General features: G+C 62.3%; 211 protein-coding genes, 1 tRNA gene and 1 pseudogene (2 of these 213 running past the window's edge). 92 read left to right on the forward strand and 121 right to left on the reverse strand.

Translation table 11 applies throughout. From position 1 onward, the window contains the following. The 5 genes from queC to BUS06_RS03785 all read left to right on the forward strand — a co-directional run. Window positions 1-685, forward strand: partial view of a 7-cyano-7-deazaguanine synthase QueC gene (queC, locus tag BUS06_RS03765; RefSeq protein WP_074263047.1) — the 3' portion only. It extends 50 nt beyond the left edge of the window; 685 of the gene's 735 nt are visible here — the last part of the coding sequence; its start codon lies off the left edge, out of view; its stop codon occupies window positions 683-685. A 78-nt stretch (window positions 686-763) separates the two neighbouring features. Further along, on the forward strand, window positions 764-1396 hold the full coding sequence (gene queE, locus BUS06_RS03770; protein WP_074263048.1) for a 7-carboxy-7-deazaguanine synthase: 633 nt from the start codon (window positions 764-766) through the stop codon (window positions 1394-1396). A 9-nt stretch (window positions 1397-1405) separates the two neighbouring features. Then, window positions 1406-1849 carry a 6-carboxytetrahydropterin synthase QueD gene (gene queD / locus BUS06_RS03775; RefSeq protein ID WP_143787569.1) on the forward strand — a complete coding sequence of 148 codons (444 nt, stop codon included), beginning with the start codon at window positions 1406-1408 and terminating at the stop codon, window positions 1847-1849. 251 nt (window positions 1850-2100) lie between these two features. Then, window positions 2101-2883: an HpcH/HpaI aldolase family protein gene (locus BUS06_RS03780; RefSeq protein WP_074263050.1), complete on the forward strand. Its 783-nt coding sequence runs from the start codon at window positions 2101-2103 to the stop codon at window positions 2881-2883. Continuing rightward, window positions 2880-3590, forward strand: a complete 711-nt coding sequence (locus BUS06_RS03785) for a tetratricopeptide repeat protein (protein WP_074263051.1) — start codon at window positions 2880-2882, stop codon at window positions 3588-3590. Before BUS06_RS03780 ends, BUS06_RS03785 begins: the two co-directional genes overlap by 4 nt. A gap of 67 nt (window positions 3591-3657) precedes the next feature. Here BUS06_RS03785 and rodA read toward each other — a convergent pair whose 3' ends face one another. From rodA to BUS06_RS03810, 5 genes are all read right to left on the reverse strand, one after another. Next, on the reverse strand, window positions 3658-4806 hold the full coding sequence (gene rodA, locus BUS06_RS03790; protein WP_074263052.1) for a rod shape-determining protein RodA: 1149 nt from the start codon (window positions 4804-4806) through the stop codon (window positions 3658-3660). A 10-nt stretch (window positions 4807-4816) separates the two neighbouring features. After that, window positions 4817-7213 carry a penicillin-binding protein 2 gene (mrdA, locus tag BUS06_RS03795; RefSeq protein ID WP_074263053.1) on the reverse strand — a complete coding sequence of 799 codons (2397 nt, stop codon included), beginning with the start codon at window positions 7211-7213 and terminating at the stop codon, window positions 4817-4819. Window positions 7214-7378: 165 nt separating this feature from the next. Beyond that, window positions 7379-7891: a rod shape-determining protein MreD gene (gene mreD / locus BUS06_RS03800; RefSeq protein WP_074263054.1), complete on the reverse strand. Its 513-nt coding sequence runs from the start codon at window positions 7889-7891 to the stop codon at window positions 7379-7381. Next, entirely contained in the window at window positions 7888-9102 is a 1215-nt protein-coding gene (gene mreC, locus BUS06_RS03805; RefSeq protein ID WP_083611340.1) for a rod shape-determining protein MreC, read from the reverse strand. Before mreC ends, mreD begins: the two co-directional genes overlap by 4 nt. A gap of 151 nt (window positions 9103-9253) precedes the next feature. Then, window positions 9254-10297 carry a rod shape-determining protein gene (locus BUS06_RS03810; RefSeq protein WP_004189550.1) on the reverse strand — a complete coding sequence of 348 codons (1044 nt, stop codon included), beginning with the start codon at window positions 10295-10297 and terminating at the stop codon, window positions 9254-9256. Window positions 10298-10674: 377 nt separating this feature from the next. On the opposite strand from BUS06_RS03810, the gene gatC reads away from it, so the two are divergent. The 5 genes from gatC (at window position 10675) to BUS06_RS03835 (ending at window position 15874) form a co-directional block, all read left to right on the forward strand. After that, window positions 10675-10974: an Asp-tRNA(Asn)/Glu-tRNA(Gln) amidotransferase subunit GatC gene (gene gatC, locus BUS06_RS03815; RefSeq protein ID WP_074263055.1), complete on the forward strand. Its 300-nt coding sequence runs from the start codon at window positions 10675-10677 to the stop codon at window positions 10972-10974. A 58-nt stretch (window positions 10975-11032) separates the two neighbouring features. Then, complete coding sequence (gatA, locus tag BUS06_RS03820; protein WP_074263056.1) at window positions 11033-12532, forward strand: Asp-tRNA(Asn)/Glu-tRNA(Gln) amidotransferase subunit GatA; 1500 nt, start codon at window positions 11033-11035, stop codon at window positions 12530-12532. Between the two features lie 4 nt (window positions 12533-12536). After that, complete coding sequence (gene gatB / locus BUS06_RS03825) at window positions 12537-14012, forward strand: Asp-tRNA(Asn)/Glu-tRNA(Gln) amidotransferase subunit GatB (protein WP_074263057.1); 1476 nt, start codon at window positions 12537-12539, stop codon at window positions 14010-14012. Window positions 14013-14155: 143 nt separating this feature from the next. After that, a complete protein-coding gene (locus tag BUS06_RS03830) occupies window positions 14156-14992 on the forward strand; it encodes a polyphosphate kinase 2 family protein (protein WP_074263058.1) in 837 nt (278 codons plus the stop codon). 93 nt (window positions 14993-15085) lie between these two features. Further along, on the forward strand, window positions 15086-15874 hold the full coding sequence (locus tag BUS06_RS03835; RefSeq protein ID WP_074263059.1) for an exodeoxyribonuclease III: 789 nt from the start codon (window positions 15086-15088) through the stop codon (window positions 15872-15874). Window positions 15875-15902: 28 nt separating this feature from the next. Here the strand turns inward: BUS06_RS03835 and BUS06_RS03840 are convergent, their stop codons facing one another. The 7 genes from BUS06_RS03840 to argB form a co-directional block, all read right to left on the reverse strand. Then, window positions 15903-17264, reverse strand: coding sequence for a M48 family metallopeptidase (locus BUS06_RS03840; protein WP_254368744.1), 1362 nt, complete (start codon window positions 17262-17264; stop codon window positions 15903-15905). Further along, window positions 17261-18655, reverse strand: a complete 1395-nt coding sequence (locus BUS06_RS03845; protein ID WP_074263060.1) for an AmpG family muropeptide MFS transporter — start codon at window positions 18653-18655, stop codon at window positions 17261-17263. The genes BUS06_RS03840 and BUS06_RS03845 overlap by 4 nt, the downstream gene beginning before the upstream one ends. Before the next feature lie 14 nt (window positions 18656-18669). Continuing rightward, window positions 18670-19278, reverse strand: coding sequence for a methionine biosynthesis protein MetW (gene metW, locus BUS06_RS03850; RefSeq protein WP_074263061.1), 609 nt, complete (start codon window positions 19276-19278; stop codon window positions 18670-18672). Further along, window positions 19275-20420: a homoserine O-succinyltransferase MetX gene (gene metX, locus BUS06_RS03855; protein WP_074263062.1), complete on the reverse strand. Its 1146-nt coding sequence runs from the start codon at window positions 20418-20420 to the stop codon at window positions 19275-19277. Before metX ends, metW begins: the two co-directional genes overlap by 4 nt. Before the next feature lie 335 nt (window positions 20421-20755). Further along, window positions 20756-21445, reverse strand: coding sequence for a nucleoid occlusion factor SlmA (gene slmA / locus BUS06_RS03860; protein WP_074263063.1), 690 nt, complete (start codon window positions 21443-21445; stop codon window positions 20756-20758). Beyond that, entirely contained in the window at window positions 21412-22212 is an 801-nt protein-coding gene (locus tag BUS06_RS03865; protein ID WP_074263064.1) for a pyrimidine 5'-nucleotidase, read from the reverse strand. The genes slmA and BUS06_RS03865 overlap by 34 nt, the downstream gene beginning before the upstream one ends. A gap of 246 nt (window positions 22213-22458) precedes the next feature. After that, entirely contained in the window at window positions 22459-23358 is a 900-nt protein-coding gene (gene argB / locus BUS06_RS03870; protein WP_074263065.1) for an acetylglutamate kinase, read from the reverse strand. A gap of 288 nt (window positions 23359-23646) precedes the next feature. Here argB and BUS06_RS03880 point away from each other — a divergent pair, with 288 nt between their 5' ends. Next, window positions 23647-23877 carry a cysteine-rich CWC family protein gene (locus tag BUS06_RS03880; RefSeq protein WP_074263067.1) on the forward strand — a complete coding sequence of 77 codons (231 nt, stop codon included), beginning with the start codon at window positions 23647-23649 and terminating at the stop codon, window positions 23875-23877. Between the two features lie 25 nt (window positions 23878-23902). On the opposite strand, the gene BUS06_RS03885 is transcribed toward BUS06_RS03880, so the two are convergent. Continuing rightward, a complete protein-coding gene (locus BUS06_RS03885) occupies window positions 23903-25534 on the reverse strand; it encodes a tetratricopeptide repeat protein (protein WP_074263068.1) in 1632 nt (543 codons plus the stop codon). Window positions 25535-25635: 101 nt separating this feature from the next. Between BUS06_RS03885 and BUS06_RS03890 the strand changes: the two genes are divergently transcribed. Together BUS06_RS03890 and BUS06_RS03895 are read left to right on the forward strand one after the other, a co-directional pair. Next, window positions 25636-26946, forward strand: a complete 1311-nt coding sequence (locus BUS06_RS03890) for an ATP-binding protein (RefSeq protein WP_074263069.1) — start codon at window positions 25636-25638, stop codon at window positions 26944-26946. Next, complete coding sequence (locus BUS06_RS03895; RefSeq protein ID WP_074263070.1) at window positions 26943-27485, forward strand: response regulator transcription factor; 543 nt, start codon at window positions 26943-26945, stop codon at window positions 27483-27485. The genes BUS06_RS03890 and BUS06_RS03895 overlap by 4 nt, the downstream gene beginning before the upstream one ends. Before the next feature lie 173 nt (window positions 27486-27658). On the opposite strand, the gene hslU is transcribed toward BUS06_RS03895, so the two are convergent. The 9 genes from hslU to BUS06_RS03940 all read right to left on the reverse strand — a co-directional run bounded on the left by hslU (window position 27659) and on the right by BUS06_RS03940 (window position 37190). Next, window positions 27659-28993 (reverse strand): ATP-dependent protease ATPase subunit HslU, encoded by a 1335-nt coding sequence (gene hslU, locus BUS06_RS03900; protein ID WP_074263071.1) that lies wholly within the window; start codon window positions 28991-28993, stop codon window positions 27659-27661. A 9-nt stretch (window positions 28994-29002) separates the two neighbouring features. After that, window positions 29003-29539: an ATP-dependent protease subunit HslV gene (gene hslV, locus BUS06_RS03905; protein WP_074263072.1), complete on the reverse strand. Its 537-nt coding sequence runs from the start codon at window positions 29537-29539 to the stop codon at window positions 29003-29005. 440 nt (window positions 29540-29979) lie between these two features. Further along, window positions 29980-30399 (reverse strand): RNA polymerase-binding protein DksA, encoded by a 420-nt coding sequence (dksA, locus tag BUS06_RS03910; RefSeq protein ID WP_074263073.1) that lies wholly within the window; start codon window positions 30397-30399, stop codon window positions 29980-29982. A gap of 651 nt (window positions 30400-31050) precedes the next feature. After that, window positions 31051-32127 carry a CobW family GTP-binding protein gene (locus BUS06_RS03915; protein WP_074263074.1) on the reverse strand — a complete coding sequence of 359 codons (1077 nt, stop codon included), beginning with the start codon at window positions 32125-32127 and terminating at the stop codon, window positions 31051-31053. Between the two features lie 177 nt (window positions 32128-32304). Then, a complete protein-coding gene (locus BUS06_RS03920) occupies window positions 32305-33507 on the reverse strand; it encodes a class I SAM-dependent rRNA methyltransferase (RefSeq protein WP_074263075.1) in 1203 nt (400 codons plus the stop codon). A gap of 88 nt (window positions 33508-33595) precedes the next feature. After that, window positions 33596-34519 (reverse strand): tyrosine recombinase XerC, encoded by a 924-nt coding sequence (gene xerC / locus BUS06_RS03925; RefSeq protein ID WP_074263076.1) that lies wholly within the window; start codon window positions 34517-34519, stop codon window positions 33596-33598. Between the two features lie 54 nt (window positions 34520-34573). Continuing rightward, the gene (locus tag BUS06_RS03930) at window positions 34574-35287 is read right to left on the reverse strand and encodes a DUF484 family protein (RefSeq protein WP_074263077.1); all 714 of its coding nucleotides are present in this window, start codon (window positions 35285-35287) and stop codon (window positions 34574-34576) included. Between the two features lie 109 nt (window positions 35288-35396). Then, window positions 35397-36260 carry a diaminopimelate epimerase gene (dapF, locus tag BUS06_RS03935; protein ID WP_074265900.1) on the reverse strand — a complete coding sequence of 288 codons (864 nt, stop codon included), beginning with the start codon at window positions 36258-36260 and terminating at the stop codon, window positions 35397-35399. 45 nt (window positions 36261-36305) lie between these two features. Continuing rightward, window positions 36306-37190 carry a lipid A biosynthesis lauroyl acyltransferase gene (locus tag BUS06_RS03940; RefSeq protein ID WP_074263078.1) on the reverse strand — a complete coding sequence of 295 codons (885 nt, stop codon included), beginning with the start codon at window positions 37188-37190 and terminating at the stop codon, window positions 36306-36308. A gap of 276 nt (window positions 37191-37466) precedes the next feature. Here BUS06_RS03940 and metK point away from each other — a divergent pair, with 276 nt between their 5' ends. Further along, entirely contained in the window at window positions 37467-38654 is a 1188-nt protein-coding gene (gene metK, locus BUS06_RS03945) for a methionine adenosyltransferase (protein WP_074263079.1), read from the forward strand. 63 nt (window positions 38655-38717) lie between these two features. Here metK and BUS06_RS03950 read toward each other — a convergent pair whose 3' ends face one another. Further along, on the reverse strand, window positions 38718-39071 hold the full coding sequence (locus BUS06_RS03950) for a hypothetical protein (RefSeq protein WP_074263080.1): 354 nt from the start codon (window positions 39069-39071) through the stop codon (window positions 38718-38720). A gap of 406 nt (window positions 39072-39477) precedes the next feature. On the opposite strand from BUS06_RS03950, the gene BUS06_RS03955 reads away from it, so the two are divergent. After that, complete coding sequence (locus BUS06_RS03955) at window positions 39478-40239, forward strand: phytanoyl-CoA dioxygenase family protein (protein ID WP_074263081.1); 762 nt, start codon at window positions 39478-39480, stop codon at window positions 40237-40239. 153 nt (window positions 40240-40392) lie between these two features. Here the strand turns inward: BUS06_RS03955 and BUS06_RS03960 are convergent, their stop codons facing one another. Next, window positions 40393-40599 carry a DUF3185 family protein gene (locus BUS06_RS03960; protein ID WP_074263082.1) on the reverse strand — a complete coding sequence of 69 codons (207 nt, stop codon included), beginning with the start codon at window positions 40597-40599 and terminating at the stop codon, window positions 40393-40395. A gap of 255 nt (window positions 40600-40854) precedes the next feature. Here BUS06_RS03960 and mgrA point away from each other — a divergent pair, with 255 nt between their 5' ends. Beyond that, window positions 40855-41898 carry an L-glyceraldehyde 3-phosphate reductase gene (gene mgrA / locus BUS06_RS03965; protein WP_074263083.1) on the forward strand — a complete coding sequence of 348 codons (1044 nt, stop codon included), beginning with the start codon at window positions 40855-40857 and terminating at the stop codon, window positions 41896-41898. Between the two features lie 164 nt (window positions 41899-42062). Then, window positions 42063-43085, forward strand: a complete 1023-nt coding sequence (locus tag BUS06_RS03970; RefSeq protein ID WP_083611342.1) for a fatty acid desaturase — start codon at window positions 42063-42065, stop codon at window positions 43083-43085. A gap of 63 nt (window positions 43086-43148) precedes the next feature. Here BUS06_RS03970 and BUS06_RS03975 read toward each other — a convergent pair whose 3' ends face one another. Further along, complete coding sequence (locus BUS06_RS03975; protein ID WP_074263084.1) at window positions 43149-43334, reverse strand: hypothetical protein; 186 nt, start codon at window positions 43332-43334, stop codon at window positions 43149-43151. A 618-nt stretch (window positions 43335-43952) separates the two neighbouring features. Between BUS06_RS03975 and BUS06_RS03980 the strand changes: the two genes are divergently transcribed. Then, window positions 43953-44165, forward strand: a complete 213-nt coding sequence (locus BUS06_RS03980) for a hypothetical protein (protein WP_074263085.1) — start codon at window positions 43953-43955, stop codon at window positions 44163-44165. A 70-nt stretch (window positions 44166-44235) separates the two neighbouring features. Further along, complete coding sequence (locus BUS06_RS03985; protein ID WP_074263086.1) at window positions 44236-45264, forward strand: serine/threonine protein kinase; 1029 nt, start codon at window positions 44236-44238, stop codon at window positions 45262-45264. Window positions 45265-45295: 31 nt separating this feature from the next. Here the strand turns inward: BUS06_RS03985 and BUS06_RS38055 are convergent, their stop codons facing one another. From BUS06_RS38055 to BUS06_RS04075, 18 genes and pseudogenes are all read right to left on the reverse strand, one after another. Further along, window positions 45296-45631 (reverse strand): helix-turn-helix domain-containing protein, encoded by a 336-nt coding sequence (locus tag BUS06_RS38055; protein ID WP_367946949.1) that lies wholly within the window; start codon window positions 45629-45631, stop codon window positions 45296-45298. 49 nt (window positions 45632-45680) lie between these two features. Then, window positions 45681-46127: pseudogene (locus BUS06_RS38060) on the reverse strand (type II toxin-antitoxin system RelE/ParE family toxin); the annotation flags it as partial. A 65-nt stretch (window positions 46128-46192) separates the two neighbouring features. Further along, the gene (locus BUS06_RS04000; RefSeq protein WP_074263087.1) at window positions 46193-47215 is read right to left on the reverse strand and encodes an XdhC family protein; all 1023 of its coding nucleotides are present in this window, start codon (window positions 47213-47215) and stop codon (window positions 46193-46195) included. After that, a complete protein-coding gene (locus BUS06_RS04005; RefSeq protein WP_074263088.1) occupies window positions 47188-47760 on the reverse strand; it encodes an SRPBCC family protein in 573 nt (190 codons plus the stop codon). Before BUS06_RS04005 ends, BUS06_RS04000 begins: the two co-directional genes overlap by 28 nt. Then, window positions 47751-48992 (reverse strand): vWA domain-containing protein, encoded by a 1242-nt coding sequence (locus BUS06_RS04010; protein WP_074265902.1) that lies wholly within the window; start codon window positions 48990-48992, stop codon window positions 47751-47753. The genes BUS06_RS04005 and BUS06_RS04010 overlap by 10 nt, the downstream gene beginning before the upstream one ends. A 5-nt stretch (window positions 48993-48997) precedes the next feature. Continuing rightward, window positions 48998-49885 (reverse strand): AAA family ATPase, encoded by an 888-nt coding sequence (locus BUS06_RS04015; RefSeq protein ID WP_074263089.1) that lies wholly within the window; start codon window positions 49883-49885, stop codon window positions 48998-49000. Between the two features lie 28 nt (window positions 49886-49913). Next, complete coding sequence (locus BUS06_RS04020; RefSeq protein WP_074263090.1) at window positions 49914-50711, reverse strand: FAD binding domain-containing protein; 798 nt, start codon at window positions 50709-50711, stop codon at window positions 49914-49916. A gap of 15 nt (window positions 50712-50726) precedes the next feature. Continuing rightward, a complete protein-coding gene (locus BUS06_RS04025; protein ID WP_074263091.1) occupies window positions 50727-53108 on the reverse strand; it encodes a xanthine dehydrogenase family protein molybdopterin-binding subunit in 2382 nt (793 codons plus the stop codon). 10 nt (window positions 53109-53118) lie between these two features. Continuing rightward, the gene (locus BUS06_RS04030) at window positions 53119-53625 is read right to left on the reverse strand and encodes a (2Fe-2S)-binding protein (protein ID WP_074263092.1); all 507 of its coding nucleotides are present in this window, start codon (window positions 53623-53625) and stop codon (window positions 53119-53121) included. Between the two features lie 342 nt (window positions 53626-53967). Next, window positions 53968-55374, reverse strand: coding sequence for a branched-chain amino acid transporter BcaP (locus BUS06_RS04035; RefSeq protein ID WP_074263093.1), 1407 nt, complete (start codon window positions 55372-55374; stop codon window positions 53968-53970). A 161-nt stretch (window positions 55375-55535) separates the two neighbouring features. Next, entirely contained in the window at window positions 55536-56192 is a 657-nt protein-coding gene (gene rqpR, locus BUS06_RS04040) for a response regulator transcription factor RqpR (RefSeq protein WP_074265903.1), read from the reverse strand. Between the two features lie 10 nt (window positions 56193-56202). Further along, complete coding sequence (locus tag BUS06_RS04045) at window positions 56203-57033, reverse strand: sensor histidine kinase (RefSeq protein ID WP_074263094.1); 831 nt, start codon at window positions 57031-57033, stop codon at window positions 56203-56205. 571 nt (window positions 57034-57604) lie between these two features. After that, window positions 57605-58375 carry a ferredoxin--NADP reductase gene (locus tag BUS06_RS04050; RefSeq protein ID WP_074263095.1) on the reverse strand — a complete coding sequence of 257 codons (771 nt, stop codon included), beginning with the start codon at window positions 58373-58375 and terminating at the stop codon, window positions 57605-57607. A 512-nt stretch (window positions 58376-58887) separates the two neighbouring features. Further along, window positions 58888-59847 carry an ABC transporter permease gene (locus tag BUS06_RS04055; protein WP_074263096.1) on the reverse strand — a complete coding sequence of 320 codons (960 nt, stop codon included), beginning with the start codon at window positions 59845-59847 and terminating at the stop codon, window positions 58888-58890. A 61-nt stretch (window positions 59848-59908) separates the two neighbouring features. Next, complete coding sequence (locus BUS06_RS04060) at window positions 59909-60880, reverse strand: ABC transporter permease (RefSeq protein WP_429287812.1); 972 nt, start codon at window positions 60878-60880, stop codon at window positions 59909-59911. A 37-nt stretch (window positions 60881-60917) separates the two neighbouring features. Further along, window positions 60918-62546 carry a sugar ABC transporter ATP-binding protein gene (locus BUS06_RS04065; RefSeq protein WP_074263098.1) on the reverse strand — a complete coding sequence of 543 codons (1629 nt, stop codon included), beginning with the start codon at window positions 62544-62546 and terminating at the stop codon, window positions 60918-60920. Window positions 62547-62902: 356 nt separating this feature from the next. Then, on the reverse strand, window positions 62903-63925 hold the full coding sequence (locus BUS06_RS04070; protein ID WP_074263099.1) for an ABC transporter substrate-binding protein: 1023 nt from the start codon (window positions 63923-63925) through the stop codon (window positions 62903-62905). A gap of 120 nt (window positions 63926-64045) precedes the next feature. Then, window positions 64046-65098 carry a LacI family DNA-binding transcriptional regulator gene (locus tag BUS06_RS04075; protein WP_074263100.1) on the reverse strand — a complete coding sequence of 351 codons (1053 nt, stop codon included), beginning with the start codon at window positions 65096-65098 and terminating at the stop codon, window positions 64046-64048. 292 nt (window positions 65099-65390) lie between these two features. On the opposite strand from BUS06_RS04075, the gene BUS06_RS04080 reads away from it, so the two are divergent. Beyond that, window positions 65391-66359: an aldose 1-epimerase gene (locus BUS06_RS04080; protein ID WP_074265904.1), complete on the forward strand. Its 969-nt coding sequence runs from the start codon at window positions 65391-65393 to the stop codon at window positions 66357-66359. Between the two features lie 129 nt (window positions 66360-66488). Here BUS06_RS04080 and BUS06_RS04085 read toward each other — a convergent pair whose 3' ends face one another. Together BUS06_RS04085 and BUS06_RS04090 are read right to left on the reverse strand one after the other, a co-directional pair. Then, complete coding sequence (locus BUS06_RS04085; RefSeq protein WP_074263101.1) at window positions 66489-67286, reverse strand: endonuclease/exonuclease/phosphatase family protein; 798 nt, start codon at window positions 67284-67286, stop codon at window positions 66489-66491. Window positions 67287-67314: 28 nt separating this feature from the next. Continuing rightward, window positions 67315-67806, reverse strand: coding sequence for a hypothetical protein (locus tag BUS06_RS04090; protein ID WP_074263102.1), 492 nt, complete (start codon window positions 67804-67806; stop codon window positions 67315-67317). 323 nt (window positions 67807-68129) lie between these two features. Between BUS06_RS04090 and BUS06_RS04095 the strand changes: the two genes are divergently transcribed. The 5 genes from BUS06_RS04095 (at window position 68130) to BUS06_RS04115 (ending at window position 73076) form a co-directional block, all read left to right on the forward strand. Next, the gene (locus BUS06_RS04095) at window positions 68130-69107 is read left to right on the forward strand and encodes an AAA family ATPase (RefSeq protein WP_074263103.1); all 978 of its coding nucleotides are present in this window, start codon (window positions 68130-68132) and stop codon (window positions 69105-69107) included. Between the two features lie 252 nt (window positions 69108-69359). Further along, window positions 69360-69653: a DUF4148 domain-containing protein gene (locus BUS06_RS04100; RefSeq protein ID WP_074263104.1), complete on the forward strand. Its 294-nt coding sequence runs from the start codon at window positions 69360-69362 to the stop codon at window positions 69651-69653. Window positions 69654-69936: 283 nt separating this feature from the next. Then, window positions 69937-71043, forward strand: a complete 1107-nt coding sequence (locus tag BUS06_RS04105) for an NAD(P)/FAD-dependent oxidoreductase (RefSeq protein WP_074263105.1) — start codon at window positions 69937-69939, stop codon at window positions 71041-71043. A gap of 187 nt (window positions 71044-71230) precedes the next feature. Beyond that, a complete protein-coding gene (locus BUS06_RS04110) occupies window positions 71231-71542 on the forward strand; it encodes a high-potential iron-sulfur protein (RefSeq protein WP_074263106.1) in 312 nt (103 codons plus the stop codon). Between the two features lie 244 nt (window positions 71543-71786). Beyond that, window positions 71787-73076 carry an MFS transporter gene (locus BUS06_RS04115; RefSeq protein WP_074265905.1) on the forward strand — a complete coding sequence of 430 codons (1290 nt, stop codon included), beginning with the start codon at window positions 71787-71789 and terminating at the stop codon, window positions 73074-73076. Window positions 73077-73112: 36 nt separating this feature from the next. On the opposite strand, the gene BUS06_RS04120 is transcribed toward BUS06_RS04115, so the two are convergent. Further along, the gene (locus BUS06_RS04120) at window positions 73113-74573 is read right to left on the reverse strand and encodes an amidase (protein ID WP_074263107.1); all 1461 of its coding nucleotides are present in this window, start codon (window positions 74571-74573) and stop codon (window positions 73113-73115) included. 40 nt (window positions 74574-74613) lie between these two features. Further along, entirely contained in the window at window positions 74614-75312 is a 699-nt protein-coding gene (locus tag BUS06_RS04125; RefSeq protein WP_074263108.1) for a dienelactone hydrolase family protein, read from the reverse strand. A gap of 249 nt (window positions 75313-75561) precedes the next feature. Here BUS06_RS04125 and BUS06_RS04130 point away from each other — a divergent pair, with 249 nt between their 5' ends. The 3 genes from BUS06_RS04130 to BUS06_RS04140 all read left to right on the forward strand — a co-directional run bounded on the left by BUS06_RS04130 (window position 75562) and on the right by BUS06_RS04140 (window position 79413). Beyond that, window positions 75562-76668 (forward strand): NAD(P)H-dependent flavin oxidoreductase, encoded by a 1107-nt coding sequence (locus BUS06_RS04130; RefSeq protein WP_074265906.1) that lies wholly within the window; start codon window positions 75562-75564, stop codon window positions 76666-76668. A 443-nt stretch (window positions 76669-77111) separates the two neighbouring features. After that, complete coding sequence (locus tag BUS06_RS04135; protein ID WP_074263109.1) at window positions 77112-78257, forward strand: branched-chain amino acid ABC transporter substrate-binding protein; 1146 nt, start codon at window positions 77112-77114, stop codon at window positions 78255-78257. Between the two features lie 151 nt (window positions 78258-78408). Then, the gene (locus BUS06_RS04140; RefSeq protein ID WP_074263110.1) at window positions 78409-79413 is read left to right on the forward strand and encodes a cupin-like domain-containing protein; all 1005 of its coding nucleotides are present in this window, start codon (window positions 78409-78411) and stop codon (window positions 79411-79413) included. Window positions 79414-79527: 114 nt separating this feature from the next. On the opposite strand, the gene BUS06_RS37085 is transcribed toward BUS06_RS04140, so the two are convergent. Beyond that, entirely contained in the window at window positions 79528-81129 is a 1602-nt protein-coding gene (locus BUS06_RS37085; protein ID WP_367946950.1) for a collagen-like triple helix repeat-containing protein, read from the reverse strand. Between the two features lie 255 nt (window positions 81130-81384). Then, a complete protein-coding gene (locus tag BUS06_RS04155; RefSeq protein WP_074263111.1) occupies window positions 81385-82596 on the reverse strand; it encodes an MFS transporter in 1212 nt (403 codons plus the stop codon). A gap of 204 nt (window positions 82597-82800) precedes the next feature. On the opposite strand from BUS06_RS04155, the gene BUS06_RS04160 reads away from it, so the two are divergent. From BUS06_RS04160 to BUS06_RS04170, 3 genes are all read left to right on the forward strand, one after another. After that, entirely contained in the window at window positions 82801-83469 is a 669-nt protein-coding gene (locus BUS06_RS04160; protein WP_074263112.1) for a HugZ family pyridoxamine 5'-phosphate oxidase, read from the forward strand. A 389-nt stretch (window positions 83470-83858) separates the two neighbouring features. Beyond that, window positions 83859-84158, forward strand: a complete 300-nt coding sequence (locus BUS06_RS04165) for an H-NS histone family protein (protein ID WP_074263113.1) — start codon at window positions 83859-83861, stop codon at window positions 84156-84158. A gap of 269 nt (window positions 84159-84427) precedes the next feature. After that, window positions 84428-85630 carry a cation diffusion facilitator family transporter gene (locus tag BUS06_RS04170; RefSeq protein WP_074263114.1) on the forward strand — a complete coding sequence of 401 codons (1203 nt, stop codon included), beginning with the start codon at window positions 84428-84430 and terminating at the stop codon, window positions 85628-85630. 57 nt (window positions 85631-85687) lie between these two features. Here the strand turns inward: BUS06_RS04170 and BUS06_RS04175 are convergent, their stop codons facing one another. From BUS06_RS04175 to BUS06_RS04185, 3 genes are all read right to left on the reverse strand, one after another. Beyond that, entirely contained in the window at window positions 85688-86146 is a 459-nt protein-coding gene (locus BUS06_RS04175; RefSeq protein WP_074263115.1) for an Lrp/AsnC family transcriptional regulator, read from the reverse strand. Window positions 86147-86234: 88 nt separating this feature from the next. After that, a complete protein-coding gene (locus BUS06_RS04180) occupies window positions 86235-86882 on the reverse strand; it encodes a 3'-5' exonuclease family protein (RefSeq protein ID WP_074263116.1) in 648 nt (215 codons plus the stop codon). Beyond that, window positions 86879-87523, reverse strand: coding sequence for an MBL fold metallo-hydrolase (locus BUS06_RS04185; RefSeq protein ID WP_074263117.1), 645 nt, complete (start codon window positions 87521-87523; stop codon window positions 86879-86881). The genes BUS06_RS04180 and BUS06_RS04185 overlap by 4 nt, the downstream gene beginning before the upstream one ends. Window positions 87524-88147: 624 nt before the next feature. Here BUS06_RS04185 and BUS06_RS04190 point away from each other — a divergent pair. After that, entirely contained in the window at window positions 88148-88750 is a 603-nt protein-coding gene (locus BUS06_RS04190; RefSeq protein ID WP_429287656.1) for a septal ring lytic transglycosylase RlpA family protein, read from the forward strand. A gap of 118 nt (window positions 88751-88868) precedes the next feature. On the opposite strand, the gene rsmI is transcribed toward BUS06_RS04190, so the two are convergent. Then, the gene (gene rsmI / locus BUS06_RS04195) at window positions 88869-89756 is read right to left on the reverse strand and encodes a 16S rRNA (cytidine(1402)-2'-O)-methyltransferase (protein ID WP_074263119.1); all 888 of its coding nucleotides are present in this window, start codon (window positions 89754-89756) and stop codon (window positions 88869-88871) included. On the opposite strand from rsmI, the gene BUS06_RS04200 reads away from it, so the two are divergent. The 8 genes from BUS06_RS04200 to BUS06_RS04250 all read left to right on the forward strand — a co-directional run bounded on the left by BUS06_RS04200 (window position 89755) and on the right by BUS06_RS04250 (window position 97814). Continuing rightward, entirely contained in the window at window positions 89755-90213 is a 459-nt protein-coding gene (locus tag BUS06_RS04200; RefSeq protein ID WP_083611344.1) for a YraN family protein, read from the forward strand. The genes rsmI and BUS06_RS04200 overlap by 2 nt on opposite strands. A 182-nt stretch (window positions 90214-90395) precedes the next feature. After that, a complete protein-coding gene (locus BUS06_RS04205) occupies window positions 90396-90983 on the forward strand; it encodes a phosphoheptose isomerase (RefSeq protein WP_074263120.1) in 588 nt (195 codons plus the stop codon). A gap of 20 nt (window positions 90984-91003) precedes the next feature. After that, the gene (locus tag BUS06_RS04210) at window positions 91004-91795 is read left to right on the forward strand and encodes a BON domain-containing protein (protein WP_074263121.1); all 792 of its coding nucleotides are present in this window, start codon (window positions 91004-91006) and stop codon (window positions 91793-91795) included. Between the two features lie 32 nt (window positions 91796-91827). Continuing rightward, complete coding sequence (locus BUS06_RS04215; RefSeq protein WP_074265908.1) at window positions 91828-92175, forward strand: c-type cytochrome; 348 nt, start codon at window positions 91828-91830, stop codon at window positions 92173-92175. A gap of 64 nt (window positions 92176-92239) precedes the next feature. After that, window positions 92240-92315, forward strand: a tRNA-Ala gene (locus BUS06_RS04220). 2297 nt (window positions 92316-94612) lie between these two features. Continuing rightward, on the forward strand, window positions 94613-94978 hold the full coding sequence (gene traJ / locus BUS06_RS04235; protein WP_074263124.1) for a conjugal transfer transcriptional regulator TraJ: 366 nt from the start codon (window positions 94613-94615) through the stop codon (window positions 94976-94978). Between the two features lie 1752 nt (window positions 94979-96730). Beyond that, window positions 96731-97399: a hypothetical protein gene (locus BUS06_RS04245; protein ID WP_167379367.1), complete on the forward strand. Its 669-nt coding sequence runs from the start codon at window positions 96731-96733 to the stop codon at window positions 97397-97399. Window positions 97400-97496: 97 nt separating this feature from the next. Next, the gene (locus tag BUS06_RS04250) at window positions 97497-97814 is read left to right on the forward strand and encodes a hypothetical protein (protein WP_074263126.1); all 318 of its coding nucleotides are present in this window, start codon (window positions 97497-97499) and stop codon (window positions 97812-97814) included. 157 nt (window positions 97815-97971) lie between these two features. Here the strand turns inward: BUS06_RS04250 and BUS06_RS04260 are convergent, their stop codons facing one another. Beyond that, entirely contained in the window at window positions 97972-98304 is a 333-nt protein-coding gene (locus tag BUS06_RS04260; RefSeq protein ID WP_074263128.1) for a hypothetical protein, read from the reverse strand. Window positions 98305-98544: 240 nt separating this feature from the next. Beyond that, window positions 98545-98745 carry a hypothetical protein gene (locus BUS06_RS04265; RefSeq protein WP_074263129.1) on the reverse strand — a complete coding sequence of 67 codons (201 nt, stop codon included), beginning with the start codon at window positions 98743-98745 and terminating at the stop codon, window positions 98545-98547. A 187-nt stretch (window positions 98746-98932) separates the two neighbouring features. Between BUS06_RS04265 and BUS06_RS04270 the strand changes: the two genes are divergently transcribed. Next, window positions 98933-99664, forward strand: a complete 732-nt coding sequence (locus BUS06_RS04270) for a response regulator transcription factor (RefSeq protein WP_074263130.1) — start codon at window positions 98933-98935, stop codon at window positions 99662-99664. Here BUS06_RS04270 and BUS06_RS04275 read toward each other — a convergent pair. Continuing rightward, complete coding sequence (locus BUS06_RS04275) at window positions 99627-101486, reverse strand: hybrid sensor histidine kinase/response regulator (RefSeq protein ID WP_074263131.1); 1860 nt, start codon at window positions 101484-101486, stop codon at window positions 99627-99629. The genes BUS06_RS04270 and BUS06_RS04275 overlap by 38 nt on opposite strands. Before the next feature lie 168 nt (window positions 101487-101654). On the opposite strand from BUS06_RS04275, the gene BUS06_RS38120 reads away from it, so the two are divergent. The 3 genes from BUS06_RS38120 (at window position 101655) to BUS06_RS38125 (ending at window position 104194) form a co-directional block, all read left to right on the forward strand. Beyond that, window positions 101655-102521 carry a nucleotide-binding protein gene (locus BUS06_RS38120; RefSeq protein WP_254368746.1) on the forward strand — a complete coding sequence of 289 codons (867 nt, stop codon included), beginning with the start codon at window positions 101655-101657 and terminating at the stop codon, window positions 102519-102521. Next, on the forward strand, window positions 102518-103474 hold the full coding sequence (locus tag BUS06_RS04285) for a tyrosine-type recombinase/integrase (RefSeq protein WP_074263133.1): 957 nt from the start codon (window positions 102518-102520) through the stop codon (window positions 103472-103474). Before BUS06_RS38120 ends, BUS06_RS04285 begins: the two co-directional genes overlap by 4 nt. A 255-nt stretch (window positions 103475-103729) precedes the next feature. Continuing rightward, entirely contained in the window at window positions 103730-104194 is a 465-nt protein-coding gene (locus BUS06_RS38125) for a hypothetical protein (protein WP_254368748.1), read from the forward strand. A 182-nt stretch (window positions 104195-104376) separates the two neighbouring features. Here BUS06_RS38125 and brxL read toward each other — a convergent pair whose 3' ends face one another. The 10 genes from brxL to BUS06_RS04345 all read right to left on the reverse strand — a co-directional run bounded on the left by brxL (window position 104377) and on the right by BUS06_RS04345 (window position 121360). Further along, window positions 104377-106419: a protease Lon-related BREX system protein BrxL gene (gene brxL / locus BUS06_RS04295; protein ID WP_074263134.1), complete on the reverse strand. Its 2043-nt coding sequence runs from the start codon at window positions 106417-106419 to the stop codon at window positions 104377-104379. Between the two features lie 3 nt (window positions 106420-106422). Beyond that, a complete protein-coding gene (locus BUS06_RS04300) occupies window positions 106423-108975 on the reverse strand; it encodes a PglZ domain-containing protein (RefSeq protein ID WP_074263135.1) in 2553 nt (850 codons plus the stop codon). Beyond that, the gene (pglX, locus tag BUS06_RS04305) at window positions 108975-112922 is read right to left on the reverse strand and encodes a BREX-1 system adenine-specific DNA-methyltransferase PglX (protein ID WP_074263136.1); all 3948 of its coding nucleotides are present in this window, start codon (window positions 112920-112922) and stop codon (window positions 108975-108977) included. The genes BUS06_RS04300 and pglX overlap by 1 nt, the downstream gene beginning before the upstream one ends. Window position 112923: 1 nt before the next feature. After that, entirely contained in the window at window positions 112924-114012 is a 1089-nt protein-coding gene (locus BUS06_RS04310; RefSeq protein ID WP_074263137.1) for a GTP pyrophosphokinase, read from the reverse strand. Between the two features lie 8 nt (window positions 114013-114020). Then, window positions 114021-117569: a BREX system P-loop protein BrxC gene (brxC, locus tag BUS06_RS04315; protein WP_217272796.1), complete on the reverse strand. Its 3549-nt coding sequence runs from the start codon at window positions 117567-117569 to the stop codon at window positions 114021-114023. Window positions 117570-117578: 9 nt separating this feature from the next. Continuing rightward, the gene (locus BUS06_RS04320; protein ID WP_074263138.1) at window positions 117579-118154 is read right to left on the reverse strand and encodes a BREX protein BrxB domain-containing protein; all 576 of its coding nucleotides are present in this window, start codon (window positions 118152-118154) and stop codon (window positions 117579-117581) included. After that, the gene (locus BUS06_RS04325; RefSeq protein ID WP_074263139.1) at window positions 118151-118936 is read right to left on the reverse strand and encodes a BrxA family protein; all 786 of its coding nucleotides are present in this window, start codon (window positions 118934-118936) and stop codon (window positions 118151-118153) included. The genes BUS06_RS04320 and BUS06_RS04325 overlap by 4 nt, the downstream gene beginning before the upstream one ends. Further along, window positions 118933-119487: a BrxE family protein gene (locus BUS06_RS04330; protein ID WP_074263140.1), complete on the reverse strand. Its 555-nt coding sequence runs from the start codon at window positions 119485-119487 to the stop codon at window positions 118933-118935. Before BUS06_RS04330 ends, BUS06_RS04325 begins: the two co-directional genes overlap by 4 nt. A gap of 61 nt (window positions 119488-119548) precedes the next feature. Continuing rightward, window positions 119549-119755, reverse strand: a complete 207-nt coding sequence (gene mads1 / locus BUS06_RS04335) for a methylation-associated defense system helix-turn-helix domain-containing protein MAD1 (protein WP_074263141.1) — start codon at window positions 119753-119755, stop codon at window positions 119549-119551. Window positions 119756-120214: 459 nt separating this feature from the next. Beyond that, window positions 120215-121360, reverse strand: a complete 1146-nt coding sequence (locus BUS06_RS04345) for a site-specific integrase (RefSeq protein WP_074263143.1) — start codon at window positions 121358-121360, stop codon at window positions 120215-120217. Between the two features lie 677 nt (window positions 121361-122037). Here BUS06_RS04345 and ilvD point away from each other — a divergent pair. Beyond that, window positions 122038-123900 carry a dihydroxy-acid dehydratase gene (gene ilvD / locus BUS06_RS04355; protein WP_074263145.1) on the forward strand — a complete coding sequence of 621 codons (1863 nt, stop codon included), beginning with the start codon at window positions 122038-122040 and terminating at the stop codon, window positions 123898-123900. Between the two features lie 144 nt (window positions 123901-124044). Here the strand turns inward: ilvD and BUS06_RS04360 are convergent, their stop codons facing one another. After that, window positions 124045-124491, reverse strand: a complete 447-nt coding sequence (locus BUS06_RS04360; RefSeq protein WP_074263146.1) for an SRPBCC family protein — start codon at window positions 124489-124491, stop codon at window positions 124045-124047. A 211-nt stretch (window positions 124492-124702) separates the two neighbouring features. Then, window positions 124703-125515, reverse strand: a complete 813-nt coding sequence (locus BUS06_RS04365; RefSeq protein ID WP_074263147.1) for a mechanosensitive ion channel family protein — start codon at window positions 125513-125515, stop codon at window positions 124703-124705. 336 nt (window positions 125516-125851) lie between these two features. On the opposite strand from BUS06_RS04365, the gene BUS06_RS04370 reads away from it, so the two are divergent. Further along, window positions 125852-126190: a DUF190 domain-containing protein gene (locus BUS06_RS04370; RefSeq protein WP_074263148.1), complete on the forward strand. Its 339-nt coding sequence runs from the start codon at window positions 125852-125854 to the stop codon at window positions 126188-126190. 86 nt (window positions 126191-126276) lie between these two features. Beyond that, on the forward strand, window positions 126277-126618 hold the full coding sequence (locus BUS06_RS04375; RefSeq protein ID WP_074263149.1) for a DUF190 domain-containing protein: 342 nt from the start codon (window positions 126277-126279) through the stop codon (window positions 126616-126618). Here the strand turns inward: BUS06_RS04375 and BUS06_RS04380 are convergent. Continuing rightward, window positions 126596-128263, reverse strand: a complete 1668-nt coding sequence (locus BUS06_RS04380; RefSeq protein ID WP_167379368.1) for a hypothetical protein — start codon at window positions 128261-128263, stop codon at window positions 126596-126598. The genes BUS06_RS04375 and BUS06_RS04380 overlap by 23 nt on opposite strands. Between BUS06_RS04380 and BUS06_RS38130 the strand changes: the two genes are divergently transcribed. The 4 genes from BUS06_RS38130 (at window position 128244) to BUS06_RS04395 (ending at window position 131534) form a co-directional block, all read left to right on the forward strand. Continuing rightward, window positions 128244-128537, forward strand: a complete 294-nt coding sequence (locus BUS06_RS38130; protein ID WP_167379369.1) for a hypothetical protein — start codon at window positions 128244-128246, stop codon at window positions 128535-128537. The two genes, BUS06_RS04380 and BUS06_RS38130, sit on opposite strands and share 20 nt — an antisense overlap. A gap of 768 nt (window positions 128538-129305) precedes the next feature. Further along, window positions 129306-129878, forward strand: coding sequence for a TetR/AcrR family transcriptional regulator (locus tag BUS06_RS04385; RefSeq protein ID WP_074265910.1), 573 nt, complete (start codon window positions 129306-129308; stop codon window positions 129876-129878). A 58-nt stretch (window positions 129879-129936) separates the two neighbouring features. After that, complete coding sequence (locus BUS06_RS04390; protein WP_074263151.1) at window positions 129937-130800, forward strand: SDR family NAD(P)-dependent oxidoreductase; 864 nt, start codon at window positions 129937-129939, stop codon at window positions 130798-130800. A 17-nt stretch (window positions 130801-130817) separates the two neighbouring features. Continuing rightward, entirely contained in the window at window positions 130818-131534 is a 717-nt protein-coding gene (locus tag BUS06_RS04395; protein ID WP_074263152.1) for an NAD(P)H-binding protein, read from the forward strand. A 105-nt stretch (window positions 131535-131639) separates the two neighbouring features. Here BUS06_RS04395 and BUS06_RS04400 read toward each other — a convergent pair whose 3' ends face one another. Next, window positions 131640-133043, reverse strand: coding sequence for a GGDEF domain-containing protein (locus BUS06_RS04400; RefSeq protein ID WP_074263153.1), 1404 nt, complete (start codon window positions 133041-133043; stop codon window positions 131640-131642). A 388-nt stretch (window positions 133044-133431) separates the two neighbouring features. Between BUS06_RS04400 and BUS06_RS04405 the strand changes: the two genes are divergently transcribed. From BUS06_RS04405 to BUS06_RS04420, 4 genes are all read left to right on the forward strand, one after another. Then, a complete protein-coding gene (locus tag BUS06_RS04405) occupies window positions 133432-134943 on the forward strand; it encodes a sensor domain-containing diguanylate cyclase (protein ID WP_074263154.1) in 1512 nt (503 codons plus the stop codon). 131 nt (window positions 134944-135074) lie between these two features. Continuing rightward, window positions 135075-135689, forward strand: a complete 615-nt coding sequence (locus BUS06_RS04410) for a DUF2239 family protein (protein WP_074265911.1) — start codon at window positions 135075-135077, stop codon at window positions 135687-135689. Between the two features lie 474 nt (window positions 135690-136163). Then, window positions 136164-137714 carry a methyl-accepting chemotaxis protein gene (locus BUS06_RS04415; RefSeq protein WP_074263155.1) on the forward strand — a complete coding sequence of 517 codons (1551 nt, stop codon included), beginning with the start codon at window positions 136164-136166 and terminating at the stop codon, window positions 137712-137714. 226 nt (window positions 137715-137940) lie between these two features. Then, on the forward strand, window positions 137941-139248 hold the full coding sequence (locus tag BUS06_RS04420; protein WP_074263156.1) for a solute carrier family 23 protein: 1308 nt from the start codon (window positions 137941-137943) through the stop codon (window positions 139246-139248). 100 nt (window positions 139249-139348) lie between these two features. On the opposite strand, the gene BUS06_RS04425 is transcribed toward BUS06_RS04420, so the two are convergent. Further along, the gene (locus BUS06_RS04425; protein ID WP_074263157.1) at window positions 139349-141013 is read right to left on the reverse strand and encodes a Na+/H+ antiporter; all 1665 of its coding nucleotides are present in this window, start codon (window positions 141011-141013) and stop codon (window positions 139349-139351) included. 381 nt (window positions 141014-141394) lie between these two features. Here BUS06_RS04425 and BUS06_RS04430 point away from each other — a divergent pair, with 381 nt between their 5' ends. Together BUS06_RS04430 and BUS06_RS04435 are read left to right on the forward strand one after the other, a co-directional pair. Next, a complete protein-coding gene (locus tag BUS06_RS04430) occupies window positions 141395-142663 on the forward strand; it encodes a sensor domain-containing phosphodiesterase (RefSeq protein ID WP_074263158.1) in 1269 nt (422 codons plus the stop codon). 44 nt (window positions 142664-142707) lie between these two features. Continuing rightward, a complete protein-coding gene (locus tag BUS06_RS04435; protein ID WP_074263159.1) occupies window positions 142708-143412 on the forward strand; it encodes a copper homeostasis protein CutC in 705 nt (234 codons plus the stop codon). Window positions 143413-143475: 63 nt separating this feature from the next. Here the strand turns inward: BUS06_RS04435 and BUS06_RS04440 are convergent, their stop codons facing one another. From BUS06_RS04440 to BUS06_RS04480, 9 genes are all read right to left on the reverse strand, one after another. Beyond that, entirely contained in the window at window positions 143476-147069 is a 3594-nt protein-coding gene (locus tag BUS06_RS04440) for an indolepyruvate ferredoxin oxidoreductase family protein (protein ID WP_074263160.1), read from the reverse strand. 204 nt (window positions 147070-147273) lie between these two features. Further along, window positions 147274-148326: an ion channel gene (locus BUS06_RS04445; protein WP_083611490.1), complete on the reverse strand. Its 1053-nt coding sequence runs from the start codon at window positions 148324-148326 to the stop codon at window positions 147274-147276. Window positions 148327-148450: 124 nt separating this feature from the next. Next, window positions 148451-148696 carry a hypothetical protein gene (locus BUS06_RS04450; RefSeq protein ID WP_074263162.1) on the reverse strand — a complete coding sequence of 82 codons (246 nt, stop codon included), beginning with the start codon at window positions 148694-148696 and terminating at the stop codon, window positions 148451-148453. A gap of 89 nt (window positions 148697-148785) precedes the next feature. Then, on the reverse strand, window positions 148786-149007 hold the full coding sequence (locus BUS06_RS04455; RefSeq protein ID WP_074263163.1) for a hypothetical protein: 222 nt from the start codon (window positions 149005-149007) through the stop codon (window positions 148786-148788). A gap of 110 nt (window positions 149008-149117) precedes the next feature. Beyond that, on the reverse strand, window positions 149118-150029 hold the full coding sequence (locus tag BUS06_RS04460) for a carbohydrate kinase family protein (protein WP_074265912.1): 912 nt from the start codon (window positions 150027-150029) through the stop codon (window positions 149118-149120). A 5-nt stretch (window positions 150030-150034) separates the two neighbouring features. Continuing rightward, window positions 150035-151327, reverse strand: a complete 1293-nt coding sequence (locus tag BUS06_RS04465) for an AGE family epimerase/isomerase (RefSeq protein ID WP_074263164.1) — start codon at window positions 151325-151327, stop codon at window positions 150035-150037. Then, the gene (locus BUS06_RS04470; RefSeq protein ID WP_074263165.1) at window positions 151324-152310 is read right to left on the reverse strand and encodes a LacI family DNA-binding transcriptional regulator; all 987 of its coding nucleotides are present in this window, start codon (window positions 152308-152310) and stop codon (window positions 151324-151326) included. The genes BUS06_RS04465 and BUS06_RS04470 overlap by 4 nt, the downstream gene beginning before the upstream one ends. A 339-nt stretch (window positions 152311-152649) precedes the next feature. Next, window positions 152650-154497: an EAL domain-containing protein gene (locus tag BUS06_RS04475; protein ID WP_074263166.1), complete on the reverse strand. Its 1848-nt coding sequence runs from the start codon at window positions 154495-154497 to the stop codon at window positions 152650-152652. Window positions 154498-154792: 295 nt separating this feature from the next. Then, window positions 154793-155818, reverse strand: a complete 1026-nt coding sequence (locus tag BUS06_RS04480) for a bile acid:sodium symporter family protein (protein ID WP_074263167.1) — start codon at window positions 155816-155818, stop codon at window positions 154793-154795. A 485-nt stretch (window positions 155819-156303) separates the two neighbouring features. Between BUS06_RS04480 and BUS06_RS04485 the strand changes: the two genes are divergently transcribed. The 3 genes from BUS06_RS04485 to BUS06_RS04495 all read left to right on the forward strand — a co-directional run bounded on the left by BUS06_RS04485 (window position 156304) and on the right by BUS06_RS04495 (window position 159604). Then, window positions 156304-156840 carry a hypothetical protein gene (locus BUS06_RS04485; protein ID WP_254368752.1) on the forward strand — a complete coding sequence of 179 codons (537 nt, stop codon included), beginning with the start codon at window positions 156304-156306 and terminating at the stop codon, window positions 156838-156840. Between the two features lie 559 nt (window positions 156841-157399). Continuing rightward, complete coding sequence (locus tag BUS06_RS04490; RefSeq protein ID WP_074263168.1) at window positions 157400-158494, forward strand: porin; 1095 nt, start codon at window positions 157400-157402, stop codon at window positions 158492-158494. 171 nt (window positions 158495-158665) lie between these two features. Further along, entirely contained in the window at window positions 158666-159604 is a 939-nt protein-coding gene (locus tag BUS06_RS04495) for a LysR family transcriptional regulator (RefSeq protein ID WP_074263169.1), read from the forward strand. Window positions 159605-159620: 16 nt separating this feature from the next. Here BUS06_RS04495 and BUS06_RS04500 read toward each other — a convergent pair whose 3' ends face one another. Then, window positions 159621-160580, reverse strand: a complete 960-nt coding sequence (locus BUS06_RS04500; protein WP_074263170.1) for an NAD(P)H-dependent flavin oxidoreductase — start codon at window positions 160578-160580, stop codon at window positions 159621-159623. Window positions 160581-160897: 317 nt separating this feature from the next. On the opposite strand from BUS06_RS04500, the gene BUS06_RS04505 reads away from it, so the two are divergent. Further along, window positions 160898-161788 (forward strand): alpha/beta fold hydrolase, encoded by an 891-nt coding sequence (locus BUS06_RS04505; RefSeq protein ID WP_074263171.1) that lies wholly within the window; start codon window positions 160898-160900, stop codon window positions 161786-161788. Between the two features lie 11 nt (window positions 161789-161799). Here the strand turns inward: BUS06_RS04505 and BUS06_RS04510 are convergent, their stop codons facing one another. Next, window positions 161800-162270, reverse strand: a complete 471-nt coding sequence (locus BUS06_RS04510) for an Lrp/AsnC family transcriptional regulator (RefSeq protein WP_074263172.1) — start codon at window positions 162268-162270, stop codon at window positions 161800-161802. 112 nt (window positions 162271-162382) lie between these two features. Between BUS06_RS04510 and BUS06_RS04515 the strand changes: the two genes are divergently transcribed. After that, the gene (locus tag BUS06_RS04515) at window positions 162383-163297 is read left to right on the forward strand and encodes a DMT family transporter (protein WP_074263173.1); all 915 of its coding nucleotides are present in this window, start codon (window positions 162383-162385) and stop codon (window positions 163295-163297) included. A gap of 227 nt (window positions 163298-163524) precedes the next feature. Here BUS06_RS04515 and BUS06_RS04520 read toward each other — a convergent pair whose 3' ends face one another. Genes BUS06_RS04520 through BUS06_RS04550 form a run of 7 tightly spaced genes read right to left on the reverse strand, consistent with a single transcriptional unit; the run spans window position 163525 to window position 168079 of the window. Next, a complete protein-coding gene (locus BUS06_RS04520; RefSeq protein WP_074263174.1) occupies window positions 163525-164460 on the reverse strand; it encodes an MBL fold metallo-hydrolase in 936 nt (311 codons plus the stop codon). After that, window positions 164454-164933, reverse strand: coding sequence for a MaoC family dehydratase (locus BUS06_RS04525; protein WP_074263175.1), 480 nt, complete (start codon window positions 164931-164933; stop codon window positions 164454-164456). Before BUS06_RS04525 ends, BUS06_RS04520 begins: the two co-directional genes overlap by 7 nt. Then, complete coding sequence (locus tag BUS06_RS04530; RefSeq protein WP_074263176.1) at window positions 164930-165163, reverse strand: DUF1289 domain-containing protein; 234 nt, start codon at window positions 165161-165163, stop codon at window positions 164930-164932. Before BUS06_RS04530 ends, BUS06_RS04525 begins: the two co-directional genes overlap by 4 nt. After that, window positions 165160-165681: a YbaK/EbsC family protein gene (locus BUS06_RS04535; protein WP_074263177.1), complete on the reverse strand. Its 522-nt coding sequence runs from the start codon at window positions 165679-165681 to the stop codon at window positions 165160-165162. Before BUS06_RS04535 ends, BUS06_RS04530 begins: the two co-directional genes overlap by 4 nt. Before the next feature lie 25 nt (window positions 165682-165706). Continuing rightward, on the reverse strand, window positions 165707-166633 hold the full coding sequence (locus BUS06_RS04540) for a hydroxymethylglutaryl-CoA lyase (protein ID WP_074263178.1): 927 nt from the start codon (window positions 166631-166633) through the stop codon (window positions 165707-165709). A gap of 41 nt (window positions 166634-166674) precedes the next feature. Then, on the reverse strand, window positions 166675-167616 hold the full coding sequence (locus BUS06_RS04545; protein ID WP_074263179.1) for a 2-hydroxyacid dehydrogenase: 942 nt from the start codon (window positions 167614-167616) through the stop codon (window positions 166675-166677). A 16-nt stretch (window positions 167617-167632) separates the two neighbouring features. Next, window positions 167633-168079 carry a VOC family protein gene (locus BUS06_RS04550; protein WP_074263180.1) on the reverse strand — a complete coding sequence of 149 codons (447 nt, stop codon included), beginning with the start codon at window positions 168077-168079 and terminating at the stop codon, window positions 167633-167635. A gap of 210 nt (window positions 168080-168289) precedes the next feature. Between BUS06_RS04550 and BUS06_RS04555 the strand changes: the two genes are divergently transcribed. Next, a complete protein-coding gene (locus BUS06_RS04555; RefSeq protein WP_074263181.1) occupies window positions 168290-168892 on the forward strand; it encodes an RBBP9/YdeN family alpha/beta hydrolase in 603 nt (200 codons plus the stop codon). Window positions 168893-168895: 3 nt separating this feature from the next. On the opposite strand, the gene bioB is transcribed toward BUS06_RS04555, so the two are convergent. The 11 genes from bioB to BUS06_RS04610 all read right to left on the reverse strand — a co-directional run bounded on the left by bioB (window position 168896) and on the right by BUS06_RS04610 (window position 181911). Then, window positions 168896-169972, reverse strand: a complete 1077-nt coding sequence (bioB, locus tag BUS06_RS04560) for a biotin synthase BioB (RefSeq protein ID WP_074263182.1) — start codon at window positions 169970-169972, stop codon at window positions 168896-168898. A gap of 34 nt (window positions 169973-170006) precedes the next feature. Beyond that, entirely contained in the window at window positions 170007-170726 is a 720-nt protein-coding gene (bioD, locus tag BUS06_RS04565) for a dethiobiotin synthase (RefSeq protein WP_074263183.1), read from the reverse strand. Further along, window positions 170723-171907: an 8-amino-7-oxononanoate synthase gene (gene bioF / locus BUS06_RS04570; RefSeq protein ID WP_074265915.1), complete on the reverse strand. Its 1185-nt coding sequence runs from the start codon at window positions 171905-171907 to the stop codon at window positions 170723-170725. Before bioF ends, bioD begins: the two co-directional genes overlap by 4 nt. Then, the gene (gene bioA, locus BUS06_RS04575) at window positions 171907-173289 is read right to left on the reverse strand and encodes an adenosylmethionine--8-amino-7-oxononanoate transaminase (protein ID WP_254368755.1); all 1383 of its coding nucleotides are present in this window, start codon (window positions 173287-173289) and stop codon (window positions 171907-171909) included. Before bioA ends, bioF begins: the two co-directional genes overlap by 1 nt. 1108 nt (window positions 173290-174397) lie before the next feature. Beyond that, complete coding sequence (locus BUS06_RS04580) at window positions 174398-175690, reverse strand: dienelactone hydrolase family protein (RefSeq protein WP_074263184.1); 1293 nt, start codon at window positions 175688-175690, stop codon at window positions 174398-174400. 616 nt (window positions 175691-176306) lie between these two features. Continuing rightward, window positions 176307-176744, reverse strand: a complete 438-nt coding sequence (locus BUS06_RS04585; RefSeq protein ID WP_174567501.1) for a YchJ family protein — start codon at window positions 176742-176744, stop codon at window positions 176307-176309. Between the two features lie 5 nt (window positions 176745-176749). Continuing rightward, entirely contained in the window at window positions 176750-177427 is a 678-nt protein-coding gene (locus BUS06_RS04590; RefSeq protein ID WP_074263186.1) for an SDR family oxidoreductase, read from the reverse strand. 120 nt (window positions 177428-177547) lie between these two features. Then, a complete protein-coding gene (locus BUS06_RS04595) occupies window positions 177548-178753 on the reverse strand; it encodes an acetyl-CoA C-acetyltransferase (protein ID WP_074263187.1) in 1206 nt (401 codons plus the stop codon). Further along, window positions 178746-179522 carry a carbonate dehydratase gene (can, locus tag BUS06_RS04600; RefSeq protein ID WP_074263188.1) on the reverse strand — a complete coding sequence of 259 codons (777 nt, stop codon included), beginning with the start codon at window positions 179520-179522 and terminating at the stop codon, window positions 178746-178748. Before can ends, BUS06_RS04595 begins: the two co-directional genes overlap by 8 nt. Before the next feature lie 83 nt (window positions 179523-179605). Continuing rightward, window positions 179606-181489 (reverse strand): bifunctional isocitrate dehydrogenase kinase/phosphatase, encoded by a 1884-nt coding sequence (gene aceK, locus BUS06_RS04605; protein ID WP_254368756.1) that lies wholly within the window; start codon window positions 181487-181489, stop codon window positions 179606-179608. Continuing rightward, on the reverse strand, window positions 181486-181911 hold the full coding sequence (locus BUS06_RS04610) for a MerR family transcriptional regulator (protein ID WP_074263189.1): 426 nt from the start codon (window positions 181909-181911) through the stop codon (window positions 181486-181488). Before BUS06_RS04610 ends, aceK begins: the two co-directional genes overlap by 4 nt. A 157-nt stretch (window positions 181912-182068) precedes the next feature. On the opposite strand from BUS06_RS04610, the gene BUS06_RS04615 reads away from it, so the two are divergent. Further along, window positions 182069-183142 (forward strand): MBL fold metallo-hydrolase, encoded by a 1074-nt coding sequence (locus BUS06_RS04615; protein WP_074263190.1) that lies wholly within the window; start codon window positions 182069-182071, stop codon window positions 183140-183142. A gap of 99 nt (window positions 183143-183241) precedes the next feature. On the opposite strand, the gene BUS06_RS04620 is transcribed toward BUS06_RS04615, so the two are convergent. From BUS06_RS04620 to argS, 5 genes are all read right to left on the reverse strand, one after another. Beyond that, a complete protein-coding gene (locus tag BUS06_RS04620) occupies window positions 183242-184837 on the reverse strand; it encodes an ABC transporter substrate-binding protein (RefSeq protein WP_074263191.1) in 1596 nt (531 codons plus the stop codon). 217 nt (window positions 184838-185054) lie between these two features. After that, on the reverse strand, window positions 185055-185825 hold the full coding sequence (locus tag BUS06_RS04625) for an SDR family oxidoreductase (RefSeq protein WP_074263192.1): 771 nt from the start codon (window positions 185823-185825) through the stop codon (window positions 185055-185057). 16 nt (window positions 185826-185841) lie between these two features. Further along, window positions 185842-186480: a thiol:disulfide interchange protein DsbA/DsbL gene (locus BUS06_RS04630; RefSeq protein ID WP_074263193.1), complete on the reverse strand. Its 639-nt coding sequence runs from the start codon at window positions 186478-186480 to the stop codon at window positions 185842-185844. A 150-nt stretch (window positions 186481-186630) separates the two neighbouring features. Next, window positions 186631-187368, reverse strand: coding sequence for an SPOR domain-containing protein (locus tag BUS06_RS04635; RefSeq protein ID WP_074263194.1), 738 nt, complete (start codon window positions 187366-187368; stop codon window positions 186631-186633). 79 nt (window positions 187369-187447) lie between these two features. Then, window positions 187448-189238 carry an arginine--tRNA ligase gene (gene argS, locus BUS06_RS04640; protein ID WP_074263195.1) on the reverse strand — a complete coding sequence of 597 codons (1791 nt, stop codon included), beginning with the start codon at window positions 189236-189238 and terminating at the stop codon, window positions 187448-187450. 274 nt (window positions 189239-189512) lie between these two features. Between argS and BUS06_RS04645 the strand changes: the two genes are divergently transcribed. Then, window positions 189513-189839 carry a DUF1840 domain-containing protein gene (locus BUS06_RS04645; protein WP_074263196.1) on the forward strand — a complete coding sequence of 109 codons (327 nt, stop codon included), beginning with the start codon at window positions 189513-189515 and terminating at the stop codon, window positions 189837-189839. A 242-nt stretch (window positions 189840-190081) separates the two neighbouring features. Here BUS06_RS04645 and BUS06_RS04650 read toward each other — a convergent pair whose 3' ends face one another. From BUS06_RS04650 to BUS06_RS04680, 7 genes are all read right to left on the reverse strand, one after another. Beyond that, the gene (locus tag BUS06_RS04650; RefSeq protein WP_074263197.1) at window positions 190082-190285 is read right to left on the reverse strand and encodes an acid-shock protein; all 204 of its coding nucleotides are present in this window, start codon (window positions 190283-190285) and stop codon (window positions 190082-190084) included. Window positions 190286-190453: 168 nt separating this feature from the next. Further along, entirely contained in the window at window positions 190454-193234 is a 2781-nt protein-coding gene (metH, locus tag BUS06_RS04655) for a methionine synthase (RefSeq protein ID WP_438803534.1), read from the reverse strand. Continuing rightward, complete coding sequence (locus BUS06_RS04660; RefSeq protein ID WP_074263199.1) at window positions 193231-194301, reverse strand: homocysteine S-methyltransferase family protein; 1071 nt, start codon at window positions 194299-194301, stop codon at window positions 193231-193233. Before BUS06_RS04660 ends, metH begins: the two co-directional genes overlap by 4 nt. 294 nt (window positions 194302-194595) lie before the next feature. Continuing rightward, on the reverse strand, window positions 194596-194853 hold the full coding sequence (locus tag BUS06_RS04665; protein ID WP_074263200.1) for a BTH_I0359 family protein: 258 nt from the start codon (window positions 194851-194853) through the stop codon (window positions 194596-194598). A gap of 118 nt (window positions 194854-194971) precedes the next feature. Continuing rightward, window positions 194972-195760, reverse strand: a complete 789-nt coding sequence (gene pcaD, locus BUS06_RS04670; protein WP_074263201.1) for a 3-oxoadipate enol-lactonase — start codon at window positions 195758-195760, stop codon at window positions 194972-194974. A gap of 199 nt (window positions 195761-195959) precedes the next feature. Beyond that, a complete protein-coding gene (locus tag BUS06_RS04675) occupies window positions 195960-197336 on the reverse strand; it encodes a DUF3108 domain-containing protein (protein ID WP_074263202.1) in 1377 nt (458 codons plus the stop codon). 138 nt (window positions 197337-197474) lie between these two features. Further along, on the reverse strand, window positions 197475-198341 hold the full coding sequence (locus BUS06_RS04680) for an IclR family transcriptional regulator (RefSeq protein ID WP_074263203.1): 867 nt from the start codon (window positions 198339-198341) through the stop codon (window positions 197475-197477). Between the two features lie 163 nt (window positions 198342-198504). Between BUS06_RS04680 and BUS06_RS04685 the strand changes: the two genes are divergently transcribed. From BUS06_RS04685 to rfaE2, 6 genes are all read left to right on the forward strand, one after another. After that, the gene (locus tag BUS06_RS04685) at window positions 198505-199497 is read left to right on the forward strand and encodes a fumarylacetoacetate hydrolase family protein (protein WP_074263204.1); all 993 of its coding nucleotides are present in this window, start codon (window positions 198505-198507) and stop codon (window positions 199495-199497) included. 218 nt (window positions 199498-199715) lie between these two features. Next, entirely contained in the window at window positions 199716-200606 is an 891-nt protein-coding gene (locus BUS06_RS04690; RefSeq protein WP_074263205.1) for an enoyl-CoA hydratase/isomerase family protein, read from the forward strand. 109 nt (window positions 200607-200715) lie between these two features. Then, window positions 200716-201483 (forward strand): PhaM family polyhydroxyalkanoate granule multifunctional regulatory protein, encoded by a 768-nt coding sequence (locus BUS06_RS04695; protein WP_074263206.1) that lies wholly within the window; start codon window positions 200716-200718, stop codon window positions 201481-201483. Between the two features lie 34 nt (window positions 201484-201517). Beyond that, on the forward strand, window positions 201518-202708 hold the full coding sequence (locus tag BUS06_RS04700) for a patatin-like phospholipase family protein (protein ID WP_074263207.1): 1191 nt from the start codon (window positions 201518-201520) through the stop codon (window positions 202706-202708). Window positions 202709-203208: 500 nt separating this feature from the next. Continuing rightward, window positions 203209-204081 carry a ferritin family protein gene (locus tag BUS06_RS04705; protein ID WP_074263208.1) on the forward strand — a complete coding sequence of 291 codons (873 nt, stop codon included), beginning with the start codon at window positions 203209-203211 and terminating at the stop codon, window positions 204079-204081. Window positions 204082-204199: 118 nt separating this feature from the next. Beyond that, entirely contained in the window at window positions 204200-204682 is a 483-nt protein-coding gene (rfaE2, locus tag BUS06_RS04710; RefSeq protein WP_074263209.1) for a D-glycero-beta-D-manno-heptose 1-phosphate adenylyltransferase, read from the forward strand. Window positions 204683-204691: 9 nt separating this feature from the next. Here rfaE2 and BUS06_RS04715 read toward each other — a convergent pair whose 3' ends face one another. Genes BUS06_RS04715 through BUS06_RS04725 form a run of 3 tightly spaced genes read right to left on the reverse strand, consistent with a single transcriptional unit; the run spans window position 204692 to window position 206804 of the window. Further along, the gene (locus BUS06_RS04715; protein ID WP_074263210.1) at window positions 204692-204931 is read right to left on the reverse strand and encodes a hypothetical protein; all 240 of its coding nucleotides are present in this window, start codon (window positions 204929-204931) and stop codon (window positions 204692-204694) included. Between the two features lie 47 nt (window positions 204932-204978). After that, window positions 204979-205902 (reverse strand): type III pantothenate kinase, encoded by a 924-nt coding sequence (locus BUS06_RS04720; protein ID WP_074263211.1) that lies wholly within the window; start codon window positions 205900-205902, stop codon window positions 204979-204981. Continuing rightward, on the reverse strand, window positions 205899-206804 hold the full coding sequence (locus tag BUS06_RS04725; protein ID WP_074263212.1) for a biotin--[acetyl-CoA-carboxylase] ligase: 906 nt from the start codon (window positions 206802-206804) through the stop codon (window positions 205899-205901). Before BUS06_RS04725 ends, BUS06_RS04720 begins: the two co-directional genes overlap by 4 nt. A gap of 117 nt (window positions 206805-206921) precedes the next feature. On the opposite strand from BUS06_RS04725, the gene BUS06_RS04730 reads away from it, so the two are divergent. The 8 genes from BUS06_RS04730 to BUS06_RS04765 all read left to right on the forward strand — a co-directional run bounded on the left by BUS06_RS04730 (window position 206922) and on the right by BUS06_RS04765 (window position 213682). Beyond that, window positions 206922-208055: an MlaE family ABC transporter permease gene (locus BUS06_RS04730; RefSeq protein ID WP_074263213.1), complete on the forward strand. Its 1134-nt coding sequence runs from the start codon at window positions 206922-206924 to the stop codon at window positions 208053-208055. Continuing rightward, window positions 208052-208930, forward strand: coding sequence for an ABC transporter ATP-binding protein (locus tag BUS06_RS04735; protein ID WP_074263214.1), 879 nt, complete (start codon window positions 208052-208054; stop codon window positions 208928-208930). Before BUS06_RS04730 ends, BUS06_RS04735 begins: the two co-directional genes overlap by 4 nt. Before the next feature lie 15 nt (window positions 208931-208945). After that, on the forward strand, window positions 208946-209908 hold the full coding sequence (locus BUS06_RS04740; protein ID WP_074263215.1) for an MlaD family protein: 963 nt from the start codon (window positions 208946-208948) through the stop codon (window positions 209906-209908). A gap of 18 nt (window positions 209909-209926) precedes the next feature. Then, complete coding sequence (locus BUS06_RS04745; protein WP_083611345.1) at window positions 209927-210622, forward strand: ABC-type transport auxiliary lipoprotein family protein; 696 nt, start codon at window positions 209927-209929, stop codon at window positions 210620-210622. Window positions 210623-210795: 173 nt separating this feature from the next. Then, window positions 210796-211119 (forward strand): (2Fe-2S) ferredoxin domain-containing protein, encoded by a 324-nt coding sequence (locus BUS06_RS04750; protein ID WP_074263216.1) that lies wholly within the window; start codon window positions 210796-210798, stop codon window positions 211117-211119. 8 nt (window positions 211120-211127) lie between these two features. Continuing rightward, window positions 211128-211772, forward strand: coding sequence for an alpha/beta hydrolase (locus BUS06_RS04755; RefSeq protein ID WP_074263217.1), 645 nt, complete (start codon window positions 211128-211130; stop codon window positions 211770-211772). A gap of 324 nt (window positions 211773-212096) precedes the next feature. Beyond that, window positions 212097-213320 carry a D-alanyl-D-alanine carboxypeptidase family protein gene (locus BUS06_RS04760; protein ID WP_074263218.1) on the forward strand — a complete coding sequence of 408 codons (1224 nt, stop codon included), beginning with the start codon at window positions 212097-212099 and terminating at the stop codon, window positions 213318-213320. Window positions 213321-213412: 92 nt separating this feature from the next. Further along, window positions 213413-213682, forward strand: coding sequence for a DUF493 family protein (locus BUS06_RS04765; protein ID WP_074263219.1), 270 nt, complete (start codon window positions 213413-213415; stop codon window positions 213680-213682). A gap of 33 nt (window positions 213683-213715) precedes the next feature. Here the strand turns inward: BUS06_RS04765 and BUS06_RS04770 are convergent, their stop codons facing one another. Beyond that, window positions 213716-214672 carry a transcriptional regulator GcvA gene (locus BUS06_RS04770; RefSeq protein WP_074263220.1) on the reverse strand — a complete coding sequence of 319 codons (957 nt, stop codon included), beginning with the start codon at window positions 214670-214672 and terminating at the stop codon, window positions 213716-213718. Window positions 214673-214770: 98 nt separating this feature from the next. Between BUS06_RS04770 and BUS06_RS04775 the strand changes: the two genes are divergently transcribed. Genes BUS06_RS04775 through lipA form a run of 3 tightly spaced genes read left to right on the forward strand, consistent with a single transcriptional unit; the run spans window position 214771 to window position 216996 of the window. Next, the gene (locus BUS06_RS04775) at window positions 214771-215097 is read left to right on the forward strand and encodes a DUF2917 domain-containing protein (RefSeq protein WP_074263221.1); all 327 of its coding nucleotides are present in this window, start codon (window positions 214771-214773) and stop codon (window positions 215095-215097) included. Window positions 215098-215156: 59 nt separating this feature from the next. Then, complete coding sequence (lipB, locus tag BUS06_RS04780; RefSeq protein WP_074263222.1) at window positions 215157-215978, forward strand: lipoyl(octanoyl) transferase LipB; 822 nt, start codon at window positions 215157-215159, stop codon at window positions 215976-215978. Window positions 215979-215991: 13 nt separating this feature from the next. Beyond that, window positions 215992-216996 (forward strand): lipoyl synthase, encoded by a 1005-nt coding sequence (gene lipA, locus BUS06_RS04785; RefSeq protein WP_074263223.1) that lies wholly within the window; start codon window positions 215992-215994, stop codon window positions 216994-216996. Window positions 216997-217110: 114 nt separating this feature from the next. On the opposite strand, the gene BUS06_RS37755 is transcribed toward lipA, so the two are convergent. Together BUS06_RS37755 and BUS06_RS04790 are read right to left on the reverse strand one after the other, a co-directional pair. Next, complete coding sequence (locus BUS06_RS37755; RefSeq protein ID WP_167379370.1) at window positions 217111-217251, reverse strand: hypothetical protein; 141 nt, start codon at window positions 217249-217251, stop codon at window positions 217111-217113. 51 nt (window positions 217252-217302) lie between these two features. Beyond that, window positions 217303-217749: a hypothetical protein gene (locus BUS06_RS04790; protein ID WP_074263224.1), complete on the reverse strand. Its 447-nt coding sequence runs from the start codon at window positions 217747-217749 to the stop codon at window positions 217303-217305. 278 nt (window positions 217750-218027) lie between these two features. Here BUS06_RS04790 and tauA point away from each other — a divergent pair, with 278 nt between their 5' ends. The 3 genes from tauA to BUS06_RS04805 all read left to right on the forward strand — a co-directional run bounded on the left by tauA (window position 218028) and on the right by BUS06_RS04805 (window position 220827). After that, window positions 218028-219053, forward strand: coding sequence for a taurine ABC transporter substrate-binding protein (tauA, locus tag BUS06_RS04795; RefSeq protein WP_074263225.1), 1026 nt, complete (start codon window positions 218028-218030; stop codon window positions 219051-219053). 68 nt (window positions 219054-219121) lie between these two features. Then, window positions 219122-219919 (forward strand): taurine ABC transporter ATP-binding protein, encoded by a 798-nt coding sequence (locus BUS06_RS04800; RefSeq protein ID WP_074263226.1) that lies wholly within the window; start codon window positions 219122-219124, stop codon window positions 219917-219919. Beyond that, a complete protein-coding gene (locus BUS06_RS04805) occupies window positions 219916-220827 on the forward strand; it encodes an ABC transporter permease subunit (protein WP_074263227.1) in 912 nt (303 codons plus the stop codon). Before BUS06_RS04800 ends, BUS06_RS04805 begins: the two co-directional genes overlap by 4 nt. Window positions 220828-220842: 15 nt before the next feature. Here the strand turns inward: BUS06_RS04805 and BUS06_RS04810 are convergent, their stop codons facing one another. After that, window positions 220843-221526, reverse strand: coding sequence for an HAD family hydrolase (locus tag BUS06_RS04810; RefSeq protein WP_074263228.1), 684 nt, complete (start codon window positions 221524-221526; stop codon window positions 220843-220845). 206 nt (window positions 221527-221732) lie between these two features. On the opposite strand from BUS06_RS04810, the gene BUS06_RS04815 reads away from it, so the two are divergent. Then, complete coding sequence (locus BUS06_RS04815; protein WP_074263229.1) at window positions 221733-223400, forward strand: Na/Pi cotransporter family protein; 1668 nt, start codon at window positions 221733-221735, stop codon at window positions 223398-223400. 12 nt (window positions 223401-223412) lie between these two features. On the opposite strand, the gene BUS06_RS04820 is transcribed toward BUS06_RS04815, so the two are convergent. Continuing rightward, window positions 223413-224186: a DeoR/GlpR family DNA-binding transcription regulator gene (locus BUS06_RS04820; protein WP_074263230.1), complete on the reverse strand. Its 774-nt coding sequence runs from the start codon at window positions 224184-224186 to the stop codon at window positions 223413-223415. A 432-nt stretch (window positions 224187-224618) separates the two neighbouring features. Between BUS06_RS04820 and ugpQ the strand changes: the two genes are divergently transcribed. The 6 genes from ugpQ (at window position 224619) to BUS06_RS04850 (ending at window position 230150) form a co-directional block, all read left to right on the forward strand. Next, window positions 224619-225401: a glycerophosphodiester phosphodiesterase gene (ugpQ, locus tag BUS06_RS04825; RefSeq protein WP_074263231.1), complete on the forward strand. Its 783-nt coding sequence runs from the start codon at window positions 224619-224621 to the stop codon at window positions 225399-225401. Window positions 225402-225520: 119 nt separating this feature from the next. Continuing rightward, a complete protein-coding gene (locus BUS06_RS04830; RefSeq protein ID WP_074263232.1) occupies window positions 225521-226633 on the forward strand; it encodes an ABC transporter substrate-binding protein in 1113 nt (370 codons plus the stop codon). 69 nt (window positions 226634-226702) lie between these two features. Continuing rightward, window positions 226703-227635, forward strand: a complete 933-nt coding sequence (locus tag BUS06_RS04835; protein WP_074263233.1) for an ABC transporter permease — start codon at window positions 226703-226705, stop codon at window positions 227633-227635. After that, on the forward strand, window positions 227632-228435 hold the full coding sequence (locus tag BUS06_RS04840) for an ABC transporter permease (RefSeq protein WP_074263234.1): 804 nt from the start codon (window positions 227632-227634) through the stop codon (window positions 228433-228435). Before BUS06_RS04835 ends, BUS06_RS04840 begins: the two co-directional genes overlap by 4 nt. 19 nt (window positions 228436-228454) lie before the next feature. Next, complete coding sequence (locus BUS06_RS04845) at window positions 228455-229525, forward strand: ABC transporter ATP-binding protein (RefSeq protein WP_074263235.1); 1071 nt, start codon at window positions 228455-228457, stop codon at window positions 229523-229525. A gap of 163 nt (window positions 229526-229688) precedes the next feature. Next, window positions 229689-230150 carry a TerB family tellurite resistance protein gene (locus BUS06_RS04850; protein ID WP_074263236.1) on the forward strand — a complete coding sequence of 154 codons (462 nt, stop codon included), beginning with the start codon at window positions 229689-229691 and terminating at the stop codon, window positions 230148-230150. Here BUS06_RS04850 and BUS06_RS04855 read toward each other — a convergent pair. Continuing rightward, window positions 230123-230686, reverse strand: the 3' portion of a protein-coding gene (locus tag BUS06_RS04855; protein ID WP_074263237.1) for a LysR family transcriptional regulator. The gene runs 318 nt beyond the window's last position; only the last 564 of its 882 coding nucleotides appear in the window; the start codon falls outside the window, past its right edge; its stop codon occupies window positions 230123-230125. The two genes, BUS06_RS04850 and BUS06_RS04855, sit on opposite strands and share 28 nt — an antisense overlap.

The raw sequence follows: 230686 nt of genomic DNA on the forward strand, positions 1-230686 counted from the left end.
TCAGGACTCGGCCACGTGCCTCGCCTGGGCGCTCGAACGATACGAAACGGTCGAGACGCTCGGCTTCGATTACGGGCAGCGGCATCGGGTCGAACTGGAGTGCCGTGAGGGCTTTCGCGACGCTGTCGTGCGGGCCGTTCCGGCGTGGGCCGATCGCCTCGGCGACGATCACATGATCGACCTGTCGGTGCTCGGTTCGATCAGCGACACCGCGATGACGCGGGAGATCCAGATCGAAGCGGCGGCCAACGGTTTGCCGAACACCTTCGTGCCGGGCCGCAACCTGATGTTCATGACGATCGCTGCGGCGATTGCCTATCGGCGCGGTCTGCAGGTGCTGGTAGGCGGCATGTGCGAGACGGACTTTTCGGGCTATCCCGATTGCCGCGACGACACCATGAAAGCGCTGCAGGTCGCGCTCAACCTCGGCATGGATCAGCGCTTCCTGCTGGAAACGCCGCTGATGTGGCTCGACAAGGCCGATACGTGGCGTCTCGCGCACGAGCTGGGCGGCGACGAACTGGTCGAGCTGATCCGCATCGAGACGCATACGTGCTACCTCGGCGAGCGGGCTGAGCTGCATGCGTGGGGTTTCGGCTGTGGCGAATGTCCGGCGTGCCGTCTGCGCAAGCGCGGCTACGAGGCCTACCTGGCCGGCGAGAAGGTCACTGAAGCACCCGTTTGATCCGTCCGCCCACCTGGTGATGCATGGGGCGGCGGCAACCTTAATCAGGCGTCCCTGCGGCGCCAGGCAGAAAGCAGCATGACGTACGCGGTCAAGGAAATCTTCTACACATTGCAGGGCGAGGGCGCGAATGCCGGACGTCCGGCGGTGTTTTGCCGGTTCGCCGGCTGCAATCTGTGGTCGGGGCGCGAGGAAGACCGCGCGGACGCGGTGTGCCGCTTCTGCGATACGGACTTTGTCGGCACCGACGGCGAGAACGGTGGCAAGTACCGCACGGCCGCAGACCTGGTGGCGATGATCGCCTCGCAGTGGCCCGAAGGTGAAGGCGAGCGTTTTGTCGTCTGTACCGGCGGCGAGCCGATGCTGCAGATGGATCAGCCTTTCGTCGATGCGCTGCACGCCGCTGGTTTCGAGATTGCTATCGAGACCAATGGCTCGTTGCCAGTGCTCGAGACGATCGACTGGATCTGCGTGAGCCCGAAGGCGGACGCACCGCTGGTGGTCACCAAAGGCAACGAACTGAAAGTCGTGATTCCGCAGGACAACCAGCGTCTGTCCGAATATGCGGCGCTCGACTTCGAATATTTCCTCGTCCAGCCCATGGACGGCCCGTCGCGCGACATCAACACGAAACTCGCGATCGACTGGTGCAAACGCCATCCGCAATGGCGCCTGTCGATGCAGACCCACAAGTATCTGAACATTCCCTGATTCGCCGTGCTGACGATTACCCGAAAACTCGAATTCGACGCGGGCCACCGCATCCCCGATCACCGCAGCCAGTGCCGCAATCTGCACGGGCACAGGTATGTGCTCGAAATAACGCTGCAAGGCGATCTGGTCGAAACGGAAGGCGCGCCCGATCGCGGCATGGTGATGGACTTCGCGGACGTGAAGTCGCTCGCCGTCGAACACCTCGTCGACAAGTGGGATCACGCGTTTCTCGTCTATGAAGGCGACACGCAGGTGCGCGGCTTTCTGGATTCGATGCAGGGCCACAAGACCGTCGTGCTCGATCGCATCCCCACCGTCGAAAATCTCGCCGCGATCGCGTTCGAACTGCTCGCGAATGTCTACGACGCGCACTACGGCGTGAATCTGCGTTTGCACAAGGTGCGTCTCTACGAGACACCGAATTGCTGGGCCGACGTGGTGCGCGACTGAGCGGCGCGCGAGCGTCATCGAGCCAGCAACAAGCGGGCAATCGCGTGGCAATCACGCGCCAGTAGTCTGGCAACTACGCGGCACGTGTTCGGCGCTCCAGCGGCCGCGTTATTGTCACGGTATGATCGTTTCGATAACCACCTGGAGCGAGACATGCCGGTCACCGCACTGCAAAGTGGGCACCCAGCCCGCAGCACCAGCTTCCTCTGCCGTATCTCACGCGCTCTTGTGCATCGCCGCGGGGTACGCTCATGAGCACTCTTACGAATCCCCTCAAACAACGTCTCGCGGAAGCCGAACCGCTTTTCGGGTTATGGCTCTCGCTCGGCAGCGAAAGCGCCGCCGAGGCGCTCGCGCACGCCGGGTACGATTGGTTGCTGATCGACATGGAGCACGCGCCTAACGACAGCGGCGACGTCACCGGTCAGTTGCGCGCAATTGCTGCGGCGCACCTGCCGAGCGAACCGGTCGTGCGTGTGCCGGCGAGCGAAGGATGGCTCGTCAAGCGCGTGCTCGACGCGGGCGCCCGTACGCTGATGTTTCCGAATATCGAGTCCGCAGAGGAAGCTGCGCACGCCGTGCGCCTCACCCAATATCCGACCGCCGACGCGCGCGACGGCCTGCGTGGCGTTGCGGGTGCAGTTCGAGCCGGCTCGTACGGCATGCGGCGCGACTACGTGCAGAACGCGAACGCGCAGATCGCCACGATCGTGCAGATCGAATCCGCGAAGGCCGTTCACGAAGTGGAGAAGATCGCCGCCACGCCGGGCGTCGACTGCGTGTTCATCGGACCCGCCGATCTCGCCGCGAGCCTCGGCCATCTGGGCGACTCGAAGCATCCCGAGGTGCAGGCTGCGATGAGCCATGTGGTGGCGGCGGCCAACAAGGCCGGGATTGCGACCGGCATTTTTGCCATGGATTCCGCCGGCGCGCGCCAGTATCGCGAGGCGGGTTTTCGTTTTATCGCGGTGGCAGCTGATGTCGTCTGGCTGCTGCGCGCGACGCGCCAGGCGCTGCAGGAGGTGAGGTCATGAAGGGTGTTTCGCAGTTTGCCGTGCGTGCTGCGGTGGGCGTTGTCGCCATTTGTGCTGCGTTCGCGGCATCCGCTGCACTGAACACGCAGGACAAGCCGTCTCAGGCGGATCCGGAAACGCAGACCGCGGTCGCGGACTATAACGCGGGCAACTTCGGTCCCGCGCTCAGCGAGTTCCACAAGGCGGCCGAGCACGGCAGCCGGCTCGCCGAATTCAACTACGCGATGATGCTGCTCAACGGTGAGGGGACGGCGGTCAACGTCGATGAGGGCAAGAAGTGGCTGCGCAAGGCCGCCGACGCAAACATGTCCCACGCGCAGTATGTGTACGGCAAGATGTACGACGATGGCGAATTCGTTGGCCGCGATCCGGCCGAGGCGCATCGCTGGTTTCTGAAGGCCGCGCAGCAGGGGCACGTGCAGGCCGAACTGGCGTTGGCGAACCAGTTTCTGGATGGCCGCGGCACGGCACGCGACAATCGCCAGGCGTTCGTCTGGTACAAGAAGGCCGCGCAAGGCGGCGACATGACGGCGCAGTACGTGGCTGGCTCGTTCTACGAGCGCGGTGGCGATGGTGTGGACAAGAACCTGAACGTGGCGCGCGCTTACTATGCCGCGGCGGCGGCGCAGGGCGATCCGGCGGCCAAGCTCAAGTACCAGCAACTCAGTGCGCAATTGCGCGACGAGCACGAGGCGAAGCCGCAGTAGCGCGGCACAGGCTCAGCGCCTTTAAACGCGCAAACGAAGAAGGGGCGCATCTGCGCCCCTTCTTCGTTTAACTCTGCATCAACCGCTTCTGTCGCCCGACACTCATGATGAGGCCGGTCGCAACCCCGAGCGTAATCAACGCCGTGCCCCCGTAGCTCATGAATGGCAGCGGCACGCCGACCACCGGCAAGATCCCGCTCACCATGCCGATGTTGACGAACGCGTAGGTGAAAAAGGCCATCGTTAGCGAGCCGGCCAATAATCGCCCGAATAGCGTGGCGCCGTTGGCCGCTATGTACAATCCGCGCGCGATCAACGCCATATACAGCACGAGCAGCACGATCCCACCCGCGAGCCCGAATTCCTCGGAGAACACCGCGAAAATGAAGTCGGTGTGTTTTTCAGGGATGAATTCCAGGTGCGCCTGGGTGCCCTTCATCCACCCCTTGCCGAGCGGGCCGCCAGAGCCGATCGCGATCACTGCCTGAATGGTGTGGAAGCCCTTGCCGAGCGGATCGGAAGTCGGATCGAGCAGCGTGCAGATGCGGTGCTTCTGGTAATCGTGCATCAGCGGCCACTGCACCTCGGGCTGGCAGATCTTGTCCTGAAACACCGCAATCGAGGTGACCGCGATCGCCGCCGCAACCAGCACAGGGACGATCAGCTTGAAACTCAGACCCGCGAAATAGATGACGAACAGACCCGCTGCGAACACCAGCACCGCGGTCCCGAGGTCAGGCTGTTTGGCGATCAGGCCAACCGGCACGGCGAGAATCAGAAGCCCTACCAGAAAGTCGTACCAGCGCATCACGCCTTCGCGGCGCTGGTAGTACCACGCGAGCATCAGCGGGGTGGCGATCTTCATGATCTCGGACGGCTGGATCACCACGCCGACATTGATCCAGCGCTTCGCCCCCTTGCGCGTGAGGCCGAATAGCGCCACCGCCACCAGTAACGCGATGCCGAAGGTATAAAGCGGGACCGCGAAGCGCATCAGCGTGGTGGGTGGCACATTGGCGAGCGCCCACATCAGCACGAAGGTCAGCATGATGTTGCGCAACTGGTCTTCGACCTTGCCCGGCATGTCGAGCGTGGCGCTGTACAGCGTGACGATGCCGACGCACATCAGCAGAAACACCGCCAGCGCGAGCGGACGGTCGAAGCCGATGAACATCTTCTTGATGCGATCGAGCCAGGCGCGCTTGTCGAATTGCATGCCTTTCTCCTTACTCGTCGATGCCGCCGGAGACCGGCTGGCGGGGTGACGTGGGCTGAATGCTGTCGTCGCGCGACGGCGCGGCGGCGCTCGGCGCCGAATCGCTCGCCGGGCGCGGATGACGCGGACCGGATTTGCGCGGCACGGGCGTTTTCGCGGGTGCCGAGGCAGGGTCATCCAGCGTCGTTGTGGCGACGAACGGAGCAGAGGCATCGGCTGCCGTCGCGGCGACCGGTTTGGTGCCTGCCTTGCCCGCTCCCTTATCTGCAGGTGCTGCGACTACCGGGCCGGCCGGCGCTGCAGGTGTCACGTCCGAGGCGGCCGACGCCGCAGAGGGCGCAGACGCCCCGGCCGCATTCGAAGCGGCGCCGGGTATCGGCAACGGCGTGAAGCCAGCGGCAACCGAAGCCGGTTGCGAGATCTCGACGGAAGTCGGCGCTGCGCCGATGACCGGTGCCGACGCATCCGCCGTTGCCGAAGCCGCCGCAGCGACAGCTGCCGCTTCGGCGCCCGGCTTCTGCCGGTCGACGAGGTAATAGTCGAGCACGCGACGCGCGATCGGGCCAGCGACTTCCGCACCCCAGCCGCCGTTTTCGACGATCAGCGCGAGCGCGATCTTCGGATTGTCTGCTGGCGCGAATGCGATAAAGAGCGCGTGGTCACGCAGATTTTCAGGGATTGCGTGGCCCTTGTAGTTGGCGCCCTGCAGCGAATACACCTGGGCCGTACCGGTTTTGCCGGCCGCCTGATAAGGTGCGCCGATGAAAACCTTCGACGCGGTACCGCTGTTCACGACACCGACCATCGCGCGCTTGACGATATCAATATCGTTCTGCGGCACGTCGATGCGGCCATCGTCCTTTGGCACGGTCAGGCGCGTGTCCTTGGTGATCGGGTTTTCGACTTCCTTCACCAGGTGAGGCTTCATCACGACGGCGTTGTTGGCGAGCGTGGCGACCGCATGGGCGAGCTGCAGGATAGTGAACGAGTTGTAGCCCTGACCGATCCCGAGACTGATCGTCTCGCCTTCGTACCAGCGCTGTTGTTCAGGCTTGCGGTAGGCCTTGCGCTTCCATTCGGTGGACGGAAGAATGCCCTTCGCTTCACCGGCAATATCGATACCGGTGAGCTGGCCGAAGCCCCACGGTTTCATGAAATTGGCGATCGCATTGACGCCCAGGTCGTGCGCCAGCATGAAGAAATACGTGTCGTTCGACACCACGATGGCGCGGTTCAGGTCGATCCAGCCTTGGCCCGAACGCACGTCGTTGCGGAACGTGTGCCCGCCGAACGTATAGAAGCCCGGATCCTGGAAGCCCCAGCTCGGCGTGCGCTTGTGCAGCGTCAGCGCGGCGAGCGCCATGAACGGCTTATAGGTCGAGCCCGGCGGATAGGTGCCGTGCAGTGGACGGTTCAGCAGCGGGTGATCGGGTGAGTTGTTCAGCTCGTCCCAGGTCTGCTGGTCGATGCCGTCTACAAAGGAATTCGGATCGAAGCTCGGCGCGGAAACGAACGCGAGTACGTCGCCGGTCGACGGCTCGATTGCCACCAGCGCCCCGCGCTTGCCCGCAAACGCCTGCTCGGCGACCTGCTGCAGGCCGATATCGAGCGACAGCACGAGGTTGTTGCCCGGCGTCGCCTGAGTGCGCGACAAGGTGCGCACCGGGCGGCCACCCGCCGTCACTTCGACTTCCTCGAAACCGGTCTGGCCGTGCAGTTCGGTCTCGTAGCTTTGCTCCACACCGATCTTGCCGATGTAGTCCGTGCCCTTGTAGTTGTTCGCGTCGAGGCGCGGATCGTAGTGATCCGGATCCTTGTCGTTCTCGTCGCTGGCTTCGTCGATGCGGTCCTGATCGCGCTGCGAAATGCGCCCGATATACCCAATCACGTGCGCCGCCGTCGGCCCAAGCGGGTACTGACGGAACAGACGCGCGCGCACTTCGACGCCCGGGAAGCGGAAGCGCTGCGCGGTGAAACGTGCGACTTCGTCGTCGGTGAGGCGGGTGCGGATCGGCAGGCTCTCGAAGTTCTTCGAATCTTCCTGCAGCTTCTTGAAGTTGCGCCGGTCGCGGGCGTCGATGGTAATGACGGTCGCGAGATTGTCGATGACGTTGTCGAGCGTGTCGTTGAGCTTCGACGGCGTGATTTCCAGCGTGTAGGCAGAGTAGTTCTTCGCCAGCACGACGCCGTTACGATCCGTGATGATGCCGCGATTGGGCACGATCGGCGCCACCGAGATGCGGTTCTCGTCAGCCTGTAGCGAGTACTTGCTGTAATGCCAGACCTGCAGGAACAGGAAGCGGAAAACAATCAGCCCGAAGCAGACGAACACGAACAGTCCCGCCGCCGCGACTCGCAGGCGGAACTTCGAGAGCTGTTGTTGAGTGTCCTTGAATTCGGCTGCCATGCTTTCGATCAAAAGGCCGCGAAACGGCCGTCAGGTAAGAGTGTCCGGCTGGCGCTCGTGGCCGGCAGGGAAGTGCTGTGCGGGTCGAGCGAACTCCGCGAACCATCGCCTGGCGTCTGCAACATCTTTAGCGTGTTCAAGGAGGGGCTCGATGTGCGCGTTGCGCTAAATGGGACGGGTGTCGTCCGGATCGGCCGGACGGCGCTGCGGCATTAGCAGCAGCACACTTGCAACGGGCCACAAGGCTGCTTCGACGAACCCGTCGATCAGGTAGCCCCAGCCCGGAAAAGCCGCGCCCATCAGTAGACGGATGACGAACGGCACAAGTTGCGCGATGACCAATAAAGGCATCACGGCGAAGGTCTGCACGCCCATTGGCATCCACAATACACGCCGGTGAATCGTGATGGCGCCGTACGACAGCAGCGTATACGCCAACGCATGCTCGCCGAGCAGGCTGGCGTTGTGCACGTCCATCAGGATGCCGAGCAGGAAGGCGATGCCCATGCCGACCTTGCGCGGCTGATGCACGTTCCAGAACAGCAGCACCAGCGCGACGAAGTCAGGCACGCCAATCAGGCGTCCCCACGGCATCAGGTTCAGCAGGAAAGCGGCTGCCAGGCTGAAGGAGATGAAGTACGGGTTGACCGGTTGCAGGATGTACTGAGGGCGGTTCATTCGTCGATCCCCCCCGTGGCCGGTTTCGTCGCGCCTGCGGCCGGCTTTCCGTCGGCCGGCGACCCGGCGGCGGCCGATCCCGAGGCCGACCGTCCGGTAGCGGCCCGGATAGCGGCCAGACGTTCAGCCGCCGCTTTCTTTTCTCTGGCCTGCTTCGCGTCGGCACCCTTTTTCTCCGCTTCTGCCAGAGCGGGTTTTGCTGCCGAGGCTGGCTTTGCCGCCGAGGCCGGCTTTGCAGCAGCCGCTGCCGCGGAGGCCGGAGCGGCAGCCTTAGCGTTCTTGTCCGCGGGTTTCTCCGCGGACTTCGCGCCCCTCTTCGCCTTTGCTTCTTTCGCTGCGCTGGCCGCATCAGGTTCGTCAGCCGGACGAGGCGGCACCGTGTTCACATAATGCAGCACCAGCAACTGGCGCGCACCGCGCACCGGCGCAACCGGCAGGCAGACCACGTGGGCGAAGGCGGTGTCGGCCAGCTTGTCGACCCGTACGACCTTGGCGACCGGCAGCCCCGGCGGATAGGTGCCGTCGAGGCCGCTCGTCACCAGTTCGTCGCCAGTCTGTAGATCCGCGCTGATCGGCACGAAGCGCAGATCGAGCGTATCGCCCTTCGGTGTGCCGTAGATCACGCTGCGCAGGCCCGTGCGCACGACTTGCACCGGCACCGCCTGGTCCTTGTCGGTGAGAAGCGTGACCTCCGCCTGCAGCGGAAACACGCGCGTGACCTGACCGATTACGCCGTCCTCATTGACGACCGGCGAACCGTTCTGGATGCCTTGCTGCGAGCCACGTCCAATGATGACCTTCTGCGTGAACGGGTCGCGCGTGTCGTACTGGATTTCGGCCGGAATCGACTGGGTCGTCATGCGCTGCGAGAGTTGCAGCAGCGAGCGCAGATGCTCGTTCTCGGCCGCCAATGCCGATGCCGTATTGGCCTGCAGCGAGAGTTGCAGGTTCTTCTTGCGCAGCTCGTCGTTCTGACCGCGCAGCGTCGCGCTGGTCACCGCCAGATCCGCCGCGCCCATGAAGATGTCGCGCGGCACGAGCGCGGCACGTTGCAACGGATACAGGCCCGCTCCCAACATGCCGCGGACGATCTCGAGCGTCCTGAAGCGCGCATCTGAGATCAGCAGGACGAACGCAAGCAGCACGAAGAAAATCAGCCGTGCGAGTGCGGAGGGGCCTTGCTTGAACAGAGGCGGCGGACTGTATTCCATGGTCGGCGCCGGGGGCGTGAGCGGTTGGGTATGACTGCGGCGCGAAAGCGCGCGTCAGTGCGCGGTGGCTGGATGAACCAGCTTAGGACAGGCCAACCCCAAGAAGGCTAGCCGTCCGATTCGCGCTGCTGACATGGAGCCAGGCTCCCGCTTACTCGTACGAGAAGATGCTGCCGAGCTTGTCCATGCGCTCGAGGGCCATGCCCGAGCCACGTACGACGCAAGTCAGCGGGTCTTCGGCGACGAGCACCGGCAAGCCGGTTTCTTCCGCCAGCAGACGATCCAGGTCGCGCAGCAGTGCGCCGCCGCCCGTCAACATCATGCCGCGCTCGGCGATGTCGGCGCCGAGTTCCGGCGGCGTCTGTTCGAGCGCGATCTTCACCGACGATACGATCTGGTTCAGCGGATCGGTGAGGGCTTCGAGGATTTCGTTGCTGGAGATCGTAAAGCTGCGCGGGATACCTTCCGACAGGTTGCGGCCCTTCACTTCCATTTCCTTGACTTCCGAGCCTGGGAACGCGGAGCCAATTTCCTTCTTGATCGCTTCAGCGGTTTGCTCGCCGATCAGCATGCCGTAGTTGCGGCGGATGTAGTTGACGATGGCTTCGTCGAACTTGTCGCCACCGACACGCACCGAACCCTTGTAGACGATGCCGCCAAGCGAGATGACACCGACTTCCGTCGTGCCGCCGCCGATGTCGACCACCATCGAGCCCGTGGCTTCCGAAACCGGCAGACCGGCGCCAATGGCAGCAGCCATCGGCTCTTCGATCAGATAAACCTGCGAGGCGCCGGCGCCGTGAGCCGCTTCCTTGATGGCGCGGCGTTCCACTTGAGTAGAACCGCACGGCACGCAGATGATGATGCGCGGCGACGGCGAGAACATACGCGATTCGTGGGCGGTCTTGATGAACTGCTTGATCATCTGCTCGGTGACGGTGAAGTCGGCGATCACGCCGTCTTTCATCGGGCGGATTGCCTCGATGTTGCCCGGCACCTTGCCAAGCATCTGCTTGGCTTCCTTGCCGACCGCCTGAATGGTTTTCTTGCCGTTGGGACCGCCTTCCTGGCGGATAGACACAACTGACGGTTCATCGAGAACGATACCTTTGCCACGCATGTAGATGAGCGTGTTGGCAGTGCCAAGGTCAATCGCCAGATCGTTAGAGAAGTAGCTGCGCAAAAAACCGAACATTCAAAATCCTGTCTCGCTTGGGGCCTGGCCTCGCAACATTGCGTAGGGCGGCAGCGGAAAAAATAACAGCTTCAACCGGGCGGATACTGCGCCACAGAGACTTGAAGCTGCGAGGGAATCTACCGGAGGTACGAACAAGACCGCATCTATCTCCGAATCATTTTTGTGGGAAATGACCAGAAAGGTCCTGGTAAGTCGGTCCGGGTTTGGGTCGAACGCGTAATGATACCTTATAATTTTGCTTGATTTAAAGGAAACGGTTGGCACTTTTTGCCACCGCTGGCCCCTTTTTCGAGGGCCTCCTCCAGTGTCGTAACCCGCTGTTACAGCTTTGTTTTTCCGCGCTGTGACAGTTCGCTACATTTTCCGGTGACCGCATGGCTCTGACCCTGACCGATGTTAAGCGCATCGCGCATCTTGCGCGCCTCGAACTGGCCGACGCCGAAGCTGAGCACACGCTTGCCCAGCTCAACGACTTTTTTGGCCTTGTCGAGCAGATGCAGGCCGTCGACACCAAGGGCATCGAACCGCTCGCCCATCCGATCGAGCAGATCGAGGATGTTGCACTGCGTCTGCGCGAAGACGTAGTGACGGAAATCGTCCAGCGCGACGAATTCCAGCGTCCCGCGCCTGCTGTGCAGGACGGGCTGTACCTGGTGCCGAAGGTGATTGAATAAAAACACGGGCGCGGCGCGCGGCGGTTGCTGCGCTGCCATACCCTTCAGGAAAAACGCAATGCATGAAAAAAGCTTGACCGAACTGCGTGCCGCCCTCGCTGCGAAGGAATGCTCCGCGGTCGAACTGGCGCAGCTTTATCTGAAGCGGATCGACGCAGCGAAGAGCCTGAACGCCTTCGTTCAGGTCGACGCCGATCTCACCCTCGAGCAGGCCAAAGCCGCCGACGCGCTGCTGCACACCGGCCACGCCGGTCCGCTGGTTGGCCTGCCGATCGCCCACAAAGACGTGTTCGTGACGCGCGGCTGGCGCTCCACCGCCGGCTCGAAGATGCTCGCCAATTACGCGAGCCCGTTCGACGCGACCGTGGTCGACCGTCTGAAGCGCGCCGGCATGGTGTGCGTCGGCAAGACCAATATGGATGAGTTCGCGATGGGCTCGTCCAATGAGAATTCGTATTTCGGCCCGGTGCAGAACCCGTGGGATACGAAGGCGGTGCCGGGCGGTTCGTCGGGTGGGTCGGCGGCTGCCGTGGCCGCGCGTCTCGCGCCGGCGGCAACCGGCACGGATACGGGTGGTTCCATCCGTCAGCCGGCGTCGTTCTCCGGCATCACCGGCATCAAGCCGACCTACGGCCGCGTGTCGCGCTACGGCATGATCGCGTTCGCGTCGTCGCTGGATCAGGGTGGTCCGATGGCGCGCAGCGCCACGGACTGCGCGCTGCTGCTCAACGCCATGCACGGTTTCGACGAGCGCGACTCGACCAGCCTCGTGCGCGACGACGAAGACTACACGCGCTATCTCGGCCAGAGCTGGTCGGCCGATGCTGCGGGTAATGCCGCGGGCAAGCCGCTCGCCGGTTTGCGCATCGGCCTGCCGAAGGAGTACTTCGGCGCGGGCCTCGCCGACGACGTGCGCGCCGCGATCGATGCCGCGCTGAAGCAATACGAAGCGCTTGGCGCCACGCTGGTCGAGGTGACGCTGCCGAAAACCGAGCTGTCGATCCCCGTGTACTACGTGATCGCCCCGGCCGAAGCATCGTCGAACCTGTCGCGTTTCGACGGTGTGCGCTACGGTCACCGCGCCGCGGAGTACCGCGATCTGCTCGACATGTACAAGAAGTCGCGCGCCGAAGGCTTCGGCCCGGAAGTAAAGCGCCGCATTCTGGTGGGCGCCTACGTGCTGTCGCACGGCTACTACGACGCGTACTACCTGCAGGCGCAGAAAATTCGCCGCATCATCGCAAACGACTTCCAGGAAGCGTTCAAGCAATGCGACGTGATCATGGGGCCGGTGGCGCCGTCGGTCGCGTGGGATCTCGGTGCCAAGGGCGACGATCCGGTGCAGATGTATCTGGCCGATATCTACACGTTGTCGGTGAGCCTCGCGGGTCTGCCCGGCATGAGCGTGCCGTGCGGCTTCGGCGCGGGCGCCAATGCGCAACGTCCGGTAGGTCTGCAGATCATCGGCAACTATTTCAACGAAGCCCGCATGCTGCAGGTTGCGGATGCGTTCCAGCGCGCGACCGACTGGCATCGCCAGGCACCGGCAGGAGTGTGAACACATGACCAAACAATGGGAAGTCGTGATCGGTCTCGAGACGCACACGCAACTGTCGACCGTCTCGAAGATTTTCTCGGGCGCCGCCACCCAGTTCGGCGCGGAACCCAACACGCAGGCTTGCCCCGTCGACCTCGCGTTGCCGGGCACGCTGCCGGTGATGAACCGCGGCGCTGTGCAGCGGGCGATCGAACTTGGCCTCGCTATCGGCGCGAAAATCGCGCCGCGCAGCATCTTCGCGCGCAAGAACTACTTCTATCCCGATCTGCCAAAGGGCTATCAGATCAGCCAGTACGAGATTCCTGTGGTGCAAGGCGGGCAGGTCACGATTCAGGTGCCTGCGAACGAGAAAGCCGGCAAGGAAGCGTACGAGAAGACCATCAACCTGACGCGCGCTCACCTCGAAGAAGATGCAGGCAAGTCGCTGCATGAAGACTTCGAGGGCATGACGGGGATCGACCTGAACCGCGCCGGCACGCCGTTGCTCGAAATCGTCACCGAGCCGGAAATGCGTAGCGCGGACGAAGCGGTCGCCTATGCGAAGACCTTGCATACGCTCGTTACCTGGCTTGGCATCTGCGACGGCAACATGCAGGAAGGCTCGTTCCGCTGCGATGCGAACGTGTCGGTGCGACCGGTCGGGCAAAAGGAATTCGGCACGCGTGCCGAGATCAAGAACCTGAACTCGTTCCGCTTCCTCGAAGAAGCGATCCAGTACGAAGTGCGCCGTCAGATCGAACTGATCGAAGACGGCGGCACAGTGGTGCAGGAAACGCGTCTCTACGATTCGGACAAACGTGAAACGCGTTCGATGCGCAGCAAGGAAGATGCGCACGATTACCGCTATTTCCCAGATCCTGATTTGATGCCTTTGGTCATTGACGCGGCATGGGTGGAGCGCGTGAAGGCCGAGATGCCGGAATTGCCGGTGGCGATCCAGCAGCGCATTGTCGAACAGTACGGTTTGACGCCGTACGATGCGGGTGTGCTGACCTCGAGCAAGGCGATGGCCGCCTATTACGAAGCAGTCGTGGCGAAAGTGGGCCCGGCGCAAGCCAAGGTCGCAGCCAACTGGATGATGGGCGAAGTGTCGTCGTTGTTGAACCGCGAAGGTCTCGACATCGCCGACAGCCCGGTCTCGTCAGCGCAACTCGCTTTGCTGCTGCAGCGCATTGCCGACGGCACGATCTCGAACAAGATCGCGAAGGAAATCTTCGTCGCGATCTGGGACGAGAAGGCCACCGACGAAGCCGCTGCCGATCGCATCATCGAAGCGAAGGGTCTCAAGCAGATCTCCGACACCGGCGAGCTGGAAGCGATCATCGATGAGGTGCTCGCGGCCAACCAGAAATCGGTCGAGGAATTCCGCGCCGGCAAGGAAAAGGCGTTCAATGCGCTGATCGGCCAGGCGATGAAGGCCACCAAGGGCAAAGCGAATCCGCAGCAGGTCAACGAACTGCTGAAGAAAAAGCTGTCCTGAGCGATAGGATGCACATGCCGGAGCGCGCGTCGTCGGATCGGTGCGCGGCTTCGGTCATAACGGGCTGTTGCCGGACGAGAGTGGGGCAGCGGCCCGTTTCCTTTTGCTGGCGCCGCATTTGAACGCGCCTCTGGAGACAATGCATGGCGAAGAAGCCGGAACTCGACGATTTCCGCGTGCCGTACTTCGACGACAAGAAGATTGCGAAATTCGCGCTCACCGATTTCGATCCGGGCGCGAAGCCGTTTTCAACCGGGTCGAAAGACGGTGACCGCGACCGCCTTGCAGAAATCGGCGCGAAGCTCGATGCGTTGCAGGAGCGCCTGCATGCACAGCGCCTGCAGCGCGTGCTGCTGGTGCTGCAGGGCATGGACACGAGCGGCAAGGACGGCACAGTTCGCGGGGTGTTTCGCGACGTCGATCCGCTCGGCTTGCGCATCGTGCCGTTCAAGGCGCCGACGCCTGACGAGCTGGCGCACGATTTTCTCTGGCGCGTGCACTCGCAGGCGCCCGCCGCCGGCGAACTGACCGTCTTCAATCGCAGTCAGTACGAAGATGTGCTCGTGCCGGTCGTGCTGGGTCAACTGGACAAGGCGGCCTGCGAAAAGCGCTACAGCCACATCCGCGATTTCGAGGCTCTGTTGGCCGACAACGGCACGACCATCATCAAATGCATGCTGCACATCTCGAAGGACGAGCAGCGTTCGCGTTTGCAGGCGCGCATCGACGATCCCACCAAGCACTGGAAATTCGACGTCTCGGATCTGGAAGCGCGCAAGCAGTGGGACCAGTATCAGACGGCGTATCACGATGCCCTCTCGGCCACCTCGACGCCTTACGCGCCGTGGTACATCATCCCCGCCGATTCGAAGACGCATCGCAACGTGATGGTCGCGGAATTGCTGCTGCGTACCCTCGAAGGATTGAAGCTCGAGTACCCGCCCGCGAAGGAATCGCTCAAAGGCGTGAAAGTGGAATGAGAGCCGCGCAGGCTTCGGCCTCGCGCTCTGCCAGACCAGCAAGATAAACGGGCTAAGCAAGCCTCGACAACGAATCGACAATAAAGGAACGACATGTTGCGTGTGATTACCGCCAACCTGAACGGCATCCGCTCTGCGGCGAAGAAGGGCTTTTTCGAATGGTTCGGTGAGCAGAAAGCAGACGTGCTGTGCGTGCAGGAAATCAAATGCTCGCAGGACGACATGACCCCCGAGTTTCTCGCCCCGCACAACTTCACCGGCTACTTTCAGCATGCGGTGAAGAAGGGCTACAGCGGCGCCGGAGTGTACACGCGTCACGAGCCGGATGAAGTGGTGATCGGCTTTGGCAGTGAGGAGTTCGATCCCGAAGGACGCTATGTTGAACTGCGCTTCGGCAAACTCTCCGTTGTCTCGGTGTATGTGCCATCGGGGTCGAGCGGCGAGGATCGTCAGCAGGCCAAGTTCCGCTTCATGGACGAGTTCATGCCGCACCTCGCGGAACTGGGTAAAGAGCGCGAAGTGATCGTGTGCGGCGACGTGAACATCGTCCACAAGGAAATCGACATCAAGAACTGGAAGAGCAACCAGAAGAACTCAGGTTGCCTGCCGGAAGAACGCGAGTGGCTGACGAAACTGTTCGACGAAGTGGGTTACGTCGATGTGTTTCGCACGCTGGATCAGCGGCCTGAGCAGTACACGTGGTGGAGCAATCGCGGTCAGGCGTATGCGAAGAACGTGGGGTGGCGGATCGATTATCAGATCGCCACGGCGGGCATTGCCGCGAAGGCGAAGCGCACGGACGTGTTCCGCGACATCAAGTTTAGCGATCACGCGCCGCTGACGGTCGACTACGACCACAAGCTGACGAAGCCGAAGAAGTAAGCGCGTTTCTGGCTTAGGTCGCCAACGTTCAGTCGCCGCGAACCGGCACGCGGCGCGGACGGCCGATGCCCGCATAGTCGGGCAGTTCATCGACCGTCTTGCCGATCGCTTTTGCGTAGAGCGGCAGCATGTCCGGCAGGCGCTTCATGAGATCCGCGCGGCGTGCAGGCGAGTACGGGTGCACGTAGATATAGCCCTGATTGCGACTGCTGTGCGTCACCGCCGCCAGCTTGTCCCACAGCGTGATCGCGGCGCGCGGATCGTAACCGGCGCGTGAGGCGATGTCGCTGCCGATCACGTCGGCTTCGGTTTCATCAGTGGGCGTGTATTTCATCTCGACCAGCTGCGAGCCGATGCCCAGCACCGGGGCGCCCAGATCGGCCAGTCCGAATAGCTGCGGAATCGTACCGGACGAATCGAGCTGCGCCGCCTGCTGCTCGCCCAGGCGCTCCCGCGCATGCTCGCGCAGGGCATGCGCGATTTCGTGGCCCAGCAGCATGCCGAGTTCGTTGTCGTTCAGGCGTGCGCGATCGAGGATGCCGCTGTAGATCACGATCTTGCCGCCTGGCAGACAGTACATGCGGATGTCGGGCGAGCGCACTACCGCGATCTGCCACTTCCAGTTCTTTGCCCGTTCATTCCACTTCAACGAATAGGGAATCAGCTTGTCGAGAATGGTCTGCACGCGGATCACACGTGGGTCGGTGTCCGGGTAGAGGCGATCGGCGTGCTGTGCGCCGTAGACGATCTGCTGGAACTCGTCAGCGGCCTGGGCTTCCAGTTGCGGCGACGGAATCAGGTTGCGGAACACCGCGTAGCTGCCGAAGCGCAGTTGCTGCGGCGGTGGGGTGTAGGGAGGCGGCCGGTTGTCGGTGGTAGCGGCGCTGGCGGGGTGCGCTGGTTGCTTCGCGGTTGCCGGGGGCGTAGGCGAGGCGGCTGATGCGGACGCGGGTGCTGAAGACGTCGCCGACGCCGACGAGGTAGCCGAGGGCGCGTGCGCGGCACTGGCTGCGCTGCTGGTGCCCGGGCTGGGGTTGCTGGCGCCTTCTGCGGGAGTGGCAGCGGTCGAAGCCAGACCCTCTGGAGCCGGTGCGCTCGACGCCGATCGGGTGGCGGGTGCGCTGGCCGGCGCGGCGGTACTGCTGGCCGCCACGGCAGGCGTTGCAACCGCGTAGGCGCTCCACGACGTTGCAAGCATGCCGCCTGTGCAGAACAGCACAAGTGCCGCGCGTGCTGCGCCCACGACCAGCGGCGCGCCCTTTGCAGGTAACGCAGGCCGAGCAGGTAACGCATGTGGCACATGTGGTGCACGCACGTCAGGCATTGCACGACGTACGATGGCCGCAATCGCTCCCGAGGCGGCCGCTTGCCTTGACGCGAACCCGCTCACGACCTCAGCCTCCAAGGCGCGATACGCAGCAACAGCAGCATGCCCGGCAGCGCCAGTGCGGTGCAGGCAAGGAAGTAGTCGAACCAGCCTATCTGTGCAACCACATACCCGCTCGCCGCCGACGCCAGCGTGCGCGGCACCGACGCGAGACTGGTAAAGAGTGCGAACTGGGTAGCGGTGTAACGCGGATCCGTCGTACTGGCGATGTAAGCCGTAAATGCCGCCATGGTCAAACCAGTGGCAAACGTCTCGAGACCGTAGACCAGCGCCAGCGCAACCGAGCGCGGATCGAGCTGCACGGCCCAATCCACCCCAAACACGGACAGCAGCTTCGTCACACCCTGGCTCGTGAAGACAGCGAAATCGTAGATGGCCGTAAGTCCAGGCGACGCCGGCCCAAGATGCGCGAGCCATGCGAAGCCAAGCGTCGACACCATCTGCAGAACGCCGAACACCCACAGCCCGCGGCCGATGCCAATGCGCATCATCCAGATCCCGCCGACGATCCCACCCGCAAGGCTCGCACCGAACGCGGTGGTCTTGGCGATCACGCCAATCTGCGTGCGCGAGTAGCCGATATCCAGAAAGAACGAGGTCGACAGATTGGTCGCCATCGTATCGCCGAGCTTGTACAGAAAGATAAAGCCGAGCACGAACAGCGCCCCGCGCCAGCCGTCGCGCAGGATGAATTCGCGAAACGGCTCGATGATCGCTTCACGCAGGTTCTTCGGCGGCGCACCGTGCACTTCCGGCTCGCGCACGACGAGCGTCATGATCATGCCCGGCACCATGAATGCGGCCGTGACAATGAACACAGTAGTCCATGGCAAATGGTCCGACAGGATCAACGCGAGCGAGCCTGGCACCAGCGCGGCAATCTTGTAAGCGTTGACGTGAACCGCGTTGCCGAGACCCTGCTCGGTATCGGTGAGCAACTCGCGCCGGTAGGCATCAATGGAGATATCCTGGCTCGCGCCGAAGAACGCCACCAGGGCGGTCAGCGCGGCGACCGTCCAGATCGAATCGCGCGGCGACACGAAGCCGAGCGTGGCGATCGCGCCGGCCACCAGAATCTGCGTGACCAGCATCCAGCCGCGCCGCCTGCCCGGCCGCCAGCCGGGCAGGCGCGGTACGTAGCGGTCCATTAGCGGCGCCCAGACGAATTTCCACGTATAGGGAAACTGGATCAGCGCAAACAGGCCGATTTCCTTCAGATTGACGCCCTCGGAGCGTAGCCACGCCTGCACCAGATAGACGAGCGTGAACAGCGGCAATCCCGACGTAAAGCCGAGAAAGACGCAGATCAGCATGTGCGTGTTGAGAAACGCGCGCCAGCCGGTGTGTTCGACGTGAGCGGTAAGTGCGGGCGCCTCGTGCGGCGGGTTCGACATTTGGGTGAGTGACGTTAGCTTTTCTTGACGCGATAGACCGCAAGACTACCACGCCAGTTCGCCCCCCACCGCACCGCCTGGCCGCCGTGCAGCACGACCCGGTCGAGTATTTCGATGCCGACCTCGGGCGCCAGCGCCTCGAAATCCTTGATCGTCAGCACCCGCACGTTCGGGGTGTTGTGCCACTGGAAAGGCAGCGATTTCGATACCGGCATGCGTCCGCGCAACACCGAAATGCGGTGTGCCCAGTAGCCGAAATTCGGGAACGATACGATGCATTCCTTGCCGACCCGCACCGTCTCGCGCAGGATCGCAGCGGTCTGATGGATGGTCTGCAGCGTCTGCGACAGGATCGCGAAGTCGAAACTGCCGTCTTCGAAGAGCCGCAGGCCGTCTTCCAGATTCTGCTGGATCACGTTGACGCCGTTCTGGGTGGCGGCGAGCACGCCGGCGTCGTTGATCTCGATGCCGTAACCGGAGACTTCGAGCTCCTCGGTGAGTGTCGACAGCAGCGAGCCGTCGCCGCAGCCCAGATCGAGCACCGTCGCGCGCGGTTCAACCCACCGGGCGATGGCGCGGAAGTCGGGGCGCAGCGCAAGATAATCGAGAGCGCGCTGGTTCATGCGTTCACCTCGTTGGCAATACGTTCGTAATAGGCGCGCATCAGGTTGTGATAGCGGGCGTCGTCGAGCAGGAATGCGTCGTGGCCGTGCGGCGCGTCGATTTCTGCGTACGTCACCGTGCGTTTGTGATCGAGCAGTGCCTTCACCAGTTCGCGCGAGCGCGCCGGCGCGAAACGCCAGTCGGTCGTGAAACTGGCGATCAGGTATTTCGCCGTCGTATGCGCAACGGCCTTGGTCAGATCGCCCTCGAAGGCCTTGGCCGGATCGAAGTAGTCGAGCGCGCGCGTGATCAGCAGATAGGTGTTGGCGTCGAAGTAGTCGGCGAATTTGTCGCCCTGATAACGCAGATACGACTCCACTTCGAATTCGACGTCGAAATTGAAGTTGTACGCGTCGAGGGCACCTTCCGCCCGTCGCAGCGAGCGGCCGAATTTCTCGGCCATGTCATCGTCCGACAGATAGGTGATATGACCGATCATGCGCGCCACGCGTAGTCCGCGCTTCGGCTTAACGTTGTGCGCGTAGTAGTTGCCGCCGTGGAAGTCGGGGTCCGAGAGGATCGCGGAACGCGCCACTTCGTTGAACGCAATGTTCTGCGCGGAGAGCTTCGGCGTGGACGCCACCACAATGCAATGGCCCACGCGCTCCGGATACATCATGCTCCACGCGAGCGCCTGCATACCGCCGAGGCTGCCGCCCATCACCGCTGCGAAACGCTCGATGCCGAAGCTGTCGGCGACGCGCGTCTGCGCGTTCACCCAGTCTTCCACGGTCACCACGGGAAAGCTCGCGCCGTACGGCTCACCGGTCGCCGGGTTGAGGCTCATCGGGCCGGTCGAGCCGAAGCACGAGCCGAGATTGTTCACGCCGATTACGAAGAACCTGTTCGTGTCGAGCGGCTTGCCCGGACCGACCATGTTGTCCCACCAGCCGACGTTTTTCGGGTCATCCGCATAGATGCCCGCCACGTGGTGCGAAGCGTTGAGCGCGTGGCAGACGAGCACGGCATTGCTGCGCGCGGCGTTGAGCGTGCCGTAGGTTTCCACCATCAGGTCGAAACCGGCCAACGAGCGGCCGTTCTGCATGAGCAGCGGCTCGGAGAAATGCATTTTCTGGGGAGCGACGATACCGATTGAATCCATTCATTCCGCCTTCAACAGGGCGGCTAAATGGGTGTCGGCAAGGCACGGAGAAGGACAATGTGCGCGGCTGACGACCTCTTTAGCCGCATTTATAGTGAACCGCCGGATGGAATTCCGGCAGGTTCGCGCGCCCGCAATCGAGTCAGCAAATCGGCGCGTCAGTCAAAACAATTAGCGCAAAGTATAGCGGAAAATTCCGCGCGGCAGCGGCGCCGATGTCGCGCGGGCGTCGCCCGGCGCGAGTTGCGTCTGGATGCGTGAACCATGGCGGAAGCACCAAAACCAGATCGCGGCGAGCGGCAGTCTTGATCCGCAACGCCCGCGATTCCAGCGGACTACTGAAGAATCAATCTCAACTGGGCGTCGGCCTGCTCAGCCGGATTGCGTGCGAAGCCGCCTCGCACATACCGGTGCCAGCGTCCGACGATGTAGCTAAGCAGCAGGTTCGCCCGCACGGCTGGATCGTAGTCCTCCGGTAGCGGCACGGCGGTGCCCTGCGCGGAGGCGTTACCGTTGGCCTGCGAATTGGCGTCCATCAGGCCGAGCCGCAGGCATTGCTTGAGCGAGGCCTCGACGCGTTCGAGCAACTGGTTGACGCGCTCGGTCAGCCGTTCGTGCTCGCCCACCAGCGCTTCGCATGTCAGCACGCGCGTCATGCCAGGATTCTTCGCGGAAAAGTTGAGCAGCATCAACGCGATCGTACGGGCCTGCAACACGCCGTTGGGTTCTTTCGTCGCGATCTGGTTGATAAGCCCGAAGATCGACTGTTCGATGAATTCGATCAGTGCTTCGAACATTTGCGCCTTGCTGGCGAAATGCCGGTACAACGCGGCTTCCGAGACGCCCAGCCGCGCGGCCAGCGCCGCGGTGGTGATCTTTTCGTTCTTCGGCGCCTCCAGCATGGTGGCGAGCGTCTGCAGGATATGCACGCGGCGCTCGCCCGGTTTCAGGCGGGCCGCGCGGGTACTGCCCGTGGCTGGCGGGTCTTCGGTTACGGCCTCGTCATGCTTGTGATCCGGTTGCATGTCTGTCGTTCCTTCAGGCGCACTGAGCGGGTGCCCAATCTCAGCGATTTTAACGAACGAATCCGGCGGTCGACATAGTGCGGTCGGCCAGTGCCGGGCAGCAGGCCTGGTACGCCGTCCGCACGCACCTTGCTGGGCAGGTGGCCGACGATCCACACAGTGCGGATCCCCAGCCGGCGATAGTTCTTCAGATGCGAGCGCGTGTCTTCGACGAGGATGGCGTCGGCGAGCGGCACGTGGGCGTCGCGCATCGCCCGGCGTAGCATGCTCGCGTCAGGCTTGGCGCGCCAGCCGCGACGGTCGCGCATGTGCTCGATGGCGATCACGCGCTCGAACAGCCGCTCGATGCGCAGCTCGGCCAGCACCGCATGCGCGTAGGCTTCCGGGGCATTGGTCAGCACGATCTTGCGGCCCGGCAAGGCGGCAACGAGACGCGCGAGGCCGCGTTCGCTGCGCACCATCGAAGGCAGGTCGGCGAACGTATGCACGACCTTGAGAAAATCGTGCACGTCGACCGGATGGTGGCGGGCGAGGCCCAGCAGTGTCGCGCCGTAACGGTCTGTGTAGAGCGTACGCAGGCGGTCGGCTTCGTCGCGTTCCACTTGCAGCGAATCAATGATGTACTGCGTCATGCCCCGGTTGATCTCGGGAAAGATGGCATGCGATGCGTGGTGCAGCGTGTTGTCGAGATCGAACAGCCATACCGGGCTGCCGCCTGCGATGTGAGGCCGGCGGCGTTTAGCGTGTCGGGACGGGAAGGTGCGCATGGTGAGGGAAAACCGGACCGGGTTCTTGCCGGCGCCGTATGAAATGAACGAGCGGGTGCCTGCGGTCCATCATGCGTGCGCCGGGAGAAAAAGGGAAGGGTGGCGTGCCACGGTGGACGATTGGCCGGGCGCTTGATGCTGAAACTGATGCGGAGGACGACGCGGAAACTGCCGCAGCAAGGCGAAGGGAACCGCCAGGTGAAATATGCAGCGCATCGACGGGACGCGCTGCATATCCAGACATGCTCAGTGCGAGCGGATCATCGTACCGAACGGCTGCTCGGTCAGGATTTCGAGCAGCACCGAGTGTTCGATACGGCCGTCGATGATGTGCACCGAGCGCACGCCGCTCTTTGCTGCGTCGAGCGCGGAGGAGATTTTCGGCAGCATGCCGCCGGAGATCGTGCCGTCTTCGAACAGCGAATCGATTTCGCGTGCCGACAGATCGGTGAGCAGATTGCCTTCCTTGTCCATCACGCCGGGGATGTTGGTCATCATGACGAGCTTCTCGGCGTTCAGCACCACCGCCAGTTTGCCCGCGACCAGATCCGCGTTGATGTTGTACGACAGGCCGTCTTCGCCGAAGCCGATCGGCGAGATCACCGGGATGAACGCGTCGTCCTGCAGCGCTTTCACGACCGCCGGATTGATCGCCTCGACTTCGCCGACCTGGCCGATGTCGACGTACTGGCCGGGATTGTCGCGATCCGGCATCAGCATCTTGCGCGCATGGATCAGGCCGCCGTCTTTGCCGGTCAGGCCCACTGCCTGGCCGCCGAAGTGATTGATCAGCGTGACGATGTCCTGCTGGACTTCGCCGCCGAGCACCCATTCGACGACTTCCATCGTCTCTTCGTCAGTGACGCGCATGCCCTGGATGAAGGTGCCCTGCTTGCCGATCTTCTTGAGCGCCTGATCGATCTGCGGGCCGCCGCCGTGCACGATGACCGGGTTGATACCGACCAGCTTTAGCAGAATGACGTCGCGCGCGAAGCCTTGCTTGAGGCGCTCCTCGGTCATCGCGTTGCCGCCGTATTTGATCACCACGGTCTTGCCGTGATACTGCTTGATGTAAGGCAGCGCCTCGGCCAGGATTTCAGCCTTCAGGGTGGGGGCGATCTGCGAGAGGTCGGGAATTTCGGACATGGCGGCAGGGCTCGGCACGGATCAGTTGAAACACGGCGAATTGTACAGGACTGGCGCGCTGCAACAGGGTTTTCCATACGTCTTCTGGCGGCCGGCCCCGCCGGGGTTTCGCAGTGCGCAATCGACGTTGCGCGCACGCCACTCATGCGCCGTTTTCGACGCCGTTTGCGAGGGTAATTCCGTCGAAATCCCGCTTTGTGGACGCAACCTCGAGGCAGGGGCCTTCAGGTGGCTTGCCGGACGTGGCATCATTTCCTGACCGGATGTCCGGTACTTCATTGGGTCGCCATGAAACAGCCCGCTTCCCAGGTCCATGCGCAGAGTGCCCGTTGCCCACGCTGCCGCAGCGTGTTCGATTGTGCAATGCACGGCCAGCCGTTCGACTGCTGGTGCAAATCGATGCCGGCGTTGCCCGCCGAACGGCTCGATCCGGGCAGCCGGTGTTTATGTCCGGAGTGCCTCGCGGCGGATATTGCCCGCGTGCAGGCCGCCGGCGTTCGGGGTGGTGAAGAAGTTTGAGGGGCGCGGCGCGCCCGCCGCGTCGTTACCGCTGGCCGGCTAGCGTGCCGAGGTCTCGCGCTACGTCTTCCAGCACCGGATCCCAGTCGGCGAACTGCCGTTGCCGGTACAGCGTGGCGGTTGGATACCACGGGTTATCGTGCCGTTCGAGCAGCCATGTCCAGTGTGGATTGGTGTCGAGCAGCACCCACGTGCGCTGCCCGATTGCCCCGCTCAGATGCGCGACCGACGTGCACACCGTAATCACCAGATCGAGCGCGCTGACGAAGGCCGCGGTGTCGTCGAAACTTTTCAGCTCGGCGGTGTAGTCGGCCATGGGCAGCCCGGCTGACTGCGCGGCGGCAACATCTGCTGTGGCGCCATGCTGCAACGAATAGAACGCGACGCCGTCGATACCGGCAAAGGCCGACGCGTAGCGCTGCCAGCCCACCGCCCGGAACGGATTGCGCTGATGGCTGAGGCTGCCAGTCCACGCCAGTCCGACCTTAAGCCGTTTTTCTCCGGCGAGCCGTTCGCGCCAGGTTGCGCTGGCTGCGGCATCCGCGTGCAGATACGGGACCGCGTCGGGAAGGGTATCGCCGAGCGTGCCGAGCACGAGCGGCACGCTCATTAACGGTATTTCATAGTCGAATGCGGGCAGTGTCTCGATGCCACCACCCGCGGAGTATTCGTCCACGTGGCTGCCCAGGCTGCGTACCAGCAGCGCTCCCATCTGCGGGAACGAATTCCACACGACGCGGCCGCCTTGCGCATGCACATGCGCCGCCAGCAGCGGGATGAACCTGCAGCATTGCAGCAGATCGCCCATGCCCTGTTCGCCCCACACCAGCAGTGTCTTGCCCGTAAGCGGCTCGCCCTGCCACTGCGGCGCCGGCATCGCCGGACGGTTGCCGTCAAGTTCCTTCGAACCTTGCCAGCGCGCTTCGTGAGCGGGCCAGCCCTGCGCGTAGTCGCCATGCACCAGATGCAGCAACGCCAGATTCGAACGCATCGCCGGGTCGCCGGGCGCGAGTTCGCAGGCGGCCTGCGCGAAACGAACGGCGTCGTCCCAGCGTTGCGCTTCCTTGAGTGCCAGCGCATAGTTGTTCAGCGCCAACGAGTTGTGGGGCGCCAGTTCCGCTGCGCGAGCGCCTGCTTCCAGCGCGCGCGGCAGATCCATCGCGAAGCGGCTCGACTGGGTGAGATTGATCCAGGCGTTGCTGTCGAACGGGTCGGCTGCGACCGCACTTTCCAGCAACGTGATCTGTTCGGCCACATCGCCGCCGGTGAGCGCGATTGCGCCAGCCAGATTCGTGCGCAGTTGGGGAAAGTCCGGTTCGAGAGTGAGGGCGCGGCGGTACGGCACAAGCGCCTCGGCATGGCGGTCGGCGAGCTGCAGCGCGTAGCCTAAGCGGAAGCTGGCAGCGGCATCGTCGGGACGCAGTTGCGCAATAATGGCGGCGAATGCGATGGCGTCGTCGTGGCGGTTTTGTTCCAGCAGCGCGCCAGTGATGTTTGCAAGCGTGTCGTGTTCGACGGGCTGCAGCAGTGTGGCGGCTTCAAGCCAGATGGCCTGGGCTTCGGCCTCGCCGTTTTGCTGCGCCGCCGCGGCGCGCTGAAGGAAAATCAGGAAGGCGACCCACGCAGGGTGGCCGGGGGCGGAAATCGTAAGCGGCATGAGTCTGTCCAGGCGAGAGCGCGATTGCGATCAAACGCTCAATGGTAATGTCCACGCTCAACACAGTGTGTCGGACAACTCCCAACAGGTAAACTGGCGTTATGCATCGTATAACCATTACCGGCCGGGTCAACCTGGGACATCTGTTCTGGCTGCGCAGTCTTGCGATCATCGGCCAACTGGTGACCATTGCTGTCGTGCAGATCTTTGTGGGCGTGCATCTGCCTCTGCCGGCCATGCTGCTTGTGGTCAGCCTCGAAGTGGCCTTCAACGCGCTGACCTGGTGGCGCGTCTCGCGTCAGCGGCCCGAATCCAATCTCGAACTGTTCGGCCAGCTATGGGTCGATCTCGGTTCATTGTCGGCGTTGCTCTTTCTGTCGGGCGGCACGACCAATCCGTTCGTCTCGCTTTACCTGCCCTCGCTCGCGATCGCGGCGGCGGTGTTGCCGTGGCATCTGATGCTGTGGCTCGCGGCATTTGCGGTGGCTTGCTACGCCGTGCTCGGTTTCGATTCGGTGCCGCTGAATCTCGACAATCCCGCCAATCTGTTCGACTACTACCGGGCGGGCATGTGGGTGAACTTCACGGTGAGCGTGGGCCTGATTGCATGGTTCGTCGCACGCATGTCGCGCGCACTGCGGCAACGTGACGCGGCACTCGGCGACGCCCAGCAGCGCCTCTTGCGGGACGAACGCGCGGTTGCCCTCGGCGTGCAGGCGGCGACCGTCGCGCATGAGATCGGCACACCGCTATCGACCATCGCGATGCTCTCCGAGGAACTGCGCGACGCGGCGCGTACCGACAAGGGCCTCGCCCCTTACGCCGCTGATCTGGACCTGCTCGAGCAACAGATGACGCTGTGTACCTCGGCGCTTGCGCGGTTGCGCTCGCGCGCCTCGGCGCCGGCGAGCCGGCAACCCGTTGGCGAGTGGCTCGAGTCGTTTGCGCAGCAGTGGCGTCTGCGCCATCCGCACGTCAAGTTCGAGCAACTTGGCACGCCGCCCGCCGAACTGAACCTTGACGATACGGTCGCGGTCAGCCAGATTCTCACGATCCTGCTGGACAATGCGGCGCGCGCCAGCAGCGATCACGTGACGCTGACCGCGACGCTGTCGCTGCCGGGCGATCGCATCCAGTTTGAAGTTTGCGACGCAGGGCCCGGCATACCGGCATCGTTGCGCGGCTCGCTTGGCACGATGCCCGTCGACAGCACCCAGGGTGGTCACGGCGTGGGGCTGTATCTGGCGTTTTCGGCGGCGGCGCGGCTCGGCGGATCGATCGAGCTGACCGACGCCCGCGAGGCCAGGCCGCGCGGCACCCGCGCGGTGCTGCGCTTGCCGGTGGCGGGTCGACAATCTTCCGGCGCGGGCCGCACAGGCACCGTGCCATCCAATACGGAGAAACAGGCATGAGCGACATGAATTTTCTGGTGATCGACGACGACGAAGTGTTCTCCGGCATCCTCGCGCGCGGTCTGACGCGGCGCGGCTACACGGTGGCCGAAGCGCACAACGCAGACGAGGCGATCAAGCTCGCGAACCAGCAGAAGTTCGGCCAGATCACGGTGGATTTGCACCTGGGCCACGATTCGGGGCTGACGCTGGTAGCGCCGTTGCGCGAATTGCAACCGGACGCGCGGATGCTGGTGCTGACCGGTTACGCGAGCATTGCGACGGCCGTGCAGGCGGTGAAGGACGGTGCCGACAACTATCTGGCCAAGCCTGCCAACGTGGAGACGATTCTCTCGGCACTGCAAACCGAAGCGAGCGCGCTGCAGGCGGACGCGGCGATCGAGCATCCCACGCCGCTTTCGGTGGCACGCCTCGAATGGGAACATATTCAGCGCGTGCTGGCGGAGAACGGCGGCAATATCTCCGCGACGGCGCGGGCGTTGAACATGCACCGGCGGACGTTGCAACGCAAGCTGGCGAAGCGGCCGGTGAAGCAGTAAGAGCGAGCGCGGGCGCACGTTACGGCGACGGGTGAAGCGTCGCCAGAAGGCTTTTAGCTTTAATAAAAAACGGGCGGTCTCTTGCGAGGCCGCCCGTTTTTCTTGCTGCGTGCGTTTTGTTTCAGCGGTGTCAGCGGCCGACCGCGCCGCTGCCGCCGAACCGCATGCAGCCGTTAAAGCACATATCGCGACAAATCTTCGTCGTCCGCGACTTCGTTCAGCGCGCGGTCCACGTATGCCGCATCGATCCTGACGTCCGTGCCGGCATGGTTACCGGCAGCAAACGACACCTCTTCGAGCAGCTTTTCGATCACCGTGTAAAGCCGGCGCGCGCCGATATTCTCGGTCTTCTCGTTCACCGAAAAGGCGATTTCCGCGAGGCGGCGAATACCGTCGTCGGCGAAGTCGAGGCGCACGTCTTCGGTCGCGAGCAGTGCCTGGTATTGCTTCACGAGGCTCGCGTCCGTCGACACCAGAATCGATTCGAAGTCATTCACCGACAGCGAATCCAGTTCGACGCGAATCGGAAAACGGCCCTGCAGTTCGGGGATCAGATCGCTCGGCTTCGCGAGATGGAACGCGCCGCTCGCGATGAACAGGATGTGATCGGTCTTCACCATGCCGTACTTGGTGTTGATCGTCGTGCCTTCGACGAGCGGCAGCAGATCGCGCTGCACGCCCTGACGCGATACTTCAGCGCCGCCCGCTTCGCTGCGCGAGGCGATCTTGTCGATCTCGTCGAGAAAGACAATGCCGTTCTGCTCGACGTTCTGCACGGCCTTGGTTTTGACCTCCTCGTCGTTGAGCATCTTGGACGCTTCTTCATCCGTCAGCACCTTCAACGCTTCCTTCACCTTCAGCTTGCGGCGCGTCTTCTTGCCGCCACCGAGATTGGCGAACATCGAACGGATCTGCTCGGTCATGTCCTCCATGCCCGGCGGCCCCATGATGTCCATGCCCGCCTGCGGCAGTTCGACGTCAAGCTCGATTTCCTTGTCGTCCAACTGGCCTTCGCGCAGACGCTTGCGGAACGTCTGACGGGTGGTGCTACCTTCGTCCGTGGTATCGCTGGCGCCGAACCCAACCGGCCGCGCGCTCGGCAAAAGAATGTCGAGAATGCGGTCTTCCGCCTGATCTCCAGCCTTGGTGCGCACCTTGCGCATTTCGGTTTCGCGGGTCTGTTTGACCGAGATTTCGATCAGGTCGCGCACGATGCTGTCCACATCGCGGCCCACGTAGCCCACTTCGGTGAACTTGGTGGCCTCGATCTTGATGAACGGGGCGTCGGCCAGCTTGGCCAGACGCCGGGCGATTTCCGTCTTGCCGACGCCTGTCGGTCCGATCATCAGAATGTTCTTCGGCGTGATTTCCTGGCGCAGTGGGTCGCCCACCTGCTGACGGCGCCAGCGGTTGCGCAGCGCCACCGCGACCGCTTTCTTGGCGCGGCCTTGGCCGATGATGTGCTTGTCGAGTTCCGAGACGATCTCGGCAGGGGTCATGGTGCTCATCGTGTGTCCTTACTCGATCGTCTCGATAACGCGGTTGTGATTCGTGTAGATGCACATGTCGCCGGCAATCTGCAGGGACTTTTCGACGATCTCGCGCGGCGATAGCTCGGTGTTATCCGCTAGCGCCTTGGCCGCCGCCTGCGCGTAGGAGCCGCCCGAGCCGATCGCGCAGATGCCGCCTTCCGGATCGAGGACGTCACCGTTGCCGGTGATGACTAGGGTGGTGTGCGCGTCGGCGGCGATCAGCATGGCTTCGAGCCGGCGCAGCATGCGGTCGGTGCGCCAGTCTTTCGCCAGCTCGACGGCCGAGCGGGTCAGATTGCCCTGATGTTTTTCGAGCTTGGCTTCGAAGCGGTCGAGCAGCGAAAAGGCATCGGCGGTGCCGCCGGCGAAACCGACCAGCACCTGGCCGTTATAGATGCGCCGGACTTTTTTGGCACCGCCCTTCATGACGATATTGCCTAGTGTGACCTGGCCGTCGCCGCCGAGGGCGACCTTGTCGCCGCGACGCACGGAGACGATCGTCGTGCCGTGAAATTGCTCCATATGCATTCCTTTTGCAAAACGGGTAGGACGCGGAGGCGCTTGCGCGCCAGCGTGCCGATGCGTTGGGCGGCGAACCGCAGCGTATAGCCGCTAGAAAGCGGCCCGCGCGTGCTCGTGCAACGCATGTCCGGTTTATTTTAGGGCTTGCGCCGTCATATCAAGAGCCAGCCGGATGGCTAAGGGCGGAAATACGCCGGAAAAAAGCGGCAGAGATGGGGGTACGGCGCGGAGATCGGACGGCCGGGCAGAAAAATGACGGGCCTCGCAGCGAGGCTGGGGCACAGAGCGGTAAAAGCTTCCGGCAGCCGGACGACAGGCGGATCAAGGCATGGCGCGGCTGGCTCAAGGCTCGGCCCACGCAAAGAAAAAGGCGCACAGTTCACCGTGCGCCTCTCAACGAAGCAGCGTATCAGGGCGCGCGGTAGCCGCGCCGCAGACGTTCAGTCGCCGAACAGCTTCTGGCGCAGTTCGCGGCGTTCCTGCGCTTCGAGCGACAGGGTTGCCGTGGGCCGGGCCAGCATACGCGGAATGCCAATCGGCTCGCCGGTTTCTTCGCACCAGCCGTATTCGCCCGATTCGATGCGCGCGATCGATTGCTGCACCTTCTTCAGCAGCTTGCGTTCGCGGTCGCGCGTGCGCAGTTCCAGCGCATGCTCTTCCTCGATCGTTGCGCGGTCGGCCGGGTCCGGCACGATCACGGTTTCGCGCAGGTTTTCGGTCGTCTGGCCAGCATTGCGGAGAATGTCCGCCTGCAGCTGTTCGAGCTTGTTCTTGAAGAAAGCGAGCTGATCCTCATTCATGTAATCCTTGTCGCTCATCTTCAGGATTTCGGCTTCGGTCAAGAGTCGTTTCGTCGTCATCTGGCTTGCTTCTTCAATGTGAGGCAAAACTCGTACATGTTGCCCGCACTCTCGTGTTGCCCGCAAAGGCGCCTCAAAACGCTCAATGAGCGCCGGCGAACACGGACGGTGGGTTGTCGTGACGCCGAAGCGCGGGGCGTCTAAACGCCGGACGCCAAGGCGCCAGGCGACGAGACGTCGATGCGGGGCCGAACTCCTCTGGAAACGATTTTCAAATGCTCCTGAGGCATTGCTTACCGGTGGCGCGCCTTTCGAGGCGGTGGGCCAGCCAGCTTGTCGGCGTGCTACTCCCCGGATTAGATTTTCCGGCGCCGTGTCAGGCCCGGCGCGGGATACGCGCTGACCGGGCAATCGTTCTCATTCTCCAGTGGGCACGTATTGTAACTGAATCACAATCCGCCGCCGCAACCGGGATTATTACGAGGGGCGGCACGCCAATATCCCGAAAATATAACGCGCGAACGGCTAAAAAGCGATGGGCTTGCACGATTCCTGCAACAGGGGTTTTCACGCGTTTTTCACACGTGTCGTGCTCTCGGGTCGGCTTTAGTCGGATTCGGGACTTGTCGAGCCGGCAGCATTTCGCGTTCCCGGCTCGTTTCAGTGCTTTTCCCGCGCCTGACGCTGGCTTTTCGGGCGCTTCCCCGCCGTTCAGGCCAGGCAGGCGCTCAGGCCGTCCTCGATCAGGTCTTGAGGCAGTTCGATGCCGATGAACACCATCTTGCTGTTCTTCTTCTCGACCGGTTGCCATTTGGCGGCCAGATCGCTGCCCATCATCTGATGGACGCCCTGGAACACCACTTTGCGGTCGACACCCTTCATATACAGCACGCCCTTGTAACGCAGCAGGCGCTCGCCGTAGATCTGCAGAATGCCGCCGAGGAAGTCTTCGAGCTTGTTCGGATCGAACGGCCGGTCGCTGCGGAACACGAACGATTTGATCTTGTCGTCGTGATGCGCATGGTGATGGCGGCCGTGGTCGTGGCCTTCGTGATCGCAGTGGCCATGATCGTGGTCGCAATTCGCATGATCGTGCCCATGGTCATGATCATGGGCGTGGTCGTGCGCGTGCTCGTCTTCGGCGAGGAAGTCCGGATCGATTTCGAGCTTGGAATTCAGGTTGAAACCGCGCAGATCGAAGATTTCCTTGATATCGGCGTCACCGAAATTCACCACCTTGATCGCCGCGCGCGGATTCATGTGCAGCAGGCGATGGCGCAGGTCGTCGAGGGCGGCTTCATCCACGAGGTCCGACTTGGTAACGAACAGACGGTCCGCAAAGCCGACCTGGCGCTGCACCACTTCGTGCTCATCCAGCTGGTGATTCGCGTGCTTCGCGTCGACCAGCGTGATGATCGCGTCGAGCAGGAATTCGTCGGCGATCTCGTTATCCATGAAGAACGTCTGCGCCACCGGGCCGGGGTTCGCGAGACCTGTGGTTTCGATCACGACGCGTTCGAAATCCAGTTCGCCGGCGCGCTTTTTCGCGGCCAGGTCGCTGAGCACGCGTGCCAGGTCGCCGCGGATCGTGCAGCAGATGCAGCCGTTGCTCATCTGGATGATCTGCTCGTTGCTGTCCTGCACGAGGATCTCGTTATCGATGTTCTCTTCGCCGAACTCGTTCTCGATCACGGCGATCTTCATGCCGTGCTTTTCGTTCAGGATGCGCTTGAGCAGTGTGGTTTTACCGCTGCCGAGGAAGCCGGTCAGGATCGTGACGGGAATCATGGTGGTCGCCTGTTTTGTGCGTGAATCGGAATGCTTGTGTCGAACGCCGGAGATGTGGGCCGCGCCGTTCGAGCTGATCGGTTATTGAAACATATCTGTCAAGCCGCTGCAGGCGGGGTTTCGGACGCGCTTCAAACCCTGCCGCCTGCAAAGGAAATATTCCTCAACTATGGGCGATCAGGCGATTTGCAACAATAGGCCTTTCAGGTACTCGCCTTCCGGAAAAGCGGTGAGCAACGGATGATCGACACCGGCCCCCAGCCGCTTGAGGATACGGGCGTCGACGCGGGCATCGGCGGCCGCGCCGGCGACGATCTTCTGGAACAGCTCGGCGTCGATCGCGCCCGAGCACGAGTATGTGAACAGCAGGCCGCCCGGCCGCAGCAGCTTGAGGCCCGTCAGGTTAATGTCCTTGTAGGCGCGCGCGGCACGGTCCACGTGCTCGCGCGATGGCGCGAATTTGGGCGGATCCAGCACGATCAGGTCGAAGCGCTCGCCTTCTTCGTGCAGGCGGCGCAGTGTCTTGAAGGCATCGGCGTCGAGCCAGGTGGCGCGTTCGCCGTCAAAACCATTGGCGACGACGTTCTGTTGTGCCAACGCCAGCGCTTCGCCGGACGAGTCGATCGACACCACGCGTTTCGCCCCGCCCTTGAGCGCCGCCAGCGAGAAGCCGCCGGTGTAGCAGAAGCAGTTCAGCACCTCGCGATCCTTCGCCAGCTGCTGGACGAGCGCCCGGTTGTCGCGCTGATCGACGTAAAAGCCGGTCTTATGGCCATTGCGCACATCCACGTGGTAGCGCACGCCGTTTTCGCTGGCAATCAGCGCGTCGGACGGCGCTTCGCCCGCCAGCACGCCGGTGATCTGCTCCAGACCTTCCTTTTCGCGGATCGACACGTCGGAGCGCTCATAGACATTCGGGCAGCCGGTTGCCGCGCTCAAGGCTGCGACGATCGCCTCTTTCCACGCCTCGACGCCGGCAGCCATGAACTGGCAGACGAGTTGGCTGCGCTGGCCCGCGTCATCGGCGACGTAGTGGTCGACGATCAGGCCTGGCAGGCCGTCGGCCTCGCCGAAGATAAGCCGCACAGCGCCGGTATTTTGAACCATCGCCTGGCGATGCTCGATGGCGCGCTGCACGCGGCGCTTGAAGAACGCATGGTCGATCGGCTCGGCTTCGTCGAAACTCCATACCCGCGCGCGGATTTGCGAGTGCGGGCTGTAGGCAGCGCGCGCCAGAAAGCGGCCGTCGTGCGAGCGCACCAGCACGGTCGCGCCGGCAGCAGGATTACCGTCGACGCGGTCGATCGCGGTCGCGTAGACCCACGGGTGGCGGCGCAGCAGCGACTTTTCTTTCGACGGTTTCAGCGTGACGGTATTCATGACTTCGAGAGGTATTGAGCAGAACAAGGTGCCGCGTAAAGCGGCGAAACCGGAGACATCGGGCGCCTATGGCCCATAAAAAGCCGTCTCAGTCGCGTTTTTTGGCGCGCGGATGCGCCTGATCGTAGACGTGCGCCAGATGCTGGAAATCGAGCGCGGTGTACACCTGGGTCGCGGTGATGCTGGCGTGCCCGAGCAGTTCCTGCACGGCGCGCAGGTCACCGCTCGATTGCAGCACGTGGGTGGCAAACGAATGCCGCAGCACGTGGGGATGCACGTTGGCGGGAATGCCGGCGACCAGCGCCAGGCGTTTGACCCGGTCGCGCACGACGTTCGGCGACATCCGGTTGCCGCGCGCCGACAGAAACAGCGGATGCGGATCCTGCCTGACGAACTCGCCGCGCACCGCGAGCCAGGCGTTGAGCGCGTCGATTGCCTTGCTGCCGACCGGCACGATGCGGCGCCGGTTACCCTTGCCGAGCACTTCGACTTCGGTCGAATCGAGCTTGAGCCAGCCGGCGGAACGATAGCCATCGGCATCGGCAAAGCGCACGTCCAGCCCGACCAGTTCGGCGAGGCGCAAGCCGGACGAATAGAACAGCTCGAGAATCGCGTGGTCGCGCAAGCCTTCGGCGGTGCCGGCGCTGGGCGCTTCCATTAGCCGGTTGGCATCGTCGACCGAGAGCGCCTTGGGCAGCGTCTTCGCCTGCTTCGGCGCCCGCACGGTGGCGACCGGATTGGCTGGCAGATCGACGCGGCCCGCGAGCCAGCGGTAAAACGCCCGCCATGCCGATAGCCGATGACTGATCGAGCGAGCCGTCATGCCTGCCGCGTGTGCTCGGGAAACGGCGCCGCGGATGTCGATGGCGGTGAGGCTTTCGAGCGGCCGTCCCTTGGCCAGCAGCTTCAGTTCATCCAGCTCGTGGGTGTAGCCGCGCAGCGTGTGCGCTGAAAGCCGCCGCTCGTGTTCGAGATTCGAGAGGTAATCGGCGATCGGGTCGGCGGTGGTCACGGTAGCGGGCGCGTGCTGTGGCGAGCGGCGGGAGTTGGTGGACAGCCGGGCGCGTCAGCGCGGCAGCAGACGGCTCAACGCCGCGCTGGCCAAGGTGCCGATCTGCGTCAGGAAGTCGGTTGCCATGCCTTCGTGAAAGCGGCGCGGGTCGGGTGAGCCCATCACCAGCAGGCCGAAAGTCGGTGCGTCTTCGTTGCTCTCGGGTTCACGCAGGGCCAGTAATGCGATCGATTCCGTTGCGTGCGCACCTTCCTGTGCCGCAGCGCCTTCCGCGGGCACGGAGGTCACCGCCGGCACCAGCCATTGCGCCGCTTCGAAACCGGTATTCGCACCGCAATACGGGCTGGTGAGGCTATTGGCGAAGATGCGGACTTCCTCGCCCACCTGGCGCGCGAAGTCCGCCTGGGTGTACGGCTCCGCCACGTCCCACACACGCAGCGCTGCCTGCGGTACGTCGAACACTTCGCGCAGGCCATTGGCGATGGTGCGCGGCAACGCGTACGGATCGCGCTCTGACATCACGCGGGTGGTCCAGCGGTTGAATTTCGAGGCAATGCTGTCGTTCTCGTGCCCGTAGCGCAGCAGTTCGGCAAGACGCCGTTCGAGAAGCTTGTTCTTGTCGCGCAGCATTTCCATCTGCCGTTCCTGCAGCGAAACCGCGGATTTGCCGTGCGGGTTCGCGAGCTTGATGGTCGCGAGCATTTCCGCGTGTTCCGCGAAAAAGTCGGGGTTGGCGAGCAGGTATTCGGCGACTTCGCGATCGTTCATGGTTTCGGCTAAAGGACTACGCCCTTAAACGGGCGCATCGGTCATTGGGGGTAGCTGGCCACTGGTCGGGTCAGGCGCGGGCTGTGCATCCGGCCGCGCGTTCTTTCGCTCAGTCGGCCAGTTCGATCTCACCTTCGAAGACGGTCGCAGCGGGACCGGCCATCAGGAGCGGTGTGTTTTCGTGCTCACCGTTCCAGGAAATAGTTAGCGTACCGCCGTGGGTGTGTACCTTCACGGGCGCTTCGAGCTGCCCGCGGCGAATGCCGGCGGCGACCGCTGCGCAGGCGCCCGTGCCGCACGCCAGCGTTTCGCCAACGCCGCGTTCGTAGACACGCAGCTTGATTTCGTTGCGCGCGACGATCTGCATGAAGCCGGCGTTCACCCGTTGTGGGAAGCGCGGATGATGCTCGATGAGCGGGCCGTCGACGAGCACGGCAAACGCCTCGACGTCGTCGACCACCTGCACTGCATGTGGATTACCCATCGAAACGACCGAGACCCAACGCGTGGCGCCGTTCACCTCGAGCGGCCAGAGCGTGTCGTCGCCTTCCCGGCGGCCGTCGAGGCCGCTCGCATCGAACGGCACGCGGGCCGGTTCGAACACCGGCATGCCCATGTCCACGGTGACTTCGCCGTTGTCCTGCATGGTCAGCGTGAGGATGCCGTTCTGCACCTGGACGCGCACGCTGCGCTTGTCGGTCAGATGGATGTCGCGCACGAACTTGACGAAGCAGCGTGCGCCATTGCCGCAATGCTCGACCTCGCCGCCGTCGCAATTGAAGATGCGGTACCTGAAATCCACGCCGTCGATGGTGGGCTTTTCGACCAGCAGCAACTGGTCGGCGCCGACGCCGAAGTGCCGGTCCGCGAGCGCGCGCACCTGCTCCCCGCTCAGGCTGAGCGGCTGCGTAAAGCCGTCGAGCACGACAAAGTCGTTGCCCGCGCCGTGCATCTTGGTGAATTTCAGTCTCATGGCGCTATTGTAAGTGACGCGCGCGGACATGCGGCTAACGGCGTTTCAATACACGCTCGGCTCGCCCGGCGGCCGCGTCTTGAAGCGTTTGTGCACCCAATAGTACTGTTCCGGCATCTTCGGAATCTGCTCTTCCAGGAAAGCGTTCATGCGGCGCGCGTCGGCCTCGTCGTCGCCGGTTGGGTAGTTTTCCCACGGCTTGAATACCTTGAGACGGTAGCCTTTGTAGTGGGGCAGCACCTCGCCGATAAACGGCACCACCTGCGCCTGGCCGACCTTCGCAAGCCGTCCGACGGCGGTCAGTGTGCAGGTCGGCACGCCGAAAAACGGTACAAAGGCGGAATTGCGCATGCCGTAGTCCATATCGGCCCCCAGCATGACCGGCTTTTTGTCGCGCAGCCAGCGCAGCACGATGCGCGCACTGTCCGCGCGGCTCGCCATATCCGCGCCGAAGCGTGCGCGCGCCGCCTTGGCGACTTCCTCGAGTTCCGGGTTCGACATGGGCTGATACAACGAACCGCACTGTCGATGCAGCGAGTAGTTGAGGAAGATCGAACCTGCCTCGATGCCGACAAAGTGAAAACCGAGAAACAGCGTGGGCGGCAGGTTGGGATCGGTGAGGTCGATCGCGCTGTCGAGCTGGATCAGTTTCTCGAGCCTCCTGGCCGAGCCGAACCACTGCACGCTGCGCTCCACATAGCTGCGGATCGCATGGCGGAAGTGCTTCTGGGCGACGTCCTCGCGGCGTTCGTCGCTCCACTCGGGGAAGCACAGTTTCAAGTTGATATGTACGATGCGTTTGCGATTGCTGGGGATTTGATACAGCAGCCAGCCGAGACCGTCGCCGAGGCGGGCGATCACTCCGTATGGCAATAGCGCAAACAGTTTCAGCAGTCCGATGGCGAGTTTGGATCCGAAGCGGCTCAGCATGCTGACGCTCCGCGGCGCGCGCACGAGGACGCTACGTTTGAGAAAACCGAAAACGAGTCGAAATACAACACGCGTGGGTACTCTGTGACAATTGTAGGAAGTCGCTATAATAAGGGCTTCGCCGAGTTAATAGACAACTTGCGGGGCGAAGCTGCCGGGCGCGATCCACGTGATACGCACCGGGCAGTCAGGAAATCCGCTAAAGCGTCGCCGCTTCAGGCTTCCGGAGCTGGCTACGTGAAACTCAACCGTAACCACACAACAGGAGTCTGCAACGTGGCAAACGACTATCTCTTCACCTCAGAATCGGTTTCCGAAGGCCATCCGGACAAGGTGGCGGACCAGATCTCGGACGCGATTCTCGACGCGATCCTGACTCAGGACAAATACTCACGTGTTGCCGCGGAAACGCTGTGCAACACGGGTCTCGTCGTGCTGGCCGGTGAAATCACCACCACTGCAAACGTCGACTACATCCAGGTCGCGCGCAATACGATCAAGCGCATCGGCTACGACAACACCGACTACGGTATCGACTATCGCGGTTGCGCGGTGCTTGTCGCGTACGACAAGCAGTCGCCGGACATCGCCCAGGGCGTCGACCGTGCACACGACAACAACCTCGATCAGGGCGCCGGCGACCAGGGGCTGATGTTCGGCTTTGCGTGTGAAGAAACGCCGGAACTGATGCCGTTGCCGATCCACCTGTCGCACCGTCTGGTCGAGCGCCAGGCCAACCTGCGCCGCGACGGCCGTCTGCCGTGGCTGCGTCCGGATGCGAAGTCGCAGGTCACCGTGCGCTATGTCGACGGCAAGCCGCATTCGATCGATACGGTCGTGCTGTCCACGCAGCATTCGCCGGATATCGAACTGTCCACGCTGCGCGAAGCCGTGATCGAAGAAGTGATCAAGCCGACGCTGCCGGCCGAGCTGATCAAGGGCGACATCAAGTTCCTGGTCAACCCGACTGGCCGTTTCGTGATTGGCGGTCCGCAAGGCGACTGTGGCCTGACCGGCCGCAAGATCATCGTCGACACGTACGGCGGCGCAGCACCGCACGGCGGCGGCGCGTTCTCGGGCAAGGATCCGTCGAAGGTCGACCGTTCGGCCGCTTATGCTGGCCGTTATGTCGCGAAGAACATCGTGGCTGCGGGCCTGGCGTCGCGTTGCCTGATTCAGGTGTCGTATGCGATTGGCGTGGCTCAGCCGACGTCGGTGATGGTCAACACGTTCGGCACGGGCCGCGTGTCGGATGCAACGATCACGCGCCTCGTGCAGGAACACTTCGACCTGCGTCCGAAGGGCATCATCCAGATGCTGGATCTGCTGCGTCCGATCTACGAGAAGAGCGCGGCTTACGGCCACTTCGGCCGCGAAGAGCCGGAATTCACGTGGGAAGCGACGGACAAAGCGCTGGCCCTCGCCGAGGCTGCTGGTACGGAGCCGGTTGCCGCGGTCGTCTAACGCGTACTCGTACTGCGTCAGCAAAAAGCCCCGCCGGCGTTGAGCCGGGCGGGGCTTTTTCTATTAAAGGCCCGCGAAGCCGAACCAGCCTTCATGGCCAAACGACATCCGGCGCGGCCGGCGGCTTGTGCTGCGTGGTGCGCTTACGCGTTTTGGCGGCAGCGCGCGACGCGGCGTCGGCTTGCGCAGGAGCGTGCGTAGCGAAAAGCGGCGCGAGCCGGCTTGCGTACGCAGCGCGGTGAAAAACATCTGGAACCATGTGCGGATGCTGTCGACCGGTTTGGCCTCGCGCCATTGGCCGGCGAGGGCACGGGTGCGGGTTGCGTGATGGCGCAGCGCACGCACGACGTGACGGCGCGCGGGACGCGCTGCCTTGAGGGCGGCGCGGGTGAGACGGGTATTCAGGAGAGTGTGCATGGCTTCGAAATGTAGGCAGCGTGTCACGCGACGGGAGGTGCTATAAAAACGAGCACCATCTATGCCAGCGGGATGGACGCGCAAGCCCAAAAACTGAGCGGGAAGTGGCGGCAGCGACCTGCGGAGGCCGTGCGCTAAGGAACGCAGCGGGAATTGCAATCAACATGGGTGCAGGCTACACGCGAATCGTGACGTCAGAAAGTCCGTTATAACCCTCGCGTCTGCGGGTTTTTACGGGGCAGATCGTGCTGTAAAGCGCTCACGGTCGGACCCTTTGCGATCGATAAGCGTGCACGCCCGCCCCTGTCGCGTGCACTCGTCCGGGATGGGAGCATGGCAAAGTCCGCACGCTGATCGCGCACGTTTTACAATCGAGCATCGGTCAGTAGAAAGTAACGGAATACCCATGTCAGGTCACTCAAAGAAAGAACAGGTTCAGGTGTTGCGGGAACGGGGCTTCGTCGTGGTGCCGGGGCTGGTTTCGCCCGAGCGCTGCAACGAGCTGAAGCAGATCGCGCAGCGGCAGTTGCAGGAAGCAGCCACTCCGATCGAATTCGAGGCGGATCTGCAGTACCCCGGCGCGCCCGAGTCGAAGCACGCGCCCGGCGGCCATACCGTGCGGCGCCTGCTCGATGCGTATGCACGCCATCCGCATTTTGCGGAGTGGGCCACGGCGCCGGAAATCCGCGGTTGGATGGAAACCTATTTCGGCGAGGAGCCGCGCCTCTCGCGGGCGCATCACAATTGCATGATGACCAAGCATCCCGCGTATGGCAGCCTGACCGGCTGGCATCGCGACGTGCGCTACTGGTCGTTCGAGCGTGATGATCTGGTTTCGGTGTGGCTCGCGCTCGGCTCTGAAACGGTGGATAACGGTGCGCTGTGGCTGGTGCCGCAATCGCATACTGCGACGTTCACGTCGGATCGTTTCGACGAAGCGAAATTCTTCCGCTCCGATCTGCCGGAAAATCAGGCGCTGATCCGGACGGCGGTGTCACCGGAACTCAAGCCGGGCGATGTGGTGTTCTTCCACTGCAACACGCTGCATTCGGCCGGCAAGAATCTCAGCGACCAGGTGAAGTTTTCGCTGGTGTACACCTATCACGGCGCGAGCAATGTGCCGTTACCGGGTTCGCGTTCGGCGTCGAAGCCGGAGATTGCATTCTGAGGGGCGCGTTAGGCCGGGGCGCGCTGGACCGGCTCGCGTTCAATCCTTCGTTGCAGAAAATGCGACCCGTAGGCCATCGCGTGTCGCCCAGCCCCGCTGCGGGGACGTTTAAAACCGGCCTGCGCAGCGGAGTCCCACAGCCGGTCGCTTGCCTCAGCGTTTTCCGCCTGAAGTCGCCATTCCGATCAGACCTGCGAGCGTGGCGATCACGCCGCCTGCGATCAGCATGATGGCCTTGTTGGTCGGCGAGCCCGTGAAGACGCGCGACACGTCGCTGCTAAACGAGTGGAACGCCTGGCCGCCGAAATACAGCAGCACCACGCCGCCGACAATCAATGCGAGCGAAATCGCTTTGGTCATGAACTTCCTCCTGTAGAAAAGTCGTGGAAGTGTAGGGGAGCGTCAAGGGCGCGTCCATGTGCAAGCTTCACGTGTCCCGCATAATGGACGCCTGCAATCCTTTCGACGATTCGCTAATATAGTTGGTTCGTCACACCCCGCATGAAACCGTGCGCGGCCGCGCAACATAGTAGTCACGGCCGGCCAGGCTCGCCAGACAGTTGGCAACGCGGCTGCGTGACAACTCTCCTTCCTTCTTCACCAAGGATTCAAGCAATGGCTTACGAAGCAGCTCCAGCACGCTATTCGGACATGCAATACCGCGTTTGCGGCAAGTCGGGCCTCAAACTGCCGGCGCTTTCGCTGGGCCTGTGGCACAACTTCGGCGACACCACGCCGATCTCGACGCAACGCGACATCCTGCGCACTGCATTCGATCTCGGCATCACGCACTTCGATCTGGCGAACAATTATGGGCCGCCGTACGGCAGTGCCGAAACGAATTTCGGGCGCATCTTCAAGGACGATTTCAAGCCGTACCGCGACGAGCTGTTGATCTCGTCGAAGGCCGGCTGGGATATGTGGCCGGGTCCGTATGGCCAGGGCGGCGGCTCGCGCAAATACGTACTCGCGAGTCTCGATCAGAGCCTGCAGCGCATGGGGCTCGACTACGTGGATATCTTCTATTCGCACCGTTTCGACGCTGACACGCCACTCGAAGAAACCGCCGGTGCACTGGCGAGCGCCGTGCAACAGGGCAAGGCGCTCTACGTCGGGATTTCGTCGTACTCCGCCGCCAAGACCCGCGAGATGGCGAAGCTGCTTGCCGAATACAAGGTGCCGCTGCTGATCCACCAGCCGGCGTACAACATGCTGAACCGTTGGGTCGAGCATGAGCTGCTCGACACGCTCGACGAAATCGGCACTGGCAGCATCGCTTTCACGCCGCTTGCGCAAGGTCTGTTGACCGGCAAGTACGTGAACGGTGTGCCGGCAGATGCACGCGTCAACAAACCGGGCGGCGACTCGCTGAAGCAGGACCACCTCAGTGCGCAGAACATCGAGCATGTGCGTAAGCTCAATGAAATCGCCCAGCGCCGCGGTCAAAGTCTCGCGCAGATGGCACTCGCTTGGGCACTGCGCGGTGGCCGTATCACGTCGGTGCTGATCGGCGCGAGCAAACCCGAGCAGCTGGTTGAGAACGTGGGCGCGCTGAAGAACCTCGAGTTTTCGAACGAAGAGCTGGCGGAGATCGATCGCTTCGCGACCGAGGGTGGCGTCAACCTGTGGGAAAAGCCCTCGACGGATCAGGCGGTCTGATCGTCGAACTGACTGACATAGTGTGATTCTGAAAGCCGCCGTAAGGCGGCTTTCCTTTATGGGCTTGGGCTTTCCGTTACGCGCTGTTACCCGGTGACACCGTTCTTCCCGCTGTCATACAGCACTGCTAAGGTCGCGGGCGATGTCGTCTCGACGGAGGGAAGATGGACCCAGGTGCGGTCGCCCAGGGCGGCCCGGCAACGCAATCCACGGCGCATGGACGACGCGCGTCCAAACGCGCTGCCATCGACGTACGTGCCAATCTCACGTTGCTGACGGTCGTGACGATCGCGACCGCGCTACAGCTATTTGCGCTTCCCGCGCTGCTGCGCGCATGGGGCATGCCGGCGCTGCTACTGATCGTGCCGCTGGTTGTGTTGACACCCACGCACTGGGGTTTGATTCACGAGGCGATTCATGGACAACTGTTTGCTGGACGGCGTCTGAACGAAGGTGTTGCACGTGCGCTGGCCATTGCGTTTGCGTTGCCGTTCGACGCGGTACGTTTCGGACACCTGATGCATCATCGCTTTACGCGTGAGCCTTTTGATCGCCCGGATGTGCTCGATCGCAGCCGTCCCGTCGCGGAAGTGTGGCCTTGCTGGGTGAGCTACTACGGACGTTTGCTCGGTGGGCTGTACGCAGGGGAACTGATGATCCCGCTGCTTGCATTCGCGCCCGCTAACGTCGCGCGTTCGCTCGTGGCTCGCGCTATCGGCTCGCAGGGACCGGTCGGCGTCGACGTACAGCGTCATTTCACCAGCTTCGCTACCGACCCCGCGCGACGCGCACGAATCCGTCGCGACTGGCTATTGACGCTCGGCTTGTTCGTGCTTGCTTTTTACCTGTACGGAACGTGGTGGCCGGTGCTGGCCTTGACGATGTATTTGCGCGGCGTGTGGCTCTCGCTGGCTGACAACCTGCCGCATCATGGTGTCGCGCTGGATCAGCCCGGGCGCTCGCGCAATTTCCGCGTGCCGTGTGGATGGCAAGGTGTGCTGATGAACCACCATCTGCATCGCCTGCATCATCAGCACCCGACGCTGCCGTGGACGGCTCTACCCGCACTCGATTCGCTCGAGCGCGCAGCAGGCAGCGAATCGGGCGGATCCAGCGACCCCGCCTATTTCCGTAGCGCGTTACGCCAGTTCAAGGGGCCGGGCGCGTTGGACGCGACCACGCGCTAAGCTGCCTCACCAGCTATCCGACTGCGGCTTGTTAAAGACTCCCAGGTGGATTCCCGGGCCGGGCTAGACGAGCGCTGGAAGCCCTTCTACTAGCAGTACCGCGACGCCCACGCCCAACAGGGCGCCAATCAAGCGGAAGACGTTGTGCCGAAATTCTGTCTTGCAGGGTAGCGCGCCGAGAAACAGGGCGCCGGCCAGTGCCATCGGAATGATCAGGATGAAATCGGCGATCGTAAAGTAGGTCGTCATGCTCGTCTCCTTGTATCTTCGCGCGGCCAGCGACGGTCTTTTTAGTTTGCTGTGGCTGTCACGCTTGTTTCGAGTATAGGCGACGGCTGAACTGCTGTCGGAGTTGTTTGTGGCACTGCAGCGGCGCTCCTGGCCGCACCGAAGGCTTGCCCAGCGGGGCTGAGCGCTTTCTGTCAAAGGACCATCGTGCAGCGCCGTATTATGGCGTTCGATTACATTGTCCTTTCTGTGAGCCCGCGAGTGGTCGTCAGGCTTCCTACTCACACTGTACTGCGGTTTCCTTGGGGTTCAGCCCAGGCAAGAACCCTGGGCCCATGTTTTTGATATATCAGTGCCGCAAGGTTTATGATGGCTCTTGATCATGCGGTACAGTGAGGCCATCGGCGCGGCGTTTTGCTGGAGTCGATGAGAGGAAAGCGCTGAAATGAAGGGTCATGTACCGCGAGTTTCCGCTTTTCCCTCACCCGCAAAACGGCAACAATGAGCTTCACCACCACCGCGTGCGACGCGGAGAAACTTAGGTGCGTGCGCAACGTGTTCGGCGAAGCGGCGCTTTTTATCATCACCTCGACCGGCACGATCCTCATATAGCCGGCTACGTGAGAACGGGGAAATATCATGCAAGTCGGTTCTATCGTCCGATCCGTGCATATCGCCGTGCCGCAGGGCGCGCGCGGAATCGTCATGCGCATTCTGGGCGACATGGCGATGGTGGCGTGGTATGCCGGCGAACCCGGCACTTCGCTGCAACTCAATACAGAACCCTTTTTCCTCGAAGACCTTATCGATACAGGCGAACTCGTGCGCCCAGCCAGTGCGCAGATGCACTGAACGCGGGTTGTAGCCCGCGCGTGTCGCTGCAACGCTCGTCTTTGACGACGGCGCGGCGCACAATGCGGGCATGAACTACGAACCTCACGATTCGCAGGACGATGCCTCCGGCACCGTGCCTTTCGCCCGGCTTAAGCCGGAGTGCGTGCTCGACGCTATCGACAGCGTGCTGAGCACGGTTGGCGTGCGCACCGATGGCCGCATGCTGCCGCTCAACAGCTACGAGAACCGCGTCTATCAGATCGGCGTCGAGGACGGCCCGCCCGTTGTCGCGAAGTTCTACCGGCCCGAGCGCTGGACCGACGAAGCGATTCTCGAAGAGCATGCGTTTGTGGCCGAACTGGTGGAGCGCGAGATTCCGGCGGTGCCCGCGCGCGTCTTCGAAGGCCGCACGCTGCACACGTTCGACGGTTTTCGCTTTTCGATCTTCGAGCGGCGAGGCGGTCGCGCCCCGGATCTCGACCGGCGCGATACGCTCGAATGGCTGGGCCGCTTTATCGGCCGCATCCACGCCGTGGGACAGACGCGGGATTACACCGCACGACCTACGCTCGACATTCAGACCTTCGGCTATGAGCCGCGCGATTTCCTGCTGTCGCAACGCTTCGTTCCCGACGATGTGCGCACGGCGTGGGAGACGGTGATCAACCTGGCGCTCGAAGGCGTGGAACAGGCATTCGAGCGAGCGGGCGAAATCCGCGCTTTGCGTATGCATGGCGACTGCCATCCGAGCAATGTGCTGTGGACCGATGCCGGTCCGCACTTCGTCGACTTCGACGATAGCCGCATGGGGCCGGCGGTACAGGATCTGTGGCTGTTGCTGCCGGGCGAGCGTGCGGAAGCGTCGCGCGCGCTCACCGATCTGCTGGCGGGATACGAAGACTTTTGCGAGTTCGAGCCGCGTGAGCTGTATCTGATCGAAGCGTTGCGCACGCTGCGGCTGATTCACTACCAGGCATGGCTGGCACGCCGCTGGGACGATCCCGCGTTTCCTGCGGCCTTTCCATGGTTCAACACGCAGCGCTACTGGGAAGACCGTATTCTCGAGATGCGTGAGCAGCTTGGCGCGATGCAGGAGGGGCCGCTCTGGCCGGTATAGCCGCCCGTCGGCCCGTGCGGACCGCGGCGGTTCAGGCCGCTGCGTCTTTCGACGTAGACGGTCCGCCCACCGAACTGATCTTCACATCGCGATCGGCAAAGCGAGCGATCAAAACCAGTTCACCGCCCAACGCATGGATATGATCACGCAGGGTGGAGACGTACATGTCCGTTCGCTGCTCGAGCTTTGCGACGCTCGGTTGCTTCACGTTCATCACGGTTGCCAGACCTTCCTGCGAAAAACCCATCGCACGACGCAATTCGGAGAGCGCCATTTCCGCGATCAGATCTTTGGTTGCCTGCTCCGATCGGGCACGCACTTCCGGTGACAGTTGCGCGCGCAGTTCTGCATACTTTCTCGCCATCATTGACTCCTTCTTGATCAAGTCGCGCCAGATGCGCGCCGTATAGGGCATCAGCACGCGGGATATTTATTGCGTACCAGCGATCCTTGCCGGTCTTGTCGCCACCGAGTAAAAGAATGCCGGTGCGCAGTGGGTCGAAGATGTACAGCACGCCGAAGGGCCTGCCTGCATGCTGGATTCTCAATTCGCGCATGCGGCTGTATTTCGAGCCCTTGACCTGGCTGCTGTGTGGGTAAGGCAAATGGGGTCCTACGTTTTCAAGCAATCCAATTGCATTGTCGACTGAACCTTGCTCTTTCTCTGTCAAACCGTCCCACCACGCACCGAACATGTCGGTGTATTCAACGTCCCACGCCATAAATATAGCCTCCATGGAATATTCCGTCAAAGGAATAATTGTCAATTTATGTGCACGGAACGCGGCGGCCGAAAGCGACGTCGCAACGACTTGCGCGACGAACGTTTCGTCCGGCCACGGACGAGCCGTGCATGAGGCCATGCTATGGATTTGCGGGTGGGATACCAGTCAGCCGAATGGCTAACGTTGAAGAGGATTGCGAACGACTACACGCTGCAAGCCGTTCCGCCGCTCGCAGCGATTTCCCGTGCGGCCTTCGCGCCCTCAACCTGCAGCAGCGTGGGCAGCGAAACGCCATTCTTGGCAGCCGTCACTTCGGCGAGAATCGATACGGCGATCTCCGGCGGCGTCCGGCTACCGATATAGATGCCCACCGGCCCGTGCAACCGGGCCAGTTCCGTATCGTTCAGATCGAACTCCTTGAGCCGTTCGCGGCGGGCCGCGTTGTTGCGCCGCGAGCCCAGTGCGCCGACGTAGAACGCGGGTGTTTTCAAGGCCTCCATGAGCGCGAGGTCGTCGAGCTTCGGATCGTGCGTCAGCGCAATGACAGCGCAACGTTCGTCGAGCTTCATCTCGAGCACTGTGTCGTCGGGCATTGTGCGGACGATCTTCGTGCCGGGTATATCCCATTCGTCGGTGTACTCTTCGCGCGGATCGCAGACGGTCACCTGATAGTCGAGCCCCACCGCAATGTGGCAGAGATAGCGCGACAATTGCCCCGCGCCGATTACCAGCATCCGGTAGCGTGGCCCGTGGATCGTCAACAGGCGCTCGCCGTCGAAGTCGACGCCATCTGTGGCCTGCGCGGGTCCGAGTTGTACCGCGCCGGTTGTCATATCGAGGCGTCGCGCGAGCAGCCGGCCGTTTTCCACCGAGTCGCACAATTCAGCGATCAGGCTTGCCTTGCTGAGCGGCTCAAGCACCAACTGGATCGTGCCGCCGCAAGGCAGTCCGAAGCGATGCGCTTCCTCCGCCGAGATGCCGTACTTAACCGCCTCAGGCACATTCTGTTCGATGCCGCGTTGCCGCACGCGTTCGATCAGGTCGTCCTCAATGCAGCCGCCCGACACCGATCCCACCACGAGGCCATCGTCGCGCACGGCGAGCATGGCGCCTTCAGGACGGGGCGAAGAGCCCCACGTTTTCACCACCGTCACCAGTAGCGCGCGATGTCCCTGTTCGAGCCAGCGTGCACTGGACTTCAGGACTTCGAGATCCACGCTGTCCATGATTTCTTCCTTTTCGTCTGATCTTCGCCGGATGCTGCATCGGCGTCGTCGTTTGATGCTGTGTCTGCGGCCGCTGCAGTTTCGGCTGCGGCGTCTCCGCCGCCGCCGCTCACCTGCGCGATGAACCGCTTGAAAAATTCGCCGGCCAGCTTGCGCGCGGCACCGTCGACGAGCCGTGAGCCGATTTGCGCCAGCTTGCCGCCGACCTGCGCGCTCGCGGTGTACGTCAGCTTCGTCGCCTCGGCGCCTTCGGATTCGAGCACGACGCGCGCGCTGCCTTTGCCGAAGCCCGCCACGCCGCCCTGACCCTCGAAGACGATGGTATACGTCTGCGGCGCGTCGATATCGGTCAGCAGCATACGCCCTTTGAAGCGAGCCTTCACGGGACCGACCGACGCGCTCATCGAGAGCGCAAACGCATTCTCGCCGTCTGCCTCGATGCTCTCGCAACCGGGAATCGACGCGCGCAGGACGGCGGTGTCGTTCAGCGCTTCCCACGTGCGTTGCTGCGAGATGGGTAGCGTATAGCTTTCGGTCAATTCCATTGCCTGACTCCTGCCTGGGTGCCGGCCGCATTAGTCGCGCGAGGTGTGCGCGTCAGCTGCGCCAGATCGCGACCAAACGCAGCCAGACTATCGAGATTATGAACCGGACGGTGCGCATCGACATGCGGAAGGATCGCCTGTATGCCGCGAGCTTTCGCAGAGAAGCCGCTGTATCGAAGTAACGGGTTGAGCCAGACGATGCGGTGGGCGAAGCGGTGCAGACGGGCCATTTCCGTGTCGAGCATGTCGATGGCCTCGTGGTCGAGACCGTCGGTGACGAGCAGCACAGTTGCCCTGCCGGTCAGCACGCGGCGTGCCCAGCGCCGGTTAAATTCGGCGAGCGCGGCGCCGATGCGCGTGCCGCCCGACCAGTCCAAGACCTGATCGGCAATTGTCGCGATCGCCACGTCGGGATCGCGCTCGCGCAGCGCACGCGTCGCGTTGGTGAGGCGTGTACCGAACAGGAACACCTGAAGCCGCTCGCGCGATTGCAACAACGCGTGACAAAAATACAGCACCGCGCGCGAGTACGCACTCATCGATCCGGAGATGTCCAGCAGCAGCACGAGCGGCGGTTTGCGCTCGACGACCGCGCGGTATTTCCACACCGTCCAGTCGCCACCCGAGCGTACCGCGTGGCGTGCGCTGGCGCGCAGGTCCGCATGGGTGCCGCGCGAGGCAGCCTTGAGGCGGCGAGTCGGTTCGGTGGCGAGCGGCAGACGGTGGGCGCGAATCACATGGCGCAGCGTGCGCCATTCGTCGGCGCTGAGGGTATCGAAGTCGCGGTGGCGCAGACGCTCCTCAGCGCTGAAGGTGACATGAGCGTGCAGTTCGCGCTGCTCGGTTTCGGATTTGGCGTGCGTGTTACGCGAGCCGGGCGGACGTGCGGCGAGCGCATCGGCGAGGCGGTTGTTGCGCTTGGGCGGCGGCAGGCCGTCGCGCACTTTGGGCAATAGCAGCGCGCGCAACTTGCCTTCCCAGTCGGGATCGCGCCAGAACAGATTGAAGGCGGCGTTGAAGGTTTCGCGTTCGTCGGGTGCGGAGACGAGCAGGGCGGCGAGCGCGGCGCGCACGTCATCGCGGCGCTCGAGGTCGACCCACTGCAAGGCGGCGATGGCGTCGACCGCCTGTGCGGGAGACATCGGCAGCCCCGCGCCGCGCAATACGCGCACGAAATGAACGACGTTGTGCGCGAGCGTGGGCGGCGGTCCATTATCAGGATTCCTGTTCATTGCCATTACCCCGGCACTGCCAGACACTTCGCTATCTGTGCCGCGTCGATCCGCGCCAGATCGTCCTGATACTTGAGCAACACGCCGAGCGTGTCCTGCACCGATTGCGGATCGAGTTCTGTGACGCTCAATGCGGCCAGCGCGCGGCACCAGTCGATTGTTTCCGCAATCCCCGGGGCCTTGAACAGGTCCATGCCGCGCAACTGATGCACGAAGTCGACCGCGCGCTTTTGCAGTTCCGCGCTGGTCTGCGGCGCGCGCGCGGCGACGATCGCCAGTTCGCGATCGCGCTCCGGATAGCCGATCCATTGATACAGGCAGCGGCGCTTCAACGCGTCGTGCACTTCGCGCGTGCGGTTCGAGGTCATCACGACGAGCGGCGGCTGCTCCGCGCGCACCGTGCCGTATTCCGGAATCGACACCTGAAAGTCCGACAGCAGTTCGAGCAGGAACGCTTCGAACGGTTCGTCGGCGCGGTCGATCTCGTCTATCAGCAGCACCCGGCGTGCACCGGGGTGCTGTTCGTCGGGCATCAGCGCCTGCAACAACGGACGCTTGAGCAGGAATTCGCTGCGATATAGCGTGTCGTTACCGGGGCGCTCGCCAGCGGCTTCGGCGAGCCTCAGCGCCATGATCTGACGCGGATAGTCCCACTCGTAGAGCGCGCTGGCCGTATCGAGCCCCTCGTAGCATTGCAGCCGCAACATCGACGTGCCGAGCAGACCAGCGGCGGCCTTGGCCAGTTCGGTTTTGCCGACCCCCGGCTCGCCTTCGACAAACAACGGCCGCTCCATGCGCAACGCAAGGAACAGCGCGGTCGCCAGTTCGCGGTTCGCGAAATAGCTTTGGGCGGCGAGCTGGGCGAGGGTGTCGTCGATTGAAGCGGGCTGCATGATTCTCCTGAGGGCGTACGCCCTCGCACTAACCGTTCGCTGTCGCCACCGCGCGCGCCGTCAGCACCGGAATCAGATGCGCCCGATACTCGGCGCTCGCGTGCATGTCGGTGTTCAGCTCATCCGCGGAGACCGTCACCGCTCGCGCCGCCGCTGGCGTGAAGTCCGCCGTGAGCGCGCTTTCCAGCTCGGCCGCGCGAAACACCGATGCCGCCGCGCCCGTCACTGCCACCCGCACGCCATCTGCGCGTTTTGCGACGAACACACCGACCAGCGCAAAGTGTGAAGCGGGATTGCGGAATTTCTCATAGGCGCTGCGTTCGGCTACGGGAAACTCGATCGCGGTGATCAGTTCGTCGGGCGCGAGCGCGGTCTCGTACATGCCGACAAAGAAGTCGTCAGCTGTGATGCGGCGCCGGTCAGTGACAATTGTCGCGCCCAACGCGAGCGTCGCAGCCGGATAGCACGCAGCCGGATCGTTGTTCGCGAGGGAACCGCCAATCGTCCCTAGCGCGCGCACCTGACGGTCGCCGATATGGCTGGCGAGGCTGGCGAGCCCCGGCAATACGCGCTGGATCTCGGCGTGTTCTGCGACATCCGCGTGGCAGACGGCAGCGCCTACGGTCACGGTGTTGGCGTCGACGCGAATCTCCTTGAGGGCGGCGATACGCGTGATGTCGATCAGTCTGGAGGGCTGTGCGAGGCGCAGACGCATCGTGGGCAGCAGACTCTGGCCGCCGGCGAGAAATTTGGCGTCGCTGTCACCGGCGAGCGCTGCGACCGCCGCTTTCGGATCGGCCGCACGTTGGTAGTCGAATGTGTACATGTCGGCTTGCTCCGGTCAGGGTTGTTGCGCAGCGTGGATGGCGGCCCACACGCGATGCGGCGTCGCGGGCATTTGCAGATCCGTCACGCCGAGCGGCGCGAGCGCATCGATGATCGCGTTGATCACCGCCGGCGGCGAGCCGATGGCTCCTGCTTCGCCACAGCCCTTCACGCCGAGCGGATTGTGCGTGCACGGCGTGCCCTTGGCGGTTTCCACTGTGAAGCTCGGCAAGTCGGAGGCGCGCGGCATTGCATAGTCCATATATGAACCCGTCAGCAACTGGCCGCTCTCGTTGTCATACACGCAGCGTTCGAGCATCGCCTGGCCGATCCCCTGACCCAGGCCACCGTGCACCTGTCCCTCCACGATCATCGGATTGATCACATTGCCGAAGTCGTCGACCGCAGTGAACTGCTGGATGCGGCACTCACCGGTGTCTGGATCGACCTCCACTTCGCAGATATAAGCACCAGCCGGATAGGTGAAATTGGTCGGATCGTAGAACGCGCTTTCGTCGAGGCCCGGTTCGAGCTTGTCGAGCGGATAGTTGTGCGGCACATATGCGGCGAGCGAGATATCGGCGAAGGCCTTGGTGCGGTCCGTGCCGGCGACGCGGAATATGCCGTCCTTGAACTCGATGTCTTCTGCCGCCGCTTCCAGCAGATGCGCCGCGATCTTTTTCGCTTTCGATTCGATCTTGTCGAGCGCTTTCATGATCGCGGAGCCGCCCACCGCAATCGAGCGAGAGCCGTACGTGCCCATGCCGAATGGAATACGGCCGGTGTCGCCGTGCACGATTTCGACGTTGTTCAATGGAATACCGAGCCGGTCCGCCACAACCTGGGCAAACGTCGTCTCATGCCCTTGACCGTGGCTATGCGAGCCGGTGAACACTGTTACCGAGCCGGTCGGGTGCACACGTACTTCACCCGCTTCGAACAACCCGGCCCGCGCGCCCAACGCGCCCGCGATGTTCGACGGTGCAAGTCCGCAGGCTTCGATGTAGCACGAGTAGCCGAGGCCACGCCGCTTGCCGTTTTGCTCCGAGGCCTGCTTGCGGGCTGCGAAACCCTTCACGTCAGCGAGTTCCAGCGCGCGGGCGAGGCAGGTTTCGTAATCGCCGGTGTCGTAGGTGAGGCCCACGGGCGTCGCATATGGGAACGAGCGAATGAAGTTGCGACGGCGGATTTCCGCTGGATCGAGATTCATCTCGCGCGCTGCGGTTTCGACAAGCCGCTCCACCACATACGTGGCTTCTGGACGTCCGGCGCCGCGGTAGGCATCGACGGGAACCGTGTTGGTGAAGACCGCCTTCACTTCGGCGTAGATCGCGGGCGTGGCGTACTGGCCGGCGAGCAGCGTCGCGTACAGGATGGTCGGCACGCTCGAGGCGAACGTCGACAGGTACGCACCCATGTTCGCAATGGTGTGCACGCGCATGGCGAGGAATTTGCCGTCGGCGTCCATCGCCAGTTCGGCTTTCGTCACGTGGTCGCGGCCGTGCGCATCGGATATGAAGGCCTCCGAACGTTCGGCCGTCCACTTCACCGGCCGGCGGATTTTCTTCGATGCCCACGTGAGCGCGACATCTTCGGCATACAGAAAGATCTTCGAGCCGAAGCCGCCGCCGACATCCGGCGCAATCACGCGCAATTTCGATTCGGGCAGCGATAGCACGAACGCGGCCATCAGCAGCCGCTCGACGTGCGGATTCTGGTTGGCCACATACACCGTGTAGCTGTCGTCCTGCGGCGACCAACTGGCGTTCACCGCACGCGGCTCGATGGCGTTCGGGATCAGGCGGTTGTTGACGATATCGAGCGTCGTCACGTGAGCGGCTTTCGCGAAGGCCGCGTCGGTGGCAGCCTTGTCGCCGTGGCCCCAGTTGTAGCAGACGTTGTCCGGCACTTCGTCGTGCACGGCCGGTTGACCCGGGTCAGCCGCGTGAGCGGTATCTACCGCGGCGGGCAGGACGTCGTAGTCCACTTCGATCAGCTCGGCCGCGTCTTTCGCCGCCTTCACCGAATCGGCGATCACTATCGCCACCTGGTCGCCGACGTGGCGTGCCTTGGTATGCGCAATCACCGGATGGGGCGGTTCGTGCATCGGAGTGCCGTCGACGCTGTGGATCAGCCAGCCGCAGGGCAGGCCGCCCACGTTGTCGGCGGCCATATCCGCGCCGGTGAACACCGCCACGACGCCCGGCGATTGTTTCGCCGCGGCCGTATCGATGCTTTTGATCCGCGCGTGCGCATGCGGCGAGCGCAGGAACACAGCGTAGGTTTGCTGGGGCAGGACGACATCGTCGGTGTACTGTCCATTGCCGGTCAGGAACCGGTAGTCTTCCTTGCGCTGGACGGAGGCGCCAATCAGCGGATGCGGGTCGGGTGCGTTCATCGTCGGCTCCTTAGGCGGTGACTTTGTCGGTCGCCAGACTGGCAGCGCCGGACTTCATGCCGGCGGCCCCTTCGAGCACGGCCTTGACGATGTTGTGATAGCCCGTACAGCGGCACAGGTTGCCGTCGAGCTGGGCGCGTACATCCGCTTCGGTGAGATCGGGTTGACATTGGACCAGCGAGGTCGCACTCATCACCATGCCCGGCGTACAGAAACCGCACTGCAAGCCGTGGCAGGCGCGGAAAGCGGTCTGCATGGGATGCAGCTCGCCGTCTTTGGCCAGTCCTTCGATGGTCGTGATCTCAGCGCCTTCAGCCTGCACGGCGAGGATATTGCACGATTTGATCGCGCGGCCGTTCAGATGAACCGTGCACGCGCCGCACTGGGCCGTGTCGCAGCCGATGTGCGTGCCGGTGAGCCGGAGTTGATCGCGCAGGAACTGGACAAGCAGGGTGTGAGGTTCGATTTCGGCGGTAACGGCTGTGCCGTTCACCGTCAGACTGATGCTGATCGCCATGAACTGTCTCCTTTGTCGATCAGAGCTAGCGCCGTAGTGCTTGCTTGCTCTGGTCTCATGCAACATGGTTGCGAGGGGGATCGAGACCGGCGCGGGCCCAAATTCACTACCTTCCGCCTGCCTGCTACGAGGGCTCGCTTCGGTTTGTGCTTTTTATGGTTCCAGCGAAAAGTAAAGCACAAATCGGACGGGCGTGCTATCGGGGGAAATCGTCCGGCGGCTGGCATGCGGCGTGTGCAAGGGCGGCAAAGCATAAAAAACGGCACACCGCGTGAGCAGGCGTGCCGTTTTCAGAAGGGTGAACGCCAGAGGCTTGCGTTCGCTGCTGCGGGGGGAGAGAGGCTAGTGGTCTTGCGTCCCGTGCGCGAGCTTCGAGTGCCGGCGTGAGTAACCGAAATAGATCGTCATGCCGATCAACAGCCAGATCACGAAGGCGACCCAGGTGACGAATTTCAGGTTCACCATCAGGAACAGGCACGACGCCACCGCAAGGATCGGCACCACCGGCACACCCGGGCAACGGAACGCACGCGGCAGTTGTGGATGCGTCTTGCGCAGGACCAGCACGGCGATCGACACCATCGAAAACGCCGCCAGCGTGCCGATATTGATCAGTTCCGCAAGCACGTTGAGCGGCACCAGAGCGCCGATCAAGCCGAAGAAAATGCCGACGAGCCAAGTGGTGAAGAACGGCGTCGCAAAACGCGGATGCAGGCGCGACAGCCTGGCCGGCAGAAGCCCGTCGCGCGACATCGCGAAGATCACGCGGGTCTGGCCGTAGGCCATCACCAGAATCACGGTCAGCATGCCGAGCACGGCGCCCAGATCGATAAAGCCGGCCACCCATTTTTCACCGGCCACCTGCAAGGCATATGACACCGGGTGCGAGATATTGGCGAACTGCGCCGACGGCATGATGCCCGTGACGACCGCTGCGACCGCGACGTACAGCACGGCACACACGCCGAGCGAGGCGATGATGCCCACCGGCAGGTCGCGTTTCGGATTCTTCACTTCTTCAGCCGCCGACGACACCGAGTCGAAGCCGATAAACGCAAAGAACATGACCGCCGCCGCACCGAACACGCCGTTCCAGCCGTTCGGCATGAACGGATGCCAGTTGGCGGGCGTGACATGGAACACGCCGACGCCGATCACCAGCAAGACCACGGTTACCTTGATCGCCACCATGATGTTGTTGATGCGCGCGGATTCGCGGATGCCGACCGACAGCAGCGCGGTGATAGCCATCATCACCAGAAAGGCGGGCAGATTGAAGAAGGTCGCGTGACCGGGCAGCGCGCCCGGCGCGGCCGACAGTGCAACCGGCAGCGCAATGCCGAAGCCCGACAGCAGCGACTGCAGATAACCCGACCAGCCCACGGACACCGCCGAGGTGGCCAGCCCGTATTCGAGCATCAGGTCCCAGCCGATGATCCACGCGGCCAGTTCGCCGAGCGTGGCGTACGAATAGGTATAGATCGAACCGGCGACCGGAATGGTGGACGCGAACTCGGCATAGGCGAGCGCCGCGAAGCCGCAGGCGATGGCCGCGATGATGAACGACAGCATCAGGGCCGGGCCGGCCTGCACGGCGCCGGTGCCGGTCAGCACGAAAATGCCGGTGCCGATGATCGCGCCGACACCGAGGAAAGTGAGGTCAAGTGCGCCGAGGGTTTTCTTCAGGCCGCCGCTTTTGCTGCTGGCGACGAGCATGTGCTCGACGCTTTTCTTGCGAAACAGGGACATTGGCGTGGGTTCTCCGGTAGTGCACGCGTCTTGCGCGCCGAATGTCGGGAAACCCGCGATTTTAGCGGATGCGCACCCCGATGCATTTTCGGGATGGCAGGCACGGCCTTGCGCCGTACCTCAAGCGTGTCTTATGTCCTTTGCGGTGCTCTTATGCCGCTTTATCCGGCCATGGCCGGATTGAGATCGACGAGCCGGTTGCTCATCACATAGAAGGTGAGTTCGGCGTTGTTGCGCAGCTTCATCTTCTCGAGCAGGCGCGTGCGGTACACGCTCACCGTCTTGACCGACAGCGACAGTGTGTTCGCAATGTCCGTCAGCCGCTTGCCCGAGGCGAGCATGCACAGCGTCTGGTATTCGCGGTCGGAAAGCTTTTCGTGCGGCAACTGCTCGCCGTCGAACGAAACGTAGTCGGCGAGCGCCTCGGCCATCGCCGGGCTGACATACTTGCGGCCGGCCGCCACCTGCTGGATTGCGCCGATCATCTGCGCGGCGTCGACCGTCTTCGACAGATACCCGGCCGCTCCAGCCTTCAGCGCGCGGACCGCATACTGGTCCTCGCGATACATCGAAAACATCAGTACCGCCGCGCGGGGCGCCTTGCGTTTGATGCGCTTGAGCACTTCGACGCCATTCATGTCCGGCAGCGAGATGTCGAGCAGGATCACGTCGTACACATGCTTTGCCGCGGCGATGAGGGCCTCGGCGCCGGTTTCGGCCTCAGCCACATCGCTCGCGACGCCGCGGTCCATTAATAGTTGACGCACGCCTTGACGGACGACGGCATGGTCGTCCACGAGCAGGATACGCAGGCTCATGTTGGCGCGCTCACGAAGAAAGCGCGGCGGCGCGGGCCGCACGGCGTTCGATGCACGCCGCGTCGGCGAGCATGGCATTCCATGCGAAACGCGCGCGCACCGTGGTGCCGCGCGCTTGCGTGGCGCGCTCGCTGCGGCGGGCGCTGATCTGCACGCTGCCGTCGAACGCCGCGCAACGGGCGCGCATGCCGGCGAGGCCGAAATGGCCCTGGCGCGTACGGGCGCGCGGCGCGAGGCCGACGCCGTCGTCGCTGACGACGAGCGTCAGATGGCGACGGCTGGCTTCGATGCGGACGTCCGCAGCGCTGGCCCGCGCGTGCTTGGCAATATTGTTCAAGGCTTCCTGGGCGACCCGGAAAATCGCCAGCGCGGCGTCCGCCGGCAAGCGCGTGAGCCGCACGTCGGCAGCGCAGACGAAGCTGGTGCGCAGCTGGGTCCGCACGGCGAAGTCGCCGGCCCATTGCGAAAGTGCATTGACGATGCCCGCGTCGAGCGCGGGCGCATGAAGCTCAGCAACTGCCTGATGAGCGGCCTCGCAGACCGTATCGAGCGAGCGGCCGGCTACCTTGAGCGCGGCGACGCACTGCGGCGGCGCATCGGCAGGCAGCCAGGTTTCGATGCCGGCGAGCGCAAAACGCGTCGCGGTCAGTTCAGCGCCGACGCTGTCGTGCAGTTCGCGCGCCACGCGTTGGCAAGCGGCTTCCTGGGCGTGGATCAGTTCAGCGGACAGTTCGCGCACGCGGGCGCGCAGACTCGCGATCTCACGCTCGGCGCTGCTTTCCTCGCGGGCCATCAAAGGCGGGACATGCGCAGTGATCGGTACGACAGTCGACGTATCCATGACTCTCCCGCTCAGGATGCCTCTGGCACAGCAAACCGGGTGCGCATCGACGGCGCGAAGACGAGGGAACGCATGCGAATCTCTGGCCTTGTGATGTGCCCGCAACGCGTGGCCGCGACAGACAATTCGCGACAGTGTAGCGTAACGAAATTTACATTCGGTTACATATCGGATGTAACCCTGGTGGGCGCTACAGCAACCCATGATGCGCCGCGATCATATCTCAAAAAAAAAGAAAAGGAGTAGATAGAACAAGGGCTAGCGTGGGTTTTTTGCCCCAGGACTTTAACGCGCTTGACATGTCGATATGCATTTTGCACGTAGGAAAAAGGCTGACACGCCAGGTGAAGGCCGCTGTAGGATTTGTAACCGGCCGCGGTTGGCAGAGTTCTACCTGGTATGTGAGATTTTGGCAGTCACTGCGAGGGGCGTCGGGCGCCAGGAAGACGTGAAAAGTATCCGGATCCGCTAGCGCCAAAAAGCAAAAACCGGAGCGCGAAGGCTCCGGTTTCTTGAGGCTCAACCTAGTTGCGGTGAGCGGGGTGGCTTACGGCAGCTCTGGCCGCAGTGCTTAGCCCACGAACGCCTTTTCCACGACGTAGTGGCCCGGCGCGTTGTTGCTGCCTTCCTGGAAGCCCGCGTCGTCGAGCAGCTTGCGCGTGTCGCGCAGCATGTGCGGGCTGCCGCACAGCATGACACGGTCGTTTTCCAGCGAGAAGCCGGGCACGCCGAGGTCGGCGAACAGCTTTTCGGTTTCGATCAGTTCTGTGATCCGGCCGCGGTTCTGGAACGCCTCACGCGTGACGGTGGGGTAATACAGCAGCTTTTCCTGTACCAGTTCGCCGAGGTGCTCGTGCGCCGGCAGGTGATCCGTGATGTATTCCTTGTACGCCAGTTCGTCGACGAAACGGCAGGTGTGCGTGAGCACGACGCGCTCGTAGCGGTCGTAGATGTCCGGATCTTTGATGATCGACATGAACGGCGCGAGGCCCGTACCCGTGGACAGCAGCCACAGCGTCTTGCCCGGCAGCAGGTTATCCGCCATCAGCGTGCCGACCGGCTTCTTGCCGATCAGGACCTGGTCGCCCACCTTCAGATGCTGCAGGCGCGACGTGAGCGGGCCGTCCTGAACCTTGATGCTCAGGAATTCGAGGTGCTCTTCGTAGTTCGCGCTCGCGAGACTGTAGGCGCGGATCAGCGGCTTGCCGTCGACTTCGAGGCCGACCATCGTGAACTGGCCGTTTTCGAAACGGAACGACGGGTCGCGCGTGCAGGTGAAACTGAACAGCGTATCGGTCCAGTGATGGACGCTCAGGACGGTTTGTTGATTCAGGTTGCTCATGGCTTCTTGGATAGTGCGAAAACAAAAACGGCCAGACGAATAACCGGCCGGCACGGCAAGGGCGATGCTGCGCTAACCCTGTGGTTGACCGATTGCTTAAGGAAAAAATAATGCGCAATCCGCTATTTTACCGCGCTCGCAGTCCGCGGGTGGCGGCACGGTGGCTCTAGCGGTTGCCGGACTTGCGGCTCCGGCGTCGTAACGGCACGCGGCGAAGCACGTCGGCGGGGATACAGCCGGGGTTCAGCAGCGGTACGGCGAGGGGCGAAACTCGCGTGGGGCGATCGCCGTCCGGTGACCGGATCGCGGGCCGGCAGGCGCGCGTCCTGACAACAATTTTTGGGATGATACAGAAACCCGTCGCGCAGTGCAGCATTGACCCTGCTGCCGAAACTGGCAAAAGGTGAGGGAAATCAATGGAAAGGGCGTGGAATCGACGCTAAAGCGAGGGAAGTCATGCCTGGGCGCGGGCGTGGCGGACGGCGGGGCATCCGCCGCCGTCCGAGCCTTGTTCAAGCCGTTACAGCTGCGCGTTTGCGACCGCGCTGCTTCAGCACACGAGCCTGCATGACGATCACCAGCAGCAGGAACACGCCACGAATCACAGATTGCCAGTACGCCGAGAGGCTGATGAAGCCGAGCCCGTTTTCGAAGTTGAGCAGGTTGAACACCAGCCCGAGCAGCAGCACACCGGCAATCGTCATCGCAATCGAGCCTTCGCCGCCGGTCAGCAGCGTGCCGCCCAGCACTACGGCGGAGATCGCGAACAGCTCCCAGCCGACTCCTTCATTCGGCTGCCCGGCGCCGAACTGCGCCGCGAGTATCACGCCCGCCATACCCGCCAGCAAGCCGCTCACCGCATAAGCCGTCACCAGTGTGCGGTCCACGTTCAGCCCCATCAGGCGTGCAGCTTCCTCGCTACCGCCGATGGCGAGCGAATGCCGCCCGAAGCGCGTGCTGCGCAGCGCGAGCCACCCGGCCACCGCCGCGACGAGCGCGACAATACCGGGAATCGGCATGCCGAACAGGTCGCCCTGGCCGAAATTGCCAAAATTCGAATCGGCGGCAATCGACACGGCGTCGTTCTTGCCGAGCAGCAGCGCGACGCCGTGTGCGCCAAGACTGGTGGCGAGCGTCGTGATAAACGGCAGGATCTTCAGACGCGTGATGATGATGCCGTTCACCACACCCACGATCAGCCCCGCCACAGAACCGGCGAGCACGGCGACCCAGCCGCCATAGGGGCTGATGAGCGCGGCCACGATGCTGGACATCGCCGCCACGGTGCCCACCGAGAGGTCGATGCCGCCCGTGATGATGACGAACGCCATGCCGACCGAAATCAGCGCAAACATCGAGTTGTAGCGCCAGAACGAATTGATGTTGTACGCCGAGCCGAAGTGTTCGTAGCGCACGAGCCCGAGCACCACGAGTGCGACGAGCGCGAGCAGGATGGGGAGATTCTTTTTCATCGCGTCGAGTCCGAAGTCTTTGTGAGCGCGCGCAGCGGGGTCGGCATGGTGGGAGTGGCTTTCAGCGCGAGCGCCGTTGCACGTACACGGCCGCAATGATGATGGCCGCCTTGACGACCAGCGCCGCTGCGTCGGGAATGCCATGCGCGAGCAGGGTGTAGCGCAGCAACTGGATGATCAGCGCGCCGATCAGCGTGCCGCCGATATACGCCTTGCCGCCCGTCAATGCGGTACCGCCGACCGCGACGGCGGCGATGGCATCGAGCTCAATGCCCAGGCCGACCACGTTCGCATCCGAGGACGAATTCACCGAGATCGAAATCAGTCCCGCCAGACCTGCCAGCGCAGCGCATATCGTGTAGGCGATCAGCTTGACGCGCGAAGTCGGTATGCCGCACAGGTACGCAGCCTTTTCGTTGCCGCCGGTGATGAGCAGGTACTGGCCGAACAACGTTTTGCGCACGACCCAGACAAACAGCGCGACCAGCGCGAACATCAGCAGCACCTGGAACGGCACGCCGCCCACCTTGCCAAGCGCGATCCATTGGAACGCGGGGTTGTCGAACGCCTGCAGGCTGCCGTCGGTCACCACCTGGGCGATGCCGCGCCCGGCAATGAACAGCACCAGCGTGGCGACAATCGGCTGGACAGAGAGCCTCGTCACCAGCAGCCCGTTGAACACCCCGCAGGCCGCTGCGGCGATAACCGGCAGCACAAACGCTAGCGCAATGCCGCCGGGCCCCGGGATATTCATGAACAGCATCGGCGCGAGCGCACCGGAAATCGCCATCGACGCGCCCACCGAGAGGTCGATGCCGCCTGTGGCCACCACCAGCGTCATGCCGATGCCGACGATCACGATCGTCACCACCTGGGTCAGGTTGACGTTGAACGTCTGCAGCGACCAGAAGTGCTGTGTGAACAGCAGGTTGAAGACCAGCATGGCCAGCAGCACGATGACTTCGCGCTGGATGGTCAGACGGTGGCGTTTCTTCGCGCGTTCCTGCGCGGCGCCGTCCGTGGTGGCGAGCAGGGCCGGCGAGGTTTCCTGACCTAACGACTTCAGCGACTTAAGCGCCATGACGGTCGCCCTCCAGCGCGTCTTCAATGTGGGCAGAGTGGGCGGCTTCGACGAGTTGCGACGAGCCGTCGCTGCCCCAGGCAATGGCGTCCATGATGCTGCTTTCGCTCATCTGCGCGCCGTTCAGTTCGGCGACCGTGCGACCGTCGCGGATCACGACGGCGCGGTCGGCCACGGCGGTCAGTTCTTCCAGTTCCGAGGCCGACAGCAGCACCGCAAGGCCGGCGTCGCGCAGTTCGCGCACGATCTTCGCGACATCCGCCTTGGCGCCGACGTCGATGCCGCGGGTCGGCTCGTCGAGCAGCAGCAGCGACGGTTCGGCGGCGAGCCAGCGCGCGAGCAACACCTTTTGCTGATTGCCGCCGGACAGCTCGCGGATCGGCTGATCCGGCGAACGTAGCTTGATGCCGAGCGAGGCAATGAAACGCTCGACAATCGCCTGCTGTTTTTTGACATCCACGATGCCGTGTTTCGCGAGCGTGCGTAGACAGACAAGCGTGAGGTTGTCGCGCACCGACAGTTCGGGGACGATGCCGTCGCCTTTGCGGTCTTCTGTGAGGTAGGCGAGGCCACGGGCGATTGCATCCTGCGGCGACTTCAGCGTGACGGTTTCGCCACCCAGGGAGAGCGTGCCTTGCTCGAGCGGATCGGCACCGAACATCAGCCGCATCGTCTCCGTGCGGCCCGAACCGAGCAGGCCGGCGAGGCCCACGGCTTCGCCGGCGTGCACTTCGAGCGAGACGTCGCTGACTTTCGGATGGGCGCTCAGGTTGTGCGCCGCCATGACCCGTGCGCCGCGGCGCGCGAGGTTGGCCTCACGCGCCGTGGCATCTTCCTGAACGACGGCGGCCAGCGTGCGGCCGAGCATCGTCGTCACGAGCTGCAGCTTGTCCATCTCGGCCATCGTGCTTTGTGCGACGGTTTGGCCATCGCGCATCACCGTGACGCGGTCGCACAACGCGTAGAGTTCATCGAGCCGGTGCGACACGAAAATCACCGCACGGCCATCGTCGCGCAGCTTGCGCACCACGGTGAACAGCAATTCCACTTCGCGTTCGTCGAGCGACGAGGTGGATTCGTCCATGATCACCATCTTCGCGTCGGACGACACCGCGCGAGCAAGCGCAACCATCTGCTGAATGGCGGTCGAATAGGTGCGCACGGGTTTCTTCACATCGATCTGCAAACCGAACGATTCGAGCAGTGCAGCGGCGCGCTGCTGCACCGCGCGCCAGTCGATCAGACCGAAGCGGCGCGGCTCACGACCCAGAAATATGTTCTCGGCCACCGAGCGGAACGGCACCAGATTGATCTCCTGATAGATCGTGCTGATGCCCGCTTCGCGCGCTTCCTTCGGCGTGCGGAAATCGATCTCGCGGCCTTCGAAACGCACCGTTCCACCGCCTCGCCGGTAGGCGCCGGTGAGGATCTTGATCATGGTGGATTTACCGGCGCCGTTCTGGCCGATCAGCGCGTGCACTTCACCTGCGGCGACGCTCAGATTCGCGTTGCGCAAGGCGGGCACGCCGCCGAAACTGATCTGGATGTCCTGCATCTCCAGCAGCGGCGAACGTCCGGCGCTGGGAGACGGCGGCGTAGGGCTGCCGGATTGCGTCACGTCAATTCTCCTGCTGCAGATACTGTACGGCGGGCGGCGGCGCGGCTCGTGCCACCTTCCCATAGTAGTCCGTAAGACAAAGCGAAGCGACAGCCCGTCGTGGCACGGGCACGTCGCTCCGAACCCTTCCCGTCCCCCTCGGAGACGTAAGAGGGACGTACTGCAGTGCGCTCCCGGCCCTAAAGGTGACCGCCTTCGGAGTTAGGAGCCTTCAGGTGTTCCGTGAACCCCAAAAGGGGACCACCTCTGGGATCGGAACACCCTGTCCGGTGCCGGACTCTGGGTGCGCCGGACCATCGGCGTTGCCTGTCAGGTACGACACTCCCGATCAGGCGTGCAGACGGCCCGGGCCTGCATCAATAGCCGTACTGCATGTTCTGCTGCACGTTGCTCTTGTCGTAGAAGCGGTCCGAGACCTTGACCCAGGTCGGGATCTTTTCGCCCTTGGCGAATTTCTGCGCGACGTCGCAGGCCAACGGGCCGAAGAACGGGCTCGACTGCACGCTTGCACCGAGTTCGCCCGCTGCGATGGCATCCATGCCGCCCTTGGTGCCGTCGATCGTCACGATCTGGATATCCTTGCCTGGCTGCTTGCCAGCGGCCTTGATCGCCGCAATCGCGCCAAGTGCCATTTCGTCGTTATGCGCGTAGACCGCAGTCACGTCCGGATGGGCTTGCAGCAAGGTTTCCATGACCTGGCGGCCCTTGTCACGCGAGAAATCGCCGTCCTGCGAGGCAATGATCTGCATGTCCGGATGCTTGGCGATCACGTCGTCGAAGCCCTTCTTGCGATCGTTGGCCGCGGAGGCGCCCGTTGTGCCTTCGAGTTCGATGATCTTGGCCTTGCCGTTGGTGGCCTTCACCAGCCAGTCGGCGGCGCGCTGGCCCTGATTGATAAAGTCGGAGCCGATGAATGTGATGTAGTCCTGGCCCGGCTTGGCGACCGAGTGATCGACGTCACGGTCCACCAGAATCACCGGAATGCCGGCTTTCTTGGCTTGCAGGACGACTGGCGAGAGCGGCTTTTCTTCACGCGGCGGGAACACCAGCAGATCGACGTGCTGCGCGATCATGTTCTGGATGTCCGAGACCTGCTTGGCGTTCGAGCCGTTGGCGTCGGTGACGACCAGCTGCCAGCCGCACTTGGCGGCGGTGTCCTTCATGCTCTTGGTTTCCGCGAGACGCCACGGATTGTTGCTTTCGGTCTGGGCGAAGCCGACCTTCAGCGGAGTCTTGTTGGGGATCTTGGGCAGGGCATCGTCGGCGTGTGCCGTCGCGACGCCAAAGCCGAGTGCCAGTGCCACAAGGGATGCAGCCAGTGGGGATGCGGTCAGTTGATGAACCCGTTGTCCGCGCGATTGCCGTTTGAGCGATGCCATGTCTTCCTCCAGTACCTGGTGAGGTAGGTGTGTATTTGCTTTTTGTGCTTCTCCTGCCGATCGGCACTTGCGCGCCCCGTGACCGGACGTGCCGATTATTCCACTCGGAATTATTATCGGTCAATCACTAATAATATTAATTATGGGTGATTTTGCCTCGGTAATTACCCTCACTGAGGCGCGTTCGACGAGCGGGCCGTCGAGCTTCACCATGCGGTGCCGCACCGGTGCGCCGGCCGCACGGTTCTGTTCCTCCTGCAGCAGGGTTTCGACTGCCCAGCGGCCCAGCTCGTAGTTCGGCAGCACCACGGTCGAGAGCGGTGGGTGCGTGTGGCGGGCAATTTCCTGGTCGTCGTAGCCGAGCACGGAAACGTCTTCCGGGACTCGCAGCCCTAGCTGCTTGATGGCCTCGATCGCACCGAGCGCGGTCAGGTCGTTGGCGCAGAAGATCGCCGTCGGCGGATTCGTCTCGCGCATCAGCGAGAGCGTGTGTTCGAAGCCGAGACCCGAACTCCAGTCGCCGTCGCGCACGAGTTCAGGGGCGAACGGCAGGTCGGCGGTGGCGAGCGCGGTGCGATAGCCTTTCTGGCGGTCTTTCGACGCGTCCTGCCAGGGTTCGCCGTTGATGTAGGCGATGCGCCGGTGGCCGGCATTCAGCAGGTACTCGGTGGCGATATGGCCGCCCGCGACTTCCGCTGGCACCACCGACGACTGGCCGCCCTCGCTCGTGTAGCAGTTGAGCAGCACGGTCGGCACGCGCGAGAGCGCGGCGGGCAGCGTCACCTTGCGCGTGTAGACCGTTGCATAGATCACGCCGAACAGTTGTGGGTTCGACAGCGTGGTTTCGAGCACCTGCTGCTCGACGTCCGCGTTCCCGTGAGTCGAGTAGACCGCCAGCATCTTGCCGCTCGCGTAGGCCGCGTCGCGGGCGCCGTCGATATTGACGACCGGATGCGGACTCGTCGAGATTTCATCGGCGAGATAGACGATCAGGTTGCGTTCGTCCTTGGAGGCAAAAACCGGTTCGCGCGGCGAGAGCCGGTAGCCGAGATCGTGGGCCGCCTTCAGTACCTTGTTGCGGGTGGTCTCGGAGAATTTCGCGCCGGTCGCGTTGTTCAGGACGAGCGAAACCGTCGACTGCGACACGCCAGTGAGTTTGGCGATGTCGGTCATCGTGGGACGGCGTTGAGTCGATTTTTTCATTGTGCGGGCCGTCCGGCAACGGCGGCTAAAGCAGGAATGCCCTCGGGCATGATCGTGATGACGGTACCACTAATAATATGTGGGCGGCAACGCGCAAAAACCCGTCATTTGGGAAGTCTGGGAAGGCGTCTTATTGCCTTCCGTGTGAATAGAATATTACTAATAATATTGACCTGAGGCGCGTAGCGTGCGATTCTCGGTCGCGCGGGCCCCGTGAGCGGACGTGGGTCGCATTCTGCCCGAGGCCTTGATTATTTTCACCATGCGCGATGTTTCCCTGAATCCGATCCGGCCATCTGCGGCAGACGCGTTCTCGCTGGACGATCCCAACCTGATCGCTCTGGCGAGCGGCGCGATGCGCGTGCTGGTCGCGCCGCATGTAGGCGGTGCGATTGCGGCGTACTACGAGGTCGCAGCAGCCGGACCGGTCCACTGGATGCGGCCCGCGACCGACGCTGCGCTCGCCGAACGCGATCCGCTGCGTATGGCAAGTTTCCCGCTGCTGCCGTATTGCAACCGTATCCGCGATGCGCGCTTCGTCTTCGAAGGCCGAACGGTCGATCTGGCGGGCGATGGCAACCGTTTCGCCCACGCGCTGCATGGGCACGCATGGCGTCGGCCGTGGCAGGTCGGCACGGTGACGGCGAATTCGGTGGAGCTGCACTTTGAACATGAGCCTGATCCGCATGCGCAGGGTGACTGGCCGTTTCGCTATTGCGCGATGCAACGGATCGAACTGGCGGGGGATACGTTGCGCGTGACCTTATCCGCGCGGAATCTGGCTGGGCAGCCGATGCCGTTTGGCATGGGGCATCACCCGTATTACCCGCGCACCGCGGAAACCCGCGTATACGCGCAGGTTCAAGGGATGTGGCACGCCGACGGCGAGGTGCTGCCGACACATCTTGGCCCGCATCCGGCGGTCGACGCGATGCGCGAAGGCATGTCAGCCGGTGCGTTCGATCTCGACAACAACTTTGCCGGCTGGTCGCGCAGCGCGACGATTGCCTGGCCCGACGAGGGTCGCCGGCTGACGTTGACGGCACAAGCGCCGTTCGATCATCTGGTGGTATTCGCGCCGGCTGCCGAGGCGCTGCTGTGCGTCGAACCGGTTACGAACACCACCGATTGCTTTAACGCCACCGACCCGCGTGAGCACGTGGGTGGCTGCGTGTTGATGCCGGACGAGGAGATGACGGCGACGGTGAACTGGACGCCGCAGCGGGTCTAGGAGGATCGGCGAGGTGGCTCGGGCACTGGCTTGTACCGACGCAACTGGCCTGGTTACCGAGCTGGCTGCAGCGGTTTCGGCGCCTTCAGTGCCGCGCTCATCGTACCCGCCGTGCGGCGAGCGCCGCGCTCATTCCACCCGCAAACGCGCCATATACGGCAAATGATCGGACAGCCACGCGGTCTCCTGGGTGGGCTGGATCCATTCGACCGGTTTCATGCCTCGCACGAACATCTTGTCCAGCGCGAGCGCTGGTGAAAACGCCGGGAAGGTCCGGCCGGATTCGCCAAGCAACGTTGCCACTTCATGCATGCCATGTTCGCCGAAGAGCGGCACCGAGTCGTTGCGCCAGTCGTTGAAGTCCCCAGCCAAAACTAGCGGCCCTTCTGGCGCCTCTTTTGCAATCCAGTGCGCGATCCAGTGCATCTGCCTCAGCCGCGCCGCGCGCGTGAGCGCCAGATGCGCGCACAGCAACGTCACCGAATGACCCGCGAAAGTGGCGCGCGCCACCAGCAGGCCGCGCTTCTCAAAGCGATGTGCGGAGATGTCCCAGCGTCCGCCGAGATCGAGCGGGTGCGGCGAGAGAATTGCATTGCCATGCCGCCACGACGGCTTGAATACGTTCGGCCCGAGCGCGATCTGCAACTCCAGCGAGCGCGCGATTTCGGTAGCCTGACAATGCCAGATGTCGTCGAGCGGATCGCGCAACGGCGCGCCAAAGCCGCCCGACAACACCGGCGCCGGCATGCGCCGCGCCATCGCTTCCTGCAGGAAATAGGCGTCGGCGTGGGTCGACTGCACCCAGCGCTGCATCGCCTGCCAGGCCTGAAAGCCAAGCGGCGTGCGGCCCTTGTGCAGGTTCCAGCTTACTGCGATGAAATCCTTAGGCTGGGCGCTCTCGCGGATGAGTTCTTCGGGGTTTCGCATGCCGCGTGGTCCACGGTTTTCGTTGATATCAAGGGTGATTGGCGAGGCTGGCACGGACTCGATATACAAGGGTTGGATTCTTGTCGACGATTTGCCATGTGGCCCATTGACCGGCCGGCACCTGCAGCCCCGGATGATTGGCCGCTACCTGACGCGGCTGCGGCGGCAACTTGCAACCGGTGTCGGTTTTCGGCGCGCTGTCGTCCTCGAGCGTTTCCTGCGCGTCGATTGCGAGCGTGACCTGATTGGCATCGGCCTGGATCGGCGAGACGGTCAGCGTGCGCGACAGATCGATACTGCCGCCAGGCGCATCCTTGCAGCCGACATTGTGCTGCACCACCTGATGATGCGTGTCCGTGCGTGCCTGACCCACGGTTGTATCGGCCTCGAACGAGTCGATCTGCTGGCCGTCGCGCATCACCTGCAATTGCCAGTGCACGACCTGCTGAGCTGCAGGTTGCTGGGCCTGAGCGAGTAACGACGTGCCGCACAGTACGGCGACGAGACTGGTTTTCCACATGTTTGACGGCTCTCCGGGGTGTGGCGTCCAGCGTGATGAGACAGGCGCCCATCTTACGCCTGATGGTCGCAACCTCTTTCTGACACCGCTGCGCGGGCCGGGTTCAGCAATAGTCCATTTCAGATGGGGGCGGTCCCGTTCGAGCCAATGCCGGTTTCGCCGCAACCCGCCTGGCGTCTGGCTCGCGGCCCGACCGCCAGACCGGTGTTAGCAGCAGACCCGCACGGCTGCTGGCTTGCGCATGAATATTGCCTCGATACACTGGACTTGAAACGGCGCCGGGCCGGCGCCGCAGCCGCAAGACCAGTACGACGGGGTGATCTATGACAACAGCAATGGTCAAACAGGAAATCGCAGTGGCGTCGTTCAGCAAGGTCTACGACCTCGATCGGGTCGAAACCGCGTTGAACGATCTTGGCGAAGGCGCGAACGATGCGCTGCGCTCCACTTACGAAAAAATGCTGAAGACCGGCAATTTACGCTTTTGCGTGAAGCCGAACCGGATGCCGTCCATCGACGATCTGGTCGAAGCGCTGCCGAACTTCAGCGAGCCGCTCGACGATGTGCGCAAACAGGTTGCGTTGTGCCTCGAAACCGAGGACCGGCTCGAACTGATGCCGATTCTGCTGCTTGGCGACCCCGGTATCGGCAAGACGCATTTTGCGAAGCAGCTCGCGCGCTTGCTGGGCACCGCGTATCACTACGTCGCGATGAGTTCGCTGACCGCGGGCTGGATTCTTTCGGGTGCATCGTCGCAATGGAAGAACGCGAAGCCCGGTAAAGTTTTCGATGCACTCGTGCATGGGAGCTACGCGAATCCGGTGATTGCCGTCGACGAAATCGACAAGGCCACGGGCGATTCGCAATACGATCCGCTCGGTGCGCTGTATGCGCTGCTGGAGCACGATACGGCGCAAACCTTTATCGACGAATTTGCCGAGATTCCGATCAACGCGGGGCACGTGATCTGGATCGCGACTGCTAACGACGCGCGCTCGATTCCCGAGCCGATTCTCAACCGGATGAACGTCTACGAAATTCCGCCGCCGGATCTGGAAGGTGCACGCCGGATTGCCCAGTCGATCTATAACGAAATCCGCTCTGCGCACGGCTGGGGATTGCGTTTCCCGGTCGAACTCGGTGACGCCGCGCTCGACGCACTAAAGCACGCTTCGCCGCGTGAAATGCGCCGCGCGATTCTGAACGGCTTCGGTGCGGCGCGCATCGACGACCGTGACTGGATCGGCGCAGAAGATATCCGGCTGGATTACGGCAACCGGCGCAAACCGATCGGCTTCTAGGCGGCAGGATTTGCTTGTTGCACGACGACCGCCTTCGGGCGGTTTTTCATTGCCGGAGCGTCCGGAGAATTTGCGCGATCTCCAATCTCCATCGCGACGCCGGGCAAATCGCGATTGTTCTTCTGGGCGTAACTGTTAGTTGTTTCAATCAGAATGATTCTTTGATAGTCGGAGCCTACACTGGGTTATCCAAAATGCAGCGACGCCGCTTCATTTCCGCCCCGAACAGTCCCGACGAATCTGGAATCCATCATGAAATTCGCTCCTCTTGCTGCCCTGCTGATTTCCGCTGCTGTTGCCTTGCCCGCCTTCGCAGGCGATGACATCGCGAACCCGGTTGCGAACGGTCCGAAGACGCGCGCCGAGGTCAAGGCGGAGCTGGCGCAAGCGCGCGCCGACGGTGAACTGAGCATGAACCCGAACGCGCCGGCGTATCCGCAGCAATTCGCGATGGGCGGCTATACCGTACCGCGCGCGCAGATCAACACCGTACACGCTAGCGCTCAAAGCAGCGGCTCACTCATCGGCACTGCTGTCCAGAATTGAGGACCGGGTGAGCGAAACGATGCCCACATGATTTGACCGCATTAACCCTTGACGGCGTACACTGAAGCCGTCCGGCATACAGACTCAAGATCTGGCACCCGATCCGATGCCCGCAGTCGTTGTGACTGCGGGCATTCGTTTCTGTGCCGCGTCGTAGAATTTTGTCATGTGCGCAGGACGCGTTCGACAGCGAGCGGTGGGCGGCACGAGATAGCCGCGGCCGTTCTTCATCTTCATCAGGTGGACGAGGGGTCACGCGGTGCGGTAGGCCGCGTCAAGGGACATGGATCAGATCGAATGTGTAGTGATCGGGGCCGGCGTCGTGGGCCTGGCCATCGCGCGTGCTCTCGCGGCACGCGGTCGCGAAGTGATCGTGCTGGAGGGCGCCGAAGCCATCGGCGTGGGCACCAGTTCGCGCAATAGCGAAGTGATTCACGCGGGCATCTACTATCCGCGCGGTTCGGTGAAAGCGGCGCTGTGCGTGCGCGGTCGTGAAATGCTGTACGACTATTGCGAGGCGCACGGCGTGCCGCATTCGCGGTGCGGCAAGCTGCTTGTCGCAACCTCGCGCAACCAGATTCCGCAACTCGAAAGCATCATGGCGCGCGGCAAGGAAAACGGCGTGCTCGACCTGATGCGGATTGGCGGCACCGAGGCGCAAGCACTGGAACCGGCGCTCGAATGTGTCGAGGCAGTGTTCTCGCCGCGCACGGGCATTGTCGACAGTCATCAACTGATGCTGGCGATTCAGGGCGATGCCGAACGCGATGGCGCTGTGTGCGCGTTTCATGCACCGGTCGAGGCGATCGAGTCGAGCAACGGGCGTTTCGTCGTGAAAGTGGGCGGTGCCGCACCCACCACGATCAGCGCGGCGTCTGTGATCAACAGCGCGGGTCTGCAGGCCAATGCGCTCGCACGCAAGATTCGCGGACTCGACGCGCGGCATGTGCCGCCGCTGTATCTTGCACGCGGCAACTACTTCAGCATCTCGGGACGCGCGCCGTTTAGCCGCCTGATTTATCCGATGCCGAACGAGGCGGGTCTGGGTGTCCATCTGACTATCGATCTGGGCGGCCAGGCGCGCTTCGGTCCCGACGTCGAATGGGTCGATGCGATCAACTACGACGTCGATCCGCATCGAGCCGATTCCTTCTACGCAGCGATTCGTGCTTATTGGCCCGCGTTGCCCGATGGCGCATTGCAGCCGGCGTATGCAGGCATTCGCCCCAAGCTCTCCGGCCCTGGTGAACCCGCTGCGGACTTCGTGATTCAGGGGCCCGCTGCGCATGGCGTGCGCGGCCTCGTGAATCTGTTCGGGATCGAGTCACCTGGGCTGACGGCGTGTCTGGCGATTGCGCAGCGTGTCTGCGAAGTGGCAGGAGTGGCGTAGTTATCGAGGCGGCGCTGCAGGTTGATACTGCGGATTGAGCGCCGCGCCCGGCAACGGGCCGGCGTCGAACTACGAAATCGCTTATCTCTATCATTTGGACCGTCACGCGTTGGGGCTTCATTGTTATGCTTGGGGATCGCTGTCGTTAGAACGGCGTTTAGTCCCATACAAAATGGAGTGAGTCCCCATGAAGTCATCCCGTCGTACGTTCCTGATTACGAGCATTGGCGTTGCGTCGACGCTCGCGTTGTCGCGCCAGGCTTTTGCCGACGCCCCTAAAGTCACCGAAGCCGATCCCACCGCCCAGGCGCTCGGCTACAAAGCCGACGCGACTCAGGTCGACAAGGCCAAGTATGCGAAGTACGCGGCCGGCCAGGCTTGCGGCAACTGCAGCTTTTATCAGGGCAAGGCAACCGATCCGTGGGGCGCCTGCCCGATGTTCGGCGGCAAGCAGGTGTCGGCCAAAGGTTGGTGCAGTGCATACAACAAGAAAGCGTAAGGCCCGGTAGGGTCCGTTCAGCATGCCTGTCGCGGTAAATTGCGCTGCAGCATGACGGCGCAATACTTGCAAAGATGTGCCAAGGCGTCCGCCACACCGAGTGGCCGGCGCCTTTTTGCTGCTTGAAAACCTTTACAGCCATCTTTACACTCGCAATGCATTTCGCATGGCGGCATTGCGTCGTCTCGCCGGGCGGCTTACGTTCAACACAGCGCGCAACACTTTTCGAAGGCTGGAGATCCTGATGCCGGCGTCAAAGAGCCTCAACACACGAGCAGTTGCAGCAGCGGTTATCGGCAATGCGCTCGAGTGGTACGACTTCACGGTCTTTGGCTTGATGACGGTGGTAATCGCGGAGCTCTTCTTTCCGGCCAGCAGCGATTACTCGTCGTTGCTTCTCACCACTGCGAGTTTCGGCGTCGCATTTGTCATGCGGCCGATTGGCGGCATCGTTCTTGGGCTTTACGCGGATCGTGCGGGACGCAAGGCGGCCTTGTCGCTGGTGATCGCGCTGATGACGTTCGGCATCCTGCTGCTGGCGATTGCGCCGCCTTATTCGGCGATCGGCATCGGCGGCCCTTTGATCATCGTGCTCGGACGTCTGCTGCAAGGCTTCTCGGCCGGCGGCGAGTTCGGCAGTTCGACTGCGCTGCTAATCGAAGCAGCGCCTTTCTCGAAGCGAGGTTTTTACGGCGGCTGGCAGATGGCAAGCCAGGCGGCCGCGCTGGCGCTGGGCGCTGTAGTCGGCGCATCGATTACGCACGGGCTCTCGCCGGAAGCGCTCAAATCGTGGGGCTGGCGTGTGCCCTTCATACTCGGCCTCGTGATCGGGCCGGTCGGTTTTTATATTCGCCGCCACCTTGCCGATTCGGAAGCGTTTTTGCATGCCCAACAGACGGCCCGTCGCGCGACATTGCGTGAAGTTCTTTCGGGCCACGGTCGCGAAGTGGTCTGCGGACTCGGCACGGTGATCGCGCTCACGGTCACGATCTACGTACTGATCAGCTATCTGCCGACCTTCGCAGTGAAGCAACTGAAGCTGCCTTATGCGCAGTCGTTTTATGCGGTGATCGTAGGCAACCTGCTGCTGATGGTGCTTTCGCCGCTGACCGGTGCATGGTCCGATCGCATTGGCCGCAAAGGGCTATCGATCTGGTCGCTGGTGTTGACGCTGATCCTGATCTACCCGCTGTTCTCCTGGCTCGCCGGGTCGCCGAGCGTGGCGAAACTGGTCCTCGTGCAAGCGATTCTGTCGATCACGCTGTCCGGTTACTACGGCCCATTTGGCGCCATGATTGCCGAACTGTTCCCCGCCAATGTGCGTTCGACCGGGCTCTCGCTCGCCTACAACATTGCGGTGATGCTGTTCGGCGGCTTCGGGCAGTTGATCGTTACGTGGCTTACCCAAACCACGGGCTCGCCGCTCGCGCCAACCTACTACGTCATGGCAGGTCTCGCACTGTCGATCGTCGCGCTTGCCTATACGCCAGGCATGCGCCACGCCGATCTCGACGCGCGTCGCAAACACGCATGAGCTAGCGATGCTGTGCGCAGAGAAGCTTAGATACCGCTAGATGCGTGCTGGCATCAAAGGCGGTCTTCTGGAGAACCAGGGACGTGCGGTTTCAAGTTGCGCGGCCAGGCGCAACAATGTCGCTTCACCACCCTCACGCGCCGCGAATTGCACACCCACCGGCAAGCCACGGGCATTCCAGTAAAGCGGCACCGACATCGCAGGCTGTCCGCTCAGATTGAATATCTCGGTGCAGCCGGCCCAGGCGAATGCCTTGTCGGCGGCTTCAGCGAGCATTCTTTTCAGGAGCGCCTCGATCGGCATCGTGACGACCGCACGCATCTGCATGCGCTCGCTTGCGCTCGGTTGCATCTCACCGATCTTGATCGGCGCGGAGGCCAGCGTCGCGCACAGGATCACGTCGTAGCGCGACAGCAGATCGGTCAGCTTCGCGGTGATGCGGCGTTGTTCCTCGAGCGCGGCAGGCAATGCGCGTTCGCCGAGCTTGCGGCCGATTTGCGCCATCGCCCACGTGGCGATTTCGAACTCTTCGCGCATCGGTTTGCGACCGGTGATGCGATCTGCGTTGAGCACCATGTCGCGAGTGGTCACCGAACACAGCATCAGGAACGCATGGCGGACTGCTTCGAAATCGATACCGAGCGAGACCGGCTCCACGTGATGGCCGAGCGATGCTGCGAGTTTCGCCGCATCATCGAGCGCCGCGCGTACGTCGGCAGATAACGTGGGTGCCAGCATCGGCTCGGTCACATAGGCAATCGTCAATGGCCGGCACGGCTCGGTCACCGCACCCAGAAACGTACCGGGTGTGCCGATGGCGCCTTGCTGCGTTTGCCCGGTCACGAGGTCGAGCAGCAGTGCGCTGTCGCGCACGCTGCGTGAGATGGCGTGATCGACGCCCAACTCGCCGGCCCCGGGCGCATGCAAACCCGGCACCAGTCCGCGCGATGGCTTAAGACCAAAGAGACCGCAGCAGGAGGCGGGAATGCGGATCGAACCGCCGCCGTCGGAAGCATGCGCCAACGGCACGATACCGGCTGCGACTGCAGCGCCCGCTCCGCCGCTCGAGCCGCCCGGCGTGTGATCGAGACTCCACGGATTGCGGCAAGGGCCGAACAGCTCGGGCTCGGTATAGGGCATCTGACCGAGTTCCGGCGTGTTGGTCTTGGCGAAGATGTTAAGACCTGCGGCGCGCGCCAACGCAACCACCGGCGCGTCTTCGGTGGGCACGAAGTGCCGGTAGTGGCGACTGCCCATCGACATCCGCAACCCCGCCACCGGCGCACCCAGATCCTTGATCAGATAAGGTACGCCCGCGAGCGGGCCGTCGCCGAGCGCGCTTGCATCATCGCGCGACGCGCGTTCGCGCGCGGCCTCGTAGTCCTTAAGAACGATCGCGTTGATCGCGGGGTTGGCCGCTTCGGCGCGAGCGATGGCGATGTCGAGCAACTCGCGCGCGCTGGCCGCGCGCGCGCGCACCAGCTCGGCGAGACCCATCGCGTCATGGGCGAGGTAGTCGGAGAGCACGCCGGGCCGCTTACAGACGTTCGCCGAGGAACGTCAGCGTGCGGCCGTGGGCCAGCGCCGCGGCGTGCTGGTTGTACGACGCGCGGTCGGTGCAGTTAAAGCCGTGATCGGCATTCGGATAGATGTGGAATTCCGCATCGCCACGGCCGGCGAAACGTTCCTGCACCTGGCCCACTGCTTCCAGAGGAATGCCGTGGTCGAGCTCGCCGTAGTGGAACTGCATCGGCACCTTGATCTTCGCGGCTTCGTCGAGCAGATTCTGGATGCCGCCGCCGTAGTAGCTCACGCCCAGGTCGATCGTGTTTTGCGCGGCAGTCAGATAGGCGAGCCGGCCGCCGAAGCAATAGCCAATGGCCGCCACCTTGCCGGTCACTTCCGGCATCGCGCGCAGAGCGGCCGCCGTTGCGCTGATGTCGGCCACGGCCAGTCCCACGTCGGTCTTTTGCAGGATTTCGATCCCCTTGTCACGGTCGGCGCCGACATAGGTCAGTTCGACGCGCGGCTGGGTACGCCAGAAAATATCCGGCGCGAGTGCCACGTAGCCATCTTGCGCGTACTGTTCGGCGACCGCGCGAATATGGCTATTAACACCGAAGATTTCCTGAATGATGATGACGGCCGGTCCCTTGCCGCTTTTGGGCAGCGCCAGATAACCCTCGAAACTGTCGTCGCCGGCGGGAATGTCGATCCAACGGGTAGTCACGCTCACGTCACTCTCCTTCAAATTGCGGTAGGTGCAAGCGGGCAAAGCCCGCGGCGGGCGGTCAGTTTGCCACTAAAAGAAAGGCCGTGCAGAGCGGCCAGACGCGGCGCGCGCTGCCTCCTTGCCGCGCCCGGCTTTCTCGTTCGACGATGGAAACGTTCTCGATAATTCATTTTTCGGCGTTACGGCGCTCCAGTAGAGTCGTCAGCAACAGCCCACGCGCGATGTGGGCACCCCATGCCGAAGGACGTCATCATGAGTAACGTACATCGTTTCGCCTCGCCGTTTGCCGAACGTTTCGATCTGCGCGTGCCGGTCGTGCAGGCGCCGATGGCGGGGGGCCCGACTTCACCCGCCATGGTGGCTGCCGTTTCGAATGCGGGCGCCCTCGGGTTTCTCGCCGCCGCGCCTTTTACCGCGGAGAAACTCGCCAGCGAAGTGGCAGCGATTCGCGCGCTCACCAGCCGTCCGTTCGGCGTGAATCTGTTCGTGCTGGAGCCGTCGGCACCGGACGACGCCACCGTGCGCCGCGCGCTGAGTAGCATCGATCCGCTGCGCGCCGAACTGGGCCTGCCGCCAGGCCAGCCGCTCGCGCGCTACGCCCCCGACTTCCGGGAACAACTGGACATGCTGATCGAATTGCGTGTGCCGGTGGTGAGTTTCACTTTCGGTTTGATCTCCGCGCAGGATGTCGAGCGTCTGCACGCGGCCGGCAGTTATGTAATCGGCACGGCGACGCATACGGCCGAAGGTGTCGCGTGGCGCGACATCGGCGCCGATGCGATCGCCGCGCAAGGCTCCGAAGCGGGCGCGCATCGCGGCACTTTCATCGGCCGCTTCGAGGATGCGCTGGTGGGCACGATGGCGCTGGTGCCGCAACTGGTCGACGCCACCGGTCTGCCGGTGCTGGCCGCGGGCGGCATCATGGATGGACGCGGCATCGTGGCCGCCCTTGCGCTTGGGGCGCAAGCCGCGCAAATGGGCACCGCGTTCCTCACCTGCGCCGAAAGCGCGATTCCCGCAGACTGGAAGACCCGCGTGCGCACGTTGCCCGATACGGCGACCGAGGTCACCCGTGCCATCACCGGCCGGCATGCACGCGGCATACGCAATCCGCTGATGCGGCAGTTGAGCGAACAGCCTGGAAACGTTGCGCCGTACCCGGTGCAAAACGCGCTGACGCAGGAATTGCGGCAGACCGCGAGCCGCGCCAATAACGGCGACTATCTGTCTTTATGGTCGGGGCAGGCCGCGCCGCTCGGAAGCAAGCGTAAGGAAGGGCTGCCCGCGGCGGAACTGGTCGAACAGTTGCACGCGGAATGGCGTGAGGCGGCCGCGAATATCGCCGCTCTTGCTGGATAAATTGCGTAGCGTCGACCGGGGCATCGGGCGGGTGTCGCGTCCGTGCGATGGCGCTATCGTTTGCGCCGCTCAATCCTTATTCCGCGAATTAATGGCATAGGCCTGAAAAACCTTTACCCGGCCCTCGCGGCAAACCACCCGTTTGAGGGAAACCCGCGCCGGCTGGTGTTCTCCGGGGTGTTTCGCGTCTTCTCATTCGACGTTGTGGGATAAACGCTATTAGTGTTCATCCCACTTACTCAAAAAAATCCCACAAATTAATTTGATAGCCTACACTTGCGCGCAAGTACGCATAGCCGCCTGCCACAAACAGGCCGATTGACGTACTGTCCAAGTGCATACACGATGCAACCGGCGTGGTCGTCCACGGGACTGAGCGACACGAGAAGGAAGCGGGGCACAGGGCGATTACGTTGTTTTTGGGACCGAAACTGGAGACTTACATGAACATCAAGATTCAAAAGCTGTTGCCGATCAGCGCTGCTGCCATGTTGTTTGCGTCGTTGGCAACGGGCGCGGTGGCGGACGAGGTCGTCAAGATCGGCCACGTCGCACCGCTTACCGGCGGTATTGCTCACCTGGGTAAAGACAACGAAAACGGCGCTCGTCTGGCGGTTGAAGAAATCAACGCCAAGGGTCTGACGATTGGCGGCCAGAAGGTCACGCTGCAACTCGACGCACAAGACGACGCGGCTGACCCGCGTACGGCAACGCAGGTTGCCCAGAAGCTGGTTGACGACAAGGTCGTTGCAGTGGTCGGCCACTTGAACTCGGGCACCTCGATTCCGGCTTCGAAGATCTATAGCGATGCAGGTATCGTGCAGATCTCGCCGTCGGCAACGAACCCGGCTTACACGCAACAGGGCTTCAAGACGACGTACCGCGTCGTGGCGACCGATGCGCAACAAGGCCCGGCACTGGCTAACTACGCAGCCAAAGAACTGAAGGTGAAGAGCGTCGCGATCGTCGACGACTCGACCGCTTACGGTCAGGGTCTGGCAAACGAGTTCGAGAAGACCGCCAAGTCGCTCGGCCTGAACGTGGTGTCGCATGACGCGACCAACGACAAGGCTGTCGACTTCCGCGCCATTCTGACGAAGATCAAGGGCGAAAACCCTGACGCGATCATGTACGGCGGCATGGACGCCACCGGCGGCCCGTTCGCGAAGCAAGCCAAGCAGCTCGGCCTGCGCGCGAAGGTTCTGGCGGGTGACGGTGTCTGTACCGACGGCCTATCCGACCTGGCTGGCGACGCAACCGACAACATCGTCTGCTCGGAAGCCGGTATGGCGCTCGAGAAGATGGCTGGCGGCAAGGCGTTCGAAGCCAAGTACGAAAAGCGTTTTGGTCAGCCGATCCAGATCTACGCTCCGTTCACGTATGATGCTGTGTACATCATTGTCGATGCTATGAAGCGTGCTAACTCGACGGATCCGGCAAAGATCCTGGCAGCAATGCCGACGACCGACTACAAGGGCGTGATTGGCGAAACGACGTTCGATTCGCACGGCGACCTGCAGCACGGCGTGATCTCGCTGTACGACTACAAGGGCGGCAAGAAGACGCTGCTGGACGTGGTCAAGATGTAAGTTTTTGCCGCATGACGGTGGGCGTTTTGCCTGCCGTCTGCTGGACGATTCAAGGCGTGCATTCTTTCAGGAATGCACGCCTTTTCTTTTGGGCGCGCGCATGAGAATCTAACGATCGGACAAATCAAAAACAGAGAGAGGGGGGCCGACCATGACTCGCACGAACGACGATATGCGTCGCTGGATTGCTGAAAATCTTTTGCTTGGGGCAACCGCGCAGTCGCTCCACGCTGCCATGCTCAACGAAGGTTTCGATGCCGACGAAGCCGCGCTCGAAATCAACACCGCACTTGCCAGCCCCTATCTGCAGGGTGGCACGCGCCTGCGCAATCGTTTGCGCAAGCGCGACTGGACCTTATCCGTATATGGCCAGCTAAGCAGGATGCGCGCGAGCGGCGCCGCGGTCGAGCGGCGCGAGCGGCTTACGCGCGAAGAATTCTTTGAGCAGTACTACTTTCAGAACCGGCCGGTGATTATCACGGGCGCATTCGACTCATGGCCGGCACGCACGCAATGGAGTTTCGATTACTTTCGCGCGCGTTGCGGCGATTGCGAAGTTGAAGTCCAGTTTGGCCGCGAATCGGATCCGAACTACGAGATCAATCAGCCGAACCTGAAGCGCAAGATGCCGTTCCGCGAATATGTGGATCTGGTCGAACGCAGCCGGCCGACCAACGACTTTTATATGACGGCGAACAACACGTCGATTAATCGCGCCTCGCTTGCGGCGCTATGGGAAGACGCGCCGACGATTCGCGAGTATCTCGATCCTGCGTCGCCGGATACGGGGTTTTTCTGGTTTGGACCGGGCGGTACAAAGACGCCGTTTCATCACGATCTCACCAACAACTTCATGGCCCAGGTGATTGGGCGCAAGCGGATCAAGCTGATTCCGATGTCGGATACGCCGTATATGTACAACCACTTGCATTGTTATACGCAGGTGGACGGCAACGCGATCGATGCGACGCGGTTTCCGGCTGTACAGCAGGCAAACCTGATCGAATGCACGATCGGGCCTGGCGACCTGCTGTTTCTGCCGATCGGATGGTGGCACTACGTGGAAGGACTCGAGCCGTCCGTCACGATGACGTATACCAACTTCGTCGTACGTAACGACTTCTGCAATACCTACGACACCTATAACGAACTCTAGGCGCGCAATGCGCTGTATTTCCCGCCTGATTGCGTTTGCCGGTGCGCAATAAAAACCGGCGGACCGGTTACCCGGTCCGCCGCCCCCTGGTACTGCTTCTTTTAATTGCCGTCGTTATTTCTTGGGCGCCAGCACGCCGAGCAGGCCGCCTGAGCTACTGCTCGAGCTACTGCTGCTGGAACTACTGCCTGAGCTCGAGAGGGCCAGTCCACCTGTCAGCGAACTCACCAGTCCTGTGATTGGCGTCAGCAGACTGGCGGCGGCACTGGCACTGCCGCTTGCGGAGCCGGATCCGGACGCGCTCGCCGAGCCGGAGATCGAAACACTTCCCGTCACCGAACCCAGTGCGCCGGTCAGCGAGGAAACCGCTGAGGTGACTGGCGCCAATGGGTTGCCCGAGCCGCCGCTGGCGCCGCTGAGGGCACCCGTCAACGACGAGGTCACCGTGCTCAGCACGCCGGTAATCGGCGCAAGCGGGCCACCCGAGCTACCGCTGCCGCCTGTCAGGCCGCCGCTCAGCGTGCCGGGCAGGGCTGTCAGGATGCTGGTGATCGGCGCGAGTGGGTTGCCGCCCAGCGGGTTGCTACCGGTGCCGCCTACCAGCAGACCGCCAGCCGAAGTGACGGTATCGCCGAGCCTGGTGACGACGGTACCGAGATTCTCGCCGACCGGGTTGCCGGTTGCTGTGCTGATCTTGTTGCCGGCGCTATCCAGTCCGTGGCCGACCGTCGACAGCAGGCCGTTCAGCGGCGCACCGAGCCCGGTAGCCTCGCCGACGGTTTGCGTCGTCTGCGCGAGGGTCGAGGTGATCGGCGTGATGGCGGTGCTGACCGAGGTCGTGAGCTGCTCGATCGGACCGGTCGAAAGCGTCTTGCCAAGCTGGGTGCCGAGTCCGGCGACTGCAAGGCCAACGGTGGAGACGGTGCTGCCGAGCGGTGTCGTCAGTGGACTGAGCGCAGCTGTCGGGCCGCTGCCGAGACTCGTCACGAGTTTCCCGGCGCTGTTGACTGCCTGGCCCGCGTCGTAGACAAGGTTGCCGCTGCTCGAGATCGTGATGCCCAGCGGATTGCTCGACAGGCCGAGCTGGCCGAGGCCGTTCGTCGCGCCCATGCCAACAGCGGTGACGCCGTTGCCGAAGTTCGACAGGATGTTGCCGAGCGCCGTGGTGGTCGCCGAGTTGCCGCCGGGCAGCGGCGTGAGGCCGATCTGGCTGCCCAGTGAGGAGACGGTCTGGCCGGTCGACGAGACAACGTTGCCCGCGTTCTGGATGACTACGCCGACGGCGTTGGCGCTGGGGGTTGGTGTTGGCGTCGGCGTTGGCGTCGGTGTTGGCGTCGGCGTCGGCGTCGGCGTTGGGGTCGGCGTCGGTGTGGGCGTCGGAGTCGGTGTCGGTGTTGGCGTCGGCGTCGGCGTCGGCGTCGGTGTCGGTGTTGGCGTCGGCGTCGGCGTCGGTGTTGGCGTCGGAGTCGGCGTTGGTGTCGGAGTCGGAGTCGGTGTCGGTGTCGGAGTCGGAGTCGGTGTCGGAGTATGCGTGCCCGTACCCGAGCCACCGCCTGCACCCGCGCCCGAACCGCCGCCTGTGCCAATTACGCCACCGCTCCCCGAGCCGCTACCCGTCGTCGGCGGTTTATTGACCGTGGACCCGCCGCAGCCTTGAAGTACCATCACTGACGACACGCACATGGCGATGGCCGTCATCTTGAAATTGCGATTCATGTTTATGCTCCCCCTGATTGAACCAGTGGGGGAGCTAACTGCAAGGCTTATGCCATTTGTACGGAGCGCCCTGTCGTGCAGAATAAATCGATAAAAATCAAAGCACTACGACTCCCGGCAGAGTCATCGACGAGTGTCGCAAGCATTCATGTGTCGCGGAACGGGATCGTGCGGCAAGCCCATGTAACGTAACGTAAGGCGGCACGTTTCGGACGCTGCCACGAGCCGTTGACCGGCTCGCTGCGCCCGTCTCCGTCAGATCTTCAAACGACGCAATACCTTCGGCCCGGCGAACGCGATCACCGCCGAACATATCGCGACCACAGATAGCCCGATCGGCAGGCTGGTCACCTGCGCGACCCCGCCGATGATCACCGGCCCGAGCAGTAGTCCGAAATAAGCGAGCCCCGCGACATGCGCAAGCCCTTCCGCCGCATGAATCCCTTCGACCCGCGCGGCCGCCGCGAATAGCACCGGCATCATGTTGGCCAGCCCGAGGCCCATCAGCGTGAATCCTGTCAACGCTGTGAACGAGTAGGGCAACAGCAGCGCGCCGATCATCCCGGCACACGCCAGCGACGCGCTTGCCATCACCAGCTGCGGGGCGCCGAAGCGGGCGCGCACGGCATCGCCGGCAAAGCGGGCCGCCGCCATGCCGCCCGAAAACGCCGCGTACGCCGCGCTCGCGAGCGCCGGCGTCGCGACGACGACGTCGCGCATGTAGACGGTGGCCCAGTCGTACATCGCTCCTTCGGCGATCAGCGCCACCAGCGCAGTCGCTCCGAGCGCCCACAGCGCCGGCGAGTGCCAGCGGTTGGCGCGCGGCGTCGCGGCATCCGGATGATCCGCCTGCGGCACATGAGGCAAAACCGCGGGACACGCCACCAGCAGCACGAGCGCACTCAGGATGGCAACGAGAGCGAGATGAACGGCCGGCGCCATACCACGTGACAGCAACACTCCGCCGACGGCGGCGCCCACCATCCCGCCAACGCTGAACATACCGTGCAACTGGGACATGATTGGCCGTCCGAGCGTCTGCTCGACTGCGCTCGCTTCGGCGTTCATCGCCACATCTAGCGTTGCCATTCCGGCGCCAAAGACTGCCAGCACAACCAGCAGCATCCAGTAAAACGGAACTATCAGGATCAACGCGGCGCAGACCGCCATCGCAAGGCCGCCAGCGAGACACGCGCGGCGTGTGCCGACCCGCGCAATCCACGAGGCGTTGGTCGCCATCGCGGTGATCGAGCCGCCTGCCACCGCCAGCAGTGCGATCGACAGCAGCGCCGGATTCAGATGGAAGCGGTCGCGCACGGTCGGCACGTGTACCCCCCACGACGCGTACATCATCCCGGCGATAAAGAAGAGCGCCATCGTTGCATAGCGGGCGCGCTGCAACGAGGTGGCCGGCAGATCGCGATGGGCGGCGGGAAGCGCGGAAAGGTCGGGGGAACGATCGGACACGGAAGTCTCGTTGGCGTAAAGCGAAAACGGAACCGGACAACGACGCGAAAGCCGGCTGAAAGCGAAGTTCCGATTCTAACGAAGCGGCCGGGGTCCTGCAGGCGAGCGCTGAATTAATATCTAATTTCTACGGCACCACGGCCGCGCTTTCACCTTGAGCCAGCCGGCCGAACGCCATCCACGCCATCCTTCGAGGACGCGCTCTTGAATATCCCCGCTCACGCGCCGCTTCATCTGCTCCACCAGGTCGCCGCCGGCACGCTCGCGACGCACTCGCGCCAACCGGAGGGATTTCCGTATCCGTCGATCCTGCCGTTTGCCCCGGACGCGCGGCATCGTCCTACGATCCTCGTGAGTCGCCTGGCCGAACACACCCGTAACCTGCAAGGCGATCCTCGTGCGGGCTTCCTAGTCGCGCACGCTCCGGATGGCGATGTGCTCAATGGCCAGCGGGTCACGCTGCTAGGCTCGTTCGAGACGGTCGAGCCGACGCCTGCCGTGGTGGGGCGTTACCTGCGCTATCACCCGGACGCCGAGCGCTACCTCGCGCTGGGCGATTTCAGCTTCTGGGTGATGACGCTCGAGCGGATGCGTTATATCGGTGGCTTTGGCGCGATGGGCTGGCTCGATGGCAATGAACTGGATCCGTTCGAACCACTCAGCTTCGACGAAGAGCGTGCGTTGCTGGGGTTTTTCGACGCACATCCGCAGCGGCCGGATCATCTTGAATTAATTGGCATCGACCGCTATGGCGCGGATCTGAAACACGAAGGTGCACGCAGCCGCTTCACATTTGACGAGGTCGCAAAAAATGCCGACTCCTTGCATGCCGCACTAAAAGATTGCATCACGCGAAACGTGAAACGATCGTGACTAGAACTATTGCGGGAAAACACTCAGACGCGATGCATTTCGACTATTTATTTCGCCTGCTCGCAGGTTGTTCGCCGAAAGCTCTCATGCCATGAGATGTTCCGGTGCAAATGGCATATTAATTTTCATATTTTGGGAGTTAATTCAGATATTTACTCATAGCCGAGTTCGCTTTTTCGTAAGCTGCGAAAGAAGATGTAAATGAAAAACTTGCTGACTGTGCCGTTTCCTGAAATTTTTCGAAACGAAACATAATTAATTTAAGAACTGGACTTTTCCACGCTTTCTATTTTGTGTTAATCTCGCCTGCAAATTCCGAGGCATGAACACCTTTCAAAGGGCAAACCGGCTTAGACTGGTAGTCACTTATCTAAACCACAAGGGAACCTATGTCTTCCTACAAGGAACTACTCGCACAGCGAGAGAAGCTGGAACAGCAGATCGAAGAAGCAAAGTCGCGTGAATACGCGGAAGTGTTGAACGAGATCAAACAGAAGATGGCTGACTACGGCATTACGCTTGCTGAGTTAGGCGGCGGCCGTGGTAAGGCAGCGAAAGTGGGCCGTCCGCGCGCTGGTGTCGCGCCGAAATACCGTGATCCGGATAGCGGTAGCACGTGGTCGGGCCGTGGTAAGCCGCCGCGTTGGATCGCCGGTCAGGATCGTGAGAAGTTTCTGATTCAGCGTTAATTGCAGTATCCCTGTGGGCGCATTAGCGCGCCCTCGGCCGAAGAACCGCGCAACCTTAAGGTGCGCGGTTTTTTTACGTCCATGTTTAGCTGTCGGACCGATCTCCAGCTTCGCATTCCGTGACTTGCGGGAGCGTATTCTATTGAACCGGAACGCGAATACTTCCCGTTTAGATAAGCATCTGATTTAAAAGAGAATTTTAAGGGATTCCGCAGATTGTCATGCGAGCGCGGTTAGAATCCACACATTGAAAAACCGCATCTGCTCGCATGCCCGCCACCTTCGCCACCCAATCCACGGAAAAACATCACGTTGCGCGCAAAAGCACGTTTGTCAGTATCGCGCTCAATTCGGTGTTGATGACGCTGCAAATCATCATCGGGATGATCGCCCATTCGCAGGCACTGGTTGCCGATGGCGTGCATTCGCTTGCCGATCTCGTTTCGGATTTTGTCGTACTAATCGCCAATCGGCATAGCGGAGCAAAGCCGGATGCGGATCACAATTACGGGCACAGCCGCTATGAAACCGTGGCTTCGTTGTTTCTGGGTGCGCTGCTAATTGCGGTCGGTGTCGGCATGCTATGGCGCGCCGGAGCGCGGCTGGCCGATTTGCAGGATATTCCCGCCGTTCACCTCAGCGCACTGGCCGTGGCTGTGCTGGTGCTGGTTTCGAAAGAAACACTGTTTCGTTATATGCTGCGCGAAGCTCAACGGGTGCGCTCGGCCATGCTGATTGCCAATGCATGGCATGCGCGTTCGGACGCGGCGTCGTCGCTGGTTGTTGCGCTCGGCATTATCGGCAGTCTGGCTGGCGTGCGACTTCTCGATCCAATTGCAGCGGCGATTGTCGGTTTCATGGTCGCGCGTATGGGCTGGACGTTCGGCTGGGATGCGCTGCAGGATCTATCAGACCGCGCACTCGACGATGCCGCTGCCGCCGACGTACGCAAACTGCTGATGTCGACGCCGGGTGTGCGTGATGTGCACGAACTGCGCACGCGCAAGATGGGTGACTTCGCGCTCGTCGACGCACATATCCTGGTCGACCCGCTGATCTCTGTATCGGAAGGTCACTACATTGCTGAGACGGCCCGGGCGCGCGTCCTCACTGACAGCCGGGTGCTCGATGCGCTGATTCACGTCGATCCGGAAAACGATGCGCTGGCGCGACCGCCTATCGGATTGCCGCCCCGTGAGCGGGTCGTCGCGGAGGTCGAGGCGGCGCTTGCTGAACGGGGTGAGCGGGCGGCGGGCGTCAATATCCATTACCTGAGCACTGGCCTCGATGTCGACGTGACGCTAGCTGCCAGCGCGCCCAATGCCATTGAGAGCGACGCACAGCGGCTCGCGCATCTTGATCTGGCAGAACTAAAGAGCCGCCTGGGCGTGCGGCATCTGAGCGTATTGCGGGCTATTGCTCTGGATGAGCAGGCTGAAGCCGCAGCGCCGGAGCGTCATGACATTGCCTAGCGCGGTAGCGCCGGGCAGGTTAAGACGGCCGGCCTGGCTGGCGTCGCCATCAGAATCTCAAAGCGGTAGTTGCGTATCGAACTTGATTTCCCGCAGCACGACGCTTGTGCGCACTTGCGCGACGGCCGGAATCTTGAAGATGCGTTCGTGCAGAAACGCGTCATACGCCTTGATGTCCGGCGCGACGATCTTGAGGATGTAGTCGGATTCGCCGGTGGTGCTGTAGCACTCGGTCACTTCAGGACAGGTGGCGATCTCGCGTTCGAACTGTTCAACCCCGCCTTCCGTGTGCCGCGTCAGATGGATGTGAGCGAGCGCGCACACGTGCAGCCCCAGCTTTTCGCGATCCAGCAGTGCTGTGTAGCGCTGGATCACCCCCGATTGCTCCATGTCCTTGATCCGCCGCCAGCATGGGGTGCTGGAGAGACCGACCTGGTCGGAGATTTCCTGCACCGAACGGCGAGCGTCAAGCTGCAGCAGGCGCAGGATCTTTTGCGAGAACGTATCGAGTGTCAACTGCGCCTCCGTTGGCGTGCCGTGGCTCTAATAGTAGAGGCGACGAAAACGAAACGCAATGTAAAACGGCTCTGACGAGGGAGATTACCTAATTTGCCGGTTTGGCAGCGGCGTTTTGCCCTGAGCCGTCCCCATCTTTTGGGACTGTTTCCGCCGCTGCATGAGCGGCGAGAACGGCCTGGCCGGCGCGCAACTCGGCGAGCATGTTGCAGAACAGGGCGCCTTGCTCGATCGCATCGTCGAGGGCGACGTGGGTGTGCGGATGGTCGTCGAACCACCGCTGCGGCAGGCGCGGCTTGATGCACTTGCGATAGGGCAGACCGGTCATCGCGAAGGCGAGCGTCTTGATGTCCAGCGCAGACCATGAAAATGGGCAGCGGCCTGTGAAGCGCATCATGTACCAGAACATGAACGTGAAATCGAAGCCGGCCGGCATGGCCACGAAGACCGGTTTGCCCGGCAACGCTTCAACCCACGTTACGTAAGCGTTCAAAGCCGTGGCGGGCTGCTGCAGATCGAGACGGCAGGCGGCCCACGCCTCGGGCTGGGTTTTCCACCATGCCTCCTGAACCGGATGGGCGGTCGCACCTTCCAGCGTTTCCAGGTTCGCAGAGAAGGTGCCGATGAGTTGCTTGTCTTCCGTGTACGCGGCCGAGGCAAAGCTGAGCATGGAATGCGGGCCGGGGATCGGGCCGTCCGCTTCGACGTCGGTGCTCACATAGATTTCGGCGCTCATGCGCGCACTCCGTCTGCGACGTATGGATTCGTGCGGCGCTCGGCGCCGAACGTCGAGGTGGGCCCATGACCCGGCACGAAGGTGACGTCGTCGCCGAGCGGCCAGAGCTTCTCGCGGATCGCGCGAATCAGATCGGCATGATTGCCGCGCGGAAAATCGGTGCGGCCGATCGAGCCCGCAAACAGCACATCGCCAACCAGCGCGACCCGATGCGCGCGGCTAAAGAAGATCACATGGCCCGGCGTATGCCCCGGGCAGTGATAAACCTCGAGCGTCTCATTGCCGAACTGAACCGTGTCGCCGTCCTGCAGCCAGCGGTCCGGTTCGAACGCCTGCGCTGCAGGGAAGCCGAAACGCGTGCTCTGGGCGGGCAACTGATCGATCCAGAAACGCTCGTCGGGATGTGGACCGTCGATCGGGACGCCGTAGTGCGTGGCCAAAGTTTTCGCGCCGGCGCAATGATCGATGTGACCGTGCGTGAGGAAAACCTTTTCGACCGACAGGTTTTGCCGCTTGACCTCATCCTGGATGATCTCGAGATCGCCGCCTGGATCGACAACGGCGGCGCGTCCCGTCGCCTCGCAAACGAGCAGCGAGCAGTTCTGCTGGAACGGGGTGACGGGGATCAGAGTGACTTTCATGAGGACGGTGGGCCGCAGCAAAAACGTTGATTGTACCGGCGTACCGGGCCCCCCGCCGATATGCCAAATGGCTGGTCCGCGATACCTATTTTTGCAGCAATAGTGAAAATTCATCAAAGCTATCAAGCGCTTGTCATCCCAAAATTGTGTTTTGGGTATAATGCGGTCATGTGTACGGGAAACCGTGCTGCCACAGGACGATGCGTCCCCATTAAGAATGGAGCGCTGATCGTCGTCAAGTAAGTGCCGTCGGTGTTGTCGACGGCAAATCCAGCATCGGATGCGTCCGATGCGCACGTCTCGTCCAGCCAGGTGCCACGCGCCTGCAACGGCCTTCTGCCGTGACGCTGGGTGGGGCCTACGCCGCCGTTCCTGCGCGCTGCTGTCTGGCGCGCAAGAACGTGTTTGCCACGTTCGATGGCGGCTTGTGGGGTCTGGTCAGGCTGCCGGGGACAGGTTGCGCCAGACGTGAAATTTAACCGTGCGGGAGCGGCAGAGTATGCCGCGTGCGGGCTTCGGCGTACTGCGCTTTTTCGCGCGGCGCGTGGTCGTTCGTTTTCCGCCGGAGTCGCAGCAACACGCAGCTATCGCGTGATGCGGCTCGACATTGTGATTGCACGTCTTATGAAAACTCGGTCATCCCGAAGTATGGGGAGTCTTTTTGCCTTTTTTGTGCTCGCAGGGTGTGCCATGCCCCCGAACGCAGCCAACGAGGCAAGTAATCCGCCGCTCAGCACGAAGAGCGCGCAAGCAGGCAGCGCCGGTACGATGGCGCCGCAGGCCTTCGGAACGCCAGCTGCATCGGCGTCTGAAGCTAACGGTACGTCGCTCGCCGACGCCCAGCCGCTCACCGAAAACGGTCCCAATGTGGCCGGTTTCCACGAAACCGGGCGCGCCTCCTGGTACGGCAGGTTCTTCCACGGCCGTCGCACGGCGAACGGCGAGCGCTACGACATGCACGCGCTGACCGCCGCGCACCGCACGCTGCCGCTCGGTTCGTACGTTCGCGTGACGAACCCAGCCAACGACAGTTCGGTCATTGTCCGGATCAACGACCGCGGCCCGTTCGCGCGCGGCCGGATCATCGACCTCTCGCTGGCGGCTGCTACCGCGCTGCATATGCAGCGGGCGGGCACGGCGCGCGTGCAGATCGTCGGTCTGACGCCAAAGGAAGCCAAAGCCGAACAGGCCGAGACGCTGGCGTCGAATACGAACGACGTCAAATGATGTGACTGGAGCGAGCGGTGCGTGTGATGCACGTCTGCTCGCCCCCGGTGTTGCAAGACGCGTGGGCTCTGCTCGCGCGTTTGTCCGCGCTCAAGGGCCGCTTGCGCGGCCCTTGTTCTTACTCGCTGTCTTCCCCGTCCTTCTTCAAAGCCAATGCGCGGGTGTACAACGCATTGCGCGATGTTCCCGTGATAGCCGCCGCGACTTTCGCCGCGCTACTCACCGTCAGCTCTTCCAGCAGGATGCGCAGCAGCGCGTCGTGATCGTGCTCGCCCGCGGTTTCCTGTTGAGCGCCTTCCACCACCAGCACAAATTCGCCACGCTGCCGGTTCAGGTCCGACGCCAGCCACGTTGGCCCTTCGGCCAGGGTGCAGCAATGCAGCGCTTCATGTAACTTCGTCAGCTCACGTGCGATCAATAGTTTGCGCGCGCCGCCGAATGCTTCGGCCAGCGCTTCGACTGTTTCTACGATGCGATGCGGCGCTTCGTAGAAGACCATGGCGTGAGGATGCGTCGCGAGTGGTTGCAGTGTTGCAGCGCGTTGCTTCGCCTTTGGCGGCAAAAAGCCGAGAAACGAGAAGGTCGCGACCCAATCGCCGGCGGCACTGAGTGCTGTGGCCAGGGCGCTCGCGCCGGGCAATGGAATCACTGGGAAGCCGGCTTCACGCACGGCGTCGACGAGCTTCGCTCCGGGGTCCGAAATGCCCGGAGTGCCGGCGTCGGACACGTAGGCGACGCGCTCGCCCGCTTGCAGATGTTCGACGATGCGCAGTGCCGCGGCGCGCTCGTTGTGCTGATGCACCGCCAGCAGGGGTTTCGAGATGCCGTAGCGCGCCAGCAATTGGCCGGTATTGCGCGTGTCCTCGGCGGCGATGCGGTCCACCAGTCCGAGTACGTGCAGCGCGCGCAACGTGATGTCCGCGACGTTGCCGATCGGCGTCGCCACCACATAGAGCGCGGCAGCAGGATATTGCTGCCCTTGCGCAAGTTCGGAGAGAGGGGTCATGAGACAGAAGACGCAGACAGACAAAGCAAGGCCGACATTGTGCCACGCAGAGCCGGAGCGCCCGGTGCCCCGTTCCGGCGCTCACAACTTTTTGGGACGCGGAGGGTCCAAAGACGTCGGAGCCGCCTTCGAAGCTCACGCACTCGCCTTCTTGCAGCGCCAGCGGTTGCGTTTCGTAGCGCGCAACGTGGCGTGTCGCGGCGGAGAGATCGATCTGGTGATGCGCGAGCGCGATGGCTCGCTGGTGTTCGTCGAAGTCCGGGCGCGTGCGCGCTGGCACTATGGTGGCGCGGCGGCCAGCGTTGGATGGCAGAAACGTCAGCGGCTGGTGCGTGCTGCGCGGCATTATCTGGCGACGCGCGTGAGCGTCGTACCGGCGTGCCGTTTCGATGTCGTCGCGTTCGAATCGGGGCGACTTGTCTGGTTACGCGATGCCTTTCGTGCCGATGAAGTCTGAGCCACGCTGCGGATATCGCGCCTGAGTGCGATAAACTTGCGCTCGCGTACGAGTGACACGGCGAACGCGTCCCAGGCGGTTCCGGTGACGCATCGGCGTTGCCTGCACCGTCAGCCAGAATAACCTGTCTTCACAACACGGCCGCGCGCAGCGGTCCATACGCGGCAAAAGATAGAGACTCGATGTCAGTCGAACGTATTCAACAGCACTTCCGCGACAACGCGGCAGTCACAACCGAAGCTCTCGAAACCCTCTCGATGCCGATCGCCGCTGCGATCGACACGATGTTTATGGCGCTTGCCAACGGCAACCGCATTCTTGCGTGCGGCAATGGTGGATCCGCCGCCAACGCGCAGCATTTCGCGGCCAAGCTGATGGGCCGTTTCGAGCGCGAACGCCCAGGCTTGCCTGCCATTGCGTTGACGGCCGACACGTCGATCATCACCGCGATCGCCAACGATGACGCGTTCGAGCAGGTGTTCGCGAAGCAGGTCTGGGCATTCGGCCAGCCTGGCGACGTACTACTTGCCATCACGACCTCGGGCGATTCGGCGAACGTGCTGGCCGCGATCGCGGCAGCGCACGAGCGCGAGATGATCGTGGTGGCGTTGACCGGCAGGAGCGGTGGCAAAGCGCACGAGGTATTGGGCGACACCGACATTCATATTTGCGTGCCCTCAGATCGCACCGCGCGTATTCAGGAAGTGCATTTGCTGACCATCCATTGTCTGTGCGACGGCATCGATGCCATGTTGCTGGGCGAAGACTGATTCCGAAGGAGAGCTAGTTAATGAGCGTATTCCGCATCAAGACGACACTGGTGAGGACCACACTGGTGGTGGGGCTGGCGGCAGGGCTGTCCGCGACGTTGCAGGGTTGCTTCCTGTTGGTGGCCGGCGCGGCCGGTGGCGGTGCGCTGGTTGCGACCGACCGGCGCACGCTTGGTGCGCAGACCGAGGATCGCGAGATTCAGGTGAAGTCGATCGCGCAGATCAACCAGAACCTGCCGGATCCCGCGCACGTCAACGTGTCGGTTTTCAATCGGCGCGTGCTGCTGACCGGCGAAGTGCCGGACGATGCATCGAAGCAGAAGGCCGAGCAGATCGTGCGATCGCTCAACAATGTCACTTCCATCGTCAACGAGCTGACGATCGGGCCGGCTGCCGACCTGTCTTCGCGGACCAACGATTCGTACCTTGAAACGCGGGTCAAGACGGCACTGATCGCCGAGAAGAACATTTCGGCGAACAACTTCAAGGTGGTGTGCGAGAACGGCTCGGTGTATCTGATGGGGCTTGTTACGCGCGATGAAGGCGCCCGTGGCGCCGACGTGGCGAGCCGCGTGCCGGGTGTGACGCAGGTGGTGAAGGTGTTCCAGTACATCCTGCCGCAAGACGCAACTGCGACGAGCGCGCCGGCGGCCAGCGCGCCGGTTGCGTCGCAGCCTCCGCCGACGCCGGATGCGACGGTGGGTGCGGTGCCCGATTCGTCGGTGAGTTCGCGTCCGCTTGAGCAGCAGGCGCCTGCGCCGGTGACGAATTCGAGCTCGGTTCATCCGGGGAATCCGGCGGTTAGTCAATGAAGTTGCGGGGCTTGATGCGGCGTTGCGTGGTGATGCTCGGGGTGCGGAAATCGGGGGTCGTGGTTGTTGCTCTGGTGGGCCTTGCTGGGTTGGTGACGGCGGCGCGGGCGGATGATGCACCGCGCGGTCAGATGATCGCGCGCGCCAATGCTTGCATGGGCTGTCACGCGGTGGACCGCAAGGTCGTCGGGCCTTCGTTTCAGCAGATCGCGGCGAAGTACAAGGGCGATGCGCAAGCGCCCGCGAAACTTGTGAACAAGGTTAAGGATGGCGGTTCGGGTGTGTGGGGTGTTTTGCCGATGCCCCCGCATCCGACGATGAGCGATGTGGATATCCGCACGGTTGTGGATTGGGTGCTCGCCGGGGCGCCTTCCAGGTGAGGTTTTGCTGCGGCCTGGCGGCTTGGCAAAACGGAAAAACCTTGTGCTAGAATCGTTTGTCGTCGGGGGGGTAGCTCAGCTGGGAGAGCGTCGCGTTCGCAATGCGAAGGTCGGGAGTTCGATCCTCCTCCTCTCCACCAAATTTTCCTTTAGAAACAACGCACTACGTCTTGCGATGTAGTGCGTTGTTTTGCATCCTAGTGCAGGTTTCTGCAAACGCGGTGTGGCAATTTTGTGGCGACGGGCCATAGCGAATGCTTAGTACCGCGTGACATTGCACATTATTGTGCGGTAGACTTTAGTTCGTCTGAGTAATCAGACTCCTCCTTGACACCGTGATTTCACAACCAGACGGCCGGGCGTCGGTGTCGCCAAGGTCAATACCGACTAGTTGCGCTTCGCGCAGCTGGCTCGAAGAGCGAGCTGCTGCATCTGCAGCTCGCTACCACACCGTGATATCACCAAAGATCACGCGGCCGGGCCCTCGGTGTGGCCAAGGTCAGCTACCGAGCAGTTTCCCGGCGTAACTACTCGATGACCAGTCTCTAGCCGCTCCACTCGGTTATCAAAATTGAGATCAGATCGCGTTGATCGTATTTTCCCGTTCCTGGGAAGGAAGGGATGCCCCTTGTCGCATCCGGAACGTACAGCCACATTAGTCGTCGCACCGTTAGGTTGGGACAGAGTAAGCGGTTGCGCGCTGCTGGATATCAGGAGGGAAGGCTGATGAGAACCCTTCTGACGGTTGACCAGCTCGCTGCGTGCATCCACAAGTCTGCCGCTAGCATTCGAAGCGACGCCACCCGCAACCCTCGGTCGCTCCCCCCGATTTGCAGGCTTCCAGGGACGAAGCGTCTACTTTGGCGCGTCGAAGACGTTGAGCAATGGCTTGCCGAGCATGTGCAAGGGTTGGCCGCTACGCTCAACACAGCGGCAACCGATCAACCGCGAATGCGTCGCGGCCGGCCAACTAAAGTAGAAGTGGTCGCACGACTACGGAACAAAGCAATGAATATCGCCGGATAGTTGAATGCTAGGCGTTCATACGCCGAGCTTGAAGAATCACAAAAAACAATGGGCCATTTGCGCGAATGTGGCGAGTCTAAGGGCGGCCGCTGTGCAATGGTTAAGGCGCCAAACAGCGTCATTTTTCTTTTGAGGCGTATTCATGGGGCGGCAACGCACAATTGACGATTCGGCGTTTTGGCGCTCGCCGAAGATGGCTGGCAGAACACAGGAAGATCGGGCCACGCTTTCGTATCTCCTGACCAGCCCGTTCAGCAACATTATTGGCGTATATCAGATTGTTCCGCGTATAGCGGCGTCCGAGATGGGCTGGGACACAGACTCACAACTTATACCTGTGCTACGACGCTTGAGCGACTCGAATTTTGTGCGATTCGATGAGGATTCGAGCTACGTATGGATACACATCTGGTGGGATCACAACTCACCGACAATGGCTGTCGCTGGAACTCTACGACAGCGCACATTCGAACAAATCTCGGCGATTCCCCCGCACTGGCGCCACGAGTTCGTCGATGACTTCGTTGCCCGCCTGCCGGTAGCTAATAAAAAGGTGGGCAATTTGCGAGCCGCAGTCCAATCAGAACTTAGCGCGCACTGTATTTTGCCCGATAGGGTATCGATACCCTATCCGTACCCTACCCATACGGAGCGGGCTAACACTAACCATAACAATACTTTTACTGTTAACACTACTACTAACCAGTTGCGGTTTCCCGAATCGCTGACTTCGGAACAGGTTTCGGCGGTCGAGAAAATGCTCGCGAGCGTAGATTTCTTGTTAGCACAGCAACTGCTTGATGAGTTGTCGTTCCGCGTGGAAAGCGGAAGCCTGACCCGCGGCCCATTGCAATACCTTGCTGGGCTTATCCAGGCGGCTGCGGACAGGAAGTTTACACCGACAGCTAACGCGACACGGGCGTCCAGATTGCGTGCCGAGCTTCCAACATCACACTTACCCAATGCCTCCGTGGAGGAGGAGATAGCGCGAGTAAGGCAGATAACAAGGGGTATTGCGCGATAACTTCCGAGCGCCTGCAATCGCAGGCTGCCTGACATAGAGACCGTTCCGGCTGGGTTGGCTTCATACCGGCGTGACTTTCCTGTGTCCCTCGGATGGTTTCATATCGGCTAAATTTTGATAATTTCGTGCTTGTGTATCGAATGTTATCGACAAAATCTTGAAATGTTCTTGGATGTGTTTCGAAAATATCGACAAAATCTTGAAGTGTTCTTCAATGCGTTTCGAAAAATATTGATGAAGGACCGGGCAAGACAGGTGATGTAGGCCTACGCGCAAGCGCGCAGTCCTACATCAAGTTCCGCTTATTCGCGCTTTGCACTCAACTGCGGGTCTTGCTCTGCGAGACCAGTCGGCTACCGCCGATAACAATCAAAAATGGACGCCAAGATGGACGACGCACCACGTAGAAAGCATCAACCGATTCGCGTTTGGTGCATGCCGGAAGAAAAGGCGCGGATTGAGGCGAACGCTCGCAATGCTGGCTTGAGCGTGTCGCGATATCTGCGCAACGTCGGTATGGGCTACAAGATCGAGGGCGTGATCGACGCTAACCTCGTTCGGCAGTTGGCGAAAATCAACGGGGACCAAGGGCGCCTCGGCGGCTTGTTGAAGCTATGGCTAACAAACAGCGAGAAGTTGGGGGGGCAAGACCCGGAATACCTGCGCCGTCTGATTCATGGCGTCTTGGACCGCATCATTTCCATGCAGAGTGCCTTGCTCAGACTCGTGAGCGACTCACCACCGAAAATTTAGCGGCTAAACTTTGAGAAGCCGCGATGGAAAATTTAGCCGCTAAATTTTTTCGCGCGAAGCGATGTCGAGCACTACAGAGGAAGCAATGGAGACGCAGATTTTGGAGCAAATGGCGACGCAGCGACAGGCGGTAGGCGCTATTCGAAGTAGTGGCAAACGGCGAACCCACCGACGACGAGCTGAGCGTATCAGTGAAGAACGACAGTTGCTGCAGATGATTGGTACCCGGGCCTTCAGAAAGAAACGACCGTCGCAGAAGCATCTTCGCGCTCGCCATCTGCCAAATCGGGTCGTCATACGAAGGAAGGTCATAGATAGCCGGTAGTTGACGACGCAAGCGCTCAAGGCGGTTGGCATTGCCTTCGTAGGGAGATTTGTCGGGGGGCGGCATGCTCAGAAAGTGAGTTAATCATGCTCTGCCCTTCCAAACGGTCGTGCAGTGCACGCAAGAGGCTCAAGATGAATTCCGAACTGGCCGCCGAATTGGCTGACGAGGCAGAACTGAAGACCGCCATACGCGAGTTACGGAAACTACGGAAAGAAAGCGACCCTCTTAACCGTGCATGGTCAGATACGTGGGTGACCAGGCAGAGGTATGAGCGGGAATATGCGTTTGCGGTCAAGCAGCTACGGGAACGAGAAGACCGCATTATGGATCAGCTACGACCCTATCTCGCTAAGATTGAGGCGCTAGAGAAACAGGTGAGGAAGTTGGACCGCAAGATACGAAAAGCGCAGTCCGGCGCAAAGACTTGCCCGAGCGGACGGCTCGGATTGCCGAAGAGCGGCGGGGTACGGACCGACTCGCGCGACCCGTCTCCAATCCGTAGTTCCGAGGGGCGGCGTGTGCCAATGAATTCCAAATAAGCTCGCTCAGTTGCCGAAGTCCGAGAGTGCTATCGCTTGATACACATGGCGGGGCGCTGCACCGAAGGGGTCAGCCACTTCGTAAATCAATCGAATGGCAAACAAGACTCGCTAGCGGCCGAGTATTCATCCGGTGCAGCTTCGCCGGGCGCGCGCTGTTCTCCTACAAGCGGCACCGGCGACCGGCTGCCACCCTGCAGGCCCACGATCCCCATCGAACCGTGAGCTCTGTTCGCCGCGCTACGCAATGGAATTTGACGCCAGCATGGCGTATGCCAACGCTAACGAGTAGCGTGGGTGAGCGCCGATAGTTGCTGACGAGCTCGACGCGAGCCGCCGCCGCGCAACGTCGCGGTGCGGCAGGCCTACAAGCGACCGGGGGGTGACAGTTTAAATGGGCCGATCAGGTGGTACCACAAGCTGATTGCGAAGGGTGTTACGCATGCACCGATTCAGTTTTGCTGCCGATATTTCACGATCCTCGTCAGATCGATCGTCGTGCGCCGCTGGGAACGCTATTGACCGACACCTCGTGAGCGTGGACCCGCCCTAGTCTGTGCTACCCATTTGAGACATGTAATGCGACCTCCCACCATTGGTAAGGACTCACGACGCGGCAATCGACTCGTTGACCGATGCGCTGGAAGCATAGTGATGGGAGCCTCGTGTCGCAACGTTTACGTCTTGAGGTCAGCGCTTGACACTTCGTCCGCTCGATGGCACATTCACTGTCGGCGAACCAGCTCGTGACGGGCTTACCGGCCGTGTTGTAGGCAATTCAGTAGTCCCCTTTTTGTCAGCCTAGCTGCAAAACGAACGCATGTCTTATATATCGTCACAGATGTGCAGGCAGGATTCTGCCCAACGTTTTGAGAGAGGAATGACATGTCAGAAGCAACCACGGTCGTTGCACCCACGCCATACATCAAGCTTGATCGACACTTCGCTGATGAGCTTCTCGTAGTCGCGAAAATGCACGGCCACGATTTGTCGAAAGGCCATGCTAACGAGCTCGTCGCCCGGGCTCACGGCTTCCGAACCCAGGCGGCTATGCGGGCGGACGGTCTCATGGTTCTAGATCGCTACGCGCGTGACGATTTCGGTTTCGATGTCGAGCGCGTACGCGTGCTCGCGATCGAGCTCAAGTCCGTCGTCGCTCACGATTTCGAGCCCATCGCACAGAGCCTCAAGGCCTTATGCAATGAAGCGCGCAATCCGGATACCGCGCTGGCTGCGCGGCTCGCTCGCAACGTTTGCCTCAATGCCGACTGGTCGACCGAGTTCGGTGAGTTTGCGGGCAGAACTCTGCTCTCACCTCACGACTACGCCGCCTGCGTCGAAGTCACCATGCGCGATGATTTCGAGGACAACCTGTGGGTGAACGTCCTCGGCATCCCGACGATCGCCGCGCTTGCGCAGACCGAAAAGATCCTGCCGCAGGACCACGGCTACCACGCGATTAATGCTGACTTCGTGTTGAACGTGGCGATGTACCTCGCTGGCGCGCGCGTCGAGGAACTGGTTGAGCGCTACCGCGTGGTCTGCGAAACGTAGACTCGAAAGCACCGGGCCTTCCCGCGCTCAGCGTCGTATCTGTTTGTCGGCGCGGGACGTCGAATCGACTCTGTTTCTCATTAGATGAGACATCATCATGAAAATTGAAATTCCGTGTGCCGACGGCACAGACGCAAACTGCCGCAGCACCGTTGAGGTTTCGCTTCCGTATCCCGCATTAGAACTGTACGGCTGCAACGTTACTGTCGACGCGTCGGCCAAAACGGTTCGAATCGATCCGACTCCAGAGTGGCTGAAGCGTTATCAGGACACGCTCAGTGAATACGATCGCGAGTCCGTGAAGGAAGACGGCTACATCGAGCGCGGCTATCGAGACTTCGGCGGGACGATCTGCGGCGCCTGTGGGTCAGATCAGACGTACGACGCGGACGGAAGCAACATTTCCCACCTTTGACATCTGAGCTGCGTACTTCAAGAGCGGTGGCACGCTCGAGAACGCGGCGGCAATGGCCAACCACGCGTCGACGCGCACTACGCAGTTGTATGACGGCAGGCGCGACGACATCGCGCTCGAAGACGTCGAGCGGATTCAGCTATAGGACTCCGCAGGCCTACTGTTGGGTGATTTCGCAGCTTTCGTCGATTGCGGGGAAATAGACTTCGTGCGCCGTTGGGGAAGTAAAGCCGCGCATGAAGTCCAGCCCGTATTTCCCGTTACCAAGCTGAATGTAACTGATATTTCTGGCAACTTGGTATTCGCTGGTGTTATTCCGTTGGTAGATACCCATCGTCAGCTGACCGTTCTTCTGACAGCGAATCTGAAAATCATGGGCATCGGAGCCCGTCACAAATGTGGACTGGGTCGCCGACGTTTGCGCAGTAGCTGCGGCGCTCCAAATCAACGCGACCAGTGCGGCAGCAACGGTAAAGCGTACTCTTATCATCTGAATTTTCCTGTGGGTTGGTGGCGCTGCAACTCAGCGTCACTCCTCTTATCGACCAGGAGGCGGAGAAATTAAGTGTCTTCTGAACTGAAAGATTGCTCTGCCTCATACGTGGCCGCATGGCGAAAAAGCATTCCGTGTCGAGTGGAAAGCCACATCAAACTTCATGTCAAATCGTGCTGGGCTTTGCCCAGCACGGACTCGGCCCCGGCGAAAAAGCGCAAGGCTCCTTGCCTATTGCTAGGTTAATGCGGCGACGCCGTAGAACACGCCGTTAGGTTCGCGGCAGACACACGGCGCGCCAGGCTGCACCCACTGCATCATTTGGCAGAAGTCACCAGCGGTATCCACTACACAAACCTCGGCGGCCGAAGCTGTACCGGCAAAAACCAGAAGTGCTGCCGTGATCACCGTAAGTTTGAGGGTTGTTGCGGTCTTCATGATCATCTCCTTGAGGGTTGAAGCCGGAACATTGCGGCCCCGGTGAAAACCATTTTGGTCAATGCGAAGGGCTGATGTAACGCACATACGTTGCACAACCGATGTATCCGGTGACAGGCTACATCTGTAGCAGTGCGTATCCCGACGCGTCTTGATACGCTGTCGGAAACAACCCGCGAGACATGTCATGCGAGTACTTCTGATAGACGACCACGCACTGCTAAGAGCCGGAGTGTCATTGCTGCTGAAACAGGTGCGCTCGGACATGGAGGTTGTCGAAGCGGGAACGTTGGCGGAAGGACTGGAAGAGGCGCGTCGCCAGGCACTGAATATGGTCTTTCTCGACCTGGACCTCCCCGACGGGCACGGTTTTACGGCACTGCAACAACTCAAAATTGACCGGCCTTCACTGCCGGTGGTCATCATGTCGGCGCAGGAGGACCCGGCCATTATCGATAAGGCAATCGAACTTCATGCAATGGGATTTGTGCCGAAATCACAGAACCCGGATGTCCTGTTTGCTGCCCTGCAGGCTGCACTTGCAGGAGGCGTGTTCCTGCCGGCATCGATTGTCGACCGCGGTGATCATTCGTCGCCGCCCAGTACTGCGTGGCCACACGGCAGGCCTGACCCGGGAGGTTTTGGTCTGGGCAACCAGGCCACCACGGCTTTTGAACTCGGCCTGACGCCGCGTGAGTTTGACACCCTGAAATGGGTGGTTCTTGGCTATCCGACCAAAACGATCGCGCAGAAAATGGGTATCGAGGACATTACGATCCGCAAGTACGTGAGCAGCCTGCTTGCGCACTTCAATGTCAGGCGACGGACCGAGCTCATCGTTTATGTGGCCAAAAGCGGGATCCGGCTTGGCACTCCTGAAATCAGCTCTCCAGACCAGGTCGTCGGCTGTCCGCGTTGAGCAGCGCATGGACCTGTCCAACAATCTGTTCCGGATCTGACGATTTCCGGATGATGGTGAACGGCGGCTGGAAGCCGCGCATTGACTGCGAGTCGGATGTAATGAGCTCGCCTGTTATGAATGCAACGGGCGTCCTGACCTCCCAGTGCGATCGAATGGTCTCTGCGACCTGAATCCCCGTGTCGCCGCCTTGAAGACGCATGTCCGTAACGATGACGTCTGGCTCCCTGCCGATGGTCTCGAGCAACCCACGCGTTTCTGTCAGTGAGCTAACGCTATCAACCAGTGCGCCCGCGCTGACGAACAGTTGCGTCAAGCCTCGCAGCAGCGCTGGTTCATCGTCACAGACAACAACATATTTTCCACTTAGATCCCTGGGGGGGGCGCCGCCCCCACTCATCGAGGGCGCGTCCGATACCCTGCCTGCGGTGACCGGTGCGTAAAGAGAGAAACGCGATCCACGCCCCTCAACGGATGAAAAACTGAGCCGGTGTCGTGGCAGAATCGATTCTATTTTATGGACTATAGACAGACCCAAACCGATGCCTCGGCTTCTGTCTCTGCCAGGATTGTTTATCTGATAATATTCTGAAAAAATCTTTTCCCGATGCTCTGCTGGAATCCCGATTCCAGTATCCCACACATCAATTCTAAGCGTATTTGGCAATCTTACCCATCCTATCGTGACGCCGCCATGGAAAGTATATTTTATCGCGTTCGATACGAGATTTGAGAGGAGGCGTTTGAACAATGGCCGGTCGGTGCTGATATAGGGAGGCTGCCTGTTTCTTTGAGTGATTTTAAAACAAATGCCTTTTTCTTTGGCCAGCCGGCTGTACTGCTGCGTGACTTCCGAAAGAACCTCGGCGGGATCCACAGCCTGTAGCTGAATCCGGTACGATCCAAGTTCGGAATAATCGTGTATTCCTTTAAACAGGTTAACCATGTCCGCCGCGCTGCTTTCGACGAGCGACAGGTCTGATTCAACGGCCGGGTCATGCTCCCGGAGCTTCTGTATTGCACTTCTGATATAGAGGCCGATCACCGCAAGCGGTTGCTGGATATCATGATAGGCTGATGAGAAAAAACGTTCCTTTTCAAGGACTAATTCCTGCATTTTTTCGTTCTGTTTTTTCAGAAGCATGGAGGCTGCGGTGGCCTCTGCTTGTGCTTTCGTCAGAGCCCGACGGGCAGTGAAGTCCGTTCTCACGGACATTTCAAGCTGCGTGGCAACCATCGATCCCAGAACATAGAAGCAGATCAGGAAAAACGCCGAGGAAAACCATGCGTAGGCTCCCATTCCGTTAAGATAGGATGGATCCCTGTTAAGCTGGTATTCGGTAATGTTGAATGTGACAAAACAAATCACGCCAACAATGGCAGCCTGTTTCGTGCGAATGCGAAGAAAAGTGAAGAGAAAGTAATCAACGAGCAGAAGTCCAGGGTAGTACTCCCTGAATGTGTTGTTTGGCGGCGCAATCAGCATCATTGCAAGAAGGGCACACCACGAAAAAAGTACAGCTGAAATCAGCCATGATACGGCGTACCTTTCTCTTATGAAATTTTCTTTCCAGCTTAATCGAATAAGAAATGTGAAAAGTAGAATACCAGAAATGCGGATGATTACCAGATATATGAATGTGGTCCGACTGAAGGTATGCGACTGGACCCAGTCCCAAAGGAAAAATGCACTCCATATTGAAAGCGCCATCACCAAGGCTACACGTCTCTGCGAGACAAACTTGGCTCCGTATTCTTCCAAAAACGCCTTTTCCTGTTCGGTTGACGGAAAATGCCGGGCAAAGAAGGTGGGAAGCAGCATGGGTGACCTTTCTGGCAGGCCGTAGATCCGGACTGGGGCTATTAAGTAGCTTAGGCCTTGGCGAATAAGGGTGCCAGAGGTGTTTCCGCGATCGAAGTGTCAATCTTCTGCTCTTTGCGGACATATGTATGATAATGTCCTTTATCACATATAGAAGAGAAGACCACGTTGAGCACCACGGCTACCCCTCCATCGCTGTCATCGGCCCAGATTGAACATCGGATCCGCGCGCTCGACGAACATGTTGATCAACTACGCGCAATCGATGTTCAGACGTATTCGGACGACAACAAGCAAATTCTCGTCGCCTTGCAGGCCAGGATCCGCGACACGCTTGAGCGTTGCTTTGGCGATAACTCGTCGCGCTATCGCCATTTTCAGGGCGCGGGGTATTTGTATGAGCCCATTGGACGACCAGGCATTTTTACTAAGCGTGGTGCATTGGAGGCTCAACTTCGAGAGGAGGTTGGAGAGAACATCAGACGGTCCATCGGACTTCTTCAGTCGGCACGGGCCTCACTGCAGGCTGAGCTGGCGGACATTGAGCACCAGTTATCGCCTGTGAGTAATGCCAATTCGAAATCGATGCCGCTTTCCCGGCGCGTGTTCGTTGTTCATGGCCACGACAACGGAGCCCGCGAGACCGTCGCACGCTTCCTTGAGCACATCGACTTCGAGCCGGTCATCCTGCATGAGCAGGCCAACCAGGGCCGAACGATCATCGAAAAATTCGAGGCGCACGGCGATGTCGGGTTTGCCGTCGTGCTGCTCACGCCCGACGATGAAGGGTGCGTGAAGGGCGGTGAGCTTCAGCCTCGCGCACGGCAGAATGTCGTGCTCGAACTCGGGTATTTCATTGGGCGGCTTGGCCGGAACAAGGTATGTGCTCTCAAGAGCGGAGATCTTGAGCTACCCAGCGATTACCAAGGTGTGCTTTGGGAAACGATGGATAGCGGAGGCGGCTGGAAGCTCAAATTAGCCAGTGAGCTCGCGGCCGCAGGCTATGAGGTCCATTTGAGTACAAAAAGGCCATGAACCAGCTCGTCGCGCTCGATGCCATTCCCACCCCGGCGCTGGTCACTGCCGCCGGCGAGCGGGCAGGCATCCGCTTCCTGGAGTTCTTCGCGTCGGCGATCCGCAATCCACACACGCGGCGTGCCTATGCGCGCGCCGCAGGGGATTTTCTCGCCTGGTGCGCCGGCGCCGGGGTGCCGTCGATCACGGCGGTGCAGCCGCTGCATGTGGCCGCCTGGATCGAGCGGCAGACGCAGGCATTGTCGGCGCCGACCGTCAAGCAGCACCTGGCCGCGATCCGCCACCTGTTCGACTGGCTCGTGACGGGCCAGATCGTGCCGCACAACCCGGCCGCCTCGGTGCGGGGGCCGTCCCACACCGCGAAAAAGGGCAGGACACCGGTGCTCGATGCGACCGAGGCGCGGCAGCTGCTCGACAGCATCGACGTGACGACACCGGCGGGGCTGCGGGACCGCGCGCTGATCGCCCTGATGGTGTTTTCGTTCGCACGGGTGGGCGCCGCGCTCGCGATGCGGGTCGAGGATGTCTATGTGCAGCACCGGCGCCTGTGGGTGCGCCTGCGTGAAAAGGGCGGCAAGCAGCACGCGATTCCCTGTCACCACACACTGGAGGCGTACCTGCACGCGTATCTGGACGGTGCCGGCATCGGCGGCGATCCGAAGGAGCCGCTATTCCGCACGATACGTCGCGGCACCGGTCAGCTCAGCACGACGCCGCTGCCGCAGGCGAACGCGTATGCAATGGTGCGTCGTCGGGCGCTCGCGGCGGGCATCGGGACGGCGATTGGCAACCACACGTTCCGCGCGACCGGCATCACCGCCTACCTGAAGAACGGCGGCACGCTCGAGAACGCGGCGGCGATGGCCAATCACGCGTCGACGCGCACCACACAGCTGTACGACCGCCGCCGGGACGACATCAGTCTGGACGAGGTGGAGCGTATCCATGTATAGCTATGCCGGTGTTCTGCGACGCCATCAATTGCTTCATGATGACTCTCGCGAGATACGCCCTCGTGTCTGGGTTTCGGGTAGAGGCTGGGTGTCCCTCATGGACCGTCATGGACGGCAGATTCCAGTCGTACGCACATCAAGCATCCTGCCTTGAGCTTGTGTTGGCGTTTTCGCATGCTTGGGCACAGGATCGAAGAAGCTTTTGAGCCGTGACCGAGTCCAGCAAGCACCCAAGCCGTGCGCGGAGAAAGGCTCATGATGAATCCCGAACTGGCCGCCGAATTAGCAGACGAGGCACAACTCAAGGCCGCTATACGCGAGCTGCGCAAGCTGAGAAAGGAAAGCGAGCCCCTTAAACGTGCATGGTCCGATACACGGGTCGCCAGACAGAGGTACGAGCGAGAGTACGCGTTCGCGGTCAAGCAGCTAAGGGAGCGGGAGGACCGAATTATGGATGAGCTAGCGCCTTATCTGGACAAGATCGAGGCGCTAGAGAAACAGGTGAGGAAACGGACCGCAAGGTACGGAAAGCGCAGTCCGGCTAAGGTCATCTGTGGCTGTGCGAAGGCCGCACTGCAAATCTTGCCTAAGAGCCTCACACTCCGTCTTATTCTGCTCGGCGCCGACGACGATAGCGCTCAGCTCAGCCGCGCAAGGCGAGGCGGCCTTGCGCGTTTCGAGTCGGTGTCAAATGGTCCGCGGTCAGGCCGAGACTGTTGAGAGTGGGGCACCATAAGGTTGTGCGCCTGCTCGCTCGCGTCCAACAAACGGTAGTTTTTTGAACGCCTGAACAGTGCTGCTGGCTAACGCGAGCATCGAGCTGGTACTGGACCTCGACCGAGCTATTGGGCACCCCTATTCATGCCTTGAAGGCGCAACCCAAGCTATCCGTTCTCGCGCTGTCACGGACCGCCAAGCACCTTCAACGCCGCAGTCTTTGGGTCGCCATAGAAGATCGGGTCGACGTGTTCCATGATTTCGGCGCTGACGTCAAGGAAGCTCCGCTTGTTCTCGATCGGAATCAGTGCGCGCTTCGCACCGTTATCCATTGCAACCTGGAGAGGTTCGGTGAGCGAGCGAAGCGGCTTGATGTTCCCTTGCACGCTCATGTCGCCCAGGATCAGTAAGGCCGGTGTGACCGGAGCCTTACGCAGCGCCGAGTAGCAAGCCACGAAGAAAGCGACCCCCAGCTCGGCCTCAACCCGGTTCGCCAACAGGTCGATGACCTCAACATGAAAGTCAGCGACGTCGAAGTCCCGAGCGACTCCGAATTCCGACTTCTTGGTCTGCAGAAAGCTGAACGCACGCTGCACCGACTCCTTCATGGCGCCCGACACGCCACCCGCCAGTCTGAGCTTGCCGGTGCCATTCGACACAGACACCTCCATCCTGTACAGGCCGACTGTTCCGTCCGAGGTCACGCCAGCGGTGTACGTGGTGCCGGGCGGCAGCGGATCGGTCGCAATGAGATCGCGTCCACCCTGCTCCGGAACGCCGACGAATTTTTCCTCACCAGTGTCCTGCAGGGTGTAGCTGAATGAGGTGTGGTAATACTCGAAGGCGCCCATCTTCTTGAGCTGCTCCTTGACCCGTCGCCGCCCCTCGATCGCCAGCTCAAGGATTTCACCGAGCTCGTCGAGAGCCACATCCCCGTGCGGATATAGGATCTTCATAAGCCCGGAAACCGTCTTGCGTACTGCCTTGCGATCACGGGCGTTGAGGTGAGCTCCCAGGGAGAAATGGCGGTCGATGATCTCGGTGAAGTTGTGCTTCCTCATTTCGCGGAGCGCTTCCGCAAGATAGTCGACCACGAAACCATAGTGGTTCGTGAACAGATCGTTCCGCATTTTCGGGATCTCCCAGCCTGGGAGATAGAAGTGCATGCGGTCGATGAACGCCATGTCGTCGCGGATGATGTCCGGCATGGGGGCAAACAGATGGCCGGTCTGTACCATCACGTCCACCGGCTGATTGGTGTTGCCGAACATTGCGATGCTAGCGTCACCGGATACCGCCTCTTGGCCGCGCTGGAAAATGCCGGATTCGCAGTAGGTCTTCATCGTTGTGATGACCTCCTTCGGCATCTTCTGCAGGTCAGCCACTTCATCGAATCCGACGACGTCCCAGATCTGCACCATGCCCTTCTGCCGCCCCGACATGTGGCCGAACAGGTTTGCCACCGTGGTACCCCCGGTAAGCAACGCAGAGTACGGTGACACTTCCTGCACCACGTAGCTCTTGCCTGTACCGCGCGGTCCGAGTTCGACGAGGTTGTAGTTGCGCTCCGCAAGTGGAACCAACCGCACCAGAAGCAGCAGCTTGAGGCGTCTCGACATCTCGCCGGGCTCATAGCCCATGCTCCGCAGGATGAGGTCGAGCCACTCATCGGCCGTGAACTCGCTGCGGATACGCCGGTACTCCTCGAGGTCGAAGGTGGCGATTTGGATCGGGGTCAGCTTGTCGATCCAGAAGGGATTCTTCCCGCGCGATTCCTCATCATACTCAAAGCGCATGTCAACCTGCGCCCAGACGCCGCCCATCACGAGGCGCTCGTAGTCGCGGACGTAGTGCTCAGGGACGTGTACGTTCTTGTGGCCGAAGTTCGTGACCTCGGCCCAATAATCCGAGTCGACAAGGCGCACCTTCACCTTGTCGATGAAGGTGTGGCGGCCTCGGTCCTTTACCGTTGCCTGCGCCTTCATCGACTCGTCGGAGCGGATGTAGTTGTTGGCCAACGTGTCGTTGACCACCTGCAGGCCCATCTGGATCGCGACCTCGTCGCTCGAGGCGCAGTACTTCCCGAGGAGGAACTCGAGGACGAAGACCGGCACGTTGGCGCCGACCTTGACCTTTCGGACGAGGTCCTTGCGCACCACCTTCCCGGCGAACAGGCGGTTGACCTTGTCGTCGAGTGCGTCTCGTGTCGGGGTCGCTCCGTTGCTCATGGTTTACACTCCAAGTCGAACTGGGATGTCGGTAGGCGAGCGGTAAAGCTCTGCATCGGTTGCCGGGTCCTGCACTACGACGCGCAAAGAGGCGGCGCTCTCATCGCGCAGTAGAAAGGCGATGGTTGCCGGCTTGCTGGGCTCCAGCTCCACGATGCCCGTGACGCGGTCAAACTGCGCATCAACCGCCATACCGACGGCCCCCACCTGCCGGCCGGCCGCCATCAGCAGCGGTCGAACTTGAATACTTGTGGCCCCGAGCAGCATCTGCTTGTCACCATAGGTAAATTTGACGCTGAAAATGCGGTTTGTCACCGCATTCGGAAGACCAGCCGCTTCAATCGGGCTCGCTGAGGAGCGAGCCACTTCGCGCGTCTTTGTGCGCACAGTCAGCACAGGGATGACCATCTCCTGGAGCGAAGGGCCGCCGTGGTGAAACGCGAGGTCGCCGCCCGCCTTGAAGACCCCCGACGCAGCAGGAAACACGAATTCCAGGTCAGAGGCGTAGCCGAGGGACGATGCCGACACGCGCACGCAGCCGGGCGGCGTGGCACCGCCGCGTCCAATCCAGCATCTCCGGTGTAGCTCCACGGTGTCACCGCCGGGAGCGTCGGTGCGCATCGACTCATCGCGGTCCATCGCGAAGAACAGATGGCCGTGGTCCGCGCTCACCACGACGTGCTCGATTCCTCCAGCCGCGAGCTTGCTGATGGCGCGTGCAAGATTGTCGATGACGGTGTCCATCACCTGACGCGCCTGGAAGGTGAAGCCCGTTTCGCCTGCGTGGTCAATCTCCTGCGAGCGAACGACGACGACTTGTGCTCTGTCGAGCTTCTTCGCGAGCTTCGAAGCCTGGAGGCTCAGGAGCTCGTCAAGCGCCATGTCGACCAAGTTTGGCACACGTGCGGCCGCGTGCTTCTTCCGGCTCGCGAGGTCGGGTAAGAAACTGTCGTCGATGCTGGCACCGAGCTTTCCGCCTTTCTCGAGAACCAAAAAGCTCGCAGAAGCGCCGGGCTGTAGCGCCGCCATGCCGATAGGCGTGATACTGGGCAGCGCACCAACGGCCGCTCGAACGGCGACTTCGGAGCTCTTCGGCAGGCGCTCGGCGAGCTCGACACCCATCTCGAAGCGCATGGCATCGACAAGGATGTAGGCGACGGGCTTGGGCCTGTCGGCGACGTGTTCGCTCCAGATGTGTGTCTGGTGGAGCGCTCCAGGGACGGTCCACCCAGACTTGACGAGCGCCTTGGTGAAGCCCACAGCCATCGCGTGGCAGGTGTCCTCGTGGGCTCGGCGGACAACTCCCAGCGGGCGCTCCTCGGGCTCCTCGTCAAGGTTCGCGACCCACACTTCCATGCGGCGCTGAGCCTGATCGAGCCGGAACCAGCCATCCTTCGATACGTAAGCGTCCAGCCACACGGCCGCGTCCCCCGAAGTTTTGTTGACTGCGTTTCGGACTTCCAACGCCACGTTACCCAACTCGGCCATCCGCCGAGTGGCTTCCCACTGTGCTTTTCTGCTGACGTCACGGTCAATCCAGAAGCTCTGCTCTCTCTCTGTAATAAGTCCCAGCGCCTCTTCGAACCTGCTGTTCGAGATGAGGTCACCCGCGTGACGAAGCAGGGCACGCTCCTCGAAACGGAAAGTGTCGATAGCTCCAAGCTCGCTGGGCGGCAGCGTCGCATTATTCAGGCCCAGTTCGTCTTCGACGCGATCGGCGAGTGCCGCGTATGCATCGGGAAAGCGGGTGCGGAGCCGCCGCGCGAGCTCACACACAGCAGACTCGTCATCCTTTGATGCGGGTTTGGGGACGCTGTCCAAGGAAGAGGGTGGGTCGCACGCTAGGTCGAGGCGAAACTCGCCTGCGAGCACGTAGCGGAGCGCGATGGCGCGCAGTTTCGCGAGGGGCGCGTCAGGCTGCAGCTCGAGCCCGAGGCGCGCCTTCGCGAGCTTCGTCAGCTCGCGCGTTGCCTCTTTGCTTACTATCTCTGAGTCGCGCGCGTCGCTCACGAGCCATGCGGCGAGGAGTTCATCGTTGCCGCTCGTGTCGTAGAAGATGCTCTTCAGAATCGAAGGAGGCTCGGCGCCGGAGTCTCCCGCCGCGACGCGCGCAAGATCCTGATAGGAGACCTTTCGGTCAAAGGGCAGCATCTCGTCGACGACGCCGAGCGTGTATTTCTGGAGGAGGACATTCTTCGCCAGCTGCTTAAGCTGCGGCTCCCACGTCATGCCGGCCTTTTCAAGCTCCATCAGGACGGACGCGTGGCGGTCACGGGCGACGTTCGGCATATAGATGATGACCGCGCGCGGATCGTCGCCGCTCACGAGTGGCTCGACCACCGAGCGCAGCTCGAACATCGATCCTGCGTACTCTGCAAGGCTCGCCTTCGTGCCGCCGACGTCAACCGGAGCGGGATCGCTCGCGCTGCGAGGATCGCCGCGCACTTCCTCGATAAATGTCTGGAACTCGCCGCGCTCGTCGTACCAGACGACGACGCGACGGGACTTGAGCTTGTCGGCGAGCTGCTTCGCCACGTAGTCGTGAAGCGGGTGCATCAGGCGTTTCCTTCCTCGACAGCAGTCTTGCGGCGACCGCCACGACCGCGCCCCGCGTTGCCGGAGGCGGCCGGTGCTTCGACCAGGGTTTTCAGCGCGGACTTTACCGCGGGTGAGGTCCGTCCGTGTACGAGCTCGTCGACGCTGCGCGTGGGCGTCTCGCGCGCGGTCCACTTGCCGTCGGCGCCTTCCACCCAGAACACATCTTCGAGCCCGTGCGCAATGGCGAGGCTCCGGTCCTTCGCGCACTTTGGCACTACGTGCTCGGGCCAGAGGTGCATCGCGAGGTGCGTCCAGTCGTACTTGCGCTCGCAGAGCGCGTCCCAAGTGGACTTGAGCGCTTTTTGCCACAACTTGTTCTGAGGAACGAGTCGCCAGAGCGGCGCAAAGTTGATAATGACACCGTCGTCGAGATTCGGATTCCAGAGTGGGGCGACGTGCTTCACTTCCTGAATGAAGGCACGCAGTTCCTCAACGGCGGCCGCTTGGGCGGCGAGTGCCTTTCGCTGGGCGGCCGTTGCACCGTCGCGCAGCTCACTGGTCAGGGACTCGAGGCGGCGCTCTTCGTGCGCGAGCTTCGGCGCGACGTATTCGTTCTGCACGCGAAAGAGCGTATCTTTGCTGAAGGCGTGGATGTAGAGCCAGACCGAGTAGCTCGCCGAGGGGGTCGCAAGCTGCCAGTAGATCGGTGCCTTGCGACGGCTCTTCGAGTACATCTTGATGTGCAGAGGGAAGAACTCCTTGGCGAGCCAGCCACGCAGATTCTCGGGCGCGTCGATGTGGACGCGCTCGGCTAGAGCGCGTGCGCGAGCCGCAAGGTCGTACTCGTGCCCCTCATCGTCAACGAGGATGTCGGGACGGTCGGCTGGCTCTTCGCCTTCGGGATACATACCGGGCGAGCGCGCCGGCAGCGGGTCGAAGGGCTCCGGCTCGGACGGGATCGCGCGTTCGCCGGTCGCGAGGCGCGGGTCGAAGCGACCGAAGACAATGCCGATAAGCCACGACAAGCGCGATGCATCAGCGACGGCGCCCTCGCTAGGCGGGTTGCTATCGAGCTCCACTTGGACCTCAGAGTCATCACGCGCCCCCCCTGAGATTTCCTGGGCTTCTCGACGATCCCGGTCAAGGGTTCGGAATTGTTGTGCCGTGAGTCCACACAGAGCACTGAATCGCAACTCAAGAGGTTCACCAATTATTGACTCACGAGACCAGCCCGCATTAGCAGGCGAACCTTCGCAATTGGCCAGTGCAACAAAAAGAACCTCGGTTTCGTCAGACCGCATCGAAGTCGCCATACGCGTACGAACCCCCGCAATCGCAGCATGCGCTAATTGCAGGTCACCATTCGAGCTAGGCTGCACATACGGGACAGCGGCCACCATCGAGTTCTGAAACTTTGGCCGTGCGAAGTCTTCGCCTCTGAATCGAGCCACTGCAGTTGCAAGGTTCGATGAGAGGAGAGCAGCCACCCATGATTCATCGGCGTGAATCGGATACACCTGACTTCTCCCGGCTGTTGGAACAATGCCAGCAGGCACGAGATAAGGCACCAAACGGTTCGAACGAAGCATGTAACTAAGGCCAGGCCGAAAGTACTGAGCCTCAGATCGAACGTACTTCGACTCAGAGTCACCCTTGCCAACATGAAAGGCCCGAATCTCCGCCCCGTTGTTGCTCCACTTCACAGTCAGATGAATCGAAGAAAGGATCGGTAGGGCTTCCTCTGTCTTTGAATACCATGCCCATGCACGGCCGCGCACGGACTGGTCTATACACTCCTGTTGAATCTTCTCGCTGTCGCCCCGGGTTGTTGGCACGACAATGCTCGATACACCAACTTCCCACCATGTCCGCAAGAACCGAAAGTCGTCGCCTGTTTGGAGCCCGACCGCAATCGCGCAGACATTTGGAGCAATTGGCGACTTCTCCGCTATGCGTTGAGCGATCTCTTCATCTATCCAATAAACATATGGACGATCCGGAAAAACGCCAAAATCGCGGACATCTCTCAGAAACACGTCGCTCGACGGCTCCCCGGAATTGAGGGCGCAAATAGACGAGCGGAGCCCCACACTCTTTGTCTGGCTCCGAAGTTGGCGGAAGAAGGCGGCTGGCCTACGCGTTGTCGGGTTCGCCGACCAAACGCAGGCCGCGGTCTCGACAGTCGCGTCCAAAACCCCATTTCCGAAATCGGCGAAGGCCTCGAGACAAAGGCGCTCTTCGAGCACGGACTTGCGAAAGTCAACGAACGATTGAAGAAAGAAGCAGGTTCTGCTGATGATGGCCCCCAGGTAACCCGTGGGCGAAAGAAGCTCAGAACACCTGTCAACGAAGTGAGCCAAGATGTTTCCGCGCGATAGCGGAAACTCGTCCCGCAAACGCTCCAGACTCCGCCCCGTTGGCTCGCCAAATGGCGGGTTCATCACTATCGTGTCGAACTTCTTCTCCGCGACGGAAAGTAGCCCAATTCCTTGCGCCGCATCCTCGATGAAGAGCCTCCGTCGCGTGCTGGTGCGCGTCTCGTCGTCAGTGGCAAGGCGGGCAAGCGCGGCGCGAATGCGCTCCTCGGGCGGGGCGAACAAGTCACCTGTCCGGCCGCGTTTGCCTTGGCGTGCGACGAGTTGCTCGATGCGGAGCAGCAGCCCCATATCGCCAGCGAGCCTAAGTGACTCGACGAGCGACGTGAACACGCGCTCGAGTTCTGCATCATCAAGCTTCGCGATGAACTCCCTGGCGATCTGGTCGTCAGCGACGAGCGGCTCGGCCACGACGATATTCGAGCGTCGGATCGGGGGCCGCTCCGCACGGCTGATGCCGAAGTCGCGGTACGCCTTCTGCGCGCGCATCCACAGCGCGAGCTGCGCGATCTGCGCGCAACGCGGATCGATGTCGACGCCGTGGAGGTTGTGCGCGAGCACGAGACCCGGAACGGCCTTCCGAAGCGCGTCGAGGCTCGGATAATCATCCGCGAGCGTCTTCCCCGTCGCTTCAGCCAACGGGCTGTCCGGGTCGGCATAGGCCTCCTCGTAGATCGCCAGCAGCAGGTCGAAAGCGTAGAGCAGGAAGTGCCCGCTGCCGCATGCCGGATCGAGCAGCCGCAGGTCGCGCGGATCCTTCTTCCCGCGCGGTGCGAATTCCTCGCCGGGTTTGCGGACCATGTACTCGCAGCGCTCGGCGAGCACGGTCCGGGTGCTGTGCATCTCGTACCAGATGCGCCCGAGCGTGTTGTCGGTCAGGAACTGGACGACGTAGCGGGGCGTGAAGAACTGGTTGCGCACGGCCAGCTCTCGACTGTTGCGTGGCGCCTGGCTCTCTTCGCGCATCTTCTTGCGCTCGTCCTGGCTGTTGAAGAACTGATAGACCCAGCCGATGGTCTCGTCCTCGCCCCAAACGCAAGCAAGCTCAGTGGCATTTAGGATCTCGAGAAGCTGCTCGAACGTCGCGCGCTTCAGCCAAAGCACACTCGAAGGGTCTCTCCGGTCGAATAAAACCTTCACCTCAGTCGACAACTCGTCAAACAGCGACTCGATGTAGAGCCGGTAGCCGGCGCTGTCGGGAATGAGTGGCAGGCCCGGCGCCATGCCGCAAAATTCGCGGTAGCCGGCGGACTGCTCGCCCTTCGTGATGCATTCCTGCACAAGCTCGCGAGCCTCCAGCATTTTGAGCGCGACGAAGCGATAGAGCGTGGTAAAGGCGGCGTCGCGCAGATAGTCCGCGACGGAGTCCGCGGTGCTAATGCCGGCAGCACGCTTGTGCTCGATGGCGGCGACTATGCGCTCACGCTGGAAGGTTTGGCGGGCTGAGAGATGCACACCTGCCTTCGCGGCAACAGCCCCGTCTCGATGCATGTCGAAGTCGCCCTCGAGCTGCGCGGCGAAGTCGTCCTCGAGGAGCTTCCGCGCTCGCTGAGTCGCGCGTTCTATGGCGTTGCGTGTGTCCTTGTCCATGTCAGAGTCCCGCTGTTTCTGACGCGGCGAGTGATGCCGCCGCAGACAAATCGACGAACTGCTCGGCAAACCACTGCACTCTCGCAACGCCCTCTGTCGGTGCCTCAGCAAGCGGTGTCCGAAGATGCTTACCAATCTTTGGCAGCAGGAGCACCAGCAGCACATCTGACGAGTTGCGGTCGGGTATGAATCGTGTCGATCCTTGTGCCTCCAGGCGCTGAGCGAACGAGTCAAGTGCTGCTTGTGCAGGATTCGTCATCGGCTCTGGCAATTCAAGAAGCTTCCGGATGCTATCGGGGCTTAAAAGGCGGATAGGCAAGAGCGATTCGAAAAGCGCCCCGGCGTTGCGGGCAAACTCGATTCCCGGAAACCAGCTGCGCAGCCGCGCGACGAAGTCGTACACGTCGCTAAACGTGCCACCTTGTTCCCGCTGCCGTCGTTCGGTTTCGACAAATAGGCTCGAGATAGTGCCATCGCCCATGCGCACGGATTGGCCGAGCATGACTAGGAAGTTACGCTCCTGCTCTGAAAGAGTGCCAGCCGCTGGCTTGTAACCAAGATCGTGTTCAATCTCATTCCAGACGTGAGCCATCATGCTGCACACCTGCACCTCACAGGGGACGTCCATAACATTGACATATGTGCCGACGCCGTCGGTCTTGGTCAGAAACACCTCGATGTGGCTTGCGCGGTAGAAATTGCCGGGATTGTCGCGGTTCTTGTCCTTTCGTTCATGGGTCGGCCGCTGACCACCGGCATCGACGAACCGCCGGCAGGCCAGCTCTACGACCTGCTCCTCATGACGCTGCTCGTAGGTTGCAATTCGCACCGCGGCGAGGTCACGAATCTGTTCGAAGACGGCGTCAACGTCCCGAATCGACTTCTTGCTGTTGACGGCAAAGCGGCGCAGCTTGCCCTCGAGGCTCTTGGGGCTTTTGGCCCTGGAGGTCACCTGAGCACGGATGGCGTTTCCCTCGACGATTTCGGACCGGCAGATCTCGGCAACACGCGCCGCGAGCTTGAGGTAACGGTCGTACTCGCGGTGGTAGCGCTGAACAGCCTTCTTAATGGTGTCGTCAGAGATCGTCATGTCGGTCTCTACTGGACAATGATTTTCTTGCCGGCGCCGATCAGGCGGGAGCACTCTTCTCGAATACCGTCCAGTGCTGCCTTGAGCTGTTCTTCGGTCTCGATTCCTTCCGCGAAGTAGCTGCCGACGCTCACCGTGACGACGCGCTCGCCATCAATGATGCGCCGCAGCTCCGTGGTGGCCGCGCGGAGGCGCCCTTCACAGGCATCGTGATCCGCCCGAAGCTGCGGAATAGGAACGCCTTCGGGGTCGCGCTTTTGTCCACGCTCGAAAGGCTCTGCGATACGACGCCGCTGATCTTCGTCGATCTCAGTCCAGCCAGGCACCTTGACTAGCTTGTCAAATGCCTTCGAGTAGGCGTCCACGCGGGCGTTAATTGCCTTGTCAAAGCGGTGGCTGTACTCGGTTTCAATCGCCTTGGTGTGCTGTTCAATCGACGGCAACTCTTTGAAAAAAGTCTCACGCGCGAGGAGATCTTCGAGCGACGACGCGCGCGTGCGCAACTCGTGGGCGATGTCAGATTCCTGGCTCAGGAAACTCCAAAGCCCCCCCTGAGCCTTGCGCGCGCGTTCGAGATCGTGGAGGCGGGGCTCGGTGAGCATCTGTTCAAGCTCGACGGCGCGCTTGACAGCGTCCTTGATGGCGCGGTGGCTCGTGTTGAAAGTCGCGATGGCGTTGTCCTCCGAGCCTCGGAGGATGGCCTTCATCTGCCCGATGGCATCGTCAAGCATCACCTGTCCCGGCAAGCGTTGGCTGTTCAGCGTTGCTAGCGCAGCGGAGACAGAGTCCTCGTTGCGCGCAATCGCCTTGCGAAGCTCCGAAACGATCGCGCCGGCGTTTAGCTCCTTCACTTCGCTGCCGAAGGTGTCTCGGAAGGCCTCCGAGGCCTTTACCAGCTCCTCGAACTCGATGCCCTTTTTTGGCCGGAACGACGCCTGGCGGAACAGGTTGTTGTTTGAAAATGTCTCGCGCGCCTCTACCCCGGTGACTGTATCGAGCGTCTGGCCCTTGCTTGTTGCTTCAACCTTCCCGGCCCGGAGCAGCGAAAGCACCAGCAGGCGCACGACCTCGAAGTCCCAGCCGAAAGGCTCTTTGGCGAATTCGTCGGTAAGGTAGCGGCCGCTCGCCGTATCGCCGTAGTTTGCGCGTTCCTCGATGCGATCGAGCACCTCTTTCAGAGCACCACTTTCGGTGCGAAAAACGGTCTTGCCCTTCTCGTCACGCAGGAGGCCAATGTTGCCGAACACACTCGGGAGCCCCTGGAGGTTCTCGGCAGTAAATAATGCGTCGGTGCCCTTCTTCACGTCCGCTGCCTTGGCGGAGGCTTCCTTGAAGCGGTCGAAGACCTCGGGTAGCACTTGGCCGAGCACCTCGGCGGCGGTCTTGCTTACGTCGACGGCACGATCGCTGGGGCTGCGGTCGTTGCCGCGGAAGTAGATGCGGCCTGAGAGGCACGCAGCGCGCAGAAGGCGACGAAGCTCGTCGCTGTGGCGGCGCAGACGGACGCGCTCCTCGGCAATTAGCGAGGGCGTGTCCTCGCCCCTTGTCTCGCGCTCCTTGCGGGCAAGCATCTCCTTGGAGCGGAACAGCTCGACAGTCTCCCGGTCGATGGTATCGGTCAGACCGATGGCCCAGAAGACGTGCTTGCGCTCCTGCTGGCTGCGCGTGCGCAGCTCGTCCGCGAGCGCGTCGAAGTCCCTCCCATCCTCGGCGAGGTGGACTTGGAACAACATGTCGCCGCCCGTGACCTCACGGCCGTGGATCGCCAAGCCCGCCTTGAAGGTCTTTGTGTCGAAAAGTGTGTGCGACGGCTGGGGCTGCCAGAATGCGGACAGCACCTCGGAGTAAAGGCGGTGCGAATCGCCCGGCTTCGGGCTGATACCGTTGCGCAATCGCTCCCAGTCATCCTCGGCGGGCGTCGGGATGCGGTAGCCGTCGTCGCCTTGGCGAACCTTGTGAGTCGACACGAGCTCTTGGAGCGCCTCCTTCACTGAGGCGAGCTGCGAATCGCCGTCGACGCTCTGGTGGAGCGCGGCCGCGATGTTCTCGGCGCTGCGGTGCACGCTTTTCACATACTGGAGCAGGCAGATCACTTTTGCAACCGGCTGCGAGAGCGGGTGGTTGAGCTCTTTCGAAATGGCGGCGATCTTGGCGCGGACCTCGGAGCCGATGTTCCCCTCAACGAGGTCATACACATGGTCGAGACGTACAAGGTCGCCTAGCTGACGGTCGGCGAGGTTCACGGCCGGGTTGATGAGGAGCTGCTGCGCGAGTTTGATGATGGTGCGGTTTGCGCCGCCGACGTGCTTGCTCCCACCGCCCTGCGTGCGCAGGCCCGAGACGACCTGGATGATGAGGTCAATCTGGAATGGCAGCAGGGGGTACAGGTCAATGAAGGCCTCGCGTGACAGCTCCGGAAGCTTGACGTCAGCGGTGAGCCGCGTGTGTTCGGTGAGCCGGCCACGATGGCCGTCGAAGAGTTTCCCGAGCGCTGTCTGTGCGGCGGCGTTCTTCGAAAGCACACGGCGGCTGGTGACCTCGGAGATATCCGAAGGCTCGAGGTGGACCTGTAGCGGGAACCGGTCCATCAAGCGGGCCAGCTCGATCTTCTTGTCGTCGAGGCCACTGACAAGCTCGCCAAGCTTCTCCTGGGAGGTGACGACGACCCAGTGCTTGCCACGGCCCTTCACGCCGAGGCTCTGCACGATGGCTTGCAGGTCGAGCATCTTCTGGACGTCTCGCGCGACGAACTGTCCAACCTCGTCGATAACGAACATAAGCGAGAGCCCTGGTTTGCGGCGCCTCATCAGCTCGCCCGCACGCTCGGCGAGCTTACCCGGCGTGATGTCGGCCTTGTTCTTGACTGCCTTCACCCACGAGTCAGCCATCGGGTACGTGTCGGGATCGAGGCTGTGGAGCACACGGCTCGCCTCCGATAGCGCGAAGGCTACCTTGCCCTTCTCGGCGGCCCAGTCCTTCTTGAAGAGCTGCTTGTACTCTTCCTCGAAGCGGTCGAGCCGGCCCTTCTCCTCGAGCCCGATCTCCAGCTCCGAGAGGTCTAGGTCCTTCGCGTAGCCTAGGCTTTGCAGGAAGAGCCCATACATGATCTCGGTCAGAGTTTGGTTGCCGCTGCGAATTCCGCGGTCCGTCGAAACGTCGAAGATGACAGCGTGAGTCGGGATGTTCTCGTTGATAGCCTTCAGCAGAACCGACAGCTTCATGTCGCCGGCGCGCTCAGCAAAGCGCTCAGCTGCAGACTCGCCCGCGACGGTACGGTTTGCGACGGAAAGTCCAAGCATCTTGGCGAAGCTCGACTTACCTGAGCCAAAGAAGCCCGAAACCCATATGGCGATGCCCTCATGAGGCTTGTTCGGCGTCTCGCTGTAGGCGTCGAAGATGCCCGTGTAGTGCGAGCGGATTGCGTCTGTTACGACGTACTCGTTGATCTCATCGCGGATGATCTCTTCATCGGTCTGGTCGACCTTGATGACTTCTTCGATGCGACGGTGGATGTCGTTGGCGAAGAGTGTCTTGATAGGCGTGGGCGTCGTCATCATCGGTAGTCTTCAGAAGATCTTCGGGCGGTAGTTGTGCTCCGCGTCGAGCACGCCCATGAAACGGAGGCCGGCGGCTCCATCGAGGTCGCCCGGGTAGAAGAGAACGGTCGGAACGTGAACGCGGCCCTTCAGCTGTTCCAGAAGCGAGAACGTCCGGTACACGGGGAATAGCGCCCCAGTACGCATAATGAACACGACGTCGCGCTGTGGGTCGGGTTCCTGCGGCATCCGGGCGTCGACAAGGTCGACAAGCGGCGAGTACTCCGAGAGCACGGAGTGTACGGTCTCGACGATGGTTTCGACGCCCTGTTCCCGCTCGGCAGTGAACCACTCTTCCAACGGACGTTGCGAACGCATCGCCTCGTCGAGACACTCTGCGAGCGAGATGCGCATTACGCGCTTGCCCTTCTGGGAAAGTCGTGTCTCGAGAAGGGTCACCTGCTTGCGCAATTCGAACTCTTCGTCCGGTTCGTAGCGAAACAGCGCGTATGGCATGTCGTGGTAGGCGCTGATCCGCTGCCGCGGATCGGGCAATTCGAGGACGGGCTCGAGGTTCTGCGTGATACGGTGTAGGAGGTCGCTCATGCCACCATCTTCTCTGCATATTGGTAAGAACTCGTGCAAGGCAGATCTAGCTGCACGAGGCTGCCAGCCACGTGGTATTCGAGCTTTTGGTATTGGTGCAGCCTTAGCAGCTCGCGCTCGACGTCGGCGGTGCGCATCAGGAATAGGCGCCATCCGTACGAGGCAATGACCCTGCTCGGGCTCAACTTCTCGTCGCGCATCGCATGGAGCAGATAGAGGAAGCTCCTCTCCGACAGGTGGAACGAGACGAACTCCTTGGTGATTGAACCACGAAGGAGGCCGAAGTCGACGGCGATTTTGAGTAGGCCCGCCGCGACGCGTTTCTTCGTCTGTTCAGACCACGCGTGCTCCGTGGTCGCGCCACGCGTGGCAATGCTGCCTAGGTATTCCTCGACGTCCTCGCTGCAAATGCGAAAGATACCGGCATCGTAGGCTTCGAAAAGCCATGTCTCGAGAAAGTCGCGGACGAGGAACTCGTCGCGCGTCATGTGCCAGAGGAGCAACGGCTTCCACTCTTCGACCGGCAGCCCATGCTGTGCGAGCATGACAAGGGGGCGGTCACGCCCCGCGGGGTCGAAGCGGCGGTTCAGCACCTTAGCGACGTCGCGCAGCCAAGTTGCGCTGCGCGCACCGATGAAGTTCTCCTGCCTTAGGCGATCGAGATTCTCGCGCTTCGATTGCTCGAAGTCCCACGCCGAAAAAACGGAGTAGGTTTCGTCAATCATCGCGCCTTTGATAACGGTAAATGAGGACGCGACATTGGCGCGCGAGCTCGTCGTCATGTCTCGGTCCATTTGGAATATGGGACCGCAAGAGCCCCCGGCTCACCTCGTGCAAAGCCGAGAGCAAGCAGCGTGACATCCGCGTTAGCGTCACCATAGACTCCGGGCAGCGGTACGGCGCGACCTTCCGCCGAGCGGCGCAGCCTTGCATAGGCATCGATATCGGTTTCAGTCACCAGTTCGAGAGTACGGAGTACCTCGACCAGATCCGTGCTGCTCAGTGTCTCGATCCGCTCGAAGAATGAATTCCAGTCGCTTGCGTGATCGAGCCAATGCTCCCAGCGTCCGTCGAAGTCCTCCTCGACGGTCTCGGGTAGTTTCCAGAGCGTCACGCAACTGGGCGGGTTGAACACCTCGTCGCACCGCTGAGCGGCAACAGCGAAGACTGAACGGGCTTGTGCGAATCGATACGTGCGGGGAAATCCGCGTCGCAGTACTGCAGCGCCCAGTCTTCCCAGCTGGCCCTTGGTGTTCCACCAGCGAGCGTTGTCGAGTTCCCCGAAGCGCGCCACAACGATGCGAAGCCGAAGTAGTTTTTCAAGATCAATCATGCTTTACGCCACCGTGCAGCCTCTTCACCTGTGGCGGCGCCCCTTGTTATCTGGTCTTCCTTCATGCGTCAGCCAGATCGTTGCCGCTACCGGCCGACTGGCGCCTGATCCATAAGTCGATCTCGGCTCGCGAGAACCGCCAGCTTCCGCCAACCTTGAAAGCCGGTATCTTCTTGGCTGCCGCCAAGCGATAGGCCGTCCGCTTGCCCACCTTTAGGAAAGCGGCCACTTCGTCAAGAGTAAATATCTCGTCAGAATCGTTGCGCATTGGTACCTGCCCACTCAGGACAGAGAATCTTCTTTCTTGATGACGATCTTGGCAAGTATACGGCAAACCTGTCTATGTTTGAACGGGTGCCGCAAGAGGGGGAAATGACCGACAGTCGGGCGATCGAAAAGAGAACGGGGTTGCCGTACAGAAGTCCATGGCCGAGCACCCGGCTTTGCAACGGCTGGAAGACCGGCTCCAGTGGTACAACATCAAGGGTGCGCAATGCCAGAAGTTGTATGAGCGGCTGAGGTTGACCAGGGACGTTCGAGGTGCGCCCTTGCGGTCTGAGGCACTCTTGCAACTGGTTTTCGGTGCAGTGGTAGTACAGTGCCCAGCTCTTTCGGGTTGACTAGAACTATGCCAAACGACGGTTTATTTAGGCCACTTACAGTCGAATAATCCTAATATTCAAAAGCTTACCGCGCCACACTGCGAAAAATGATTTGCAAATCGTTTTCATCGAAGTTTTTTCGCCAAGTCTTCTGCGCGCGGATGGTAATAGCGCATGAGCATGCGTGGATCTTTGTGGCCGGTGATCTTCGTTAGCTCGTGCATTGGGAAGATTGACGCTAAGCGCGATATGGCTTCGTGCCTAAGGTCATGAAAGCGGAGGTCTGTCAGAAGCTTCCCATCCGGCTGTCGGCCGGCGTTTCTGCATTCGTCGAGGTAGAACTTACGCGCACGCTCAACAGCACGCTCGAAGGCCCTAGTAACGGCGTCGCTACGAATATTGAACACACTCCTCTTATCGTCGACTACCCCGTCACTTGTGGGGGCAACTTTGGGGGCATCCTTGGCTTCGTCGTGATTGTTTGTCAGGGCCTGAAGTACTGCGACGGCCCGGGGCGACAACGGCACGTCGCGGGAGTCCCCGTTCTTTGTGGCCGGCAGGTGTGCGACCCGGCGCTTAAGATCCACGTGCTCCCATCGCAGCGACACGATTTCTCCCCGGCGCATGGCCGTTTCGACAGCCAGCCAGATAATGGCGGGTAGCAGCGTCGAGCTGCTGGCTTCTACGACGCGCTCGAGTTCACCATCCTGCGCGCCGCGCTCCGATTCGGTGTCGCTGGCATCTGAATCTTCTGTGCCGGGTTCGCCGGAGGCAATGCGCCGCGTCCGCGCGTTGTTTGGCTGCGGCTTCCGAACTAGCTCGACCGGATTCGACAGGCTTTCCATGCCCCATTCCTTGCGGGCGACGTTAAACACATGCGAGAGAACAGCCAGGCGGCGCAGAACCGTAGCAGGTTTGTAGTCCTTTAACCATTCGTCCCGAAGTTTCGCCACGTCGGCGCTCCGGATCGTGGCTAGCGGCCGCTTCGCCAAGTCAACTGCCTTGCAGGTTTTCAGGACAGAAGATTCCTGTGCCGCCCCCTTCTTTGACAGCGAGACTTCTTCATCGTAGCGTTTCAGCGCCTCATAGAGCGTTGTCGCCTCGGCCTCGCTACGGCTGACCCATACACCGCGCGACATTTCCGATTCGATCATGTTGGCCCAGGCTTCCGCCTCGGCCTTGGTGGTAAAGGTCTTGCTTTGCGCGGGATAGCCGCGCCGGCGGACCTGTGCCTCCCATTGGTACTGCCCACGCTTTCGGATGGTCGGCATTTCTCGATGCTCGCTCGAACGGAGTGTGGCAATATTGTGGCAAATAATCGGAGAAAGCGCTAGGAACTCTGTGTTTACTAAGGAGGTTTTTACATTCGCAATGCGAAGGTCGGGAGTTCGATCCTCCTCCTCCCACCAACAAGAATTCGAAGGGTTACAGGTGATTCGCCTGTAACCCTTTTTCATTTAGAGCTGTCCGTTGCTCAGCCAGGCTCTCCAGCAGAGCAAGGTATCCGCGGATCAACATGGCGCTGTGAGGACATCGATCCTTTGCGATGCGTTTGCCGCAGAAGGCGACAGGAATTTCGTTATGAAGCTTTATGACGTGCCCGTGGCGGCAGTAGACGCAGAAGGCATGAGGGGCGGAGCCGCGTTCAAGGCACCGTTCAATTTCTCAGGGAAGGGCCAATTTGGGCAGGTCACCCTCTGTAGCGCGGCTCGACTCGTGGGACACCGATGCACGGATACACTGCCCACCTCTCCCGTCAATTAATACTCCCTGCGACCTAATCCCACCTCAAAAATATATTGGACGTCTCACCGCTCCTCTCGCACTATTCACACATTCCCGCTTTAAACCCGCGCAGGCCATCGCGAGCCACCGCCCGCACCGCCGCCTCGCTCGCATCACCCAACCCAAATTCCAATAACCCCCGTCCCCAAGCACAAACACAACCATGCCTGACTATCGATCAAAAACCTCGACCCACGGCCGCAACATGGCCGGCGCCCGCGCCTTGTGGCGTGCCACGGGCATGAAGGACGGCGACTTCGGCAAGCCGATCATCGCGGTGGTCAACTCCTTCACGCAGTTCGTCCCGGGCCACGTGCACCTGCGCGACCTCGGCGCACTGGTCGCAAAAGAAATCGAAGCAGCCGGCGGCGTCGCTAAAGAATTCAACACCATCGCCGTCGACGACGGCATCGCCATGGGCCACGGCGGCATGCTGTACTCGCTGCCGTCGCGCGAACTGATCGCTGACTCGGTCGAATACATGGTCAACGCGCATTGCGCCGACGCCATGGTCTGCATCTCCAATTGCGACAAGATCACCCCCGGCATGCTGATGGCTGCCATGCGCCTGAACATCCCCGTCGTGTTCGTCTCCGGCGGTCCGATGGAAGCGGGCAAGGTGAAGTCGCCAACGGACGGCCAGGTGATCGCCAAGATCGACCTGATCGACGCGATGATCAAGGCGGGCGACTCGAGGGTCAGCGACGCGGAAGTGGCGGAAATCGAACGCAGCGCCTGCCCGACGTGCGGCTCCTGCTCGGGCATGTTCACCGCGAATTCGATGAATTGCCTGACGGAAGCCATCGGCCTGGCGTTGCCCGGCAACGGTACGATCGTGGCCACGCATGCATGGCGTAAGGGTCTGTTCGAGCAGGCCGGCCGCCTGGTGGTGGACCTTTGCCGTCGCTACTATCAGGAAGACGACGCTTCGGTTCTGCCGCGCAGCATCGCCAGCAAGCAGGCATTCGAGAATGCCATGGCGCTCGACGTCGCTATGGGTGGTTCGACCAATACCGTGCTGCATCTGCTGGCAGCCGCGCAGGAAGGTGGCGTCGATTTCACGATGTCCGATATTGATCGCATCTCGCGCAAAGTGCCGTGTCTGTGCAAGGTAGCGCCCGCCACCGACAAATTCCATATCGAAGACGTGCATCGTGCCGGCGGCATTCCCGGCATTCTTGGCGAACTCGCGCGTGCGGAACTGCTGGACCTGTCGTGCGGCAACGTGCATAGCGGCACGCTGGGCAATGCGATCGCCAAATGGGACGTCGCCGGTGGCGCGGGCGAAGAAGCACAGAAGCTTTTCCGCGCGGCCCCGGGCGGCATTCCTACCACCGTCGCGTTCAGCCAGGAAGCCACCTTTACTTCGCTGGATACCGATCGCAAGACCGGCTGTATCCGCAGCAAGCAGAACGCATATTCGAAAGACGGCGGTCTCGCAGTGCTATACGGCAACCTCGCGGAGAAGGGCTGCATCGTCAAGACCGCGGGCGTCGACGAATCGCAATGGGTGTTCTCCGGCCGCGCGCGCGTCTTCGAGAGTCAGGACGATGCCGTCGAAGCCATTCTCGGCGACAAGGTTGTCGCGGGCGATGTGGTCGTGATCCGCTATGAAGGTCCCAAGGGCGGTCCCGGCATGCAGGAAATGCTTTACCCCACGTCCTATCTGAAATCCAAGGGGCTGGGCAAGAGCTGCGCGCTGTTTACCGACGGCCGTTTCTCGGGCGGTTCGTCCGGGCTGGTGATCGGTCACGCGTCGCCGGAAGCAGCTGAAGGCGGCACGATCGGTCTGGTGGAAGAGGGCGACGTAATCGAGATCGACATCCCCAATCGCAAGATGCACCTGGCTGTGTCGAACGAGGAACTCGCACGCCGTCGCGCAGCCATGGAGGCACGTGGCGCTCAGGCCTGGCTGCCGGCGAATCGTGAACGCGTGGTATCGCAAGCGTTGCAGGCCTACGCCGCGCTGGCGACCTCGGCCGATCGCGGCGCGGTGCGGGACATCTCGCAACTCAAGCGCAAGTGATACGCAAAGGCCCTGTCGTCAGTCACAACACGATCAGGTAAAGCGGTCGGGGTAAAGCGATGGATAGGCGAGTACGGCCTATCCATCGTTTATCTTTGGGCCGCCCTCGGCGCTACGCGAACAGTCCGTTCGCTCCGCCTGCCTTCACTGCCGAATCTCAGCTTCCACCAGCATGATCAGCAACGTAAGCGACTCTTGCCATCCGAGATAGCAGGCCTCAGCAGGAATCACTTCGGGTATCCCTTCCTGGATCACGTTCAGTTCGGTTCCGACAATCACGGGCCGTAGGGACACCGTTGTCTGCATCACGCCCGGCAAGTTTGGATCATCGAATCTGCCGGTGTATCGAATGCGTTCGTGCGGCACCAGTTCGAGATACTCCCCACCGAAAGAATGGCTGTCACCCGTCGTGAAATTCGTGAACGACGCATGGTAGCTGCCGCCCTCCCTGGCATCCAGTTGATGAACCTTGCAGGTAAATCCATTCGGTGGAAGCCACTTGGCCAGGGCATCTGCGTCCAGGAACGCACGATAGATACGCTCGGACGTGGCACGGATCACGCGGTGAAGACGGACGGTCTGGTTAGGCATCATTGGCTCCGGAAATGGAGGGAGGACCCCTCCGATCCTATACGACGCGTGAAGCGTCGTGGAATCGACATGCGCGATCCATTTAAGGTACACGGAACATCAATCGGGACGCTGAAAACCAGCAACAATAGGGATTTGAGGTATTTTTTCTAGGTTACGAAAGGGCAGCCTGGTTCAACGTCTCCAAGCACCAAGCGGACATCGACGCGATTCACTGCGCCGCAACCGCGCATCCAGCCTCAGTGAGCGCCGTGCGGGCATGGCTGCGCAGATCGTCACTGGCAAGCGGTGCATCCGGACTACGCACCCACGCCGCGATCCTGAGCTTTGCGCCGCCCGACTTCGGATAGCTCGCCACCGTAACAACCGGAGCAAGCGTCGTCCCGCTCAACACGCGCGGCTCGTCCGCCACCAGTTTTTTCAGTTCGCCAATCGCCGCATCGACGTCCTTGCGCTGCGCCAGGTCCACATCCACTTCAATACGCTGCGTGCCGCCGCTGCTGTAGTTGATGACAGGGTTACTCCAGATCGTGCTGTTCGGCACGAACACGGCATTGCCGTCGCTACGTTCGATGCGTGTGGTGAAGAGTCCAACCTCCCGCACGATGCCGGCGGCGGCCCCACTGCCTTCGATCACGTCACCGGCACGGAATGGCCGCAGCATCAGCAGCATGATGCCCGCGGCAATGTTCTGCAGTGTGCCCTGCAGCGCCAGCCCGATTGCGAGGCCGGCGGCGCCGAGTACCGCCAGCACGCTCGCCGTCGCAATGCCTACCTCGCTCAACGCCGCGATGAATACCACCACCCGCACCGCCCACGTTCCCATTGCCTTGAGCATGGGGCCGAGGGTGGGATCTGCCCGAGTGTGCGCAAAGGCCTTGGCGAACATCGAGCCGATCCGGTTCGAAAGCCACCAGCCGACGGCGATGATCAGGGCGGCAACGACCAGGTGCAGCATGTCGTGTGCGACCGTCACGATCAGTGACGGCTGGAAATGCAGGAGTCTTGTCAGGAAATCGTCCATCGCTCGATCTCGCTCTTTTCGCAGGGGATATATACCCTGACGCGCTTTACGCGAATATGTTCCCGCCTAAGGAGCGCGAACCTGTATACACGCCACGCATCGCGCGCGTTGCGCCATCTTGCGCGAGAAAAAGCGGAATCTCATGGTCAGCTCTACCGCGCGGTAAGCATTGCGCGTCAGGTTGACCGGTCCGCTTGAGAAGGGCAGTCTTTCTGAGTGACGCACTCAATGCACAGAGCTGCTTCGATAGCCTGCATCGAGATCAATGCGTCCAATGCATAGTGCCGCACAATTTCCTATGCTTAAGACGTCACTTCGGTGCGTGCGGAGATCCCTATGAAAGGCAGTCAATTGACCGTGTTTGCGGACAACCAGAGTCGTCGCAAAGGTCATATGACGGTCGCAAGGTGGATACTCGATCAAACGACGCGGGCCGGCATCATCGGTGCGACGGTGATCGATGTGAGCGAGAGCGTCGATGTGCGCGGCAAGTATCATGCGGCGGGGTTCTTCGAGCTGATCGACCAGCCGGTGGTCGTCACGGTGGCCTCGGATGATGGACGTATCGATGCGCTGCTCGAGCGTCTGCGGGAAGGCGGTGTGCGACTCTTCTACACGCGCTGTCCGGTCGAATACGAAGTGCTTGGGGTGAGTGAGGCAGAAGGGCGCGAATGACGGATCGGGTTGTGCCTGCTAGCGGCTGCCGTGCGTAAGCCGCGATTGTGCAACGCGCTTAACGAACTTGATGACGTGGCAGCATCATGAACGGCTATCAACTGACGTTCTACACAGAGAAGAACCGCAAACACGGCCATCAGACCGTGTGCGAATGGCTGCTGCATCAGGTCCGCGAACTCGGCATCTGCGGTGCGACGGTCATCAGTTGTTCGGAGGGCATCGGCCATGCCGGAGCACGTCACGCTGCGCACGTGCTTCGGCTTACCGATCAGCCGCTCCAGATCATTCTCGCCGTAACCGAAGAGGAAGCCGGGAAACTGCTCGATCTCGTGCGGGCCGAGCGGGTGCACGTGTTCTACGTGCGCTTCCCGGTCGAATTCGACATCATCGCGGGCGACCCGCTCAGTTCGCAACATACCCCGTAGGCGTCGTGACATTCGCCTTGGCGACCGTCGCATTGTTCGACACCACATACACCGGCGCTTCGGTCAGATTCAGCGTCAACGTGCCGTTGGTGTAGCTCATCGTCAGCGGATTGCCCATCATGTCGATGACTTTCACATTGCCGCTGGTCCCTGGCGCATCCACGGTGAGGCTGTAAGGCACGCTATACGTCGAGCTGAATCCGCTGCTCGCGCTCCACACGTTGTTGTTGTGAGTCCAGAGCGCCGTGATCACTGCACCGTTGCCGAGTTGCTGGAAGGAGTACGCGTAGACACCGGATGGTGTGCCGTTCACTGGCCCCAGTGTGTTGGTGCCGTCCAGAACGTGCGTCAGCGCGCTCACTGCCATTGCGGCCGGCTTCGGGCTGATGTTGGTGGCGCCGAACGCGCCTTGCGCGTCGGCGAGATCGAAGAACGTGCCGTAGCCCACCTCATTCGGGTAGTCCGCGCCATAGAACACGTAGGTCTGATCGACACCTTCGCCCAGCATGATGATGTGTGTGCGGGCAACCACCGCCGCTTGCGCGAACAGGACGTTGGCGGTCGGGTAGTTCGGGCCGTACGACGTGCCCAGGTCATAGCTGATGCCCACTTCGGTCTGGAACAGCTTCATGCCGGGCTTATAGTCCGTTGTCATCTCCGTGCGCAGCGCGCGAATCTCGTTCATCAGCGCGTTGGCGGCGTTCGCAGGCGTCGGGTCCGTTGCAAGGCGCTCCGGCGGATGCGAAGGCGAAGTGCCCGCATCGTAGTAGCCGTGGGTCGAGATGCCGTCGATATAGTTGCCGAAGCCAAGCGACGCGATGCGCTGCAGGCGCGTGGTCGTAAGCGACGGGAACGCGTCGGTCGGCCCCATCACCACCGCATGCGGGTCGGTGGAGTGAATGCCCTGATACACCGATTGATACAGCGCGACGAAATTGGCGTCGGTGTCGTTCCATAACGAGTTCGGTTCCCACGTCACCTGGTAGTAGTTGTTCGACTGGGTGGGGAAATACGTAGTGCGAATCGTATTGGACTCCGTACCCACGCGGCTCATGTAGTTTTGATAGTACGAGAGGCTGGTCGGCGGGTTGGTGTCGTCCTCGAACGCACCGGTCGGGCTTGCCCAGGCCGGAATGCCGTCCAGACGGATCAGGCGCATTACCTTGCCCGACGTATAAAACGGGTCGAGGTTATTCGCGGCCGGGTTGAACGTGTTTGCCGCGTTTGGCTCCATCGTCGAGAGCTGGCGGCTGTCGATCGTCGACGAAATGCCGAGGTCGGCCAGCAACGGCCCGTTGTCGTTCTCACCCTGCATGCCGAAGCGATGCTCGTCCTGTGACGCATAGGTCACCGCGGGTACGGTGCCGGACAGATTGGGAAGGACACCGAACGAGGCGATACCGGTGGGACGTGTGCCCTCTGAAGGCAACTGGCCGCCGTTGGCGGCTAGCGTCGCGGAAGCCGCGAAATAGCCGGCGAGCGTCGAGGTGCAGTTGAGCGTGGTGGTGACCGGTCCGCTCGCGACGGCAAAGCTGCCGCTCGCTGCGACGTTGCCCAACTGGTCGCTGACAGCCCAGTTCACTTTGTCCGCGGACGGTGCGTTGGTGGTAAAGGCAAGCTGGAACGTGCTACCCGACGCAAACATACGGGTGGCGTCGGCGCTCGGCGTATCGGCGGAAATCAGGGCGCTACTTGCTGCTGTGCTCGAACTGGTCGGCGATTGGCAGGACATTGTTTCGCCCGCGCTGGTGTTGGCGGTCAGCGAGGTGCTGGCGGTGCCGCTGGAGCTGGTGCCGTTGCTGGTGCTGGTGCCGTTATTGTTGACGGTGGCACTCGTGCCGCTGGATCCGCTGCCGGATCCGCCACCGCCGCCGCAGCCTGCGAGTACCAGTAGCAATGAGGAGAGCAATAACGAATGAGATTTCATCTGTGAGGCGAAAATTTAGGAATACTGATCCATCGGGCGTTTCGCGTCGTGCGAGGCGCTTCGTGGATCCAATTCGGGTTTGACGTCAGGCACGCGATGTCGAGGCTGAACCTCGTCCGACCGCTGCCCGCAGATATCGGGGTTCGAGACGTGGGGGACCGACAGTTAGCGCGTCATACGTGCGCCAGCGTGGCATTCGTATGAACGATCGAAGTAGCGCCGGATGTCGTCGCGGACGCATCTGGCGTGTAGCCAAACGTTTGCGCTGCTAGGCCGAAACCGCCGTGCAAAGTAAGGTAACTATCAACTCAATTGCGCGGTAGACCACATACTCGAACTTACCGATGTGTTAACGGCTCGTCTTTCGCGAAGTGAATCCTACCGAATTGATTTTTTTAGGTCTGCAAAAAATACGTAACGAGCTGTAACGTATGAACAATGCCTGATTTATGGGGCTAAAAATGCACTAAGGCCGTGAATAAAGGGTCAATCGCTATTCATATCCTCCGCTATTAGAGATGTTTTGAGAGAAAACTGGTGTGCCACTTTTTATGTTGGATACCTAAATATAATGCCGGGTTCACGAGTGGTATTTTCATCATATTTCAACTCTCTTTCAGTCGATTTGAAACTGTCAGGTTATGGCCGCTTTTGGCTAGTGAAAAAGAGACTCGTGCCAGCTTCACATTTTTCTTGAAAAAGTCGCTCCTCGTGTTTATGATTGAGTGTTCACTCATTTATGAAGCCCGATCATTTCCGCATGGCCCGTCCGAAAAGCGAAGACAAACGCAACGCCATTCTTGCTGCTGCCACTCAGGTGATCGCCGAACAGGGGCTCGGCGCCCCGACCGCGCGGATTGCCAAAGTCGCGGGGGTGGCAGAAGGCACGCTCTTCACTTATTTCGAAAGCAAGGACGTTCTACTGAACGAGTTGTACCTCGACATCAAGGCAGGCATGGGAGAAGCAATGATGGGCGCCTACCCGAGGACGGGAAGCATCGAGAAGCGCGCCCGCTATGCGTGGCTGCAATACGTGAACTGGGGTGTCGCCTTCCCCGACAAGCGGCGGACTATCGCGCAACTGTCCGTGTCCGACCGTCTGAGCGAGCAGACACGGGCCGCGGGCATGCGCCCGTTCGCCGACATCAACGAGATGCTGGAGGCGAGCATCGCCAGCGGGGTTTTGCGGGATCAGCCGCCGGCCTTCGTGGCGGCGATCATGGGTTCGCTGGCGGAGACCACGATGGAATTCATTGAACGCGATCCTGCTCACGCGGAGCGGTATCGCGAAGCAGGCCTGGAGGCCTTCTGGAACGCCATCGCCAAGAAGTGACATTTTTTTATGCAGTTAATGAGTGATTACATGCTCATCTAATCGAAAGGAGTACATCATGGCAAAAGTCTGGCTGGTTACCGGTAGCGCACGCGGACTCGGGCGCGATATTGTCGAAGCGGCATTGGCGGCGGGAGAGCGCGTCGTTGCGACGGCGCGCGATCCTCGGCAGCTCGACGATCTGGTCGCGCAGTATGGCGACCAGGTGCGCGCGGTCGCACTCGATGTCACGGATGCGGCCGCCGCGCGTGCAGCCGTGCAAGCGACGCTCGACGCGTTCGGACGGCTCGACGTGGTTGTCAACAATGCGGGCTTCGGACATCTGTCGCCGTTCGAACAGGCGAGCGAGGAGGATTTTCGTGCGCAGATCGATACCAACTTCTACGGCGTGGTCAACGTGACGCGCGCGGCCATCCCCACCCTGCGCAAGCAGCGCAGTGGCCACATCATCCAGATTTCCTCGGTGGGCGGTCGTCTCGGCATGCCGGGGCTCGCGGCTTATCAGTCGGCGAAATGGGCCGTCGGCGGTTTCACCGAAGTGGTGAGCCAGGAGCTGGCGCCTATCGGCATCAAGCTCACAGCGCTCGAGCCGGGCGGCATGAAGACCGGGTGGGGCAACGAAGCAAGCAGCGCGCTACCCGAACTCCTGGAGGACTATGCTCCTTCTGTTGGCGCGATCGTCGGGCTGCTGGAACAGCACGTCGGCAACGAGACAAGCGATCCGAAGAAAGTGGCGCAGGTCGTGCTCAAGCTGGCTTATCACGATCAGCCGCCGGTGCATCTGCTGCTCGGCAGTGACGCGCTTCACTACGCGGGCGAAGCGGAAAAAGCGCGCGCAGCCAGTGGCGAAGCGTGGCGCGAGGTGAGCGTCGCGACTGACTATGCTGCGCCTGCGACGCTGCCCAACTTCCCGAAATCCTGAAGACAGGGAACATGGCTATGAGAGTCTTGCTGTTTGGTGCAACCGGGATGGTGGGGCAGGGCGTGCTGCGCGAATGCCTGCGTGCCCAGGACGTCGAGTCGGTTCAGACGGTGGGCCGTTCGCCCACCGGCCAACTGGACCCGCGTCTCACCGAGATCGTCCACTCCGACATGATGGACTACCGCACGATTGAGGCCTCGCTGCAGGGCTTCGATGCGTGTTTCTTTTGTCTTGGCGTGTCGTCGTTCGGCATGAAGGAAGCCGACTACACACGTCTCACCTACGACTTGACTCTCGCAGCCGCTCGCACGCTGGCGCGTCTGAATCCGCAGATGACTTTCATCTACGTCTCCGGTAGCGGTACCGATAGCAGTGAGCAGGGCCGCAGCATGTGGGCGCGTGTGAAGGGCAAGACGGAGAACGCGCTGAAGTCGCTGCCGTTCCGGGCGGTGTATCTGTTTCGGCCGGGTGTGATCGAGCCGCTGCACGGGATCCAGTCGAAGACGCGCATGTACCGGCTGATTTATCCGGCCTTGAAGCCGGTGATGGCGCTGATGCGCGTCCTCGCGCCGAAGCAGATCGTCACCACCGAAGAGATGGGGCTTGCGATGTTGGCACTGGCGCGACGTGGCGTGCCGGACCGGGCGGTGCTGGGACCGGCTGAGATAGGCGCGCTGTGCCGCACACCTGGCGGTCCGGGCGACGCACCCCCGCTCAAGCCGCATGCGGGATAATTTCCCGCAGCCCGCAGCCCGCAGCCCGCAGCCCGCAGCCCGCAGCCCGCAGCCCGCAGTTCACGGGGCGCGGCTTGCGGCACGCACCCGCACCGAACGTCGCGCCTAAGCGCCAATCACCCGGTTGCGGCCCAGGTGCTTCGCACGATAAAGCCGCTCATCTGCAGCCCGCAGGATCTCGTCGATCGTGTCGCCGTCGCGTCCGAACTGCGACACACCAATGCTCACGGTAAGGGCGACCGCGTTGCCGGACTGGCCGCCAAACACACCATTGGCGATCGCTTCACGGATCCGTTCACCAATCGACTGCCCGACGCTCAACACCACCTGGGGCAGCAGCACCATAAACTCCTCGCCGCCAACCCGAGCGACGCCGTCGTACGGCCGGATCGCCTCCAGACACCTTTGGACGAAGCCGCGCAGGATTTCGTCGCCGACCTGGTGCCCGTACGAGTCGTTGATAGCCTTGAAGTGATCGAGGTCCAGCGCGAGAAGCGAGAAGGGTGCGCCGCCGCGTTTCGCGCGACCGATCTCAGCCTCGACCATTCCAATGAACTGTCGCCGGTTCGCTGCACCGGTCAGCGGATCGGTAGCCGCCAGATGCTCGAGCTTCAGATTGGTACGCTTCAGCTCCTGCAGAGCATTCTCCGTGCGTTCCATTTCTTCCGCGATGCGCGCCATCAACTCTTCCTGGCTGTAAATGGTTGCGAACGAGCGCGTTGTCCGGAACGCCTGCACGACCCCGTAACTGAGAAGGAAGAAGCCCGCGGCGAAAATGGCGTGAGCGAGCCACCACAGATGATTCCAGGGGCGCGCCAGAATGAATGCGAGCGAGGACAGTGCAAACGACGTCACCGAAATGCCGAAGATTTTCATCAACGGTGAGCGGATGCGCCGCGCCAGCATGACCGCCAGGTTCACGACAGAGAACACCAGCGCGCCGCCTTCCAGCGACAATCGAACCGCCAGCTCGCCCGCGATCGGCGAATAAGCGAGCACACCCACCGCGACGTCGATCAGCACGAACAGGACGATCCACTTCAGCCAGCGGCCCGGCTCGCGGCGCAAGTGCACCGGCTCCGGCGGTTGATGCCACGTCAGCAACGCGACGAGCAGCAGCACCGACATCGCGAGCCGCGATGCCGGGCCGTACAGGAGGAACAGCCAGATATTGTGATGTGCCATTCCGGTGAAGGCACCGTGCAGGGCATAGATCAGCACGAAGGCGAGAAAGCCGAGCGTCAGCCAGCGCAGCAGCGGCTCGCCGGACGACTGATAGCACCGCCAGGCGACATACGAAACGAACAGTCCTTCGAGCGTCGCGGCCGCAATGGCGAATTCGTGGAAAACGTGGTTTTCGAAGAACAGCGCGGGATTCTGGAAGACGTAGACGTACGCGATCAGGTAGGCGGGGATCAGCGCAAAGCCTGCGATCAGCAGCCCCAGATAGATCCGGGTCGCCCACTGTACGGTTGCGGACGGCTCATCTGCCACAACGCTTGCTGTCATACGTAATCCTCCGGAGGCCTGAACAACTTGCCATGACGGACCTGCTGCCAGTTTGCGTACGCTGGACGGCCGCCGCTCAGCTATTCTTCAGCTTAATGAGCAGTATAAGCACCCTGCAGAAAACGACGCGAACCCGGAAACAACCGAACATACCTGATATCGGCCAAAAACGACGATGGTTTACTCCGTATAAACGCTGGACTGCCCTGACGACTTACCAGCAGTATGGCTGGGCCATGTGGCGCCGGCCTCTGTTACGCTAGCGTTTCAAGAAATTGCATGCGCCGCCGTAAGCCGTATTGTGCGAGCCGCGTTTTTCGTCACTTCGGCGGCGGTCACACCCAGACAACGCGCGTAGCCAACGCGCATGCTAGAAGCAACGAGAGACATGGTGACGCGCCGCCCGAATATCGTGATTGCGATCAGTCTCGCGCTAGCCGGCGCGATCCTGGCGATCGCCATCTGGGTGCTGGCGCAGATGCGCGAGGATGCGTTGCGACGCGCCCAGGACTCAGCTCAGAACGTCTCGCTGCTAATCGAGCGCGACGTGGCGCGTAACCTCGAACTGTATGACCTGTCGTTGCGCGCGGTCATCGCCGGGCTGCAACAGCCCGGTTTGATGGCCTTGCCGCCTGCGCTGCGCCAGATGGTCCTGTTCGACGGCGCCGCGAGTGCAAAGGACATGGGCTCGATGCTGGTCCTCGATGAGTCGGGTAACGCAATCCTTGATTCGCAGTCCGTTCCACCGCGGCACATCAACTCTACGGATCGCAGCTACTTCTTCGTCCACCGTAATTCGCCCAACGTTGGTCTCTACGTCAGCCCGCCGTTCGAATCCAGACTTGCCCACGACGGCCTGCGTATCGCACTGAGCCGGCGGATCTCGCGTCCGGACGGCAGCTTTGCCGGCGTGGTGGTGGGCACCTTGCGGATCGAGTACTTTAAGCGGCTCTTCGCCGGGATGAACCTTGGCAACAGCGGTTCAATGGCGCTGATGCTCAGCGACGGCACGATGCTGATGCGTCGACCGTACGACCCGAAGATCATCGGCATCAACCTGACCGGCACGCCGAACTACACGCGTTTTACCAAACAGGACAGCGGCGAATTCTTCGGCACTGCGGCGATCGACGGCGTCGAACGCTGGTACGCATTCCGCCATATCGACGGTTTTCCGCTGCTGCTCGACGTCGCGATTTCCACGCGCGATATCTACGCCGGTTGGCGGCGCAGGGCATGGATTATCGGCAGTCTGATCGGCGCGCTCGATGTGACGATCATCGCGCTCGCGATCCTGTTCTCGCAGCAATTGAGGCGCCGTCTCGAAGCGGAGGAAACGTTGCGGGCGCTAGCTCGCACCGACGGGCTGACCGGGCTGAACAACCGACGCACGTTCGAGGAGCAAGCGGAGCGTGCCTGGCTGCAGATGCAACGCACGGGACGGCCGCTGTCGATACTCCTGATCGACGTCGACAACTTCAAGGGCTTCAACGATCTGTACGGTCATTCGGCCGGCGACGATGCGCTGGTGGCAGTGGCGCGCTGCATCGACAGCAATGCGCGGCGCCCCGGCGATGTCGCGGCGCGCTACGGCGGCGAGGAATTCAGCGTGCTGCTGCCCGATACCGACAACCTCGGCGCCGCGCAAATCGCCGAGCAGATCCGCGCGGCCGTACAGGCGCTCGAGTTGCGTCACGTCGCCAGTGCACACCATGTGCTGACTATCAGTGTTGGCATCGCCAGTACGGCGAGTCATCACTTCGCCACTTATCGGGCGCTCGTCAACGCCTCGGATACCGCGCTTTACGAGGCCAAGGACGCGGGGCGCAATCGCAGCCTCTCGTACCCGGTCGCGGAGCGGGCTCCCAGCCCCGGGACGATCACGCAACCGGGCCGCTAGCCGGGCGACGCGGCATCACGGGATCGCACGAGCCTTGCCCCTACCCACGGCAAAAATTTTACCCGGGTGATATTGCATTTGTATTTTACCCGGATATAATTCACGAAAATCGACTGATGAGGATTTTCGTGATGACCCAGCAAACCACAACGTGCACGGCCTTCGAGGGCGTTCGGCGCATCGCGTCGGGCGCATTCGTGGATGTCGCGCTCGCCGTGAAGCAGGTGACCGAGCGCGGCGAACAAGCGCCCGTGCTGATTTTCGACGACGTGACGAGCCAACCGGTCGAGTTCGACTTGCGTGGTACTGCAGATGAGGTGCGCGAGCGATTGACGCGCGAGCAGACGGGCGCACCCGTGAGCGACGAGTCGGCTGACCCGACCGATGCCAGTGCACCGCGTGGCCGTGGCCGTCCGAGGCTAGGCGTGGTGGCGCGCGAGGTGACACTGCTGCCGCGTCACTGGGACTGGCTCAATAGCCGGCCCGGCGGAGCGTCGGTGGCCTTGCGCAAACTTGTGGACGCCGCGCGTCTATCAGGCGAAGACACGGACCGCGTGCGTCGTGCCCAGGAAGCGGCCTATCGTTTCATGACCGCGCTAGCCGGCAATCTGCCGGGTTACGAGGAAGCGACGCGTGCGCTTTATGCCGCCGACGCGGCCCGCTTCGCGGCCTCCATCGCGCAGTGGCCAGGCGACGTACACGAGCACGCTGCGAAACTCGCATCAAGAGCATTCGGCGCCGTCTAGTCGCGTGGCGGTTTGCATGTCGCATGCCGCACCTGAATCGCCGCAAACCGTCGCGGCTGACAACAACGTTCCGGTCGAGTCGATGGACGAAAAAAAAACCGCTCACACTGGGGGGCGTGAGCGGCAAGTCGGAGAGTTACAACATCGCAGCGCAAGTCATGGGATCACGCAGCAAGAACAAGTCTAGCGAGCAGCCGCTCCCCGATACATCAGACAAATCCCAATCCCCATAAGGCTCTGCGGCATGAGCCTTTCAACATCCTGTCCTGCTTATTCCCATGATTAGCAGGTCAAGTCTCCGCTTGCTCCGCCGTAAAAGAAGCTGACGCGTTATAGCGCGCACCGTCGACGCCGCAGCGGCGCGAAGCCCGGTCAGGAGTAGATGAGCGCCTCAGACCCGATGCTTCGCGCCGGGTCCTTCAAGAGGACAGGAGTTGTTGTAGCGGCCCGGCACTTTCTACAGAGGAGACAGGGATGAAGTGGTTCGAGCGTATGACGGTGTTGCAAAGCCTGCTGGTGTCGTTTGCCGCCGTGATCGGGTTCTGCGTGGTGGTGGGAGGCGCTGGTTTGATGACCTTGTCGTCCATGCACGACCTGACTGTGGAGATCGGCAGCCGTCATATGGACGGTCTCTACTGGATGGAAGAAGCGAACCGCAACAAGATCGACGCGGACCTCGCCGCAGCGAATCTGGGTTATGCGGCAAACGAAGCGGGACGTCAGCGTCTGGACGCCAATATCGTCGAATCGCTCAAGAACATGCACGATGCCTACGACCGCTATCGGGCGACGTTGTCGACCAGCAAAGGTCAGACGCTGCTCGACGAAGTGCTGCGCAAGTCGGCGGTGTGGGAAGAGATCGTGCATCAGCAGATCGGCCAGGAGCCGATTCCAGCGGGTGTCGACAACAACGAACTGGTGCGCCGCGCGATTGCCTCAAGCGAAGCCTTGCGCGACAGCATCGTCCAGGTCATCGACTATCGTCGTCAGCAAGCGAGCGATGCGCAGGCCGAGGCCGCCGCCAGCTACCGGCACATGCGCATTGTGCTGTCGTCGCTGGTGCTCTCAGCGCTGGTGGTCGGCATGCTGCTCGCGTGGCTGATCGCGCGGCGCCTTGGCCGGCAGCTCGGCGGCGAACCTGGCTATGCCGCTCAGATCGCCAACCGGATCGCTGCCGGCGATCTGAGCGTGCGCGTCGAGACGCACGCAGACGATACCCGTAGCCTGCTGTTCGCACTGCGTAATATGCGCGAGCGGCTCGCTGGAATCGTCGCGGGCATCAGCGAATCGAGCGAATCGATTCTGCTGGCCTCGGGCGAAATCGCCCAGGGCAACACCGATCTCTCGCAGCGCACCGAAGAGCAGGCGGCATCGCTTGAAGAGACCGCCTCCAGCATGGAGCAGTTGACTGCCACCGTACGGCAGAACGCCGACAACGCGCAGCAGGCGAGCGGTGTCGCGCACGGCGCGTCGGAGGTGGCGGCGCGCGGCAGCGGTCTGGTAGGCGACGTGGTCGAGACGATGCGTGAACTGGCGGCAGGCTCGAAGCGCATGACCGACATCATCGCGGTGATCGAAGGCATCGCTTTCCAGACCAATATCCTGGCGCTCAATGCCGCCGTCGAAGCGGCCCGAGCCGGCGAGCAGGGCCGCGGCTTCGCGGTGGTCGCGGGCGAAGTGCGTTCGCTTGCTCAGCGCAGCGCGCTCTCGGCCAAAGAGATCAAGGAACTGATCGAGACCTCGACGACGCGTGTCGGCAGCGGCGCGGCACTTGCCGAACGGGCCGGTCAGACGATGGCCGAAGTTACGCAAGCCGTGCAACGCGTGACGGACATCATGGGCGAAATCTCTGCTGCATCGCACGAACAGAGCACTGGCATCGAACAGGTGAACCGCGCCGTCGCGCAAATGGACGAGGTTACCCAGCAGAATGCCGCGCTGGTCGAGCAGGCGGCGGCTGCCGCAGCTTCGATGGCAGACCAGGCACGCGAACTGAAGACCGCAGTGGCGGTGTTCGAACTCTAGCCGCTGCGACGTTGAATTCGCCGCAGCGCGTCCACGACTCCGCTTGCCAGGGCCATGCGCTCTCCGTACACTCGCGCCTGATTCGAAAAATGCGTCGGATAACGCGTTGAACAAAGCATCCGCTAAGTGCCTGCTAAAAACGCGGCTGCTCTGCCAGGGGCACCACAGCCGCATCCGCATTCAACCCGCCCGACGCCAACCACGCCGATAGAGGAGACCTCCCGCCATGGCCGATTCCTACTTCCCCCGCTGGCGCACACAGCCGAGCGCCGCTGAGGGCCGCGTCGTCAACACCGATGAACGGCTCGCCTGGCCGCAGATGTTGGCGATGGGCATCCAGCACGTCGTCGCCATGTTCGGTTCGACCGTGCTCGCGCCGCTGCTGATGGGCTTCGATCCGAACCTGTGCATCTTCATGTCGGGGATCGGCACGCTGCTGTTTTTCGTCGTGGTGGGTGGCCGTGTGCCGAGCTATCTCGGCTCGAGTTTTGCCTTCATCGGCCTCGTGATCGCCGTGACCGGCTACGGTGGACACGGTTTGAACAGCAACATCCCGGTGGCGCTCGGCGGGATCGTCGCGTGCGGCGTGGTGTACGCGATCATCGGGCTGATCGTTTCGGCGGTCGGCACGAAGTGGATCGAGACGCTAATGCCGCCGCTCGTTACGGGCGCGATTGTCTGCGTGATCGGGTTGAACCTGGCGCCGATCGCCGTCAAGGGCGTGAGCGGCAGCAACTTCGATTCGTGGATGGCGCTCGTCACCGTGCTGTGCGTCGCGGCGGTCGCCGTGTTTGCACGCGGCATGCTGCAGCGCTTGCTGATCCTGGTCGGCCTGCTGGCCGCCTACGTGATCTACGCGATCGTCACGAACGGTCTCGGCATGGGCAAGCCGATCGACTTCTCGATTGTCGCCAACGCCGCGTGGTTCGGCATGCCGCATTTCACGGCACCGGTGTTCAACGTGCAGGCAATGACCTTGCTGGCGCCGATCGCGGTGATCCTCGTCGCAGAGAATCTCGGCCACATCAAGGCCGTAAGCGCGATGACCGGTCAGAATCTCGATCGTTACGTAGGCCGCGCATTCATTGGCGACGGTCTCGCCACCATCGTCTCCGGTTTCGCCGGCGGCACGGGTGTCACGACCTACGCGGAAAACATCGGTGTGATGGCCGTGACGAAAATCTACTCGACGCTGGTGTTCGTGATCGCCGCGCTGATTGCGCTGGTGCTCGGCTTTTCGCCGAAGTTCGGTGCAGTGATCCAGACGATTCCGGGACCGGTGCTGGGCGGCGTGTCGATTGTGGTGTTCGGGCTGATTGCGGTGACGGGCGCGCGCATCTGGGTGGTCAACAAGGTGGACTTCTCCGACAACCGCAATCTGATCGTCGCGGCCGTCACGCTCGTACTGGGCGCAGGGGACTTCTCGCTGAAGCTGGGCGGCTTTGCGCTTGGTGGCATTGGGACTGCTACCTTTGGCGCGATCATTCTTTACGCGCTGCTGCGCCGCAAGCCCGCACAGCAACCGGCTGTGTGAGCGCACGCTAGCCGCGTCAGAGCCAGGTGCGTCGCCCGGGAGGCGAGTGGATCAATCAGCGAGCCGACGACTGAGCGAGTCATGCGCGCGCGCCCTTCGTTCACGCGCGCGCCACGCCGCGCGTGATCAGCGCTGTCTCCGACAGATCCACTTCGCGCATCAGCTTGTTAAGTGTTTCGTCGTTGATCTTCTGCGTGTTGCGCAGCGACAGCAGCACCGCGCGTTCCGCGCGAATCGCAGCCAGCTTCATCTGAAACTCCAGCGCCTCGGCGCGGCGGGCCTGCTCGCTCGGAGGCGTAGTCGCATCGCCGAGGGTTGCGAGACGGCGACGATAGATATCCATCACGCGTGCCGTCACATCGGTCGCATAGGCCGCAGCCGATTCGTCGAGATCGGCGCTCGCGGTCTCGTGCAGATCGTCGACGGCGCGAATCGCCGCTTGCGCCGCGAGCTTGCGGGCGTGCCGTTCCTCGGCCGCATGTGGATCGCGCCCGCGCCGCCAGCCCTGCAGCAGCAGCGGTAACCCCACCACCGCCACGAGCAGCGACACGAGGATCACGCCCGCCGCGATGAAGATCGCCAGATTTCGTCCCGGCAGCGCCACCCCGTTGGGCAACGTCTCGGGCAGTGACAGCACACCGGCCATGGTCACTGCACCGCGCACGCCGGCCACCGTCGTGATCGTGACGGTCCGCAGGCCGGGCACCGCGTTCGCCATGCCCTGCTTCGCGGCGCCGCGGCTCGCATACCAGCGCAGCAGCCATACCCACACAAAGCGCAGCGCATACAGCGCAACCGACACTGCGGCGATATAGCCGATCAGCAACAGCATCTGCTCATTACTGGTCTCGTGTGCGTCGATCAACGCCCGGCCGAGGATATGCGGAAACTGTAGCCCGAGCAGAATGAACACCATGCCATTGAAGACGAATTCGATCATCGCCCATGTGCTGTTGGCCCGCACCCGCTCCGCGACCGGCCCCGCATGCGCGATGCTGGTGTAGTTCATCATCATTCCGGCGGCGACCGCTGCGAGTATTCCGGACCAGCCGAAATGCTCGGCAAACAGATAGGCCGCGAACGGGATCAGCAGTGTCATCACGACGCCCGGTGCCGGGTCGCCGTTCTCCATCACGCTCAGAAAACGCGCGGACACGAAGCTGAACAGCCAGCTCACCACGGCACCGGTCGTGAGCCCGCCGAGCGCGATGATCACGAAACTGATCGAGGCGTCGCGCAGCGAGAACACACCGGTCAACGCGGCTGCGATGGCGAACTTCAGCGCGACGAGGCCCGACGCATCGTTCATCAGCGCCTCACCTTCCAGGATGTGCATCAGTTGCCCTGGAATCCGGTTTTTGCCCGCGATGCCGGTCAACGCGACCGCATCGGTTGGCGAGAGCACGGCAGCGAGCGCGAAGGCGACGGGCAGCGAGATAGCCGGCACCAGCGCATGCACGAAATAGCCGACCGCCAGCACCGTCATGAAGACGAGTCCGAGCGCGAGCAGCAGGATCGCGCGGCGCGCCATGAAGAACTCGCGCTTGGGGATGCGCCATCCGTCCGCGAACAAAAGCGGCGGAATGAAGAGCATCATGAAGATTTCCGAATCGAAGGTGACGTGCAGCCCGAGCCTGGGCCACGCGAGCAGGGCGCCGACGACGATCTGTACGAGCGGGAGCGGCAACTTGACCGGCATCACGCGAACGGCACCGGAGGCGGCCACCGCAAGCAGGAGGATCAGGACAGTGAAGACAATTTCCATCTGGCTCGTTTAAGGAGAAGACAGCTGGTTTTGTTCGCAGGCCGCGGGTGTTCTGACTGGGGACATAAGGCCGAAGTTTAGCCCGAGGTCTCGACCCGGCGGCACGCCGCACCGGTTGAAGCGCGCTGTTCAGGGCAATTCATGCTCCGCAGATAGCGTTTTTTGGGTAACGGCGATGCACCGAATCGGTGCGTCATGCGCCCGGACGCAACGCCGGCAGCTTTAGTCGGTGCAGCGCCGCATGCAAACTTCGCTTGAACGTGCGCCAGCGTGCGCACGGACCTTGCTTATGGAGTATCGATGACGCACATTTTGAGAACCGGCGCTGTGGGTGTCCGCCTCCGCGGTTGGACCGGCCCGGCTCTCGCGTGAGAGGAATGCATGACGATTGCGCAACAGGAAAGAACGACCGCCGCACCGCACGGCTTCGAGGTGAGTGTGACCTCGGGGCTCGAGCGGTATTCGGTGCGGCACGGGGATCTGGAGCTGACGAGCGTGTTTCAGCCGATCTTCAGTTTGTCGCATATGCGCGCGGTCGGCTACGAAGGTTTGCTGCGCGCCCACGACGCGCTCGACCGGCCGGTGTCGCCGCTCGACGTGTTCGGCCAGGCGGCGCGGATTGGCGACGTGCTGCAGGTGGACCGGCTGGCGCAGGCGCTGCATCTGGAGAACTTCAAGGTGCTCGGCGCCGAGAAGGAGTGGCTGTTTCTCAATGTCCATCCAGGGGCGTTGACCGATCCGTACCACGCTGCCGCGCTGCTCGCGAATCTGCGGCGGCTTGATCTGTCGCCGCGGCGCATTGTGCTGGAGGTGCTGGAGCAACGCGCGGAAGACCTGGAACGGCTCGCGGATGCGGTGCGCAAGTTCCGTGAACTCGGCTTCCTGATTGCGTTGGACGATTTCGGCGCGGGGCATTCGAACGTCGAACGGATCTGGCAACTGAACCCCGACATCGTCAAGCTCGATCGCATCATGCTCTCGCATGCCGCACATCGCGCCGACATGGCGACAATTCTGCCCGGCCTCGTCGCGCTGTTGCATGAAGCGGGCAAGCTCGTGCTGATCGAAGGCGTGGAGACTGAGCACGAGGCGCAGATGGCGCTCGGCTGCAACGCCGATTTCGTGCAGGGTTTTTTCTTTGGCCGCCCGAACCCGGGTGCCGCGGACAGCGCGCAGGCCGTGATCTGCATCAGCGAAGTCACCGAGCGCTATCGCGACCAGACTGAAGCACGCGAGCGGCGCAATGCGAGCCGGCTGGCGCCGTATATCCGCGCGTTCGAACGCGCGGCGGAACGGCTCGCGGCCGGCGAGCTGCTCGATGAGGTGTGCTGGAACTTCCTCGCGCTCGATCACGCGGCACGTTGCTTTTTGCTCGACGAGAAAGGCCGTCAGGCGGGACGCAACGTGGTGCTGCGCGCCGACCGGGCCTCGCATGAGACGCGCTTTTTGCCGCTCGCCGATGCCCAGGGGGCGAACTGGTTGCGGCGGCCATATTTTCGCGCGGCGATCAATGCGCCGGACAGGGTGCATGTGACCCGGCCGTACCTGTCGATTAATGAGGCATTGCCGTGCGTGACGCTGTCGGTGGTGACGCATGTCGGTGAGCAGACATGTGTGCTGTGTGGGGATATCGATTGGGTGGAGGAATAGCGGCCCTGAGATAATGTCGGTTTTAGCGACGCCGATTTGCCGCCATGTCCGAGTCCCACGTTTTGCTGGAAGTCATCGCCACCACGGTCGCCGATGCGCGGCTTGCCGCGCAGGCGGGAGCCGACCGGCTCGAATTGATCACGGGGATGGGCGAAGGCGGCTTGACGCCCAGTCTCGGGTTGATCGAAGCCGTGACGGCGGCTGTCGATATTCCTGTGAATGTGATCGTGCGGCCGCACAGCCGTTCGTTCGTGTTCGACGGCGATGACTTTGCGGTGATGTTGCGCGACGTGCGGGCGGTCGCCGCAGCGGGCGCGAATGGCGTGGTGATCGGGATGCTGACTCCTGACGGCGAGATTGACCGCGAGGGTTTAGCGCGGGCGATCGACGCGGCGGATGGTCTTGCGATCACGTTCCACCGTGCGTTCGATGAAACCCGCGATCTGCATGAGGCGCTCGATGTACTGCTCGGGTTCGACGCGGTCACGAATGTGCTGACCTCGGGCGGCAAGCCGTCGGTGCTGCAAGCCGAAGAGATGATTCGAACGCTGTTGCGGCAGGCGGCGGGTTCGCACTGCACCGTGCTGGCCGGCGCAGGGTTGACGGTGGATGCCTTGGCCGGATTCGTTCAGGCCACTCGCGTCAAGGCGGTGCACTTCGGCTCGGGCGTGCGGATTGATGGGAATGGGCTGGCGCCGCTGGATCCGCAGAAGATTGCGCGTGTGAGGGCTGCACTGGAGGCGGCGTAGGATCGTTCCCTGTGCTGATGTTCGCGACGAATCACCCCCGCGGCGGCCCGCACCTTTTCAGATTCACTTCGCCACAACCACCGGAATCCCTCGCAAGGTTCCAGCACCCTTTGCCTCTTCCAGCGCCTGCTTGACCGCAGCGCCCGTCGCCGCTTCGATTTGCAGCCTCGCAGCCAGTTCGCGTTCGGAACGCTTCACACCGGCCAGGTTCGCCAGCTTCACATGCCCGTATCCACGCACACGAGCGTGCAGATCCGCTAGCTTGACGATTTCCTCGACATTACCTGCCTCGAGCTTCGCAAACGCTCGTTGCAGGGTGGTTTCGTAATCGTTCGCCAGTTCGCGTTCCATCCGGCGTTCCAGTGTGCGGCCAAACGGATCGAGCATCGTGCCGCGCAGCCCACGGAATTTCGCCATTGTGCCAAGCACCGGCCACAGCCATTGACCGAATGTCTTCTTCACCGGATTCGCGCCATGCCTGGGACTCGACAACGTGGGCGGAGCGAGGTTGAATTTCACACCGAAGTCCTTGCCCGCGACGCCTTCGAATTGCGCTTCCAGCGACGCCCGGAACGCGCTATCCGTATGCAGGCGCGCCACTTCGTATTCGTCCTTCACAGCCAGCAGTCGATAGAAAGTCGTCGCAACTGCACGCGTCACACGCTCACCTGATGAAGCTCCGCCGACACTCGCCTCGGCACGCCGTGCCGCATCTACCAGCGCGCGATAGCGCTTCACATAAGCCACGCCGCCATACACGGCAAGACGCGCTTCGCGATGCGCGACCAGTTCATCCACCGTATCGATGCGCACCGGTTGTAGCGCACCGTGCCGAGCTTGCCACAATGCTTCGAGTGCCGCCGGATCAGCCGCCGCGAGGCGGCCGACCGAAAACGCCAGCTGATTCATCTGGACTGCGACATTGTTCAATTCGATCGCGCGCATCATCGCGGCGAACGACACCGGCACCAAGCCGAGCTGCCACGCAAAACCGAGCATCAGGATGTTCGCGCCGATCGTATCCCCAAGGAAACGTGTGGCGAGGGCCTGCGCATCGCATGCCGACATACGCTCTTCGCCTGCCGCATGACGCATCTTGTCGATCAGCGCGCCGGCGTGCAGGTTCGCGTCCGGGTTCTGCACGAAGGTTGCATTCGGAATCGCATGGGTATTCACGACAATCCGTGTGCGACCGTGACGGACAGTCTGCAGCGCATCGGAACTCGCCCCTACAACCATGTCACACGCCAGCAGCACGTCGGCCTGCTGCGTATCGATACGCACCTGATTGAGCCATTCATCTCGTGCTGCAAAGCGCACGAACGAGAGCACCGAGCCGCCTTTCTGCGCAAAGCCCATGAAATCGAGTACCGAAGCGCTCTTGCCCTCCAGATGCGCAGCCATGCTGATCAGCGCACCCACCGTCACGACGCCCGTGCCGCCGACGCCCGTCACCAGAATGTCGTACGGCGCGGCGTCGAGCTGGGTGGCCGGCACCGGCAGGGCATCGACGCGCGCAGCCAGCGCCGCTGCATCGAATGCCACGCCCGCGGCCTTCTTGAGCTTGCCGCCTTCGATCGTCACAAAGCTCGGACAGAAGCCGTTCACGCAGGAAAAGTCCTTGTTGCACGACGACTGGTCGATGCGACGCTTACGGCCGAGCGCAGTTTCAACCGGTTCGACCGACAGGCAGTTCGATTGCACGCCGCAATCGCCGCATCCTTCGCAGACCTCTTCGTTGATAAAGAGGCGTTTGTCCGGATCGGGAAACTCACCTTTCTTCCTGCGACGACGCTTTTCGGCCGCACAGGTCTGGTCGTAGATCAGCACGGTGACGCCGTCGATATCGCGTAGCACGCGCTGCACCGCGTCGAGCTCGCTGCGATGATGAAACGTGGTGCCCTTCGGGAACAGGTCGTGATGACCGTCGTATTTCTCCGGCTCGTCGCTGACCACGACAAAGCGCGACACGCCTTCCGCTTCCACCTGACGCGCGATCTGCGGCACCGAGATGCTGCCGTCGACCGGTTGACCGCCCGTCATCGCGACCGCATCGTTGTAGAGAATCTTGTAGGTGATGGTGGCTTTCGCCGCGACTGCCTGGCGGATCGCCAGAATGCCCGAGTGGAAATACGTGCCGTCACCGAGGTTCTGGAAGACGTGACGCGTTTTCGTGAACATCGAATGCGAGGCCCAGTCGACGCCTTCGCCGCCCATCTGGATCAGGCCGGTGGTGTCGCGTTCCATCCACGAGGCCATAAAGTGGCAGCCGATACCCGCTTGCGCGATCGAACCTTCCGGCACCTTCGTCGACGTGTTGTGCGGGCAGCCGGAGCAGAAGTACGGCGTGCGCTTCACGGCGTCGGCGGCGTTCGAGAGAATCTGCGGCGCGACCAGATCGACCACGCGCTCACGGCGATCGAGCGCAGGCTTGTGCCGTGCGAGCCAGTTCGCGAACACCGGCAGGATGCGCGAGGGCCGCAACTCACCAAGCGACGACAGCAGTAACGATCCATCCTGCGCATGCTTGCCGATCACCACCGGACGCGCGCCGTCCTGCCGGTTGTACAGATGGTCCTTGATCTGCTGTTCGATGACCGGACCCTTTTCCTCGATCACGAGCACTTCGGAGAGACCTTCGATGAACGTGTCGATGCGCGTCATCTCCAGCGGAAACGACAGTCCAACCTTGTAGATCCGCACGCCTGCCGCTTCGAGATCTGCGACCGTGAGATCGAGCCGGCGCAGCGCTTCCATCAGGTCCAGATGCGCCTTGCCGCAGGTGACGATGCCCACGTTCGCGTGCGGACTCGGTGCGATCCATTTGTCGATGCTGTTGCTGCGTGCAAAATGGCGCACTGCATCGAGCTTGGCCGCGAGCCGTGCTTCGATGGTGAGACTCGGCAGATCGGGCCAGCGGTTATGCAGGCCACCGGCGGGTTCGACGAAATCTTGCGGAGCGGTCCATTGCGTTTGCAGCGCATCGAGATCGACCGTCGAGCCCGATTCGACGGTCTCCGAAATCGCCTTGTAGCCTACCCACGCGCCCGAGAAGCGCGACAGCGCCCAGCCATACAGCCCGAACTCCAGCATGTCGGCCACGTTGGACGGATTCACCACCGGCATATGCCAGGCCATCATTGCAAAGTCGCTTTGATGCGGCATCGACGACGACACACAGCCGTGATCGTCGCCCGCGACTACCAGCACGCCACCATGCGGCGACGAGCCGTAGGCGTTGCCATGCTTGAGCGCGTCGCCGGCGCGGTCGACGCCAGGACCCTTGCCGTACCACATCGCAAACACACCTTCGACGGTGCGCTCCGGATCCGATTCGACCCGCTGCGTGCCGAGCACGGCGGTGCCGCCGAGTTCTTCGTTGATCGCCGGCAGGAAGCGGACATCGCTCGCTGCGAGCAGTTTGTTCGCCTTCCACAATTGCTGATCGACCATACCGAGCGGCGAGCCGCGATAGCCGCTGATGAAGCCCGCCGTATTCATGCCACGCGCCTTGTCGAGCGCGCGTTGCATCAACACGAGACGCACCAGCGCCTGCGTGCCGGTCAGAAAAATGCGGCCGCGGGTGGCGGTGAGGTTATCGGTGAGCTTGTAATCGGCGAGGGCGGGCGTGCCTTCGATGGGCAAGCGGGCGGTCATGGCGAGTCTCCGTTTTTATGCGTTCGCGCGAAGTGGATGGGGACCACAAAGGCTTCGCGTCGAAAGAGACTCTATTTTTTAGCGCCGATTGGAGAAAATTATTGCTAGTTTCCAGGTTTGCTCACGCAAAGCAGTGAAGTACTTCGCGAATTCGGCCGGTTTTGAGATAGATCTGCCATCGAACCCAACGGGGCCTTATTTACCCTACGCGCCTGGCACCGCCCGTGGGTCGATCGCGGCGGCTGGGACCAGCGGCGCCATGGGTTCAAGCGGTTCGACTTCGTCGAAGTGGACGTAATCGATATGGCTAACCCCTTCTTCTTCACGTAGCAGGTCGACATACTTGTACTGCCAGCGAATCGCATCAGCTTCCCAGGTATGACGCGCCTGCATGGTTTGCGCGGTCTGGTCGTCCGCGCCTTCGATGGAAATCAGCAAGGACGCTTCGCGCGCCTTCATCGACTCGGCCGTCTCACCGAACAACGGGCTCGTCTCGTCGATGATATGCATCAAGGTCCAGCTAAACAGAAACGCGGGATGCTGATCGCGTACGAGCGTCAGGTCATAGAGCTTGCGTAACGTGTAGCCCTCGGGAGAGGTTTCGACGCGCATCAGGCGCATTCTGCCGTGCGCCTCTGCGATCAGGTTCTGCCGGCCGTTCGCCGCGCGTGCCATCAGCGTCATGTGACCGTCGATAGGCCGCACCACGGCATAGCGCGAAAACATGATCCTGGCGCGCGGCCGCGAGAAGCGCGCGAAGATCAGGCCGGTCGCCAAGGCGATGCCTGACATGCCGACGAAAATTTCGAGCGTGGCGATCCAGTGGGCGTAGACCGTCTGCGGATGCATGTCGCCGTAGCCGACTGTCGCGAGCGTTTCGACGCTGAAGAAGAACGCGCCGCCGAAGCCGGCGGGAAACTGATTGGCAATCGGCTTCGTGCCGAGCATGTAGAGCGAAGCGAACGTGGCGTTGAGCAGCAAGAACATCAACGCCAGCGACACGAAGAACACGGGCCATTTGACCACTAGCGCGCTGTGGTAAATGTCCTGCCAGAAGCGGACCGGCATGCCGTGCGCAATGATCGTGCGCGAACCGAATGGAATCTCGCGGCTGCCACGAGGCAGCCGCTTGCGCGACGTGGCCTCGGCGTCCGCAGCGGCCGAGTGGGTGCCCGCGCCGGTGCCGGGCATGGAGCCGGGGCCAGGGGCCGGGCCTGAGCTTGGGCCGGTCGTGCGGTCTGACGTATTGGTGGCCATTGCGTGTTTGTCGGCATGAAAACGCGCAAAGCGTAGCACGCCGCACGGCGTGCCCTTGCAGATTTTGGGCGCTTCACCGCGCGTCGCAATGCGGCCTCAGTCCGCCTCGCGCGAACTCACGCCATCACGGGAAAGTGCGCGGTTTCGGAATTCCCGCGCCGTGTTCGATATCCGTGACCGCCTGTTGATGGGCCGCTTCAATCGCTTCGGTTTCACCGGCGTAGCCGGCGTCGCCGCCGACCGTTTTCCACGCCTGCACCGCGCGTTCGAGATGACGGATTTCAAATTCCGCATCCCATCGCGCACCTTGTAACTCGAGGGGGCGCACGTGGATCGAGTACACGCCATAGAGGAAGAGCTGTTCAGCCATTATCGCCTCCAGCCGGTTGTTTCCAGAAAAGCGCCACGCAGCGCGAACGTGCTGCCGGCACCAACGGCACCAGCATGTGGGGTGCCTGCCTAGAATTCGATTTCGCCGAGGATGCGATGAGCCAGCGCTTTGGCCTCTTCGAGGGCTTCTTCCTCGGTGGTCGAGGTGGCCTCGACTTCGTAGACTGTGTTCTCCAGCTCGCCGCCCTCGTCGCGCGAGAGCGTGACGAAACCGCGGTACGCTCCACCGTCTGCCGGCTGCACCGTGGCAACGGCCGTGTAGAGTCCTTTGGTGTAGGTGACGTCCTCCATGATGCTTCTCCAGCAAGGGGGAGATTCCATCCTAGCACGCCGATTCGGGACTCACCGGCCATCTGTGTGACACCCTGGATTGCGCGCCGAATCTGGGCGCGCCGCGCAGCTCACCCCTGCAGCAACGCCACCACCTCATCGAGCGACGGCGAGTGCGCTCCGGCATGACGGCAAGCGGCCGCGCCGGCTGCCAGCGCGAAGGCGAGATGCTCCGACCAGCCGCGTTGTGGCGCCGTCATCAGGCTGAACAGCAGGCCGCCAATCGACGCGTCGCCCGCGCCGACCGTATCCGCCACTTCGACACGCGGCGGTTGGGCTTCGATGATCGTGTCGCCTTCGATCAGCGTGGCCTTCTCCGAGCCACGCGTGACGAGCACGGTCGCCTTCGGATTCATCGCTCGCAGCTGGGCGAGCGCGTCGGCTTCGCTGGTCTTGAACAGCAGGCCCAGGTCTTCGTCCGAAACCTTGATGAGGTCGGCGAGCGCGGCCATCTTGCGCAGCGTCGGCTCATAGCCGTGCGCCATCAGATTGCGGTAATTCGGGTCGAAGCTGATCTTCACGCCGCGTTCGCGCAACTGCGCGGCGAGCGTGGCGAGCGTGTTGCCGAGCGGCTGGCGCACGAGACTGATGCAGCCGAAGTGCGCCCACTTCACCTGGCTCATCCAGCCTTCCGGCAGCTTCGAGGGATCGAAGGCCAGGTCGGCGCCGTTCTCACCCATGAAGAAGTACGCCGGCGGGTGCGTCTGATGAACGATCGCCAGCAGCGGCGGTCGTTCTACGCGCTGCATGAAGCGCATGTCGAGACCGGCAGCGACGCTGGCGTCCCAGAGCTCGTCGGAGAAATTGTCGGTGCCGAGCGAGCCGACGCAGGCGGTCCGCAGGCCGAGCCGCGCGACCGCGCGGGCGACGTTCCAGCCCGCGCCGCCTGGGCGCGATAGCCATTGCGAGTCGCCGGTGCGCACGAGGTCGGTCAGGATGTCGCCGGGCGAAACGAAGAGGGGAAGTTCAGTGCTCGCGCTCATGGTGCTCACCGTGCGGATTCAGTTGTGTTGGATGGGGCGTGCGGCAATGCATGCATCAGCACTTCGTAGCATGCACCCATCGTGTGATAGTCGGTCTTGCCGGCCGGGCTTTTTTCATCGCTGTACTTGCGATTGTCGCAGGTCAGGATGCGATACCACGCGCCGTATTTGTGGTCGACGAAGTGCGTCCAGCTATAGCGCCAGATCTCGTCGTACCAGTCCCAGAAGCGCTCGTTGCCGGTGCGCTTGCCGAGCAGCGCGGCGGTCGCGAAGGTCTCAGCCTGGACCCAGAAATACTTGTCGTGATCGCAGACCGTGCCGTCCGGGCCGAAGCCGTAGTAGAGGCCGCCGTGATCGTCGTCCCAGGCGTGCGTCATGGCCGCGTCGAAGAGTTCGATGGCGCGCGGCAACAGCCACGGCAGCGGGCGATGGCGTTCGAGGATCAGCAGCAGCTTGGCCCACTCTGTCTGGTGACCGGGCTGGAAACCCCACGGACGGAAAATGTTCGAACTGTCTTCCTCGTTGTAGTGCCAGTCCACCGACCAGTCTGCGTGGAAATGTTCCCACACGAGACCCTGTGAGAGCTTGGCCTGACGCAGCGTGATGTTCGACGCCACACGTTCCGCACGATCCAGATACACCAGATGGCCGGTTGCTTCATAGGCGGCGAGCAACGCCTCGGTGGTGTGCATGTTGGCGTTCTGGCCGCGGTACGAGCTCACGCGCCAGTCGGGCGTCGCTTCGTCGGCGTAGAGGCCGGCGGCGGCATCCCAGAAGCGGTGCTCCATCAGCTCGAAGGTGGCGCCGATCATCGGCTTCGCTTCTTCGATGCCGGCCATCGCGGCATGCGAATAGGCCAGCAGCACGAAGGCGAGTCCATAGCAATGACGGGTGGCGTCGAGTACGTGCTTGGTGCCGTCGCGCCAGTCGAACTCCCAGTCGTAGCCCTTGAGTTCGGCGTCCCAGTGCACGTCGCGCAGGAAATTCAGACCGTGGCGCGCGTATTCGAGGTGCTGCGGATCGCCGAACTCGCGATACGCCATCGCGTAGTTGAACACGTAGCGGCAACTGCTGACCAGGTGGCGCGTCGTGCGGTTGTAGATCGAACCGTCGTCGCTGAAGAAGTGATAAAAGCCGCCGCTCGGGTCGAACACGTTGGGCGCGTAGAAGCGCAAGGTGTCCTGGATGTGCGAGAGCAGAAATTCGCGCTCGCGGAAGCTGGCGACAGCGGGCGCCTTGGGCGACGCGGCGCCTGCGTGATCGGGATGGTCGGGATGAAGCTGATCGGATTGTGTCATGGTGTTTTCACCGAGGTACTGGCACGTGCGATGAGATGAACGGGCAGGTGGACTTCGAGTTGCGTGGGCGACTCTTCAAGCAGCAGTTCGACGCCGCGCCGGCCGAGCGCTTCCTTGTCGACGGCGATCGTCGACAGTGGCGGGGTGGCGTGAGCGGCGGCAGGGATGTCGTCAAAACCGATGATCGCGATGTCCTGCGGAACGCGCAGGCCACGTGCGAGGCAGACGCGCAGCGCAGCAAGCGCGGCGGCGTCGTTGTAGGCAAATACGGCGTCGGGACGCTCGCCGGGTGCATCGAGTACGCGTTGCATGGCGAGCGCGGCGCCGGTGTCGGGGTCGAGCCCGGCGTCGATGGTCACTTCAAGCGAGGGGTCGAACAGCAGACCCGCTTCGAAGAACGCGCGCCGGTAGCCGAGCGCACGCTGCGCGATGCTGAAATGGGCGAGCGAGCCGCCGATGAAGGCGATGCGCTTGTAGCGGTGCTGGAACAGATGGCGCATCGCCAGCGCCGCGCCGGCCGCGTTGTCGAGGTTGACTGACCGCAGCCCCGGCGCCCACAGGTCGATCAGCACGAGCGGGCGCTGCATGGCGACGAGCGTAGTGAGCGTTTCAGGCTCGACGAAGCCGGCGACGGCGACCGCGTCGGGCGCGTGCAGGCGCATCTGCTGGATCACGTCTTCCGTGGGTCCTGCAGTCAGCACGGACGGCACGATGCCGCGCTCGCGGCAGGCATCTTCGACACCGTGCAGCACGTGCGAGAAGAACGGGCTGGCGGCGAAATTATTGTGCTGGCGGTGCAGCAGAAAGGTCAGCCGGCGGATGCGCGGGCGCAACTGGGCCGCGTCGTAACCGAGCTGACGCGCGGCCTCGACGACCCGCAGGCGGGTGGCGTCGGAGAGGCCTGGCTGATTCTTCAGCGCGCGGGAGACGGTGCCGATCGACACGCTGGCGGCGCGGGCGACATCGCGGATGGTTGTGGCCATCTGGGTGGGCGGCGAGCGTAGTGCTGGCCGCTGGCTAAGTTGATTTCGGGGGATTGTATAGTAAAACTGGCGGAAATATCCCTGCACTCACGCGAATCGGTACGCGTAAATACCCGTATATAAGGAATAAAGGCGGTTTCATTGTGTTTAGTAAAATCAACTAAACATGAGGCTGAATTTCCGGGAAAGGTGAGTTTTTAGGGGTGAATAGTAGGAATCCGAAGCATTTTCCGGTGGGTTGAAGAGCCGCAACCGACAACGCGAGGCTACGGAAGCGGTGCTCTTGCGAAGCCGGTGCCCGGGGCGCCCCTCGGTCGCGCAGGCGTGGCGGCCGTCGTCTCAGTCGAACGCCGCGTGGCGCGCGTCGGTGTGCCCCTGCAACAGCGCGTCGCTCTCATCCGCCCCGATCAGCACGAATCCGCCCGGGTCCTGCTTCGCGCGCCGCTTTGCGAGCGCCGCCACCGAGGCAACTTCCTCGCTGCTATACAGCGTCGGACCGACATGGGACTCAATGTGCACGCAGCCGATCGCCATGGTCACAAAGCTGAAGAAGGTCGCATTGCCACGCCGGTCTTCGCCGTGGATGCCGCCCGCGAGCCGGTCCTCGGGCGCGTAGAAGCGTTGCGCGCCTTCGTTGAACAGCTGGATCGCGCGCAATACGCGCTCGCGCCAGTCGTCGCTCTGGAACAGGATCAGGAAGTCGTCGCCGCCCACGTGGCCGAGAAAGTCACGGGTCGGATCGCACACGTCGGCCAGCACGGCGGCCGCGAACTTCAGCACTTCGTCGCCCTGCCAGTAGCCGTACTGGTCGTTAAAGGGCTTGAAATGGTTCAGGTCGACATAGCAGGCGTAGAACCCCGCGTCGTGGCCGAGCAGCCGCGTGATGTGCGAGCTGATCGGAATGTTGCCGGGCAGGAAGGTCAGCGGATTCGCGTAGCGCGCCGCTTCGATGCGCACTTCGGTGACCGCACGCACCAGGTTCTCGCCGGTGCCGAGGCCCGCGTATTTACCGTTGTCGGTGATGACGAAGCCATCGGCGAGATACCGCTGGTCGTCGCTCGCTAGCAGCTTGGCCATCTGTTCGACCGTCATCGATTTTTCGATGATCACCGGCGATGCGTTCGCAAACAGCAGGCAGGGGCGCTTGCCGAACAGCTCGCGGTGGTACGGCAACGCGTAGCGCTCCATGAAGGCGCGCCGGTTGATCAACGCCACTGGCTCGTCGTTTTCGACCACGGCGACCGCGTGCAGATCAGGCAAGCGGTTGAACAGTTCGAGCACCTCGTTGTTGGTGGCCTCGCGCGGCAACGCAGGCGCATGCACCATCATCTTGGCCGACGCCATGCCGCCCGAAGGTGATGCGCTGACCGCGCGCGTCGCTTCCGGAAACACGGCAATGTGCCCGGCGCGAATCGCCTTGCGGGCGTCGTCCGTCACCATGCGGGCAGGCTTTGCATTAGGGCGGCCGAAGAAATAACCCTGCCCGCAGTTGATGCCCATGTCGCGCAGCACGATCAGATCCGCTTCGTTTTCGATGCCCTCGGCTACCAGCTTTGCGCCGCTCGCGCTGGCGAACTGCTGCATGGCGCGCACGGCCTCGAACTTCAGCGGGTCACTCGCGATGTCGTGAATAAAAAACCGGTCGATCTTCACGACGTCCGGCCGCAGGCGCACCCACAGATTCATGCTGGCATTCGCGGTGCCATAGTCGTCGAGCGCGAATTGCGCGCCGGCTGTGCGCAAGCTCGTCAGTGCCGACAGGAACTGGCCGATGTCGGGAATCGCGCTTTGTTCCGTCAGCTCGATCACGATGCGCTCTGGGTCCACGCCCGCTTGCCGCAGCAGCCCGAGGGTATCCTCGCGTGCCTCGGCGAGCTGGCGCAGCGCACCCGCGCTGAAATTCAGAAACAGCTTGCCCTCGCAGGCCGACTGCGCGAATGCCCGCACGCAGATGAGCGCGGCGGCGCGCTCCAGTTCGAGCACGCGGCCCTCGGTGTTTGCCAAGGCGAACAACGCGAATGGTGTCTCCAGCGGCGAGCCGGCAGGTCCGCGAATCAGCCCTTCGTAGCCCAGGATCGCCCCGTCGTCGAAATCCACGATCGGTTGAAATACTGCGGACAAATCACGCCGGGCGATCAAATCCTCGATGCTGGGCGCGGCAGAACGAGGGGGCGAGCGAAGTGGCATGGCATTCGGCCAAAGCGGTGAACCGTCGGCTTATCGGCAACGCCGCAGGGAAATTAAGTGAATTTTTAATGACAAGACGCACTGACGTGGTGCGCCCGCGCCGTATCCTGGCGCGGGTCGGAATGGAATCCGGTTCACCCGGCCGTCTTGTTTGCATTGCGCCTATGCCATCAGGCCAGGGCGACGGCGCGAGCATTTCGGCGTGAAATAGCGGAAAAGCCGCGCGAAGGCGGCTTTGTTCAGACAGGCTCAGGGAGGGCGCTTTATGAATCTTTTGTTCGACAGGTTTGGCGCGTTAGCGTCGCGCAACGGCCGCCGCGGGGTGGTCCTCTGCGGCCGCGCGAGTTTCAGCGCTCGTATCGCGCGCGCCCCAGCGCTGCGCGAGAGCGGCGCATACCATCAGCTGGATCTGGTGAAACAGCATCAGCGGCAGCACGGCAGCCCCCACCGCGTGCGAAGCAAAGATGACCTTTGCCATCGGCACGCCGGAGGCGAGACTCTTTTTCGAACCGCAGAAGATGATGGTGATCTGGTCCGCGCGATTAAAGCCGAGCCGTTTGCTCGTGAACATCGTGACGGCCAGCGCAAGCGCCAGCAGTACAGCATTGATGAGCACGAGGCCACCCAGTGCGCCCAGCGAGGTATGGCGCCACAGGCCTTCCGTGACGGCCTCGCTGAAGGCGCCGTACACCACCAGCAGGATCGAACCCTGATCGACGAACTTCGTCACGCTGCGATGGCGCTCAATCCACTTGCCGAGAATCGGCCGCAGCAACTGCCCCGCCACGAACGGCACCAGCAGTTGCAGCACGATATTCCAGACCGTGTGCCATGCGGACGTGCCGCCGGCCGCCTGGTTCGTGACGACCAGGCTGACGAGCGCCGGCGTAATGAAGATACCGAGCAGGCTCGAAGCCGAGGCGCTGCACACGGCAGCCGGCACATTGCCTTTGGCAATCGAAGTGAACGCGATGGACGACTGGACCGTCGATGGCAGCGTACAGAGGAAGAGGACGCCGGCGTAGAGCGCAGGCGTAACAAGGGGCGAAAGGAGCGGTTTGAGCGCGAGCCCGAGCAATGGAAACAGCGCAAACGTGCTTAGCAGGACGACGATATGCAGACGCCAATGGGTCGCGCCCGCCACGATCGCTTCGCGTGAGAGCTTGGCGCCGTGCAGAAAAAACAGCAGCCCGACGGCGAAATTCGTCAGCCAGTTGAACCAGACGGCTGCCTGCCCGTGCACGGGCAGCAGGCTGGCGAAGATCACCGTGCCGACGAGGCACAATGTGAAGTTATCGGGAAGCAGTTTCGGGCGAGCCATTTCGCAATCTCAACTCAATTCGGGTGATGCGGGTAACGCGGAAATACAGACACGCGTGCGTGGCGGCACGTGGCGTTCGCTGTAGGGGGAAGGGACCATTAATAGCGGATCGTGATTAAAAAATCAAATTCATTTGCGGAATCGATTGATGAGGATTGCGCTTCTGAGGCGTGTCGAAACCCGCCTGGCGGAGCGGCTGCGCGGGGGTATTTCGGGGCGTTCCAGCTGGTAATCAGGAGGCCCTGATTTGCCCCTTGCGCAAGACGTTTGTCGCGCAAAAACGTCGCAGTAACATGGTGTTACAACGCAGTGTCAGGCCTAACACTTTTTGGCTCGACACCCCTCCGACCGACCCATAAATTACTGCTCAAAGGCCAATGGGATGCATAAGTTGCGGATCGACCGCAGCGGGTACGCAAATCCTGGAACAAGCCTCGCCGCAGCTCGAACGGCGGGCTTCAGGCGGGTCTTCGGGCAGGTGAATCATGGTGGACGCAGGGTTGTGGAGAACCAGGCATTGGGTGTTGGGCGCAGTCTTGACTGTGCTGTGTTCGCTCGCCTGTGCCAGAGGGCCGCAAGTACCGCATGGCGGTGGCTTCGGCGGCGGGTTCGCTCATGCCGGCGCTCAGCATAATGCGCGTGCTTACGACGCTCGCGCCGAGCGTGGCGCATCAGTTGAGCGCAACGCCCGGGTCGCGCGCAGCGCGGGTACACCGCATGGCGGCTACACCAACGGGCAATCATCACGCGTTGCCGGCAACGGCGCCGGTGGCTACGGCGGCTACAGGGGCGACGCCCGCGCGGATCCGCGCGGCGGATTCCAGTACGCCGGCGCGATTACCACCGTGAGCACCGAGGTTCGCTCGGTGCCACGTCCGCCCGAGGACGAAACGATGGTGCGCGCCGGTTCGATCCGCGCCGACGTTGCGCGCTATAACGAAGAGCGCGGCGCCACTCGACCCGTCCCGCGCCCGCCGGAGTATATGAACCGGCCGCCGGGGCAGTCGCCCTACCGCAACTAGCCTTTTCCTGAACGCTCCTCGTTGACTCCTGCGCGCTCCGCTCGCTCGAGACCGGTCGTCCTGCGCGCCGTCACGAGAACGGCATCGCCAGCCACTTTCTCCTGCTTTCAATCTGTCAGCTAACCTGCGCCCGGTCATACCGTGCGTTGTCTGCCCGTCCAAGTGACGTATGCACGCCACACTTTCATGACAGCACGACGCACGGCACCTTACTGAACCTTCAAATTTTGTCCTTCACCGGGCCGGCCGTCATCGGCGCGGTCCCTGATCCGTTATCTGTCTTTGCGCTGCAGTCCTGGCGGGCCTTGCAGCCCGTTGCGGGGCGAGATATCCCGTGGTGCGGGCGAAAGCCAATCGCGCTTTATCAGTCCGATAAACGACAAAACTAATCGGACCGATATACCGGCAATAACAACCCATATTTTTGTCCACAAAAATGGTCCGCAAAGATGGTCCCGCCCAGATTAACTCGTTGATCTAACGGACGACCGAGAAACCGTTAGCGCGAGCTTCCCCGCCGCACAGCAGCCACACCCTTTTGACAAAGACAGGAGAACCCATGAATACAAATTTCCGCCGTGCGCTCAATACGACTCTCAAGACCAGCGTCATCGCTTGCCTGCTGGCCGGGGGCGCATCGTCGGCGTTCGCGCAATCGAGCGTGCAACTTTATGGTCAGGTCGACGAATGGGTCGGCGACCAGAAATTCCCGGACGGCAAGGGCGCAGCAGAAGTGTCGGGCGGCGGTATGTCGACCTCCTACTGGGGCTTGAAGGGGGCGGAGGATCTGGGCAACGGCTACAAGGCGATCTTCACTCTGGAAGGCTTCTTCCTCGCGCAGAACGGCGCTTACGGCCGCTTCACGGGCGATACGTTCTTTTCGCGTAACGCGTATGTCGGTATCGAATCGCCGTACGGCACGGTCACGGCCGGACGTCTGACCACGCCGCTGTTCGTCTCGACGATCCTGTTCAACCCGTTCGTCGACTCGTACGAATTCTCGCCGATGGTGTGGCATACGTACCTCGGCCTCGGCACCTTCCCGACGTACAACACTGACCAGGGTGTGGCCGGCGATTCGGGCTGGAACAATGCGGTGGAATATTCGTCACCGAACTTCAACGGCTTTAGCGCCAACGTCATGTATGCCCTGGGCAATACGGCGGGTGAGAACGGCGCGAAGAAGTGGAGCGCCCAGTTCCTGTACTTCCACGGCGCGTTCGCGGCAACCGGCGTTTATCAGTACGTGAACTTCAACGACGCCCCGGGCGATCTGACCAGCCTCGCACAAAGCGTGGGGCTCGCGAGCATGAAGAGCCAGAGCGTCGCTCAGTTGGGCCTGTCCTACGACCTGAAGTACGTCAAGTTCTTCGGCCAGTACATGTACACGTACAACGCACAGGACATCGGCAGCTGGCACGTGAACACCGCACAAGGCGGCGTGACGGTTCCAGCGGGCCCCGGCTCGATCATGGCGTCGTTCGCGTACTCGCGCGACGGCAGCGGTCTGGACCAGACGCGTCAGACGGCTGCAATTGGATATGACTATCCGCTGTCCAAGCGCACCGATGTCTACGCGGCTTATATGTACGATCACTTCACCAGCCAGACCTCGGGCCAGACCTACGGCGTGGGTATCCGCACGAAGTTCTGACCGGTTCGGGTCGCCACGCGTTTCGTTGTGCTTTGCAAACCCCGCCTTCGGAAGAAGGCGGGGTTTATCTTTTTAGCTTTATTAATTGGCACCTCAGGCGGAGGTTTGCTGACGCTGCTTTGATAAAGACGGCAAAATGGCGTCGATTGATTCCTCTCGTGAGCGATTGCCATGGATACCCTCGTCAGCATGAAAGTGTTTCGCCATGTCGTCGAAGTGGGCAGCTTCGTCGGCGCGGCCGAGCGCATGGAGATGTCCGCGGCGATGGCGAGCAAACACGTGATGCATCTGGAACAGCAGCTCGGCGCGCGCCTGCTCAATCGCACCACGCGGCGCGTCGCCCCGACCGAGGCGGGGCGCGAGTACTACGAGCGTTTGAGTCAGGTGCTGACCGAACTCGACGAAGCCGGGCAGGCGGTCGGCGCCGCGAGTATCGTGCCGCAGGGGCGTCTGCGGGTGTCGTCGCTATCGGCGTTCGGTCTGAGTCACGTGATGAGCGCAGTGGCCGACTATGCGGCGCAGTATCCGCAGGTCACCGTGGATATGACCTTGTCGGACCGCGTAGTCGAATTGATCGACGAGGGTTTCGATGTCGCGATCCGGGCCTCGCCGCACGGCCTGAAGTCGTCCTCGCTGATCGCGCGGCAGATTGCTACCGCGCACCTCGTCCTGTGCGCTTCGCCGGAGTATCTGCGCCGGCATGGCACGCCGAAGAAACGGGCCGATCTGTCGCGGCACAACTATCTGCAGTACGCCGGTGTATCGGCGCCGGATTTCGTTACGTCCAACGGCGATGGCGGGGCGCGCGTCAGTCTGTCCGGCAACCTGATCGTCAATCAGCTGGAAGCGCAGCGCGTGCTTGTGCTGCAAGGCGCGGGGATCGCCATGCTCGGGACCGAGGTGATCGGCGACGATCTCGCTACCGGCCGTCTGCTGCCGCTGCTGGTTGCCGAGTCGCTGCCGCGCGAGCTGCCCATTCACCTCGTGTATGCGAGCCGGCGCCATCTATCGGCGAAGGTGCGCTCGTTCGTCGATTTTTTTGCGGCGCGTTTTGCCAACGAGGCGCTGTGGCCATCGCTCGAGCAGATCAAGGCGCTGGCCGTCAGCTAAGCGCCGCGCTCACCGGTCAACGCGCGATCCCGAGCCGCGCCTTCGCGTCGTCGTATTCCTTCTTCAGACGCTCGACCAGTTCGCCGACGCTCGGCACGTCGTCCATCAGACCGACGCCCTGGCCTGCGCCCCAGATGTCTTTCCACGCCTTGGCCTTGTCGCTGCCGAAATTCATCGCGGTCTTGTCCGAAGCCGGCAGCGCATCCGGATCGAGTCCGGCATTGACGATGCTTTCGCGGATGTAGTTGCCGTGCACACCGGTGAACAGGTTGGTGTAGATGATGTCCGAGGCGCTCGAGTTGACGATCGCATGCTTGTAGCTTTCCACCGCATGCGCTTCCTGGGTCGCGATAAAGCGCGTGCCCATATATGCGAGGTCTGCGCCCATCGCTTGCGCAGCGAGGATCGAGCCGCCGTTGGCAATCGCGCCGGACAGCACGATCGGGCCGTCGAAAATACGCCGCACTTCACCCACCAGCGCAAACGGGGAGGTCGTGCCTGCGTGGCCGCCCGCCCCCGCTGCGACCAGAATCAGGCCGTCGACACCCGCTTCCAGCGCCTTCTGAGCGTGACGGATGTTGATCACGTCGTGCAGCACGATGCCGCCGTAGCTATGCACCGCGTCGACGATTTCCTTGGCCGGTGCACGCAGGCTGGTGATGAAAATCGGCACCTTATGTTCGACGCATACGCGCACGTCGTGCTCGAGCCGCACGTTCGACTGATGGACGATCTGGTTGACGGCGATCGGCCCGATCACGGCGTCCGGATGGGCTGCCTTGTGTTCGGCGAGCGACGCCTGGATCTGCGTGAGCCATTCGTCGAGCAACTCGGCAGGCCGTGCATTCAAGGCCGGGAACGAGCCGACGATCCCGGCCTTGCATTGCGCGAGAACCAGATCGGGGTAACTGACGATGAACATCGGCGAGGCAACAACGGGCAGCGCAAGGTGCTGCAGGACGGCGGGCAATGCCATGGCGCAAGTCTCCTATCAGGCGAGCCGGCGTGCGTCGAACGCCCGGCATATGTGAAGTGTAGTGGCACAGGACGCAGCGTGAGTCGGTGATGGCTGCTGCGCGTGTTGTGCGACTTGCGTTCGGAATCCAGCGGGCTCCATGAAGCCCGCGCAGTTTTCGAACGATCGTTCGATTATAGGCGAATGGCCGCCCGATTGCAGCGATGGTGCAGTTGGAGGAAGTGTTCAGGTTCTACGCTTACGTGCCCTATACCACCCCGTATGGACACACAGCGCTCCTACAATGCTTTCACGAACAACGACAAGAGACTCTCGCTATGCCCTTCGAGGATTTCACGCCCTTCCGGGTCGCCGCGGGCGACGTCGACATTTACGGGGTCAAGGGCGGGGCAGGGCCGCCTCTCTTGCTGTTGCATGGCCATCCGCAGACGCACCTGATCTGGCATCGGTGCGCCGCGCAACTCGCACAGCATTTCACCGTGATCGCCACCGACCTGCGTGGCTACGGCGCCTCGGCGAAACCGGCCAGCGACGCCACTCACGCGGCATATTCCAAACGGGCGATGGCGGCGGATCAGGTCGCGGTGATGCGTCACTTCGGCCATGAACGCTTTCTGGTCTGCGCCCATGATCGCGGCGCACGGGTCGCACACCGGATGGCGCTCGATCATCCGGAAGCGGTCGAACGTCTGATGCTGCTCGATATTGCGCCGACGCTCGCCATGTACGAAGCCACCGACCGCACCTTTGCCACGCTGTATTTCCACTGGTTCTTCCTGATCCAGCCGGAGCCGCTGCCGGAGACGCTGATCGGCGCCAATCCGGACGTCTACGTCGAACGTGTGATGGGCAGCCGCCACGCCGGATTGACGCCGTTCGCCCCCGAGGCGCTCGACGCCTATCGCAGCTCGCTGCGGCAGCCAGGTGCGGTGCATGCGATGTGCGAGGACTACCGCGCGTCGGCGACCATCGACCTCGACCATGATCGCGCTGACATCGAACGTGGCCACAAGATTGGCTGCCCGCTGCGCGTGCTGTGGGGCGAGGAGGGTGTGATCGAGAAGTGTTTCGAGCCGCTCGCGGAATGGCGCCGGGTGGCGCGCGATGTCAGCGGGCGGGCGTTGCCGTGCGGGCATTACATCCCCGAGGAAGCGCCAGCGGAACTGGTCCCGGAGATGCTCTCCTTTTTCGAGGCCGTCGAGCAGTAGCCGGGTCGCGCTCAGCCTAGCGGCGGCAGCCTGCGCGCGACCGGCGTCGACTTGATGATGGCGGTGCTGGTTTCCGCGCGCTCCGTCACCTTCGACAGGATTTCGTCGAGCTGCTCGATCGAATGCAGGTACAGACGGCAGACAAAACAGTCGTCGCCGGTCACCTTGTCGCACTCCACGAACTCCGGAATACGGCGGATCACGTCTTCGACCAGATGTAACTGTCCGGGCAACGGCTTCACCCGCACGATTGCCTGCAGCGTGTAGCCGAGCGCGCGCGGATCGATCTGCACGGTGAAGCGCTCGATTACACCTTGAGTCTCGAGCCGCCGCAGACGTTCGGCGGTACTGGGTGCGGACAAGCCGACCCGCCGCGCCAGTTCGCTGACCGGCTGGCGGGCATCTTCCGCGAGCGCCGCCAGCAGCGCCCGATCGGTATCGTCGAGCGTAGCGGGGGGATTGGTTGTAAGGCGATTTGCCATGATTGCCTTCGATTCTTAGGTCCGCGCAATTGAATGCCTAAGTTTAGCCATATATTCAATCATCCGGATTAAATACACTGACTCTCAGGTGATCAATCCTGGGAGAGCGAAGATGGCTGCCGATGAAATGCGCGGGAGCGCCACCGGCCGCGGGGCGGCGGAGATGACCGTGGCGATGCTGATGTCAGGGACAATCGGCTGGCTGGTCGTGTCGTCGCAACAGAGCGCGTTCAACGTGGTGTTTTTTCGTTGCGTGTTCGGTGGCGCCACTTTGGCCCTCGTCTGCGCCGCGTTAGGGCTGTTCCGCCGCAATCTTTTCTCCTGGCGCATGCTGGGTCTCGCAGCGCTCGGCGGTGTAGCGATCGTCATCAACTGGGTGCTGCTGTTTGCCGCGTATTCGCGCGCGTCGATTTCGATGGCCACCGCTGTCTACAACACGCAGCCATTCATGCTGGTCGCGCTCGGTGCGGTCGTGTTCCGCGAACGCATCACTGCCTCGACGATTGCATGGCTGCTGGTGGCGTTCGGTGGCCTCGTGCTGGTCGTGCGGGTTGAGCCCGCCGTGCTCGCGATGCCGGGCCGGTACCTTGAAGGAATTGCCTATGCGGTTGGTGCGGCGGCCATGTACGCGGTGTCGTCGATCATCACCAAACATCTGAAAGGCACGCCACCGCATCTGATCGCGCTGATTCAGGTGGGGCTTGGCGTGCTGATGCTCGCTCCGTTCGTACGCTTCGATGCGCTGCCTACCACGGGCGCACATTGGCTTGAACTCATGACGCTCGGCATCGTGAACACCGGCATCATGTATGTGCTGCTCTACGGGGCGATCCAGAAGTTGCCGACTGCGATGACCGGCGCACTCTCGTTCATCTATCCGGTTGTCGCGATCATTGTCGATCGCGTTGCATTCGGCCAGAAGCTCGCATGGGTGCAGGTGTTCGGCGCCGTGCTGATTCTGCTAGCCGCTGCGGGCGTCAACCTCGGCTGGCGCCTCGTACCGCAGCGCCGTTATTCACCGACCTGAGTCGCCGTGCCCCCGTGCCGTGGGATGATAGTGTCAACCTTTTGTAGGGAAATCACCGATGCGGCCAAAAAACCCGCGCAGGTATCATTTGCACAGACGATGATCACGTCGACCGAATTCTGCCGCTCGCCATTTATGGCGAGCGGCTTTCTTTTTTTGCGCGGCGGCTTTTGACGTTTGTTGAGCGGCGATGCCTACGTTCCCCTTAACGCTTTCTTCGGAGCTGATCACGCGCTACTTGTGACGGTGCCGCGTGCGACAACGCGCTCACCGTCCACCGCCAACGGACCTCCCTGCACTGCCAGTTCTTCGATCAGTCCACGCAAAAGAGCCGGCCATTCGCCGCGCGGTCTGAGCATGGCGGCAGCGGCGCGCATCGTGCTGGCGCTGTCGAGCATGCGTGCGAGCGCATCGAAGGTCATGGTCCGCACTTCGAGCAGTTTGAACACGATCAGCACCTTCAATGCATTCTTCGCGTTGCGCGCCGGATCGGCACGCAACCATGCGACCCGCGAAAACGCCCGCTCCAGCGCCTGCGCAACGTTCGTGAACGGCGCGCCGTGACCCGGAATCACCATGCGGACGTCTAACGTGGCGATAGTTTCCAGCACGGCCTGTTCTTCCGCAAAGCCGCTTTCGCCATCGAGTTCCGGAAAGATCACGCCGAAACCGTTTTCCCATAGCGCGTCTGCACTGATCAGCAGGCGTTCTTCCGCGCAATAGAGCATCAGCGAGTGTGGATCGTGTCCGGGTGCGCCGAGCACCTCCCAGTCGAGCGCGCCGAGCCTGAGGCGCATGCCGGGCGCGATTGTTTCGGTGAAGGTGAAGCGCTCGCAGGTCTGGCCCGTGCCGCGAAACGTCAGGTGAGCTTCATCCCAGTTGCGCACCGCCTCCGTCTCAGCAGCGGGGATGGCTGTGCGGCATGACCATGCTGCCTGCAGTAACGCGTTGCCGCCGCAGTGGTCGGAGTGCAGATGGGTGTTGACGATCAGATCGAGCGGTCGTTCGCCGAGTGCCGCCTGCACCAGGGCCAGCGTTTGAGTCGCATGAGTCGCGTAACCCGTATCGACGAAGGCGGCGCAGGCATCGTCAACCAGCAGCACGTTGTTCGACGACAACCAGCCGCGCTCGAACACCTGGATCGACGCCGGCAGATTCATGATGGGTTGGACTCCTGAGCGGACTCTGCGGAATCACCCTGCGTGGGTTTCGCCATCACGAGAATCGTCGAGGTGCCGAGCAGCACCGTCTCGCCGCGCTGGTTCACAACCGAGCCGTCGAGTTGCGTCAGGTCGCCGTTCAGGCTCGGCTTCCACCAGGCGTCACGGACGCGCCACGTCATCGTCAACGTGTCCTGCGCATGGACCGCTTTCTTCAGCTTGATATCGAACTCGAGGCCTAGTGGCTGCGCGTACTGCGAAAAATGCGTCGCCAGCATCGCCATGAAATGCGCGGAAGGCTGTGTGCCGGAAGCGATCAGGCCTCCGAAGCGGCTTTGCTCAGCGTAAGCGTCGTCGTGATGCAGCGGGTTCAGATCGTTGACGAGCGTCGCGAACGATTTGACCGAGTCTGGTGACAACGTCAGCGTGCAGCTACAACTCTCCCCGATCGTCACGATGCGCGGCGCCGCATTCATTTCGCAGCCTGCCGGTTTTGCGCCATCCACTGCGCGTGGCGATGGTCGAGCGCGTCCCATACCGCGCTTTTGGTGACATCGTCATAGGTGGACCAGCACGCGATTTCATCGATGGTGCGCAGACATCCTTCGCACCAGCCACTCACTTCGTCCATCCGGCACACGTTGATGCACGGCGACGGCACGGGTGCGACCGCGTCCTGTTGGTCCACGGTGCCCGCCGTCGTCATTCGGCTTCTCGTAGCGCCACGTCGGCGACCGGCGCGCCGGTCAGAGCGACCAGCTCTTGCGGCGAGAGATTGAAGACCGCATGCGGGTGGCCGGCTGCGGCCCAAAGAGTGTCGAGCGTAAGCAGGTCTGCATCGATCAGCGTAACCGGCGGCGTGGCGTGGCCGATCGGGCAGACGCCGCCAATCGCATAGCCGGTCTTTTCGCGCACGAACTTCGCATCGGCGCGTCCAATCTCGCCGACCTGTGCCGCGACCTTTTTCTCATCGACGCGGTTCGCGCCGCTTGCCACCACCAGCACCGGTGCGTCGTCTTCGCGGCGGCGAAACAGGATCGATTTGGCGATCTGCGCGACCTCGCAACCGAGTCCTGCAGCGGCTTCGGCTGAAGTCTTGCCGGTTTCCGGCAGCATCACGATCTGTCCGGTGTGGCCGCGCTCACGCAGCAGCAATGCGACACGGCGTGCCGAATCCGGCAGCGCGTTGAGATCGTCGGCGTGGGGAGGAACGTTGTCGGTCATGAAGCGCTTTCCAGTGGATGAGAGGTCAAACGCAGGAACCTTGTTCGCTGCGTGTTTTGGCGAGCAAGGCTTTGCCAGCGCGCGAGTTGTTCGGCTTGCCGATCGAGGTCGAGATGAAATCGCCGATCGCGACGACCTGAGCGAGATCAATACCGGTCTCGATACCCAGGCCCTGCAGTAAATACAGCACGTCTTCGGTGGCAACGTTACCGGTGGCGCCCTTCGCATACGGGCAACCGCCAAGCCCCGCTACCGATGCGTGAAAAATCTCGATCCCTTCGAGCAGCGCGGCGTAGATGTTGGCGAGTGCCTGGCCGTAGGTGTCGTGGAAATGCCCCGACAGTTGCTCGCGTGGAAACACTTCGGTGACCGCAGCAAAGACTTCGCGCGTGCGTCTGGGCGTGCCCACGCCGATCGTGTCGGCGATATCGATCTCGTCGCAACCGAGCGCCGCAAACCGCTCCACCACGTCGATCACCGACGACACCGGTACCTCGCCCTGATACGGACAGCCAAGCGCGCACGATACGCTGCCGCGAATCCGCACACCATGCTCCCTGGCGGCCTGAGCAACGGGTTCGAAGCGCGCGATGCTCTCGGCGATGCTGCAGTTGATGTTCCGCTGCGAAAACGCCTCGCTGGCTGCACCGAAGATCACGATTTCGTCGGCGCGTGCCGCGAGAGCGCCTTCGAAGCCGCGCAGATTCGGCGTCAGCACCGAATAGATCGTGCCGGGACGGCGTTCGATGCCGGCCATGACGTCAGCGCCATCGGCCATCTGCGGCACCCACTTGGGCGACACGAACGAGGCCGACTCGACGTTGCGAAAACCCGCCGCAGACAGGCGGTTGACCAGTTCGATCTTGACCGCGGTGGGAACGAAGTCCTTTTCGTTCTGCAGTCCGTCGCGTGGGCCGACTTCGACGACTTTGACGGCTTGTGGCATGGCCATGATGGGTCTCCTGCCGCACGAGGCGGCGTTGTATCGGGAATTCAGTAGCCGCGATCGATGTCGACGACCCCGCTCACCGGCTCGCCGCGCATCAGCGCGATCATCTTATGCGCGACCTGGGCGACGCTCTCTGCGCGCAAGGTCTGCGCCGAGCTATGCGGGGTGATCGTGATGCGAGGTTCCTGCCAGAACAGATGATCGACGGGCAGCGGTTCCTCGCGGAACACGTCCAGCGTAGCGCCAGCAATCTGACCGTCGGCTAGCGCGTCGAGCAGATCCTGTTCAACCAGATGCGCACCGCGCGCGACGTTGATCAGATAGGCGCCATGCGCGAGCTTCGAGAAGGTGCGCCGGTTCAGCATGTCATGCGTCTCGGGAGTGTGCGGCAGCAGATTCACCAGCACCTTGACGTCACTGAGGAACGCCTCGAACTGCGCCTCGCCAGCAAAAGTCTGCACGCCTTCGATTTGCCGCGCGCTGCGACTATAGCCACGCACAGGCATGCCAAACGGGACCAGCGCGCGGGCCACGTGGGTACCGAGCACACCCAGGCCGAGCACGCCGACGGTGAAGGTGTCGCGCGGATGGGGATCGAGCACTTTCCAGCGGCGTTCCGCTTGCAGCGTTTCATATTCGTCGAAGCGGCGCAGGTAGCGCAGCACGGCATGCGTCACGTACTCGGCCATTTGCGGGGCCATGCCGCCGTCTTCGAGACGAACGAGTTGCGCGGACCGCGGCAGGGTGCCGGGATGCGCGCGCTCGAGTGCGAGAATCGCATCGACACCCGCGCCGAGATTGAAGATGGCGCGCAGCCCCTTGCGGTCTGCCAGCATCTCGCGCGGCGGCCGCCAGACGACGGCGAAGTCAGCCGGCGCGGTGTCGCCCGGTTGCCATTCACGCAGTTCGGCCTCGGGCAGCGCACGGGTGAAATCGTGTAGCCAGGACGCGGCTTCAGGCTGAGGCGTGTAGAAAAGTATCTTCATGCGATCGGTGCGTGCATCACTTGGCGAACAGGCGGCTGATGTCCTTGAAGGCCTTGAATTCGAGCGCGTTGCCGCAAGGGTCGAGGAAGAACATGGTGGCCTGTTCACCGACTTCGCCTTTGAAACGGATATGCGGCTCGATGATGAACGCGGTGCCGGCTGCCTTGAGCCTGTCTGCGAGTGCGTGCCAGTCGTCCGTGCTTAGCACGACGCCGAAATGGCGCACGGGAACGTCATCGCCATCTACAGCATTGACGCCGGCACGGCCGGTTTCATTGGGCGCGAGATGCGCGACAAGTTGGTGGCCAAAAAAATCGAAATCGACCCATTCCGGCGAACTGCGTCCTTCCGGACAGCCGAGCAGGTCGCCGTAGAAGGCGCGTGCGTTTTCCAGGCTGGTGACCGGAAACGCCAGATGGAACGGCTGCAGCGCTCGTGGCTGGACAGATGACGCTTGCGACATGGGGCCTCCTACGTTTTTGGATAGGCTTCATTCTACTTTTTCGAGGCCAATCGCGTGCGGATTGGGCCTAGGCGTCCGGATGAGCGCCCCCATGCGTCCCCGGCGCGTGTCCCGGATTGGACGCCCAATAAGCAAATGAGAAAAAGTTGGTTCGTGTCCGCAGGGCCCCGCTCCACAATAGGTTTCCGGATTCCGGCAGCGAGGAGAATCATGCTTTCATGCAGCAAATCGACGTGGCCGCCACGGCTCGTGACTGTACCGGGCCTGCACGGCAGCGAGGGCGCGCATTGGCAGACCTGGCTCGAACGGCAGTTCGCCCGCTCGCTGCGCGTTGAACAGGCGGATTGGGACGCACCGGATCTGGCGGGCTGGGCGCGCTCGGTGCGCGAACTGCTCGCGCGCGAACGCGGGCCGTTCGTGCTGGCGGCGCACAGTTTCGGTTGCCTTGCGGCGGCGCATGCGTTGCAGCAGGCGTCGTATGTGGGCGACGTGGCGGGCGTGCTGTTTGTCGCGCCGGCCAGCCCAGAAAAATTCACCTTCGCTGGACACTTCGAGGCGCGCCGGCTCGGGGTGCCGTCGATCCTGATCGGCAGCGAGACCGATCCATGGATGCCGCTGGCCGGTTCACGCGAGCTGGCGCAGCGGTTTGGCAGCGCGTTTGTGAATCTTGGGGATGCCGGGCATATCAACACGGCGGCAGGCTTTGGGCCGTGGCCGCGGGCGAAGTATTTCGTCGATACGCTCGTGCATTGCGCCGCGCCGCTGAGGTTTCGCGAGGAGCCAGTGGAGGCGGTGAGGCACGCGCTGGTTTGACGCTCAATTCGCAGCGGAAGAATGCCCGTCGCAACCATGTTCGCAGCCGCTCTTGTCCAACGGCATCTGTTGCGCAGCCTCCGCCCGAATCCCAAGACGCTCAAGCAGCTTGCGATCCGCCTCAGCCTGCGGATTGCTGGTAGTCAACAATTGATCGCCGTAGAAAATCGAATTCGCACCTGCCAGGAAGCACATCGCCTGCAATGCCTCATTCATCTGCTCGCGTCCGGCCGACAAACGCACCATCGCGCGCGGCATCGTGATACGCGCAACGGCGATCGTGCGCACGAATTCGAACGGATCAAGCGCTTCAGTGCCGGTGAGCGGTGTGCCCTCGACCTGCACCAGATTGTTGATCGGCACCGATTCCGGATACGGGTCCATGTTGGCCAGTTGCGTGATCAGGCCCGCACGTTCGCGGCGCGATTCGCCTAGACCCACAATGCCGCCGCAACACACGTTGATACCTGCATCGCGGACGCGTTCCAACGTGTCGAGACGGTCCTGATAGGTACGCGTCGAGATGATCTGGCCGTAAAACTCCGGCGAAGTATCGAGGTTATGGTTGTAGTAATCGAGACCCGCGTCGCGTAGCCCTTGCGCCTGGTGCGTCTCGAGCATGCCGAGCGTCACGCAGGTTTCGAGGCCCATCGCTTTCACGCCGCGGATCATGTCCTTGATCGGCTCGAGGTGACGGTCCTTCGGATTACGCCAGGCCGCGCCCATGCAGAAGCGCGTCGCGCCGTTGTCTTTGGCAACGCGTGCAGCGGCGAGCACCTCGTCGACCGGCATCAGCTTGTCTGCCTTAAGTCCCGTGTCGTGATGCACCGACTGCGGGCAGTATGCGCAGTCTTCCTCGCAGCCGCCGGTCTTGATGGACAGTAGCGTCGATAGCTGTACGGTGTTCGCATCGAAATGCTCACGGTGCACCTGCTGCGCACGGAACATCAGATCGTTGAACGGCAGTTCGTACAACGCAATGATGTCGGCGACGCGATAGCGTGCGGCCGGCGCCGCTGCGGTGGCGGCGTTGGCAACGGTCGAGTCTGTTTGCGGGCGGTCGAGGTGAAGCTGGGTCATATCGTCAATCCTCATGGATGGAGATGAAGTGGGTTCAGAGCCGCGCTGCACGCAGCGTCTGCAATAGCATGGAGGTGTTGATGGCATCAGCTGCCGCATCGGCCGAAATCGGCTTCAGATGCGGGACGATGCCAAGCAACGGTGTGTCGTACTGGCGATCGAGCCGGCTACGGATCGCGGCAATGTTTTCGTCCGCGAAGCCCATCTCCGGATCGACGCGGTTTGCGACCCAGCCCGCCAGATGCAAGCCGCGCGCGGCGATCGCTTCAGCGGTGAGCAACGCGTGGCTGATACAGCCGAGCCGCATGCCGACCACAAGCACGACCGGCAGGTTCAGCGCACAGGCGAGATCCGCTGTGTCCTGCGTATCGGTAAGCGGCACGCGGAACCCGCCGACGCCTTCCACGACCACCACGTCTGCAAGCTGCAGTGCCTGCGCGTGACAATCGACGATGCGGCCGATATCGAGCGTGACGTTTTCCTGAGCGGCGACGATATGCGGTGCGGCCGGCGCTTTCAGAAGATACGGTGTACGAAGGTCTGGGGGAAGAAGCACGCTGGATGCAGCGTCGAGCTGATCAGCGTCTTCGTTGTGCCACACGCCGTCCATCTCGAAGGCACCTGCGGCGATCGGCTTCATCGCAGCAGCGCGCAATCCTTCGCGCGCGAAGCCGCGCAGCAGTGCCGCCGAGACCAAAGTCTTGCCGATTTCCGTATCGGTGCCGGTGACGAACACGGAGCGCGCCGCACTCATGCCGCACCTCTACCAAGCCGCTGCAAGCCTGCTTCAAGGCGATCGAGATCCGCCTGCGAGTGAGCGGCCGACAACGAGACGCGCAGCCGCGACGTGCCGGCCGGCACGGTGGGCGGACGGATCGCTGGCACCCAAAGACCGTCACGCTCGAGCGTGGCGGCGATTTCAAGCGTTGCATCGTTCGCACCGATGATGAGCGGTTGAACGGCAGTGTGTGAATCGACCGGCAACCACGGCGTGGCTTTAAGCATCGCACGGGTGCGTTCGATCAGTTTCTGCAGATGCGCGCGCCGCGCATCGCCTTCATCGCCACTGATGATGCGCAGGCTCGCCGACACAGCATGCGCAGCAGCCGGCACCGAAGCGGTGGTAAAAATATACGGACGTGCCCGCTGCACCAGCCATTCGATGACGGTCTCATGGGCCACGACGAAAGCGCCCGACACACCGGCTGCTTTGCCGAGCGTGCCGATGGAAATCAGGTTGGGCGAGCGCAGCGCTTCATGAGCGATGGCGCCGCGCCCTTGCGGTCCGAGCACGCCGAAGCCATGTGCATCGTCGAGGACGAGCCACGCGCCGTGCTGCTCAGCGAGTTCGAGCAAACGCGCTAGAGGGGCGACGTCGCCGTCCATGCTGAACACCGTATCGGAGACGATCAGCTTTACGGTCGCGTCCGATGCTTCCAGCATGGCACTCAAGGCTTCGGTGTCGGCGTGCGGATAGACCTGCACGTCGGCGCGCGAAAGCCGCGCGCCATCAATCAACGAGGCGTGATTGAGAGCATCGGAGAAAAGCGTGGTGCCACGTCCCGCGAGCGCGGTAAGCGTGGCGAGATTCGCCATATAGCCAGTGCTGAAGTACAGCGCGCGCGGCGCATCGACAAAGCCTCCGACGAAACCCGCCAGATCGTCCTCGAGTTTGGCGTGTGCACGCGAATGGCCGCCGAGCAGATGCGAGCCACCGCTGCCCGAACCATAGCGCCGCGCGCCTTCAGCAATCGCAGCCACCAGCAGAGGATGCGCGGCGAGGCCGAGATAGTCATTGCTGGCAAAGCCGATCATCTCGCGGCCGTCGACGGTCATGTGTGCGGCACACGGCGTATCGGCGATGCGGCGACGGCGCCGCAGGCCCTGCGCGTCGAGGTCCTGCAGGCCTTGCTGGAGCATGTCGAGCAACGGCATCATACGGCCTCCGCGAGCGTGGCGTCGAAGGTCTCAAGGGTTCTCGCGGCGAGCAACGCGAGTTCGTCGTCGCTAAGGATGTACGGAGGCATCAGATATACGGTGGTCGAAATCGGCCGCAACAGCAGTTCGCGCTGCAAGGCGTTCTGAAAGAAGCGGCGTGAGAATGTTTTGGCGTGTTGTGCATTGGTGATCACTGCATCGAACGCGAAGATCGTGCCGCACTGACGCAGATTGCGTACGTGCGGATGTTCAGCAAGCGGTGCGAGCGCCGCTCGCAGCGTGGCGGATTTCTTTGCGTTGACCGCGAGCACGTCATCGCTGGCGAACAGATCCAGGGTGGCGAGCGCGGCGCGACAGGCGAGAGGATTACCCGTGTACGAATGCGAATGCAGGAAGCCGCGGGCCGTATCGTCGTCGTAGAAAGCCTGGAAGATTTCATCGCGCGACAGCACGATAGACAGCGGCAGATAGCCGCCGCTGATACCTTTCGACAGACAGAGGAAATCCGGCCAGATGCCGGCCTGTTCGCAGGCGAAGAAGGTGCCGGTGCGACCGCAGCCGACGGCGATTTCATCGGCGATCAGATGCACGCCGTATTGATCGCAGAGCGCCCGCAGACCGGCGATATACGACGGATCGTGCATGGCCATGCCGGCGGCGCACTGCACGAGCGGCTCGATGATCAGCGCGGCGATCTTCGTGCTGCGTGACTCGAACAGGGCGCGCACGCTCTCGAGCGCACGACGCGCGACGTCGGCTGCGCTTTCGCCGGGTTGCGCTTGCCGCGCGTCAGGCGATGCGACGACATGAGCATGACGGATCAGCGGATCGTAGGCATCCTTGAACAAGGCGACATCGGTGACGGCGAGAGCGCCGATGGTCTCGCCGTGATAACTGTTAGCAATGCAGACGAATTCCTGCTTGTCGGGGAAGCCGCGATTGCGCCAGGAGTGGAAGCTCATCTTCAGGGCAATTTCGACGGCCGAGGCGCCATCGGATGCGAAGAATGCGTGCCCGAGGGTATTTTGCGTGAAGGTAGCGAGGCGCTCGGCGAGTTCAATGGCGGGCTCGTGGGTGCAGCCGGCGAGCATGGCGTGTTCGAGCGTATCGAGCTGGTCTTTGAGCGCAGCGTTGATACGGGGGTTAGCGTGACCAAACAGGTTGACCCACCAGGAGCTGATGGCATCGAGATAGCGATGACCGTCGCGGTCATAGAGCCAGGGGCCGGCGCCGCGGGCGATGGGGATGAGCGGCAGGCGCTCGTGGTGTTTCATCTGGGTGCAGGGATGCCAGACGGCGCGCAGGCTGCGGGCGACCCAGTCGGTGGCGTGGTCGGCGCCTTCGGTGCCTTGGATGCCTTCAGTTGCTCGTGTGTTCAAAACTGCTCCGGTACTGTGCGGCGAGGGTGCTCGTTCTCGCTACGCGGTGTGGCTTTTTGCGCTGCGCGCGGCCGGTTTTGGGGGCCGGACGCTTGTGGTTTGGTGCGGTTTGTTTGTTGCCTTGCGGCGGTCGGGGGTGAGATTAGCGCGTTCTTTATGTTCATGCACTACCCTCTGCGCGGGGCTTTTTTGATCCTACGCGTGCAGTTCGGGGACGTTGTTGGCAGGTTTTATCTGATCTTCACAGATGAGGGTTTTTGCACGTAGATGACGGCGGCAAAGTCATGGGGGGTGGGTGCGAAAAATGTGGTTCGTCGGGATGGGTTTTTGCCTGCGGCGGGCTTTTTTGGGGGTATGGGTCGGGTTTTGCCTGCGGCGCCTCGGTTTTTGGGTTTTACTGGGGGTGTTGGCCTTTCCTTGCTGTCTTATCGGTCTATTAGCTTCGCCCCTGTGCGGGGCGGCACTTACTTTCTTTGCCGCCGCAAAGAAAGTAAGCAAAGAAAGCGGGCTTCCAACCGCCAGCCTGTAGGTGTCCACCACTGACATGAAGTCGTAGTGGTCCGCGCACGAAATCGTCCCTCGCACACTTCCCCCTGGTGACAAAGGACTCATCCATCCCGATTCCGCACCTCGTGCGTCACCGGTAGGGTTCACCAAGGTGTGCTGCTTGTGTTGGTGGTTTTCTATTAGTTTGTTATGCGAAGTATTGCTGAGAAAAATTTCAGCAGCCAATACTCAGCACCGCCTAATACTTACGCGAGGCATTCGAGCACGTATGACGGCGAGGTGTTCCCGCCACGTTTTGCAGAAGGGGTTATGCCCGTCGGCGGGCGCGTAGCGCAACGCTGGAGCAGATGAGTGCTTTGTCACTAAGGGGTGCGGTGCGAGGGCACGTTGCGTGCGCGGACCACTCTGGGATAGTTTAGGCGGTGGACACCTACAGGCTAGCGGTTAGAAGCCCGCTTTCTTTGCTTACTTTCTTTGCGGCGGCAAAGAAAGTAAGTGCCGCCCCGCACAGGGGCATCACTAATAGACCACTAAGAATGCAAGGAAAGGCCAAAGCAGCAAGACCAAGGACAAGCGCCGCGCAGGCAAACAAACCCCGCCCTCATTCCCGACTAGCCAAGGCCCTCTTATCCTCTCCCTTAACCCCACCGGAGGATGAGCCTTGGGCACTAGCTGTCTGCGAAGACCCCCCGTCACTCCAGACAACAGAATCATTCACAGCATAAAGCCGACAAGGCGCCGAACTCTGCTTCTGGCAATTAGCCACAGCAACCGACATCGGATCATCCCCACCCTCAGCCCAGGACCACGCTCCCGAGTCAGAAACAGCAAAAGCCCGGCTAGGATATTGATGCAAGAAATTCCGATACCCATTGCGCCCAGCTTCGTCGACAAACGGCACAGCGGTCACCGCATCCAGAGCCGCATACCCGCTAGCCTTAGGCGGCTCCGGATCCGCTACCCGATACTGCACGCCAGTGGGCATCCCCACCCGCGCCAGGAAGGCCTCGACTGCAGGCCACCAGACCCGCACACCATCGCGGTCGCCAACCAGCCGGTGCGCGTCGTTCTTGTATGCGCCAAAGTCCACCATCTTCGCTTCCGCGCCATGTGCCGAATACGCGGCGTACATGCTCGCGACCAGCGGCGACGACCAGATCGAATCGTTATCGCCATACAGCCACAGCGAAGGCACGTGAGTCTTCTCACCGTACGCGCTAAACGCGTGAGTCAGATTGTCCTGCCAGCCGGTACACGCGTCCTGCCGCAAACCGCCCGAGAAATTGATCAACGCCCGCACGCCCGGCGCGGCCTCGGTGCCGTAGGCGATCGTCGCGAGGCCGCCGTGCGACGTGCCCGCTACCACGATGTGCTGTGCGTCGACATACGGCTGCTTTGACATGTACCCGATCGTGGCGGCTACATCGCCTGCCTGGCCCAAACCGTTACGCTCGACGTCGCAGCCGTCCTGTTCGTACGTGCCGCCCGATTGCGCGAAGCCCTGCCGGTTAGGCGCCACCACCACGTAACCGCGGCGCACGAATTCGCGGGCGAACGGCAGCGGATCGCTACGCGATTGCTGGCGCGGGTCGCCCGGCATCTTGCCGTGGTTGAAGACGATCATCGGGAAGGGGCCCGCGCCGTCCGGCTTGTAGATCGTCGTTTCGAGCGTGATCGTGCCGGCGGCGTCCACGGGCACACGGATGATCTGCTGATTCAGGCTGACGGGGGGCAGGTAGGTATCGTCGTCGAGTGCGATGCGTGGGACTTCGGCGCGTGTGAGCGGCCCGGCAGCCTGCGAATCGGCCAGTGGATCGGCGTGTGCAAACGACACGGCACATCCCGCCCATGTACACAGCATTGCACCGACCGTCAGAAACTCTCTGCAACCCATTCGCAGTACCTGCCTTGAAGTACGTCCTTAAAACCAACATCGCCTGCGACTCTTTTCGTTTCGCTGTCGTTTGCCTTTCGGCAAGATTTGCGGCAACAAAAAGACACTCGCGTGTGTAGCGCGCCTGACGCACGCACGCGGTTCGAGATCGCACGGGATAACCCACCAGCCTGGCCGACGCGACCCCACGCGCCGATGATGAGCAACACACGATGCCACGTGAAACAACGCTCGACGCACGGAGGATCAAGGCGCCAGCGCAGTTTCCGGACATCTGTGCGGGGACGGTTTGGACCGCACCCTCGCACCATGTCGCTGCAAAACCTTCAGAGCGATCCTGGCACGACAAATTGTGTTTGTGCAATTCAGGAGAACCCGCGAGAAAAAATTCGTAGTGCTCGATACGTCGCGGGTGTGTCGAATCCCAACGCGCACAGCGCCGTTCGGGACGACCGGGCGAAATGACCGATGTGGTGGGCTTCCAACAAATTCGCGCTGCCGTTTTAAGGGGCGTATGTGAGGGCGAAATTAATGCGCGCGGGCTACGCGCGAGCGGGCCGCTTTAACGCGCTGAAATATTACGGACCCTTACTGCGCGGTGTCTGACGTGGTGGTGCTAGGTATCGCTGAGGTCGCCGTCGACATAGCGCCAGCGGCCATCGTCGCCGCGCAAGAAGCGGCTCAGTTCGTGCAAACGGTGAGCCCGTCCGCCGACCTTGTAACGTGCGACGAATTCGACTTCGGCGTGGTTGTCGTCTTGCGAAGCGAAGCGTTTGATCTGCAGACCTAGCCAGCGCGGCGCGTCGGAGGCGTCGGGATTTGCGTCGAGTTCAGCAGGGCAGGTATGCGGCGCCCACGTGGCGCGCAGATAGTCGTTCGCACCGAGCACGTATGCACTGTAGCGCGAGCGCATCAGTTCGAGCGCGTTGGGGGCGGCCTCGCCGCCGTCGATGAAGCGGCCACAGCAAAGCGCGAAGCGCGGCGGTCTGGCGCCGCTGCGCTGATCGGGCGCTGCGCCGCCGCAGGGGCAATCGGTGGGTCGTTGCGTCGTCAAGGATTTCACCAGTCGAGCGAGGTACCGTCGTATTGGAAGAATCGGCCGTTAAACGACTCGTGTGACGCCGCGGCCTGAGCGAGGACCTGGCGCATGCCGCTCACGCTGCGCTCGGGATCGATCGCCGCCTGTGCACCGCCCATATCGGTGCGTACCCAGCCTGGATGCAACGCGACGCATGCCGCGCGCCGCGTCTGCAATGAGGCGATCTTCAGCGCGTCGTTGAGCGCCGCCTTGCTCACGCGATACAGCCAGCCCGTGGTGCCACTCGCCTCGGTGATGCTGCCCATCTTGCTCGACAGCACCGCGAGGACGCCGTTGGCGTCCTCGACGAGCGGCAGCAGGATCGGAATCAGTTGCATGGGGCCGCGCACATTGGTCACCATCACTTCGTCGAAGTCCTCGGCGGTGACGGTCTCCACGCCGTCCGTACGCGGACCGTAGACGCCCGACACCAGCAATGCCGCATCGAGCCGCTCGCCATCGAGCTTCCAGCCAAGCGCAGCGATCTCGGTGGGCACGGTGATGTCGAGTGAGAACGTCTCCGCGCCGAGCGCTTCAAGTGCCTCGAGCGATGCCTCGTCGCGTGCGGTGGCAAGCACGCGCCAACCAGCCTTTTTGTACTGGTGCGCGAATTCGCGGCCGATGCCGCGTGACGCACCGACGATCAATACTGTTTTCATACGATTACCTCGAGGTACAAAACGGATCTAAAGCGGGTTCAGGGCGGACCGTATGCTGGACTGGGTGCATGCGCCGTGCCCGCTTTGGGGACGAGAAGGACACAGCGCACCCGCAACGCCTTACACCAGTTCAATCCCCATCGCGGTTGCCTCACCCCCGCCGATGCACAGCGTCGCGACACCGCGCTTCAGGCCGCGGTGCTTCAACGCACCGATCAGGGTGACCAGGATCCGCGCACCCGACGCGCCGATCGGATGGCCCAGCGCGCAGGCGCCGCCGTTCACGTTGACCTTCTCGTGCGGCAGACGGTGTTCTTTCATCGCGGCCATCGTCACAACGGCGAACGCTTCGTTCACCTCGTACAGGTCCACTTCGTTCGCACTCCAACCGTTCTTCTCGAACAGTTTGCGGATCGCGCCCACCGGCGCGGTGGTGAACTTCGCCGGTTCCTGAGCGAAGGTCGAATGACCGACCACACGCGCGAGCGGCGTGACACCCAGCCGCTTCGCTGTCGATTCACGCATCATCACCAACGCTGCAGCGCCATCCGAGATAGAAGACGAGTTCGCGGCCGTCACCGTTCCGGTCTTGCTGAACGCAGGCTTGAGCGTCGCGATTTTCTCGAGGTTCGCCTTGAACGGCTGCTCGTCGCGTTCGATCGTCACGTCGCCCTTGCGGCTCTCCACCTTCACGGGCGCGATTTCCCATGCAAACGAACCGTCTTCGTTGGCTCGCTTCGCGCGCTTGAGCGACTCCACGGCGAAGGCATCTTGCGCCTCACGCGTGAAGTCGAATGACGTCGCGCATTCCTCGGCGAAGGTGCCCATCAGGCGGCCCTTTTCGTAGGCGTCTTCGAGACCGTCGTAGAACATATGGTCGATCACCTGGCCGTGGCCCATGCGCATGCCGCCACGCGCCTTCGGCAGCAGGTAAGGCGCGTTGGTCATGCTTTCCATGCCGCCCGCGACGATCACATCCACCGAGCCCGCGGCCAGCATGTCGTGCGCGAACATGGCCGCGCGCATGCCGGAGCCGCACATCTTGTTCACCGTCGTGCTGCCGGTGGAGAGCGGTAAACCCGCGCCGAGCGCTGCCTGACGAGCGGGCGCCTGGCCGAGACCGGCAGGCAGCACGCAGCCCATCACCACTTCGTCGACCTGTCCCGGCTCCAGACCTGCGCGCTTGACGGCCGCTTCGATCGCGATCGCGCCAAGTTGCGGCGCGGTCAGCGTCGCGAAGTCGCCCTGGAACGCCGCCATCGGCGTACGGGCGACGGAAACGATCACAATCGGATCGGCCTGGTTGTCACGCTTTGTCTCACTCATGTTTTAGCTCCTTGATCACACCTTCGACGACGGCCGGCACCTCGCCGAGCCTGGCCGCGTCGGACGCGACCACGTCGTTGTCTGCCCGATGCGCGCCGCTCGCCGATACAGCCGCGACGCACTTCGAATACGTTTCATCGAGCTCATCCGGCGCGCCGATCATCATGCCGAGATTGCGCACCTTGCCGTCGTGCACGCCATAGGCCCAGCCGTGCACGGTGAGTTCCTGGCCGCGCGCCCAGGCGTCGTTGACGATGGTCGTGCGGCATACATTGACGACCTGTTCGATCGTGTTCAGCTCCACGAGACGCCGGTGACGCGCTTCGCCCATTGGCCATTCTTCGAGCAGCGTCGCGTGTTTGGTGCGCACATCCTGCACGTGATGCAGCCAGTTGTCAGCCAGACCGACACGCCGGCCGTGCAGTGCGGCGCCCACGCCCGAGCAGCCGTAGTGGCCCACCACCATGATGTGCTTGACCTTCAGCAGATCGACCGCGAACTGGATCACGGAGAGGCAGTTCAGATCGGTGTGCACGACGACGTTCGCAATGTTTCTATGGACGAACACTTCGCCCGGCGGCAGGCCGATGATCTGGTTGGCCGGCACGCGCGAATCCGAGCAGCCGATCCACAGGTATTCAGGCGTCTGCTGGTGGGCAAGGCGCGAGAAATACTCGGGGTCCTCGGCGAGTTGGCGGGCTACCCACTTGTCGTTGTTGTCGAACAGGTGAGAGAGCGGGTTGGGCAGAGAAGAAGCGTTTGCGTTCATGGTGAGTCGAGTCGGTTGTTGGACCGATGGACCGGTCGGTGTCGTTGCAGGAGGGGCGGGCGTAGAACGGGGTCCATGTTCGTTCACGCCGCGCGAGCGGCAGATTCGCGCGTTGCCGTTGTGTCGTTTGTGTTGTTTGCGTCGCTTGAGCCGCTTGAGTCGTTTGCACCGGCAGCTTTCTGCACGCCGGTTCCGGGAGCGAAACGCTCCGGATAGCGGATGCAGAAGCGCACACTGCTGTCGTAGGGAAAGAAGTCGGGCAGTTCGCCTTTCAGTAAGTGATCCTTATGTCGTTGCCACAGCGCCGGATCGAAGAAGTCTGCGTGATGCTGCATGAAAGCGCGGCGCACGCGTGGGTCGCCGAGCAGGAAGGTACCGTAGGTTTCGGGAAAAATGTCATGCGAGCCAACCGCGTACCACGGCTCGCCGGACATCTCGTCTTCCTCGTTGCGCGGCGGCGGCACCGCGCGCACATTGCAATCGGTCAGGTATTCGATCTCGTCGTAGTCGTAGAACACGACGCGGCCATGACGTGTCACGCCGAAGTTCTTGTACAGCATGTCGCCGGGGAAGATGTTCGCCTGCATCAGCTCCTTCACCGCGTCACCGTATTCGCGGATGCCGTGATCGACGTCCTCGTCGCTGCCATTTTGCAGATAGAGGTTCAACGGCATCATGCGGCGCTCGATGTACAGATGGCGGATCACGAGGTTGTCGCCCTCGTATTCGAGCATCGACGGCACTTCCTTTTCGAGTTCGTGCAACAGCGCTTCGTCGAGGCGCGAGACAGGCAGCGCCACGCTCGAATACTCCAGCGTATCGGCCATACGTCCTAAACGGTCGTGTCGTTTGACGAGCTGATATTTGCCCTGAATCTGTTCGCGCGAAGTTTCCTTGGGCGGCGGGAAATTGTCCTTGATCAGCTTGAACACATAGGGAAACGAGGGCAGCGTGAACACCAGCATCACCATCCCTTTGATGCCGGGCGCGATGATGAACTGATCGCTCGAATGCGACAGGTGATGCAGCAGGTCGCGATAGAACAGATTCTTGCCCTGCTTCTGCAAGCCGAGCGAGGTATAGATTTCCGCCTTGGGCTTGCCCGGCATGACGGTGCCGAGAAACTCCACGTACGCGGACGGCACTTCCATATCCACCAGAAAATATGAGTGCGAGAAGCTGAAGATGATCAGCAACTGGTCGCGCTTGAGCAGCACGGTGTCGAGCGCGAGCAGACCGGGCTTTACGTGACGCAGCGGCACGGCGAATGGGAGCAGCGCGTCACCGTTGATGATGCGCCCCACGATATACGCCGACTTGTTGCGATAGAACAGCGACGACAGCACATGAATCTGGAAATTGGCGGCTTCGTCGAAGGTGCCGAACGCGCCGTGAATGGACTGCATCACGCAGCCGACATCGCGCTGCAGATCCTCAAATGGGGGTTCCAGCTGGAAGTTGGTGACGACGCGCTCGAGCGTTGCAGCGAGACCGTCCTTACCAGGGTAATACGCGCGATAGGTCGGTTTGGCCGCGGGTTCGTCGTTCTCGATGTATTCGGTCGAGATGGCGGGCCGCACAAAAATAAAGTCATTGTTGAAATACGAGCGATGCAGAATCTTGCAGCACACCGAATTGAAAAACGTTTCTGCGCACTCGGGCTGATGATGCGTGGTCAAGAGGCCGATGTAGTGCAGCTTGATCTGCTGCCACACCTCGTCGTCGATATTTTCGGCATCGTATTCGTCTTCGAGCAGTTTGACGCATTCCGCGACCCGTTCGTCATACGAAGTAATCCGTTCCCGCGCAAGGCGTTGCAGGCCATGCCAGTCACCGGCTTCGAACAGGGCCTTCGCGTGAATTGCGGCCTCGCGGAAGACGCGGTAGTGGCGATCGAACCCTTCGAGCATCGTCTGCGCAAGATCGAAGCCAATCTGTGACGACAGCAGTTTGGGAAAGTGATTCATGTCGAGCGGGCGTCCGACACCAACCCTTGCGGCTCGCGTTCGCCGCTTTCAAGCAGCGCGCGCGCCTGGGCTTCGTATTGCGCGAGGTCTTCGAGCGTCGCGTTCAGGTCTTCGAGCTGGCGCTCCAGCACTTCGCGATGCCGTGTCACCGTGGCGAGAAACGCGTGCAATTGCGGAGCCGTGTCGGTCGGCGATTCGTACAGATCGAGCAGATCGCGGATTTCCGACAACGTAAAGCCGAGCCGCTTGCCCCGCAACGTGAGTTTCAGACGAGTCCGGTCGCGGCCCGAGTAGACGCGCCGCAGTCCACTCGACCCTTCACGGCTTGGTGAGAGTAAACCCTGGTCTTCGTAGAAGCGGATCGCTCGCGGGGTGACGTCGAATTCACGCGCGAGCTCGGTGATGGTGTATTGCGTGTTCATGGGACGCCCCGTGGCCGGGCAGAAAAACCGATTGGACGATAGAATCGACGTTTACGTTATCGTCAACTTGAGTAAAGCGCAACCAGGGCGCGCGGCGACGAAGTGGCGGCTATTGCCGCGACTCCGACCGCTTGACCGATGGAAATAGACCCCCACAATGAATGCTCTCGAACACCAGCTCGACTACCCGTTCAACGACACCTTGCCGGACGCCGGCCACGCATTCGAAGTGACGCCTGGCGTGTTCTGGCTGCGTATGCCGCTGCCGTTTGCGCTGGACCACATCAACCTGTGGTTGCTGCGCGATGAGATCGATGGTCAGAAGGGCTGGACGGTGATCGATTGCGGCATCACCTCGGACACGATCAAGGCAAACTGGGAGCAGGTGTTCGACACGGTGCTCGAAGGCCTGCCGGTGCTGCGTGTGATCGTCACGCATTGCCATCCGGATCACATCGGTCTTGCGCACTGGATCTGTAAGGGCGGCGACAAGCAGCGCTGGGACGTGCGTCTGTGGATGACGCTTGGCGAATACATGCAGGCGCGCGTGATGGCGTCAGGCGACGGCTCGAACGCGGGTGGCGCCGGCGCAGCGCGCCACTTCGCACTGCATGGGCTCACCGACGAGGCCTCACTCGACAAACTGCGCAATCGCACGAGCTACTACTCGAACCTCGTTCCGGCGATACCGGGCCAGTATCGGCGCGTGCGTGAAGGACAGGGTATCGATATTGGCGGCAAGACGTGGCGCGTCGTGACCGGCTTTGGTCACTCGCCGGAACACTGCGCGCTGCATAACGAAGCGGACGGCGTGCTGATTTCGGGTGACATGGTATTGCCGCGTATCTCTACCAACGTTTCGGTGTTCGACATGGAGCCGGAAGGTACGCCGCTCGCGCTATATCTGGAATCGCTCGGCCGCTACGAGACGATGGCTGAGGATACGCTCGTGCTGCCGTCGCACGGCAAGCCGTTTCGCGGCGTGCGAACCCGTATCAGGCAACTGCGCGAACATCACGATGCCCGGCTCGCCGAAGTGCGCGAGGCCTGCGCGCAGAGGCCGCAAAGCGCCGCGGATATCGTGCCGTTGATGTTCAAGCGGCAGCTCGATATCCATCAGATGACGTTCGCCATGGGCGAGGCGCTCGCGCATTTGCATCTGCTGTGGCTTGCGGGCGAGTTGAAGCGCACGCACGACGCGGACGGCGTGATCCGGTTCTCGCCGCTCTAGACTCTTTGCTGGTCTGGTCCACGAAAAGAGAAAGGCCCGGTGCAACGCAACCGGGCCTTGTTGTTTGTGCTGGCAGCTTTTCGGCTCGGCGCAGCAGCCTTACTGCACGACCACTGTCGTAAAGTTTTGCCGCCCAAACGGACTCACGTGATACCCGCTCACATCGGTCCGTGTGATAGCCGCAGCCGTCGGATACCCAAGCGGAATCCACAGCGCCTGATCGTGGATGAGCTGCTGCGCAGCTTCATATGCCTTCGCGCGTTTGGCCTGATCCGGCGTGGCCTTCGCATCGGCGATCAGCTTGTCGAGATCGGCGTCGCAAAAGCGCGCGAAGTTGATGCCCGACTTCACCGCGTTGCAGCTAAACAGCGGCGACAGGAAGTTGTCCGGGTCGCCGTTGTCGCCGGCCCAACCCATAAACAGCGTGTCGTGCTGGCCCTGCTTGGCTTCCTTGATCAACTCGCCCCACTCGATCACCTTGACGTCCGCTTTCACGCCGATCTTCGCGAAGTCGGCCTGCAGCAGTTCGGCGCCGGCCTTCGGATTCGGATTGAGCACGCTGCCCGTCGGCCGCACCCAGATGGTGGTCGAGAAGCCGTTCGGAAAGCCTGCCTCGGCGAGGAGGTTCTTCGCCTTCACCGGGTCGTACGGCCACGCCTTGACTGATTTGTTGTAGCTCCAGGTGTTCGGCGGATACGGATTCACAGCCGGCGTCGCCGTGTTGTCGAACACGGTCTTCAGATACGTCGTGCGGTCGAACGCCATGTTCAGCGCGGCGCGAACCTTCTGGTTGTCGAGCGGCTTCTTGTCCGTATTCAGCGCGACGAACGCCGTCATGAACGCGGGCGTCTGCACGATCGCGAGCGACTTGTCGGTCTTCGCGTCAGCCACGTCCTGCGGCTTCGGCGAGAGCGCGATCTGGCATTCGCCGGTCTTGACCTTCTGCGCCCGCACCGTAGCGTCCGGCGTGATCGCGTAGATCAGACGGTCGACCTTCGGCTTGGGACCCCAGTACGTCGGATTCACGTCATAGCGAATCACGGCGTCCTTCGTGTAGCTCTTCAGCACGAACGGCCCGGTGCCAATCGGTTTGGCATTCAGGTCGACCTGCTTGCCCGCCTTCAACAACTGATCGGCGTATTCGGCGGAGTAGATCGAGGCGAAGCCCATCGTCAGGATCGAGACGAACGTGGCGTCCGGCTGGTTCAGCTCGAACTTCACCGTGTTGTCGTCGACCTTCGCGACCGATTTGATCAGCTTCGGCAGCCCCATCGATTGCGCGTGCGGGAAACCGCTCGCCCCCGTCACCTTGTGCCAGGGGTTGCTGTCGTCGAGCATGCGGCTGAAGGTGAACACGACGTCGTCGGCATTCAGCGCATGGGTGGGCTTGAAGTAGTCAGTGGTCTGGAACTGCACGTTGGGGCGCAGATGGAACGTATAGGTGAGGCCATCGGCGCTCACGTCCCAGCTCTGCGCCAGCGCGGGCACTACCTTCTTCGCGGCTTCGTCGTAGGCGACCAGCGAGTTGAAAATCACGTCGGCTGACGCATTGGTGGTCACCAGCGAATTGAACTGGACGACATCGAAACCGTCGGGGCTCGCTTCGGTGCAGACGGTCAGCGGTTTGGCCAGCGCGAGCGCGGGCGCCGTGACGAGTAGAGCGGCGATTACGGCGACGGGCAATTTAATGCGCATAGGATCTCCCATAACAAGCGCGGCCGGGCACGCGGCCTGCGCGGACCACCGACTTCATTGTGATACGTTTCCGGCGCTGGCGCAGGTCGTGCCTGCGCGAAACCGCCAGCGCGCAAGCTTATCGAACGGTGGTTGTGCCGACAACAACCGAATCGGCATATCCATATGGACGCAGCGCCGCGGCTTTGAACACTTTCGCGCTCACGGCCTGCCTACCCTATTCGGCGGCGCGCGGCTTGCGCGGGGCCCGTTCGAAGGCGCGGTCGTAGATCCAGCGTGGCAGCACGTGCAACAGCATGGCCACGACGCGCATCTGCCACGGGAAAATCGCGAAGCGCGTGTTACGCGCAACTGCGTTGGCGACCTTCGCGGCAAAGCGGTCGGCGTCCATCAGAAACGGCATGCGATACGGATTGTGCGCGGTCATCGGCGTGCGGATGTAGCCGGGAGCGATCGTGACCACGTTGACGCCCTTGGGCCGCATCTCGACGCGCAGCGCCTCGAGATACCTGAACGCGGCGGCCTTGGAGGCGCTATAAGCGCCCGAACCGGGCAAGCCGCGCACGCCGGCCACACTCGCCACGCCGACCAGCGAGCCCTTGCCTGCCGCCATCATGGCGGCCGCGAACGGCTCGAAGGTGGCGACCATGCCGAAGTAGTTGACGTCCATGACCTCGCGGAACGCGCGCAGGTCGCCATGTCCGGTGAGCGCGCCGCGGCTGACGCCGGCATTGGCGATCACGATGTCGGGGCAGCCGTACTGCGCGATGAACTGCGCAGCGGCGGCCGCGAGCGCATCGGCGTCGCGCACGTCGGCGGGGTAAATCGAGATGGGATGATCCGGATGGGACTGCTGGAAGCTGGCGAGGGCGTCACCGCGACGGGCAACCAGCCCGAGAATCGCGCCGCGCCGCGCGTATTCGGCGGCGAGCGCGAGGCCGATGCCACTGGAAGCGCCGGTGATAAAAACCTTGAGAGTCGTACTCATACCGGCGCCTCAGGCTTTACATCTTCTTTGCGCGGACCTGTGCGACGAGATAATCGAGGACCTGGAGCGTGCCCGGCAGGCTGTTGGTCGCAGCCGGGCCGGTTTCATACTTGCCCTGTACGGCCAGCGTCGGCACACCGTCGATCTTGTAGTCGTCCAGCATCTTCTTGTCGCGCTGGATCTCGCTTTGCGTCGAGAACGAGTTGTACGCGTCCATGTACTTCTTCGGATCCACGCCGTTCTTGGCAAGGAATTTCTGCTGGTCTTCCGGCGTCAGCAGATAGTCCTTGTTGACGTGGATTTCGTTGAAGACCACCGGCGTGAGCTTTTCTGCAAGACCTAGCGCGTCGAGCGCGTGGTACATCTTCGAATGGGGGATGAAGTCGTCGCGGAAGGCCACCGGCACACGTTTGAACACGACGTCGGGGCCTTGCTTCTTGATCCACGTTTCGAGGTACGGGTTGAATTCGTTGCAGTGCGGGCAGCCGTACCAGAAGAATTCGGTGACTTCGATCTTGCCGGCCGGCACGTCCACCGGCTGCGCCTGCGGCAGCACGGTGTAGTCCTTACCGGCGACCGGAGCACCAGGAGACGCCTCTACGGCCGCACTGACGAGGCCGATAGAGAGAAAGAGAATGCTCAGCAGTTTTTTCATGTCTTGTTGACCCAATTAGGCGGAGTAACGATGCGACGGCGGTGCGGTGACCGTCCAGGCCGCTCCGTTATGAGGTTTTGGCGGCAGGCCTCTAAGGTGCTTGAGACTCGCGCCGCACGCTGAGGTTCAGCGGCGGCGCATGACGGAACATTACTGCTTGGTAAAGCGGATCACGGCGGTATCGACTCCGGCGTCGGACAGACGCTGGCGGGCCGAATTCATGTCCTCGAACTTCGAGAACGGTCCAATGCGCACGCGGTAGTACGTGACTCCGCCGGCATCGCGCTGCGTGACCTTCGATTCGAAGCCCTGGAAGGCGAGGCGGGCACGCTGCTGCTCCGCATCCGCCGACGTCTTGTACGCGCCAACCTGCAGGAAATAGCCGCTGTTCGCATCGGCTGCGTTCGAGGCCGGCGCGGCCGCCGTGCTGGGCGGAGCGCTAGTGGCCTGCTGAGGTTTCTTCACGGTACCGGAGGCGGCCTGATCCTGTGCGGGCTGCGGCGCAACCGCGACGCCGTTGTTCGCTGCCGGGCTGCTGGCCGGCGGCACTTCGACGATTTGCGGTTCCTGCAACATGCCGCCCGGCGGATTCACGCCATTGGTCTGGCCCGGCGCGGTGTTCGGCGGCGCCGGCTGGTTAGCCTGCGGCACCGGCTGGCCTGGCGTTTTGCCTTGCAGCGGACGGTTCGGATCGTATTGCGCATCGCTCGCGCTGGTGTCGGAAGCCGCAGGCGGGGCAACCTTGGCGACGAATGGCGTAGGCGCCCGGGTGATATATAGCGCCACCACTACCGCGATTGCCAGGCCGACAATCAGGCCCAGTACGATGCCGAGAAATGTGCCCCCGGTTTGTTTCGACTGCTTTGTTGTGCGGCGTGGTTTTGCCATCGTCTAAATCACCTGCAAAAAGAATCCTGGAACGGTCGTCGATTATAACGACGGCCGAGTGCATGTCGTGCCGGAGGACTTACATCTTTTCGGGAGCAGAGACGCCGATCGTCGCAAGGCCGTTTGCCAGCACCTGGCGCGTGGCGGCGAGCAATGCAACGCGGGCGTTACGCGCCGCTTCGTCGTCGACGAGGACGCGTTCAGCCTTGTCATTGTAGAACGAGTGGAATTCGCCCGCGAGGTCGCGCAGATAGAAGGCGACCGCGTGCGGCGCGAGTTCGTCGGCGGCGTGTTGCAGCATGTCGGGGAATTCCGCGAGTTTTTGCAGCAATGCCATGGCGCGCTCGCTGGTCAGCAACGATACGTCCACCGACGGCAGAATGGCCTCGTCGGCGTTGTAGCGCGTCTTCCACTCGCTGATGACCGAGCATATCCGGGCGTGCGCGTATTGCACGTAGTGCACCGGATTTTCGTCGTTTTGCTTGAGCGCCAGGTCGATATCGAACACAAATTCCGTGTCGGCTTTGCGCGAGATCAGGAAGAACCGCACGGCGTCGCGGCCACGGCGAATCGTTGCTTCGTCGAGCAGATCCGGCGAGGTTTCCGAGCCCGGCGTTGCGCCGCCCGACCATTCGATCAGGTCGCGCACCGTCACATAGCTGCCCGCGCGCTTCGAAATCTTCACTTCCTCGCCATCGCGCATCACCGTGACCATCTTGTGCAGGATGTAGTCGGGATAGCCCTTCGGAATGCCGATGCCGAGACCCTGCAGACCGGCGCGCACGCGAGCGATCGTGCCGTGATGGTCCGAGCCCTGCACGTTGATGACCTTGGTGAAGCCGCGTTCCCACTTGGCTACGTGATATGCGACGTCCGGCACGAAGTAGGTATAGGTGCCGTCGGTCTTGCGCATGACGCGGTCTTTGTCGTCGCCGTCGTCGGTCGTGCGCAGCCACAGCGCGCCTTCCTGCTCGTAGGTCTTGCCGGCGGCGATCAGCGCCTTCACCGTTTTCTCGACGCGGCCTTCCGCATACAGCGACGATTCGAGATAGTACTGGTCGAATTTCACGCCGAAGGCCTGCAGGTCCATGTCCTGCTCGTGGCGCAGGTAGGCTACCGCAAAGCGGCGGATGGCCTCCAGGTTGTCCACGTCGCCTTCGCCCTTGACCGGCTCGACGTCTTTCGCGGCGACCGTTTCACCGTTCATGTAGTCGTGCGCAATATCGGCGATGTAGTCGCCGTTATAGGCCGACTCCGGCCAGCCGGCATCGCCCGGCTTCAGGCCGCGCGCACGCGCCTGGGTGGAGACGGCCAGCGTATGGATCTGCACGCCCGCATCGTTGTAGTAGAACTCGCGATGCACGCCGTAGCCCTGCGAAGCGAGCACGTTAGCGAGCGCATCGCCCAGCGCCGCCTGGCGGCCATGACCGACGTGCAGCGGGCCAGTTGGGTTGGCCGAGACGAATTCGATCAGCACACGCTTGCCGGCATCGCGCTGCGAGCGGCCGAACGCTTCATGTTCCGCGAATACGGCGGCGATCACTGCCTGTTTGGCCGCGGGCGAAAGGCGCAGGTTGATGAAGCCGGGGCCGGCCACTTCTGCGGCTTCCACGAGACCTTGCGCTTGCGGATGGGTGAGCACTGCATCGACGATCTGCTGCGCGAGCTGGCGCGGATTCGCGCGCAGCGGCTTGGCGAGCTGCATCGCGACGTTGCAGGCGACATCGCCGTGAGCGGCGACCTTCGGGCGTTCCAGCGTGATGGTGGGGGCGACGAAGGCGGCTTCGGCCGTGCCTTGGGTCGCTTCGGCGACCTGCTTCACGGTGTCGGCGAGGAGTAGTTCGAGCGTTTGTTTCTGTGCGGGCAGCATGCTTGTTGCGAGTCCAGTGAGGCAGTGCGGTGAAACGGGAGCAGCGCGCGAGGCGGGGGCAGACCACGGCCGATCGGCCGCGCGAACCATGGTCCGGCACGGAGCGGCGCGCTTTTGCGTCAGGACGGATTTTAGCAGGTGCTAATATGTCCAATGAGATGCCCAACACAGGGCCGTGGCCGCCGGCGCTCGCCGGCCCGCCAACGAAACGCACGCTGACGGTCGTCCCACGGCCATCGGCGCGTAAATCAAACAAATGAAAAAGGGAACTGTCATGCTGATTACTTTCAAATGCCGCGCCGCTCCGGACGTGATGATGCTGGAAAATCTGGCGCAATACCTTGTTGGCATTGTCGGCAAACGTCTTGGTGAGCGAGGGGTCATCATGCACGATGAACTGGGCGAAGCAATCACCAAACTGGAATCGGCCATCAGTTCCGACAAGCAGGAACGTGCCGAGCACGAGGGCCACTTTCACGAAGGCGAAGAGGGCCACGAGCACCACGAGATTCCGGTCGGTCTGGCGCAACGGGCCTATCCGTTCCTCGACATGCTTCGCGCCGCGCAAAAGGAAAACGCCGATATCGTCTGGGGCGTTTGACGGGCGTCAGCGCGCTGCTGCGGCGTTGCCGCGCGGCTCCTGCGCGATAGCTCCGAGGTCGGCGCCTGGGCCGGACCTTGCCCCGCGTAATCGACACATCCAAACACAAGAGCCCGCTTCAAGCGGGCTCTTGTGTTTTATGCAACCGCATAAGCCAGCTATCCGTCTCGCTGCAACAACAACGAGCGTGACAGCGACGGGCTGCGGGCGCGCGACTGTCCAGCCTTTCGGGCCGGCGCGGCTTATTGGCTGGCGGCCGGTGCGGGTGCTGCGGACGAGGCACCCTTCTTCATCTTCTGCTTCTTCGGCTTTTTGACGTGCTTCTGGGTAGGCGGCGAGTACGAGCTGACCGCACTGCTGCCACCCGGAGCGGCTGTCTGCGCGAAGGCTACGGAAGTGCCGACTGCAAGCGAAAGACCAGCCAAAATCAACGTCAGCTTTTTCATGCGAGATTCTCCGTGTCGGTTGCAAGTAGTTGAGCCGACGCGTTTTATGGCCGCGTCTGGCAGGTAAAGCGCTTGCAGTCTACAAAGCCGAAAATCTGCCTGCCTGAAATATTCAGCCTTACGTTCTGGATATAGTGGGGCGATTTTTGGCGGTGCTATGCCGCGACCTTACAGCAGCGGGGCCAAGGCCCGTTCCGCGTCCTGCTTCGACAAGGCCATCCGTTTCGCGAAGTCTTCCACCTGATCCGCGGCAATCTTTCCGACCGAAAAATAGGTGCTTTCCGGATGCGCCAGATAAAAGCCCGAGACGCTCGCTGCCGGCAACATGGCGAGCGATTCCGTGACGCTCATGCCGATTTCGCTCGCATGGAGCACCTCGAACATGTCGCGTTTCACGAGGTGATCCGGGCAGGCCGGGTAACCGGGCGCGGGACGGATGCCGCGATACTTTTCACCGATCAGCTCGTCGTTGGAGAGCGTTTCGTTCGTCGCGTAGCCCCACAGGTCGCGGCGCACGCGGGCGTGCATCGCTTCGGCGAAGGCTTCTGCGAAGCGGTCGGCGAGCGCCTTCAGCATGATTGCGCTGTAGTCGTCGTGATCCTTTTCGAACTGCTTTTCCTTCACGTCGACGCCGAGTCCCGCCGTCACCGCGAACATGCCGATGTAGTCGGCGACGCCCGAATCCTTTGGCGCAATGAAGTCGGCGAGCGCCCGGTTCGGCCGCATCACGCCGTCCACCACTGGCCGCACGCTTTGCTGGCGCAGGTTGCGCCACGTCAGCGCGACTTCCGAGCGCGATTCGTCCGTGTAGATCTCGATGTCGTCGTCGTTCACCGTATTGGCCGGCAACAACGCGATCACACCATTGGCCTGCAGCCAGCGACCCTGGATCAGGCGTGCGAGCATCGCCTTGCCGTCGGAGAACACGCGCCGCGCCGATTCGCCGACGATCTCGTCATTCAGAATCGCAGGGTATGGGCCGGCCAGATCCCAGGTCTGGAAGAACGGCGCCCAGTCGATATAGTTCGCCAGCTCGCTGAGGTCGAAATTCTTGAAGACGCGACGGCCGATGAACTTCGGCTTGACCGGCTGGTAGCTGGCCCAGTCGATCTTCGTCTTGTTGGCGCGAGCTTCGGCCAGCGTGACCATAGGCTGCGCCTTGCGGTTGGCGTGCTGGTCGCGGATACGGTCGTAGTCGGTCTTCAGTTCTTCCAGGTACTTTGCGGCGCCTTCGTCGGACAGCAGGCTCGAGGCCACCGAGACCGAGCGCGACGCGTCGGGCACATATACCACCGGCCCTTCGTAGTGAGGTGCGATCTTCACGGCCGTGTGCACGCGCGAGGTCGTTGCGCCGCCAATCAGCAGCGGAATCTTCTTGATGCGGAAGTAGTCGTCGCGCTGCATTTCCGATGCGACGTACGCCATTTCTTCGAGGCTCGGCGTAATCAGACCGGACAGCCCGATGATGTCCGCGCCTTCGACCTTCGCTTTCGCGAGGATGTCGTTGCACGGAACCATCACGCCCATGTTGACCACTTCGAAGTTATTGCACTGAAGTACCACCGAGACAATGTTCTTGCCGATGTCGTGCACGTCGCCCTTCACCGTGGCGATGACGATCTTGCCCTTGGCGCGCACGTCGGCGCCGGCTTCGGCCATCAGCTTCTTTTCTTCTTCGATGTACGGGATCAGATGGGCGACTGCCTGCTTCATCACGCGCGCCGACTTCACCACTTGCGGCAGGAACATCTTGCCCTGACCGAACAGGTCGCCGACAACGTTCATGCCGTCCATCAGCGGGCCTTCGATCACGTTGATCGGACGCCCGCCTGCAGCGGCGATTTTCGCGCGTACTTCCTCGGTATCTTCGACGATGAAGTTGGTAATGCCATGCACTAGCGCGTGCGACAGGCGTTTCTCGACGGGCTGGTTGCGCCACTCGAGGTTCTCTTCCTTCTTCGCTGCGCCCGTCTTGAACTTGTCGGCAATTTCGAGCAGACGGTCGGTACCGTCTGCACGGCGGTTCAGCACGACGTCTTCAACACGCTCGCGCAGTTCGGGATCGAGGTCTGCGTACACGCCGAGTTGGCCGGCGTTGACGATGCCCATGTCCATCCCCGCCTGGATCGCGTGGTAGAGGAACACGGTGTGGATCGCTTCGCGCACCGGGTCGTTACCGCGGAACGAAAACGACACGTTCGAGACGCCACCGCTGACCTTCGCGTAGGGCAGGTTTTCCTTGATCCAGCGCGTGGCGTTGATGAAGTCGACGGCGTAGTTGTTGTGCTCTTCGATGCCTGTGGCGACAGCGAAGATGTTCGGGTCGAAGATGATGTCTTCGGGCGGGAAGCCGACTTCATTGACGAGGAAGTCGTACGAGCGTTTGCAGATCTCGGTCTTACGCTGGTATGTATCGGCCTGGCCTTTTTCGTCGAAGGCCATCACGACGGCTGCGGCGCCGTAGCGGCGGATCAGGTTGGCATGATGACGGAACGCATCCTCGCCTTCCTTGAGCGAGATCGAGTTAACGATCGCCTTGCCTTGCACGCACTTCAGGCCCGCTTCGATCACTTCCCACTTCGACGAGTCGATCATGATCGGCACACGTGCGATGTCCGGCTCCGATGCGATCAGATTCATGAAGCGGACCATCGCCGCTTTCGAATCGAGCATGGCCTCGTCCATGTTGACGTCGATGATCTGCGCGCCGTTTTCGACCTGCTGACGCGCGACCGCGATCGCGTCGTCGAACTGGTCGTTCAGGATCATTCGCGCGAACGCCTTCGAGCCGGTCACGTTGGTGCGCTCGCCGACGTTGATGAAGAGCGTCCCGGATGTGACGTTGAACGGCTCGAGGCCGGAAAGGCGCATGGTGTGATCGGTCATGGCGTGTGTGCGGTTCGGTTGCGTGCGTCGACTACTTCGGGCGGGTGATGCGGCGCGGCTCAGGCCGCGTCCCGGTACTGACCGGGCCATTTGCGCGGTTTGATTTCGGCTAGCGCCTTCGCAATCGCCGCAATATGCTCCGGCGTCGTCCCGCAGCAACCGCCCGCAATATTCACGAGCCCCGCGCTGGCAAATTCCTTTAGGAGCCCGGACGTATCTGCGGGCAATTCGTCAAAGCCCGTATCGCTCATCGGGTTTGGCAAGCCCGCGTTCGGATAGCACGACACGTACGTATCGCACAGCTTCGCCAATTCCGCCACATACGGGCGCATCAACGCGGCGCCGAGCGCGCAGTTCAAACCAAAGGTGAGTGGCTTCGCATGACGCAGCGAATTCCAGAACGCTTCGACCGTCTGCCCCGACAGGATGCGCCCCGACGCGTCGGTGACTGTGCCCGAGATCATGATCGGCAAACGCTCGCCGGTATTTTCAAACAGTTCATCGAGCGCAAACAGCGCGGCCTTCGCGTTGAGCGTGTCGAAGATCGTTTCGACGAGGAACAGGTCCGAGCCGCCATCGAGCAACGCCTTGGCCTGCTCGTAGTAGGCCGCGCGCAGTTCGTCGAAGGTCACGTTGCGCGCGCCCGGATCGTTCACGTCAGGCGAAATGCTCGCTGTCTTCGGCGTCGGTCCGATTGCGCCCGCAACGAAGCGTGGCTTGTCCGGCGTCGAGTATTTATCGCAAGCCGCTCGCGCGATTTTTGCCGATTCGAGATTCATCTCGACCGCGAGATCTTCCATCCCGTAGTCGGCCTGCGCGACAGTGGTGGCGCCGAACGTGTTGGTTTCGATGATGTCGGCGCCCGCCGCCAGATACTGCTCGTGGATCTCGCTGATGATCTGGGGTTGCGTGATCGACAACAGTTCGTTGTTGCCTTTGATGTCGCGCCCGTAGTCCTTGAAGCGCTCGCCGCGATAGCGGGCCTCGTCGAGCTTGTACCGCTGGATCATCGTGCCCATCGCCCCGTCCAGAATGAGGATGCGCGATTGCAGAAGCGCGGGCAACGCCGTACCGCGCGTATAAGCGGTCTGGCGGCGGGCTGAGCTGACGGTCGGGGCGGGCTGGTTCATGGCAGAAGTAGGCTTGCGCGAGTCTTTTTCAGGGAACCCGTCATTGTATCCGCAGCGCGAAGGCCTCGCCGGTCTTGAGCGCGCGGTGAAAGGGCTTATCAAAGCTTCCAGGCGGAGACGCAGCGCGCTGCAGGCGGTAAAAGATGCCACCTTGCATGCATCGGGACGCGCTTCGGGATTCAATCCCCCTATGAATGGCGAAAACTGAAACGCCGTATTCCTTCGACAATAACAAAAAACCCCGCCCGGCAAGCCGGACAGGGTTTCAGGTACGTGTCGCCGAGGCGTTGCGTGTCAGTGGAGGATCACCGGTTGATGCATCAAACTGTCGAATTGACCGAGGAATTCGTCTACTTCGTCCAGCGACGGTTCTTCTTCGATCAGCTTGGTGACGTGCTCGCGAAAGCGTGCCGCCATAGCGCCATCAATGTAGATCTCGCGTTGCATGTTTTTGTCGACGATCTCGTAACCACCTGACTTCATGGCGAGAGGACCGTCCTGCGGTGGGAACTCGACGACACAATAATTGGGGCTGTTGTAGATCATTTGCATGGCGACACTCCTTATTTCCGTTGGCTCCTGGCCGTTCCTGCGCCATAAGTGGAGCGTATGGTGTGGAATTCAAGGGGTGGGTCCGGAGTGACGCTGGTAAAAATCCCGGACCTTCAAGTTAGACCCGTGCTTCGAGAAACGTTTCAAGCAACGCAGCAAAACGGTGAGATTGTTCGACCGGCGCCAGATGTGCCGCATCCAGCAGTTCGTATTGTGCACCCTGAATCGATTTCGCGATCAATTGTGTTGCAGCAGGTGGCGTACCCGTGTCGTGGCGGCCTGCAATTGTCAACGTGGGTAGACGAATTTCATGCAACCGCTCGTGCACATTGAAGTCGCGCAATGCCTCGCAGGCAAGGGCATAGCCTTCGGGCCGCGTGTGCAGCAGAACCTCGTGGATCGGCTCGACGGCTTCCGGATGCGATCTCTGGAAATCCGGCGTCAACCATCGTTCCAATGTGGCGGGCACCAGTGAGGCCATGCCGTCGCGACGTGCGGTGGCGGCGCGCTGATCCCAGACGGCGCGATTCTCGGGCAGGGTGCCGGCGCTCGTGTCGGCGAGGACGAGCGTGTCGATGCGCGATGGATGATCGAGCGCGAACTGCTGCGCAATCATGCCTCCCATCGACATGCCGACCAGGTGCGTATGCGGGGCGCCGAGCGCGTCGAGTAATGCGGCCAGGTCGCTCGAGAGGTCAGCGATGCTGAAGGGTTGATCAGGCACGGCAGTGTGGCCGTGTCCCCTTACGTCGTAACGTAGCACGGTGAAATCGTCGCGGAAGTAACCGGCGAGCTGGTCCCATACGGACAGATCGCCGCCCAGTTGATGGACGAGCGTCAGCCAGGGGCCGCCGCCTTCATTGTCGAGGACATAGCGCGTGTCGATACCGTTGAGTTTCACTTGCATGCAGGCTCCTGTCAGCGGTGATGCGGTGGAAGGCCGGGCGCGGCGCTGGTAATAAACGGTGATGCACGGCGGGTGATCCACAGCGGACTTTGTACGTCAGCAAACCGTGTTCCCATCGGCGCGGCGCAACGGCGCCGCTTGTCGTGCGAGTCGTGACGGCGATGGAAGTTTCGGCAGATTGTCGAATATCTGCTCGGCTTTAGGGCTTGTCTGCGGTGGGGGGTGAGGTGGTGTCGGGTGCGGGTGGCGACAGGGCTGCTGCGGGTGGCGTTGAGGGTTCTGTCGGCGCAGGGCTGGAGGGAGCGGTCGTGGGGTTGACCGGTGGGTACGACGCTGGGTTTTCGGCGGGACTCGCTACGGGACCGTCGCCTGAAGCCGATACGCCACCGCCCTGGCTTCCCTGAGAATTCGCACTGCCCGCATTGCCGCTACCGCCCGCGAGGTTCAGCGGTCCGCGCCACAGCAGTTCAACTTCAGTGCCATTCGGCTCAGTCTGTACAAGCCGCGCGGGCAACCACCCAAGTGACGGCGCGAGCCATACATCGATGCGTCGTTGATCCCCCGCATGACGCGGCAGACGCATGAAGTGGCGCGCGCTCAGGTAGCCATCCTGAGTGCGGATCGTTTCGTCGCCGATCGTCTCGACCGGCCAGATCTCGCCGCTATCGTTGTCTACGACAAAGAACTGCCGGGTAACGCCAGGTTTGTAGGCATCCGGATTGCCACGCACGAGGCTGGCGAGTTGCATGACCATGCTGAAACGGTCCTGTGCGCCATCGCTGAGCGGCAGGGACGCGGGCGTACGGGTGAACACGATCTGCTTTGTCGTGCGGTTGAAGATCGACACGTCTTCCGGCCGATGCCCGCGCTTTTCGACGTACTGGTCCGGCGCGAGTCCGAAGGCGTCGATATGGCCGTGGCTCGAGTAAGTGAACGAGCCGATGAACGGCACGGGCAGCGATACGACCATGTCGTAGGTTTTGCCGTCGCTTGACCAGTGGATCGTACCGGGCTGGTTGCGCACACCGTTATAGAACGTGTCGTACTGCAGATCGCCCGAAGGTGGCACCGAGAATTTCACGCCCGAATCGGCTTTTGCAGCCGCCGCGTGCGCGCTGGCGGCGGCGCTTGCTGCTGCTGCGTTTGCTGCCGCCGCTGCTGAGGCTGCAGCTTGTGCCGCCGCGCTCGCCTGCGCCGCGGATGCTGCCTCCGCTGCGACGGCAGACGCCGCCGCGACTGCGGCCGCGCGCTGCGTGGACGTCGCAGTGAGCACCCGCTCGCGCGGCTTGCTCGCCGCCGCTGCGGGCCTGGGTTTAGCCGGTGCGGCCGGATGTGGTGTCGCCGCGGCCGGTTGTCGCTCGATTCGCTCGGGCGTCAGCAGCGCAATCTGCACGGGCACATGGGCCGTGTTCTCGGGCGTGAACGTGGTTCGGTTGCGCTCGATCCACTGAGCCGCAATCCAGTGCAGGCACAGCACGACCGCCAGCACGGCGAGCCAGCGCCCTGCCCGTGTGCGGCGGGGCCCGGCGTGAGGTAGCGTGCGTTCGGAGCGGCTGACTGCGGAGGGAAACGACATCGAGCGGCGCGGTTTTAACGGGTAAAAATGCGATGGAGCGTGTCGCGCCAGCGAGATGCCAGCGCTGGACGCAGTGAACGGGTTCGACAGGCAGGCTACCGGCGATGTTCCGCGGCAATCGTGTCGTTGTCTTACATCCTAACGCGGCGCGGGGCTATACCCCAGTTCGTACGACAATTTTCGAGCGCACTCGCGCAGTGCCGTGTCGACTTCACCGCCCCAGCGGATATCGAATGCGCCTTCGTGACCAAGCGCAATCAGCCCGAGTGCGAGATCGCCGGTCGAGTCGAAAACCGGCATGCAGAACGCGTGAATGGTTGCCAGCAGCACTCCTTCGACGCGTGCGGCCTGGTGAGCGCGTACTTCCTCGAGCACACGCTCAACCTCCTCGTGCGTGCGCGGACCGGCCGTTTGCGACGAGCGTCGCGAATCGGCCAGTTCACGTTCGATCATCGTCGCGGTCTTGCTGGCCGGCAGATAGGCGGCGAACAACAGGCCGGTGGCGGAACCGAGCAACGGCATCACGTCGCCGAGCTTGAGCGAGGCCTTTGCCGGATGGCTCGATTCCATCCAGTGCACGACTGTCGGCCCCTGATTACCCCATACGGCGATGCCCACCGTCAGGTCGAGCCGGTCGCGCAGCTCCGCCAGCGCAATCCGCGCGAGCTTCACGCCGTCAACCCTCGCAAGCCGCGCCAGGCCCAGTTGCAAGGCGAAGCCGCCCAGTTCATAGCGTCCCGAAAGCGCGTCCTGCGCGACCACGCCGAGACGAAGGAAGCTCACCAGATATCGATGCGCCTTCGCCGGGCTCATGCCCGCGCGTTGCGCGAGGTCGCGCAGCATCATCGCGCGCGGCTCGTGGGTCAGCACCTCGAGCAGCCGAAAGCCCACCTCGATCGACTGGATGCCTGAGCGCAGTTTCTCCTCGCCGGTATCGGCGGTATCGTCGTCCGAAGCGTCGAGCGGATCGGCTGGGTCGGCGTCGGAGCGGGCAATCGAAGGCATAGGCAAGGCGCACGGAGCGCGAACGGTGCATTGAAACGAAGGGAGGCTGCGCGGCACGGCGAGTCGCGCAAACCGCGTCCTCAAACCAGCCTGTTTGGGGCAGGGCGATTCACCATCGTAGAATAGATTCCCTCTATCGTCACTAACACGGCTCATTCCTCCTATGAAACTTGCCACGCTGAAGGACGGCACGCGCGACGGCCAGCTGATCGTCGTGTCGCGCGACCTGCAAACTGCGGCCATCGCCGATGCGATCGCGCCGACGCTGCAACGCGTCCTCGACGACTGGACCTTCTACGCGCCGCAACTGCAGGATCTGTACGACACGCTCAATCAGGGCCGCGCGCGCAACAGTTTTCCGTTCGAGGCCAAGGAATGCATGGCGCCCCTGCCGCGCGCGTTCCAGTGGGCCGATGGTTCGTCGTACGTGAACCACGTCGAACTGGTGCGTCGCGCGCGCGGCGCGGAAATGCCGCCGGAATTCTGGACCGATCCGTTGATGTACCAGGGCGGCAGCGACGACTTCATTGGCCCGAAGGACGACGTGGTTTGTGCCTCGGAGGACTTCGGCATCGACTTCGAAGCGGAAGTCGCGGTGATCACCACCGACGTGCCGATGGGCGCGAGCCCCGAGCAGGCGCTCAAGGGCGTGCGGTTGATCACGCTCGTGAACGACGTCTCGCTGCGCAACCTGATCCCGGCGGAGCTGGCCAAGGGCTTCGGTTTCTTCCAGGGCAAGCCGGCCAGCTCCTTTGCGCCGGTTGCCGTTACGCCCGACGAACTGGGTGAGCACTGGCGCGAAGGCCGCGTGCATCGTCCGATGATCGTCCATTGGAACGGCAAGAAAGTCGGCCAGCCGGACGCCGGCACGGACATGGTGTTCCACTTCGGCCAGCTGATCGCGCACGCCGCGAAGACGCGCAACCTGCGCGCGGGGTCGATCGTGGGCTCAGGGACCGTCTCGAACAAGGATGCGAAGCGCGGCTACTGCTGCATCGCCGAGAAGCGTTGTCTCGAGACCATCGAGCATGGCGCACCCCAGACCGAATTCATGAAATACGGCGACACGGTGAAGATCGAGATGTTCGACGAAGCAGGCAAGTCGATCTTCGGTTCGATCGAACAGGGCATCGCACCGGTCGACGGCGCGCGCTGACCCGCCGTCGGCTAAGGCCTGTGCAATCCGCAGCTCGAACCAGGCCTTCAGCGAATTCGTCCAGCACTGCCAGGAGGGTTTCGCCCGATACCGGCGCGGTCGGGCGCCGCTACACTGACTGACGCGCGGTGGCCCGCAGGCCAGCCCACGGCGGCGGCGCAGCCGACACCGACATATCAATCTGCCGCGCTTCCGATCTACCGGACCAAGCGACCACCATGTCTCACGACTCACCGATCAACGATCCCGCCTTCTATGCGCACTACCGCTCGCTGCGGTTGCGGCGGCATCCGCATGGCATCCTCGAAGTCATCATGAGCGGCGAGGGCGCCAACAAGAGCGCACTGGCGACTGCCGACGCGCGGATGCATTTCGAGCTCGCCGAGATCTGGCGCGATATCGACCGCGATCCGGACACGCGCGTCGCGGTGATTCGCGGCGAAGGCAAGGGCTTTTCGGCGGGGGGCGACCTGCATCTCGTCGAGCAGATGGCGACCGACTTCGAAGTCCGCACGCGCGTCTGGCGTGAGGCGCGCGATCTCGTCTACAACGTGATCAACTGCAGCAAGCCGATCGTCTCGGCCATGCACGGGCCTGCGGTAGGGGCGGGGCTGGTGGCGGGTTTGCTCGCCGATATCTCGATTGCGACGAAGAGTGCACGCATCATCGACGGCCACACGCGGCTAGGCGTCGCGGCGGGCGATCACGCGGCGATCGTCTGGCCTCTGCTGTGCGGCATGGCGAAGGCCAAGTACTACCTGCTGCTGTGCGAACCGGTCAGCGGTGAGGAGGCCGAGCGGATCGGACTGGTGTCGCTAGCCGTCGACGAACATGATCTGCTGCCCAAAGCATTCGAAGTGGCCGGGAAACTTGCACATGGCTCGCAGACGGCGATTCGCTGGACCAAATATGCGTTGAACAACTGGCTGCGCTCGGCGGGGCCCGCTTTCGATACCTCGCTCGCGCTCGAGTTCATGGGCTTTGCCGGACCGGATGTGCGCGAAGGCGTGAGCTCGCTGCGTGAGCGCCGTGCACCGGATTTCCACGGCGGCGGCGGGGCGCCGGGCGGCGCCACGGGACGCGGTTCATCCGGCGGGCATTCGGCCTGATCCACCTGACTTAGGCGCGCGACAACCCCGTCGCGCGCGGTATGATCGGACGAAACGCGCGTGGTGGACCTGCGCCATTTCCATCCCTGTCTGCTGCGAGGAGAAAAACATGACCGATACACCTGGCTCCACGCCGCCCTTCCCCGGTTTCCCGGGTTTCCCGCCTGGCGAGATGATGGACCGCATGTGGGACATGATGCGGCTCACGCCTTTCGGCTCAGCTTTCCCGGGTGTCCAGACAGGCGCGGCCCATGGCCTCGGACCATCGCTGTCGATGATGTCCGACATGATGGCGCCGCTTACCAACGTCGAAGAACTCGACAAGCGCATCACCGATATGCGAGCGGTCGAACAATGGCTCAAGCTGAATCTGAACATGCTGCAATCGGCGATTCAGGCGCTCGAAGTGCAGCGCGCCACGCTTGCGACGCTGCGGGCGTTTGGAGCCTTTGCGCAGCAGTCGATGGCGCAGCCTGCTGCTGCGGCGGCTCCGTCTCCAGCGGCAAGGCCTCGCCCCGAGCCTGCCGCTGCGCCGCGTCCCGAAGCTGCTGGCGCAGCAGGCGCCGCGGAACCGGAAGCAGGTGATAACGCGAACGCGCCGGGCTTCGATGCGTCCAGCTGGTGGAACCTGCTGCAATCGCAATTCAACCAGATCGCGCAGTTCGCGATGGCACAACCGGCGGCGGGCGGCGACGCTGCTGCCGATTCGCCAGTGTCAGCGGGTAAACCGAAGACGGAAGCCACAAAGGAACCCGCCGACGGATCTGCCGCCGACAAGTCCACCGCAAAGGAACCGGCCGCGAAGCGCGCGCCTGCGAGTGGCGGTTCGGCAAGCCGGCCGCGCACCGTCAGAAAGACGCCGTCGCAACCCGAGTGAAGCGTCCCGGCGTGACCAACAGCGGGTCCCGCGCATGCGGCTCGCATTAGTTCTGATGGGCGGCGGTGCACGCGCCGCTTACCAGGCGGGCGCGCTGCAGGCACTTGCCGAGATCGCGCGCGAAGTCGCTCCAGCGTCTCGCGCGTCGCCGTTCAGCGTGATCTGCGGCACATCGGCTGGCGCGATCAACGCCACCTCGATTGCAAGCCATGCCGACGACTTCTCGCGTGGCGCGGACCGGCTTGTGCGCGTCTGGTCGGATATGCATGCGCATCACGTGTACCGCACCGACTGGCCCGGCGTCGTCGCCGCGGGCGCCCGCTGGCTCGCTGCGATGAGCTTCGGCTGGGCCGCGCGCCGTTCGCCGCGTGCGTTGCTTGATAACTCGCCGCTGGCCCGGCTGCTGCGCGATGCGCTCAGTTTTCGCCGTATCGAGCAGATGCTCGATACGCGCGCGCTGCATGCGCTGTCCATCACTGCGCTCAGCTATTCGTCAGGACAACATCTGACTTTTTACCAGGCGAGCGAGCCGATCCAGGCCTGGCGGCGCGCGCAACGCACTGCACGGATGGTTGAGCTCACGCCTGCCCACCTGCTTGCGTCGTCAGCGATTCCTTATGTGTTTCCCGCTGTGCCGCTAGAGCTGGACGGACATCACGAATACTTCGGCGACGGCTCGATACGCCAGATCGCACCGCTTAGTCCTGCGATTCACTTCGGCGCGCACCGCATCCTCGTGATCGGCGCGGCGACGCCGCGGCCGGAAGTGCCGGCGGACGGGCGCGACGACGCCTACCCCTCGCTTGCGCAGATCGGTCAGCAGGTGATGGCGAGCGTGTTTCTCGATGCGCTCGGCGCGGACATCGAGCGCATCGAGCACGTCAACCGGATGGTGTTGCATCTTCCCCACGTGGTCGAGCCGGAAAGCGGCTGGCGCCATATCGACGTGCTGGCGATTGCGCCGAGCGAGCGCATCGAGCTGATTGCGGCGCGCCACCTGCAGCGTCTGCCGCTTACGGTCCGTGGGCTGCTGGGTGCCGTGGGCGGCAACCGGGCGTCGGGGGCGTCGTTTGCCAGTTACCTGCTGTTCGAAAGTGAATTCACGCGTGAACTGATCGAACTTGGGCGCCGCGACGCGCTCGCGAAGCGCGCCGAGATCGCGGCTTGGATCGCCGCTCCGGCATTGGACGGCACCTCCGGACCGGCGGGATGCGAGGCAAGCTGACGGGACGGAATCATGCAGGCTCAAGCACACCTAAACAGGTTTCGTCACAAGCGGAACATGAATCTCAGCTACTTTGTTGCGAACGATCAAGGTGGCGAACCCTTGTGACCCTATGTAAGGAAAAGGTGTCAGGGCAGCGTGCTATCATGATGTAAGCTTGTTTGGCCCTTGGGCGTGCTCTGAAAACAACGAATCCGCCGCCCCGTAGTCACCGGTTGTCACAGGTTCGACCGGCGCGGGGCTGGATAACGGCTTCCATCTGGCAAGGCTGGGCCGGTTGCGTTGGGCAGGTTCACGCACGGTTGGCCATGCGGCGCGAGACTTCGGTGTCCGCGCAGCACGAATGCCGCAGGACTTCTTTCCCGCACGGTGCGTCCGGGTGGCCGATTCCCGCGTAAAATTGAATGCTTGGCTCGTGAACGCGTGTGTTTCGTTCGCCGTTAGCAAGAGTTGCAAAAGACACAAACAGACGTCGCAATGCGCAGAACAGGGGTGGGACTATGAACACCATGCTTTATCCGGAACTTTATAAATCGCTCGAATCCGTTCGATGGGACATGGAGAAAGACATTCCCTGGGACACGTTCGATGCATCGCTCTTGACCGACGAGCAGGCCGCAACGATCAAGATGAACGCGATCACCGAATGGTCTGCGTTGCCCGCAACGGAAATGTTTCTGCGCGACAACCATCATGACAGCGATTTCTCCGCCTTCATGAGCGTGTGGTTCTTCGAAGAACAGAAACACTCGCTGGTGCTGATGGAGTATCTGCGCCGCTTCAAGCCGGAAATGTGCCCGACCGAAGAGGAGCTGCACGCGGTGCGCTTCGAGTTCGATCCGGCACCTCCGCTGGAAACGCTGATGCTGCACTTCTGCGGCGAGATCCGCCTGAACCACTGGTATCGCCGCGCGGCCGAATGGCACACGGAACCGGTGATCAAGGCGATCTACGAAACCATCTCGCGCGACGAAGCGCGTCATGGCGGCGCCTATCTGCGTTACATGAAGAAGGCCATGTCGAATTTCGGTGACGTTGCGCGCGCGGCGTTTGCGAAGATCGGCGTGCTGATGGCGTCAGCGCGTCGTACGGAAAAGCCGCTGCACCCGACCAATCTGCACGTGAATCAGGCGCTGTTCCCGCGCGACACGATCCAGTCGCGCCTGCCCGATCCGGAGTGGCTCGAACGCTGGCTCGACGAACAGATCCGTTTCGACGACGGCTGGGAGAAGAAGGTGGTGGAGCGCATCCTGCACAACCTGTCCATCCTGTTCGAGCGCACTTTCAATACGGCGCAGGAATTGAACCGCTATCGCAAGGAAGTGGTGGCACGTTTGCAGGCCGATCAGAAGTCGGCTGAGCAGCCGGCCTGACGGTCCCGCGTTGCGCCTTGGCGCGAGTCGCCAGTGACACGTAACGCATGAAATGACGGCCCGACAGGTGCAAGCCTGCCGGGCCGTTTGCATGATTTCTCTTTTTCTCTGATTTCCCATGGCCGCCACTTTCGAACGCAAGCTCACGACCCGCGATGCCCTGGCGCAACTGCGCCCCTCGCTTACCGGACCGGTGGTGTTCACGAACGGTGTGTTCGACATCCTGCATCGTGGTCACGTGACCTATCTGGCCGATGCGAAGGCTCTGGGCGCCTGCCTGATTGTTGGCGTGAACAGCGACGCGTCGGTACGCAGACTAGGTAAAGGCGATGACAGGCCCATCAACAACCAGGCCGACCGGATGGCCTTGCTCGCGGCGCTGGAAAGTGTCGATTGGGTGGTGTGCTTCGAAGAGCAGACGCCGGTGTCATTGATCGAAGCGCTGCATCCCGATGTTCTCGTCAAGGGCGGCGACTACGATATGGACAAGCTTCCTGAGTCGGCGCTGGTACGCGGCTGGGGTGGCCGTGCGCTGGCCATTCCGTTCGAGCACGATCGCTCGACGACCGCGCTGCTCAAGAAGGTCCGCGCGCAGGGCTGAGAGGGCAGGCTACTGCCCCAGCTCTGACGCCGCTATGGCCGGCGTCGGAGCGGGCCCGCCGACCACGGCGAGATCCGCTGCGTCGGCCGCCGAAACGGGCTGCACCTTCAGCATCTCCGGATGAAGCTGGCGATTCAGGTGATTCGACTCACGCGCGCCCGCAAGGGGCGTCGGCCCGAACGCGCCGCGTACCGTCGCGAACGCGAGCAGGTTGGCAAGAAACAGAATAGCGATCAGCCAGCGCAGCATTGTTGGAGTCTCCGTCTAAAGGGTGCGGCCTGCGTTCATGGCGAATCTCAATGGTGCGCGGCCGGTGCGCTTTCGGCGGCAATCAGCGCGAGGCCGGACAACACGAGCGAATCGTGGCGAGTATGCGGCACTTTGAGGGCGGCTGTCACTTCGTCGAGGGCGCCGCCACCCACTACCAGGCGCACGGGCATCCCCCACGCCTCCTGCAGGTCGCTCCACATCCGCTCGATCAACCCGGCCTGCGCCAGCGCGCAACCGGCGGAGAGCGAGCGTGGGGTGTCCGTGGCGAAGAATGGGCCGCGGCGCGGTTGGTCACCGGCGGGTGTGCTTGCGCCGGGCGTTAGCAGACCGCGGGCCGCGTTAGCATCGAGCGTGGGCAGTTGGGCGGTGTGCTCGCCGAGCGAGCGCATCATCAGCGACCAGCCGGGCGCGATCAGGCCGCCGACGAATACGCCGTCGGCGCGCAACGCTTCCAGGGTGGTGGCCGTGCCGAATGTCGCGATCAACAGCGGCTCGCCTGGAAATGCCGCGTGCGCGCCGATCAGCCCGGCCCAGCGGTCGCTGCCCAGCGCGGAAGGCGTTGTGTAGCTGTTGGTCACGCCGCATTGCCGCTCGCGGGCGCGAATCGTTGTGCGCGGCAGGCTGGGCCAGTGGGCGTCCAGCAAGGCGGTGAGGCGTTGCGCGACTGCCTCGCCGGCGACGTTGGAAAGCCACGCGCTGGCAGGGGCTGGCAGGCTGGACCAGTCGGGCTCGTCGGTGCGGGAGGCTTGATCTGAGGGCAACAAAGTAGCCGAGGCCGTTGTCGAAAGCGCGCCGGGCCTGGCAGAAGCAGCAGAATTCACTGAAGCACCCGCGCCTGATCCACCGTGCGCAAACGCACCCGCATGACTCTGCGAGCCATCGGCCTGCACCAGCGCCCACTTGACGCGGCTATTGCCGGCGTCGATCAGCAGAAAAGGCGCGCCGCTCATGCGGCCCCGTCGGCGAGGCGCAACGAGACGTCGCCGGTCGCAATGGCCTGGCGTCCCGACGGCGTGTCGAGCAACAACTGCCCGAGTTCGTCGACGCCCGCTGCCACACCGCGCGTCACTTCAACCCCTTGCTCGAGCAGTACCACTTCACGGCCCGCATAGGCATGACAGGCGTTCCAGCGCGGCTGGAACGGCTCGAAGCCGTCCTCGGCGAAGCGCTTGAGCGCCGGTTCGAGCGCGTTCAGTTCGGCCGCGAGCGTATCCGTCAGATTGGCGGTGAGCAGCGCCCGCGATAGCGCCGTCGGCACCGTGCCGCGCGCCTGTGGCGGCACATCCGTATTCAGTGCGCCGACCTTGGCAGCCAGTTCGTCCGCGCCCTTGACGTTAGTGCCGATGCCGATCACCACCGCGCTTGCGTAGTCGGTACTCCAGGCCGTTTCGATCAGGATGCCAGCCAGCTTATCGCCTTCCAGCAACACATCGTTGGGCCATTTGAGGGCGATCTGGCCAGGTCCTGCGACCGGTAGCGAGCGCAGTCCGTCCACCAGTGCGACGCCCACCGCCAGACTCAGGCCCGCGAGTTCTTCGAGCGGCCGTGGCAGCACGCAGGCCACCGAAAACAGCAGCGCATTGCCCGGCTCCGCATACCATGTGCGTCCGCGCCGGCCGCGGCCGGCGGTCTGCAGATAGGCGACCCGTACGATCGGCCGAGGCAGTGCATTCGAGCGGCGCGGCAGCGCCTTGACGCGGGCCATCAGGTCGGCGTTGGTCGAGCCGGTTTCCTCGACGATTTCGATCGGCCAGTGTTGCGCGTGAGCACCGAACAGCGCGACAGCGCGCTCGCGGTCAATGCGCCAGTCGCCCGATGGGCTGGGTTGGGATGAGGTCTTGGAGGCGTTCATGCCGCATATTGTAGCGACAGGGGACGCGCGAGAACCACTCGAAACGCAGTAGCACCTCTGCTGCGCGCCGCGTTCGCTACAATGGCCCCTGATCCGACAACCAGAATCCCGCGATCCTTGAACTACGACACTCCGCCCGGCCTTGAAGTCGCGGCAGGCAGCCAAGGCAAGATCGTCCGGCTCTCCGGCCAGTGGACGGCGCTCGCGCTTGCGCGCGACCGCGCCACCGGCAAGGTCGTACCCCGTCTGCGCTCGCTGATCGGGGTCGAGGGGATGCATTGGGATCTATCGCGCATCGAGCGCATGGACCACGTCGGCGGCCAGGCGCTGTGGCGCGTCTGGGGCCACAAGTTGCCACCCCAACTGGTCGAACTGAACGACACCCAGCGCGACATTTTCAATCGCATCGCCTTGCTCGATTCGATGCGCGATTCGCCTGAGCCGGTGGTGAAGTTCGATCCGTTCACCCGGCTCGGCCTGGGGTTGTTCTCCTTCTTCGAGCACCTGTACGGCGGCATTGCCATGCTCGGGCGCTTCGTGCTCGACCTGCTGGCGATTGCGCGCAATCCGAAGATCACGCCGTGGACCGAAATCTCGGCGAACGTCTACAACGCGGGCGCGAGGGCGCTGCCCATCACTGCGCTGGTCGCGTTTCTGATCGGTATCGTGTTGAGCTATCTGTCCGCGCAGCAGCTGCGGCTGTTCGGCGCGAACCAGTACATCGTCAACATTCTCGGCCTGTCGGTGATCCGCGAACTTGGGCCGGTGCTTTCGGCGATTCTGGTGGCCGGCCGCTCGGGTTCTGCGATCACCGCGCAGATCGGTGTGATGCGCGTCACGGAGGAACTCGATGCAATGCGCGTGATGGGCATCCCACATGGCTTGCGGCTGATCTTGCCGCGCGTGATTGCGCTCGGCGTAGCGATGCCGCTGCTCGTGATGTGGACCAACATCGTCGCGCTCGCCGGCGGGGCGCTCTCGGCACAAGTCGTGCTGGGCATCGACATGGGTTATTTCTTCCGGGCGCTGCCGAGTGTGGTGCCGATCGCAAACCTGTGGATCGGCCTGGGCAAAGGCGTGGCCTTTGGCATGCTGATCGCCATCGTCGGTTGCCATTTCGGCTTCCGTATCAAGGCAAATTCGCAAAGCCTCGGCGAGGGCACGACCACCTCGGTGGTGTCTTCGATCACTATCGTGATCCTTGCCGACGCGGTGTTCGCGATCCTGTTCCAGAACGTGGGACTCGGATGAGCGCGCCGCTTGCCCAATCCGTGCGCGGCCAGCCGCTGCCCTCGATTGCCGAGCCGGTGATCGAGGTGCGCGATCTGACCAAGCGCTACGGCCGAAACATCGTGCACCAGCACCTGAACTTCGAGGTGCGGCGCGGCGAGATCGTGTCGATCGTCGGCGGTTCGGGCTCCGGCAAGACCACGCTCGTGCGGCAGATTCTCGGCCTCGAGAGGCCGTCGTCCGGCACGATCAGGCTGTTCGGCGAGGACCTCGCGACCATCTCGCCTGACACCGCGCTGCTGATGCGCAGCCGTTCCGGCATGCTGTTCCAGCGCGGTGCGCTGTTCTCGTCGCTGTCCGTGTTCGACAACGTCGCGCAGCCGCTGCGCGAACTCGGCAAGATCCCCGAAGACCTGCTGCGCGACATCGTCATGCTGAAGCTCGAGATGGTCGGCCTGCCGTGCAAGCATGCGTCGAAGATGCCGTCGGCGTTATCGGGCGGGATGATCAAGCGGGTGGGCATCGCCCGCGCAATCGCGCTCGAACCGGAACTGCTGTTTCTCGACGAGCCGACTGCAGGACTCGATCCGCAGGCGTCCGATGAGTTCGTCGAACTGATCGGCACGCTGCATCGCGCGCTTGGCCTGACCGTCGTGATGGTGACGCACGATCTCGACACCATGGTCGCGCTGTCGACCCGCGTTGCCGTGCTGGCCGACCGCAAGGTGCTGGTCGCGGCGCCGGTAGAGGAAGCCGCGGGTGTCGATCATCCGTTTATCCGCGAGTACTTCCTCGGCCTGCGCGGCCGCCGCGCGCTGCAGGCGTTGCCGCCGGAGCGCCGCGCGAAGCTGCCGCCCGCGGCGCTCGAACCCGCATCGTCCGAATTGCCGCTGTGAAAGAGGGAATCTGAAATGGAAAACAAATCACATGCGTTCTGGGCTGGACTCTTCACGGTGGTGCTGCTGGTGGCGATCGCGGCGACGGTGTTTCTGTTCAAGGTCGACCGTTCGGTGCGCGTGCCGTACGACCTGATCGCGCGCACCAACGTCACCGGGCTGTATACGGACGCTGCGGTGCGCTATCGCGGTCTCGACGTGGGCAAGGTGGCGTCGATCAAGTTCGACCGCGACCATCCCGGGCAGATCCTGATCCGCATTCTGGTGGACACGCACGCACCGATCACGCATTCGACCTTCGGCAGCCTCGGCTTTCAGGGCGTGACGGGGCTTGCGTTCATCCAGCTCGACGACACGGGGCGCGATATGGAGCCGTTGGCGTCGTCGGAAAAGCAGGTGGCGCAACTGCCGATGCGGCCTGGTCTGCTAGACCAGTTGCAGCAGCGTGGCGATATTCTGCTGCGCAAGCTGGAACGTATCGCGGACGACGTCAACGATACGCTGTCGCCGCAAATGCGCGATCAGTTGCTGGCCACGGCGGCAAGCCTGCAGCACGCCGCCGATGGCGTAACGACGTTGACGAAGCAGATGCAGCCGGCCGCGGGCAAGCTGCCGCAGACGATTGACGAGCTGAATCGCACGCTTGCCTCGACCAATCAGTTGATCACGGGCCTGAATCGCCCTGACGGCCCGTTCGAATCCAATCTGAACAAGGTCGGCACGGCGGCCCAGCAGGCCGGCGACGCGCTGACCTCGATGAATGCGTCGGTGCAGGAACTGTCGGCGCGGGTCGGTTACGACACCTTGCCGCGCGTCAATTCGCTGGCTGACGATGTGCGTTCCGCCGCGCGTTCGGTGGATCGCGCCGCCGACATGTTCAGCACCAGTCCGCGCAGTGTGCTGTTCGGCGCGCCGGCCGCTGCGCCTGGCCCGGGTGAGCCCGGATTTTCGTGGCCCACAGCCGGCACGGCAAAGTGATCTGAAAGGAAGAATGTCATGGCACGCTCGCTTTCCAGTCTGCTTCATCGCTCGCTTTGCGGCGGGCCTTTTAGCCCAGCTCGTAGCGCGACGCTTCGGCCAACTCAGCGTGTGCGCTCCGCTGGCGCTGCGCTAGCCGTCGCGCTCGCCTTCGGAGTGTTGGGCGGCTGCGCGGGCAATCCGGCGGTGCATGCCGACGCCCGCTATGACTTTGGGCCGCCCCCGCAAGTGGCCACCTCGGGTCCGATGCCGGCCGTCAAGGTGCTCGATGTGACCGCACCCGCGACGCTGGCGTCGGACAAGCTGGTCTACCGTTTGAGCTACGCCGACGCGCAGCAGACCGCGTCCTATGCGAACAGTCACTGGACCATGGAGCCGTCCGCGTTGCTCACGCAGCGCCTGCGCGATGTGCTGTCGCAGCGCGGCACGGTGCTGACGGGCTCCGATGGCGTGCGTGCGCCGGTGCTGCGGGTGGAGCTGATCGAGTTCGAACAGGTTTTCGACAGCCAGACGCAAAGTCATGGCGCCGTCGCCGCGCGCGTGACCTTGACGCAGAGCGGCAAGGTCGTCGCGCAGCGCAGCTTCACCGCGCAGGCGCCGGCCAGTTCTGCCGATGCGGCCGGCGGTGCGCGAGCGCTCGCTACGGCAGGCGACGATCTGGTGGCGCAGATCTCCGCATGGTTGAGTTCCCAGGCGCTGGTTGCCGGGCAGTGAGCGGCTCGCCCGGGCGTGTAACTTGCGTTGGGGCTTAACAGAACTAGACAGCGCGGGCGCGAACAGCGGGCCCAGGCCCCGCTCGCTATAATCGTTTGCTACAGGCGCGCCGCGGTGCTTGCACACGCTTGCGGCCATCGAATTTCCCCTGATACGGTCTCTCCCCGGACACCATGGATTCTTTCTACAAGTACCACGTCTTCTTCTGTCTCAATCAGCGCGATCCCGGTGCTGAGCGCCCGAGTTGCGCGAATTGCAACTCGCAGGCCATGCAGGAGCATGCGAAAAAGCGCGTGAAGCAACTGGGCCTTGCGGGCCCGGGCCAGGTGCGCATCAACAAGGCGGGTTGCCTCGATCGCTGCGAGGAAGGTCCGGCGCTTGTGATCTATCCGGAAGGCACGTGGTACACCTATGTCGACGAGAGCGACATCGACGAGATCGTCGAATCGCATCTTGCGAACGGCAAGGTCGTCGACCGTCTGAAAATCGATCAATAAGCGGCACCATGAACGTTCATACGAAACAGTTCCTGATCGATGGTCCGGTCGGCAAGATCGAGGTTGCGCTCGATCTGCCCGATGAAACGCGCGACAACGGCGCGGCGCCGCGCGGGATTGCGCTGGTGGCGCATCCGCACCCGCTGTTCGGCGGCACGATGGACAACAAGGTCGCGCAGACGCTTGCCCGCACCCTCGTGCAACTGAATTACGTGACCTATCGCTCGAACTTCCGCGGAGTGGGGCAGACCCAGGGTGAACACGACGCGGGTGTCGGCGAGCGCGACGACTTGCGCGCAGTGCTCGATTACATGCGCGCACAACCGGGACAGGCCGATCTGCCCCTCGTGCTGGCGGGCTTTTCGTTCGGGACCTTCGTGCTCTCGCATGTGGCGGCGCGGCTCCTCGAAGAAGGCCAGGCGATCGAACGCATCGTGTTCGTCGGCACGGCGGCGAGCCGCTGGGAAGTGGCGCCCGTGCCGGAAAACACGCTGGTGATTCACGGCGAAATCGACGATACGGTGCCCATCCAGTCGGTGTACGACTGGGCGCGGCCGCAGGAATTACCGGTGGTGGTGATCCCCGGTGCCGAGCATTTTCTGCATCGCAAACTGCACGTTCTGAAGCGCATCATCATCGACGCCTGGCGTTGACGGCTGGGGTGGCACGCGTTTTCCGGGGTACAGGTACGCGTCAAATGAAAATTTATCCGCACGCGATGCGCAAAGTTGGCTCCCCGGCGCGCGTATAATGAGCGCTCTTTTTTGGGCGCAGCGCGGCCCGTCCGGTTGATTGGCGCATCGTCAGCGCCGTTGCTTGATTGCAAGGCCGGATTGTGGGGCGCGTTGCGCGAACCGATCGTGTGGCCGGAAGTCCAACGGGCGCCGCGTTGCGTTTACGCGGCCAGCGCTCGCCGACCGGCTCTTCCAATCTGCGCGCCCCCGGGCGCGATGCAAATTTCTGCCCGAATCGATCCTATGCGTTTTTCCACCTCCGGCTTTTCGTCACTCTCGTCCTTCGTTCCCCATACCATCAGCCGTGCTGTGACGCTCGGCGTGCTGCTGCCGGCCGCGCTGGTGGCTAGCACCGCGGCCCTCGCGCAGGTCCCGCCGCCGGCGGTGAATGCGCGCTCGTGGGTACTCGTCGATGCGACCAGCAATCAGGTGCTCGCGTCCGGCAACGCCGATGAGCGCGTCGAACCGGCTTCGCTGACCAAGCTGATGACCGCGTATCTGGTCTTCGAAGCGCTGCAGACGAAGAAGATCACGATGGAGCAGATCGTTAACCCGAGCGAAGCGGTGCGCCGCGTCAAGACAGACGAATCGCGCATGTTCATCGAGGCGAACAAGCCGGTCTCCGTGCATGACCTGGTCTACGGCATGATCGTGCAGTCGGGCAACGACGCCGCAATCGCGCTGGCAGAACTGGTGGGCGGCAGCGAATCCCAGTTCGTCAACATGATGAACACCGAAGCGCAGCGCCTCGGCATGACGCATACCCACTTCGCCGACGTGAATGGTATGCCCGACGCGCAGCACTACACGAGCGCGGGCGATCTGGCGATCCTGTCGGCGCGCCTGATCCGCGACTATCCCGACTACTACAACATTTTCTCGGTCAAGGAATTCACCTACAACAAGATCAAGCAGCCGAACCGCAATCGTCTGCTGTGGATCGATCCGACGGTCGACGGTCTGAAGACCGGTCACACCGAGGCCGCCGGTTATTGCCTGATCGCGAGCGCCAAGCGGCCGCTGCCGGGCGCGCCGGACGCATCGCGTCGTCTGGTTTCGGTGATGATGGGTGAAGTGAAAGAGCACGACCGTGTCGAAGACAGCCTGAAGATGCTGAACTACGGTTACAGCGCGTACGACACGGTGCGTCTGTACAAGGCCGGCCAGGTGATCGAGACCCCGCGCGTCTACAAGGGTGCGGAAGACACGGTGAAGATCGGCGTGAAGGCCGACCAGTACATCACGGTGCCGAAGGGTCTCGCCGACAAGGCCAAGCCGCAGGTCGAGCATATCGATCCGCTGATCGCACCGATCACCGAGGGCCAGCAGGTCGGCACGGTGAAGCTGGTGGCAGATGGCAAGGTGGTCTCGCAGTTCCCGATCGTGGCGCTTCAGGCCGTGCCGCAAGCCGGCGTGGTGGGCCGCGTGTGGGATTCGCTGATGCTGATGTTCAACAAGAAGAAGTAAGCGCTGATGCGCGCGGGTGCGTGCAGTTGTGCGCATTCGCGTGACAGCGGCTCCGGCAGGCATGCTGCCGGGCCGTTGCCGAGGAGTGAAAGATGCAACCCGACAATGATTCGCTGTTTGAGTTTCCCTGCGATTTCCCGATCAAGGTGATGGGCAAGTCGCATCCCGAATTCGCCGAGACGATCGTGACGGTGGTCAAGCAGTTCGATTCCGAGGTCGACCCGTCGCGTGTCGAGATGCGGCCGTCGAGCGGTGGTAACTACACGGGCCTCACGGTGACGGTGCGCGCCACCAGTCGTGCCCATCTCGACGATATCTATCGCGCGCTCACCGGCCATCCGATGGTGAAGGTCGTGCTGTAAGCAGCGGGGCGCGCCTCGCGTCCCCAGTTGCGTTTATGGCGTGACGTGCAATGCGTCCGCCGCGCTTTGCGGCCCTGCCGAGCAGGCCCGTTCGAAGAGCAGTTTGAAGCTTCTCACCTCGTCGAACACCCAGTCCCGGAATGCCCGTACCCGCTCCGTCTGCAGACTTTGCGGCGTGCAGATGAAGTAGTACTGCCACGGGCTTGGGCCGTCCACATCGAAAAGCCTGACCAGCCGTCCTGACGCGACCTCGTGCATCGCCAGCGAGCGGCGCGTGAGTGCAACCCCTTGTCCGTCGATCGCCGCCTGCAGCAGGTTCGACGAGTCCTGGTACAACACGCCGCGTTTCGGTTCCGGCCATTCGGTCAGGCCCGCGGCGTCGAACCAGGGGCGCCACAATTCGTCATCGGAGCGCAGCAGCGGGACCTTGGCCAGATCGGCCGGTACTTTCGGCAGATTGCCGCCGTTGAAATTCGGCGCGCAGGCGGGAAAGAAGATTTCTTCGAGCAGCAGCTCGGCGTGCAGGCCCGGGTATTTGCCGAAACCGAAGCGGATCGCCGCATCGACGTCGTCGCGGGCGAAGTCCGTCAGCGAATTGGTGGAGAGCAGCTCGAGATCCCATTGGGGGTGAGCTTCGATGAAACTGCCGATGCGCGGCGTCACCCAGCGCGCCGCGAACGACGTCAGCATCGACACCACCAGACGCCGCTCGCGGTCGCCGGCGCGCAGTTCGCGGGTGGCGTCGGCGAGCGCGGTCAGCGCCGCGCGCACCTGCCCCGCGTAACGGCGGCCGACTTCCGTCAGGCGCACGCGCTTGCCGTCGCGGGCGAACAGCGTCACGCCCAGCTCGGCCTCGAGCGCGCGAATCTGATGGCTGACCGCGCCGTGGGTCACGAACAGTTCGTCCGCGGCACGCGAGAAGCTTTCGTGGCGGGCCGCGGCCTCGAATGCCTTGATGGCGTTCAGCGCTGGGAGTTGTCGTAGGTCCATCGCAATTTTTCTCACATAGAGGTGAAATTTGATCGTTTTGCGTAAACCCTTGCTGCGCCTACGATTGTAGTCACGAAACGGCTTTTTGCGAGGTTGTCATGCGAGAAATTTCCTCTAGTATCACATTTGAAATCAGGTCTGGCGAGACGGTTCCGATGAAGGTTGTGCGCAGCACGCGGCTGGCGGTGAGCGGTTCTGCGGTATGGGTAACACGCAGCGACGACACCGAAGACTATTGGCTCGAACCGGGCCATACGTTGCGCCTGCGGCGCGGAGAACGGCTGTGGCTGAGCGTAGAAGCGGATTCGCAGGCGCGGGTGGCGTTCGACGTTCCGGCGCGCGCCGATGTGCGGGCGGTCGACTGGCTGGTGCGTCTTGCCGACCGGTTCGGTATGCGTTTGCGCGACGGCTGGCGGACCGTTTGAGGGTGAGTGCGGCGAGGGTTCCGGCGGGGATTTCAGTATTTCGGTAAACTACCGGGATCATGTGTGCCACGCCGGTTTCTTCGCCTTCTCTGTCCTCCGAGCTCGTTCCAGCTGACCTGGCTGATCCGGTGGCGCCGGTTTCGGCCGGTCTCGTTCCCTCTACGCAGGCCGAACCGGTCGCAGTGGGTTTGCCCACTCCCGTTCCAACGCTGCGCTGGCGCGGTGTCGAATCCTACGAAATCAGTTTCGAGGCGATGCGAGCTTTCACCGACGCGCGCACTTCAGAAACCGCGGACGAAATCTGGCTGGTCGAACATCCCCCTGTTTTCACCCTGGGCCAGGCCGGCAATCCGGCGCATCTGCTATCCGCAGACAGCGGCATTCCGCTGGTCAAGGTCGACCGCGGCGGACAGATCACGTATCACGGGCCAGGGCAGGTGGTCGCTTACCTGCTGCTCGACTTGCGCCGCCGCAAGCTGATGGTGCGCGAACTGGTGACGCGCATCGAGCAGGCCGTGATCGACACGCTCGCGGCGTATAATCTCGCCGGAGAACGCAAGGCGGGCGCCCCTGGTATCTACGTGGCGCCCGGTCCGGATGCCGGGTCGCATGCGGGCGCCAAGATCGCCGCGCTGGGCCTGAAAATCCGTAACGGTTGCAGTTATCACGGGGTCAGTCTGAACGTGAAGATGGATCTGCAGCCGTTTCTGGCCATCAACCCATGCGGGTACGCGGGGCTCGAAACCGTCGATATGGCGACGCTCGGCGTCGCTGCCGGCTGGGACGACGTAGCCCGGACCTTTGCTGCATGCCTCACCGCAAACATCGACGGCACGCCCGCGGCCGTCGCCCAACCGCAGGCTAGTGTCGTGACCGCCTGACTGGATCGAACCAATGACTGACGTTACCGCGAACCTCGCCGGCACTGCCACTCCTGACGCCGCTACCGCACCGGCTGCTTACGATGCTACGGCGAAGCAGAAGGCGCAGGCGAAGACTGCACGCATTCCGATCAAGATCATCCCGATCGAAAAGCTGAAAAAGCCGGACTGGATTCGCGTGAAAGCGGCCACCGGTAATTCGCGCTTCTACGAGATCAAGCAGATTCTGCGCGAGCACAATCTCCACACGGTCTGTGAGGAAGCGAGCTGCCCGAACATCGGCGAGTGCTTCGGCAAGGGCACCGCCACGTTCATGATCATGGGCGACAAGTGCACGCGCCGTTGCCCGTTCTGCGACGTCGGCCACGGCCGTCCTGATCCTCTGGATACCGAAGAGCCGGGCAATCTCGCCCGCACGATTGCTGCGCTGAAGCTGAAGTATGTGGTGATCACCAGCGTGGACCGCGACGATCTGCGTGACGGCGGTGCGGCTCACTTCGTTGAATGCATCCGTCAGACGCGCGAACTGTCGCCGGAGACGCGCATCGAAATTCTGACGCCGGATTTCCGTGGCCGTCTGGATCGCGCGCTGGGCATTCTCAATGCCGCTCCGCCCGATGTGATGAACCACAACCTCGAAACGGTGCCGCGTCTGTACAAGGAAGCGCGCCCAGGGTCGGACTACGCACACTCACTGAAGCTGCTGAAGGACTTCAAGGCGCTGCATCCGCATGTCGCCACCAAGTCGGGCCTGATGGTCGGTCTTGGCGAGACGGAAGAAGAGATCCTCCAGGTGATGCGCGATCTGCGCGAGCACGACGTCGATATGCTGACGATTGGGCAATACCTGCAACCGTCTGAGCACCACCTGCCGGTTCGCTCGTACGTGCATCCGGACACCTTTAAGATGTACGAGGAAGAAGCGTACAAGATGGGCTTCACGCACGCGGCCGTTGGCGCGATGGTGCGTTCGAGCTATCACGCGGATCTGCAGGCGCACGGAGCTGGGGTGGTCTGAGGTTCTTGCCGGTAGTTTGCTTAGATATAAAGCCCGCACGTGTTGCGGGCTTTTTTACGTCTGCGGCCACTCGAGGATTTGAGGCGCTGAGCTGGGCTTTGCTGCTTGCGCCCGTTAGTGCCAGAAGAAGAGCCGGGCGATCAGCAGGCTGACGGAGTAGATACCGCTTCCAATAAACATGAAGTAGGCGATGTACATCATGGCGCGATGTCGAACATCGTCGTTCTCGAGGAGGTAGTCGATAAGATTAGGCATGTTAAGTTCTCGCTTGACTGGTTGTTATTATAGCTCGATTGGTTTAAATATTTAGCTCAACGCAAAATGGGATATCGAGAAGCTCGTCGCGACGAATGCTGTCGCGAGGAACGACACCCACATAAGCGTTCTGCTGGGAACGTCGCTGCTGGCCGGATCGCTGAAATATTTCCGCGCGTCGGCGGCGCCAAAGACGACGAGTACAGACGATCCAATGATGAACGCTACGTGCCACACGAGGCCAATCCGCACCCACGCATAGCTTCCAGTTGACATCGGTTGGTCGAGAGCACAACCCAGTTCGTAGCATGCGGCGGCACTCATCGCGATGACGGTCCAGAACAGTTGGCCGTGTTGCAATGCGGCCTTCAAAACATCGCCGGCAATCTCGCGATAGGCAAGTGAGAAATTCAGCAGTGGCAGCAGGGCGATGGGCGCAAGAATGGGCACCGCGATATTGGATAAGAGCCAGCTTAAGTGAGCTAAAAATTCGATCATGGTTTGAAGCGCATAGTGAAGAGATCTAACCCATGATCCGGTCCAGGCCATACGGCGGTCAATCGACCGAACGACCAGCTTGCGCTCCACCGCCAACCATGCTGCGTTCCGCGCCAAGCCACTACGCGTGCATCGCAACGGACTTACCCATCCAACCCAACGTAAAAAGCAATGCCCAGGCAGCGTGATTAGCAATCGTGAATTCGTTAGAACCGCCTGTCTCCAAACTCCCTATAGTCGAAAGCCTCCCAAACACCTTATTAAAACGGGGCTTCTCGATGAACCGATTCTTCCGTCCGCTGGCCGCACTCGTCACGCTGCTTGCTGTTTCCGCGCCTTTCGCGAGCGCCGCTCACGCCGATACCAAAGAGGTTGTGATCGCCTATCAGGACATGGTCTTGCCGTGGCGATACGCGCAGGCCACCGGCGAGGTCGAGAAGGAAACGGGCTACAAGGTGGTCTACCGTCAACTGGGCAGCGGCGCGGAAGTGGTCCGTGCGTTGGCCTCGGGTTCGGTGCAACTCGGTGAAGCCGGTTCCAGTCCGATTGCGGCAGGCCTGTCGCAGGGCGTCGATATTTCGCTGTTCTGGATTCTCGACAACATCAACAATGCCGAGGCCCTGGTGGTGCGCGACGGTTCGGGCGTGACGAGCATCGCCGGTCTCAAGGGTAAAAAGATCGGCGTGCCGTTCGTGTCCACCTCGCATTTTCATACGCTGGTCGCGCTGCAAAACGCGGGCGTGAATCCGGCTGACGTGAAGATCGTCAATCTGCGTCCGCAAGAAGTAGCGGCTGCGTGGGACCGCGGCGACATCGACGCAACCTACATCTGGGACCCGGTGCTCGCCAAGGTGAAGAAGAACGGCAAGGTACTGATTACCTCAGGTCAGGTTGCAGAGGAGACGGGTAAGGCGACCTTCGACGGCTTCGTGGTCGACCGCAAGTTTGCCCAGCAAAACCCCGAGTTTGTCGCACGCTTCGTCAAGGTGCTAGCTGAAAGCGATGCAAGCTATCGCGATCACACCTCGGCATGGTCCGCCGCTTCGCCGCAGGTTGCAGCCGTTGCCAAGGAGTCCGGAGCGAATGCCCAGGATGTACCGGCGAGCCTCGCACTGTATGCCTTCCCGTCGGCAGCCCAGCAGGCGTCCAGCACGTGGCTCGGTGGCGGCGCGCAATCCGGGGCGGCGAAATCGCTGGCGGCCACGGCAGTGTTTCTGAAGACCCAGGGGACGATTCAAAATGTGCTGCCCGACTATTCGGCGGGTGTCGATCCGCACTTCGTTCAGCAGGCGGCGCACGAGTAATGCGGTAATGATGGCGCGTCCTCAGGTCGCGCCTGTACCGCATCCTATTGGGAACCCACAGGCATTTTATGAGTAGTCTGGAGATCCGGCGGCTGCACGTCGCCTACGAAGGTGCACGTGGCGCGCTCCCTCACGTCGCGCTGGCCGATGTCGATCTGAGCATCGAGTCCGGTGAGTTCGTCGTGGCGCTTGGCGCGTCCGGCTGCGGCAAGACGACCTTGCTCAATTGCATTGCTGGCTTTATCCAGCCAAGCGGCGGTGAAGTCCGTCTGAGCGGTGAGCTGGTCAATGGCCCGGGCGCCGATCGCGGCGTGGTGTTCCAGAAATACGCGTTATTGCCGTGGCTCGACGTGCTCGACAACGTCGCGCTCGGTCTTCGTTTTCAGCGTGTGCCGAAAGCGCAGCGCGAACGTATCGCGCTGCAGATGCTTGCGCTCGTCGGACTGGAGCAACATGCTCGCTCAAGGGTGTACGCCTTGTCGGGCGGGATGCAGCAACGCGTGGGGATCGCGCGGGCGCTCGCCAGCGATCCGCAGGTACTGCTGATGGACGAGCCGATGGGCGCACTCGATGCCATGACGAGAGAGTCGATGCAGGAACTGGTGCTCGACGTCTGGGGCCGAACCCACAAGACCGTCTTCTTCATCACGCATAGCGTCGAAGAAGCCCTGTTTCTGGCGACGCGCCTCGTCGTGATGACACCCGGACCCGGGCGCATTGCCGAGAGCTACGATCTGCCGTTCGCCCGGCGTTTTCTGGAGACGCGCGACGCACGCGCAGTGAAGTCGTCGCCGGAATTTATCGAGTGGCGTGAGCGGTTGGTGCGGCGCCTGCATCAGCGCGCACCGGAAGAGGTGCTCTCGTGACTGTGTCGAATGATTCACTTAACCAGGTGCCCCTGGCCTCGTCCGGCGTTACCGTGAAAGATTCGCCGCTTGCATCGTCGTCATCCGCGCCGCTCCCGGAGAGGCGCGTGAGACCGGTACGCGCATGGCGCATGCCGGGTGAAGGGCCGACCGCGGCGCTGAGCATCGCTTCGGTGATTGCGCTGACGGCGTTGTGGTGGATCGCGACGCATCTGCACTGGCTGCCGCCGCTGTTCCTGCCGACGCCGGAAGCCGTCTGGAGCGCATTCATCGACGCTTGTCATGGACGCATCCAGGGCGGCCTGCCCTTGTCGCAACACCTTGCGTGGAGCGCGCTGCGTGTGTTTGGCGCTTTTGCGCTGGCTACGGTGACGGCGATTCCGGTCGGCATCCTGATGGGCGTGAGCCGGGTGGCGCGCGGGTTACTTGATCCGCCGCTGGAGTTTTACCGGCCGCTGCCGCCGCTCGCTTACCTGCCGCTCGTGGTGATCTGGTTCGGCATCGACGAGACGGCGAAGATCGTCGTCATTTACCTCGCTTGCTTCGCGCCGATCGCCATGGCTGCGCGTGCCGGCGCGCGCAGCGCCACCGTCGAGCAGATTCATGCGGCTTACTCGCTCGGCGGTTCGTTCGCGCAGATCGTGCGCCATGTGGTCTTGCCCGCAGCATTGCCGGAGATTCTGACCGGACTGCGGATTGCAATCGGCTTTGGCTGGACCACGCTTGTCGCCGCCGAGATGGTGGCCGCGACCGCGGGCCTCGGTCAGATGGTGCTCAACGCGTCGAGCTTTTTGCGCACTGACGTCGTGGTAATGGGCATCGTGCTGATTGGTCTGATCGCGTGGATTTTCGATCTGGGCATGCGAGCGCTGGAACGGCGTCTGGTGCCCTGGAAGGGGCGGGTGTAATGCGTCTTGTGGCTCTTAGACAAACAACTCAATCACCGGCCAGTTCCGTTCCAGCGCAATCGCGCGCAGCCGCTCGTCCGGATTGGTCGCCACCGGGTCGGTGACGCGCTCGAGCAGCGGCACGTCGTTGATTGAATCGCTGTAGAAGTAGCTTTTCGGAAAGTCCTGCAACGCGTACCCGAGCGATGCCAGCCAGCTTTCCGTGCGCACGATCTTGCCTTCGCGGAACGTCGGCACGCCGACGGCCGCGCCGGTATAGCGGCCGCGCGGATCGCCACCCTCGGTGCAGAGTTCGATGCCGAGCAGATGCTCAAACCCGAGTGCCTTGCCGATCGGCGCCGTCACGAACACATTCGTCGCGGTGACGATGCAGCACAGGTCGCCGGCATCGAGGTGCCGCTGGATCAGTTCGCGGGCGGCCGGCCGGATCGCCGGCACAATCACTTCGCTCATGAACAACGCATGCCATGCATCGAGTTGTGCGCGTGAATGACGTGTCAGCGGGGCGAGCGTGTAGTTCAGGAAATCGCTCATATCGAGTGTGCCCGCCACGTATTGGCGGTAGTACGCGTCGATCTCCTGCGCGTGCCGCTCGGCGCCTTCCACACCCAGCTTCGCCATGAAGTGGGCCCAGGCCTGATCGCTGTCGAGCGGCAGCAGCGTATGGTCCAGATCGAACAGCGCGAGGTTACGACTCATCCCAGGATTCCTTGCATCCAACGCTTCGACACCAACCCCATTGCTGGATCGGCACGCTTTTCCCATCCTCGCAGATCGTATATTTAAGTGCACAAAATTACAATAAACCAAATTTGTGCAACACTATCGTCATATTTCTCCGGATGTCGCCAGGTGGCCGCATGCGGGTCGGGTTACGGTTAGAGCATTGAGAAGCGTCGTGCCTTATGTTGATTCTCCTGAACCTTCTCTCCGGTGTGGCTTTGCTCGTATGGGGGTCGCACATCGTCCGCACGGGCATCCTGCGCGTGCTCGGCGCGGATCTGCGCAGCGCCCTCGGGCGTAGCACCGGCAGCCGCCTGCGCGCGTTCGGGTCCGGCATCGCGGTGACCAGCCTCGTGCAAAGCAGCAATGCCACTGCGGTGATTGTGACGTCGTTCGCAGCCCAGGGTTTGCTACCGCTTGCCAGTGGTCTTGCCATCATGTTGGGCGCGGATGTCGGCACGGCCTTGATGGCGCGGGTGCTCACGCTCGATCTGTCGTGGCTGTCGCCAATCCTCTTGCTGCTCGGCGTACCGTTGTTCCTGACGCGCAAGCAGACGCGTGTGGGCCAGGCGGGCCGTACGGCGATCGGCCTTGGGCTCATCCTGCTGGCGCTGCATCTGATCGTCGAAGCCGCGCAGCCGATGATGCAAGGCGCCGGCGTACGCGTGATGTTCGGTGCCTTGACCGGCGACACGATGCTCGATGCCCTGGTTGGCGCCGCCTTCGCGGTGATTTCCTACTCGAGTCTCGCGGCCGTGCTGTTGACGGCGACGCTGGCATCGTCCGGAGTGATTTCGCTGAAAGTGGCGTTGTGCCTCGTGATTGGTGCCAATCTGGGCAGCGGCCTGCTGGCGTTGAGCGGCACGTTGGCGCAAAACGCCGCGGCACGGCGCCTCGCACTCGGCAGTCTGGTGTTCAAGCTCGCGGGTGCGTTGCTCATCCTGCCATTCGCTTCCCTGTTGGCGCGTGGCTTGCCGGTGCTCATCGGCAATCCGCGTGAGGCGGTGGTCGGGTTCCATTTGATCTACAACGCGCTGCGTTGCTGCGCGTGCCTCGCGCTGATCGACCCGGTTGCACGCGTCTGCAGCCGGCTGCTGCCGGACCGGCCGCAGCAGGACGGCGCACTGCGGGCGCTACATCTCGACGTGGCCGCACTTTCCACGCCGTCTCTGGCACTGGCCAATTCGGCGCGCGAAGTGCTGCGCATCGGCGACATCGTCCGGACCATGCTCGACAACGTCGCCGGGCTGCTTCATCACAATGATCTTGCCAAGGCACGCGAGACGATTCGTATGGACGACGACATCGACCAGCTTTATGCCGCGGTCAAAAGCTACCTCGCCAGAATTTCCCGCGAGCAGCTCGACGAGGCGGACAGTCGGCGCTGGACCGACATCATCGCGCTCACCATCAATCTTGAGCACGCGGGCGACATCATCGAGCGTATCGTCAACAATATCGAAGAGAAAAAGATCGCCCACCGGCTTGCGTTTTCGGAGCAGGGTCTCGGCGAACTGGAGGATCTGCACGCTCGCCTCGTCAGCAATCTGCAACTCGGGTTATCGGTGTTTCTCAACAATGACCTGCGTTGCGCGGAGAGCTTGCTGGCTGAGAAGGAGCGCTTCCGGGATCTCGAGCGGGTCTACTCCTATGCCCACCTCGACCGCCTGGCCGGGCAAACCTTGCGCAGCGTCGAGACGAGCGCGCTGCATCTCGACATGATCAGCGACATGAAGCGGCTAAATTCGCTGTTCTGCTCGACGGCCTATCCGGTGCTCGACGCAGCCGGCGCGCTACACGATACGCGCTTGCGCAAACGCGTCCTGGATACCCTGCACGCGCCGGAATAGCCGCTATCGCCTCTACGCGAGAATGACCCGCGCCACCTTCTTCTTCAGCGGCGCGAATTCGGTGGACTCGGCCGCCTTCTTGTTGGTGATCAGCACGTCGACGTCCTCGGCCGGGCAGTACGAGATGCGACTGCGCTGACCGATCTTGCTGTAATCGGCGAGGATCACTACGCGTTGCGCGTTGGCGACCATCGCCCGTGCCACCTCGGTTTCTTCGTGATCGTAATTGGTGGCGCCATGCCGATGATCGATGCCGACTGGCGACAGCAATGCCACGTCGGCCCGGTAGCGATGAATGTCCAGGATTGTCGTGCTGCCGCCCGTCGCCATGGCCCGGTCGCTGATCGATCCGCCGAGCAGTATGACCTCATTGCGGGCTTCGGCTTGCTGCTCGGCGGCGCCACGCATTTTCAGCGCGACGTCAATCGAATTGGTCACTACCGTCAGATTGGCGAGCTTCGCCAGCTCTTCCGCCAGCGCCGAGGTCGTCGTGCCGGCGTCGATAAACAAGGTCTGGCCGCTGGAGATGACCCCCATCGCAGCCTTGGCGATCGCCGTCTTCGATTTGACCCGGGTGTGGGCGCGTTCGGCGATAGGTGCTTCGTCAGCGGGCTTGATTGCACCGCCATGCACCCTCCGCAATTCGCCGAGTGCTTCCAGATCGAGCAGATCGCGCCGCACGGTTTCGCGCGAGACACCGAGATCCGCCATGATCCGTTCGGTCGACACCCGTTGCAGTGTCGAGAGCAGCGCGCGAATTCTCTGATGACGGTCTTCCTGCCACATGCATTTCCCTCTGCGATCAAGTCGTCTGGACGGTTTTTCTACGTAACATCACTGACATGATTGTGTGTCGCCCCGATGTCATTGGCCCCACTTTAACCGTTTTGCGTTGTATTTTTTTGGTCCCTTGCAAATTTGTGTATTTAAATTTAGCCTTCGCAGATTGGACGACTGTCATCGAATCCGAACACGGAATGTTCGAAAAGGAATTGAAGTGTCCCGTTTTCGAACATCGGTTGTCGCTTTTGCAGGCAACCGACTGTATGCTGCCTCCATCCTAAGCCAGGTGGCCCATTTCGCCGTCCGTTTCGATGCCGTGCCGCAGCACGACAGCTTGCTGACGAATAATACCGTTCGGTTCGTCATCCTGACGACCAGACGATGTGCCTGGTGAAGCGTGCGGTACATAAGAGACCATTTCGAAGGTGCGTAGACGTGGGAACTGGAATTGATCGTACTGTTGCCGACTGGCCGTATCCGCGGCTCGTCGCGCACCGCTGCGGCGGAACGCTCGCACCGGAAAATACGCTGGCGGGCTTCGACGCCTGCAAGCGTTATGGGTATCGCATGGTCGAATTCGACGCCAAGCTATCGGCGGACGACCAGCTCTTCCTGCTCCACGACGACACGCTCGAGCGCACGACCAACGGCCACGGCCCTGCCGCTGAGCAGACGTGGGAACAGTTGGCGAAGCTCGATGCCGGCTCATGGCGCGACGCCGCGTTCGCCGGCGAACGCCTGCCGACACTCGCCGAGGTTGCCGCACGCTGCAAGCAGGACGGCATCTCCGCCAACATCGAAATCAAACCGTGTCCCGGCCGAGATACCATCACCGGTCAGCTCGTCGCAGCCGCTGCGCTGGAGCTCTGGCAGGGCCATACGCAGCCGCTGCTGTCATCCTTCTCATACGAAGCGCTCGCCGCCGCGCGAGATGCCGCGCCGTCGCTGCCGCGCGGGATGTTGTTCGAAGCGGTGCCGGACGACTGGCTGCGCATTGTGCGCGAACTCGATTGCGTGTCGCTGCACGCCAGCCACAAATATCTGACTGCTGAACAGGTCGCCGAGATTCGCGCCGCAGGTTTGCGCGTGCTCGTCTACACCGTCAACGACCCGGAGCGCGCGGAGCTGCTGGCGCAATGGGGTGTCGACATGTTTTGCACCGATCGACTCGATCTGCTCGCGCACGACATGCTGTCCACGCCGAATAGCCCGGCCTAACCCGGCTCGCGGCGTAACCGGCAGACATGGCAGGCAGGCGCCCGGAATCGGGCGCCGAAGACAACTATCAGATGCAGTTTTCCTAACGTACTAATTTTCGGCAAAGGATGGGGAATACTATGAACCGCACGTGGCTAAGCCGTGTTCTCTCGATGTCAACGGTTGCGGGCGTCGCCGCAGCGGGTGCAGGCAGCGCGTTAGCCGCGCCGCCCGATGCGCTGGTTGCCGCCGCCAAACAGGAAGGTCAACTGACCGTAATCGCGTTGCCGCACGACTGGTGCGGCTACGGCCCGATGATCGCCGCCTTCGAAAAGAAATACGGCATCAAGGTGAACGAACTGAATCCGGACGCGGGCTCGGGCGATGAAGTCGAAGCCATCAAGGCCAATAAGGGCAACAAGGGTCCGCAAGCACCCGACACGATCGACGTGGGCCTGTCCTTTGGCCCCACCGCGAAGACCGAAGGCCTGCTGCAACCGTACAAGGTGTCGACGTGGAAGGAGATTCCGGATTCAGCCAAGGATGCTGACGGTTACTGGTACGGCGACTACTACGGCGTGCTGTCGTTCGAAGTGAACGCCGACATGATCGACAAGGCGCCGGCCGACTGGAGCGATCTGCTCAAGTCCGACTACAAGAACGCCGTGTCGCTCGCAGGCGATCCGCGCTCGGCCAACCAGGCTATCCAGGCGGTCTACGCTGCCGGTCTGTCTTCGGGCAAGGGCGATGCCACCAAGGCCGCGGACGCTGGTTTGAAGTACTTCGCGGACCTGAACAAGAGCGGCAATTTCGTACCGGTGATCGGCAAGGCGGCTTCGCTGGCGCAAGGTACGACGCCGATCGTCGTGCGCTGGGACTACAACGCGCTGGCCGACCGCGACACGCTCAAGGGCAACCCGAAGGTGCAGGTCATCGTGCCGAAGACGGGCGTCGTAGCGGGCGTCTATGTGCAGGCGATCAGCGCGTACGCCCCGCATCCGAACGCAGCGAAGCTGTGGATGGAATACCTGTACTCGGACGAAGGCCAGATCGGCTGGCTGGCGGGCTATTGCCACCCGATGCGCTACACCCAACTGGTGGCCGCGAAGAAGGTACCGCAGGCGCTGCTCGACAAATTGCCGCCGGCATCGGCGTACAAGAATGCCGTGTTTCCGACGCTGTCGCAGCAGGATGCGTACAAGGACACGATCACCAAGCATTGGGATGAAGTGGTCGGCGCGAACGTCAAGTAAGCTCCGTAACGCCTGAGAGGGTCGCCTTGCGCGGCCCTCGCTTTAGCCTGATTGCTCCAGGGGTGACCTATGACCGCTTCATCGGATATCGGGTCGGCGCAGCCGGAACACCTGGTTCCCCCGGCGCCTCCATCCCACGTGAAGGGACCGGCAGAATCGTCCCAGTTCCTGACCTGGCTGGGCGTCGCGCCGTTCTTCATCTTTGCGTTGCTGTTTCTGATCCTGCCCACCGGCTTTCTGATGGTGGGCGCGTTTCAGGATCCGCAGGGGCACTTCACCCTCGCAAACTTCCGCGACCTGTTCCAGCCGGGCGTGCTCGAAGCCTACTGGATCAGCTTCAAGGTGAGCGCCGCGTCGGCGATCGGTGGTGCCGTGATCGGCTCGCTGCTGGCGTGGGCAGCGGTGCAAGGACGCTTGCCAGGCTGGATTCGTCCGACGCTGATGACATTCTCCGGCGTCGCCTCGAATTTTGCCGGCGTGCCGCTTGCGTTCGCATTCATCTGCACATTGGGCCGGGTCGGGCTCGTCACGGTGCTGTTGAAGAAGTATGTCGGCATCAATCTGTACTCGACGGGTTTCAGCATCCTGAGTTTCACCGGCCTGACGGTGACCTATCTGTACTTCCAGATTCCGTTGATGGTGCTGATCGTCACGCCAGCGCTCGACGGCCTGAAGCGCGAATGGCGCGAAGCCTGCGACTGCCTCGGTGGCACCTCGTTCCACTACTGGCGCTATGTCGCACTGCCGGTACTGTGGCCGAGCGTGCTTGGCGCGACGCTGCTGCTGTTTGCGAATTCGTTCGGCGCGGTGGCGACGGCTTATGCGTTGACCGGTAGCTCGCTGAACATCGTGACCATCCTGCTGTACGCACAGATTCGCGGCGACGTACTGCACAACCAGAACCTCGGCTATGCACTCGCGCTGGGGATGATCCTCGTGACGGGGCTGTCTAACGGCGGCTACATCTGGCTGCGTTCGCGAGCCGAAAGGGGCCGCAGATGAAAAGTCAATCGCGTGTAGGTGCATGGACCGCGATGATCGTGGGCGCGCTGTATTTCCTGATCCCGCTCGCTGCCACCGTCGAATTCAGCCTGCGCATGCGGCGCGGCGTCTATAGCCTCGACGCTTACAGAGTGGTGCTATCCGACCCGCGTTTTCAGGCCTCGTTTGGTTATTCGATGCTGATGGCAGTCCTGACGATCGTGATTGGCGTGCTGCTGGTGGTGCCGACGGCCTATTGGGTGCGCCTGCGCTTACCGAAGCTGCGGCCCGTGGTGGAGTTCATCACGCTGCTGCCGCTGGTGATTCCCGCCATCGTGATCGTGTTCGGCTATCTGCGTATCTATAACAGCAGCTCGATCCTGCCGCTGACCGGCAACGAGCGTGCCACCGATCTGCTGCTGGTGTTCGGCTACGTAACGCTGGCGTTGCCGTACATGTACCGCTCCGTCGACGCAGGTCTCGCCGCGGTCGACGTGCGTTCCTTGACCGAAGCCGCCGAATGTCTCGGCGCCAGTTGGTCGACCATTCTGTTCAAGGTGATCTTTCCGAATATCCGCTCGGGGATTCTGTCCGGGGCGTTCCTTACCTTTGCGGTGGTGATCGGCGAGTTCACGCTGGCTAGCCTGCTCGACCGGCCGGCGTTCGGTCCTTACCTGCAACTGATCGGCGCGAACCGCGCCTATGAGCCGTCAGCACTCGCGATCATCGCGTTCGTCATCACCTGGGCGTCGATGGGGTTGATCCAGGTATTTGGCTCGGCGCGCGGCTCGGCCCGCGCGCTGGCCGGACACAAACCCTGAAGAATTGAGGCGTCGAATCATGGCATTCCTTGAAATCGAAAATCTGCACAAGTCGTTCGGGGCGAACACCGCGCTGCATCACTTCGACATGAAGATCGAGCGAGGCGAGTTCATCACCTTTCTCGGGCCGTCGGGCTGCGGCAAGACGACGGTGCTGCGCATGATCGCAGGCTTCGAAAGCCCGACGCGCGGCGTGATCCGTCTCGATGGCCGGGACGTCACGCATCTGCGTACACGTCAGCGTAAGGTCGGCATGGTGTTCCAGTCGTATGCGCTGTTTCCGAACATGACGGTTGCCGACAACATCGGCTTTAGCCTGCGTGTGGAGCGTCGTCCGCAGGACGAGATTCGCAAGCGCGTCGGTGAGATGCTGGAGCTGATTAAACTGCCAAATATCGCGGAGCGCTACCCGTGGCAGCTTTCGGGCGGCCAGCAGCAGCGTGTGGCACTCGCCCGGGCGCTGGCGGGCAAGCCGCAGGTTCTGCTGCTCGATGAACCGCTATCGGCGCTCGACGCGAAAATCCGCATCTCGCTGCGCCAGGACATTCGCGCGCTGCAACGCGAGCTTGGCATCACATCGATTTTCGTGACCCACGATCAGGAGGAGGCGCTCTCCATCTCCGATCGCATCGTGGTGATGAACGAGGGGCGTGTCGAGCAGGTCGGCACCTCTTCGGAGATCTACAACTATCCGCGTACGCGATTCGTGGCGTCGTTCGTTGGCACGCTCAATATTCTGTCCGGACATGTGGTGGATCCGGCGAACGGCAAGATGGCCGTCGACGGGCAGGAACTGGTGACCACGCAAAGGCTTGCACCGGACGACGTCGGCAAGAAGCGCCTGCTGGCGCTGCGCCCGGAGGCGATCGTGCTGGAAGCGCCGGCGGCCGGACGCAATACCCTGGCGGCGACGGTCGAGGAAGTGAATTTCCTTGGCGCGGTGGTGCGGATCAGGACGCGGGTGAAGGAGGCGGTGATTTCTCTCGACGTCTTCAACGATCCGAATCGCCGTTTGCCGGAACGCGGTCAGCCGGTTGCATTGGGTTTTTCGCACGAGAACCTGCTGGTACTGGAGGAGGGGGCGGCGTAGGGGGCTGGCTGTGTGCTTTGAGCAGAAGCTGTGCCCCTCGTATGGCCAGACTTCGGCTTTTCCGAACAAATCCTCCCGGATTAACAGGTTTATCCGATTCAACGTCTGACGCAGACTAGGGCTCATCACCACTGCGGACCTCGTCCGCGAAAGGAGCCCAGTCATGCGAAGCTATCCCCGCAACAGTCCTCAGGCAGCCGCGCGCATTGTCGCGCTGGTGTTAACCTCCGACGGGCACGTTTGCAGTTCCGAGGAGCGCGCACTCGACAAGCTCGACATCGCCGGGCAGCTCGGCCTCGCGCCGACCGAATTCGCGCAGATCGTGCAGACGCTGTACGAGGATCACTCAATCGCCCACGCGCCCCTCATGCCGGCGGTCGGCCAGATCGACACGAACCTGCTTGGCTCGCTGATCGGCGAGATCGACGACCCGGCATTGCGCAGCAGGGTGATCCGGCTGTGCGTTGCCGTCGCGACCGCCGACGACCATCTTGCCGATGGCGAAATCGCCGTGCTGGCGGCCATTCTTGGCGCGTGGGGAACCACTCCGGCAGCTGTCACGGTTCGCCGCGATGCCACGCCGGCCGTCTTGCGTGGTCACGGACGCACGGCGTCGATCACCTGAGAAGCGAGCGCATGATGCTGGCCGCGCCGCGAGCGGATGGCGTGGATCTCTTCGATCACGCCGTCCGCACGCCCGAGCTGGCGCAGTCCGCGCAGCAAGGACACATCGCCGGCACCTAGTTCTGCGAGAGGAAACACGCCGAGCCCGCGCGCGGCGAACACCGCCATTAACGCGCTGTCTTCGAATTCGCCGGCGATCCGCGGCCGGATTCCCGCCGCCTCGAACCAGCGGTCCAGTCGTGCGCGTAGCGCGCCATGGCCGGTGGGCAAAAGCACGGGCAGATCGGCAAGGCATTGCGGGAAGCTGGCGCGAGATGCCTTCTGGACGATTGTCGTGGGCCCATACCAGTCGACGGGCGAGCCGACGAGGCGCTGACTCACCAGACGCAGGTCTGTGTTGTGCAGCGCCGGCTGGCATGCCAGCACCAGATCGAGCCGATGCAACGCGAGTTCCGACAGCAGTTGCGCATGTTCACCCTCGTGGCACAGAAGCCTGAGCGATGGCGTGTCGAGCACGGGCGCGAGTAGCGCATGCGC

Origin of the sequence: Paraburkholderia phenazinium (genome assembly GCF_900141745.1) — a bacterium.
Classification (GTDB): Bacteria; Pseudomonadota; Gammaproteobacteria; order Burkholderiales; family Burkholderiaceae; genus Paraburkholderia; species Paraburkholderia phenazinium_B.

Coding starts and splice junctions, on each gene's coding strand:
- queE (WP_074263048.1), top strand. CDS start 764: ATGACGTACGCGGTCAAGGAAATCTTCTACACATTGCAGGGCGAGGGC.
- BUS06_RS03780 (WP_074263050.1), top strand. CDS start 2,101: ATGAGCACTCTTACGAATCCCCTCAAACAACGTCTCGCGGAAGCCGAA.
- BUS06_RS03785 (WP_074263051.1), top strand. CDS start 2,880: ATGAAGGGTGTTTCGCAGTTTGCCGTGCGTGCTGCGGTGGGCGTTGTC.
- rodA (WP_074263052.1), bottom strand. CDS start 4,806: ATGCAATTCGACAAGCGCGCCTGGCTCGATCGCATCAAGAAGATGTTC.
- mrdA (WP_074263053.1), bottom strand. CDS start 7,213: ATGGCAGCCGAATTCAAGGACACTCAACAACAGCTCTCGAAGTTCCGC.
- mreD (WP_074263054.1), bottom strand. CDS start 7,891: ATGAACCGCCCTCAGTACATCCTGCAACCGGTCAACCCGTACTTCATC.
- mreC (WP_083611340.1), bottom strand. CDS start 9,102: ATGGAATACAGTCCGCCGCCTCTGTTCAAGCAAGGCCCCTCCGCACTC.
- BUS06_RS03810 (WP_004189550.1), bottom strand. CDS start 10,297: ATGTTCGGTTTTTTGCGCAGCTACTTCTCTAACGATCTGGCGATTGAC.
- gatC (WP_074263055.1), top strand. CDS start 10,675: ATGGCTCTGACCCTGACCGATGTTAAGCGCATCGCGCATCTTGCGCGC.
- gatA (WP_074263056.1), top strand. CDS start 11,033: ATGCATGAAAAAAGCTTGACCGAACTGCGTGCCGCCCTCGCTGCGAAG.
- gatB (WP_074263057.1), top strand. CDS start 12,537: ATGACCAAACAATGGGAAGTCGTGATCGGTCTCGAGACGCACACGCAA.
- BUS06_RS03830 (WP_074263058.1), top strand. CDS start 14,156: ATGGCGAAGAAGCCGGAACTCGACGATTTCCGCGTGCCGTACTTCGAC.
- BUS06_RS03835 (WP_074263059.1), top strand. CDS start 15,086: ATGTTGCGTGTGATTACCGCCAACCTGAACGGCATCCGCTCTGCGGCG.
- BUS06_RS03845 (WP_074263060.1), bottom strand. CDS start 18,655: ATGTCGAACCCGCCGCACGAGGCGCCCGCACTTACCGCTCACGTCGAA.
- metW (WP_074263061.1), bottom strand. CDS start 19,278: ATGAACCAGCGCGCTCTCGATTATCTTGCGCTGCGCCCCGACTTCCGC.
- metX (WP_074263062.1), bottom strand. CDS start 20,420: ATGGATTCAATCGGTATCGTCGCTCCCCAGAAAATGCATTTCTCCGAG.
- slmA (WP_074263063.1), bottom strand. CDS start 21,445: ATGCAACCGGATCACAAGCATGACGAGGCCGTAACCGAAGACCCGCCA.
- BUS06_RS03865 (WP_074263064.1), bottom strand. CDS start 22,212: ATGCGCACCTTCCCGTCCCGACACGCTAAACGCCGCCGGCCTCACATC.
- argB (WP_074263065.1), bottom strand. CDS start 23,358: ATGTCCGAAATTCCCGACCTCTCGCAGATCGCCCCCACCCTGAAGGCT.
- BUS06_RS03880 (WP_074263067.1), top strand. CDS start 23,647: ATGAAACAGCCCGCTTCCCAGGTCCATGCGCAGAGTGCCCGTTGCCCA.
- BUS06_RS03885 (WP_074263068.1), bottom strand. CDS start 25,534: ATGCCGCTTACGATTTCCGCCCCCGGCCACCCTGCGTGGGTCGCCTTC.
- BUS06_RS03890 (WP_074263069.1), top strand. CDS start 25,636: ATGCATCGTATAACCATTACCGGCCGGGTCAACCTGGGACATCTGTTC.
- BUS06_RS03895 (WP_074263070.1), top strand. CDS start 26,943: ATGAGCGACATGAATTTTCTGGTGATCGACGACGACGAAGTGTTCTCC.
- hslU (WP_074263071.1), bottom strand. CDS start 28,993: ATGAGCACCATGACCCCTGCCGAGATCGTCTCGGAACTCGACAAGCAC.
- hslV (WP_074263072.1), bottom strand. CDS start 29,539: ATGGAGCAATTTCACGGCACGACGATCGTCTCCGTGCGTCGCGGCGAC.
- dksA (WP_074263073.1), bottom strand. CDS start 30,399: ATGACGACGAAACGACTCTTGACCGAAGCCGAAATCCTGAAGATGAGC.
- BUS06_RS03915 (WP_074263074.1), bottom strand. CDS start 32,127: ATGATTCCCGTCACGATCCTGACCGGCTTCCTCGGCAGCGGTAAAACC.
- BUS06_RS03920 (WP_074263075.1), bottom strand. CDS start 33,507: ATGAATACCGTCACGCTGAAACCGTCGAAAGAAAAGTCGCTGCTGCGC.
- BUS06_RS03930 (WP_074263077.1), bottom strand. CDS start 35,287: ATGAACGATCGCGAAGTCGCCGAATACCTGCTCGCCAACCCCGACTTT.
- dapF (WP_074265900.1), bottom strand. CDS start 36,260: ATGAGACTGAAATTCACCAAGATGCACGGCGCGGGCAACGACTTTGTC.
- BUS06_RS03940 (WP_074263078.1), bottom strand. CDS start 37,190: ATGCTGAGCCGCTTCGGATCCAAACTCGCCATCGGACTGCTGAAACTG.
- BUS06_RS03950 (WP_074263080.1), bottom strand. CDS start 39,071: ATGCACACTCTCCTGAATACCCGTCTCACCCGCGCCGCCCTCAAGGCA.
- BUS06_RS03955 (WP_074263081.1), top strand. CDS start 39,478: ATGTCAGGTCACTCAAAGAAAGAACAGGTTCAGGTGTTGCGGGAACGG.
- BUS06_RS03960 (WP_074263082.1), bottom strand. CDS start 40,599: ATGACCAAAGCGATTTCGCTCGCATTGATTGTCGGCGGCGTGGTGCTG.
- mgrA (WP_074263083.1), top strand. CDS start 40,855: ATGGCTTACGAAGCAGCTCCAGCACGCTATTCGGACATGCAATACCGC.
- BUS06_RS03970 (WP_083611342.1), top strand. CDS start 42,063: ATGGACCCAGGTGCGGTCGCCCAGGGCGGCCCGGCAACGCAATCCACG.
- BUS06_RS03975 (WP_074263084.1), bottom strand. CDS start 43,334: ATGACGACCTACTTTACGATCGCCGATTTCATCCTGATCATTCCGATG.
- BUS06_RS03980 (WP_074263085.1), top strand. CDS start 43,953: ATGCAAGTCGGTTCTATCGTCCGATCCGTGCATATCGCCGTGCCGCAG.
- BUS06_RS03985 (WP_074263086.1), top strand. CDS start 44,236: ATGAACTACGAACCTCACGATTCGCAGGACGATGCCTCCGGCACCGTG.
- BUS06_RS38055 (WP_367946949.1), bottom strand. CDS start 45,631: ATGATGGCGAGAAAGTATGCAGAACTGCGCGCGCAACTGTCACCGGAA.
- BUS06_RS04000 (WP_074263087.1), bottom strand. CDS start 47,215: ATGGACAGCGTGGATCTCGAAGTCCTGAAGTCCAGTGCACGCTGGCTC.
- BUS06_RS04005 (WP_074263088.1), bottom strand. CDS start 47,760: ATGGAATTGACCGAAAGCTATACGCTACCCATCTCGCAGCAACGCACG.
- BUS06_RS04010 (WP_074265902.1), bottom strand. CDS start 48,992: ATGAACAGGAATCCTGATAATGGACCGCCGCCCACGCTCGCGCACAAC.
- BUS06_RS04015 (WP_074263089.1), bottom strand. CDS start 49,885: ATGCAGCCCGCTTCAATCGACGACACCCTCGCCCAGCTCGCCGCCCAA.
- BUS06_RS04020 (WP_074263090.1), bottom strand. CDS start 50,711: ATGTACACATTCGACTACCAACGTGCGGCCGATCCGAAAGCGGCGGTC.
- BUS06_RS04025 (WP_074263091.1), bottom strand. CDS start 53,108: ATGAACGCACCCGACCCGCATCCGCTGATTGGCGCCTCCGTCCAGCGC.
- BUS06_RS04030 (WP_074263092.1), bottom strand. CDS start 53,625: ATGGCGATCAGCATCAGTCTGACGGTGAACGGCACAGCCGTTACCGCC.
- BUS06_RS04035 (WP_074263093.1), bottom strand. CDS start 55,374: ATGTCCCTGTTTCGCAAGAAAAGCGTCGAGCACATGCTCGTCGCCAGC.
- rqpR (WP_074265903.1), bottom strand. CDS start 56,192: ATGAGCCTGCGTATCCTGCTCGTGGACGACCATGCCGTCGTCCGTCAA.
- BUS06_RS04045 (WP_074263094.1), bottom strand. CDS start 57,033: ATGGATACGTCGACTGTCGTACCGATCACTGCGCATGTCCCGCCTTTG.
- BUS06_RS04050 (WP_074263095.1), bottom strand. CDS start 58,375: ATGAGCAACCTGAATCAACAAACCGTCCTGAGCGTCCATCACTGGACC.
- BUS06_RS04055 (WP_074263096.1), bottom strand. CDS start 59,847: ATGAAAAAGAATCTCCCCATCCTGCTCGCGCTCGTCGCACTCGTGGTG.
- BUS06_RS04070 (WP_074263099.1), bottom strand. CDS start 63,925: ATGGCATCGCTCAAACGGCAATCGCGCGGACAACGGGTTCATCAACTG.
- BUS06_RS04075 (WP_074263100.1), bottom strand. CDS start 65,098: ATGACCGACATCGCCAAACTCACTGGCGTGTCGCAGTCGACGGTTTCG.
- BUS06_RS04080 (WP_074265904.1), top strand. CDS start 65,391: ATGCGCGATGTTTCCCTGAATCCGATCCGGCCATCTGCGGCAGACGCG.
- BUS06_RS04085 (WP_074263101.1), bottom strand. CDS start 67,286: ATGCGAAACCCCGAAGAACTCATCCGCGAGAGCGCCCAGCCTAAGGAT.
- BUS06_RS04090 (WP_074263102.1), bottom strand. CDS start 67,806: ATGTGGAAAACCAGTCTCGTCGCCGTACTGTGCGGCACGTCGTTACTC.
- BUS06_RS04095 (WP_074263103.1), top strand. CDS start 68,130: ATGACAACAGCAATGGTCAAACAGGAAATCGCAGTGGCGTCGTTCAGC.
- BUS06_RS04100 (WP_074263104.1), top strand. CDS start 69,360: ATGAAATTCGCTCCTCTTGCTGCCCTGCTGATTTCCGCTGCTGTTGCC.
- BUS06_RS04105 (WP_074263105.1), top strand. CDS start 69,937: ATGGATCAGATCGAATGTGTAGTGATCGGGGCCGGCGTCGTGGGCCTG.
- BUS06_RS04110 (WP_074263106.1), top strand. CDS start 71,231: ATGAAGTCATCCCGTCGTACGTTCCTGATTACGAGCATTGGCGTTGCG.
- BUS06_RS04115 (WP_074265905.1), top strand. CDS start 71,787: ATGCCGGCGTCAAAGAGCCTCAACACACGAGCAGTTGCAGCAGCGGTT.
- BUS06_RS04120 (WP_074263107.1), bottom strand. CDS start 74,573: ATGGGTCTCGCCGAGCTGGTGCGCGCGCGCGCGGCCAGCGCGCGCGAG.
- BUS06_RS04130 (WP_074265906.1), top strand. CDS start 75,562: ATGAGTAACGTACATCGTTTCGCCTCGCCGTTTGCCGAACGTTTCGAT.
- BUS06_RS04135 (WP_074263109.1), top strand. CDS start 77,112: ATGAACATCAAGATTCAAAAGCTGTTGCCGATCAGCGCTGCTGCCATG.
- BUS06_RS04140 (WP_074263110.1), top strand. CDS start 78,409: ATGACTCGCACGAACGACGATATGCGTCGCTGGATTGCTGAAAATCTT.
- BUS06_RS37085 (WP_367946950.1), bottom strand. CDS start 81,129: ATGAATCGCAATTTCAAGATGACGGCCATCGCCATGTGCGTGTCGTCA.
- BUS06_RS04165 (WP_074263113.1), top strand. CDS start 83,859: ATGTCTTCCTACAAGGAACTACTCGCACAGCGAGAGAAGCTGGAACAG.
- BUS06_RS04170 (WP_074263114.1), top strand. CDS start 84,428: ATGCCCGCCACCTTCGCCACCCAATCCACGGAAAAACATCACGTTGCG.
- BUS06_RS04180 (WP_074263116.1), bottom strand. CDS start 86,882: ATGAGCGCCGAAATCTATGTGAGCACCGACGTCGAAGCGGACGGCCCG.
- BUS06_RS04185 (WP_074263117.1), bottom strand. CDS start 87,523: ATGAAAGTCACTCTGATCCCCGTCACCCCGTTCCAGCAGAACTGCTCG.
- BUS06_RS04190 (WP_429287656.1), top strand. CDS start 88,148: ATGAAAACTCGGTCATCCCGAAGTATGGGGAGTCTTTTTGCCTTTTTT.
- BUS06_RS04200 (WP_083611344.1), top strand. CDS start 89,755: ATGAGACAGAAGACGCAGACAGACAAAGCAAGGCCGACATTGTGCCAC.
- rsmI (WP_074263119.1), bottom strand. CDS start 89,756: ATGACCCCTCTCTCCGAACTTGCGCAAGGGCAGCAATATCCTGCTGCC.
- BUS06_RS04205 (WP_074263120.1), top strand. CDS start 90,396: ATGTCAGTCGAACGTATTCAACAGCACTTCCGCGACAACGCGGCAGTC.
- BUS06_RS04210 (WP_074263121.1), top strand. CDS start 91,004: ATGAGCGTATTCCGCATCAAGACGACACTGGTGAGGACCACACTGGTG.
- BUS06_RS04215 (WP_074265908.1), top strand. CDS start 91,828: ATGCTCGGGGTGCGGAAATCGGGGGTCGTGGTTGTTGCTCTGGTGGGC.
- traJ (WP_074263124.1), top strand. CDS start 94,613: ATGGACGACGCACCACGTAGAAAGCATCAACCGATTCGCGTTTGGTGC.
- BUS06_RS04245 (WP_167379367.1), top strand. CDS start 96,731: ATGTCAGAAGCAACCACGGTCGTTGCACCCACGCCATACATCAAGCTT.
- BUS06_RS04250 (WP_074263126.1), top strand. CDS start 97,497: ATGAAAATTGAAATTCCGTGTGCCGACGGCACAGACGCAAACTGCCGC.
- BUS06_RS04260 (WP_074263128.1), bottom strand. CDS start 98,304: ATGATAAGAGTACGCTTTACCGTTGCTGCCGCACTGGTCGCGTTGATT.
- BUS06_RS04265 (WP_074263129.1), bottom strand. CDS start 98,745: ATGAAGACCGCAACAACCCTCAAACTTACGGTGATCACGGCAGCACTT.
- BUS06_RS04270 (WP_074263130.1), top strand. CDS start 98,933: ATGCGAGTACTTCTGATAGACGACCACGCACTGCTAAGAGCCGGAGTG.
- BUS06_RS04275 (WP_074263131.1), bottom strand. CDS start 101,486: ATGCTGCTTCCCACCTTCTTTGCCCGGCATTTTCCGTCAACCGAACAG.
- BUS06_RS04285 (WP_074263133.1), top strand. CDS start 102,518: ATGAACCAGCTCGTCGCGCTCGATGCCATTCCCACCCCGGCGCTGGTC.
- BUS06_RS38125 (WP_254368748.1), top strand. CDS start 103,730: ATGATGAATCCCGAACTGGCCGCCGAATTAGCAGACGAGGCACAACTC.
- brxL (WP_074263134.1), bottom strand. CDS start 106,419: ATGAGCAACGGAGCGACCCCGACACGAGACGCACTCGACGACAAGGTC.
- BUS06_RS04300 (WP_074263135.1), bottom strand. CDS start 108,975: ATGCACCCGCTTCACGACTACGTGGCGAAGCAGCTCGCCGACAAGCTC.
- pglX (WP_074263136.1), bottom strand. CDS start 112,922: ATGGACAAGGACACACGCAACGCCATAGAACGCGCGACTCAGCGAGCG.
- BUS06_RS04310 (WP_074263137.1), bottom strand. CDS start 114,012: ATGACGATCTCTGACGACACCATTAAGAAGGCTGTTCAGCGCTACCAC.
- brxC (WP_217272796.1), bottom strand. CDS start 117,569: ATGATGACGACGCCCACGCCTATCAAGACACTCTTCGCCAACGACATC.
- BUS06_RS04320 (WP_074263138.1), bottom strand. CDS start 118,154: ATGAGCGACCTCCTACACCGTATCACGCAGAACCTCGAGCCCGTCCTC.
- BUS06_RS04325 (WP_074263139.1), bottom strand. CDS start 118,936: ATGACGACGAGCTCGCGCGCCAATGTCGCGTCCTCATTTACCGTTATC.
- BUS06_RS04330 (WP_074263140.1), bottom strand. CDS start 119,487: ATGATTGATCTTGAAAAACTACTTCGGCTTCGCATCGTTGTGGCGCGC.
- mads1 (WP_074263141.1), bottom strand. CDS start 119,755: ATGCGCAACGATTCTGACGAGATATTTACTCTTGACGAAGTGGCCGCT.
- BUS06_RS04345 (WP_074263143.1), bottom strand. CDS start 121,360: ATGCCGACCATCCGAAAGCGTGGGCAGTACCAATGGGAGGCACAGGTC.
- ilvD (WP_074263145.1), top strand. CDS start 122,038: ATGCCTGACTATCGATCAAAAACCTCGACCCACGGCCGCAACATGGCC.
- BUS06_RS04360 (WP_074263146.1), bottom strand. CDS start 124,491: ATGCCTAACCAGACCGTCCGTCTTCACCGCGTGATCCGTGCCACGTCC.
- BUS06_RS04365 (WP_074263147.1), bottom strand. CDS start 125,515: ATGGACGATTTCCTGACAAGACTCCTGCATTTCCAGCCGTCACTGATC.
- BUS06_RS04370 (WP_074263148.1), top strand. CDS start 125,852: ATGAAAGGCAGTCAATTGACCGTGTTTGCGGACAACCAGAGTCGTCGC.
- BUS06_RS04375 (WP_074263149.1), top strand. CDS start 126,277: ATGAACGGCTATCAACTGACGTTCTACACAGAGAAGAACCGCAAACAC.
- BUS06_RS04380 (WP_167379368.1), bottom strand. CDS start 128,263: ATGTTTGCGTCGGGTAGCACGTTCCAGCTTGCCTTTACCACCAACGCA.
- BUS06_RS04385 (WP_074265910.1), top strand. CDS start 129,306: ATGGCCCGTCCGAAAAGCGAAGACAAACGCAACGCCATTCTTGCTGCT.
- BUS06_RS04390 (WP_074263151.1), top strand. CDS start 129,937: ATGGCAAAAGTCTGGCTGGTTACCGGTAGCGCACGCGGACTCGGGCGC.
- BUS06_RS04395 (WP_074263152.1), top strand. CDS start 130,818: ATGAGAGTCTTGCTGTTTGGTGCAACCGGGATGGTGGGGCAGGGCGTG.
- BUS06_RS04400 (WP_074263153.1), bottom strand. CDS start 133,043: ATGACAGCAAGCGTTGTGGCAGATGAGCCGTCCGCAACCGTACAGTGG.
- BUS06_RS04405 (WP_074263154.1), top strand. CDS start 133,432: ATGGTGACGCGCCGCCCGAATATCGTGATTGCGATCAGTCTCGCGCTA.
- BUS06_RS04410 (WP_074265911.1), top strand. CDS start 135,075: ATGACCCAGCAAACCACAACGTGCACGGCCTTCGAGGGCGTTCGGCGC.
- BUS06_RS04415 (WP_074263155.1), top strand. CDS start 136,164: ATGAAGTGGTTCGAGCGTATGACGGTGTTGCAAAGCCTGCTGGTGTCG.
- BUS06_RS04420 (WP_074263156.1), top strand. CDS start 137,941: ATGGCCGATTCCTACTTCCCCCGCTGGCGCACACAGCCGAGCGCCGCT.
- BUS06_RS04425 (WP_074263157.1), bottom strand. CDS start 141,013: ATGGAAATTGTCTTCACTGTCCTGATCCTCCTGCTTGCGGTGGCCGCC.
- BUS06_RS04430 (WP_074263158.1), top strand. CDS start 141,395: ATGACGATTGCGCAACAGGAAAGAACGACCGCCGCACCGCACGGCTTC.
- BUS06_RS04435 (WP_074263159.1), top strand. CDS start 142,708: ATGTCCGAGTCCCACGTTTTGCTGGAAGTCATCGCCACCACGGTCGCC.
- BUS06_RS04440 (WP_074263160.1), bottom strand. CDS start 147,069: ATGACCGCCCGCTTGCCCATCGAAGGCACGCCCGCCCTCGCCGATTAC.
- BUS06_RS04445 (WP_083611490.1), bottom strand. CDS start 148,326: ATGGCCACCAATACGTCAGACCGCACGACCGGCCCAAGCTCAGGCCCG.
- BUS06_RS04450 (WP_074263162.1), bottom strand. CDS start 148,696: ATGGCTGAACAGCTCTTCCTCTATGGCGTGTACTCGATCCACGTGCGC.
- BUS06_RS04455 (WP_074263163.1), bottom strand. CDS start 149,007: ATGGAGGACGTCACCTACACCAAAGGACTCTACACGGCCGTTGCCACG.
- BUS06_RS04460 (WP_074265912.1), bottom strand. CDS start 150,029: ATGAGCGCGAGCACTGAACTTCCCCTCTTCGTTTCGCCCGGCGACATC.
- BUS06_RS04465 (WP_074263164.1), bottom strand. CDS start 151,327: ATGACACAATCCGATCAGCTTCATCCCGACCATCCCGATCACGCAGGC.
- BUS06_RS04470 (WP_074263165.1), bottom strand. CDS start 152,310: ATGGCCACAACCATCCGCGATGTCGCCCGCGCCGCCAGCGTGTCGATC.
- BUS06_RS04475 (WP_074263166.1), bottom strand. CDS start 154,497: ATGCCACTTCGCTCGCCCCCTCGTTCTGCCGCGCCCAGCATCGAGGAT.
- BUS06_RS04480 (WP_074263167.1), bottom strand. CDS start 155,818: ATGGCTCGCCCGAAACTGCTTCCCGATAACTTCACATTGTGCCTCGTC.
- BUS06_RS04485 (WP_254368752.1), top strand. CDS start 156,304: ATGGTGGACGCAGGGTTGTGGAGAACCAGGCATTGGGTGTTGGGCGCA.
- BUS06_RS04490 (WP_074263168.1), top strand. CDS start 157,400: ATGAATACAAATTTCCGCCGTGCGCTCAATACGACTCTCAAGACCAGC.
- BUS06_RS04495 (WP_074263169.1), top strand. CDS start 158,666: ATGGATACCCTCGTCAGCATGAAAGTGTTTCGCCATGTCGTCGAAGTG.
- BUS06_RS04500 (WP_074263170.1), bottom strand. CDS start 160,580: ATGGCATTGCCCGCCGTCCTGCAGCACCTTGCGCTGCCCGTTGTTGCC.
- BUS06_RS04505 (WP_074263171.1), top strand. CDS start 160,898: ATGCCCTTCGAGGATTTCACGCCCTTCCGGGTCGCCGCGGGCGACGTC.
- BUS06_RS04510 (WP_074263172.1), bottom strand. CDS start 162,270: ATGGCAAATCGCCTTACAACCAATCCCCCCGCTACGCTCGACGATACC.
- BUS06_RS04515 (WP_074263173.1), top strand. CDS start 162,383: ATGGCTGCCGATGAAATGCGCGGGAGCGCCACCGGCCGCGGGGCGGCG.
- BUS06_RS04525 (WP_074263175.1), bottom strand. CDS start 164,933: ATGAATGCGGCGCCGCGCATCGTGACGATCGGGGAGAGTTGTAGCTGC.
- BUS06_RS04530 (WP_074263176.1), bottom strand. CDS start 165,163: ATGACGACGGCGGGCACCGTGGACCAACAGGACGCGGTCGCACCCGTG.
- BUS06_RS04535 (WP_074263177.1), bottom strand. CDS start 165,681: ATGACCGACAACGTTCCTCCCCACGCCGACGATCTCAACGCGCTGCCG.
- BUS06_RS04540 (WP_074263178.1), bottom strand. CDS start 166,633: ATGGCCATGCCACAAGCCGTCAAAGTCGTCGAAGTCGGCCCACGCGAC.
- BUS06_RS04545 (WP_074263179.1), bottom strand. CDS start 167,616: ATGAAGATACTTTTCTACACGCCTCAGCCTGAAGCCGCGTCCTGGCTA.
- BUS06_RS04550 (WP_074263180.1), bottom strand. CDS start 168,079: ATGTCGCAAGCGTCATCTGTCCAGCCACGAGCGCTGCAGCCGTTCCAT.
- BUS06_RS04555 (WP_074263181.1), top strand. CDS start 168,290: ATGCTTTCATGCAGCAAATCGACGTGGCCGCCACGGCTCGTGACTGTA.
- bioB (WP_074263182.1), bottom strand. CDS start 169,972: ATGACCCAGCTTCACCTCGACCGCCCGCAAACAGACTCGACCGTTGCC.
- bioD (WP_074263183.1), bottom strand. CDS start 170,726: ATGAGTGCGGCGCGCTCCGTGTTCGTCACCGGCACCGATACGGAAATC.
- bioF (WP_074265915.1), bottom strand. CDS start 171,907: ATGCCGTTGCTCGACATGCTCCAGCAAGGCCTGCAGGACCTCGACGCG.
- BUS06_RS04580 (WP_074263184.1), bottom strand. CDS start 175,690: ATGGGTTGCAGAGAGTTTCTGACGGTCGGTGCAATGCTGTGTACATGG.
- BUS06_RS04590 (WP_074263186.1), bottom strand. CDS start 177,427: ATGAAAACAGTATTGATCGTCGGTGCGTCACGCGGCATCGGCCGCGAA.
- BUS06_RS04595 (WP_074263187.1), bottom strand. CDS start 178,753: ATGAGTGAGACAAAGCGTGACAACCAGGCCGATCCGATTGTGATCGTT.
- can (WP_074263188.1), bottom strand. CDS start 179,522: ATGAACGCAAACGCTTCTTCTCTGCCCAACCCGCTCTCTCACCTGTTC.
- aceK (WP_254368756.1), bottom strand. CDS start 181,489: ATGAATCACTTTCCCAAACTGCTGTCGTCACAGATTGGCTTCGATCTT.
- BUS06_RS04610 (WP_074263189.1), bottom strand. CDS start 181,911: ATGAACACGCAATACACCATCACCGAGCTCGCGCGTGAATTCGACGTC.
- BUS06_RS04615 (WP_074263190.1), top strand. CDS start 182,069: ATGAATGCTCTCGAACACCAGCTCGACTACCCGTTCAACGACACCTTG.
- BUS06_RS04620 (WP_074263191.1), bottom strand. CDS start 184,837: ATGCGCATTAAATTGCCCGTCGCCGTAATCGCCGCTCTACTCGTCACG.
- BUS06_RS04625 (WP_074263192.1), bottom strand. CDS start 185,825: ATGAGTACGACTCTCAAGGTTTTTATCACCGGCGCTTCCAGTGGCATC.
- BUS06_RS04630 (WP_074263193.1), bottom strand. CDS start 186,480: ATGAAAAAACTGCTGAGCATTCTCTTTCTCTCTATCGGCCTCGTCAGT.
- BUS06_RS04635 (WP_074263194.1), bottom strand. CDS start 187,368: ATGGCAAAACCACGCCGCACAACAAAGCAGTCGAAACAAACCGGGGGC.
- argS (WP_074263195.1), bottom strand. CDS start 189,238: ATGCTGCCCGCACAGAAACAAACGCTCGAACTACTCCTCGCCGACACC.
- BUS06_RS04645 (WP_074263196.1), top strand. CDS start 189,513: ATGCTGATTACTTTCAAATGCCGCGCCGCTCCGGACGTGATGATGCTG.
- BUS06_RS04650 (WP_074263197.1), bottom strand. CDS start 190,285: ATGAAAAAGCTGACGTTGATTTTGGCTGGTCTTTCGCTTGCAGTCGGC.
- BUS06_RS04660 (WP_074263199.1), bottom strand. CDS start 194,301: ATGAACCAGCCCGCCCCGACCGTCAGCTCAGCCCGCCGCCAGACCGCT.
- BUS06_RS04665 (WP_074263200.1), bottom strand. CDS start 194,853: ATGCAAATGATCTACAACAGCCCCAATTATTGTGTCGTCGAGTTCCCA.
- pcaD (WP_074263201.1), bottom strand. CDS start 195,760: ATGCAAGTGAAACTCAACGGTATCGACACGCGCTATGTCCTCGACAAT.
- BUS06_RS04675 (WP_074263202.1), bottom strand. CDS start 197,336: ATGTCGTTTCCCTCCGCAGTCAGCCGCTCCGAACGCACGCTACCTCAC.
- BUS06_RS04680 (WP_074263203.1), bottom strand. CDS start 198,341: ATGCCTTCGATTGCCCGCTCCGACGCCGACCCAGCCGATCCGCTCGAC.
- BUS06_RS04685 (WP_074263204.1), top strand. CDS start 198,505: ATGAAACTTGCCACGCTGAAGGACGGCACGCGCGACGGCCAGCTGATC.
- BUS06_RS04690 (WP_074263205.1), top strand. CDS start 199,716: ATGTCTCACGACTCACCGATCAACGATCCCGCCTTCTATGCGCACTAC.
- BUS06_RS04695 (WP_074263206.1), top strand. CDS start 200,716: ATGACCGATACACCTGGCTCCACGCCGCCCTTCCCCGGTTTCCCGGGT.
- BUS06_RS04700 (WP_074263207.1), top strand. CDS start 201,518: ATGCGGCTCGCATTAGTTCTGATGGGCGGCGGTGCACGCGCCGCTTAC.
- BUS06_RS04705 (WP_074263208.1), top strand. CDS start 203,209: ATGAACACCATGCTTTATCCGGAACTTTATAAATCGCTCGAATCCGTT.
- rfaE2 (WP_074263209.1), top strand. CDS start 204,200: ATGGCCGCCACTTTCGAACGCAAGCTCACGACCCGCGATGCCCTGGCG.
- BUS06_RS04715 (WP_074263210.1), bottom strand. CDS start 204,931: ATGCTGCGCTGGCTGATCGCTATTCTGTTTCTTGCCAACCTGCTCGCG.
- BUS06_RS04720 (WP_074263211.1), bottom strand. CDS start 205,902: ATGAGCGGCGCGCCTTTTCTGCTGATCGACGCCGGCAATAGCCGCGTC.
- BUS06_RS04725 (WP_074263212.1), bottom strand. CDS start 206,804: ATGAACGCCTCCAAGACCTCATCCCAACCCAGCCCATCGGGCGACTGG.
- BUS06_RS04735 (WP_074263214.1), top strand. CDS start 208,052: ATGAGCGCGCCGCTTGCCCAATCCGTGCGCGGCCAGCCGCTGCCCTCG.
- BUS06_RS04740 (WP_074263215.1), top strand. CDS start 208,946: ATGGAAAACAAATCACATGCGTTCTGGGCTGGACTCTTCACGGTGGTG.
- BUS06_RS04745 (WP_083611345.1), top strand. CDS start 209,927: ATGGCACGCTCGCTTTCCAGTCTGCTTCATCGCTCGCTTTGCGGCGGG.
- BUS06_RS04750 (WP_074263216.1), top strand. CDS start 210,796: ATGGATTCTTTCTACAAGTACCACGTCTTCTTCTGTCTCAATCAGCGC.
- BUS06_RS04755 (WP_074263217.1), top strand. CDS start 211,128: ATGAACGTTCATACGAAACAGTTCCTGATCGATGGTCCGGTCGGCAAG.
- BUS06_RS04760 (WP_074263218.1), top strand. CDS start 212,097: ATGCGTTTTTCCACCTCCGGCTTTTCGTCACTCTCGTCCTTCGTTCCC.
- BUS06_RS04765 (WP_074263219.1), top strand. CDS start 213,413: ATGCAACCCGACAATGATTCGCTGTTTGAGTTTCCCTGCGATTTCCCG.
- BUS06_RS04770 (WP_074263220.1), bottom strand. CDS start 214,672: ATGGACCTACGACAACTCCCAGCGCTGAACGCCATCAAGGCATTCGAG.
- BUS06_RS04775 (WP_074263221.1), top strand. CDS start 214,771: ATGCGAGAAATTTCCTCTAGTATCACATTTGAAATCAGGTCTGGCGAG.
- lipB (WP_074263222.1), top strand. CDS start 215,157: ATGTGTGCCACGCCGGTTTCTTCGCCTTCTCTGTCCTCCGAGCTCGTT.
- lipA (WP_074263223.1), top strand. CDS start 215,992: ATGACTGACGTTACCGCGAACCTCGCCGGCACTGCCACTCCTGACGCC.
- BUS06_RS37755 (WP_167379370.1), bottom strand. CDS start 217,251: ATGCCTAATCTTATCGACTACCTCCTCGAGAACGACGATGTTCGACAT.
- BUS06_RS04790 (WP_074263224.1), bottom strand. CDS start 217,749: ATGATCGAATTTTTAGCTCACTTAAGCTGGCTCTTATCCAATATCGCG.
- tauA (WP_074263225.1), top strand. CDS start 218,028: ATGAACCGATTCTTCCGTCCGCTGGCCGCACTCGTCACGCTGCTTGCT.
- BUS06_RS04800 (WP_074263226.1), top strand. CDS start 219,122: ATGAGTAGTCTGGAGATCCGGCGGCTGCACGTCGCCTACGAAGGTGCA.
- BUS06_RS04810 (WP_074263228.1), bottom strand. CDS start 221,526: ATGAGTCGTAACCTCGCGCTGTTCGATCTGGACCATACGCTGCTGCCG.
- BUS06_RS04815 (WP_074263229.1), top strand. CDS start 221,733: ATGTTGATTCTCCTGAACCTTCTCTCCGGTGTGGCTTTGCTCGTATGG.
- BUS06_RS04820 (WP_074263230.1), bottom strand. CDS start 224,186: ATGTGGCAGGAAGACCGTCATCAGAGAATTCGCGCGCTGCTCTCGACA.
- BUS06_RS04830 (WP_074263232.1), top strand. CDS start 225,521: ATGAACCGCACGTGGCTAAGCCGTGTTCTCTCGATGTCAACGGTTGCG.
- BUS06_RS04835 (WP_074263233.1), top strand. CDS start 226,703: ATGACCGCTTCATCGGATATCGGGTCGGCGCAGCCGGAACACCTGGTT.
- BUS06_RS04840 (WP_074263234.1), top strand. CDS start 227,632: ATGAAAAGTCAATCGCGTGTAGGTGCATGGACCGCGATGATCGTGGGC.
- BUS06_RS04845 (WP_074263235.1), top strand. CDS start 228,455: ATGGCATTCCTTGAAATCGAAAATCTGCACAAGTCGTTCGGGGCGAAC.
- BUS06_RS04850 (WP_074263236.1), top strand. CDS start 229,689: ATGCGAAGCTATCCCCGCAACAGTCCTCAGGCAGCCGCGCGCATTGTC.